The sequence below is a fragment of the Streptomyces sp. NPDC048389 genome, from assembly GCF_040706335.1.
GTDB lineage: Bacteria > Actinomycetota > Actinomycetes > Streptomycetales > Streptomycetaceae > Streptomyces.
The window spans coordinates 107,066-318,954 of record NZ_JBEZKP010000001.1; the positions used below are offsets into that span (position 1 = coordinate 107,066).

Annotated in this window: 184 protein-coding genes, 3 tRNA genes, 7 pseudogenes and 1 riboswitch; of the genes and pseudogenes, 108 read left to right on the forward strand and 86 right to left on the reverse strand. The window is 69.7% G+C overall.

Going from position 1 to position 211,889, the window contains the following annotated elements:
• Positions 1-195: 195 nt before the first annotated feature.
• Positions 196-969, reverse strand: a complete 774-nt coding sequence (locus AB0903_RS00500) for a bifunctional DNA primase/polymerase (RefSeq protein WP_366697455.1) — start codon at positions 967-969, stop codon at positions 196-198.
• A gap of 570 nt (positions 970-1,539) precedes the next feature.
• Here AB0903_RS00500 and AB0903_RS00505 point away from each other — a divergent pair.
• Positions 1,540-3,021, forward strand: coding sequence for a PP2C family protein-serine/threonine phosphatase (locus AB0903_RS00505; protein ID WP_366697457.1), 1,482 nt, complete (start codon positions 1,540-1,542; stop codon positions 3,019-3,021).
• A gap of 208 nt (positions 3,022-3,229) precedes the next feature.
• Entirely contained in the window at positions 3,230-4,645 is a 1,416-nt protein-coding gene (locus AB0903_RS00510) for an aminopeptidase P family protein (protein WP_366697877.1), read from the forward strand.
• 33 nt (positions 4,646-4,678) lie between these two features.
• Here AB0903_RS00510 and AB0903_RS00515 read toward each other — a convergent pair whose 3' ends face one another.
• Positions 4,679-5,140, reverse strand: a complete 462-nt coding sequence (locus AB0903_RS00515) for an ATP-binding protein (protein ID WP_366697459.1) — start codon at positions 5,138-5,140, stop codon at positions 4,679-4,681.
• A gap of 192 nt (positions 5,141-5,332) precedes the next feature.
• On the opposite strand from AB0903_RS00515, the gene AB0903_RS00520 reads away from it, so the two are divergent.
• The 9 genes from AB0903_RS00520 to AB0903_RS00560 all read left to right on the forward strand — a co-directional run bounded on the left by AB0903_RS00520 (position 5,333) and on the right by AB0903_RS00560 (position 15,137).
• The gene (locus AB0903_RS00520) at positions 5,333-6,115 is read left to right on the forward strand and encodes a hypothetical protein (protein WP_366697461.1); all 783 of its coding nucleotides are present in this window, start codon (positions 5,333-5,335) and stop codon (positions 6,113-6,115) included.
• Between the two features lie 96 nt (positions 6,116-6,211).
• Positions 6,212-6,952 carry a YcnI family protein gene (locus tag AB0903_RS00525; protein WP_366697463.1) on the forward strand — a complete coding sequence of 247 codons (741 nt, stop codon included), beginning with the start codon at positions 6,212-6,214 and terminating at the stop codon, positions 6,950-6,952.
• A 36-nt stretch (positions 6,953-6,988) separates the two neighbouring features.
• Entirely contained in the window at positions 6,989-7,690 is a 702-nt protein-coding gene (locus AB0903_RS00530; protein ID WP_366697465.1) for an SCO family protein, read from the forward strand.
• Complete coding sequence (locus AB0903_RS00535) at positions 7,687-8,139, forward strand: copper chaperone PCu(A)C (protein WP_366697467.1); 453 nt, start codon at positions 7,687-7,689, stop codon at positions 8,137-8,139. Before AB0903_RS00530 ends, AB0903_RS00535 begins: the two co-directional genes overlap by 4 nt.
• 22 nt (positions 8,140-8,161) lie before the next feature.
• On the forward strand, positions 8,162-10,105 hold the full coding sequence (locus tag AB0903_RS00540; protein WP_366697469.1) for a copper resistance protein CopC: 1,944 nt from the start codon (positions 8,162-8,164) through the stop codon (positions 10,103-10,105).
• A gap of 15 nt (positions 10,106-10,120) precedes the next feature.
• Complete coding sequence (efeB, locus tag AB0903_RS00545; protein ID WP_366697471.1) at positions 10,121-11,389, forward strand: iron uptake transporter deferrochelatase/peroxidase subunit; 1,269 nt, start codon at positions 10,121-10,123, stop codon at positions 11,387-11,389.
• 32 nt (positions 11,390-11,421) lie between these two features.
• Positions 11,422-12,357, forward strand: a complete 936-nt coding sequence (gene pheA, locus AB0903_RS00550; RefSeq protein ID WP_366697473.1) for a prephenate dehydratase — start codon at positions 11,422-11,424, stop codon at positions 12,355-12,357.
• A gap of 693 nt (positions 12,358-13,050) precedes the next feature.
• Positions 13,051-14,328, forward strand: coding sequence for a serine--tRNA ligase (gene serS, locus AB0903_RS00555; RefSeq protein ID WP_366697475.1), 1,278 nt, complete (start codon positions 13,051-13,053; stop codon positions 14,326-14,328).
• Positions 14,325-15,137, forward strand: coding sequence for an HAD family hydrolase (locus tag AB0903_RS00560; protein ID WP_366697477.1), 813 nt, complete (start codon positions 14,325-14,327; stop codon positions 15,135-15,137). Before serS ends, AB0903_RS00560 begins: the two co-directional genes overlap by 4 nt.
• A 263-nt stretch (positions 15,138-15,400) precedes the next feature.
• On the opposite strand, the gene AB0903_RS00565 is transcribed toward AB0903_RS00560, so the two are convergent.
• The 5 genes from AB0903_RS00565 to AB0903_RS00585 form a co-directional block, all read right to left on the reverse strand.
• Positions 15,401-16,090 carry a hypothetical protein gene (locus AB0903_RS00565; protein WP_366697479.1) on the reverse strand — a complete coding sequence of 230 codons (690 nt, stop codon included), beginning with the start codon at positions 16,088-16,090 and terminating at the stop codon, positions 15,401-15,403.
• 271 nt (positions 16,091-16,361) lie between these two features.
• Positions 16,362-17,081: an ABC transporter permease gene (locus AB0903_RS00570; RefSeq protein WP_366697481.1), complete on the reverse strand. Its 720-nt coding sequence runs from the start codon at positions 17,079-17,081 to the stop codon at positions 16,362-16,364.
• A gap of 17 nt (positions 17,082-17,098) precedes the next feature.
• Positions 17,099-18,010: an ABC transporter ATP-binding protein gene (locus AB0903_RS00575; protein WP_366697483.1), complete on the reverse strand. Its 912-nt coding sequence runs from the start codon at positions 18,008-18,010 to the stop codon at positions 17,099-17,101.
• Positions 18,007-18,915, reverse strand: coding sequence for an ABC transporter permease (locus tag AB0903_RS00580; RefSeq protein ID WP_366697485.1), 909 nt, complete (start codon positions 18,913-18,915; stop codon positions 18,007-18,009). The genes AB0903_RS00575 and AB0903_RS00580 overlap by 4 nt, the downstream gene beginning before the upstream one ends.
• Entirely contained in the window at positions 18,912-19,874 is a 963-nt protein-coding gene (locus AB0903_RS00585; protein ID WP_366697879.1) for an ABC transporter ATP-binding protein, read from the reverse strand. The genes AB0903_RS00580 and AB0903_RS00585 overlap by 4 nt, the downstream gene beginning before the upstream one ends.
• A gap of 263 nt (positions 19,875-20,137) precedes the next feature.
• Here AB0903_RS00585 and AB0903_RS00590 point away from each other — a divergent pair, with 263 nt between their 5' ends.
• The 3 genes from AB0903_RS00590 to AB0903_RS00600 all read left to right on the forward strand — a co-directional run bounded on the left by AB0903_RS00590 (position 20,138) and on the right by AB0903_RS00600 (position 23,634).
• Positions 20,138-21,925, forward strand: a complete 1,788-nt coding sequence (locus AB0903_RS00590) for an SDR family oxidoreductase (protein ID WP_366697487.1) — start codon at positions 20,138-20,140, stop codon at positions 21,923-21,925.
• A gap of 34 nt (positions 21,926-21,959) precedes the next feature.
• The gene (locus tag AB0903_RS00595) at positions 21,960-22,901 is read left to right on the forward strand and encodes a MerR family transcriptional regulator (protein ID WP_366697489.1); all 942 of its coding nucleotides are present in this window, start codon (positions 21,960-21,962) and stop codon (positions 22,899-22,901) included.
• Between the two features lie 151 nt (positions 22,902-23,052).
• Positions 23,053-23,634, forward strand: coding sequence for an RNA 2'-phosphotransferase (locus AB0903_RS00600; RefSeq protein WP_366697491.1), 582 nt, complete (start codon positions 23,053-23,055; stop codon positions 23,632-23,634).
• A gap of 62 nt (positions 23,635-23,696) precedes the next feature.
• Here the strand turns inward: AB0903_RS00600 and AB0903_RS00605 are convergent, their stop codons facing one another.
• On the reverse strand, positions 23,697-24,593 hold the full coding sequence (locus tag AB0903_RS00605) for an LLM class flavin-dependent oxidoreductase (protein ID WP_366697493.1): 897 nt from the start codon (positions 24,591-24,593) through the stop codon (positions 23,697-23,699).
• A 104-nt stretch (positions 24,594-24,697) separates the two neighbouring features.
• On the opposite strand from AB0903_RS00605, the gene AB0903_RS00610 reads away from it, so the two are divergent.
• The 3 genes from AB0903_RS00610 (at position 24,698) to AB0903_RS00620 (ending at position 26,974) form a co-directional block, all read left to right on the forward strand.
• On the forward strand, positions 24,698-25,009 hold the full coding sequence (locus AB0903_RS00610; protein WP_366697495.1) for a hypothetical protein: 312 nt from the start codon (positions 24,698-24,700) through the stop codon (positions 25,007-25,009).
• A gap of 1,276 nt (positions 25,010-26,285) precedes the next feature.
• Positions 26,286-26,585: a hypothetical protein gene (locus tag AB0903_RS00615; protein WP_366697497.1), complete on the forward strand. Its 300-nt coding sequence runs from the start codon at positions 26,286-26,288 to the stop codon at positions 26,583-26,585.
• The gene (locus tag AB0903_RS00620) at positions 26,582-26,974 is read left to right on the forward strand and encodes a DNA-binding protein (RefSeq protein ID WP_366697499.1); all 393 of its coding nucleotides are present in this window, start codon (positions 26,582-26,584) and stop codon (positions 26,972-26,974) included. The genes AB0903_RS00615 and AB0903_RS00620 overlap by 4 nt, the downstream gene beginning before the upstream one ends.
• Before the next feature lie 75 nt (positions 26,975-27,049).
• Here AB0903_RS00620 and AB0903_RS00625 read toward each other — a convergent pair.
• Positions 27,050-27,264 (reverse strand): annotated as a pseudogene (locus AB0903_RS00625) (LLM class flavin-dependent oxidoreductase); the annotation flags it as partial.
• A 93-nt stretch (positions 27,265-27,357) separates the two neighbouring features.
• On the opposite strand from AB0903_RS00625, the gene AB0903_RS00630 reads away from it, so the two are divergent.
• A complete protein-coding gene (locus AB0903_RS00630; protein ID WP_366697501.1) occupies positions 27,358-28,218 on the forward strand; it encodes a Cof-type HAD-IIB family hydrolase in 861 nt (286 codons plus the stop codon).
• A 147-nt stretch (positions 28,219-28,365) separates the two neighbouring features.
• Here AB0903_RS00630 and AB0903_RS00635 read toward each other — a convergent pair whose 3' ends face one another.
• The 5 genes and pseudogenes from AB0903_RS00635 to AB0903_RS00655 all read right to left on the reverse strand — a co-directional run bounded on the left by AB0903_RS00635 (position 28,366) and on the right by AB0903_RS00655 (position 37,909).
• The gene (locus AB0903_RS00635) at positions 28,366-29,412 is read right to left on the reverse strand and encodes a M23 family metallopeptidase (RefSeq protein ID WP_366697503.1); all 1,047 of its coding nucleotides are present in this window, start codon (positions 29,410-29,412) and stop codon (positions 28,366-28,368) included.
• A 477-nt stretch (positions 29,413-29,889) separates the two neighbouring features.
• Positions 29,890-31,536 (reverse strand): annotated as a pseudogene (locus AB0903_RS00640) (GAF domain-containing protein).
• 101 nt (positions 31,537-31,637) lie between these two features.
• Complete coding sequence (gene cydD / locus AB0903_RS00645; protein WP_366697505.1) at positions 31,638-35,360, reverse strand: thiol reductant ABC exporter subunit CydD; 3,723 nt, start codon at positions 35,358-35,360, stop codon at positions 31,638-31,640.
• A 15-nt stretch (positions 35,361-35,375) separates the two neighbouring features.
• Complete coding sequence (cydB, locus tag AB0903_RS00650) at positions 35,376-36,377, reverse strand: cytochrome d ubiquinol oxidase subunit II (protein WP_366697507.1); 1,002 nt, start codon at positions 36,375-36,377, stop codon at positions 35,376-35,378.
• Between the two features lie 23 nt (positions 36,378-36,400).
• Positions 36,401-37,909, reverse strand: a complete 1,509-nt coding sequence (locus tag AB0903_RS00655; RefSeq protein WP_366697509.1) for a cytochrome ubiquinol oxidase subunit I — start codon at positions 37,907-37,909, stop codon at positions 36,401-36,403.
• A 199-nt stretch (positions 37,910-38,108) separates the two neighbouring features.
• On the opposite strand from AB0903_RS00655, the gene AB0903_RS00660 reads away from it, so the two are divergent.
• Positions 38,109-38,486 (forward strand): cyclophilin-like fold protein, encoded by a 378-nt coding sequence (locus AB0903_RS00660; protein WP_366697511.1) that lies wholly within the window; start codon positions 38,109-38,111, stop codon positions 38,484-38,486.
• Positions 38,487-38,671: 185 nt separating this feature from the next.
• Here AB0903_RS00660 and hisC read toward each other — a convergent pair whose 3' ends face one another.
• A complete protein-coding gene (gene hisC / locus AB0903_RS00665) occupies positions 38,672-39,751 on the reverse strand; it encodes a histidinol-phosphate transaminase (RefSeq protein ID WP_366697513.1) in 1,080 nt (359 codons plus the stop codon).
• A gap of 410 nt (positions 39,752-40,161) precedes the next feature.
• On the opposite strand from hisC, the gene AB0903_RS00670 reads away from it, so the two are divergent.
• The 3 genes from AB0903_RS00670 to AB0903_RS00680 all read left to right on the forward strand — a co-directional run bounded on the left by AB0903_RS00670 (position 40,162) and on the right by AB0903_RS00680 (position 43,585).
• Positions 40,162-41,274 (forward strand): LacI family DNA-binding transcriptional regulator, encoded by a 1,113-nt coding sequence (locus AB0903_RS00670; RefSeq protein ID WP_366697515.1) that lies wholly within the window; start codon positions 40,162-40,164, stop codon positions 41,272-41,274.
• A 263-nt stretch (positions 41,275-41,537) separates the two neighbouring features.
• Entirely contained in the window at positions 41,538-42,620 is a 1,083-nt protein-coding gene (locus AB0903_RS00675) for a metallophosphoesterase (RefSeq protein ID WP_366697517.1), read from the forward strand.
• A 146-nt stretch (positions 42,621-42,766) separates the two neighbouring features.
• Positions 42,767-43,585, forward strand: a complete 819-nt coding sequence (locus tag AB0903_RS00680) for a hypothetical protein (RefSeq protein WP_366697519.1) — start codon at positions 42,767-42,769, stop codon at positions 43,583-43,585.
• A gap of 236 nt (positions 43,586-43,821) precedes the next feature.
• Here AB0903_RS00680 and AB0903_RS00685 read toward each other — a convergent pair whose 3' ends face one another.
• Positions 43,822-44,637: a hypothetical protein gene (locus AB0903_RS00685; protein ID WP_366697520.1), complete on the reverse strand. Its 816-nt coding sequence runs from the start codon at positions 44,635-44,637 to the stop codon at positions 43,822-43,824.
• 511 nt (positions 44,638-45,148) lie between these two features.
• Positions 45,149-46,948: a phosphomethylpyrimidine synthase ThiC gene (gene thiC / locus AB0903_RS00690; protein WP_366697521.1), complete on the reverse strand. Its 1,800-nt coding sequence runs from the start codon at positions 46,946-46,948 to the stop codon at positions 45,149-45,151.
• Positions 46,941-47,073: riboswitch (TPP riboswitch) on the reverse strand. Its footprint overlaps the gene before it by 8 nt.
• 71 nt (positions 47,074-47,144) lie before the next feature.
• Between thiC and AB0903_RS00695 the strand changes: the two genes are divergently transcribed.
• The gene (locus AB0903_RS00695) at positions 47,145-48,470 is read left to right on the forward strand and encodes a YibE/F family protein (RefSeq protein WP_366697523.1); all 1,326 of its coding nucleotides are present in this window, start codon (positions 47,145-47,147) and stop codon (positions 48,468-48,470) included.
• 37 nt (positions 48,471-48,507) lie between these two features.
• Here AB0903_RS00695 and AB0903_RS00700 read toward each other — a convergent pair whose 3' ends face one another.
• The 4 genes from AB0903_RS00700 to AB0903_RS00715 all read right to left on the reverse strand — a co-directional run bounded on the left by AB0903_RS00700 (position 48,508) and on the right by AB0903_RS00715 (position 50,763).
• The gene (locus AB0903_RS00700) at positions 48,508-48,942 is read right to left on the reverse strand and encodes an SsgA family sporulation/cell division regulator (RefSeq protein ID WP_366697525.1); all 435 of its coding nucleotides are present in this window, start codon (positions 48,940-48,942) and stop codon (positions 48,508-48,510) included.
• Positions 48,943-49,074: 132 nt separating this feature from the next.
• Entirely contained in the window at positions 49,075-49,848 is a 774-nt protein-coding gene (locus tag AB0903_RS00705) for an IclR family transcriptional regulator C-terminal domain-containing protein (RefSeq protein WP_366697527.1), read from the reverse strand.
• A 257-nt stretch (positions 49,849-50,105) separates the two neighbouring features.
• Positions 50,106-50,318, reverse strand: a complete 213-nt coding sequence (locus AB0903_RS00710; protein ID WP_366697881.1) for a DUF5326 family protein — start codon at positions 50,316-50,318, stop codon at positions 50,106-50,108.
• A 127-nt stretch (positions 50,319-50,445) separates the two neighbouring features.
• Positions 50,446-50,763 (reverse strand): cupin domain-containing protein, encoded by a 318-nt coding sequence (locus tag AB0903_RS00715; RefSeq protein ID WP_366697529.1) that lies wholly within the window; start codon positions 50,761-50,763, stop codon positions 50,446-50,448.
• 51 nt (positions 50,764-50,814) lie between these two features.
• On the opposite strand from AB0903_RS00715, the gene AB0903_RS00720 reads away from it, so the two are divergent.
• From AB0903_RS00720 to AB0903_RS00745, 6 genes and pseudogenes are all read left to right on the forward strand, one after another.
• A complete protein-coding gene (locus AB0903_RS00720; protein ID WP_366697531.1) occupies positions 50,815-51,192 on the forward strand; it encodes a phage holin family protein in 378 nt (125 codons plus the stop codon).
• A 2-nt stretch (positions 51,193-51,194) separates the two neighbouring features.
• Positions 51,195-52,340: a cystathionine gamma-lyase gene (locus AB0903_RS00725; protein WP_366697533.1), complete on the forward strand. Its 1,146-nt coding sequence runs from the start codon at positions 51,195-51,197 to the stop codon at positions 52,338-52,340.
• Between the two features lie 263 nt (positions 52,341-52,603).
• Positions 52,604-53,493 (forward strand): annotated as a pseudogene (locus AB0903_RS00730) (LysR family transcriptional regulator).
• A 63-nt stretch (positions 53,494-53,556) separates the two neighbouring features.
• A complete protein-coding gene (locus AB0903_RS00735; protein WP_366697535.1) occupies positions 53,557-54,036 on the forward strand; it encodes an NUDIX hydrolase in 480 nt (159 codons plus the stop codon).
• A 326-nt stretch (positions 54,037-54,362) separates the two neighbouring features.
• The gene (locus AB0903_RS00740; RefSeq protein WP_366697537.1) at positions 54,363-55,217 is read left to right on the forward strand and encodes a GNAT family N-acetyltransferase; all 855 of its coding nucleotides are present in this window, start codon (positions 54,363-54,365) and stop codon (positions 55,215-55,217) included.
• A 58-nt stretch (positions 55,218-55,275) separates the two neighbouring features.
• A pseudogene (locus AB0903_RS00745) lies at positions 55,276-55,589 on the forward strand (MarR family transcriptional regulator); the annotation flags it as partial.
• Between the two features lie 137 nt (positions 55,590-55,726).
• Here the strand turns inward: AB0903_RS00745 and AB0903_RS00750 are convergent.
• Entirely contained in the window at positions 55,727-57,109 is a 1,383-nt protein-coding gene (locus tag AB0903_RS00750; protein WP_366697539.1) for a serine hydrolase domain-containing protein, read from the reverse strand.
• Positions 57,110-57,467: 358 nt separating this feature from the next.
• On the opposite strand from AB0903_RS00750, the gene AB0903_RS00755 reads away from it, so the two are divergent.
• Positions 57,468-58,031, forward strand: a complete 564-nt coding sequence (locus tag AB0903_RS00755) for a dihydrofolate reductase family protein (RefSeq protein WP_366697541.1) — start codon at positions 57,468-57,470, stop codon at positions 58,029-58,031.
• Between the two features lie 366 nt (positions 58,032-58,397).
• Here the strand turns inward: AB0903_RS00755 and dnaB are convergent, their stop codons facing one another.
• A complete protein-coding gene (dnaB, locus tag AB0903_RS00760) occupies positions 58,398-59,876 on the reverse strand; it encodes a replicative DNA helicase (protein WP_366697542.1) in 1,479 nt (492 codons plus the stop codon).
• Positions 59,877-60,314: 438 nt separating this feature from the next.
• Here dnaB and AB0903_RS00765 point away from each other — a divergent pair, with 438 nt between their 5' ends.
• Entirely contained in the window at positions 60,315-61,652 is a 1,338-nt protein-coding gene (locus AB0903_RS00765) for an MATE family efflux transporter (protein WP_366697544.1), read from the forward strand.
• Positions 61,653-61,887: 235 nt separating this feature from the next.
• On the opposite strand, the gene rplI is transcribed toward AB0903_RS00765, so the two are convergent.
• From rplI to rpsF, 4 genes are all read right to left on the reverse strand, one after another.
• A complete protein-coding gene (gene rplI, locus AB0903_RS00770; protein ID WP_366697546.1) occupies positions 61,888-62,334 on the reverse strand; it encodes a 50S ribosomal protein L9 in 447 nt (148 codons plus the stop codon).
• Between the two features lie 18 nt (positions 62,335-62,352).
• The gene (rpsR, locus tag AB0903_RS00775; RefSeq protein WP_003956534.1) at positions 62,353-62,589 is read right to left on the reverse strand and encodes a 30S ribosomal protein S18; all 237 of its coding nucleotides are present in this window, start codon (positions 62,587-62,589) and stop codon (positions 62,353-62,355) included.
• A gap of 42 nt (positions 62,590-62,631) precedes the next feature.
• Positions 62,632-63,216 carry a single-stranded DNA-binding protein gene (locus tag AB0903_RS00780; RefSeq protein ID WP_366697548.1) on the reverse strand — a complete coding sequence of 195 codons (585 nt, stop codon included), beginning with the start codon at positions 63,214-63,216 and terminating at the stop codon, positions 62,632-62,634.
• Between the two features lie 74 nt (positions 63,217-63,290).
• Entirely contained in the window at positions 63,291-63,581 is a 291-nt protein-coding gene (rpsF, locus tag AB0903_RS00785; RefSeq protein WP_356893924.1) for a 30S ribosomal protein S6, read from the reverse strand.
• A 270-nt stretch (positions 63,582-63,851) separates the two neighbouring features.
• Between rpsF and AB0903_RS00790 the strand changes: the two genes are divergently transcribed.
• The 3 genes from AB0903_RS00790 (at position 63,852) to AB0903_RS00800 (ending at position 66,637) form a co-directional block, all read left to right on the forward strand.
• Positions 63,852-64,166: a hypothetical protein gene (locus AB0903_RS00790; protein WP_366697550.1), complete on the forward strand. Its 315-nt coding sequence runs from the start codon at positions 63,852-63,854 to the stop codon at positions 64,164-64,166.
• Positions 64,167-64,368: 202 nt separating this feature from the next.
• Positions 64,369-65,487, forward strand: coding sequence for a peptidoglycan bridge formation glycyltransferase FemA/FemB family protein (locus AB0903_RS00795; RefSeq protein ID WP_366697552.1), 1,119 nt, complete (start codon positions 64,369-64,371; stop codon positions 65,485-65,487).
• Between the two features lie 118 nt (positions 65,488-65,605).
• Positions 65,606-66,637 (forward strand): alanine racemase, encoded by a 1,032-nt coding sequence (locus AB0903_RS00800; protein WP_366697554.1) that lies wholly within the window; start codon positions 65,606-65,608, stop codon positions 66,635-66,637.
• Between the two features lie 64 nt (positions 66,638-66,701).
• On the opposite strand, the gene AB0903_RS00805 is transcribed toward AB0903_RS00800, so the two are convergent.
• Together AB0903_RS00805 and AB0903_RS00810 are read right to left on the reverse strand one after the other, a co-directional pair.
• Positions 66,702-68,249 carry a glycosyltransferase 87 family protein gene (locus AB0903_RS00805; protein WP_366697556.1) on the reverse strand — a complete coding sequence of 516 codons (1,548 nt, stop codon included), beginning with the start codon at positions 68,247-68,249 and terminating at the stop codon, positions 66,702-66,704.
• 151 nt (positions 68,250-68,400) lie between these two features.
• On the reverse strand, positions 68,401-71,037 hold the full coding sequence (locus AB0903_RS00810) for a transglycosylase domain-containing protein (protein WP_366697558.1): 2,637 nt from the start codon (positions 71,035-71,037) through the stop codon (positions 68,401-68,403).
• A gap of 358 nt (positions 71,038-71,395) precedes the next feature.
• Between AB0903_RS00810 and AB0903_RS00815 the strand changes: the two genes are divergently transcribed.
• The 4 genes from AB0903_RS00815 to AB0903_RS00830 all read left to right on the forward strand — a co-directional run bounded on the left by AB0903_RS00815 (position 71,396) and on the right by AB0903_RS00830 (position 75,180).
• The gene (locus AB0903_RS00815; RefSeq protein ID WP_366697560.1) at positions 71,396-72,112 is read left to right on the forward strand and encodes a helix-turn-helix transcriptional regulator; all 717 of its coding nucleotides are present in this window, start codon (positions 71,396-71,398) and stop codon (positions 72,110-72,112) included.
• Between the two features lie 60 nt (positions 72,113-72,172).
• On the forward strand, positions 72,173-73,255 hold the full coding sequence (locus AB0903_RS00820) for an inositol-3-phosphate synthase (RefSeq protein WP_366697562.1): 1,083 nt from the start codon (positions 72,173-72,175) through the stop codon (positions 73,253-73,255).
• Between the two features lie 76 nt (positions 73,256-73,331).
• Positions 73,332-74,600, forward strand: coding sequence for an MFS transporter (locus AB0903_RS00825; protein WP_366697564.1), 1,269 nt, complete (start codon positions 73,332-73,334; stop codon positions 74,598-74,600).
• Between the two features lie 406 nt (positions 74,601-75,006).
• The gene (locus AB0903_RS00830; RefSeq protein WP_366697566.1) at positions 75,007-75,180 is read left to right on the forward strand and encodes a hypothetical protein; all 174 of its coding nucleotides are present in this window, start codon (positions 75,007-75,009) and stop codon (positions 75,178-75,180) included.
• A gap of 93 nt (positions 75,181-75,273) precedes the next feature.
• Here AB0903_RS00830 and AB0903_RS00835 read toward each other — a convergent pair whose 3' ends face one another.
• Complete coding sequence (locus AB0903_RS00835) at positions 75,274-76,740, reverse strand: CCA tRNA nucleotidyltransferase (protein ID WP_366697568.1); 1,467 nt, start codon at positions 76,738-76,740, stop codon at positions 75,274-75,276.
• Positions 76,741-76,918: 178 nt separating this feature from the next.
• On the opposite strand from AB0903_RS00835, the gene AB0903_RS00840 reads away from it, so the two are divergent.
• From AB0903_RS00840 to trxA, 7 genes are all read left to right on the forward strand, one after another.
• Positions 76,919-79,246: a DUF6049 family protein gene (locus tag AB0903_RS00840; RefSeq protein ID WP_366697570.1), complete on the forward strand. Its 2,328-nt coding sequence runs from the start codon at positions 76,919-76,921 to the stop codon at positions 79,244-79,246.
• A gap of 45 nt (positions 79,247-79,291) precedes the next feature.
• Positions 79,292-81,436 carry a murein biosynthesis integral membrane protein MurJ gene (gene murJ, locus AB0903_RS00845; protein WP_366697572.1) on the forward strand — a complete coding sequence of 715 codons (2,145 nt, stop codon included), beginning with the start codon at positions 79,292-79,294 and terminating at the stop codon, positions 81,434-81,436.
• A 148-nt stretch (positions 81,437-81,584) separates the two neighbouring features.
• A complete protein-coding gene (locus AB0903_RS00850) occupies positions 81,585-83,342 on the forward strand; it encodes a protein kinase family protein (protein ID WP_366697574.1) in 1,758 nt (585 codons plus the stop codon).
• Between the two features lie 39 nt (positions 83,343-83,381).
• Entirely contained in the window at positions 83,382-84,086 is a 705-nt protein-coding gene (sigM, locus tag AB0903_RS00855) for an RNA polymerase sigma factor SigM (RefSeq protein WP_366697576.1), read from the forward strand.
• On the forward strand, positions 84,083-85,000 hold the full coding sequence (locus AB0903_RS00860; protein ID WP_366697578.1) for a hypothetical protein: 918 nt from the start codon (positions 84,083-84,085) through the stop codon (positions 84,998-85,000). The genes sigM and AB0903_RS00860 overlap by 4 nt, the downstream gene beginning before the upstream one ends.
• A gap of 132 nt (positions 85,001-85,132) precedes the next feature.
• Positions 85,133-86,107 (forward strand): thioredoxin-disulfide reductase, encoded by a 975-nt coding sequence (gene trxB / locus AB0903_RS00865; RefSeq protein WP_366697580.1) that lies wholly within the window; start codon positions 85,133-85,135, stop codon positions 86,105-86,107.
• 50 nt (positions 86,108-86,157) lie between these two features.
• Positions 86,158-86,490, forward strand: coding sequence for a thioredoxin (gene trxA / locus AB0903_RS00870; protein WP_264245425.1), 333 nt, complete (start codon positions 86,158-86,160; stop codon positions 86,488-86,490).
• Positions 86,491-86,565: 75 nt separating this feature from the next.
• On the opposite strand, the gene AB0903_RS00875 is transcribed toward trxA, so the two are convergent.
• The 9 genes from AB0903_RS00875 to rpmH form a co-directional block, all read right to left on the reverse strand.
• The gene (locus tag AB0903_RS00875; RefSeq protein WP_366697582.1) at positions 86,566-87,183 is read right to left on the reverse strand and encodes a GNAT family N-acetyltransferase; all 618 of its coding nucleotides are present in this window, start codon (positions 87,181-87,183) and stop codon (positions 86,566-86,568) included.
• A 306-nt stretch (positions 87,184-87,489) separates the two neighbouring features.
• Positions 87,490-88,590 (reverse strand): ParB/RepB/Spo0J family partition protein, encoded by a 1,101-nt coding sequence (locus tag AB0903_RS00880; RefSeq protein WP_366697584.1) that lies wholly within the window; start codon positions 88,588-88,590, stop codon positions 87,490-87,492.
• Positions 88,587-89,660, reverse strand: a complete 1,074-nt coding sequence (locus AB0903_RS00885) for a ParA family protein (RefSeq protein WP_366697586.1) — start codon at positions 89,658-89,660, stop codon at positions 88,587-88,589. Before AB0903_RS00885 ends, AB0903_RS00880 begins: the two co-directional genes overlap by 4 nt.
• 233 nt (positions 89,661-89,893) lie before the next feature.
• Positions 89,894-90,610: a 16S rRNA (guanine(527)-N(7))-methyltransferase RsmG gene (rsmG, locus tag AB0903_RS00890; RefSeq protein WP_356893963.1), complete on the reverse strand. Its 717-nt coding sequence runs from the start codon at positions 90,608-90,610 to the stop codon at positions 89,894-89,896.
• Positions 90,611-90,722: 112 nt separating this feature from the next.
• The gene (locus AB0903_RS00895; RefSeq protein WP_366697589.1) at positions 90,723-91,235 is read right to left on the reverse strand and encodes a R3H domain-containing nucleic acid-binding protein; all 513 of its coding nucleotides are present in this window, start codon (positions 91,233-91,235) and stop codon (positions 90,723-90,725) included.
• A gap of 14 nt (positions 91,236-91,249) precedes the next feature.
• A complete protein-coding gene (gene yidC / locus AB0903_RS00900) occupies positions 91,250-92,548 on the reverse strand; it encodes a membrane protein insertase YidC (RefSeq protein ID WP_366697591.1) in 1,299 nt (432 codons plus the stop codon).
• Between the two features lie 3 nt (positions 92,549-92,551).
• On the reverse strand, positions 92,552-92,914 hold the full coding sequence (gene yidD / locus AB0903_RS00905) for a membrane protein insertion efficiency factor YidD (RefSeq protein WP_366697593.1): 363 nt from the start codon (positions 92,912-92,914) through the stop codon (positions 92,552-92,554).
• A complete protein-coding gene (gene rnpA / locus AB0903_RS00910; RefSeq protein WP_366697595.1) occupies positions 92,911-93,282 on the reverse strand; it encodes a ribonuclease P protein component in 372 nt (123 codons plus the stop codon). Before rnpA ends, yidD begins: the two co-directional genes overlap by 4 nt.
• A gap of 18 nt (positions 93,283-93,300) precedes the next feature.
• Positions 93,301-93,438, reverse strand: coding sequence for a 50S ribosomal protein L34 (gene rpmH, locus AB0903_RS00915; protein WP_014047156.1), 138 nt, complete (start codon positions 93,436-93,438; stop codon positions 93,301-93,303).
• Positions 93,439-93,798: 360 nt separating this feature from the next.
• Here rpmH and dnaA point away from each other — a divergent pair, with 360 nt between their 5' ends.
• The 11 genes from dnaA to AB0903_RS00970 all read left to right on the forward strand — a co-directional run bounded on the left by dnaA (position 93,799) and on the right by AB0903_RS00970 (position 108,049).
• Positions 93,799-95,553: a chromosomal replication initiator protein DnaA gene (gene dnaA / locus AB0903_RS00920; RefSeq protein WP_366697597.1), complete on the forward strand. Its 1,755-nt coding sequence runs from the start codon at positions 93,799-93,801 to the stop codon at positions 95,551-95,553.
• An 819-nt stretch (positions 95,554-96,372) separates the two neighbouring features.
• Entirely contained in the window at positions 96,373-97,503 is a 1,131-nt protein-coding gene (dnaN, locus tag AB0903_RS00925) for a DNA polymerase III subunit beta (RefSeq protein WP_356893975.1), read from the forward strand.
• A 100-nt stretch (positions 97,504-97,603) separates the two neighbouring features.
• Positions 97,604-98,482, forward strand: a complete 879-nt coding sequence (gene gnd, locus AB0903_RS00930; RefSeq protein WP_366697599.1) for a phosphogluconate dehydrogenase (NAD(+)-dependent, decarboxylating) — start codon at positions 97,604-97,606, stop codon at positions 98,480-98,482.
• Positions 98,483-98,537: 55 nt separating this feature from the next.
• Positions 98,538-99,665, forward strand: a complete 1,128-nt coding sequence (gene recF, locus AB0903_RS00935; RefSeq protein ID WP_366697601.1) for a DNA replication/repair protein RecF — start codon at positions 98,538-98,540, stop codon at positions 99,663-99,665.
• The gene (locus AB0903_RS00940) at positions 99,662-100,213 is read left to right on the forward strand and encodes a DciA family protein (protein WP_366697603.1); all 552 of its coding nucleotides are present in this window, start codon (positions 99,662-99,664) and stop codon (positions 100,211-100,213) included. The genes recF and AB0903_RS00940 overlap by 4 nt, the downstream gene beginning before the upstream one ends.
• Before the next feature lie 307 nt (positions 100,214-100,520).
• On the forward strand, positions 100,521-102,590 hold the full coding sequence (gene gyrB / locus AB0903_RS00945; protein ID WP_366697605.1) for a DNA topoisomerase (ATP-hydrolyzing) subunit B: 2,070 nt from the start codon (positions 100,521-100,523) through the stop codon (positions 102,588-102,590).
• A 41-nt stretch (positions 102,591-102,631) separates the two neighbouring features.
• Positions 102,632-105,235 (forward strand): DNA gyrase subunit A, encoded by a 2,604-nt coding sequence (gyrA, locus tag AB0903_RS00950; RefSeq protein WP_366697607.1) that lies wholly within the window; start codon positions 102,632-102,634, stop codon positions 105,233-105,235.
• Between the two features lie 87 nt (positions 105,236-105,322).
• Complete coding sequence (locus AB0903_RS00955) at positions 105,323-105,892, forward strand: DUF3566 domain-containing protein (protein WP_366697609.1); 570 nt, start codon at positions 105,323-105,325, stop codon at positions 105,890-105,892.
• Positions 105,893-105,974: 82 nt separating this feature from the next.
• A tRNA-Ile gene (locus tag AB0903_RS00960) sits at positions 105,975-106,048 on the forward strand.
• A 178-nt stretch (positions 106,049-106,226) separates the two neighbouring features.
• Complete coding sequence (locus tag AB0903_RS00965) at positions 106,227-106,361, forward strand: DLW-39 family protein (protein ID WP_003958712.1); 135 nt, start codon at positions 106,227-106,229, stop codon at positions 106,359-106,361.
• Positions 106,362-106,630: 269 nt separating this feature from the next.
• The gene (locus AB0903_RS00970) at positions 106,631-108,049 is read left to right on the forward strand and encodes a hypothetical protein (RefSeq protein WP_366697611.1); all 1,419 of its coding nucleotides are present in this window, start codon (positions 106,631-106,633) and stop codon (positions 108,047-108,049) included.
• Positions 108,050-108,081: 32 nt separating this feature from the next.
• Here AB0903_RS00970 and AB0903_RS00975 read toward each other — a convergent pair whose 3' ends face one another.
• Together AB0903_RS00975 and AB0903_RS00980 are read right to left on the reverse strand one after the other, a co-directional pair.
• Positions 108,082-109,401: a serine/threonine-protein kinase gene (locus AB0903_RS00975; protein WP_366697613.1), complete on the reverse strand. Its 1,320-nt coding sequence runs from the start codon at positions 109,399-109,401 to the stop codon at positions 108,082-108,084.
• Between the two features lie 50 nt (positions 109,402-109,451).
• Positions 109,452-110,000 carry a DNA-binding protein gene (locus tag AB0903_RS00980; protein WP_366697615.1) on the reverse strand — a complete coding sequence of 183 codons (549 nt, stop codon included), beginning with the start codon at positions 109,998-110,000 and terminating at the stop codon, positions 109,452-109,454.
• Positions 110,001-110,190: 190 nt separating this feature from the next.
• Between AB0903_RS00980 and AB0903_RS00985 the strand changes: the two genes are divergently transcribed.
• A tRNA-Ala gene (locus AB0903_RS00985) sits at positions 110,191-110,263 on the forward strand.
• A 446-nt stretch (positions 110,264-110,709) separates the two neighbouring features.
• Complete coding sequence (locus AB0903_RS00990) at positions 110,710-111,582, forward strand: DUF6344 domain-containing protein (RefSeq protein ID WP_366697617.1); 873 nt, start codon at positions 110,710-110,712, stop codon at positions 111,580-111,582.
• A gap of 55 nt (positions 111,583-111,637) precedes the next feature.
• Here AB0903_RS00990 and AB0903_RS00995 read toward each other — a convergent pair whose 3' ends face one another.
• On the reverse strand, positions 111,638-112,318 hold the full coding sequence (locus AB0903_RS00995; RefSeq protein WP_366697619.1) for a DUF5324 family protein: 681 nt from the start codon (positions 112,316-112,318) through the stop codon (positions 111,638-111,640).
• A gap of 279 nt (positions 112,319-112,597) precedes the next feature.
• Here AB0903_RS00995 and AB0903_RS01000 point away from each other — a divergent pair, with 279 nt between their 5' ends.
• On the forward strand, positions 112,598-113,125 hold the full coding sequence (locus tag AB0903_RS01000) for a peptidylprolyl isomerase (RefSeq protein ID WP_366697621.1): 528 nt from the start codon (positions 112,598-112,600) through the stop codon (positions 113,123-113,125).
• A 219-nt stretch (positions 113,126-113,344) separates the two neighbouring features.
• A complete protein-coding gene (locus AB0903_RS01005; RefSeq protein WP_366697623.1) occupies positions 113,345-114,244 on the forward strand; it encodes a rhomboid family intramembrane serine protease in 900 nt (299 codons plus the stop codon).
• 273 nt (positions 114,245-114,517) lie between these two features.
• Here AB0903_RS01005 and crgA read toward each other — a convergent pair whose 3' ends face one another.
• Positions 114,518-114,772 (reverse strand): cell division protein CrgA, encoded by a 255-nt coding sequence (crgA, locus tag AB0903_RS01010; RefSeq protein ID WP_366697625.1) that lies wholly within the window; start codon positions 114,770-114,772, stop codon positions 114,518-114,520.
• A gap of 140 nt (positions 114,773-114,912) precedes the next feature.
• Here crgA and AB0903_RS01015 point away from each other — a divergent pair, with 140 nt between their 5' ends.
• From AB0903_RS01015 to AB0903_RS01040, 6 genes are all read left to right on the forward strand, one after another.
• A complete protein-coding gene (locus AB0903_RS01015; RefSeq protein ID WP_366697627.1) occupies positions 114,913-115,680 on the forward strand; it encodes a DUF881 domain-containing protein in 768 nt (255 codons plus the stop codon).
• Between the two features lie 31 nt (positions 115,681-115,711).
• Positions 115,712-116,485 carry a class E sortase gene (locus tag AB0903_RS01020; protein ID WP_366697883.1) on the forward strand — a complete coding sequence of 258 codons (774 nt, stop codon included), beginning with the start codon at positions 115,712-115,714 and terminating at the stop codon, positions 116,483-116,485.
• Positions 116,486-116,541: 56 nt separating this feature from the next.
• Entirely contained in the window at positions 116,542-116,715 is a 174-nt protein-coding gene (locus tag AB0903_RS01025) for a hypothetical protein (protein ID WP_366697629.1), read from the forward strand.
• Complete coding sequence (locus AB0903_RS01030) at positions 116,712-117,350, forward strand: aminodeoxychorismate/anthranilate synthase component II (protein WP_366697631.1); 639 nt, start codon at positions 116,712-116,714, stop codon at positions 117,348-117,350. The genes AB0903_RS01025 and AB0903_RS01030 overlap by 4 nt, the downstream gene beginning before the upstream one ends.
• 80 nt (positions 117,351-117,430) lie before the next feature.
• Positions 117,431-118,597 (forward strand): class E sortase, encoded by a 1,167-nt coding sequence (locus AB0903_RS01035; protein WP_366697885.1) that lies wholly within the window; start codon positions 117,431-117,433, stop codon positions 118,595-118,597.
• Between the two features lie 51 nt (positions 118,598-118,648).
• On the forward strand, positions 118,649-119,341 hold the full coding sequence (locus AB0903_RS01040) for a class E sortase (RefSeq protein ID WP_366697633.1): 693 nt from the start codon (positions 118,649-118,651) through the stop codon (positions 119,339-119,341).
• Positions 119,342-119,423: 82 nt separating this feature from the next.
• On the opposite strand, the gene pknB is transcribed toward AB0903_RS01040, so the two are convergent.
• From pknB to AB0903_RS01070, 6 genes are all read right to left on the reverse strand, one after another.
• Complete coding sequence (gene pknB / locus AB0903_RS01045) at positions 119,424-121,448, reverse strand: Stk1 family PASTA domain-containing Ser/Thr kinase (RefSeq protein ID WP_366697635.1); 2,025 nt, start codon at positions 121,446-121,448, stop codon at positions 119,424-119,426.
• 169 nt (positions 121,449-121,617) lie between these two features.
• Positions 121,618-123,078 carry a penicillin-binding transpeptidase domain-containing protein gene (locus AB0903_RS01050; protein WP_366697637.1) on the reverse strand — a complete coding sequence of 487 codons (1,461 nt, stop codon included), beginning with the start codon at positions 123,076-123,078 and terminating at the stop codon, positions 121,618-121,620.
• The gene (locus AB0903_RS01055) at positions 123,075-124,502 is read right to left on the reverse strand and encodes an FtsW/RodA/SpoVE family cell cycle protein (protein ID WP_366697639.1); all 1,428 of its coding nucleotides are present in this window, start codon (positions 124,500-124,502) and stop codon (positions 123,075-123,077) included. The genes AB0903_RS01050 and AB0903_RS01055 overlap by 4 nt, the downstream gene beginning before the upstream one ends.
• A 25-nt stretch (positions 124,503-124,527) precedes the next feature.
• Positions 124,528-126,027 carry a Stp1/IreP family PP2C-type Ser/Thr phosphatase gene (locus tag AB0903_RS01060; RefSeq protein WP_366697641.1) on the reverse strand — a complete coding sequence of 500 codons (1,500 nt, stop codon included), beginning with the start codon at positions 126,025-126,027 and terminating at the stop codon, positions 124,528-124,530.
• A gap of 144 nt (positions 126,028-126,171) precedes the next feature.
• Complete coding sequence (locus AB0903_RS01065; RefSeq protein WP_366697643.1) at positions 126,172-126,681, reverse strand: FHA domain-containing protein; 510 nt, start codon at positions 126,679-126,681, stop codon at positions 126,172-126,174.
• Positions 126,682-126,691: 10 nt separating this feature from the next.
• Positions 126,692-127,573: a DUF3662 and FHA domain-containing protein gene (locus tag AB0903_RS01070; RefSeq protein ID WP_366697645.1), complete on the reverse strand. Its 882-nt coding sequence runs from the start codon at positions 127,571-127,573 to the stop codon at positions 126,692-126,694.
• Between the two features lie 339 nt (positions 127,574-127,912).
• Here AB0903_RS01070 and AB0903_RS01075 point away from each other — a divergent pair.
• Positions 127,913-127,996: transfer RNA gene (locus tag AB0903_RS01075), tRNA-Leu, on the forward strand.
• Between the two features lie 346 nt (positions 127,997-128,342).
• Here AB0903_RS01075 and AB0903_RS01080 read toward each other — a convergent pair.
• From AB0903_RS01080 to AB0903_RS01090, 3 genes are read right to left on the reverse strand one after another with little or no spacing between them, the layout of a single operon-like run.
• Entirely contained in the window at positions 128,343-129,581 is a 1,239-nt protein-coding gene (locus AB0903_RS01080; protein ID WP_366697647.1) for an MFS transporter, read from the reverse strand.
• 5 nt (positions 129,582-129,586) lie between these two features.
• Complete coding sequence (locus tag AB0903_RS01085; protein WP_366697649.1) at positions 129,587-130,945, reverse strand: NAD(P)-binding domain-containing protein; 1,359 nt, start codon at positions 130,943-130,945, stop codon at positions 129,587-129,589.
• 28 nt (positions 130,946-130,973) lie between these two features.
• The gene (locus AB0903_RS01090) at positions 130,974-131,147 is read right to left on the reverse strand and encodes a hypothetical protein (protein ID WP_366697651.1); all 174 of its coding nucleotides are present in this window, start codon (positions 131,145-131,147) and stop codon (positions 130,974-130,976) included.
• A 104-nt stretch (positions 131,148-131,251) separates the two neighbouring features.
• Here AB0903_RS01090 and AB0903_RS01095 point away from each other — a divergent pair, with 104 nt between their 5' ends.
• The 3 genes from AB0903_RS01095 (at position 131,252) to pstS (ending at position 134,364) form a co-directional block, all read left to right on the forward strand.
• Positions 131,252-132,325 (forward strand): NAD(P)/FAD-dependent oxidoreductase, encoded by a 1,074-nt coding sequence (locus AB0903_RS01095; protein ID WP_366697653.1) that lies wholly within the window; start codon positions 131,252-131,254, stop codon positions 132,323-132,325.
• Positions 132,326-132,387: 62 nt separating this feature from the next.
• Entirely contained in the window at positions 132,388-132,747 is a 360-nt protein-coding gene (locus AB0903_RS01100) for a metalloregulator ArsR/SmtB family transcription factor (protein WP_366697655.1), read from the forward strand.
• A gap of 549 nt (positions 132,748-133,296) precedes the next feature.
• The gene (gene pstS, locus AB0903_RS01105; RefSeq protein WP_366697657.1) at positions 133,297-134,364 is read left to right on the forward strand and encodes a phosphate ABC transporter substrate-binding protein PstS; all 1,068 of its coding nucleotides are present in this window, start codon (positions 133,297-133,299) and stop codon (positions 134,362-134,364) included.
• 11 nt (positions 134,365-134,375) lie between these two features.
• Here pstS and AB0903_RS01110 read toward each other — a convergent pair whose 3' ends face one another.
• From AB0903_RS01110 to AB0903_RS01120, 3 genes are read right to left on the reverse strand one after another with little or no spacing between them, the layout of a single operon-like run.
• Complete coding sequence (locus AB0903_RS01110) at positions 134,376-135,440, reverse strand: ArsO family NAD(P)H-dependent flavin-containing monooxygenase (RefSeq protein WP_366697659.1); 1,065 nt, start codon at positions 135,438-135,440, stop codon at positions 134,376-134,378.
• A gap of 49 nt (positions 135,441-135,489) precedes the next feature.
• Positions 135,490-136,590, reverse strand: coding sequence for an ACR3 family arsenite efflux transporter (arsB, locus tag AB0903_RS01115; protein ID WP_366697887.1), 1,101 nt, complete (start codon positions 136,588-136,590; stop codon positions 135,490-135,492).
• Entirely contained in the window at positions 136,587-136,901 is a 315-nt protein-coding gene (locus AB0903_RS01120; RefSeq protein WP_366697661.1) for a metalloregulator ArsR/SmtB family transcription factor, read from the reverse strand. Before AB0903_RS01120 ends, arsB begins: the two co-directional genes overlap by 4 nt.
• 91 nt (positions 136,902-136,992) lie before the next feature.
• Here AB0903_RS01120 and AB0903_RS01125 point away from each other — a divergent pair, with 91 nt between their 5' ends.
• The 3 genes and pseudogenes from AB0903_RS01125 to AB0903_RS01135 all read left to right on the forward strand — a co-directional run.
• Positions 136,993-137,406: an arsenate reductase ArsC gene (locus tag AB0903_RS01125; protein ID WP_366697663.1), complete on the forward strand. Its 414-nt coding sequence runs from the start codon at positions 136,993-136,995 to the stop codon at positions 137,404-137,406.
• Positions 137,403-138,398 (forward strand): thioredoxin-disulfide reductase, encoded by a 996-nt coding sequence (trxB, locus tag AB0903_RS01130; protein ID WP_366697665.1) that lies wholly within the window; start codon positions 137,403-137,405, stop codon positions 138,396-138,398. Before AB0903_RS01125 ends, trxB (AB0903_RS01130) begins: the two co-directional genes overlap by 4 nt.
• Before the next feature lie 20 nt (positions 138,399-138,418).
• A pseudogene (locus AB0903_RS01135) lies at positions 138,419-138,738 on the forward strand (thioredoxin domain-containing protein); the annotation flags it as partial.
• A 408-nt stretch (positions 138,739-139,146) separates the two neighbouring features.
• Here AB0903_RS01135 and AB0903_RS01140 read toward each other — a convergent pair.
• Positions 139,147-139,518, reverse strand: coding sequence for a metalloregulator ArsR/SmtB family transcription factor (locus AB0903_RS01140; protein WP_366697667.1), 372 nt, complete (start codon positions 139,516-139,518; stop codon positions 139,147-139,149).
• 150 nt (positions 139,519-139,668) lie between these two features.
• Between AB0903_RS01140 and AB0903_RS01145 the strand changes: the two genes are divergently transcribed.
• The gene (locus AB0903_RS01145; RefSeq protein ID WP_366697669.1) at positions 139,669-140,355 is read left to right on the forward strand and encodes a three-helix bundle dimerization domain-containing protein; all 687 of its coding nucleotides are present in this window, start codon (positions 139,669-139,671) and stop codon (positions 140,353-140,355) included.
• Positions 140,356-140,543: 188 nt separating this feature from the next.
• Here AB0903_RS01145 and AB0903_RS01150 read toward each other — a convergent pair whose 3' ends face one another.
• The 5 genes from AB0903_RS01150 to AB0903_RS01170 form a co-directional block, all read right to left on the reverse strand.
• On the reverse strand, positions 140,544-141,335 hold the full coding sequence (locus tag AB0903_RS01150; protein ID WP_366697671.1) for a response regulator transcription factor: 792 nt from the start codon (positions 141,333-141,335) through the stop codon (positions 140,544-140,546).
• A gap of 55 nt (positions 141,336-141,390) precedes the next feature.
• Positions 141,391-142,239 carry a phosphate ABC transporter ATP-binding protein PstB gene (gene pstB / locus AB0903_RS01155; RefSeq protein WP_366697673.1) on the reverse strand — a complete coding sequence of 283 codons (849 nt, stop codon included), beginning with the start codon at positions 142,237-142,239 and terminating at the stop codon, positions 141,391-141,393.
• 68 nt (positions 142,240-142,307) lie between these two features.
• On the reverse strand, positions 142,308-143,216 hold the full coding sequence (gene pstA, locus AB0903_RS01160; RefSeq protein WP_366697675.1) for a phosphate ABC transporter permease PstA: 909 nt from the start codon (positions 143,214-143,216) through the stop codon (positions 142,308-142,310).
• Positions 143,213-144,163, reverse strand: a complete 951-nt coding sequence (gene pstC / locus AB0903_RS01165; protein WP_366697677.1) for a phosphate ABC transporter permease subunit PstC — start codon at positions 144,161-144,163, stop codon at positions 143,213-143,215. Before pstC ends, pstA begins: the two co-directional genes overlap by 4 nt.
• Positions 144,160-145,137, reverse strand: coding sequence for a PstS family phosphate ABC transporter substrate-binding protein (locus tag AB0903_RS01170; RefSeq protein ID WP_366697679.1), 978 nt, complete (start codon positions 145,135-145,137; stop codon positions 144,160-144,162). The genes pstC and AB0903_RS01170 overlap by 4 nt, the downstream gene beginning before the upstream one ends.
• 325 nt (positions 145,138-145,462) lie before the next feature.
• Here AB0903_RS01170 and AB0903_RS01175 point away from each other — a divergent pair, with 325 nt between their 5' ends.
• The 4 genes from AB0903_RS01175 (at position 145,463) to AB0903_RS01190 (ending at position 151,260) form a co-directional block, all read left to right on the forward strand.
• The gene (locus tag AB0903_RS01175; protein WP_366697681.1) at positions 145,463-147,598 is read left to right on the forward strand and encodes a PhoX family phosphatase; all 2,136 of its coding nucleotides are present in this window, start codon (positions 145,463-145,465) and stop codon (positions 147,596-147,598) included.
• A 791-nt stretch (positions 147,599-148,389) separates the two neighbouring features.
• On the forward strand, positions 148,390-149,934 hold the full coding sequence (locus tag AB0903_RS01180; protein ID WP_366697683.1) for a DUF2252 domain-containing protein: 1,545 nt from the start codon (positions 148,390-148,392) through the stop codon (positions 149,932-149,934).
• Positions 149,935-149,967: 33 nt separating this feature from the next.
• Positions 149,968-150,825, forward strand: a complete 858-nt coding sequence (locus AB0903_RS01185) for a hypothetical protein (RefSeq protein ID WP_366697685.1) — start codon at positions 149,968-149,970, stop codon at positions 150,823-150,825.
• Positions 150,826-150,915: 90 nt separating this feature from the next.
• Positions 150,916-151,260 carry a rhodanese-like domain-containing protein gene (locus AB0903_RS01190; RefSeq protein ID WP_366697687.1) on the forward strand — a complete coding sequence of 115 codons (345 nt, stop codon included), beginning with the start codon at positions 150,916-150,918 and terminating at the stop codon, positions 151,258-151,260.
• 277 nt (positions 151,261-151,537) lie between these two features.
• Here the strand turns inward: AB0903_RS01190 and AB0903_RS01195 are convergent, their stop codons facing one another.
• The 6 genes from AB0903_RS01195 to paaA all read right to left on the reverse strand — a co-directional run bounded on the left by AB0903_RS01195 (position 151,538) and on the right by paaA (position 156,621).
• Positions 151,538-152,680, reverse strand: a complete 1,143-nt coding sequence (locus AB0903_RS01195; protein ID WP_366697689.1) for an acyl-CoA dehydrogenase family protein — start codon at positions 152,678-152,680, stop codon at positions 151,538-151,540.
• Positions 152,681-152,865: 185 nt separating this feature from the next.
• The gene (locus AB0903_RS01200) at positions 152,866-153,921 is read right to left on the reverse strand and encodes a 2Fe-2S iron-sulfur cluster-binding protein (protein WP_366697691.1); all 1,056 of its coding nucleotides are present in this window, start codon (positions 153,919-153,921) and stop codon (positions 152,866-152,868) included.
• On the reverse strand, positions 153,922-154,398 hold the full coding sequence (gene paaD / locus AB0903_RS01205) for a 1,2-phenylacetyl-CoA epoxidase subunit PaaD (RefSeq protein WP_366697889.1): 477 nt from the start codon (positions 154,396-154,398) through the stop codon (positions 153,922-153,924).
• Positions 154,399-154,541: 143 nt separating this feature from the next.
• Positions 154,542-155,324 carry a 1,2-phenylacetyl-CoA epoxidase subunit PaaC gene (gene paaC, locus AB0903_RS01210; RefSeq protein WP_366697693.1) on the reverse strand — a complete coding sequence of 261 codons (783 nt, stop codon included), beginning with the start codon at positions 155,322-155,324 and terminating at the stop codon, positions 154,542-154,544.
• A 41-nt stretch (positions 155,325-155,365) separates the two neighbouring features.
• A complete protein-coding gene (gene paaB / locus AB0903_RS01215; RefSeq protein WP_366697695.1) occupies positions 155,366-155,656 on the reverse strand; it encodes a 1,2-phenylacetyl-CoA epoxidase subunit PaaB in 291 nt (96 codons plus the stop codon).
• Entirely contained in the window at positions 155,653-156,621 is a 969-nt protein-coding gene (gene paaA / locus AB0903_RS01220; protein ID WP_366697697.1) for a 1,2-phenylacetyl-CoA epoxidase subunit PaaA, read from the reverse strand. Before paaA ends, paaB begins: the two co-directional genes overlap by 4 nt.
• A 591-nt stretch (positions 156,622-157,212) precedes the next feature.
• Between paaA and AB0903_RS01225 the strand changes: the two are divergent.
• The 3 genes and pseudogenes from AB0903_RS01225 to AB0903_RS01235 all read left to right on the forward strand — a co-directional run.
• Positions 157,213-157,878, forward strand: a pseudogene (locus AB0903_RS01225) (DUF5819 family protein); the annotation flags it as partial.
• A complete protein-coding gene (locus AB0903_RS01230; protein ID WP_366697699.1) occupies positions 157,875-159,131 on the forward strand; it encodes an HTTM domain-containing protein in 1,257 nt (418 codons plus the stop codon). The pseudogene AB0903_RS01225 and the gene AB0903_RS01230, both read left to right, overlap by 4 nt.
• On the forward strand, positions 159,128-159,802 hold the full coding sequence (locus AB0903_RS01235) for a TrmH family RNA methyltransferase (RefSeq protein ID WP_366697701.1): 675 nt from the start codon (positions 159,128-159,130) through the stop codon (positions 159,800-159,802). The genes AB0903_RS01230 and AB0903_RS01235 overlap by 4 nt, the downstream gene beginning before the upstream one ends.
• 419 nt (positions 159,803-160,221) lie before the next feature.
• Here the strand turns inward: AB0903_RS01235 and paaN are convergent, their stop codons facing one another.
• Complete coding sequence (paaN, locus tag AB0903_RS01240; protein WP_366697703.1) at positions 160,222-161,898, reverse strand: phenylacetic acid degradation protein PaaN; 1,677 nt, start codon at positions 161,896-161,898, stop codon at positions 160,222-160,224.
• Positions 161,899-162,019: 121 nt separating this feature from the next.
• On the opposite strand from paaN, the gene AB0903_RS01245 reads away from it, so the two are divergent.
• Positions 162,020-163,552 carry a 3-hydroxyacyl-CoA dehydrogenase gene (locus AB0903_RS01245; protein WP_366697707.1) on the forward strand — a complete coding sequence of 511 codons (1,533 nt, stop codon included), beginning with the start codon at positions 162,020-162,022 and terminating at the stop codon, positions 163,550-163,552.
• Entirely contained in the window at positions 163,552-164,145 is a 594-nt protein-coding gene (locus AB0903_RS01250) for a TetR/AcrR family transcriptional regulator (protein WP_366697709.1), read from the forward strand. The genes AB0903_RS01245 and AB0903_RS01250 overlap by 1 nt, the downstream gene beginning before the upstream one ends.
• A gap of 170 nt (positions 164,146-164,315) precedes the next feature.
• On the opposite strand, the gene AB0903_RS01255 is transcribed toward AB0903_RS01250, so the two are convergent.
• A complete protein-coding gene (locus tag AB0903_RS01255; RefSeq protein ID WP_366697891.1) occupies positions 164,316-164,846 on the reverse strand; it encodes an Lrp/AsnC family transcriptional regulator in 531 nt (176 codons plus the stop codon).
• Positions 164,847-165,086: 240 nt separating this feature from the next.
• Between AB0903_RS01255 and pdhA (AB0903_RS01260) the strand changes: the two genes are divergently transcribed.
• The 7 genes from pdhA (AB0903_RS01260) to AB0903_RS01290 all read left to right on the forward strand — a co-directional run bounded on the left by pdhA (AB0903_RS01260) (position 165,087) and on the right by AB0903_RS01290 (position 173,402).
• The gene (gene pdhA, locus AB0903_RS01260; protein ID WP_366697893.1) at positions 165,087-166,229 is read left to right on the forward strand and encodes a pyruvate dehydrogenase (acetyl-transferring) E1 component subunit alpha; all 1,143 of its coding nucleotides are present in this window, start codon (positions 165,087-165,089) and stop codon (positions 166,227-166,229) included.
• Positions 166,226-167,230: an alpha-ketoacid dehydrogenase subunit beta gene (locus AB0903_RS01265; protein ID WP_366697711.1), complete on the forward strand. Its 1,005-nt coding sequence runs from the start codon at positions 166,226-166,228 to the stop codon at positions 167,228-167,230. Before pdhA (AB0903_RS01260) ends, AB0903_RS01265 begins: the two co-directional genes overlap by 4 nt.
• Positions 167,230-168,717, forward strand: a complete 1,488-nt coding sequence (locus AB0903_RS01270; RefSeq protein ID WP_366697713.1) for a dihydrolipoamide acetyltransferase family protein — start codon at positions 167,230-167,232, stop codon at positions 168,715-168,717. Before AB0903_RS01265 ends, AB0903_RS01270 begins: the two co-directional genes overlap by 1 nt.
• A gap of 252 nt (positions 168,718-168,969) precedes the next feature.
• Positions 168,970-169,896: an NTP transferase domain-containing protein gene (locus tag AB0903_RS01275; protein ID WP_366697715.1), complete on the forward strand. Its 927-nt coding sequence runs from the start codon at positions 168,970-168,972 to the stop codon at positions 169,894-169,896.
• A complete protein-coding gene (locus AB0903_RS01280; protein WP_366697717.1) occupies positions 169,893-171,326 on the forward strand; it encodes a molybdopterin molybdotransferase MoeA in 1,434 nt (477 codons plus the stop codon). Before AB0903_RS01275 ends, AB0903_RS01280 begins: the two co-directional genes overlap by 4 nt.
• A gap of 20 nt (positions 171,327-171,346) precedes the next feature.
• Positions 171,347-172,402: a potassium channel family protein gene (locus AB0903_RS01285; protein WP_366697895.1), complete on the forward strand. Its 1,056-nt coding sequence runs from the start codon at positions 171,347-171,349 to the stop codon at positions 172,400-172,402.
• A gap of 10 nt (positions 172,403-172,412) precedes the next feature.
• A complete protein-coding gene (locus AB0903_RS01290) occupies positions 172,413-173,402 on the forward strand; it encodes an NAD(P)H-quinone oxidoreductase (protein WP_366697719.1) in 990 nt (329 codons plus the stop codon).
• Positions 173,403-173,643: 241 nt separating this feature from the next.
• Here AB0903_RS01290 and AB0903_RS01295 read toward each other — a convergent pair whose 3' ends face one another.
• From AB0903_RS01295 to AB0903_RS01315, 5 genes are all read right to left on the reverse strand, one after another.
• Positions 173,644-174,186 carry a bacterial proteasome activator family protein gene (locus tag AB0903_RS01295; RefSeq protein WP_366697897.1) on the reverse strand — a complete coding sequence of 181 codons (543 nt, stop codon included), beginning with the start codon at positions 174,184-174,186 and terminating at the stop codon, positions 173,644-173,646.
• Positions 174,187-174,473: 287 nt separating this feature from the next.
• Entirely contained in the window at positions 174,474-177,338 is a 2,865-nt protein-coding gene (locus tag AB0903_RS01300; protein ID WP_366697721.1) for an ABC transporter permease, read from the reverse strand.
• Positions 177,335-178,096, reverse strand: coding sequence for an ABC transporter ATP-binding protein (locus AB0903_RS01305; RefSeq protein ID WP_366697723.1), 762 nt, complete (start codon positions 178,094-178,096; stop codon positions 177,335-177,337). Before AB0903_RS01305 ends, AB0903_RS01300 begins: the two co-directional genes overlap by 4 nt.
• A gap of 193 nt (positions 178,097-178,289) precedes the next feature.
• Positions 178,290-178,934, reverse strand: coding sequence for a PadR family transcriptional regulator (locus AB0903_RS01310; protein WP_366697725.1), 645 nt, complete (start codon positions 178,932-178,934; stop codon positions 178,290-178,292).
• 84 nt (positions 178,935-179,018) lie between these two features.
• Complete coding sequence (locus AB0903_RS01315) at positions 179,019-179,252, reverse strand: hypothetical protein (protein ID WP_366697727.1); 234 nt, start codon at positions 179,250-179,252, stop codon at positions 179,019-179,021.
• Here AB0903_RS01315 and AB0903_RS01320 point away from each other — a divergent pair.
• Positions 179,245-179,613: a hypothetical protein gene (locus AB0903_RS01320; protein ID WP_366697729.1), complete on the forward strand. Its 369-nt coding sequence runs from the start codon at positions 179,245-179,247 to the stop codon at positions 179,611-179,613. The genes AB0903_RS01315 and AB0903_RS01320 overlap by 8 nt on opposite strands.
• A 176-nt stretch (positions 179,614-179,789) precedes the next feature.
• Here AB0903_RS01320 and AB0903_RS01325 read toward each other — a convergent pair whose 3' ends face one another.
• Complete coding sequence (locus tag AB0903_RS01325; protein WP_366697731.1) at positions 179,790-181,427, reverse strand: protein kinase; 1,638 nt, start codon at positions 181,425-181,427, stop codon at positions 179,790-179,792.
• A 372-nt stretch (positions 181,428-181,799) separates the two neighbouring features.
• Between AB0903_RS01325 and AB0903_RS01330 the strand changes: the two genes are divergently transcribed.
• On the forward strand, positions 181,800-183,356 hold the full coding sequence (locus AB0903_RS01330; RefSeq protein WP_366697733.1) for a protein kinase: 1,557 nt from the start codon (positions 181,800-181,802) through the stop codon (positions 183,354-183,356).
• A 40-nt stretch (positions 183,357-183,396) separates the two neighbouring features.
• On the opposite strand, the gene AB0903_RS01335 is transcribed toward AB0903_RS01330, so the two are convergent.
• From AB0903_RS01335 to AB0903_RS01345, 3 genes are all read right to left on the reverse strand, one after another.
• Positions 183,397-184,404 carry a phosphotransferase gene (locus AB0903_RS01335; protein WP_366697735.1) on the reverse strand — a complete coding sequence of 336 codons (1,008 nt, stop codon included), beginning with the start codon at positions 184,402-184,404 and terminating at the stop codon, positions 183,397-183,399.
• A gap of 10 nt (positions 184,405-184,414) precedes the next feature.
• Positions 184,415-184,732: a hypothetical protein gene (locus tag AB0903_RS01340; protein WP_366697737.1), complete on the reverse strand. Its 318-nt coding sequence runs from the start codon at positions 184,730-184,732 to the stop codon at positions 184,415-184,417.
• Positions 184,733-185,204: 472 nt separating this feature from the next.
• Positions 185,205-185,861: a response regulator transcription factor gene (locus tag AB0903_RS01345; protein ID WP_366697739.1), complete on the reverse strand. Its 657-nt coding sequence runs from the start codon at positions 185,859-185,861 to the stop codon at positions 185,205-185,207.
• Between the two features lie 327 nt (positions 185,862-186,188).
• On the opposite strand from AB0903_RS01345, the gene pdhA (AB0903_RS01350) reads away from it, so the two are divergent.
• The 5 genes from pdhA (AB0903_RS01350) to AB0903_RS01370 all read left to right on the forward strand — a co-directional run bounded on the left by pdhA (AB0903_RS01350) (position 186,189) and on the right by AB0903_RS01370 (position 192,134).
• Entirely contained in the window at positions 186,189-187,340 is a 1,152-nt protein-coding gene (pdhA, locus tag AB0903_RS01350) for a pyruvate dehydrogenase (acetyl-transferring) E1 component subunit alpha (protein ID WP_366697741.1), read from the forward strand.
• Positions 187,341-187,343: 3 nt separating this feature from the next.
• Positions 187,344-188,324, forward strand: a complete 981-nt coding sequence (locus AB0903_RS01355; RefSeq protein WP_366697743.1) for an alpha-ketoacid dehydrogenase subunit beta — start codon at positions 187,344-187,346, stop codon at positions 188,322-188,324.
• A gap of 14 nt (positions 188,325-188,338) precedes the next feature.
• Positions 188,339-189,757: a dihydrolipoamide acetyltransferase family protein gene (locus AB0903_RS01360; RefSeq protein WP_366697745.1), complete on the forward strand. Its 1,419-nt coding sequence runs from the start codon at positions 188,339-188,341 to the stop codon at positions 189,755-189,757.
• A 398-nt stretch (positions 189,758-190,155) separates the two neighbouring features.
• Positions 190,156-190,809 carry a GntR family transcriptional regulator gene (locus AB0903_RS01365; protein WP_366697747.1) on the forward strand — a complete coding sequence of 218 codons (654 nt, stop codon included), beginning with the start codon at positions 190,156-190,158 and terminating at the stop codon, positions 190,807-190,809.
• Positions 190,806-192,134: an MFS transporter gene (locus tag AB0903_RS01370; protein WP_366697749.1), complete on the forward strand. Its 1,329-nt coding sequence runs from the start codon at positions 190,806-190,808 to the stop codon at positions 192,132-192,134. The genes AB0903_RS01365 and AB0903_RS01370 overlap by 4 nt, the downstream gene beginning before the upstream one ends.
• 168 nt (positions 192,135-192,302) lie before the next feature.
• Here AB0903_RS01370 and AB0903_RS01375 read toward each other — a convergent pair whose 3' ends face one another.
• On the reverse strand, positions 192,303-193,127 hold the full coding sequence (locus AB0903_RS01375) for a maleylpyruvate isomerase family mycothiol-dependent enzyme (RefSeq protein ID WP_366697751.1): 825 nt from the start codon (positions 193,125-193,127) through the stop codon (positions 192,303-192,305).
• 167 nt (positions 193,128-193,294) lie between these two features.
• On the opposite strand from AB0903_RS01375, the gene AB0903_RS01380 reads away from it, so the two are divergent.
• On the forward strand, positions 193,295-194,098 hold the full coding sequence (locus tag AB0903_RS01380) for a carbon-nitrogen family hydrolase (protein WP_366697753.1): 804 nt from the start codon (positions 193,295-193,297) through the stop codon (positions 194,096-194,098).
• Between the two features lie 164 nt (positions 194,099-194,262).
• Here the strand turns inward: AB0903_RS01380 and AB0903_RS01385 are convergent, their stop codons facing one another.
• Positions 194,263-194,757: an LURP-one-related family protein gene (locus tag AB0903_RS01385; RefSeq protein WP_366697755.1), complete on the reverse strand. Its 495-nt coding sequence runs from the start codon at positions 194,755-194,757 to the stop codon at positions 194,263-194,265.
• A 139-nt stretch (positions 194,758-194,896) separates the two neighbouring features.
• Between AB0903_RS01385 and AB0903_RS01390 the strand changes: the two genes are divergently transcribed.
• The 7 genes and pseudogenes from AB0903_RS01390 (at position 194,897) to AB0903_RS01420 (ending at position 199,906) form a co-directional block, all read left to right on the forward strand.
• Positions 194,897-195,334, forward strand: a complete 438-nt coding sequence (locus AB0903_RS01390; RefSeq protein WP_366697757.1) for a recombinase family protein — start codon at positions 194,897-194,899, stop codon at positions 195,332-195,334.
• 190 nt (positions 195,335-195,524) lie between these two features.
• Complete coding sequence (locus AB0903_RS01395) at positions 195,525-195,752, forward strand: hypothetical protein (RefSeq protein ID WP_366697759.1); 228 nt, start codon at positions 195,525-195,527, stop codon at positions 195,750-195,752.
• A gap of 43 nt (positions 195,753-195,795) precedes the next feature.
• Positions 195,796-196,240, forward strand: a pseudogene (locus AB0903_RS01400) (DUF6879 family protein).
• Positions 196,241-196,340: 100 nt separating this feature from the next.
• The gene (locus tag AB0903_RS01405) at positions 196,341-197,555 is read left to right on the forward strand and encodes a helix-turn-helix transcriptional regulator (protein ID WP_366697761.1); all 1,215 of its coding nucleotides are present in this window, start codon (positions 196,341-196,343) and stop codon (positions 197,553-197,555) included.
• 62 nt (positions 197,556-197,617) lie between these two features.
• Positions 197,618-197,815 carry a hypothetical protein gene (locus AB0903_RS01410; protein WP_366697763.1) on the forward strand — a complete coding sequence of 66 codons (198 nt, stop codon included), beginning with the start codon at positions 197,618-197,620 and terminating at the stop codon, positions 197,813-197,815.
• On the forward strand, positions 197,815-198,012 hold the full coding sequence (locus tag AB0903_RS01415; protein WP_366697765.1) for a hypothetical protein: 198 nt from the start codon (positions 197,815-197,817) through the stop codon (positions 198,010-198,012). Before AB0903_RS01410 ends, AB0903_RS01415 begins: the two co-directional genes overlap by 1 nt.
• A gap of 100 nt (positions 198,013-198,112) precedes the next feature.
• Entirely contained in the window at positions 198,113-199,906 is a 1,794-nt protein-coding gene (locus AB0903_RS01420; RefSeq protein WP_366697767.1) for an NHL domain-containing thioredoxin family protein, read from the forward strand.
• Between the two features lie 16 nt (positions 199,907-199,922).
• Here the strand turns inward: AB0903_RS01420 and AB0903_RS01425 are convergent, their stop codons facing one another.
• The 3 genes from AB0903_RS01425 to AB0903_RS01435 form a co-directional block, all read right to left on the reverse strand.
• Positions 199,923-200,222 (reverse strand): hypothetical protein, encoded by a 300-nt coding sequence (locus tag AB0903_RS01425; RefSeq protein WP_366697769.1) that lies wholly within the window; start codon positions 200,220-200,222, stop codon positions 199,923-199,925.
• 114 nt (positions 200,223-200,336) lie between these two features.
• Positions 200,337-201,632, reverse strand: coding sequence for a M18 family aminopeptidase (locus tag AB0903_RS01430; RefSeq protein ID WP_366697771.1), 1,296 nt, complete (start codon positions 201,630-201,632; stop codon positions 200,337-200,339).
• 247 nt (positions 201,633-201,879) lie between these two features.
• Positions 201,880-203,706 (reverse strand): acyl-CoA dehydrogenase, encoded by a 1,827-nt coding sequence (locus tag AB0903_RS01435; protein ID WP_366697773.1) that lies wholly within the window; start codon positions 203,704-203,706, stop codon positions 201,880-201,882.
• A 726-nt stretch (positions 203,707-204,432) separates the two neighbouring features.
• Here AB0903_RS01435 and AB0903_RS01440 point away from each other — a divergent pair.
• The 3 genes from AB0903_RS01440 (at position 204,433) to aspS (ending at position 208,193) form a co-directional block, all read left to right on the forward strand.
• Complete coding sequence (locus tag AB0903_RS01440) at positions 204,433-204,882, forward strand: SseB family protein (RefSeq protein ID WP_366697775.1); 450 nt, start codon at positions 204,433-204,435, stop codon at positions 204,880-204,882.
• A gap of 117 nt (positions 204,883-204,999) precedes the next feature.
• A complete protein-coding gene (locus AB0903_RS01445) occupies positions 205,000-205,956 on the forward strand; it encodes a pirin family protein (RefSeq protein ID WP_366697777.1) in 957 nt (318 codons plus the stop codon).
• Positions 205,957-206,420: 464 nt separating this feature from the next.
• Positions 206,421-208,193 carry an aspartate--tRNA ligase gene (gene aspS / locus AB0903_RS01450; RefSeq protein ID WP_366697779.1) on the forward strand — a complete coding sequence of 591 codons (1,773 nt, stop codon included), beginning with the start codon at positions 206,421-206,423 and terminating at the stop codon, positions 208,191-208,193.
• Between the two features lie 502 nt (positions 208,194-208,695).
• Here the strand turns inward: aspS and AB0903_RS01455 are convergent.
• The 3 genes from AB0903_RS01455 to AB0903_RS01465 all read right to left on the reverse strand — a co-directional run.
• Complete coding sequence (locus AB0903_RS01455) at positions 208,696-209,148, reverse strand: BTAD domain-containing putative transcriptional regulator (protein WP_366697781.1); 453 nt, start codon at positions 209,146-209,148, stop codon at positions 208,696-208,698.
• A gap of 53 nt (positions 209,149-209,201) precedes the next feature.
• On the reverse strand, positions 209,202-210,818 hold the full coding sequence (metG, locus tag AB0903_RS01460; RefSeq protein ID WP_366697783.1) for a methionine--tRNA ligase: 1,617 nt from the start codon (positions 210,816-210,818) through the stop codon (positions 209,202-209,204).
• Between the two features lie 134 nt (positions 210,819-210,952).
• Positions 210,953-211,889: VWA domain-containing protein (locus AB0903_RS01465; protein ID WP_366697785.1), on the reverse strand; the 937-nt coding region annotated here is incomplete at its 5' end.

Sequence of the window (211,889 nt, forward strand, 5' to 3'; positions counted from 1 at the left end):
CAGGAGCCACACCCACCGGACCGGAAGCCGACCCACCGGAGCAGGAGCCACACCCACCGGACCGGAAGCCGACCCACCGGAGCAGGAGCCACACCCACCGGACCGGAAGCCGACCCACCGGAGCAGGAGCCACACCGACCGGAGCGGGAGCCGCCGGAGCGGGCCGGGAAGGGCTCCGTCAGAGGGTCGGGGCCGTCAGTACGTGAGTCGGCTGGTGCCTTCTCCCGCCTCCGGCGGGTGCAGCCCGCCGGGCGCGCCGGCCGCGCTCGCCTCGACGAGTGCGTCGACGACCGCTTCGACGTCCGGCAGCCAGGGCGCGGCGGAACCGGGCAGCGGCGCCCTCTCCCACCGCACTTGCCCCTTGCCGGTCTCCGAGGGCGGCAGCACCAGATATCCGCCGCTGCCGTGGAAGCGCAGGGAACTGGGGACACAGTCCTTGACGAAGAGCAGTTCTCCGAGTTGTTCCAGGGTGTAGGGCGCCACCAGGAGGGACCACCGGGTGGGTGTGGCGACGACCGGCCCGAGCCGCATGTCCATCCGGTCCAGCTCCGCCAGCGCACGGGCGGCGGCGACAGCGGGCAGGCTCACGGCGCACGGCGCGCGGTCGTCGCCGGATCCGCCGTTCGCCCGGGTGGGGCCTCCGGTGGCCAGCACGATCGGCGCGGTCGGGCGGTTGGTCCACCACCAGCGGATCATCCGCTCGTCGGTGGTCGCGGCGAGGATGCCGGGGTCGAAGGGGTGTGCGCCGGGCACGACGCACTCGGGGTCGGGGCAGGCGCACCCGCGGTCGCGGTCCGCGCGGCTCCTGCCCTTGTCCGCCGGCCGGTCACCGCCGGCCGCTTTCAGCCCCACACCGGGAAGTACGGGCCATTTCCACTCGACAGCGCAGGTCAGCGCCGCTTCCAGTTGAACAGGCCCCTTCTTGCGCCGGTACCGGAGCCTGCGTCGCCTTCCGAGGATCTCGCGCATGAGCGCTCGTTCCTTTCCGTTGAACGCCGGGGTCCACATCACATGAGGTGTGCAGGTATTGACTGTGCGTACAAGTGCGCGTGCTGATCGGCGTTTCATCACCCTTGCCAGAGGCATGGGCGCTCCCTGTGGCACCAGCGACAGGATCGTCGCCCGGGGGCCGAACGTGGGCTGTGTCCATTGAACGCGTGGCGAGGGGTGGCGCGCGCCTGGCGCTTGCCGTCCCGCTGTAGTTCTTCCCCGCCACTCGGGGATGAGGCGTGGCCTGCGGCTGTTAGGACGCCGGGGCCCACCGCCAGGTTCCGGGGCGCTGTCAACTGCCCCTGGACATCACCGTTCAGGCACCCAGCACGCTTGCGATGACTCTTCTCCCGAGGGCCTTCGCCCTGGGAGATCCCCCTGCCGAACGCCTTCAGTCGACACCGATCGACCGCCATCACGCGCATTTTTCAGCCAAGTTATCAGGTGCACGCGCGCTTCGCGGACACCATCAATACCACTGGAACAGTGCTGGACATCACCTGACGTGTGCGTGTAGATGTGGATGCATTGATAGCGGCGCAGAATGACATGGGGGTTTGCGATGCTATTGAGCGAAACGCGACTTCCGGAAAGCCGGCTGCCATGAGCGCCCCTCACCTGCCGAAAGTGGCCGGAATCGATCCCACGGTTCCTGCCCCCGCGCACAATCCCGCACCCATGCCCGCTGCCCCCGCCGCACTCCCCGCAGCCGGGGCAGTGCTTCAGGACCGCCTGGCCGGCTGGGTCTCCGACCTCACCACGCTCCATGAACTCACCGAACGGCTGATCAGAACCGGCACGCTCGACGACGCCCTCGACGAACTGCTCGGCGCGGGCGCCGCGCTCGTCGGCGCCCGCCGCGGTCTCGTGGTGCTCGAACCGGCCCAGGGCACCGCACGCGACAGCCCCGTCGACGACGACCCCGGCCCCGGCCTCGCCAAAGGTCTGGGCCTGAGCCGCTCCGACCTCGGCCACATCGAGACGGTGCCGCGGGCCGCGACGGCGTACGGCCGCATCCTGGACGGCGGCCACGGCGACGACGGCGGCCCGTCCGGCGTTCCCGTCCCCGTCGCCCACCCCGATCTGTTCGCCGACGACTCGCTCGACCCCCTCCACCGCGAGGTCGCCACCCGCCTCGGCTACGCGGCCAGTTACACGGTTCCGCTGGCGACCGAGGAGTCCGGCATGCTCGGCGCGGCCGTGTGGCTCTACGACGAACCGGCCACCCCGGTCGAGCGCCAGTGCCACCTGGTCGGCCTCTACATGCGCTACGCCACCGAGCATCTGGCCCGGCTGCGCGAGTTGGAGCAGGCGCGCTCCACCGTCGCGACCGTCGCCGAGGAACTGCTGCCCAGCCGGCTGCCGCGGGTGCCCGGCGTCCGGCTTGCCGCACGACACCACACGGGCACTCACGGCGGGGGCGACTGGTACGACGCGTTGCCGCTGCCGGAGGGCGCACTGGGCCTCGCGGCCGGATCGGTCAGCGGCAGCGGACCGAGCGCGCTCGCCGCGATGGGCAGACTGCGCGCGTCTCTGCGGGCGTACGCGGTGATGGAGGGCGAGGACCCGGTCGCCGTCCTGTCCGACCTCGAGCTGCTGATGCGTATCACCGAACCGGCGCGCACGGCGACCGCGCTCTTCGCGTACGCGGAACCGGCCGACCGGAAGGTCGTGCTCGCGGGCGCGGGCCACGCGCCGCCGCTGGTGACCGGCGAGCGGCGCACCGAGTTCGTCGAGACGTCCCTGTCCGCGCCGCTCGGGATGCTCGCCTGCTGGGAAGCGCCGAGCGTGGAACTGTGCCTCCAGCCGGGAGAAACGGTGCTGCTGTACACGGACGGGCTGCTCCGGCGCACGGGCGAACCCATGGACCACGCGTTCGCCAGGCTCCACGCCGCGGCGGCGAGCGTCCCGCGGGCGTTGCGCGGCGAACCTGTCGCGCTCGCCGACCATGTGCTGCACACCATGCTCCCCGAAGGCCCGGATGCCGCCGGCGGCGAGGACATCGTCCTGCTTGCCGCCCGTTTCGACTGATTCCACACGCTCCGTCGGGTCTTCCTCCGCTCAGACATACGATGGAGAGGTCCCCCGTGCCGACCCGGCAGAGGGGACCGGAGTCATAAAAGGACTCGTAAAAGAACCAGGCCGACAAGCCCAGGAGGCACACGTGGCTGAGGAGCCCACCCCGGCGGAATCCGAACCGGCTGCCGACGCAGCGGGCACGGAGGGCGAGGAGCAGCCGATCAAGCAGCGCAAGAACGGCCTGTACCCGGGCGTGTCCGACGAGCTGGCAGAGAACATGAGCACCGGCTGGGCCGACACCGAGCTCCACGGCCTCGAGCCGATCCCGCAGGCGGAGCAGACCGCCGCCCGGCGCGCCGCGCTCTCGGCGCGCTTCCCCGGCGAACGCCTGGTGATCCCCGCGGGCAACCTGAAGACCCGCTCGAACGACACCGAGTACAGCTTCCGCGCCTCCACCGAGTACGCGTACCTGACCGGCGACCAGACGGAAGACGGCGTCCTGGTGCTGGAGCCCCGGGGCGAGGGCCACACCGCCACCATCCACCTGCTGCCGCGCTCCAACCGTGAGAACGGCGAGTTCTGGCTGTCGGGCCAGGGCGAGCTGTGGGTGGGCCGTCGCCACTCCCTCGCGGAGGCCGAGCAGCTGCTGGGCATCCCCGCCCAGGACGTGCGCGAGCTGGCCGGCAGGCTCGGTGAGGCCACCGGCCCCGTGCGGGTCGTCCGCGGGCACGACGCCGCGATCGAGGCCGCACTGACCGACAAGGTCACCGCGGAGCGCGACGAGGAGCTGCGGGTCTACCTCTCCGAGGCGCGGGCCGTGAAGGACGAGTTCGAGATCGGCGAGCTGCAGAAGGCGTGCGACTCCACCGCCCGCGGCTTCGAGGACGTCGTCAAGGTCCTGGACAAGGCAGAGGCCACCAGCGAGCGCTACATCGAGGGCACGTTCTTCCTGCGCGCCCGCGTCGAGGGCAACGACATCGGCTACGGCTCCATCTGCGCCGCCGGCCCGCACGCCACCACCCTCCACTGGGTGCGCAACGACGGGCCGGTCCGCTCCGGCGACCTGCTGCTGCTGGACGCCGGCGTGGAGACCCACACCCTCTACACCGCGGACATCACCCGTACCCTGCCCGTCAACGGCCGCTACACCGAGCTTCAGCGCAAGATCTACGACGCGGTCTACGAGGCACAGGAGGCGGGCATCGCGGCCGTGAAGCCGGGCGCCAAGTACCGCGACTTCCACGACGCCGCGCAGCGGGTCCTCGCCACGAAGCTCGTCGAGTGGGGCCTGGTCGAAGGCCCCGTGGAGCGGGTGCTCGAACTGGGCCTGCAGCGACGCTGGACCCTGCACGGCACCGGCCACATGCTCGGCATGGACGTCCACGACTGCGCAGCCGCTCGCACCGAGGCGTACGTCGACGGCACCCTGGAGCCCGGCATGTGCCTCACCGTCGAGCCCGGTCTGTACTTCCAGGCCGACGACCTGACGGTCCCCGAGGAGTACCGCGGCATCGGCGTCCGCATCGAGGACGACATCCTCGTCACGGCGGACGGCAACAGGAACCTCTCGGCGGCGCTGCCGCGCCGGGCGGACGAGGTCGAGGCGTGGATGGCGTCACTCAAGCAGGACCGTTGATCAGAACCGGTCATGCCCGGGAGGGCGCGCGGCTCACGACACGTCGAGCAGCGTGCCCTCCCGCCATTTGAGGACCTTGTCGAAACTCACCACGGCACCGCGGCCCGGCCTGTTGCGGACGTGCACATGGTCGGCGAGCTGCTCGATCAGGCACAGCCCCCGGCCGCTCTCCGCGGTGGCCGGTGACAAGGCCGCGGCGCGGCCGCACACGGCACCCCGGCTCGCGGGGAAGCCGGGACCCGAATCGGCCACCTCGATACGGCACTTCTCACCGTCCAGGTAGGCCGTCACGCGATACGCCCTGGACGCTTCGTCGGTGTCGCGGTCCCCGCCGTGCTCCACGGCGTTCGCACATGCCTCGGTCAGGGCGACCGACAGATCGTAGGAAATGTCCGGATCGACTCCCGCGGTCTCCATGGTGCCGAGCAGCAGACGCCGGGCGAGCGGCACGCTCGCAGCCTCGCGCCGCAGATGGAGGGACCACCAGATGCTCATGCTCCAGCCTCCTGGTCGCGGCTCGACGTACCGATACGTATTGCCCCCCGGTACGCTCGGTAAGCGCGTCGCCGCGGTGACGGCCCTCATTCGGCGGATGCGCGTCTCCCGCCGGCCGGTGTATGTCGGCAAACGGGATCTTCCGGACCTGCCGTACGGGCGCCGGGACCGCAGTGCGATGATGAGCCCGCCATGTCGTCCCCACGTCACGTATGCGCCGGAGCCGGTCTGCGGCTGCTGAGGGCCGCGGTGTTCACCGCGGTCTGTGTCGTGCTGTCCGGGACGGGACATGTGCTGGCCGCCTGCCGGGCCGTCCCCCTGTGGACCCTGGCCCTGGGCTTCGTCGGGGTCTTCGTCCTGGTCACGCCCTTGGCGGGCAGGCAGCGCTCGCTGCCTGCCATCGCCGGCGTGCTCACCGCCGGACAGCTGGGGCTGCACACGCTCTTCGCCGTCGGCCAGGGGCATCTGCGGATGGCGCCGACGGCGGACGAAACCCTGATCCGGATGGCTGCGAAGCTGGTGTGTGGAGCAGGCGCCTCCGCCATGAGCGCCGCCGACGCCCGCCGCATCGTCACCCTGGCGGGCATCGACCCGGACGCGCACACGGCCCACGTGCACACCGTGGGCGCCGTGGCCGCTCCCGAACTGCTGCCGAGCCTGCCCATGATGCTCGGACACCTGCTGGCCGCGATCGCGACCGGGCTGCTGCTGCGCCGTGGCGACGCGGCCCTGCTGCGGCTGATCCGGCTCTCCGCCGAATCGGCCCACGAGGTCGTCCAGTCGGCGTGGCTGCGTCCGCTGCGCGCCGCGCTCGTCCTCGTACGGGCCCTGCGTACCGGGCTGCAGGCGCTGGGAGCCGCTTCGCGCCGCGCGCCGACCGCCGCGGACGGGCCTGCCCCGCTCCGTGCGGGCCGGGAAATTCAGCACACGGTGATCAGGCGCGGGCCGCCGCCCGTATTCGTCCTCAGCGCCTGACGCGGCCCACTCGACGGGAGTGGTGCCGCTGTGCCCGCGCACCCCTGTGCGCTCCGACGGCACACCACACCACTTCTCACCGTGGAGCTCTCCGTCATGAACGTTTCCCGTATCGCCGCCGCGTCCGCCGTCGCCGCCGCCTCCGTGCTGGCGCTCTCCGGCACCGCATCCGCACACATCGGCGTCCAGCCGCAGGGCGAGGCCGCCAAGGGCGGTTACGCCGTCGTCAACGTCAAGGTGCCCAACGAGCGCGACAACGCGTCGACCATCAAGGTCGAGATCAACCTGCCCGCCGAGCACCCGATCTCGTCCGTCATGCCGCAGCCCGTACCGGGCTGGAAGATCGACGTCGACAAGTCCAAGCTGGACAAGCCGCTCGAGATGCACGGCAAGCAGATCACGGAGGCGGTCACCAAGGTCACCTGGACCGCCGACGGCACCAAGATCGGGCCGGGCGAGTTCCAGCAGTTCCCGCTCTCGCTGGGCCGACTGCCCGAGGATGCCGACCAGCTCGTCTTCAAGGCCATCCAGACGTACGACAACAAGGAAGTCGTCCGCTGGATCGAGGAGCCCACCGAGGGCGGCGAGGAGCCCGAGTCGCCCGCTCCGGTCCTCGCGCTGTCGGCCGCTTCCGACGACCACCACGGCGCGACCGCGACCGGTGCCGCTGCCAAGGACGACGCCAAGGCGGCCGGTCACGAGGAGGAGTCGAAGTCCCAGGCGGCCTCCGGCGACAGCAGTGACTCCACGGCCCGGGTCCTTGGCGTGGTCGGCATTCTCGTCGGTGCCGCCGGCGTGGCCTTCGGCGTCCTCGCCGGCCGCCGCCGCTCGGCCTGACCCGGCCCGTACCGAACCAGTCCCGAAAGAGAAACCATGCACAGCCCCAAGAGCGACGGGGAACCCCGCCGCAGCCGGCGAGCGCCGCTGATCGCGGCGCTCGCCGTCACGGCCGCCTTCGCGGTCGCGGCCGGTGTCGCCGTCTCGCAGAACGGCGACACCGACACCGGCAGCCCCGTGAGCCAGGTGTCCGCCGAGCCGAAGACCAGGGCCGCGACCGTACTCACCCAGCCGTTCGCCAAGCCGGACCTGGTGCTGACCGACACCGGTGGCAAGAAGTACGACCTGCGGAAGGAGACCAAGGGCAGGCCCACGCTGATCTACTTCGGCTACACCCACTGCCCCGACGTCTGCCCCCTGACGATGAGCAACCTCGCCATCGCCAGGAAGCAACTGCCCGAGGCCGACCGGGACAAGCTCCAGGTCGTCTTCGTCACCACCGACCCCGAGCGGGACACCGCCGCCGAGCTCGCCAAGTGGCTGCCCAGTGCCGGCGACCCGTCCTTCGTCGGACTGACCGGCGACTTCCCGACCATCCAGGCGGGAGCGCGCCGGATCGGCATCGGCATCGACGCTCCGAAGAAGGAGAAGGACGGCACCGTCGTGTCCATGCACGGCGCCCAGGTCGTCGCCTTCTCCCCGAAGACCGATCAGGGCTACGTCCTGTACGGCGAGGACACCACGGCCGACGAATGGGCCGCGGACCTGCCGAAGCTGATCAAGGGCGAGAAGCCGTGACCCGCCGCTCCCCGCTCGCCGCCGTCGCCGCGGTCGCACTCGGCGCCGGCCTGGTACTGGCCGGCTGCTCCACCGACGACGGGCCCGAACTGAAGGTCAGCGGCGCCTTCATGCCCCAGCCCGTCGGCGACATGGCGGCCGGGTTCCTCACCGTCGAGAACGACGGCGACGGCAAGGACAGACTCACCTCGGTCACCAGCACGATCTCCGACGACGTCACGATCCACGAGACGAGCAACCAGAAGATGCGGGAGGTGGAGTCCCTCGACATCCCGGCCGGCGGCGAGCTCGACCTCGAACGCGGTGGCAGCCACATCATGTTCATGACGCTGAAGCAGCAGCCGAAGCAGGGCGACACGGTCTCCATCGAGCTGCACTTCGAGAAGTCCGACCCCATCAGGGTCGAGCTTCCCGTGAAGGAGACCACTCACAACCCGCAGAAGCACTGAGCCCCGAGGGACTGATCAGCTGATGACAGCCACCGCCCCGCGCTTCGGCCGCTCCCCGGCCCGGGTGCTGCTCGCCGCGATCGTGCTGGCCGGCACGCTCCTCGGCGTGCTGCTGGCCGGCGCCGGCCCCGCGTCGGCGCACGCCGTGCTCACCGGGAGCAATCCGAAGGACGGGGCGGTGGTGGCCACCGCGCCCGAGGAGGTCACTCTCACCTTCTCCGAAGAGATCGCCATGGGCGACGACTCGATCCGGGTCCTCGAACCCAGCGGCAAACGGGCAGACACCGCCGAGATCCGCGACCTCGGTACCGATGGCAGCGTCACCTACGGCGTCGAACTGCACCCCGGCCTGCCCGACGGCACCTACACCGTCGCCTGGCGGGCCGTCTCCGCGGACAGCCACCCCGTCTCCGGGGCCTTCACCTTCGCCATCGGCGCGCCGTCGCAGACGACGGTCGCGCTGCCGGACGAGGAGGCCGGCGGCGGACTCGTCGGCTTCCTCTACGACGTCGCGCGCTACGTCTCGTACGGCGGCTTCATCCTGCTCGTCGGCGGCGCCGCCTTCGTCCTGCTGTGCTGGCAGCGGGGCGCCTCGGTGCGGCCCGTGCAGCGCCTCGTCGTCCAGGGCTGGGCGGCCATGACCGCGTCCACGCTCGCGCTGCTTCTGTTGCGTGGCCCCTACACCGGCTCCGGCGACCTCACGGACGTGCTCGACCTCGGCGCGCTTGCGCCCGTCCTCGAGACGAAGACGGGCGCGGCGCTCGTGTCACGGCTGCTGCTGCTCGGCGCGGCCGCCCTGTTCGTGGCCGTCCTCTTCGGCACCTTCGCGAAGCGAGAGGACGCGCGCGAGAAGAAGGATCTGACGTTCGGGCTGGCCGTCGGGGGCACGGTGGTCGCAGCCGGTATCGCCGCGACCTGGGCGCTGTCCGAGCACGCCTCGACCGGTGTCCAGCCGGTGGTCGCGATGCCCGTCGACGTCCTGCACCTACTGGCCGTCGCGGTCTGGCTCGGTGGCCTCGCCACCCTGCTGACCGCCCTCTACCGGTCGCCCGCGATCGAACGCCGGGCGGTTCGGCGGTTCTCCACGGCAGCCTTCACCAGCGTGGTCGTACTCGCCGCGACCGGGCTCTACCAGTCGTGGCGGCAGGTCGGCTCGTGGTCGGCGCTGACCGGCACCTGGTTCGGACAACTGCTGCTGATCAAGGTGGCGCTGGTCGGCGTCATGCTCGGCACGGCCTGGATCTCGCGGCGCTGGACCGGGCGGCTCGCCGAGGTGGCGGACGACGCGGAGAGCACGGAGGTGGCCGAGGCGACGGAAGTGGCCGCCGCGGAGGGGGGGCACAAGGTGGCGGGCGCCGGGTCCGGCGGGACCGCCGGCGCCCCCGCCGACCCGAAGCGCGCCGCCCAGCTCGCCCGGCAGCAGGCCGCCGTGGCGACAGCCGAACGGAGGCGGAGCCGGGACGCGGACAACGAGCGCTCCGGACTGCGGCGTTCCGTGCTTGCGGAGACCGGTGTCGCCGTGATCGTGCTGGCCGTGACGACCGTACTCACGTCCACCGAGCCGGGCCGTGCGGAGGAACAGGCCGTCGGCGCCGGAGACTCCCGCGCCGACGCGCGGACGGCCGGGCCGGTGGAGCTCGACATGCCGTTCGACACCGGCGGCGAGAACGGCAGGGGAACCGTGCGGTTCAGCCTCGACCCGGCGCTGTCCGGCGGCAACGAGATGCACCTGTGGACACTGACACCGGCCGGCAAACCGCTGGACGCCCCCGAGGTGAAGGTCTCCTTCACGCTGAAGGCGAAGCAGATCGGCCCGCTGCCCATCACCCCCGACCGCCTCAGCACGGGACACTGGACCGCGAGCGCCGTCCAGATCCCGATGCCGGGCGACTGGCAGATCAAGGTCACCGTGCGGACCTCGGACATCGACCAGACGACCATCGACGAGAACATCAGGATCGGCTGAAGCAACGTGACACCCGTGACACCTGTGACCTCTGCGGACGACGCACCCGACGCACCCGCCGACGGCATCTCCAGGCGACGGCTGCTCGGCACCGCGGGCGCCGTCGGCGCGACCGGTCTCGTGCTCGGAGCCGGGGGCGGTGCCGCGGCGTACGCGGCGGCGGAGGAGAGCCCGACGGCGCTGACCACCGTGGGGTCCACCGGCATCGCCTTCCACGACCGCCCGCACCAGGCCGGTATCACGGAGCCGCCGCAGGCGCACGGCCATCTCGTCGCCTTCGACCTCGCGCCGGGGGCCGGACGCAAGGGAGCGGCGGCGCTGATGCGGCGCTGGTCGGTGCTGGCGGCCGAGCTGATGGCGGGCCGGCCGGCGGGCGGCGGTGACACCGGCGTGGCACTCGACGCCGGACCGTCGTCGCTGACCGTCACCTTCGGTTTCGGCCGGTCCTTCTTCGACCGCACGTCCCTGGTCGAGCGGCGGCCGAGCGGCCTCGACCCGTTGCCGTCGTTCTCCTCCGACCACCTGGACGCCCGGCGGTCGAACGGCGACCTGTGGGTGCAGATCGGCGCGAACGACGCGCTCGTCGCCTTCCACGCGCTGCGGGCGATCCAGAAGGCGGCGGGCGAGGCGGCCGGGGTGCGCTGGCAGATGAACGGTTTCAACCGCTCACCGGGCGTCACCGCGCAGCCGATGACCGCACGGAACCTGATGGGCCAGATCGACGGCACCGGCAATCCGAAACCGTCGGAACCCGACTTCGACCAGCGCGTCTTCGTCCCGTCCGGTGGCGAGCACCCCTGGCTCGAGGGCGGGTCCTACGCGGTCGTCCGCCGCATCCGGATGCTGCTCGACGACTGGGAGCGGCTGTCCCTGCACAAGCAGGAGCAGGTCATCGGCCGTCGGAAGTCCGACGGCGCCCCGCTGACGGGCGGCACCGAGACGACCGAGCTCGCGCTGGACGCGACCGGTCCGGACGGAAAGCCGGTCATCCCCGGCAACGCGCACGCCCGCATCTCGGCCCCCGAGCAGAACGGCGGCGCCGCCATGCTGCGGCGGCCCTTCTCCTTCCACGACGGGATCGGCCCCGACGGCACCCCCGACGCCGGCCTCCTGTTCGTCTGCTGGCAGGCCGACCCGCTGCGCGGCTTCGTACCGGTGCAGCGCAAGCTGGACCGGGGCGACGCCCTCTCCGCGTTCATCCGGCACGAGGCGAGCGGGCTCTTCGCGGTACCGGGCGGGCCGGCCGAGGGCGAGTACGTGGGACAGCGTCTGCTGGAATCATGATGGGCGGCTCCCGGGCCCATTAGGGTGACGGTATGTCGGCCACGCGCTTCACCTATCTCGGTCCCGAGGGCACCTTCACCGAAGCCGCCCTGCGCACCCTCCCGGAGGCCGCGACCCGGGAACTCGTCCCGATGGTCTCCGTACCGGCCGCGCTCGACGCCGTACGGGCCGGGGAGGCCGCCGCCGCCCTCGTACCGATCGAGAACTCGGTGGAGGGCGGTGTCACCGCCACGCTCGACGAGCTGGCGTCGGGCGAGCCGCTGATGATCTACCGCGAGGTCCTGCTCCCCATCGCCTTCGCGCTGCTGGTGCGCCCCGGGACCACGCTCGCCGAGGTGAAGACGGTGACCGGCCATCCGGTCGCCCAGCCGCAGGTGCGGAACTGGCTGCGCAAGAACCTGCCGGACGCCGTGTGGGAGTCGGCCGCCTCGAACGCCGACGGGGCCAGGCAGGTGCAGGAAGGGCGCTTCGACGCGGCCTTCGCGGGCGAGTTCGCCGGGGCCACCTACGGGCTGGTGCCGCTGGTCACCGAGATCCACGACGCGGAGAACGCGGAGACGCGCTTCGTCCTGGTGGGCCGGCCCGCCAGGCCCGCATCGCCGACCGGGGCGGACAAGACGTCCGTCGTCATCTGGCTGGGTGACGACCACCCGGGCGCGCTCCTGGAGTTGCTGCAGGAGTTCGCCGTGCGCGGGGTCAACCTGATGCTCATCCAGTCCCGGCCGACGGGCGCCGGTATCGGCAACTACTGCTTCGCCGTCGACGCCGAAGGGCACATCTCGGAACGGCGGGTGGGCGAGGCCCTGATGGGCCTGAAGCGCATCTGCCCGAACGTGCGATTTCTCGGTTCCTACCCTCGGGCCGGCGTCACGCCGGAGGATGTGCGGCCGCTGCGGGCGGGCACGTCCGATCCGGAGTTCACGGCCGCCTCGGACTGGCTGGCGCGCTGCCAGGACGGCCGCGCCTGAGGTCGAGCGGCCCTGGCGGTGAGCCTGAGCGTCCGGGCGTGGCGGTGAGTCTGAGCTCCGAGCCTGGTGTCCGGCCCTGGCGGTGAGTCTGAGCTCCGAGCCTGGTGGTGAGACTGACGGTCCAGGCATGGGCCGACGGCCCGGCCCGCCCGCTGAACTTGTCTGTCCACAGCGTTGTCCACAGGTGTGCTTCTCGACCTGGGGACAAGTCGACAACAGAACGCCACAGGGTCGACAAATCGCCTCAGCTGCACCACTTCCATCCACAGGCCCCCGGGCCGGACTCGTCCACCCCATTCCGTTGATCAACTCTTTGGGCGAGAAATTCCCACTCGAATGAGTGCGTGAGCCCGGTTTGGTACAAGAATTCACCAGCCGGGGAACGCTTCCGGAATGATCTCTCCCGGAATCCACAGATCCCCTACACAGGCTGTGGATAACTCTCCGGAACGGCACACCTCCTGTGGACAAACCCAGCCGCACCCCTGAGCCGACCGCACCCGGCGCCACCGCGGAGGCGGCCCACCGCCCGGCTTTCGGCGAAAGCGGCCCGATTGTTCGACACTGCCGGAAGGCCGCCGGAACCCCTCCGCGCAAGGATTTACCGCCACCTCCATCAATTACGCCAATTATGGCAATTGGGGCAAAGTGCCACGCAAGCAGAAATGGAGTCGGCACCGGTAGCCTGGTGGGGTGATTGACCTTCGCCTGCTTCGTGAGGACCCAGACCGTGTTCGCGCATCCCAGCGCGCCCGTGGAGAGGACGTCGACCTCGTCGACGCCCTGCTCTCCGCCGACGAACGGCGAAGGTCCTCGGGCCTCCGCTTCGACGAGCTGCGCTCCGAGCAGAAGTCGCTCGGCAAACTGATCCCCAAGGCCACACCGGACGAGCGGGCCGAGCTGCTCAAGAAGGCCGAGCAGCTGAAGACCGACGTCAAGGCGGCGGAGGCCGAGCAGAACAACGCGGACGAAGAGACCCGCCGACTGCTGCTCCAGCTCGGCAACATCGTGCACGAGGACGTACCGGTCGGCGGCGAGGAGGACTTCGTCGTCCTCGAGACGCACGGCACCATCCGCGACTTCGGCGCGGAGGGCTTCACGCCCAGGGACCACCTGGAGCTCGGCGAGGCGCTGGGCGCCATCGACGTCGAGCGTGGCGCGAAGGTGTCCGGCTCGCGCTTCTACTACCTCACCGGTGTCGGCGCGCTCCTCGAGCTCGCGCTCGTCAACGCGGCCATCGCGCAGGCCACCGAGGCCGGTTTCATCCCCATGCTGACGCCCGCGCTCGTCCGCCCGCGGGCCATGGAGGGCACCGGCTTCCTCGGCCAGGCCGCGGAGAACGTGTACCACCTGGAGAAGGACGACTACTACCTGGTCGGCACCTCCGAGGTCCCGCTCGCCGCGTACCACATGGACGAGATCATCGACGCCGACAAGCTGCCCCTGCGGTACGCGGGCTTCTCGCCCTGCTTCCGCCGCGAGGCCGGCACCTACGGCAAGGACACCCGCGGCATCTTCCGGGTCCACCAGTTCGACAAGGTCGAGATGTTCTCGTACGTCGCGCCGGAGGACGCTCAGGCCGAGCACAAGCGGCTGCTGGAGTGGGAGAAGCAGTGGCTGACCGCCCTGGAGCTGCCGTTCCAGGTGATCGACGTGGCAACGGCCGACCTGGGCTCCTCTGCCTCGCGGAAGTACGACTGCGAGGCGTGGATCCCGACCCAGGGCAAGTACCGCGAGCTGACCTCCGCCTCGAACTGCGACGGCTTCCAGGCGCGCCGCCTGTCCGTGCGGATGCGCGACGGTAAGAAGGTGCAGCCGCTGGCGACGCTGAACGGCACCCTGTGCGCCGTGCCGCGCACCATCGTGGCCATCCTGGAAAACCACCAGCTGGCCGACGGCTCGGTGCGGGTCCCCGAGGTACTCCGTCCCTACCTCGGCGGCCGTGAAGTGCTGGAGCCGATCTCCAAGTGAGCAGCGCCCCCTTCCCGTACCGGCTCGTCGCCACCGATCTCGACGGAACGCTTCTGCGTACCGACGACACGGTCTCGGCGCGCACCCGCGAAGCGCTCGCCGCGGTCACCGCGGCGGGCGCCGCGCACATCGTCGTCACCGGACGCGGTGTGCCGTGGACGAAGTACATATTGGACGACCTCGGCTACGACGGTCTGGCCGTGTGCGGGCAGGGGGCGCAGGTCTACCACGCGGGCGAGCACCGACTGCTGACGTCCGTCACGCTCGACCGGCAACTGGCCGGCATCGCCTTGGCCAAGATCGAGGCGGAGGTCGGCCCGCTGCTGCTCGCCGCCAGCCGCGACGGGCTGGAGGGCGATGTCCTGGTCGGCTCCGGCTATCAGGTGCACGACGGTCCGCTGCCCTACGTACCGATGCACGATCCGGCCGACCTGTGGGCCGCCCCGCTGACCAAGGTCTACATACAGCACCCGACGCTCGGCGACGACGAACTGGCGCAGGCGGCCAGAGCGACGGCCGGTGGCCTCGTGGACGTGGTCATGGCGGGCGCGGGCGTCGTGGAGATCCTGCCGCTGGGTCTGAGCAAGGCCACGGGCTTGTCGCTGGCCGCCCGTCGGCTGGGGCTGAAGGCGGCGGACACCATCGCCTTCGGGGACATGCCCAACGACATCCCGATGTTCGGCTGGGCCGCGCACGGCGTGGCGATGGCGAACGCGCACGACGAACTGAAGGCCGTGGCCCACGAGATCACCACGTCGAACGACGACCACGGCATCGCGGTGGTGCTGGAGCACCTGCTGGCCGGCTGACCCGGCCGGTCGCCTGTGGCTCTCCCGGTGCGCACCGGGAAGGGGCGGCCCGCGCGGATGCGCGCTCGAAGCGGCCGCCCCCGGGACGGCCGCCCGGCGGCCCTGCGGAGTGCGATGACCACTCCGCCGCCTGCCGGGTGCCGCCCCGAAGGGAGCACGAGGACCGGGACTCGAAATCCCGGTCATCGTCGCGCTCCTCTCCCGGTCGGTGTGCCCCTCAACTCTCCTCGCGGGGGAAGTTCAGCGCCACCGAGTTTCCGGCGTCACCTGCATCGTCGCCGCCTCAGGTCCCTGAGCTGACGGGCGAAGTCGTCCATCCTGGCGTCCATTCGGACCATGTCGTCGGACAATTCGCACAGCCGGTTGCTCATCGCCGCGACGACCCGGGTCGTGGCGTCCAGCCGCTGATCGAGGCTGTCGAGCCGCTGCGACATCCGATTCAGCACCGGCCCGAGCTCCTGGAGCGCCGTTCCCACCCCGGCGAGGCAGCTCTCGACGTTCGTGACGCGCCGGTCGAGCGACGCATAGCCCTCGCGCCGGCTGTCTTCAGCGTCGAGGAGGTGGCTGCGCACACGGCGGGCGATGTCGCTGTCGCGCAGAAGCATGGCGACATTGAGCACGGCACGGCGGGTGAAGAGGGTGAGACTCGAGCGGCGCTGTGGATAACTTCCGTCGCCCTCGGATGAGAGTGACATGTTGTCACTCTGATATTCACGCAGGTCAGATCCACGGAGCACGTACATGCCGTTCTCAGCGAGCTCCTCGCGATGCCGCGACGTCAACTGCCTGATGACGGCTGTGGATACTTCGAAGTACCCCGCCACCCCCTCTGTGGATACGTGCATGGAATCAGGAAGAAGGGCGAGTGCCTTCACTTTGTCGAGCGCTTCGACCCGCCCCACGTGCTCGACGCGCATCGCGCGCGACTCGAGCAGGGCGATCTCCGATGGCATGAGGATGCCTTCCGTTCGTGAACTGTCAGGAACGGCCCTCTCCCCGGGCACAGGGGTGGAGGTCGGCTCACGGTGCAACTCACTCAATGACCGGCCCGGACGGTGTACTCACCGCCGGCACCGGCAATCCCCGACTTCACGAACCCTCGACGCTACGAACTCCAGTTGCCTCCACGCACCGTGAACAACGAGCCGATAAACGTACAGTTACGCGATACGCCTCGGCCCCCGCCGGGCAGGGCGGGGGCCGAGGCCGGAACGGGATGCCGGCTCACTCCTCGCCGGCGAGCTTGAGGACCCGCAGCTTCTGGCCCGCGTACCAGGTCGCGGCCACCGTGACGCCCGCCAGCAGGGCGAGGGCGGTCGGCAGGGCCACGTCGGAGCCGATCAGGCCCTCGCCGCCGATCTTCTCGGCGAGCGACAGCGACCACTGCTGGACGCTCAGCGTGCGGGCGCCGGGCACCAGACTGCCGAAGAGCGTCTCCCACACCAGGGCGTAGACGAGCCCGATGACCACGGCGTGCCTGCTGACCGTACCGAGCAGCAGGAACAGCGAGCTGTAGGCGATCGACGCGACGAGCGCCGCCACCGTGTAGGCGATGGCGACCTGTTGGCCGTTGCCGTTCAGGATGAAGCCGGCGATGAACGTGGGCACCGCGGAGAAGGCCATCGTCACGGCGATCGCGACGATCAGCTTGGTGAAGATGATCGTCGGCCGCTTCACCGGCTTGGCGAGCAGATAGACGATCGAGCCGTCGTCGATCTCGGGTCCGATCGAGCCGGTGCCCGCGATGACACCGATCAGCGGCACCATCGTGGCGAGGGCGAAACCGCCGAGGACGTCGGCGGCGACCTGGTCGTCCGCGCCGTTGAAGCCGCGCACGGCGGCCGCGATCAGCAGCAGCAGACCGGGCAGCACGAACAGGACCGCGGCGCGGCGCCTGCCGAGGACGGCCCGATAGGTGAGCCGGGCGACTGTGGGGTCGTACATGATCGTCACAGCTCCTTTCAGGCCGCTACGAGGTAGGAGAAGACCGACTCGAGGGACTCGTCGGAGGGCGAGACCGTGAGCAACCGGATGGAGTGCTCACGGGCCACCTTCGGCAGCAGCTCGGTGAACCGGCCGAAGTCGACGGCCTGGATGCGCAGCGCGCCCTCCGCAACGTCGACCTCGATCCCGGCGGTCGACGGGTCGGCGATCAGGGCTGCGGCGAGCGCCCGGTCGTCGCTGGACCGTACGAGATAGCGGTGCGGGCGGTCCGTCATGAGCCGGCGGATACGGCGGAAGTCACCGCTGGCCGCATGGCGTCCGGCGACGATCACCTCGATGTGGGAGGCGAGTTGCTCCACCTCCTCCAGGATGTGGGAGGAGAACAGGACGGTGCGGCCCTCGGCGCCCATCCGCCGCAACAGGTCCATCAGCTGCATCCGCTGCCGCGGGTCCATGCCGTTGAACGGTTCGTCGAGCAGCAGCACGGACGGCTCGTGCACCAGGGCGGAGGCCATCTTCACGCGCTGGCGCATGCCCTTGCTGTACGTCGAGATCTTGCGGTCCTGCGCGTACTCCATCTCGACCGTGGCGAGCGCCTTCCGCGCCTCCTTGGCGCCCAGGCCGTGCAGTTCGGCGTTGGCGACGACGAACTCACGGCCGGTGAGGAAGTCGTACATCGCCTCCCGCTCCGGGACGACGCCGATCTGCCGGTACACCGACTCGTTGCGCCAGATCGGCGCCCCGTCCAGTGTGACGGTGCCGTTGGAGGGGGCGAGGAAGCCGCCCATCATGTTGATGAGGGTCGACTTGCCGGCCCCGTTGGGACCCAGGAGCCCGGTGACGCCGGGGCCGATGGTCATCGTCACGTCGTTGACGGCGACGACGTTGCCGAACCACCGTGAGGTGTTGTGAATGCTGATCGTGGTCACAGCCCGACCTTTCGGTAGCGGCGCATGAGGACGCCGTACGAGCCGGCGACCAGCGCGAGGACGGTGAGCAGGTAGACCACCCCGGCACCGGTGCCGGGGCCCTCGCCCCCGGGGAAGGCCGAGGACGCGCCGAGGAAGGCGGTCTGCACCCCGTCGATGAGCGTGACCGGTGAGAACAGGCCCAGCCACTGGATGGCGCCGGGCGAGCCGGCCTCCCAGGCGATGGCCTGGACGGTGGACACCGCGCCGTAGGTGATGGTCATGGTCGCGATGACCGCGGCGACGCCGAAGCCGCGACGCGGTGTGAAGGCGGCGAGGACGAGCCCGAGCCCGCCGAAGAGGACGGACAGCAGCGCCACCGAGACCATGCCCTGTGCGAAGCCCTTCGTCTGGTCGGCGAAGTCGAACTTCGCCAGCATCGCGCCGAGATAGAGGATCACCAGCGGTGTCGCCGTCAGCACGAAGACGGCCGAGGCCATGGCCGCGAACTTGGCGAGGACGTAGTCGGCGCGTTCGATGGGCCGTGAGAAGTACAGCGGCACGGATTTGAACCGCAGATCGCGGGAGACCGACTGCGGTGCCTGCGCCGCCAGGAACAGGGCGATCAGCGCCTGCATGACGATCGCGTACCGCGTGTACTTCAGCGGCAGGTCCGTCATGTTGGGCGTGGCGACCGCCACGGCCACGATGATCGCCGCGACCAGGCACATGATGCCGAGCAGGATCATCGGCAGCACCTTGGACTTGGCCGAGCGGCCGAGTCCGAAGGCCCCGCGCAGCGACTGCGAGTACAGGGAGCGGCGCGCATAGGCGCGGCCGAGGCGGGGCCCGTCGTAGTGGCGGTACCCGATGTTGTGGATCCGCGTCGTCCCGGGGGCCCGGCCGCCGTGCGTGGGTGTGCTCATCGGGCCTGCGCCTCCATGGTCCGGGCGGCCTCGGGGCGGAAGACTTCCGCGATGTGGTGGCGCCGCTGCTCCATCCGCACGAGGCCGATGCCGAGGTCGGCGACGGCGTCCCGCACGAGGTCGTACGTCCGGTCGCCGGTCGCCTCCAGCAGCAGGATGTGGCCTGCGCCGGGCAGACCGTCCTCCGTGCGCTCGTGGATCTGGACCCCGGCGGCGGCGAGTGCCGCGCGGAGGGCGGCCGTGCCGTCGGGGTGGGTGTCGGAGTCGGTGACCTCGACGGCGAGCGTGGTGGTGGTCTGGGTGAAGTCCTTGGTGGAACTGGAGCGCAGCAGTGCCCCGCCGTCGACGACGACGACGTGGTCGCAGGTGCGCTCGAGTTCGCCGAGAAGGTGCGAGGTGACCAGGACCGAGATGCCGAAGTCGGTGTGGACGCGGCGGATCAGGCCGAGCATCTCGTCGCGGCCCACCGGGTCGAGGCCGTTGGTCGGCTCGTCGAGAAGGACCAGCTGCGGGTCGTGGACCAGCGCCTGGGCGAGTTTGACCCGCTGCTTCATGCCGGTCGAGTAGCCGCCGATGGGACGGTAGCGCTCCTCGTAGAGGCCGACATGGCGCAGGGTGTCCGCGGTCCTCTCCCGCGCGGCGGTCGGCGGGAGGCCGGACATGCGCGCCATGTGGACGACGAACTCGGTGGCCGAGACGTCGGGCGGCAGGCAGTCGTGCTCGGGCATGTAGCCGACCCGTTCACGGATCTCGGCGCCCTGGGTGGCGACGTCGAGGCCGAGCACGGCGGCACGGCCCTCCGTGGCGGGGGACAGTCCCAGCAGAATCTTGATCAACGTGGACTTGCCGGCTCCGTTGGCGCCCACCAGGCCGGTCACACCGGGGCCGATGTCCAACGAGAGCCGGTCAAGCGCGGTCACCCGGGGGAACCGCTTGCTCAGGCTTTCGGTCGCGATCACAGTCACATTTCGAAGGTAGTGGCGCGCGACACAGCTGACGTCAGCCTCGCGGCTCTATCCGTCTCCGACTCAAGAGGTACGAGCCCGTAGGGGCTGTCCGACCGAAGTCGGGAGTCGGACCCGCGCGTGCGCGCCCCTGGTTCCGGTTGTGCACAACCTGCCCGGGTTGTGCACACCCCTTGACGCAGCCGCCGGTCATTGTCACATTCATCGATGTCAGGTTACGGCTCGTGTCGCACAGGGGACGGACGGTGGATGGACCGGTGAGCGTGCGAGGACTGTCGGGGGCGCGGGAGCGCCGTGTCAGCACGGGAGGCATCGAGTTGAGCGTCGCCGAACTGGGCGACGCGGCGCGGCCGACCGTGATGCTGGTCCACGGCTATCCGGACAGCAAGGAGGTCTGGTCCGAGGTGGCGAACCGCCTCGCCGAGCGCTTCCACGTGGTGCTGTACGACGTCCGGGGCCATGGCGGCTCCACGGCGCCGAAGCCGCTGCGCGGAGGTTTCACGCTGGAGAAGCTGACGGACGACTTCCTGGCCGTCGCCGACGCGGTGAGCCCGGACCGGCCCGTGCACCTGGTCGGGCACGACTGGGGGTCGGTGCAGTGCTGGGAGTTCGTCACCGTCGGGCGCACCGAAGGCCGGATCGCATCGTTCACCTCCATGTCGGGGCCGTCCCTGGACCACTTCGGCCACTGGATCAAGCGACGGATGAGCCGCCCCACGCCGCGCGGGGTGGGACAGCTGGTCGGCCAGGGCGCCAGGTCCTGGTACGTGTACCTGCTCCACACGCCGGTGCTGCCCGAGTTGGCCTGGCGCGGACCGCTGGGCAAGCTCTGGCCTGGGATCCTGCGGCGGGCCGAGAAGGTTCCCGCCGGTGACTACCCGACGACGTCCCTGCCGCAGGACGCGGCCCACGGCGCCTGGCTCTACCGGGACAACGTCAGGCCCCGGCTGCGCCGACCGCGTACCGACGCGCATGCCCACGCCCCGGTCCAGCTGATCACAACGACCGGGGACGCGTTCCTCTCCGAGCGGCTCCACGACAACCTGGGCGCGTGGGTGCCGCGGCTCACCCGGCGCACGCTGGACGCCAAGCACTGGGTGCCCCGCACCCGTCCCGACCAACTCGCCCTGTGGATATCCCGGTTCGTCGACGACCAGGAGGCCGACGCCGTCCGAGAGGGCGGCGCGGCCGCGGCGACGCGCCCCGAACGCGGGCCGTACGCAGAGCGGTTCGGCGACCGGCTCGTCCTGGTGACCGGCGCGGCGAGCGGCATCGGACGTGCCACGGCGCTGGCCTTCGCGGAGGCGGGAGCGCGCGTCGTGGCCGTGGACCGCGACGCGGAGGGCGCCGTGCGAACGGCCGACTCTGCGCGGCTCGCCGGCGCCGCGGCGGCGTGGGCGGAAACGGTGGACGTCAGCGACGAACAGGCCATGGAGAAACTCGCGCAGAAGGTCACAAGCGAGTACGGGACCGTCGACGTGCTCGTGAACAACGCCGGCGTCGGCCTCTCCGGCCCGTTCCTGGCCACGACGTCCGACGACTGGAGGAAAGTGCTGGACGTCAATCTGTGGGGAGTGATCCACGGCTGCCGGATCTTCGGCGGCCTGATGGCCGAGCGCGGTCAGGGCGGCCACATCGTCAACGTCGCCTCCGCCGCCGCCTATTTGCCGACCAGGACACTGCCCGCGTACAGCACCTCGAAGGCAGCGGTGCTGATGCTCAGCGAATGCCTGCGCGCCGAGCTGGCCGGCCGGGACATCGGCGTCACCGCGATCTGCCCGGGTGTCGTCAACACCAACATCACCGCCACCACCCGCTTCGCCGGAGTGGACGAGGTGGAGGAGAAGCGCCGCCAGAAGAAGTCGGCCCGGCTGTACGGGCTGCGCAACTACCCTCCGGAGAAGGTCGCGGAGGCGATCCTGCGGGCAGTAGTACGGAACCGGCCGGTCGTGCCGGTCACTCCGGAATCACGTGGCGCGCGTTTCCTGTCCCGTCTCGCCCCCGGCGTGCTGAGGGCGTTCGCCAGGATCGAGCCGCGGCTGTGAGCCCCGCGGCCGGCCGTCGTTGAGGGAGCGGAGCGTGTCGGAGCAGCCGGCGGCCGAGTACCGGATCGAGGACCTGGCGCACCACAGCGGCGCCACGGTCCGTACGATCCGCGCGTACCAGGACCGGGGGCTGCTGCCCCGGCCCGAGCGGCGCGGACGGTCCAACGTGTACGGCACCGCTCATCTCACCCGTCTGCGGCAGATCGCGGACCTGCTGGACCGGGGCTACACGCTCGCCTCCATCAAGGAGCTTCTGGAGGCATGGGACACGGGCCGTGGGCTCGGCGGAGTGCTCGGCCTCGTGGCGGAGGTGCAGGGTCCGTGGACCGACGAGAAGGTCGACAGGATCTCCCGGCGGGAGCTGGAGCGCCGATTCGGCGGCACGACCGACGAGGACGCCGTCGCCGAGGCGGTGGAGCTCGGCGTGCTGGAGCCCGTTCCCGGGGAGGACGACGTCTTCCTCGTTCCGAGCCCCCAGGAGCTGGCGGTGGCAGCCGAGTTGCGTGCCGCAGGTGTTCCGCTGAGCGCGATCACCGGTCATCTCAGAGAGGTTCGGCAGCAGGTCGAGCACATCGCTGCCCGTTTCCTGGAGTTCACGACGGAGCACGTGTTCGCCCGATTTCTGGAGAACGGGCCTCCGGGCGAGGCCGAAGCGATGGAGGCCGCAGCGCTCGTGCGACGACTGCGACCGCTCGCACAGCAGACGATCGACGCGGAACTGGCCCGCGCCATGCGGACGTTCGCCACGCTCCATCTTCAGCAACACCTCCTGCCCGAGGGGCGAACCCACATGGCGGAGATTCCTGCCACGGTGGCGTTGCCTCGGGAGACAACGCAGGCCGTGGCACGTCTGGTTGGCAGGGACAGCGTGGCCTGCTTCGTCCACGCGGCCACCGAACGCGAGCTGCACAGCAGGGCATTGGACGCGTTGGCGGCAAACAACCATGCACCGAAGGGAGTTGGTCAAAGTGACTGATACACGGTGCCGTTGTCCACAGTTTCGCCAATTCGCCTGTGGATAAGTCGAGTTGACTGTGGATCAAACATCTGAATCGAAAAATCTGAGTGCTGTTACCACCGAAGAATTGGGGTGGCGACGTCGGCATCCGGCTGGGCACGCTGGCCGCATGAACGCAGGATCCGTCCACCAGACCTCCGACGAGAGACGCACCGTCAAGGTCTCGAAGTACCTCTCGAAACATCTGCGTCACCAACCCGACCGGATCGGCGTCACCCTGGACGCGAACGGCTGGGTGGAGACCGACGAGCTGATGCGAGCGGCGGCCGAGCACGGCTTCCGCTTCACCCGCGCCGAGCTCGCCCACGCCGTGGCGGCCAATGACAAGCGGCGTTTCACGATCGACGGCACACGCATCCGCGCCAATCAGGGGCACACCGTCGAGGTCGACCTCGGCCTCCCACCGGCGGAACCGCCCGAGTACCTGTACCACGGGACCGTCGCCCGCGCACTCGACGCCATCCGCTCAGAAGGGCTGCGGCCCATGGCCCGCCACGACGTCCATCTGTCGCCCGACCGCGAGACGGCCACACGTGTCGGCGCCCGTCGCGGCCGCCCCGTCGTCCTGTCCGTGCACGCGGGTGAGCTGTACCGGGCGGGCCACGTCTTCCGCGTGAGCGCCAACGGCGTCTGGCTCACGGCGTCCGTACCGCCGCGGTTCATCCGGTTCCCGGAGGCCCGGCGCGCCTGAGGACCGGCCGGTGCGCACGCAGGCCGCCGGCCCGCAGGGCGTGCCGGGCCTCCAGCTCCGGTTCAGCCACCCAGTTGAGCCAGGGCCTCGGTCGCGATCCTCTCGAAGACCGTCCGGTCGGCGGCGAAATCCGAGTCCGGAATCGGTGCGTGGACGACGAGTTCGGTGAACCCGAGGGCGAAGTGTCTGCCCGCGAAGTCCACGAAGGCATCCAGCGACTCCAGCGGACGGCCCCGCTCCGGCGTGAAACCGGTGAGCAGCACCTTCTCCAGCCCGGAGACGTCCCGGCCGCCGTCGGCGCATGCCTCGGCCAGCTTGTCCATCTGTCCGCGCATGGCCTGGCGCGACTGCTCGGGGGTGCCCGTCTCGAACAGCTTCGGATCGCCGGTGGTCACCCATGCCTGGCCGTACCGTGCCGCGAGCTTCAGCCCGCGCGGGCCGGTCGCTGCGACGGCGAACGGCAGCCGCGGCCGCTGCACGCACCCGGGGATGTTCCGGGCCTCCACCGCCGAGTAGAAGGCCCCCTCGTGCGTCACGGAGTCCTCGGTCAGCAGCCGGTCGAGCAACGGCACGAACTCGGCGAAGCGGTCGGCCCGTTCCCGCGGCGTCCACGACTCCTGTCCCAGCGCGGTGGCGTCGAAGCCCGTGCCGCCCGCACCGATGCCCAGCGTGAACCGCCCGCCGGAGACGTCGTCCAGCGAGATCAGATCCTTGGCCAGCGTCACCGGGTGCCGGAAGTTCGGCGAGGTCACGAGAGTACCCAGACGCATGCTCTGCGTTACCGCCGCTGCCGCCGTCAGCGTCGGGATCGCGCCGAACCACGGCCCGTCCCGGAAGCTCCGCCAGGAGAGATGGTCGTAGGTGTACGCGGCATGGAAGCCGAGGTCTTCGGCCTGCCGCCAGATCTTCTGTCCTTCGGCCCACCGGTGGATGGGAAGGATCACCGTGCTCAGACGCATGACCCCGACGATACGCGGGCTTCCCGCCGCCACGATCTGCCGACCGACAACGCAGATTCGGAAAGCCACGCCGGCGTCGCGGCGGGGGTCGCTACCGTGGCGTCATGAGCACGCTCGGTAGGACCGAACTCGAGGCGCTGATCGAAGAGGCGACGGTGGACGCCTACAACGAGGACGAGCAGCGGACCGGTCTGTTCACCATGCTTGAGGAATACCTCGGCCTGCCCTTCACCACCGCGGTTCTCGGTGTCGAGGTGACGGTGCGCGGCGTCGACCTCACGCCGGACGGCAGGATCGTCGCCCTGTGCTCGCGTGGCCGTGTCCGGCAGCAGATCGGCATCCTGGACCTGCCGTTGCCCACTCCCGCGCCCGAAGGTGCGGAGTGGATCGAGGCGTACCGCCACTGGGCCGGTTGAGGCCGGGCACCCCTCACTTCACGCGGACTGGCTTGCACGAAAGGGCTGAACGTGGCTGACGCCGTACAGGGCGCGGGTGGACCCTCGCTGTCCGACCTCATTGAGCGCAGCGCCGAGCTGAAGGGGGAACTGGTCGCTTTTGCTCAGAGTGCCCGCTTCGACCGGTGGTTGACGCCGCTCCTACTGGAGGCCGCTGGGCCCGCACGGCAGCTGGACGAGGGTGAGGCGATCCGGATCACCGACCACTTCATCCTGCGGTACCGGCTGCCGGACGGGTCGACCGTGGTGGACCGGTTCGTCGCCGGGCGGAAGGGCTTGACCACGGCCGACCGGGAGATGCTGCTCGGCTGGCGTGACCCGGTCGAGGGCATCTTCGAGATCCGGCGCAAGGACGGGGATGCCGTCGTCCTGCTCGACCTGGTCAGCGACCTGGAGTACCGCACCTACTCGAATGTCGGGCGGGCGGCGTTCCGCGGAGTGTCCAAAGGTGGATTCCTCCACACCTGCCTGGTACCCGTCCGATCGACCGGCGGGGCGTGGCTGGTGTCCGGGGCGATGTCGTACTACCCCAGGTCCAGTGCCACCGACATCGCACAGGCGGCGCTCGAACTCGCCACCGGCCGACCCGAACTGGTCTTCCGTAACCCACGGAAGATCGAGCAGGGATGGCAGCACATGCGGGAGGACCGGGCCGCATTCGTCGAGTTCTGCGGCGGCGACGAGTTGGTCCTTCCGCCTGCCGAAGCCGAGGACCTCCTCAACGCCTACTACCGCCACCGCCAGGAGGCCGCCGTCGCCGCACAGCCCGGCCGTGCCCGGCGTCGGCGGCTCCCTGGACCGGACCTGCCCTTCTTCGCGTTCCCGCGGGAACTGGCGGACTCGGACACCATCGGTGTCATCTACGACGAAGTCGACGGGCTCAACTTCTACGCCGACTACGGGATGCTGCGGGACCTCTTCGCAGACCCCGCCCGTACGGGCCGCAGGCGGCACCAGGATCTGCTGCGCACGTACCTGCGCGAGGAGTCGATCGCGCCATTGCCGATCCGCCGTCTGGCCGCCGCCCACCCGGAGACGGCTGACGAGGTGTTCCGGAAGCTGCTGCGGAAACCCGGATTCATCTGGAGCGAGCACGGTGAGGCGCTGCTGCGCCGACGCAAGCCCTGGTACTACGCGAAAGAGCCCCGTCCGGGCATCTCCGTCATCGGCGACCGCCTGAGCAGCCTCGCCGCCGGCCGCCGGTGGTCACCGAGAAGCGCCAGCACGTTAATAGGTCATGTACTACACTTTCCCCATGGACACGCCCCGCTCCGGCAAGACCCGAGTCACCAGCGTCTCCCTGCGCGCCGAGACCCTGGAGGCGATCCGCGCACGCGCCGGCAAGCAAGGCGTCTCCTCTTACATCGAGGAGGCCGTACAGCGGCAGCTCCAGCGCGAGGCCATCGACGAATACATCGCCGCCGCTGAAGCGGAACACGGTCCTGTCGACCCTGCCGAGGTGTCGGACAAGGCCGAGCGCATCCGCGCCCACCACGCCGCCCACCGCGGTGAGTCCGCTCCGGCGGACGCCGCATGAGCGGGACCCTCATTCTCGACAGCGAGGCCCTCTCCAAGCTCTCCCGTCGCCACCGCGACATGACCGTATGGCTGGACGTCGCCCGCAGACTGGACCTGCTCGTCGTGACGAGCGCTGCCACGCTGGTGGAGGCACGTGACCCGAAGGTGCCGCAGGCGGCGTTCGACCATGCCGTTTCCCTGGCCAAGGTGCGCCCCGTCACGGAAGAGATCGCACGTACGGCGAGCAGACTGCTCGCCGCAGAAAGCCTGCACGGTCACAAGTACGCCATCGACGCGATGCTTGCCGCCACGGCTCACATGGAGCCCGGCGACGTCACCGTCACCACGAGCGACACGGACGACCTGCGCCGGCTGTGCCTTCCTCGGATCGCCGTCGAGCCGATCTGAGCACCCACGTCGCTCAACCCTGATCCCTTGCCCTGTTTCCGCAGGTCATCGCGTGATGGGTGACCGAGGCTTGACCGAGGTCACGAGAGTACCCAGACGCATGCTCTGCGTTACCGCCACTGCCGCCGTCAGCGTCGGGATCGCGCCGAACCGCGGCCCGTCCCGGAAGCTCCGCCAGGAGAGATGGCCGTAGGTGTACGCGGCATGGAAGCCGAGGTCTTCGGCCTGCCGCCAGATCTTCTGTCCTTCGGTCCACCGGTGGACCGAAGGACCACCGTGCTCAGACGCATGCCGTCGAGCGTACGTGGCGGATCCGGCCGCGAGGCCCACTCAGATGTGCGCCCTCCCGCACGCCCGTGCACCCCGTACGGAAGAATGGATCTGTGACCTCAGCTACCGATCCCCGCCTCCTGCCCACCACCACACCCCGGCTGATCGCCACCGACCTCGACGGCACGCTGCTGCGGGACGACAAGTCGGTCTCCGACCGGACGATCACCGCACTCGCCGCAGCGGAGGCGGCCGGGATCGAGGTCTTCTTCGTCACCGGCAGGCCGGCCCGTTGGATGGACGTCGTCAGCGACCACGTCCACGGCCACGGCCTCGCGATCTGCGCGAACGGTGCCGCCGTGGTCGACCTGCACGCCGGCGGCAAACTGCTGGAGGTCCGCGACCTGCCCCGGACAACCGCCATGGACGTCGTACGAACGCTGCGCGCCACCGCTCCCGGCACCTCGTTCGCGGTCGAGCTGTCCACCGGCATCCACTACGAGCCCGCCTACCCGCCCTTCCACCTCGACCCCGGGGCCACCGTCGCTGCGGCCGAGAAGCTGCTGCACGAGGAGGAGCCGGGCGAGGGGGCCCCGGTGATCAAGCTGCTGGCCCACCACCCCGAGATGACGCCCGACGGCTTCCTCACCCTGGCCCGTACGGCGGCGGGCGAGGTGGCTTCGTTCACCCGTTCCAGCCCGACGGCGCTCCTGGAGGTCAGCGGGCTGGGCGTCAGCAAGGCGAGCACGCTCGCACTGTGCTGTGCGCAGCGCGGGATCTCCTCCGACGAGGTGGTGGCGTTCGGGGACATGCCGAATGACGTGGAGATGCTGACCTGGGCCGGCACGTCCTACGCGATGGGCAACGCGCACCCGGACGTGGTCGCCGCCGCGTCCGGGCGGACGGTCGCCAACAACGACGACGGTGTCGCGATCGTCATCGAGCAGATCCTCGCCCGCCACCCGCAGCAGTGACGGGCCTGACACACGACAGTCAAGCCGGGTGAGGGCAGGGCGGGTGACAGGCCCGACGCACGGTCGGCTCGTCGGATGAGGGCAGGGCGGGTGACAGGCCCGACACACGGCAGCCCACCGGATGGGGGCAGGGTGGGCGAGTGCGCATCAGAGATCCACACCGCGCTCGCGCAACCAGGCCGCCGGGTCGACCCCCGACCCGAGGTGCGGCGTGAGCCGTACCTCGAAATGCAGGTGCGGCCCCGTCGAGTTGCCCGTCGTCCCCGCCTGGCCGATCCACTGGCCGGTGGCCACCTTCTCGCCCTGGTCGACGGTGACGCCCGCCAGGTGCGCGTACTGCGAGTAGTAGCCGTCGGGATGCCTCACCAGGACCTCGATACCGAAGCCTCCGCCGCACGAGACGGACGCGATCCGGCCAGGCCCGACTGAGCGCACGGGAGCGCCGATGTCGACGGCGAAGTCCTGGCCCGTGTGGCGATTCGCCCACCGCTCACCCACGCTGTCGAAGCCGGCGGAGAGGGTGTAGTCCTCCACGGGCGCCACCCACTCCGGCCCCTTCGGCGGGCCGCCCGGCTGCTCCAGGCGCACGGCGCCCGCGCACGTGCCCGACGCCGCGCTGCGGTCCGCCTCGGCCTGCAGCTTCCACTGCGCCGTCTCCAACGTGGCCTCGATACCCCGCCTGACGGCCGCCAGGCGGCTGTTGCGTACGGCGAGGGCCCGCCACGCGGCGCGGGCCTCCTGCTCCGCGGCGGTCAGCTGACGCTCCGCCGCCCGCTCCTGATCGAGCAGTCTGCTCACGGCCTCCTCGGCCCGGTCGGCGACGTGGTAGCCGCGCAGGAAGGCGTCCGGGTCGTCGGCGAGCAGCAGCCGACCGGTGAGGGCGAGCGAACCGCCGGTGCGGTACTGCTCGCGTGCGACGCCGCCGATGGTGTCGTGGACGGCGGCGAGGCGCTCCCGCTGCCGCACCAGCTTGTCCTCGAGCCGGCTCGCCGCGATCCGCTGCCGGTCGGCGGCGCGCCTGCCCCGCTCGTACTGCTCGGTCGCCTCGGCCGCCTCCGCGTAGAGCCGCGCCACTTCCGCACTTGCCGGGGGCGCCGGGCCGTCGTGCGCAACGGCGGAGCGGGCCGGTGTGCCGAGGAGCGCGCACAGCATCACCGGGACGATCAGCAACCGGTCGCGGTGTCTCAAGCACATGCCCGGATCGTCGCCCCGAGGCGGCCGTATCCCGGGGACCGCTGCGGTGTCGTACGGCCGACTGGCCCACTCACAGCAGCACCCCGGGCGACACCCCCCGGCAGGGACGGACCCGGGGGCGGCGGGCCTGAAGGAGCGGGCCCGGAGTTCGCGGTCCGGAATGTGGCCAAGGTGGGTGGGCCCGAGGCGGGGCCCGAGTCAGCGGTCCCGGAGCCCCACGGGCCGGAGAGGTAGGCCCAAAGCGGGTCGGCCGAGGCGGTGGACGCGAGGCGGCGGCCCCGGAGCCGCGTGGGCCTTGAGCGTGAGGCCCAAGGCGGTCGGCCCAGCCACGCGGGCCGAACAGCGGTCCCGGGGCCACACGGGCCGGAACAGCGGCCCCGGAGAGGTGCCATAGCGGTCGACCCGGGACAAGCGGACCCGGAGCGGTAAGACCGGAGCGGTAGACCCGGACACGGGGGCCCGGGGCCCGGGGCGCAGTCAGGCCGTACGGGAACGGGGCGCGGCCCCGAGCGGGACCTCCCACGTCACCGTGGTGCCCGCCCCGCCGGGGCCGATGCCGGCACCGCTGCCGCTCGATCCGCCCAGCGATTCCGCCCGCCGCGCGAGGTTGCGCAGCCCACTGCGCCGCCCTCCGACAGGCAGGCCGACACCGTCGTCCGCGACCGCCAGCCGCACGCCGGCTCTGCCGTCGGCAAGTGCGGCGGTGGCGTCGACGACGACCTCGATGTGTGACACGGCAGCGTGCCGGAAGGCGTTGAACAGGGCTTCGCGCAGCGCTGCGATGAGGTTCTTCCCGACGAGTTCACCGACCGCGGTGTCGACGGGGCCGACGAAGCGGTGGACCGGCCGGAATCCGAGGGGCACTGCCGCCATGTTGATCTCCCGCAGCACACGGGTGCGCAGGTCCGACGGCACCTGCACTTCCGTCCCCTGCTGCAGCGCGAAGACAGCCGTGCGGATCTCCTGGATGGTCATGTCCAGTTCCTGGACCGCACGGCCGACTCCCTCACGCACCGCCGGGTCCGCGGACCCGCGCTGGGCGCTCTCCAGCATCACTCCGGCCGCGAACAGCCGCTGGATGACGAGGTCGTGCAAGTCCCGTGCGATGCGGTCCCGGTCCTCGAGGACGGCCAGCCGCTCCCGGTCGCGCTGGGCCTCCGCCACCATCAGTGCCAGCGCCGCCTGCGAGGCGAACCGCGCGGCCAACGCGCGTTCCCCCGCGGTGAACGGGGAGCCTCCGGCCTCCCACCGCGTCGCAAGCGCTCCCATCACCCGCCCTCCGCTCTGCAACGGCGGGATCATGGTCGGCCCGTACGGACTCCCCGCACGGGTGAGCATGCGCGGATCGGTGGCCGCGTCCGTGGCGAACACCACCTCGCCCGCCAGCAGTCGGGCGACGAGGGGACTGTCCGCCGGGACCACCACTCCCAGCGAGGCGCCGGCCGGTCCGCGGAGACGGCGACCACCTCCAGTCCGCCGGCCGCGGTGGCGGGCAGCACGATGCCGGCGGCCGACTCAGCGAGGCGGCGGGCTTGTTCGGCGACGACGTTGAGCGCTTCGTCCGCGTCGGCACCGGAGAGCAGGGCGGTGGTGACGGCCACCGAGCCGTCGATCCACCGCTCGCGACGGCGGGCCGCCTCGTACAGCCGGGCGTTGCCGATGGCGGTCCCCGCCTCGGCGGCGAGCAGCCTGACCCTATGCAGGTCGTCAAGGCCGAACGTGTCGCCGCCGGTCTTCTCGGCCAGGTAGAGATTGCCGAAGACCTCGCCCTGGACCCGGATGGGGGCGCCGAGGAAGGAACGCGTCCGCGGGTGTTCCGGCGGGAATCCCGTGGAGCGCGGATCGGTCGTCAGATCGGTGAGCCGCACCGGCGCCGGCTCGCGGATCAGTGACCCGAGCAGACCGCGCCGCCCGTCGGGCCGACGCCCGAAACGCCGTACCGTCTCGTCGTCCACGCCGCAGGTCACGAAGTCGGACGGACCCTCGCCCTCGGCGTCGACGACGCCGATCGCGGCGTAGCGCGCGCTCACCAGTTCGGCTGGCCGTGCGGCAGATGCGGTCGAGCGTCGCGTGCAGTTCCAGCCCGGTGCCGACCGAGCGCATGGCCTCCAGCAGCTGCGGCATCCTCGCAGTGACCTCTGCGGAGAGGCCCGGAGGACTAAGGGCCTCCCGAGTCGCGGCATCGGGAGGGCTCCCTTCGGTTCCGACAAGGTCATACCCCGCGACTAATGAGACGGGTTTGAGGTGGAAAGTCGGGTGTGGATCCCCTCCGTGGCCCGTTCACGCTCCAGCATCGTCCGGAAGGGGCCGTCGACCACGGCGAGATCCTCGTACGGACCGCGCTGCACGACCCGCCCCGCCTCCAGGACGACGACCTCGTCGACCGCCTCCAGGCCGCGCAAGCGGTGCGTGATGAGCACGGTCGCGGGCAGGTCGCCGGCCGCTGTGCCCGCGACCGCGCCCGCGATCTGCCCGTCGCCGGTGCCCGCGCCCACAGGAGCCCGCGTCTCGGTCGCCGCCAGCAGGTCGGCGGTGAGAGCGTCGGCCGTCGCCAGGTCGAGGTGTTCGGCGGGTTCGTCCAGCACGAGCACCGGAAAGGCGGCCAGGAGCGCGCGTGCCAGTGCCAGCCGCTGGCGCTGACCGCCGGACAGCTTGGCGCCGTGTTCGCCGACCAGCGTGTCAAGGCCGTCGGGCAGTGCGTCGACCCAGTCCAGCAGCCGGGCACCGTCGAGCGCCCGCCTCAGTTCCTCCTCGGTCGCATCCGTGCGCGCCAGCCGCAGGTTCTCCCGTACGGAGCTGTCGAAGAGATGCGCGTCCTGGGCGCAGAGCCCCACGTGCCGCCGCACCACGTCGCCCTCCATCGAGGCCGCGGGGACACCGCCGATGGTGTATGTCCCGGCTCCGGCGTCCAGGAACCGGAGCAGCACCTGCGCCAGTGTCGTCTTGCCCGACCCGGAGACGCCGACGACAGCGACCCGCTTGCCCGCGGTGAGGGTCAGGTCGAAGCCGCTCAGCGCGTCCCGTTCCTGGTCCGCGTACCGCGCTCCGATGCCGCGCAGCACCACCGGGAAGGCGGTGGTCGGCGGGGTGGCCGGCTGTTCCGGCTCCCGTACGGGGACGGGCGCGTCGAGGACCTCGTGCACCCGTTCGGCACTGCGCGTGACACGCCGCCGGTACTGCACGGCGAGGGGGAGGGCCGACACGGCTTCGAAGGCGGCGAGCGGTGTCAGCACGACGACCGCCAGGCAGACACCGTCGAGACGCCCCTCCGACACGGCACGCACACCGACCAGTGCGGCACCCACCACGGTCAGCCCGCAGACGAGGGCCGAGAGGCCGCCGCCGAGTGCGGTGGCGGCGGCCTGCCGTGCGGCGATGCGCGTCAGCGTCCGGTCCGCGTCACGTGTCGACGCCAGGCGCCGCGGGAGGGCACCGGCCACGGTCAGTTCCGCCGTGCCCCGGAGCAGATCGACGACCTTGGTGGCCAGTGCGCCGCGCGCGGGGGCCAGTTGCCGCTCGGCGCGCCGGGCGAACGCCCCGCCGGCGATCGGTACGCCCACTCCCGCCACGAGCAGCCCCACGGCGAGGACCGCACCGGCCTCGGGCAGCAGCCACGCCGTGAATCCGACTGCTCCGGTGCCGACGAGCAGTGCTGTGGCGGCGGGCAGCGTCCAGCGCAGCCAGTAGTCCTGGAGGGCGTCCACATCGGCGACGAGCCGGGACAGCAGGTCACCGCGCCGGGTCCTGCCGAGGCCGGCCGGAGCGATGCGTTCGAGCCTGGTGTACACCGCGACCCGCAGCTCGGCGAGCATCCGCAGGACGGCGTCGTGGGAGACGAGGCGCTCCGCGTACCGGAAGACCGCCCGTCCGATACCGAAGGCCCTGGTCGCCGTCACCGCCACCATCAGATGGAGGACCGGGGGCTGTTCGGACGCGCGGGAGATGAGCCATCCGGACACGGCCATGAGCCCGACGGAGGAGCCGAGGGCCAGGCTGCCGAGCAGGAGGGCCAGAGCGAGGCGTCCGCGCAGATGGCGGGCCGCCGCCCGTACCCGTACCAGCGGCGACCGGCCCTTCGCGTCCGGCGGCACATGCGCTGCGGCACCCGCACCCGGCGGCACATACGCTGCGGCACCTTCCATCGTCTCGCCGCCTGCCGGTGCCTTCGCCGGGGTTCCCCCCGGGGCCCCCGCCACGCCGGGCGTCGCCGCCCCAACGGCGTCGGCCCGCGCGACGGATGCCACGGGAGCAGCGGCCGTACGGGAGAGGGTGACCACCCGGTCCGCCACCGCCAGGAGGGCCGGACGGTGCACGACCAGCAGCACCGTCCGTCCCTGTGCCAGCCGGCCCACCGCCTCGACGATGCCTTCCTCCGTGGCCCCGTCCAGCGCGGCCGTCGGCTCGTCCAGCAGAAGCAGCGGCCGGTCCGCCAGGAACGCCCTGGCCAGCGCCAGCCGTTGCCGCTGACCTGCCGAGAGGCCGGCGCCGTCCTCTCCGATCGCCGTGTCCGGCCCCAGGGGCAGCTCGGAGACGAAGTCGTACGCCCCCGCCTCCCGCAGCGCCGCCCGGACCGCCGCGTCGTCCGCGCCCGGCCGCGCCAGCCGTACGTTCTCGGCGATCGTCCCGGCGAAGAGATGCGGCCTCTGCGGGACCCAGGCGATCTGCTCCCTCCACCGCTCCATGTCCAGGTCGGCGAGATCCGTCCCCTGATCCCTCCCCTTCAGATCGGCGATGCCCGTCCCGTCGAGGTCGGCAGGGCCCGTTCCACCGACACGCACGCGCCCCTCCGCCGGTTCGACGAAGCCCAGCAGAACGTCGAGGAGTGTGGACTTGCCGACACCGCTCTCTCCCACGAGCGCGACCGTCTCGCCCGGTTCCAGCACCAGCGAGGCGCGTTCCAGCGATGCCTCGGCGCGGCGCTCATGACGGACCGTGACCGCGTCGACCTCCAGCCGCAACGTGCTCGGGACGGGGGCGCCGCCGGATCGACGAGGCTCGGTCTCCAGTACCTCGAAGATCTCCTCCGCGGCCGAGAGTCCTTCCGCCGCGGCGTGGAACTGCGCCCCCACCTGCCGGATCGGCAGATACGCCTCGGGAGCGAGGATCAGGATCACGAGCCCCGTGTACAGATCCAGGTCGCCGTGGACGAGGCGCATTCCGATACCGACGGCGACCAGGGCCACCGACAGCGTCGACAGGAGCTCGAGCGCGAACGACGAGAGGAAAGCGATCCGCAGCGTGCGCAGGGTCGCCTGCCGGTACTGGGTGGTGATGGTCCGGATCGACTCGGCCTGTGCCTTCGCCCGGCCGAACACCTTCAGTGTCGGCAGCCCGGCGACCACGTCCAGAAAATGGCCGGACAGCCGGGACAGCAGCCGCCACTGACGGTCCATGCTCGTCCGCGTGGCCCAGCCGATCAGCACCATGAAGAGCGGAATGAGCGGCAGCGTCACCACGATGACCGCTGCCGAGACCCAGTCCTCGGTCACGATCCGCGCGAGCACCGCGACCGGCACCACGACCGCGAGTCCGAGCTGCGGCAGATACCGCGAGAAGTAGTCGTCCAGCGCGTCGACACCGCGGGTGGCGAGCGCGACGAGCGATCCGGTGGTCTGCCCGCTCAACCGGCCGGGCCCCAGCTCGGCGGCCCGGTTCAGCAGCCGGCGCCTGAGCTCGGACTTCACCGCGGCGCTGGCCCGGTGCGCGGCCAGCTCGGTCAGCCAGGAGACGGCCGCCCGGCCGACCGCCACCGCGGCCAGCAGCGCCAGCGGGGTGGCGAGATCGGAGACCGCAAGCCCCCGCTGGAACGCCCCCACCACCACCTCGGCGATGAGCATCGCCTGCGCGACGACCAGGACCGCTCCGACGGCCCCGAGCATCACCACCGCGGCCAGGAAGACCCGGGTGGCGCGTGCGTGGCGGAGCAGGCGCGGATCGATCGGTTTCACGTGAAACATCTCCCGCTAGTGAGCGTCGGCGATGTGCTGGGTGCCGATCCGCTTACGGAAGACCCAGTACGTCCAGCCCTGATAGAGCAGCACCAGCGGTGTGGCGACCGCCGCCAGCCAGGTCATGATCTTCAGGGTGTACGGGCTCGATGAGGCGTTGGTGACCGTCAGGCTCCAGGCGCTGTCGAGCGTGGACGGCATGACGTCCGGGAAGAGCGCCAGGAAGAACATCGCCACCGTCGTGGCGATGGTGACGCCGGAGAGGCCGAACGACCAGCCCTCCCGGCCCGCCTTGACGGCTCCGACCGCTCCGGCCAGTGCCAGCACCGCGACGGCCAGCGCGACCAGGCTCTTGCCGTCACCGCGTGACGCCTGGGTCCACATCAGGAAGCCGACTGCCGGGACCATGGTCAGCAGCCCCAGCTTCACAGCCATGGCCCTGGCCCGGGTCCTGATGTCCCCCAGCGTCTTCAGCGCCGCGAAGACCGCCCCGTGGAAGGTGAACAGGGCGAGTGTCACCACACCGCCGAGCAGTGCGTACGGGTTGAGCAGATCGACGAGGCCGCCGACGTACTCCTTGTCCGCGTCGATCTTCACGCCGCGCACGATGTTGCCGAAGGCGACGCCCCACAGGATCGCCGGCAGCAGCGACGTCCAGAAGATCGCGTGCTCCCAGTTGGTCTGCCAGCTCTCCTCCTGCCTCTTGTGCCGGTACTCGAAGGCGACTCCGCGCACGATCAGGCAGACGAGGATGAGCAGCAGCGGGAGGTAGAAACCGGAGAAGAGCGTGGCGTACCACTCGGGGAAGGCGGCGAAGGTCGCGCCGCCCGCGGTGAGCAGCCACACCTCGTTGCCGTCCCAGACGGGACCGATGGTGTTGATCAGCACACGCCGCTCGGTGCGGTCCCTCGCCAGCAGCTTGGTGAGGACGCCGATACCGAAGTCGAAGCCCTCCAGGAAGAAGTAGCCGATCCACAGGACGGCGATGAGTACGAACCAGACGTTGTGGAGTTCCATGCCTCAGCAGCTCCTCACGGGCCTCAGTAGGAGAAGGCCATCGGCCGGTCGGCGTCACGGTCGTCGCCGCCGATCTTGGTGGGCGGGGCGAGGTCGGCCTCCGTCAGTTCGGGCGGTCCCGCCTTGACGTACTTCACGAGCAGCCTGACCTCGATCACGGCGAGCACCGCGTAGAGCAGGGTGAAGACGGTCATCGAGGTGATGACCTCTCCCTGCGAGACACCGGGGGAGACGGCGTCACGGGTGCGCAGCACGCCGTAGACGACCCACGGCTGCCGGCCCATCTCGGTGAAGATCCAGCCCCAGGAGTTGGCGATCAGCGGGAAGGCCATCGTCCACAGCGCGATCAGCCAGTACCACCTGCCCAGCCGAGGGCTGAGCGCCTTGTTCCTGAAGAGCACCAGATTCGGCACGTCGTCCTCGCCGGTCCGCAGTGCGGGAGGCAGCAGGAACCTTCGCCGGGTCAGCCAGAGCCCGATCAGGCCGATGGTCAGCGACGCCATGCCGAAGCCGATCATCCAGCGGAAAGACCAGTAGGCGACGGGGATGTTGGGCCGGTAGTCGCCGGGGCCGTACGTCTCCTGGAGCTGCTTGTTGACGTCGTTGATGCCGGGGACGAACGAGTCGAAGTCGCTGTGCGCCAGGAACGACAGCAGGCCGGGGATCTCGACGGCGACCTTGTTGTGTCCCTCGTCCACGTCGCCGTAGGCGAAGACGGAGAACGGCGCCGGGGCTTCGCCGTCCCACAGTGCCTCGGCGGCCGCCATCTTCATGGGCTGCTGCTCGTACATCACCTTGCCGAGCAGGTCACCGCTGACCGCCGTCATGAGCCCGGCGACGGCGACGGTGACGAGGCCGACCCGCAGCGAGGTCCGCATCACCGGGATGTGCTTCCTGCGCGCCAGGTGGAAGGCCGCGATACCCGCCATGAAGGCGCCGCCGACCAGGAAGGCTGCCGTCATGGTGTGGAAGAACTGGGTCAGCGCCGTGTTCTGGGTCAGCACCAGCCAGAAGTCCGTGAGCTCGGCCCGTCCCCGCTCCTCGTTGATCCGGTAGCCGACCGGATGCTGCATCCAGGAGTTGGCCGCGAGGATGAAGTAGGCGGAGAGGACGGTGCCGATCGACACCATCCAGATGCAGGCCAGGTGGATCTTCTGCGGCAGCTTGTCCCAGCCGAAGATCCAGAGTCCGATGAAGGTGGACTCGAAGAAGAAGGCGATCAGCGCCTCGAAAGCGAGCGGGGCACCGAAGACGTCACCGACGAACCGGGAGTAGTCGGACCAGTTCATGCCGAACTGGAACTCCTGCACGATGCCCGTGACCACGCCCATGGCGATGTTGATCAGGAAGAGCTTGCCCCAGAACTTGGTGGCCTTGAGGTACTTCTCCTTGCCCGTCCGCACCCACGCGGTCTGCAGACCGGCAGTGAGCGCGGCGAGCGAGATCGTGAGGGGTACGAACAGGAAGTGGTAGACGGTGGTGATGCCGAACTGCCATCGCGCCAAGGTCTCGGGTGCCAGAGCGAGGTCCACGTCGTCTCTCCTTACGTCGCCGCGGTCGAGCGGCAGCCGGCCCCTCCCTTTCCACTGATTCCAGGAGGAACCGGGGCGTGCTTGTGAACGCGTTCACATTCACAAGCATTATGGCGCATGCGAAATCCGCACCTTCCATCGGGGGGTCACCCCTGCGGGAGCCTTTCCAAGAACTTCAACATATTGTTGAATTCTGGCTATGCAGATACGTATCTCATGGCCGACCGGACACCTGACCGCCACCATCGAGGAAACCCCCACGAGCAAGGCGCTCATGGGGGTTCTGCCGTTCTCCGCGACCGCGCGGACCTGGGGCGAGGAGGTCTACTTCGCCACCCCGGTCAGCGTCGATCCGGAGCCGGGCGCACGCCAGGTGGTGGAGCCCGGCACCGTCGCGTTCTGGACCGACGGCGACGCCCTCGCCCTCCCCTACGGACCGACGCCCATCTCACACGGTGACGAGTGCCGCCTCGCCGGTCCGTGCAACGTGCTCGGCCGGATCGACGGCGACCCCCGCCTGCCGGCAGGCATCCGCCCCGGCGACCCGCTCAGGGTCGAGCTGGTCGAACCGGCCTGAGGGCGGCCGGTCCTGGAGCGGCCGCCCGCTGCGCGAATCCGGAGATCCCGGGAGCTCCGGGATCCGACAGCTCCAGAAGCCCCGCAACCCTCACAACTCCGGAGGTTCCAGAAGCCCCGCAACCCTCACAACTCCGGAGGTTCCAGAAGCCCCGGGCCCCAGCGGCTCCGGAGGTTCCGGGAGCTTCAGAGGCTCTTGCGGAACGTCTCGGCTGTGTGCAGGAACACATCGTTCGCCTCGCACTCGCCGATCGTCACCCGCACCCCCTCACCCGCGAACGGCCGGACCACGACGCCGGCCTTCTCGCACGCCGCGGCGAAGTCGAGGGTCCGCTCACCGAGCCGCAGCCAGACGAAGTTCGCCTGCGTCTCCGGCACCGGCCAGCCCTGCTCCACAAGAGCGTGGTGCACCCGGGTGCGCTCGGTGACCAGCGAGCCGACCCGGCCGAGCAGCTCGTCCTCGGCGCGCAGCGAGGCGACCGCCGCGTCCTGCGCGAGCTGTGTGACGCCGAAGGGCACGGCGGTCTTGCGCAGCGCCGCGGCCACCGGCTCGTGGGCGACCGCGAAGCCGACCCGCAGCCCGGCCAGGCCGTACGCCTTCGAGAAGGTGCGCAGCACCGCCACGTTCGGCCGGTCGCGGTAGATCTCGAGACCGTCGGGGACGTCGGCGTCGCGGATGAACTCCCGGTACGCCTCGTCCAGCACCACCAGCACATCGGAGGGCACCCGGTCCAGGAACCTCTCCAGCTCGCCGCGGCGCACCACGGTGCCGGTCGGGTTGTTGGGGTTGCAGACGAAGATCAGCCGCGTCCGGTCGGTGATGGCGTCCGCCATGGCGTCGAGGTCGTGCACCTCCCCCTCGGTCAGCGGGACCTGCACCGATGTCGCACCACTGATCTGCGTGATGATCGGGTACGCCTCGAAAGAGCGCCAGGCGTAGATCACCTCGTCGCCGGGGCCGGAGGTGGACTGCAGCAGCGACTGCGCCACGCCCACGGAACCGGTGCCGGTGGCCAGATGGGTCACCGGCACCCCGAACCGGTCCGCGAGCTCGTTCATGAGTCCGGTACAGGCCATGTCGGGGTAGCGGTTGAAGCTCTGCGCCGCGGCCATGGCGCTCTCCATCACACCGGGCAGCGGCGGATAGGGGTTCTCGTTGGAGGACAGCTTGTAGGCGACCGGGCCGCCGGCCGCCGCCGGCTTGCCCGGCTTGTACGTGGGGATGCCGTCCAGCTCGGCGCGCAGCTTGGGGCTCGTCTCGCTCACCGCAGGTCCTCCTCGACCGTCCGTGCACATCGGTACCGCTCAACCAATACTGCTCACCTTATGAGGATTCGCCTCTGCTGCGAATGGCCGGGCGCGGACGGCTCCCGCCGAGCTCCGGCGGGAAGCGGGACGAAGGGCGCAATACGAGGGGGGAGCGCTGGCCGCCGTGGCGCGCGCCGGTGGCTCGCGCCGTGGCGCGCATCCCCCGTAATGATGAGTTGAGACCTCTTCGAGACATGGCCCCTTCGCCAGGCATCTGCGGCCCAGCACCGGGCACTCCACACCTCAGTCACTCAACTCCCTTTACTTGCAAGGAAGTAGCGCATTTATGATCTTGCAGAAACGTGCCTGTCAATGCGCGCATATGCGACCGGCCCGACCCCCTGCGTGAGCCCTACTATCGGCACGCCATGACAGCAGCAGGGAAGCACCAGGTGAGCCGGACGGACACAACGCGCCGGGGCGGCAGACAGGGTCGGGCAGGCATCAGAGACGTGGCCGCCGCGGCCGGGGTCTCCATCACAACCGTCTCCGACGCCCTCAACGGCAAGGGCCGGCTCCCGGACGCCACCCGCCGACACGTCCGCGAGGTCGCAGACCGGCTGGGCTACCGCCCGTCAGCCGCCGCCCGCACCCTCCGTACCGGTAAGTCGGGCCTCATCGGCCTGACCGTGACCACATACGGGGATGAACCTTTCACCTTCACGGAGTTCGCGTACTTCGCGGAGATGGCCAGAGCCGCGACCTCGGCCGCTCTCGCCCGCGGCTACGCGCTGGTCATCCTGCCCGCCACCTCCAGACACGACGTCTGGTCGAACGTCGCACTCGACGGCACCGTCGTCATCGACCCCTCCGACCACGACCCGGTCGTCACCGAACTCGTTCGCCAGGGCCTGCCCGTCGTCTCCGACGGCCGCCCCGCCGGCACGCTCCCGGTCACCGCCTGGGTGGACAACGACCACGAAGCCGCCGTACTCGACCTGCTCGACCACCTCGCCGCCGCCGGCGCCCGCCGGATCGGCCTGCTCACCGGCACCACCACCGACACCTACACCCGGCTCTCGACCACGGCCTACCTCCACTGGTGCGAACGGGTCGGCCAGGAACCCGTCTACGAGTCCTACCCGGCGCACGACCCCTGCGCCGGCGCCGTCGCCGCCGACCGGCTGCTGGCCCGGCCCGACCGGCCGGACGCGGTGTACGGACTGTTCGACCCCAATGGCACCGATCTGCTCGCCGCGGCCCGCCGCTACGGACTGCGGGTACCCGAGGATCTGCTGCTCGTGTGCTGCAGCGAGTCGACCGTCTACGCCACGACCGAGCCGCCCATCACCACGCTCTCGCTCAAGCCGCGCAGAATCGGCACGGCAGTCGTCCAGTTACTGATCGACGCGATCGAGGGAATCGACAAGGACCTGCCGATCGAGCAGGTGATACCCACCGAACTGATCGTCAGGACGTCGTCGCAGCGACGCCCCCCGCGGACGACTGTGAGCGCGCCACGGTCCCCGTCGCAGCCTTGAGGCCCGAAGCGCCGGGGCTCCCCGGCCGGAGCCGGATGAACCGCGGCGCGCCCGGCGGCCCCGACCGGACCGTGCCGCACGGGGGTCCGGAACCTCCCAATCGGGACGAAACGACCGGCGAACCACACGTGCCCGAGGATTCACCACCCCTGGTGCGTCACACACCGCCTGGCTCATTCCTATGATGGGCGAACGACACCGCGGACCACCCCGACCAGGCTGGGCCGAGAGGTGAACGGCGGCGCGACGGTGGTGGAGGGGTCATGACTCAGGGGGCCGGTCAAGGACCCGTGGTGCGGACGGCGACGTTGCGCGATTTCCGCGTACCGCCGTACGCGCAGGTTCCCGTGCAGTCGCACGCGGCGGACCCGGTCCGCTCGGACCATCCCGGAAACGCCTTCCCCGAAGGGGAGCCGCCCGACGGCTACACCCCCACCGAGCGGGATCTTCCCGTCATCGGCCGGGGCGGCCCCGGTGACACCGTCCAGGTCCAGGTCGACCCGGCCGGGGCGGCCCCGTCCGAAGGACTCGGCCCGCTCTACGTCGTCGGCGACGTCCACGGCTACCTCGACGAGCTCGTGGCGGCCCTGGCCGCACAGGGCCTCGTCGACGCCGAAGGGCACTGGGCCGCGGGCAACAGCCGGCTGTGGTTCCTCGGGGACTTCACCGACCGGGGCCCCGACGGCATCGGGGTGATCGATCTCGTCATGCGCCTCTCGGCCGAGGCCGCCGCCGCCGGCGGCTACTGCAAGGCCCTGATGGGCAACCACGAACTGCTGCTGCTGGGCGCCAAACGCTTCGGTGACACGCCCGTCAACTCCGGTGCCGGCACCGCCACCTTCCAGGCGGCCTGGCTCCTCAATGGCGGCCAGAAAGCGGACATGGACCGGCTGCAGGAGGTCCATCTGCAGTGGATGGCCCGGCTCGACGCGATCGTCGAGGAGGACGGCCACCTGCTGCTGCACTCCGACACGACCGCCTATCTCGACTACGGCTCCACCATCGCGGACGTCAACGACACCGTGCACTCGATCCTCACGCGGAACGACGCGGACGAGTGCTGGGACCTGTTCCGCAAATTCACCAAGCGCTTCGCCTTCCGCGACGACGGCGGCCCGCAGGCGGTGCGCGAGCTGCTCGGTGCCTACGGCGGCCGGCGCGTCGTGCACGGCCACAGCCCCATTCCGTATCTGCTGGGCGAGGTGGGCACCGAGGACGGCGAGGACGACGAGCGCCCGGTGGTCGAGGGTCCGCACGTGTACGCGGACGGACTGGCGATCGCCATGGACGGCGGCGTGACCATGGCCGGAAAGCTCCTTGTCCAGCACCTCCCGCTGCCGAACTGAGTTCACTTGCGGCAGGTGATTTACGGAAACCCCCTGTCACCCTGTGGTGTAACCGCTCTACCATCGGCGTATCCGTAGCAGACTCTCCTCCGCTTCCGCTCAACTGCCCGGCATCCACGGGCCGTCGGCGGGCGGAGCATCGGGGGATGCACATGAACAGCGCTCCGCACCTGCTGAACGAGGACCGCGTCGAGTACCAGCGGGTGCTCGACGAGACACTGCGCAATGCCCATGAACGGCCTGACCTCGCCACCGTGGGACTACGTCTCAACGCTGAGCAGTTGCGCACCATGGCACTGAACGCGACGGCACTCATAACCGCCTCGGCCGCCGCCGAGTACGAGCACTATGTGAAAGTGCGCCGGGAAATGCGCACCCTCACGACCGCCACCTCCGTACGCGCTTCCCCGGTCGGCGACAGCTCGGAGGGCGGCGGCGCCGGCTTCGCCGCCGTCATCGCCGTACTCGCCCCTGTCCTCGCCGGAACGGCCGCCGCGATCTTCCTACTCGTCGGCTACATCCTCAAAATGCTCAACCCGACCCCTTCTTTCGCCGAAGCCCTGCTGACGGCCGGGTGGTTCTTCGGTGCGCTCACGGCGGCCGCCATCCTGGTCGCCGCGGTGGGGCTGCTGCTGACGGCTCTGCACAACGGCGCCGCCCAAGTGGCCGAAGAAGCGCCCGCCGGAGGGCTTCCGGACGAGGTGTCACGGGCGAAGGATGCCTGGCGCCACGCATTGCTGGAGCGCGGGATTCTGCCCTTCCTGCGAGCAGCACTGGCCGACCCCAGCGCCGACCCGGCGTCCACGGGGCCACCGCGACCGGTGAACCACCTGCCGAAGGTCGGGTACAGCGGACCGGAGTTCTCCAGTCCTGCGGATGGGGCGGCTTCGGGTCGGCGCACGACCTTCACCAGCCCGGACTTCACGAGCCCGGACTTCGGCAGCCCCGAGCACCAGCCGGACTGATCACCGGCCGGTGACCGCGACCAGGTGGCTGCATCATGCCTGATGCCTCCATGTGGGCACGGGCGGGTGATCCGCGTGATGCGACCTGGGAACGGCTGAGCCGAGCCTTGCCCTCCTGCCCAGTACGACAGCGTCCCCCGGAGAGTGTTCGGGGGACGCTGGGACGACAGAAGATCAGCCCGCTGGCTGCCGTGCGGTGGCACTGCCGGGCGTGCGTGGGTTGCTCAGCGGCTCGTCTAGCCGGGCGTGGAGGGCAGGAATGGTGTGGATGGAACGCGGACACGATGGCGCGCGGAGGGACGGCGGGGCGGCCGGGTCAGTGTGACGAGCCGGACGAGCTGCTGAAAGCAGGCAAGCGCTGCAAGGGCAGGGAGCGCGGCAGCAGCGGCGTCGGGGAGCGACCCGGCTGACTCAACCACGCACAGCCAGGTCGCGATGGCCGAGAAGAAGAGTACGACCACCCAGGATTGCGCCGTTCGGCGATGGTGGAGCGATGCGCGCAGGATGGACAGAGACGCAACCAGCCAGGGCCCGTAGAGCAGAACCGGCCACCAGCTCATCAGGCCCTGGGACGTTCGTGACGCGGCAATCTGCCGCAATGGGTCCAGGGCGACCATGCCTCCGAAGATGCTCACCCCGGAAACGATGACGGCGGCCACCACGGCAATGGAGACGCTGGCTGTCTGCAGCAGAGTGAACCTCGGCTTCTGCGACGGTACCCGTCGGCGATGCCCCGGGACGGGGCGGACATGGGGAAGTTCGGCGGTGCCGCTGTTCCGGTCTGCGAGTGCGCTGCCGTCTCCCGGCTCAAGGCCGCTGCCATAGCCGGAGAAAGCCGTGGGCATCTCCTGTCCGGCAGAAGGCTGCAGCAATTGCTGCAGTTCCGCTGTCGGGTCCCACGTCCCGTCAAGGACCAGGCCGAGAGGAGCCATCGGCTCACGCGTACTCAGCAAGTTCTCCGGGGAAGCGGCATACGGGTCCTCCCACCTGCCATAGCCCCCCATTTCCGGGTGGGAAACCGCTGAACCGAATGAGCCGTACTCGTCATACATGAAGGCTTAGCCCCGTCCGTCCATCGCCTCGTACAGTCGGCGACACGTCCACTGTGTTCGACAGTCGGTGGTAATCGGCCTGGATACGGCCGATCAACGCCAGAAAGTCGTTCAGCAGGGAAGAAGTGTGCGTCGGGTCGATTCCATCCTCTTCTTGGTGGAGCGTCGCGTTACCCTCCGCCACGCCCTCCGCAGAGCGGGGACCCAACGCCCACGCGCCCGTTGGGACCGCCCCCGTGCCGGCCGTACCCCGGGCCCCGGCCTCGGGGGAAAGCTGTGCTCTCGTCATATTCCTAATAACGAGCGTTCCACTAGCCCTGATGCCTGACATTCGAGTGAAACGTTTACGCTACACAGGTGAGGGCCAGTCATTACATCCACTCTTGCGAAGAGAAGCCGAGGGACCGGCTACCACCGCGAAACCGCCCATCGGGGTACGCACAACGCCCTTGACGAAAGACGGTGCCCCATGGCCGATCGAACCACGGGGCACCGCCGAGAGACGTCACCGTCAGTCCGCAAGCGGCAAATACACCCGGTTGCCGCCCGCCGCGAACTCCCTGGACTTCTCCAGCATCCCCGCCTCGACCTCCTCGGCCGAGGCCGAGGCCGAGGGCAGCAGGTCCGGGGCGAACTGCTCCGTGATGCTTCTGCTGATCTTCATCGAACAGAACTTCGGCCCGCACATCGAGCAGAAGTGCGCGGTCTTCGCCGGCTCCGCAGGCAGCGTCTCGTCGTGGAACTCCCGCGCCGTGTCCGGGTCCAGAGCCAGGTTGAACTGGTCCTCCCACCGGAATTCGAAACGGGCGTCGGACAGCGCGTCGTCCCACTCCTGCGCGCCCGGGTGCCCCTTGGCGAGGTCCGCCGCGTGGGCGGCGATCTTGTACGTGATGACGCCGGTCTTCACGTCGTCGCGGTTCGGCAGGCCCAGGTGCTCCTTGGGCGTCACGTAGCAGAGCATGGCCGTGCCCCACCAGGCGATCATCGCCGCTCCGATGCCCGAGGTGATGTGGTCGTACGCCGGCGCCACATCGGTGGTCAGCGGGCCCAGCGTGTAGAACGGCGCCTCCTCGCAGATCTCCTGCTGGAGGTCGATGTTCTCCTTGATCTTGTGCATCGGGACGTGTCCCGGGCCCTCGATCATGGTCTGCACGCCCATGCGCTTGGCGACCGTGTTGAGCTCACCGAGCGTCCTGAGCTCCGCGAACTGCGCCTCGTCGTTGGCGTCCGCGATCGAACCGGGCCGCAGACCGTCGCCGAGGGAGTACGTCACGTCGTAGGCCGCGAGGATCTCGCAGAGCTCCTCGAAGTTCTCGTACAGGAACGACTCCTTGTGGTGCGCCAGGCACCACGCCGCCATGATCGAGCCGCCGCGCGAGACGATGCCGGTCTTGCGGCGGGCCGTCAGCGGCACATAGCGCAGCAGCACGCCCGCGTGGACGGTCATGTAGTCCACGCCCTGCTCGGCCTGCTCGATGACCGTGTCCTTGTAGACGTCCCAGGTCAGCTCCTCGGCCTTGCCGTCGACCTTCTCCAGCGCCTGGTACAGCGGCACGGTGCCGATCGGCACGGGGGAGTTGCGGAGCACCCACTCGCGGGTGGTGTGGATGTTGCGCCCCGTGGACAGGTCCATGACCGTGTCGGCGCCCCAGCGGGTCGCCCAGGTCATCTTCTCGACCTCCTCCTCGATGGAGGAGGTGACGGCGGAGTTGCCGATGTTGGCGTTGACCTTCACCAGGAAACGCTTACCGATGATCATCGGCTCGATCTCGGGGTGGTTCACGTTCGCCGGCAGAACGGCCCGGCCGGCCGCGATCTCTTCGCGCACGACCTCGGGGGAGACGTTCTCACGGATGGCGACGTACTCCATCTCCGGCGTGATCTCGCCCCGGCGCGCATAGGCGAGCTGGGTCACGGCCCGGCCGTCCCGCCCGCGGCGGGGCTGGCGCGGACGGCCGGGAAAGACCGCGTCCAGGTTGCGGAGTCCGCCGCGCGGGGACGTGTGCTTGATCCCGTCGTCCTCCGGGCGGACGGGCCGCCCCGCGTACTCCTCGGTGTCGCCGCGACCGATGATCCAGTTCTCCCGGAGCGGCGGCAGACCGCGGCGTACGTCCGTCTCGACGTTCGGGTCGGTGTACGGACCGGACGTGTCGTACAGCGTCACGTCCCTGCCGTTGGTGAGGTGCACCTTCCGTACCGGCACACGGAGGTCGGGGCGGGAGCCCTCGACGTATCCCTTGTGCCAGCCGATGGACTTCCCGGCCTCGTCGTTCTGGTTCGAGGCAGGCGTGCTTGCGTCCGATACGGTCATGAGACCTACTCCCTACGCCGGCATTACCCGGTAACAGGTTCGGCGGTCGGCGCAGCTGTCCCGTACGGATGTACGAAGGTCAGCGCCCTCTCAGCCCGGTGCTCCGAGCTCCCGCGTGTGCAAAGGTGCCACCACGCTAGCGTCATGTCTGGCGCGCTGAACAGAGGGCCCCTCCCGCTCTTGCGATGATCGGTCCGTGACTTCATCGCAGCAGCCCCCCGAGCCGCACGGCCAGGCCCACAGTCATGTGCACAGTCATGGGCCCGCCGCGCCGGTCTCCCAGCACCTTCGCAGGGTCATCGCGGCCGTGCTCATCCCCTTCGCGACGGCCGTCCTCGTCGGGCTCGCCGTCCTGTGGCCCGGCGGGGCGCCGGGCCACGAGCGCACCGGAGTCGGCTTCGACCGGCAGACGGAGCAGGGCAGGGTGGTGTCGGTCGAGAGAGTGGACTGCGAGGACGTCAACGCCGCCCAGGTCCCGCCGACCGGTGACACCTCCACGCCGCAGGGGCGCGAGGCGGTGAACTCGCAGCAGGGCCGGTGCGCCAGGGCGACCGTCGAGGTGACCACCGGCCCGGACAAGGGCCGGACCTTCGTCGAAATCGTCCAGCCGGACGCGCCGCGGCAGTTGGAGGAGGGCCAGGGCGTCGTCGTCGCCTATGCGCCCGACGCGCCCCGCGACCTCCAGTACTCGGTGACGGACATCGACCGGGGCTTCCCGATGGCGTTGCTGGCGGCGATCTTCGCCGTCGTCGTGGTCCTGGTGGGCCGGATGCGGGGTGTGATGGCCCTGATCTCGCTCGTGGTCTCGTTCGCCATCCTGACGCTGTTCATCCTGCCCGCTATCCTGCAGGGCTCGAACCCGCTGGTCGTGGCGGTGATCGGGGCGAGCGCGATCATGCTGATCGCGCTGTATCTGTGTCACGGGGTGACCGCGCGGACCTCCGTCGCGGTGCTCGGGACCCTGATCTCACTGCTGCTGATCGGGCTGCTGGGCTCGCTGTTCATCGGCTGGGCCAGCCTGAGCGGCAACACCGACGACAACACCGGTCTGATCCACGGGCTGTATCCGGAGATCGACATGAGTGGTCTGCTGCTCGCCGGCGTCATCATCGGCTCGCTCGGCGTGCTCGACGACGTGACAGTGACGCAGACCTCGGCGGTGTGGGAACTGCACCAGGCCGACCCGGACATGGGCCGGCGCGCTCTCTACCGCTCCGCCATCCGGATCGGCCGCGACCACATCGCGTCCGTCGTCAACACGCTCGTACTCGCCTATGCCGGCGCCGCGTTGCCCCTGTTGCTGCTCTTCTCCATCGCTCAGTCCAGTGTGGGCACCGTCGCCACCAGCGAGTTGGTGGCCGAGGAGATCGTACGGACCCTGGTCGGCTCGATCGGGCTGGTCGCCTCGGTGCCGGTGACGACGGCACTCGCCACCCTGGTGGTCTCGGCCGACCGTTCCGGACCGGCGGCGCCGGGCGCTTCGCCGGGCCGCGCGGGCCGGGGGCGACGGCGCAAGCGGTGACGGCGCAAGCGGTGACGCCGCGGCAGCCGGAAGCACGTCAGCCGGCGTTCTCCTCGGCGAGGATCCGCCCGAGCGCCTCCTCCAGGCTCACGTCGAAGTCACCCAGCGTGAGCTCCTGCCCCATGGGCAGCAGCTTGTCCGTACGGTCGAGGAAGGCGACGAGCGGTGCCGCTCCCGCCCGGAAGAGAGCCGTGTCACGGCCGACACGGAGCCTGATACTCACGTCGGAGAGGATCTCCGGCCCGACGGGCGCGATGTGCACATCGCCGTCCCCGCTCGGGCCGTTGATTCCGTCGAGCAGCAGCTCCCGCCCGAACGCCCAGGTCACGGGCGCGTCGCCGGGCAGGTGAAAGGTCATCCGCACGGCATACGGATCTCCCGTCTCATAACCCAGTTCGACCGGAATCCGGAAGGACAGCTCCTCGGAGACGAGAAAGCTCATCAGAACCTCGGCCTGGACCGACTCGCGCATCACATACCCCGCAGCAGATGAAGCATTGAATGAACCCGTACGGCAAAGCAGAAGAAAACGGCCAGGAACGATCCTCCAGGCCCTCTTGCGTCATCGTGGTCGAAGGGCTAGCAGATCACAAGGAGTGATATTTCAGATACTGATAGAGAAGGCAAGTGACCCCAACAGCCCACCGATTCCTGTACGCAACTGCTCGACCGCGGGAAGCAGTCTGGCCTCCTGATGGGCGGGAAGAGAAATGGCCATCGTCGCGGCACCGGAACCGACAGTGATCGGAATAGCAGCGCAGACCGTGCCGATTGCATATTCCTGACGCTCCACGACGGGTTGCGTGCGCCCATGGGCGGCCAGCCGGTCGAGCAGGGTGCGCTGGTCGCGAACGGTGTACGGCGTCACGGGCTGCACGGGATGGCGGCTCAGATGGTCGCGGCGGGCCGGTTCGTCGAGCTGGCCCAGCAGGCACTGGCCGAGCGCGTGCGCGTGCGCGGTCTCGCGGAAGTCCGCCCACTCGGGTACCGCCGGGGCGTACGGCGTGTCGGAGACGGCGACGAGATCGATCTCGCCCTCGAGGTAGACGGCGAAGTAGACAGGCACACCGATCGCGTCCCGCCAGTGGGCGAGGGACTCCTCAAGGGTGCTGCGGCGGTTCTCCGGCGACCCGCCCGCGACCAGCCGATCCACCGCTTCTCCGAGCACGTACAGGCCGCTGTGGCGCCGCAGATAGCCGTCGTGGGTCAGGGTGCGCAGCAGATGGTAGGCGGTCGGCAAAGGGATTTCGGCCTCGCGCGCGAGCAGTTTCGCGGGGGCCCCGTCCGGATGCGCACCGGCGGCTTCCAGCAGTCTCAGGGCGCGCTGGACGGAGCCGATCAGGGTCGGTGCGGAAGCGGCTTTCGTTTCCCCGGCCACAGGTCACCCCCAGGCATGGTGACGGGCAGCGCGCCCGCCTGCGGGGGCCGCCCCCGCGGCCGCCGCAGCCCCGGCACTGGCGCAGCCGTTCAGCGCCGCGAGGCACCGAAGCGCTGGTGAGAGCGATCCTGCTCCGGACACAATTCCCGAGGGCGGCAGCGGTGAACCACTCTAATGGCAGCACCGGCCGGAACAGGGGCCGGTCCGGCCGTTTCGCCCGGCCGGGCTAACGGGCGACCATACGGTCGCCCCCTTCGCTACCACTCACCGCGCGAACTCGAGGACGCCATGAACTTCCTCACCAGGAACACCAGTCCACCGACCAGGGCGACGAAGACCAAGAGCTTGAAGAGCAGCCCGATCACGAATCCGACGACGCTCGCGATCAGTCCACCGAAAACGACGAGCGCGATCACCGGAACGGCGACCCACTTCACCCACCACGGCATCCCCGCGAATATCTCCTGCACAGCCATCGTCCCTACCTCGTTTCTCCGGATTGCCTGCCTTCGATGCTAGGCGGCCCGAAGCGCCGGCAGGGGGCCGCGAGCCCTTGAACGCCCCTGACCGTCCCCCTAGGGACAGGCAGCCCGGACGTCAGCTCTCAGGCGGAGAGAAGACCACCATGACCCGCAGGTCCTCGCTGATGTGATGGAACTTGTGCGGCACACCGGCCGGCACGTACACCACGCTGCCCCGCGCGATCTGCGTGGTCTCCACCCCCACGGTGATCGCCGCCCGGCCGCTCACCACGAAGTAGACCTCGTCCTGGCGGTGCGGGAGCTGAGGATCGGTCTCACCGGCGTCCAGCGCGTACAGACCGACCGACATGTTCCGTTCGCGCAGGAACTGCAGATACGCGCCGTCGTTCGCGGCACGCTCCGCCTCCAGGTCGTCCAGCCTGAATACCTTCATCGAGGTCCCGCCCCTGCCCTTGTTCCGGTCACGTCTGCCACGATCAGACACATGATGAATTTTCTAGTCAAGACGATCGCCAACGCAGGTGCCCTGTGGGTGGCCGTGTGGTTGCTGCAGGACATCACCCTCACCGGTGACAGCACCGGAAAGAAAACGTGGACGCTGATCCTGGTCGCACTGCTTTTCGGCCTGGTGAACTTCCTCGTCAAGCCTGTCGTCAAGTTGCTGACCCTGCCGCTGTTCATCCTGACCCTGGGGCTGATCACCCTGGTGGTCAACGCGCTGATGCTGCTGCTCACTTCCTGGCTCGCCGACCAGTTCAACCTGAGCTTCCACGTCGAAGGCTTCTGGACAGCGGTCCTCGGTGGCCTGATCATCTCCATCGTCTCGTGGGCGCTGAACCTCGTCCTGCCCGACAAGGACTGAACGTGAGTGACCCGACCTCGGCCTCCCACGGAGACGGCACCACGGCGGTACGGGCCGGGCTGCCCGAGCCGGTGAAGTACGAACCGACCCTGCCCGGCCCGGTCTTCGCCGCCCATTTCCACCTCCCGGGTGACCCGACCGGCCCGTACACCTACGGCAGGGACGAGAACCCGACCTGGACCCACCTGGAGCGGGCCATCAGTGAGCTCGAGGCGCCGGGGGAGACGGTCGAGACCGTCTCCTTCGCCTCGGGCATGGCAGCGATCTCCGCCGTACTCATGTCGCAGTTGACGTCGGGGGACACCGTCGTCATGCCGGACGACGGATACCAGGCCCTGCCGCTGGTGCACGAGCAGTTGCGCGCCTTCGGTATCGAGGTTCGCACGGCCCCCACCGGCGGTGACGCCCAGGCTGCCCTGCTCGACGGGGCCGCGCTGCTGTGGATCGAGACCCCTTCGAATCCGGGGCTCGACGTGTGCGACGTGCGGCGGCTCGCCGACGCGGCCCATGAGGCGGGCGCGCTCGTCGCCGTCGACAACACACTGGCCACGCCCCTCGGTCAGCGACCCCTCGAGCTCGGCGCCGACTTCTCGGTGGCCAGCGACACCAAGGGCATGACCGGCCACGGCGATGTCCTGCTCGGGCACGTGACCTGCCGTGACCCGCGGCTCGCCGCCGGGGTCCGGCGATGGCGGAAGATCGTCGGGGCCATCCCCGGCCCGATGGAGGCGTGGCTCGCACACCGGTCACTGGCCACACTGCAGCTGCGTGCCGACCGGCAGAGCGCGAACGCGCTGGCCGTCGCCCGGGCGCTCAGCGACCGCTCCGAGGTCAGCGGCCTGCGCCATCCAGGGCTGCCGGCCGACCCCTCGCACAGGATCGCGGCGGGGCAGATGCGGCGCTTCGGCTGTGTGGTCTCCTTCTGCCTGCCCGACCGCGACCACGCGGAGCGCTTCCTCGATGGGCTGCGGCTGGTCGACGACGCGACCAGCTTCGGCGGAGTGCGCTCCACCGCCGAACGCCGCGGGCGCTGGGGCGGCGACGCCGTTCCCGAGGGCTTCATCCGCTTCTCGGCGGGAGCGGAGGACGGCGAGGACCTGGTCGCCGATGTGCTGCGCGCGCTGGACGGGGCCATGCCCTCCGCGTGAACGCCCGCCCACGTGCAGTGCGTCGCAGCGGCACCCCCGTGGCCAACGGCGCACCCACGGGCCACGGTCGCGCCTCATGCGACGGGCGGTCCGAGCCTCCCCCCTCGTGGTTCGGACCGCCCCGGTTCCCGCGCGCCAAGAACCGTGTCGACAAGGCTAGTTGACTCTGCGTCAGTGTCCAATCACGGTAGCGACACAGACCTATCGACATATTTATAGTTGGCCTGGTTCGGGTGGCAACGTCGGACCGGGAAGGGCATGGCATGGATCTGGCCCTGCTGCGCACATTCGTCACCGTGCACCGGGCCGGGTCCTTCACGCGCGCTGCCGCATTGCTCGGGCTCTCCCAGCCGACGGTCACCGGTCAGATCCGCACGCTGGAGCGTCAGTTGGGCAAGCCGCTGTTCCTGCGTCAGGCGCGCGGCGTCACCCCCACCACCATCGGCGATGAGCTCGCCCACCGGGCGGCCCCCCACCTGGACGCCCTCGTCGAGATCGCCGAGGCCCGTCTCGACGGCGGGGCGAGAACGCGCACCCTCCATCTTGCCGGCCCACCCGAGTTCACCTCGGTCCGCGCTCTCCCCGCACTCACCCCCTGATCAACCAGGGGCTCGCCTTACGCGCCTCCTTCGGGAACGCGGAGGAGGTCCTCGACGGACTCGCGGCCGGCCACCACGACCTCGCCATCGCCACGGCCCGGCCACGGGGCAGGCTCCTCACCGCCACCGCACTCTGCGACGAGGAGCACGTGCTTGTCGCGGCTCCCCGATGGGCGGCGCATCTGGGCCCCGGGGTGCTGCGCAAGGGGCATGTCGTCCTCGAGCAGCTGCCTGTGGTGGAGGTCCATGAGTCCCTGCCGTTCGTCTCACGGTACTGGCACGCCGTCTTCGACTCACCGCCGGCTGCGGCAGGCACCGTCGTCGCACCGGACCTGAGAGCCGTCCTGGAGACCACGGCCTCCGGTGCCGGGCTCGCCGTACTGCCGCGCTACCTGTGCGAGGACGCCCTCGCAGAAGGCCGGGTGATCGCTCTCCTCGACCCTGCCGTTCCACCGCTGCGGACCTACTTCCTCGTCATACGCACCGGCACGCTCGCCCACCCGCACATCGCCAGGGCCCATGAAGGACTGCTGAGCGCGGCCGTCGCCTGGTGACGGAGAACGGCACAGAACGCCCACACGCGTTTCAGATGCCGAGACATGGGCCACTCTCTTGCCATGACCGAACGACCGGTGGTCAAGCGCACCGCACGCGCCATCCTGCTCGACGGCGACGACCTCGTACTGATCAAGCGCACCAAGCCAGGCATGGATCCGTACTGGCTGACGCCGGGCGGCGGGGTCGAGCCGGAGGACGCCACCGTCGTCGACGCCCTCCACCGCGAGGTCGACGAGGAGCTCGGCGCCAAGATCACGGATGTGGTGCCGTGCTTCGTCGACACCGTCGAGCACATCGCCGACGGCGGCGTGACCGGCGTGAAGGTGCAGCACTTCTTCGTGTGCCGTCTGGAGTCCATGGACCCCGGGCTTCGGCACGGACCCGAGATCGACGAGCCTCTCGGCGAGTACGAGATCGTCCGCGTGCCGTTCAGCCGCGTCGGGATCGCCGCCGTACATCTGGTGCCGCTGTCCCTGCGCCACTACCTGGACGGCAACATCGAAGGCGTGCGGGCCATGCACGCGCCTGACCTCGGCTGAGTCGACCGGCGTCGCCGAACCCATGGACCCCCGGGAGTCCCTTCACGGTACCGCCGGATCGCGGGAGGGAGTCGCGGACGTCCACTCCTGTACGCCGAGGCCAGTAGCCACGGGCCCTCCCGCCGTCAGAGGCGGCCACCCTTCTCGGACCGGCACCGTGTTTCACGTGAAACCACTCAAGCGTCCCGGTAACCGGGTCACACGTGATGACCGTCGTCTCTGTCCCGAACCGTGCGTACCCACCCGCCGTGGCCGACGAATGCGGGTATCGGCCAGTTCACCAAAACCGGTGGACGGACGATCATTGCGTCAGTCAGCCTGACCCCATGCAGACACCGCTTTCCGACCTGCCCATCAGGCGGCTGACCACGGACGACCTCGTGGCCTGCGCCGATCTGTCCGAGGACCGCGGATGGCCGCGCGAGGAACACAAGTGGGGTCTGCTGCTCGCGGCAGGTACGGGTTACGGAATCGACGACCCCGACGGCAAGGGGCTGGTGACCGCCTGCGTCCTCACCCGCTACGACACCGGACTCACGGCCATCGGCATGGTGCTGGTGGCGGAGCGCCATGCCCGGCAGGGCGTCGGACGGCGCCTGATGAAGCACGTGCTCGAAGAGACCGGAAGCCTCCCGGTCACCCTCCATGCCACTCCCTACGGCAAGCCCCTCTACGAAGAACTGGGCTTCACCACCACCGGTCGCGCAGAGATGGTCCGAGGCCACTTCACCCCTTCCGGCCCGGAACCTCAGGTGGAGACCCGTCCGGCGACGGCGGAGGACATGCCCGCGCTCCTCCGCCTCGACCACGAGGTCTTCGGTTCCGACCGCACCCATGTGATCGCGCGGCTTCCCGCCTTCGCCGACCAGCTTCGGGTGGCGGTGGAGGGCGGAGTGCTGACGGGGTACGCCGCGGCATGGCCGAACATGGAGACGCACGTCATCGGCCCGCTGATCGCCCGGGACACCGAGACGGCGAAGGCTCTCATCTCCTCGCTGGCCGTCGGCACGGACCGGCCGCTGCGCACGGACATCGACGTACGCCACGACGAACTGCTCTCCTGGGTGAAGGAGCGGGGCCTGGCGCCGATCGCCTTCAACGCCGTGATGACCTTCCGCATCGCCGAATTGCCCGGCGACTGGACGCGCCGGTTCGCCCCCCTGACGGTCGCAGCAGGCTAGAGCCACGAGGGCCGCCTAGATCCGCCGGACACGCCCTAGCTAGGCGCGGAGTGCTCGCCGACAGCACGACGGCGAGGGCGGCCACCTCCAGATGAAGCAGGTCGCCGACCGTGGTGCTGAGCCAGAACGCCACCACCCGACTCATCATCCGCCTCGAGGACCGCGGCCTGCTCTCCCGCTACGCCTGCTTGACCGACCGCCGCGGCATCTGCACCGACGTGACCGAGGCCGGCCTCCGGCTGCTCGCGGAGCGCCCGACCCACCAACGACACCGCGCTGCGCGACGCCCTCGACAAGGCGGGCAAGAAGCCGGAACTCACCCCGCTGGTCGGGGCCGTCGAGGAGCTCAAGGCTCCTGCTCGCGCCGTCTGAGCCGCCCTGGCCCTCGCTGCACCGGAGCAGCGTAAAAGCCTGCCGTGACAACCAGGCACCCGGACAGAAAGCTAGGCAGCTGTTTCACGTGAAACGGCTGGTTTCACGTGAAACACGGCATACGACTCAGCAGCAGATCAGGATCGGAACCCGCGCCAACCGGCTGGGTCCACGCCTCCAGGCACGGCATCCCCGGGCTGGTAAGGCTCCCGCGTGAAGACGAACGAGCCCAGATCAAGATGGCTCACCGAACCGTCGTCCCGGCGCACGACCCGCAGCGTCTCCCCCGCGTAGTAGCCGTCCAGACCGGTCCATGTCTCCTTCACGCCGGCGCGAAAGCGGGAACGGCGGCCCCCGCCGCGCAGCGGATCCAGCTCCAGACCACCGTCGGAAACCAGCCGCAGACCATAGGCGGAGGTCCCCCAGTACCAAAGGCCGGTCAACGCCAACAGTTCCTGATCGGCCTCGGGCAGCGGGCGCCACGGCTCGGGAATCCGCGGTTCGGCGTCGGCGACGATGTGCACGAGGTCCGCTGCAACCATCGCCGTCGGCGGGCCAGAGGTAGCGTTGGCCAAGGCCACAGCGGTGACCCCGTCATCCACGCTCACCCACAATCCGGCGAGAAACCCGGGCAGCGAGCCGGTGTGGCCGACGAGGGTGCGCCCCTCGCTCCTGATGATCTGCAGTCCCAGCCCGTAGGTGCTGTTCCACTCCCCCGCCTCCGGCGGCACGGACGGCGTCCGCATCTCGCGCACGGACTCCGCACCGAGCACCAGGTCGTCCCCTGTGGCCAGGAAGGCTGCGAACCGGCACAGGTCTGCAGCGGTGGACCACAGCTGACCGGCCGGGGCCATGAGCCCGAGGTCCTCCGTGGGCTCGGGAAGCATCACGTCCGCCCACGGGTGGACCGCCCATCCACCCGCATGCGGTGCCTGCGGCTGTGTACTGGTCCTCGACAGCCCCAGCGGTTCAAGGATCTCCTGACTGAGCGCCTCCTCCCATGGCACCCCACGGACCTCTTCGACCAGGGAACCGAGCAGCGTGTAACCGGGGTTGGAGTAGTGGTGCCGCCGACCCTGTGGATGGACGCCCGTCCCGCCGCCGAGCACATCGGACAGTTCGGGACGCGTCGAGCCGGGCGTCCGCTCCCACCAGGGAGCCGGCGCCTCGGCACTCAAGCCGGCGCTGTGACCCAGCAGTTGCACAATGGTCACCTCGCCGGCACCGGTGCCGGGCAGGTGCTTCTCCAGGGCGTCTTCGAGGTCGATCAACCCCTCGTCCTGCAGTCGCATGACGAGAACCGCGGTGAACGGCTTGGTGATGGAACCGATGCGGTACTGGGTGTCGGCATCCGGCGCGTGCCCGTCCACCGAGGCGCGGGCTCCCGTCCACACCAGGTGCCCGTCGCGCTGGACGGCGGCTGCGAAGGACGGCGCACGGCCCTCCCTCTGGGCGACGGCGATGCGGTGCAGCAGAGCCCGCTGCGTGCCGGGGAGCAGTTCTTCCGATGAGGACGTCATGGAGCAGGTCTATCGGTGCCGGTCCGCCACGTCGACCGCATCCCCGGGACACGCCGCGTCACGGAGACCCACCGCATGCCCCGATCACACGCGCCCCGAAAAGCGCGGGCCGGGCTCCTGTAGGGTCCCGCCGCCGATCACATGTCGATCTTCTGTGACCTGCTGGTTCTCCGTTGCCTCACCGCGATGTCACCCAAGATCAGTCTCAGATCGATGCCATTTCCTCGGCGGAACGATGAGTCTGCGGCTCTGAGCCACCGAGCACGAGGACTACAGGCGAGCTCAGATCGCGCACCGATGAGTTTCCCGCGCCGCGCCGGTCTGTACGCGTGAGACCGACTCACGGAAGGCTGGCGCCATGCGGAAACTGATCTACGGCATGAACCTGACCCTGGACGGCTACATCGCCGCGCCCGGCGACGACATCGGCTGGAGCGTACCGAGCGACGAGCTGTTCCAGTTTTGGTCCGACCAGTTGCAGGCGACCGACCTGTCGCTGTACGGGGGCAAGCTGTGGCAGACGATGAGCTCCTACTGGCCGACCGGCGACCAGCAGCCGAACGCCACCCCGGCGGAGATCGAGTTCGCGCGCCGCTGGCGGGACATGTCGAAGGTGGTGTTCTCCTCGACGATCGACAAGGTCGACTGGAACACCCGCCTGGTCACCGACGACGCGGTCGCCGAGATCACCCGGCTCAAGGCCGAGGACGGCGGCCCGATGGACATCGGCGGCGCGACGCTCGCCGGGGCGGCCATGCGGGCCGGGCTGATTGACGAGTACGTGCTGGCCACCGCGCCGGTCCTGGTGGGCGACGGCACGCCGTTCTTCACCGCGCTGGACAGCTGGGTGAACCTGAACCTGGTGGAGACGCGGACGCTTCCCTGCGGCGTGATCCTGACCAGGTACGAGACGAGGCGCTGAGCGCCCGTCACGCGACTCGACCGCCTGCCGGGTCCACGCGACCGTGAACGCCACCACTGGGGTGGACAGCCCGCCGCCCTCCGCCACACCAGCCGCGACTGCCTCCGACCACTGCGGCTCTCGGCCTCACGTGACCAACCGGGACAGACCCCGGTCATGCAATGACCCTGCCCTCATACTCGCGGGCGATTGCCCGTACGGCCACGGTGCCAGCAGAGTGCTATGGGACGGTCCGCACTGCACTCCAGCCCCGAAAAAGAGTGAACGACCTGACCTGCCAGTCTCAGAATCGCGTGCCATAGGACTTCACTTGGACATCGCGCCTGAGATGAGGACGCGAAACCTGAGACCCTACAGCTCCGTCGATCAGGTCTGCGCCATGTCGACGAACCGGGAGTAGTGGCCCTGGAATGCCACGGTGATCGTCGCGGTGGGGCCGTTACGGTGCTTTGCCACGATCAGGTCCGCCTCGCCCGCGCGCGGTGACTCCTTCTCGTAGGCGTCCTCACGGTGCAGCAGGATCACCATGTCGGCGTCCTGCTCGATGGAACCCGACTCACGCAGGTCCGAGACCATCGGTTTCTTGTCCGTGCGCTGCTCGGGGCCACGGTTCAGCTGGGACAGCGCGATCACCGGGACCTCGAGCTCCTTTGCCAGGAGCTTGAGATTACGGGACATGTCGGAGACCTCCTGCTGGCGGCTCTCGGCCCGCTTGGAACCGCCCGACTGCATCAGCTGCAGATAGTCGATCACCACCAGCTTGAGGTCGTTGCGCTGCTTGAGCCGACGGCACTTCGCCCGGATCTCCATCATGGAGAGGTTCGGGGAGTCGTCGATGTACAGCGGGGCCTGCGACACGTCCGGCATCCGGCGGGCCAGCCGTGTCCAGTCCTCGTCCGTCATCGTGCCGGACCGCATGTGGTGGAGCGCCACCCTGGCCTCGGCGGACAGCAGCCTCATGGCGATCTCGTTGCGGCCCATCTCCAGGGAGAAGATCACGCTGGGCAGGTTGTTCTTGATGGACGCGGCGCGCGCGAAGTCCAGCGCCAGCGTCGACTTACCCATCGCGGGACGGGCGGCGATCACGATCATCTGGCCGGGATGCAGGCCGTTGGTGAGGGAGTCGAAGTCCGTGAAGCCCGTCGGCACACCGGTCATCTCGCCGCTGCGGGAGCCGATGGCCTCGATCTCGTCGAGCGCGCCCTCCATGATGTCGCCGAGGGGAAGGTAGTCCTCGCTGGTGCGCTGCTCGGTGACGGCGTAGATCTCGGCCTGGGCGGAGTTGACGATCTCGTCGACGTCCCCGTCGGCCGCATACCCCATCTGTGTGATTTTGGTACCGGCCTCCACGAGCCGTCGCAGCACGGCGCGCTCGTGGACGATCTCCGCGTAGTACGAAGCGTTGGCCGCCGTCGGTACCGACTGGACGAGCGTGTGCAGATACGGGGCTCCGCCGACCCGGGTGATCTCACCCCGTTTGACGAGCTCCGCCGCGACCGTGATGGGGTCGGCCGGCTCACCCTTGGCGTACAGGTCGAGGATGGCCTGGTAGACCGTTTCGTGGGCCGGCCGGTAGAAGTCGTGGCCCTTGATGATCTCCACGACATCGGCGATGGCGTCCTTGGACAGCAGCATGCCGCCCAGCACGGACTGCTCGGCGTCCAGATCCTGCGGCGGGACGCGCTCGAAGCCGGGCGACCCACCGTCCCAGCCGCCGCCGTCCCTGCCCCGATCGTGCTGGTCCTCGCGGCCACGTCCGTCACTGCGGCGTTGACGGGAGGCGGGGAGCCGGTCCCCCGGACTTTCGGCCGCCCACGGGTCGTCCAAGGGTTCGGAAATGCTCACCCGGGCCACCTCCTCCCGGTCCGCTCCACGGACCTACGCCGTGGCACTCTTTCTACGCCACGACACTGACAAGACGAGTCGCCCGACTCCGCTCTCAAAGAGGCTTCCGCACGCCGGGCGACGGTCCACGGTAGGCCCGCGGGCACCGTCAGCCAATCTGGTTATCCACAGGCCCTGTGGACCAAGGATCAGATGCTGTGGAGAAGTATCCGCAACCTGTGCACGGACCGGGGGACAGCAGTGTGGAAAAGTTCACGCTGCTCCACCCGTAACCCCTCTGACCTGCTCGTTCAGCATCCACCCCCTGTGGGGGAGAAAAACTTTCTCGACCGGACCAAGATCAGAACAAACGGCACACGGACGAGCCGTCCACGCGTTCAGTAGTAAGGGGTGCAACCGTATTGCATCGCTTACCTGTGGAAGATTAGATTGGCGGCCATGACACAGGTACCGGCAGAGCCGAAAGAACGGCATCGGCGGCACGACCGGGAGATCATCGCACTCGCCGTTCCGGCCTTCGGCGCCCTCGTCGCCGAGCCGCTGTTCGTGATGGCCGACAGCGCCATCATCGGCCATCTCGGCACCCCGCAGCTGGCGGGCCTCGGTGTCGCGGCAGCTCTGCTGATGACCGCAGTGAGCGTCTTCGTCTTCCTCGCCTACGCGACCACTGCCGCCGTCGCACGGAGGGTGGGGGCGGGCGATCTCCAGGCCGCCATCCGGCAAGGCATGGACGGCATCTGGCTGGCACTGGGGCTCGGCATCGCCGTCGTCACCGTCGTCCTGCCCACCGCCCCATGGCTCGTCGGCGTGTTCGGTGCCTCCGAGACGGCGGCACCGCACGCGATCACCTATCTGCGGATCTCCAGTCTCGGCATTCCCGCCATGCTGATCGTGCTGGCCGCCACCGGAGTCCTCCGCGGCCTCCAGGACACCCGCACGCCGTTGTATGTCGCCGTCTGCGGCTTCGCCGCCAACGTCGGCCTCAACGCAGGTCTCGTCTACGGGGCGGACCTGGGCATCGCCGGCTCCGCCTGGGGCACGGTGGTCGCCCAGTGCGGGATGGCCGCCGCCTACCTCGTCGTCGTGGTCCGGGGAGCCCGGCAACACGGTTCGTCGCTGCGTCCCGACGCCGCCGGTATACGGGCCAGTGCGCAGGCGGGCGCGCCTCTGCTGGTGCGCACGCTCTCCCTGCGGGCCGTGCTCCTGATTGCCACGGCTGTTGCGGCCCGGCTCGGCGACGCGGACATCGCCGCTCATCAGATCATGCTCTCTCTGTGGAGCCTGATGGCCTTCGCGCTGGACGCCATCGCCATCGCCGGGCAGGCCATCATCGGCCGCTACCTCGGTGCCGGTGACACCACGGGGGCACGTCAGGCATGCCGGCGAATGGTGCAGTGGGGTGTGGTGTCAGGCGTCGTGCTCGGAGTCCTCGTCGTGGCCTCCCGCCCCCTTGTCACCCCGCTGTTCACCGGCGATCCGGCTGTGCAGGACACGCTGACTCCCGCGCTCCTGGTCGTCGCGCTGTCCCAGCCGATCGCCGGAGTGGTCTTCGTGTTGGACGGTGTACTGATGGGCGCGGGCGACGGCCCATATTTGGCGGTCGCCATGCTGCTCACCCTGGCGGTCTTCGCGCCGGTCGCCCTGCTGGTCCCTACGCTCGGCGGCGGCCTGACCGCACTCTGGTGGGCGATGACCCTGATGATGACCGTGCGGCTGCTGACCCTCTGGTGGCGGGCGCGATCGGGGCGGTGGATCGTGACTGGAGCGACTCGCTGAGCACCGTTTCACGTGAAACGGACACACGTCGGACCGCTGCCCCGTTTCACGTGAAACGACCCATGGGAACAGTTGCCCTGAAGCCCTGCGGCACAGCTCGCAGGGGGGCGGCACCCCCGCCACTCGGCCGGGGAGACGTTCCACACTCGCGGTCAGGGAGACGTCCCACAGAACGCGGGAAAGGGCCGCACCCTGAGGGGTGCGGCCCTTCCTGCTGCTCAGCGGAGCAGAGCGCTTACGCGGCGACGACCTCGACGCCGAGCTGCGCGGCGACCTCGGGGTGCAGACGCACGGACACCTGGTGCGAGCCCAGGGTCTTGATCGGCGAACCGAGCTCGACGCGACGCTTGTCGACCTCCGGGCCACCGGCGGCCTTGATCGCCGAGGCGACGTCGGCCGGGGTGACGGAGCCGAAAAGGCGGCCGGCGTCGCCGGAGCGAACGGCGAGGCGCACCTTGACGGCCTCGAGCTGGCCCTTGATGGAGTTGGCCTGCTCGATGGTCGCGATCTCATGGATCTTGCGGGCGCGGCGGATCTGCGCCACGTCCTTCTCGCCACCCTTGGTCCAACGGATCGCGAAACCGCGCGGGACCAGGTAGTTGCGAGCGTATCCGTCCTTGACGTCGACGACGTCGCCGGCGGCACCGAGGCCAGAGACCTCGTGGGTGAGGATGATCTTCATGTCTAGGTCACCCTTCCCTTATCGCGCGGTGGACGTGTAGGGCAGCAGCGCCATCTCACGGCTGTTCTTGACGGCCGTGGCGACGTCACGCTGGTGCTGCGTGCAGTTGCCGGTCACGCGGCGGGCACGGATCTTGCCGCGGTCGGAAATGAACTTCCGCAGCATGTTCGTGTCCTTGTAGTCCACGTAGACGGTCTTGTCCTTGCAGAATGCGCAGACCTTCTTCTTAGGCTTGCGCACAGGCGGCTTCGCCATGGTGTTTCTCCTGTGTGATCAAGAAGTGTGGTACGGGCCGCCCTAGAAGGGCGGCTCGTCCGAGTAGCCGCCGCCGGAACCGCCGGAGCTTCCGCCCCAGCCGCCCCCGCCCTGCTGGCCGCCGCCGGCCGGAGCGCCGGTGGCCCAGGGGTCGCCGGCGGGTGCCCCGCCGCCCTGCTGCTGACCGCCGCCGGGGCCGCCGCCCCAGTTGCCGCCCTGCTGGCCACCGCCACCGCCGCCGTAGCCGCCCTGACCGCCGCGGCCGGTGGTCTTGGTGACCTTGGCCGTGGCGCTCTTGAGGCTGGGGCCGACTTCCTCGACATCCAGCTCGAAGACCGTGCGCTTGACGCCCTCGCGGTCGTCGTAGGACCGCTGCTTCAGCCGGCCCTGCACGACGACGCGCATGCCCTTCTGAAGCGACTCGGCGACGTTCTCCGCCGCCTGACGCCAGACCGAGCAGGTGAGGAAGAGGCTCTCGCCGTCCTTCCACTCATTGGTCTGACGGTCGAAGGTGCGGGGAGTGGACGCGACGCGGAACTTCGCGACCGCCGCACCGGACGGGGTGAAGCGCAGCTCGGGGTCGTCGACGAGATTGCCGACGACCGTGATGACGGTCTCGCCTGCCATGGGTGAACCTCTCGGCGGGATTGCTTCTGGCTGCTTGTGCTGCTACTCGAACCCGATGACCTCTGAGCTACTGCTCAGTGGGTCTCGGGACGGAGGACCTTGGTCCGGAGGACCGACTCGTTCAGGTTCATCTGGCGGTCGAGCTCCTTGACGACCGCAGGCTCGGCCTGCAGGTCGATGACCGAGTAGATGCCCTCGGGCTTCTTCTTGATCTCGTAAGCGAGACGACGACGGCCCCAGGTGTCGACCTTCTCCACCTTTCCGTTGCCCTCACGGACGACGGAGAGGAAGTTCTCGATCAGCGGGGAGACAGCGCGCTCCTCGACATCGGGGTCGAGGATGACCATCACCTCGTAGTGACGCATGTGGAACCCACCTCCTTTGGACTCAGCGGCCACGGTCGATCCGTGGCAGGAGGGTCGTGATGCGTGAGCAACGGTATCGGCCGCCACTGACAATCCCTCTCGTCGAGTGGAGATCGCCTCGTGGCCTGGGCAGACACCGGTGCAGACCGTACACAGTACCCGCACTGGGGCTTCCGGTTGAAATCCGGTGACCGATGGCCCCAATCTGTACACATCGGGTGCGCGCGGCGCTACCATGCGCCGCCTTCCGGCACAGCCAGGAGGTGCCTCATGGCACAGGCAATGCGACGTCAGTCCCCCGCTTCCCTCCTCAACACGGACGGCAAGCCCCATCCGCTGCAGGACACCCTGATGGCGGTGACGCTGATCCTCGGCGCCCTCACGTTCATCACGGCAATGTTCCACCACCTGCATCTGCTGAGCTCATGGGCGGGGCTCGTCGGGATCATCACCGGTGCGTACGGGCAGTTCATCTCGGTCACGACCCGTGAGCGCTTCCTGCTGATCATCGGGCTCGGAGCATCTGCCGTGGGGTTCTTCCTGGGGATGGCCCACGGCGGCCTCTTCGGCGGAGTCCTCGGCTGAGACGGGAACCGGCACCGTACTGCCGGACCGGGCCGGCAGTGACAAGGAAGCGGGAAACAGGACAGCAGGGGGAGTGGGAGCGGGCCGGTCGCGGCCCGCTCCCCCGCACGGCCATCCGAGGCCCGGCCACAGACCAGTAGGCTTCGGCGCGAGAGCCGGAGCCCCTGACCCATGGGGACACACCTGCCGAGGAGCGCCCCGCATGAGCCTGACCCTGAGGACCATCAGTCGTGAACAGCATCTGGCGTACATCCAGAGCCTGCCCTCAGCGAGTCACTGCCAGGTCCCGGCATGGGCGGACGTCAAGACCGAATGGCGCTCGGAGAACCTCGGCTGGTTCGACAAGAGCGGTGCACTCGTCGGCGCGGGCCTGGTTCTCTACCGCCAGCTGCCCAAGATCAAGCGGTATCTGGCGTATCTCCCCGAGGGGCCGGTGATCAACTGGTACGCCCCGAACCTGGACGACTGGCTGCAGCCGATGCTGGCGCACCTCAAGAACCAGGGCGCCTTCTCGGTGAAGATGGGCCCGCCGGTCGTCATCCGCCGCTGGGACGCGGCGGCGATCAAGGCCGGTATCCAGGACCCGGACGTGAAGCGCCTGCGTGACGTGGAGGCGACCCATATCGAACCGCGCGCCTTCGAGGTGGCGGACAGGCTGCGCAAGATGGGCTGGCAGCAGGGCGAGGACGGCGGCGCGGGCTTCGGTGACGTCCAGCCGCGCTATGTCTACCAGGTGCCGCTGGCGAACCGCTCGCTCGACGACGTCCTCAAGGGCTTCAACCAGCTGTGGCGGCGCAACATCAAGAAGGCCGAGAAGGCCGGCGTCGAGGTCGTCCAGGGCCGCTACGAGGACCTCGAGGAGTGGCAGCGGCTCTACGAGATCACGGCCGAGCGCGACCGCTTCCGGCCACGCCCCCTGTCGTACTTCCAGCGCATGTGGACGGTGCTCAACAACGAGGACCCCAACCGCATGCGCCTCTACTTCGCACGACACAACGGGGTCAACCTCTCGGCGGCGACGATGCTCGTCGTCGGCGGCCACGTCTGGTACTCGTACGGCGCCTCCGACAACATCGGGCGCGAGGTCCGGCCCTCGAACGCGATGCAGTGGCGGATGCTCCGCGACGCGTACGCCATGGGCGCGACGGTCTACGACCTGCGGGGCATCAGCGACTCGCTGGACGAGACGGACCACCTCTTCGGTCTCATCCAGTTCAAGGTCGGCACCGGCGGAGAGGCCGTCGAGTACGTCGGTGAATGGGACTTCCCGCTCAACAAGCTGCTCCACAAGGCGCTGGACCTCTACATGTCGCGCCGCTGACGACGGCGCCGCCGACTCCGTAGTCTCGTAGCTCTCGTACGTCCCGCAGTTCTCGTACGGACAGTTCTCGTACAGATATCTGTTCCATCGCAGCCACCAGAAAGGTTCCGGGCCGGCCATGGCGCTCTCCCTCTACGTCGACACCGCTCGCTGGCGGGCGCACCAGAAATCGGTGATCGACCAGTTCCCGGGTCTCGTCCCGGTCTGCAAGGGCAACGGCTACGGCTTCGGCCACGAACGGCTCTCCGAGGAGGCCGCACGCTTCGGCGCCGACATGCTGGCCGTGGGCACGACGTACGAGGCTGCGCGGATCAAGGACTGGTTCGGAGGCGACCTGCTGGTCCTCACGCCCTTCAGGCGCGGTGAGGAACCGGTTCCTCTGCCGGACCGGGTGGTCCGCTCGGTCTCGTCGGTCGACGGCGTGCACGCGCTGGTGGGCGCGCGGGTCGTCATCGAATGCATGAGTTCGATGAAGCGGCACGGGATCTCCGAGCAGGACCTCGGCCGGCTGCACGCGGCCATCGAGGACGTACGGCTGGAGGGGTTCGCCCTGCACCTGCCGCTGGACCGCACGGACGGCTCCGACGCGGTCGAGGAGGTCATCGGCTGGATGGACCGGCTGCGTGCCGCCCGGCTGCCGCTGCACACGATGTTCGTCAGCCATCTGGGTGCCCAGGAGCAGGCCCGGCTGCAGCAGCAGTTCCCGCAAACGCGGTTCCGCGCCCGTATCGGCACCCGGCTGTGGCTCGGCGACCACGAGGCGACGGAGTACCGCGGTGCGGTGCTCGACGTCACGCGCGTGGCCAGGGGGGACCGTTTCGGCTACCGCCAGCAGAAGGCGGCGTCCGACGGCTGGCTCGTCGTCGTGGCGGGCGGTACGTCCCACGGCGTGGGCCTGGAGGCCCCGAAGGCGCTGCACGGAGTGATGCCGCGCGCCAAGGGTGTGGCACGAGCGGGTCTGGCGACGGTCAACCGCAATCTGTCGCCGTTCGTCTGGGCCGGCAAGCAGCGCTGGTTCGCCGAGCCGCCGCACATGCAGGTCTCGATTCTCTTCGTGCCCGCCGACGCCCAGGAGCCGAAGGTCGGGGACGAATTGGTCGCGCACCTGCGGCACACCACCACCCAGTTCGACCGGCTGGTCGACCGCTAGCTCACCACTGGATCCGGCGCCGGGCCCTCCGGATCGACAGGTGCTCCGGAGGGCTGCAGAGGGCTCAGGCCGACGGCTGCGGTCCCGTCCCGCTGCCGTCGCCCAGGGAGGCGCCCCACTCCACCCGCGGCCCTTCCTCGGCCTCCGCGGCGGCCTGCCCCGGCAGCCGATGCGCCGCCCCCAGGACGAACACGTCCGGCGCTTTGTCGAGCACGCCACCGCCGGGGTCGTCCGAGCCGTCCTGGCGCACACCGTCGCGTTCCGGCATGAGGACGTCGCGCACGACCACGGCGCAGAGATACAGGGTCCCGAGCAGGTGCAGCGCGATGGCCAGCTGGTAGCCCTCGGCCGGCAGCCCCTGGTGCTTGGGGCTGGTCGTGTACGCGAGGTACATCCAGATGCCCAGGTAGTACATGACCTCGCACGCCTGCCAGACGAGGAAGTCACGCCAGCGGGGCCGGGCGAGCACTGCCAGCGGAATGAGCCACAGCACGTACTGCGGCGAGTAGACCTTGTTGGTGAGGATGAAGGCGGCCACGACCAGGAAGGCGACCTGGGCGAAACGGGGGCGGCGGGGCGCCGTCAGAACGAGCAGGCCGATGCCCGCGCAGGCGAGGAGCATCAGCAGGGTGGCGTAGGTGTTGACCTTCTCGACGTCGATCGATTCGCCGGTGCGCTGCGTGATGATCAGCCAGAACGAACCGAAGTCGATGCCTCGTTCCTGGCTGAACGTGTAGAACTTCTTCCAGCCCTCCGGCGCGAGCAGCATCACGGGGAGATTGACGGCGAGCCAGGCTGCGGCCGCGCCGAGCGCCGCCGTGGTGAACTCACGCCATTTGCCGGCCCGCCAGCACAGGACCAGCAGAGGCCCCAGCAGCAGCACGGGGTAGAGCTTGGCGGCGGTGGCCAGCCCGATGAGGATGCCGAACGCGAGAGCCCTGCCGCGTGACCACATCAGCATCGCCGCCGCCGTCAGGGCCACGGCGAGCAGGTCCCAGTTGATGGTGGCGGTGAGGGCGAGCGCCGGTGCGAGGGCGACGAGCAGCGCGTCCCAGGGGCGCCGGCGGTGGGTGCGTGCGACGCAGACGGCGATGATCACGGCGCAGATCATCAGCATGCCCGCGTTGACCATCCAGTACAGCTGCTGCCGGTCCTGGCCCGAGCTGCCGCCGACGCCGCTGAACCAGGAGGCGACCTGCATGAACACGCCGGTCAGCACGGGGTACTCCAGGTACTCCATGTCGCCGGGCAGCCGGTCGAAGTAGGGGACCAGGCCCTCGGAGAAGCCGCGGCCCACGAAGAGGTGGGGGATGTCCGAGTAGCAGGCGTGGGTGTACTGCGAGCTCGTACCCCTGAACCACGCCCAGTTGTAGCAGGGCAGTTTCTGCACCATGCCGAGCGCGAACATGCCGATGGCGACGAGCGCCACCACGTGTACGGGCGTGAACCGGCCGTTGCCCCCGCGCAGTGCCCAGTGCCCTGCCGGGCCGCCGATCAGCTCGCTGCCGGCCGCGGCGATCCGGTCACGCCGCGTGGGCCGCACGTCGTGAGGCGCGGGGCATGCGCCGGACCGTTCCTCGTACACGCTGCTCGTCTGTTCTGCGCTGGGCATGGTGCACATCCTGCCGTACGGAGCCGGGGACGCGGCGAGGGCCGCCGCACCCGTGTCCGGCGCATCTTGTTGCGCCTTGCGGGTGCGGCGGCCCTCGCCGGTGGTGCGGGCGGAGCGCTGTCAGCCGTCTCCGGCCGGTGACGCCCCCATCTCACTCGTCGCCGTCGGTGCCCGCGAAGAGGCCGCCGTTGCCGTTCCCGCCACCGTTGCCGTTTCCACCGGTCTCCGTCCCGCCGTCACTGGCGGGGGGTGACTCGGGGGTCGACGTCACGCCCCCGTTGTCGCCGCCCTGGTCCGTGCCGCCGTCGACTCCACCGTCGACGCCGCAGGTCCAGTCCTCCCACTGGTTGCAGGACTCCGTGGGCCGCCCCGGGGTCTTCGACGGGCTCTGGGACGGGGTCTCCGAGGGGCTCGAGGACGGGGACTCGGAGGGGGAGTCGCTCGGGGTCGGCTTCGGGCTCGGGGCGCCGCCGCCGTAGACGGCCTCGCCGTCGATGGGCTCCGCCTCGGGGAACCTCATGACCTTCTCGCCCTTGAGGGCGTCCGACATGTAGTCCTGCCAGATCTCGGACGGGAACGACGAACCGTGGATCTTGTCCTGGCCACCGGTGTCGTACATCTCGAGGAACTCGCGCTTCTTGTTGTTCTCGTTGTCGTCGAGGCGGTACATGTCGATGGCCGTCGCCAGCTGCGGCGTGTAGCCGACGAACCATGCCGACTTGTTGCCGTCGGTGGTACCGGTCTTACCCGCGACCGGGCGCCCCGGAATCCGGGCGTTCTTGCCGGTGCCCTTCTCGACCACATCGACCAGGACGTCGGTCACGTTGTTGGCGACGTTCTTCTCGAAAACCTGCTCGACCTTGTCCTCGTGCTTGTAGATCTCCAGGCCCTCGTACTCCACGAACTTCACCGAGTACGGCTCACGCTGCTCGCCCTCGGCGGCGAAGGTCCCGTAGGAACTGGCCATGCGGATGGCGCTCGGTTCGGAGATGCCGAGCGAGAAGGACGGAACGTTCCCCTTCGTCAGGCTGGACTCGAGCAGACCCGCGTCGACGGCCGCCTCACGGACCTGCGGGATGCCGACGTCCATGCCGAGCTGCACGTAGGGGGAGTTCGCGGAGTGGATCATGGCTTCGCGCAGACTGATGTTGCCGTAGTCCTCCTGACCGTCGTTGGTCTGGAGCCACTCCTTCCCCTCCTCGTTGTGCCAGACGGAGCCGTCCCAGTTCCTGATCTTCAGCTTGTTCTTGCCGCTGTACCGGCTCTTGTCGGGATCGACGATCCGGCGCGTGTCGGCTCCCTGCTCCGGACCGAGCTCCGGGTCGCGGACTCCGTCGCGCATGGCGGCGGCCAGCACGAAGGGCTTGAACGTCGATCCGACCTGGGCGCCGGTCGCGTCGGCGTTGTTGGTGAAGTGCTTCGTCGCGTCCTCACCGCCGTAGATCGCTACGATCTGGCCCGTCTGCGGATCGACCGAGGCGCCGCCGAACTGGACGTGGGTGTCCGTCTTGGGGCGCTTCTTCGGGTCGATGTTCTCCTTGATGACCTTCTTGACGGCCTTCTCGAGCTCGGTGACCTTCTTCTTGTCGAAGGTCGTGTGGATCTCGTAGCCGCCCTTGGAGAGGTCGACTTCCTTGTCGTAGCTGTTGATGAAGTTCGCCTTGGCCAGGTCGACGAGATAGCCGATCTGGCCGCCGAGCTGGGCGTTCTTCAGCGGTTCCTGGATCTTGGGCAGCTCGCTGTACTTCTGGCGCTCCGCGGCGTCCAGGTGGTCGTCCTTGACCATCTCGTCGAGGATCCAGCGCCAGCGCTTCGTCAGCCGCTCGGTGTTGGCCTCCTTGGTCGCCGCCGCGTCGATGGCGGTGACGCCGGCCGGGTCGAAGTAGGTCGGGCCCTTCAGCAGCGAGGCCAGGACGGCGCACTCGCTCGCGTTCAGCTTGTTGGCGTCCTTGTCGAAGTACGTGCGGGCGGCGGCTTGGATGCCGTAGGCGCCACGGCCGTAGTAGGAGGTGTTGAGGTACCCCTCCATGATGTCGGACTTCTCCATCTCCGAATCGATCTTCATGGAGATGAACAGCTCTTTGAACTTGCGGTTGAGCGTCTGGTCCTGATTGTCCAGCCGCGCGTTCTTCACGTACTGCTGGGTGATGGTGGAGCCACCCTGGGTCTGCTCGCCCATGGCCATGTTGACGACGGCCCGGCCGATACCCATGGGGTCGATGCCCGAGTCCTCGCGGAAGGTCTTGTTCTCCGCCGAGATGACGGCTTCCTGCATGTCCTCGGGAATCTGGGAGATGTCGATGATCTGCCGGTTCACCTCACCACCGGTCGCGACCATCTGCGTGCCGTCTGCCCAGTAGTAGACGTTGTTCTGCGCCCCGGCGATCTTGGCCGGCTCAGGGATGCCGACCATGGCGTAGGCGATCGTCCCCGCCGCCATCAGGCTGGCCAGGAACCCCAGGAACAGTCCGGTGACGAGCTTCCACGACGGCACCCAGCGACGCCATCCGTACTTGTCGTGGCGGGGGTAGTCGATCAGCCGCTTTCTGCCGGGCCGGCCACCGCGGCGGCCCGGGACCTCATGACCGCCGACACCGCGACGGCCGCCGCCCCGCTGCGCGGCACGCCGGGCCTCGGCGCGGCCGCCGTAGGGGCGCTCGTCGCCGTGGGGGACGGAGGAAGAGGCCGACGGGACGCCACGACGGCCGGAAGGCTGCTGGGTGGCGCGTCTGGCGGCGGCACGCCCGCCACCCTGTGGCTGCGGCTGTTTGCGACGGTGCTCGCTCATCGAACGACTACTCCTCGGGCAGGCGAGACGCCTGGAAGCGGCAGTTGAGTTCCGGTCCCCCCGAAATGGATACGGACAAGCCCTGCGCGGGGCTCACCCGTCGTGCATCCACGGCGATGACGCGTGGGGGCGTCACATGGTTCCCGGTGGTCTGCATCCGCACAGACTACGCACGGCCAAAACCCTCCTAGGTCCGAAGTTCACCCCAAATCAGGCAACTCAGCCCCGGCGATTGACGATGTGACGCCGCTCACCGTGGCGCCACTTGTCGCCGCAGTCAGGTCGTTCTATCGTGCTGATGTATCGAGTCGATACATCAGCACGGCATAGACGATCGGGACCGGCGAAGGAGGCGACTGTGAGCAGGCGCTCCGGCATCCTCGAGTTCGCCGTTCTCGGTCTCCTCCGTGAAGCCCCGATGCACGGATACGAGCTGCGCAAACGGCTCAATACGTCACTGGGAATCTTCCGGGCCTTCAGCTACGGGACCCTCTACCCCTGCCTCAAGACGCTGGTCGCCAACGGCTGGTTGATCGAGGAACCGGGGAACGCTCCCGAGGACGCCCTCGCCGCCTCGCTCGCGGGCCGACGCGCCAAGATCGTCTACCGGTTGACGGCAGAAGGCAAGGAGCACTTCGAGGAGCTGCTCTCCCACACCGGGCCGGACGCGTGGGAGGACGAACACTTCGCGGCGCGTTTCGCCTTCTTCGGACAGACGGAGCGCGAGGTGCGGATGCGGGTGCTCGAGGGCCGTCGCAGTCGGCTGGAGGAGCGCCTGGAGAAGATGCGCGCCTCGCTGGCCCGCACCCGCGAGCGCCTCGACGACTACACCCTTGAGCTGCAGCGCCACGGCATGGAGTCCGTGGAGCGCGAAGTGCGCTGGCTCAACGAGCTCATCGAGAGCGAGCGGGCAGGGCGGGATCAGCGACGACCCTCGTCCGAAGGCACCGCTCAGCAGGACGACACATCAGGAGCGAAGGACGGCCTGCCCCGGCACAGGGACGACGAGCCCTCCGGAGGGACACCTCCCATGGGCTCCGCCCCGCCGGATCCGTCCGACGACACCGCCAAGTGAGACCCCGCGCACCGCAGGGTTTCATCAGAAACACCGAGATCAAACAGGGAGCAACCGCCAATGGGTTCGGTTCGCGTAGCCATCGTCGGCGTGGGCAACTGCGCCGCCTCGCTGGTGCAGGGCGTCGAGTACTACAAGGACGCCGACCCGGCCGGCAAGGTGCCGGGTCTGATGCACGTCCAGTTCGGCGACTACCACGTCCGTGACGTGGAGTTCGTGGCCGCCTTCGACGTGGACGCCAAGAAGGTCGGCCTCGACCTCTCGGACGCCATCGGCGCCAGCGAGAACAACACCATCAAGATCTGCGACGTGCCGAACACCGGCGTCACCGTTCAGCGTGGCCACACCCTCGACGGTCTGGGCAAGTACTACCGCGAGACCATCGAGGAGTCGCCCGAGGCCCCGGTCGACATCGTCCAGACCCTCAAGGACAAGCAGGTCGACGTCCTGGTCTGTTACCTGCCCGTCGGTTCCGAGGACGCTGCGAAGTACTACGCGCAGTGCGCCATCGATGCCAAGGTCGCCTTCGTCAACGCGCTTCCGGTCTTCATCGCCGGAACCAAGGAGTGGGCGGACAAGTTCACCGAGGCCGGCGTCCCGATCGTCGGTGACGACATCAAGTCCCAGGTCGGTGCCACCATCACGCACCGCGTCATGGCGAAGCTCTTCGAGGACCGGGGTGTCATCCTGGACCGCACGATGCAGCTGAACGTCGGCGGCAACATGGACTTCAAGAACATGCTCGAGCGTGAGCGCCTGGAGTCCAAGAAGATCTCGAAGACGCAGGCCGTCACCTCGCAGATCCCCGACCGTGAGATGGGCGAGAAGAACGTCCACATCGGTCCGTCGGACTACGTGGCCTGGCTTGACGACCGCAAGTGGGCCTACGTCCGCCTCGAGGGCCGTGCCTTCGGTGACGTCCCGCTGAACCTGGAGTACAAGCTCGAGGTCTGGGACTCCCCGAACTCGGCGGGTGTCATCATCGACGCCGTGCGCGCCGCGAAGATCGCCAAGGACCGCGGTGTCGGCGGCCCGATCCTCTCCGCGTCCTCGTACTTCATGAAGTCCCCGCCGGTGCAGTACTTCGACGACGAGGCCCGGAAGAACGTCGAGAAGTTCATCCAGGGCGACGTCGAGCGCTGATCGTTCGCACCCGCCGTCGCGGAGGGTCCCCGGGTGGTCCACCCGGGGACCCTCCGCGTATGTGACGCTTGCTCGCATGCCCGTCGTACGTGATCTGCGCGTACTCCTGCGCCTGCCGAACTTCCGCCGCCTGCTGACCGTCCGGTTGCTCTCCCAGTCGGCCGACGGCGTCTACCAGGTCGCCCTCGCCACGTACGTGGTCTTCTCGCCGGAAAGGCAGACCTCTCCGGCGGCGATCGCCTCCGCCATGGCCGTGCTGCTCCTCCCGTACTCCTTCGTCGGTCCCTTCGCCGGAGTCCTGCTGGACCGCTGGCAACGCCGTCAGGTGTTCCTCTACGGGAATCTGCTGCGCGCCCTGCTCGCCGGCTGCACCGCCCTGCTGATCATCGCCTCTGTCCCGGACTGGCTCTTCTACGCCTCGGCCCTCGCCGTCACGGCAGTGAACCGCTTCGTCCTGGCCGGACTCTCGGCAGCGTTGCCGCGTGTCGTCGACCCCGACCGCCTGGTCATGGCCAACTCCGTCTCACCCACCGCCGGGACCCTGGCCGCGACCGCCGGGGGCGGCCTGGCCTTCCTCGTGCGCGTGGTCGCCTCCGACTCGGACGCCGCGGTGGTCCTGCTCGGAGCGGTGCTCTATCTCTGCTCGGCGCTCTCCTCACTGCGCATGGGCCGCGAACTGCTCGGCCCCGATCAGGACGTGGTGCAGCCCCACCTCGGCGCCGCGCTCGCCTCCACCGCGCGCGGGCTGCTGGACGGGCTGCGACACCTGGGCCACCGCCGGGCGGCCGCCCTCGCGCTCGCGGCGATGACCATGCTGCGCTTCTGCTACGGGGCGCTGACCGTCATGGTGCTCATGCTGTGCCGCTACGCGTGGTCCGCCTCGGAGTCGGAGGGACTCGCTCTCCTCGGGGTGGCTCTCGCCGTCTCCGGCGCCGGCTTCTTCGCGGCGGCCGTCTTCTCGCCATGGGGGATCGACAGGCTCGGCCGGTTCGGATGGATGGTGGCCTGCACGGCGGCTGCCGCCGTCCTCGAGCCGGCCCTGGCCCTGCCGTTCGCCGCCGGACCGATGCTGGTCGCCGCGTTCGTGCTCGGCCTTGTCACCCAGGGCTCGAAGATCGCGACGGACACCGTGGTGCAGACGTCCGTGGACGACGCCTTCCGGGGCCGGATCTTCTCGCTCTACGACGTGCTGTTCAACGTCGCCTTCGTCGGCGCGGCCGCCGTCGCCGCCCTCATGCTCCCCCCGGACGGCCGGTCGGCTCCGCTGGTCGTCATGGTGGCGGTGATCTACGCGACCGTGGCCGCCGCTCTGGGCCGTTGGAGCCGTACCGGCCGAGTGCTATAGCGTGCCCGCGTCAACAATTCGAGGCACATTCACGGGGGCTTCCGCATGACTTATCCACCGCAGCAGGGACAAGGGCCGTACGGGCAGCCCGGCCCGTAAGGCCAGCAGCCGCAGCAGCCCGGGTACGGCTACCCGCAGCAGCCTCAGCCCGGACGACCTCAGCCGGGGTACGGCTACCCCCAGCAGCCTCAGCCTCCGCAGCAGCAGTGGGGGACGCCGCCCCCACCGCCCCCGGCTCCCGCGCGTGGGGGCCTCAGCCTCAAGATGAAGTTCCAGATAGCCGTGGGCATCCTGGCCGCGATCGCGTTCGCCGTCTTCTGGTTCATGGGTCGGGACGACGCGGACACCGCAAAGGTCGGGGGACTGCCTCAAGAACAGCGGCAGCGACATCAACCCGGATCTCCAGGTGGTCGACTGCGGCGGCGCCGAGGCGGCCTACAAGGCGGTGTCCGTGCACGACGACACGACGAACCGGGAAATCTGCCAGGACAGGGCCGACATCGGCTACTTCGAGCAGGCCAGCGGCCGACGCAGCTCGAGCAAGTCGTGTGTACTGTGCCTCAACGAGATCAAGAAGTAGCTCGCCTCAGGGTTGATGTTTCACGTGAAACATCAACCCCGACCGAAGCGAAACGGCGCCATGTTTCACGTGAAACATGGCGCCGTTTCACGTTCAGGACTGAGCCGCCCACCACTCCTTGAGGGCCGCCACCGCGACATCGCGCTCCATCGGCCCGTTCTCCAGCCGCAGATCGAGGAGGAAGGCATACGCCTTGCCGATCACCGGGCCGGGGCCGATCCCCAGGATCTCCTGGATCTCGTTGCCGTTCAGGTCCGGCCTGATCGCGTCCAGCTCCTCCTGCTCCTGGAGCTGCGCGATGCGACCCTCAAGGCCGTCGTAGGCGCGGGAGAGGGCTCCGGCCTTGCGCTTGTTGCGTGTGGTGCAGTCCGATCGCGTCAGCTTGTGCAGCCGGTCCAGCAACGGCCCCGCATCGCGCACATATCGCCGAACCGCGGAATCGGTCCACTCGCCGGTTCCGTAGCCGTGGAAGCGCAGATGCAGCTCCACGAGGCGGGAAACGTCCTTGACCATCTCGTTCGAGTACTTGAGCGCCGTCATCCGTTTCTTGGTCATCTTCGCCCCCACCACCTCGTGGTGGTGGAAGGAGACTCGGCCGTCCGGTTCGAACCGTCGCGTCCGGGGCTTGCCGATGTCATGCAGCAGGGCTGCCAGCCGCAGCACCAGGTCGGGCCCGTCCTCCTCCAGGGCAATGGCTTGATCCAGCACTGTCAGAGAGTGCTCGTATACGTCCTTGTGGCGGTGATGCTCGTCGCTCTCGAGCCGCAGGGCCGGAAGCTCGGGCACCACATGCGCGGCGAGACCCGTGTCGACCAGCAGCGCCAGCCCCTTACGGGGGTGGGCGGACAGCAGCAGCTTGTTCAGCTCGTCGCGCACGCGTTCGGCGGAGACGATCTCGATGCGATCCGCCATGGCCTTCATGGCGGACACCACCTCGGGCGCCACCTCGAAGTCGAGCTGTGCGGCAAACCGTGCGGCCCGCATCATCCGCAGCGGGTCGTCGGAGAACGACTCCTCAGGGGTGCCGGGCGTACGCAGGACCTTCCGGGCGAGGTCTTCCAGACCACCGTGGGGATCGATGAACTCCTTCTCCGGCAGCGCCACGGCCATCGCGTTCACCGTGAAATCGCGACGGACCAGGTCTTCCTCGATCGAGTCGCCGTAGGAGACCTCCGGCTTGCGCGACGTCCGGTCGTACGCCTCCGACCGGTAGGTCGTCACCTCGATCTGGAAGCGCTGTGCGGCGTCCCCGACCTGCTCGTCCTTCTGAGCACCGACCGTACCGAAGGCAATGCCGACGTCCCACACGGAATCCGCCCACGGGCGGACAATCTTCAGCACATCCTCCGGCCGCGCATCCGTCGTGAAGTCGAGGTCGTTCCCGAGCCGGCCGAGCAGCGCATCGCGGACCGAGCCCCCGACCAACGCGAGACCGAATCCGGCATCCTGGAAACGGCGAGCCAGATCGTCGGCGACAGGCGACACCCGCAGCAATTCACTCACCGCGCGGTGCTGCACCTGACTCAGGGCAGTGGGGTTGTCTTCATTGGCGTTCGGCACAACAGAAAAGGGTACGTGCCCGGGCCGACCGGGTCGTCCCCGTTTCGGAGCGCGGTACGCACCTCCTGATCTTGTGGACCACTCCGCGGCACTTCGGCACAGCGGGCCTCGTTACCATGCGTGGACGCAACAGGCGGAGAACCACCCAAGGCAGCAGACGACGAGGGACGGACAGCGCGTGGCCGAGGCGGCAGACATCCAGGGGATGCGCATCTCTCCTGCGCGCCGGTGGCTGCGTCGAACAGCCTCCCTGATCACCGGCGTGCCACTGGTGGCCGGACTGCTGTACGGGCCCGCCGCGGCACCGGCACACGCGGCGGAGGAGCCCACCGGATCGCGCACCGTGGATGTGTCCCTGGACACGCTCACACCGGTAGCGCCCGGGCAGAAGGACCGGATCACCGTCTCGGGGACAGTGGTCAACAAGGGGCGGCAGACGATCACCAATGCCCACGTCGACCTCCGGGTGGGCCCGGAGATCAACGGCAGGACCGCCATCGACCGGGCAGCGGAGAGAACGGGCTACACCTACGGTGTCGACGGCCCGACGATCGACGACAAGTACAGCGTCAAGCTTCCGAAGCTGGTCTCCGGCGTCAGCTACGACTTCACCCTCTCCGTGCCGGCCGATGAGCTTCCCCTCGACGAGGACGGCGGCGTCTATCAGCTGGGGGTCTCCCTCGCGGGACAGACGTCGCCGGTGTCCTACGAGCGTGTGCTGGGCATCGAGCGCACCTTCCTGCCCTGGCAGCCGAAGGGCCTGGAGAAGAAGACGCGCCTCACCTACCTCTGGCCTTTGATCTCCTCGACCCACCTCACCTCGGAGACGGGTTCGGACGAACAGCAGACACCTGTTTTCGAGGACGAGGCACTGGCTGCCGAGCTCGCCCCCGGCGGCCGGCTCGACCAGCTCGTCTCGCTCGGCAGGGAGCTGCCGGTCACCTGGGTCATCGACCCGGACCTTCTGGCCACCGTGGACGCCATGACACGGAACTACCAGGTGAAGGCCGGCGACTCGACGGTCGCCGGAAAGAACCAGGCGATTGCGAAGCAGTGGCTGAGCGCCGTCGAGGCCGCCGTGCAGGGTCGGAAGGTGGTCGCTCTGCCCTTCGCGGATCCGGATCTCGCCTCCCTGGCGCACAGGGGGAAGTCGGTCTCCGGATCGCTCAGCCACCTTCAGCCGGCCACCGAGGTGGCCGAGGTCACGGTGGAGACGATCCTTCATGTGAAGCCGTCGCTCGACTTCGCCTGGCCGGTAGAGGGCGCGATCGACTCCTCGATCGTCGACGTGGCCACCTCCGCCGGGGCGCACAAGGTGATCGCCCGCAGCGACAGCCTTCAGGACACCCTCCCCTACACGCCCACGGCCGCCCGTCCCATCGGCGGCGGCACGACCGCCGTGGTCGCCGACGCCCGGCTGTCGACCGCCTTCCAGGGCGACATGACCCGCGCCGGCGAGTCCACGCTCGCCGTCCAGAACTTCCTCGCGCATTCGCTGGCCCTCGCGCTCCAGGACGCGGAGAACCAGCGGAGCATCGTCGTGGCCCCGCAACGCGTGCCCACCATCGCCCAGGCCCAGTCCATGGCCCGCGCACTGCGGGCCCTGGAGCCACAGCGCTGGACGCAGCCTCTGGACCTGGTCGCCGCGGCGTCCGCCAAGCCGGACGCCGACGCGAACAACCAGGTGCCGGGCCCCTCCCGGTACCCCGCCGAGCTACGCAAGCAGGAACTGCCGGTCCAGGCTTTCGAGGACATCAGGAAGACGCAGAACACCCTGGACAAGTTCAAGGTCATCCTCACCTCCGCCGACCGGGTGGAGGCACCGTTCGGGCGCGCCGTCGACCGCGAGCTGTCGACCGCCTGGCGAGGCAAGCCGGAGGCGGCACAGCAGTACCGGTCCGGCGTCCATTCCTATCTGCGGAGCCTCACCGAAGAGGTCCAGCTGATCGAGAAGTCGGATGTGACCCTGTCGGGGCGCAGTGCGACCATCCCGGTCACGGTGCAGAACCAGCTGGTCCAGGGGATCGACGACCTTGTACTGCAGCTGAGGTCCACCAACCCCAACCGTCTCCACCTGGGCGGGGACGAGAACAAGGGAGTGGCGGAGCAGCCGATCAAGGTCGAGGGCGGCCACAGCCAGTCGGTGAAGTTCCCGGCCGCCGCCAATGCCAACGGCCCGGTCCAGATGACCGCACAGCTCTACACCGCCGACGGCACCCCCTATGGGCAGCCCATGTCGTTCACGGTGAAGGTCTCGGAGATCACGCCGACCGTCATGCTCGTCCTCGCCGGCGGTGTCCTCCTGCTCGTCCTCGCGGGCATCAGGATGTACACCCAGCGCAAGCGCGCCGCCGCGGCGAATGCCGGTGCCGCGAGCGATCACGACCCGGCTGACACGGAGAGTGACACCGACGGCTCCGATCCCGAGCAGCCGAGTGACCTCGCACCTGACACCGGACCGGAAAACGGCAACCCGTCGGGCGCTGGTGAGAAAGTGGACCGTTGAGCGATGTCGTGGCCGGTCGGCCGGGGACGATGAGGTGGGGTAGTCATGAACGCGCCGTACGACGGTGACCGCGGTACGGGCGCGGGTGGTGACCCGGCAGGTTCGTTCCCGCCGCAGCAGCCCCCGTCCGACCCGTATGCACAGGACCCCTACGTCGGGGACGCCTACGCCGGCGACCCCTTCCAGGCCCAGGATCTGTCCGCCCAGGACCCGGTGGACGAAGCGCTCTACGACCGCTCGGCGCACCCGCCGCCACCTCCGGGTACCTACCAGGAACCGCCGCCGCTCTATCAGCAGCCCGCTGCGCCCCAGTACGCCCCCGACCCCCGCATCTGGGCGCAGACCCCTCCGCCGGAACCCGAGGGCCCGTCCCGTCATCTGCCGTACGGTGACGACGCACGGACCACCCAGTTCACCGGCGTGGACGACTTGGTCTCCCGGGCCGGGGGGAACAAGCCGGAGACCGACGCGTTCGCCCACCTCTTCCGGGACCAGCAGTCCTCCGTACCGCCTCCCGCCCCCGAACCGCTGCCCGCCGCACCGGCCCCCAAGAAACCGCAAGGGCGCGCCGCCGGCCTGCTGAGGTCCAGCGCCGTGATGGCGGCGGGGACCCTGGTCTCCCGGCTCACAGGTTTCGTACGCAGCCTGGTGATCACCGCCGCCCTCGGCGCCGCGCTCCTCGGCGACACCTTCACCGTCGCCTACACGCTGCCGACGATGATCTACATCCTCACCGTCGGCGGTGGTCTCAACTCCGTCTTCGTCCCGCAGCTGGTCCGCGCGATGAAGAACGACGCCGACGGCGGTCAGGCGTTCGCCAACCGTCTGCTCACACTCGTCATGGTGGCGCTCGGCGCGATCGTCGCCGTCGCGGTGTTCGCCGCGCCGCTGCTGATCCGGCTGATGTCGGACACGATCGCCTCCGATCAGGCGGCCAACGGCGTCGCGGTCACGTTCGCCCGCTACTGCCTGCCCACGATCTTCTTCATGGGCATCCACGTGGTCATGGGACAGATCCTCAACGCCCGTGGCAAGTTCGGCGCGATGATGTGGACCCCCGTCCTGAACAACATCGTGATGATCACGACGTTCGGACTCTTCATCTGGGTCTACGGCACCTCGGCCGAGTCCCAGATGGGTGTGCAGACGATCCCGCCGGAGGGTGTCCGCCTGCTCGGCGTCGGAACGCTCCTCGGGCTCGTCGTCCAGGCGCTGGCCATGATCCCGTATCTGCGGGAGACCGGCTTCCGCTTCCGCCCCCGGTTCGACTGGAAGGGCCACGGGCTCGGCAGGACCGTGAAGCTGGCGAAGTGGACGGTGCTCTTCGTCCTCGCCAACCAGGCGGGCGTGCTGGTCGTCACCCAGCTCGCCACCGCGGCGGGCAAGGCATCCGGCGCGGAGGGCGCGGGCTTCATCGCCTACACCAATGCCCAGCTGATCTGGGGCATGCCGCAGGCCATCATCACCGTCTCCGTGATGGCGGCGCTGCTGCCCCGGATCTCCCGCGCCGCCCATGACAACGACCCCGGCGCCGTACGCGACGACATCTCCCAGGGCCTGCGCAACTCGGCCGTCGCCATCGTCCCGGTCTCGTTCGCGTTCCTGGCCCTCGGTCTCCCGATGTCGACGCTGCTGTTCGCCTCCACCGGTCTCGAGGCGGCCCGGGGCATGGGCTTCATCCTGATGGCCTTCGGTCTCGGCCTCATCCCGTACTCCGTGCAGTACGTGGTGCTGCGCGGCTTCTACGCCTACGAGGACACCCGGACCCCCTTCTACAACACCGTCATCGTCGCCGTCGTCAACGCAAGTGCCTCCGCACTGTGTTACGTGCTGCTGCCCGCCCGATGGGCCGTCGTGGGCATGGCCGCCTCCTACGGCCTCGCCTACGCGGTCGGCGTGGGCGTCGCCTGGAGGAGGCTCAAGAACCGCCTGGGAGGGGATCTGGACGGCTCCCACATCATGCGTACCTACGCCCGGCTCTCCATGGCCTCCGTGCCCGCGGCAGTGGCCGGCGGGGCCGTGGCCTACGGCGTGCTCATGGCCCTCGGCAGCGGTGCCGGCGGCTCACTGGTGGCGCTGGTGGCAGGCGGTGTCGCGCTCATGAGCGTCTTCTTCGTCGCCGCCAGGCGGATGCGCATCGAGGAACTCAACGCCATGGTGGGCATGGTGCGTGGTCGTCTCGGCCGCTAGGCCCTGCGGAAACGCCGCCTGGCAGGGGCATCGAACGCGCCCCGCACAACCATCGTCGGACCCCGTGTGTCGTGCATGGCGTCGGACTGTGGGCACAATTGGCATGGCTGTTGGACATGGCGCAACGGATGGGGAGGCAGGAACGACGGTGGCGGAACGTAGCACGGCTGCCGTCGACGTGGCCGACAACGGCGGGGACGAACCGCTGACCGCCAAGGCGGGCAAGGCCACGACCGACGGGGCGGCGGAATCCGAGACGGCAAAATCCCCTACGGCGGACTCCCGAAGCACGACGCGGAAGGAGACTTCGGACAAGGACGGTGAACAGCAGGGCGACCGGCCGCCCCACTCCACGCCCGAACTCCACAGCGGTCACAAGCTCGCCAGACGCTACCGGCTCGAGGAGTGCGTCACCCGACTGGACGGTTTCAGCAGTTGGCGTGCGGTCGACGAGAAACTGCGGCGCGCTGTCGGCGTGCACATCCTCCCGTCCGACCACTCCCGGGCGCGCTCCGTCCTGGCAGCCGCCCGCTCCTCGGCGCTGCTGGGCGATCCCCGGTTCGTCCAAGTGCTGGACGCCGTCGAGGAGAACGACCTCGTCTACGTCGTGCACGAATGGCTGCCCGACGCCGTCGAGCTGACCGCTCTGCTGGCCGCCGGACCATTCGAGCCGCACGACGCCTACCAGCTCGTCGACCAGCTCTCCCAAGCCATGGCCGCCGCCCACCGCGAGGGCCTCGCCCATCTGAGGCTCACGCCGGGGGCCGTACTGCGCACCTCGACGGGCCAGTACCGGATCCGTGGCCTGGCGGTGAACGCCGCCCTGAGAGGTATCTCCGCCGACAGCCCTCAGCGTGCGGACACCGAAGCGATCGGTGCCCTCCTGTACGCCGCCCTGACCCAGCGCTGGCCCTACGAGAACGATGCGTACGGCCTCTCCGGGCTGCCCAAGGGAGTCGGTCTGATCGCTCCCGACCAGGTGCGGGCCGGCGTACACCGAGGGCTTTCGGAACTCGCCATGCGCGCCCTGATCAACGACGGCGCCACGGCGTCCCGCGAAGAACCGCCGTGCACCACACCCGACGAACTGGCCAAGGCCGTCGCCGCCATGCCGCGCATCCGCCCGCCGGAGCCGTCCTTCACCGCACCGCCCGAGTACCAGCGCAGCACGTACCAGCAGACCAACCACGGGCGGCCGGGCAGCCGGCCGGGCGCGCCCGCCACCACCCAGCCGACACCCGCACCACCCCCGCCCCTGCAGACCCGCACCGGCAAGGCCCTCAAGTGGGCCGTCTCCGCACTGCTCATCGCTGCACTCGGCCTCGGTAGCTGGCAGATCGCCGACAAACTGCTGGACGACCGCAACGCCACGGACGAGCCCGAGACGTCCCAGACCGCGGGCCCGGAAGGAAAGGACGACAAGCCCAGGGCGCCGGTGCCGCTGGCGATCCAGGACGCGCAGGAGTACGCGCCGGACGGCAGGCCGCAGAACGCGGGCAAGGTCGGTGCCACCTATGACGACGACACGGCGAGCGACTGGCGCACCGGCTTCTTCGTGGACGGGCCGGAGCTGGTGCCCTCCGTCAAGAAGGGTGTGGGCATCGTCTATGACCTGGGGTCCGACAAGGAGGTGTCCGGTGCTTCCATAGCGTTGCGCTACGGCGGCAACCACACCACCATGACTCTCTACGCGGTCGACTCCCTGGCGCCGTCCGGCTCCGTCGACTCGATGGAGAAGCTCGCCACGGGGCAGACCAACGGAACGGATCTCACGCTGACGGCCCAGAAGGCGGCCAAGAGCCGGTATGTACTGCTGTGGATGACCGCGATGCCCTACTCCCCGCAGGACGGGTACAACGGTGCCGGACACAAGCAGGGCATCGAGGACGTGAAGTTCACCGGCTGACGGACAACCGCACCGACGACATGGGGAGGGGGCTCACCGTTGGACAACGCGACGCTCGGTGACGCAAGCGACCAGGACCTGCTGGCGCGCCACGTCGACGGTGAGCCCGATGCCTTCGGTGAGCTCGTCCGGCGCCACCGCGACAGGCTGTGGGCCGTCGCCCTGCGCACCCTGGGGGATCGCGAGGAGGCGGCCGATGCCGTCCAGGACGCCCTGGTCTCGGCCTTCCGGGCGGCCCACACCTTCCGGGGCCAGTCCGCAGTCACCACATGGCTGCACCGCATCACCGTCAACGCCTGTCTCGACCGGGCCCGGAAGGCAGCCTCCCGCAGAACCTCACCCGTGGACGACACGGAGCGTCTGGAACAGCTCCTGGAGCCGCACGAGTCTGCAGAGGCCCCCGCCGAGCGCCACGACCTTCACCGAGAGCTGCTGGCTGCCCTCGCCAAACTTCCGGTGGACCAGCGCGCCGCCCTCGTGCTCGTCGACATGCAGGGCTACCCCGTCGCCGAGGCTGCGCGGGTGCTCGAGGTACCGACCGGAACCGTGAAGAGCCGCTGCGCCCGGGGCCGGGCCCGCCTCCTTCCCATGCTCACTCATCTGCGTCGTCAGGACGGGGATAGCAGCGACATCGGCATGGGAAGGAACCGGACGCCGGGGACATCCGTCCCACCGGCGTCGGGACCAAGAGAGTCAGGGCAGAGTGACCCTGCGGCAGTGAAGGGCGGAGGTGGGCGCGCGTGACATCCTCGACCGGCAGGGCCGACACCACTCAGCACCCGGACGTCTCGGAAATCTCCGACCTCACCGAAGGCATCCTCGCGGCGTCCCGTACAGAGGAGGTGCGTCGACACCTCGACGACTGCGTCCTCTGCTCGGACGTACAGACGTCTCTGGAGGAGATCCGTGGCCTGCTGGGCACACTGCCCGGCCCTCCACGCATGCCGGCCGAGATCGCCGGCCGTATCGATGCCGCTCTCGCCGCGGAAACTCTGCTCGACTCCACCACCCGCGGTGAAGCAGCCCATGTTTCACGTGAAACGGTGCCGCGGCCTCTCACGGCGGAGCAGCCGCCCTCGCCCGCCCGCCCGGCAGGACATCCACGCGCCGCGACCGGTCCTGGACGAAAGGGCACGGCGCGTCGTCGGCACACCACCGTCCTCGGCGCCGTTCTCGGTGCCGCCGCCGTGGGTGTGACGGTGGTGTTCCTCCAGTCGACGCAGGCAGGCTCCGGCAACGATGCCGCGACGGCACAGAAGGAAACGAGCGTCAGCACTGCGGCGCGCGACGGCGCGGAGTTCTCCGGCACGGCCCTCGACAGCCGTGTCCACACTCTGCTGGCGGACGGCCGCACACAGGAGGCCGCCCCCAGGATCGAGAAGGCGCCTTCCCTGGACAGCGGTCCTACGACCGTCTCGCCCAAGAGCAGCCCGGACGCAGTCGTACCCGCCTGCATCCAGCAGGGGACGGGACGGACCGACAACCCGATCGCCGTCGAGCAGGGGACCTACGAAGGCGCGACCGCGTATCTCGTCCTCATGGCACACCCCAAGGACGACACCCGGGTCCAAGCGTACGTCATCGACGCGGCCTGCGTCGACCGCCCGGCCGAGCCCGCGGGCGAGCTGCTTCTCAGCCAGTCCTTCCCTCGCCCCTGAGACCTTTGAGATATCGCCGGTGCCGCTCCGGTTCCACGGGAATGCACGCCCCGTAGGATCCGTTGGGTGGGGTGAGAGTCCTGAACCCGCCCCGTAGGCAGTAGGCAGTCTGCAGAGACGAGGAAGAAACCCGTGAGCGACGTCCGTAATGTGATCATCATCGGCTCCGGGCCCGCGGGCTATACAGCCGCGCTCTACACCGCGCGGGCATCGCTCCAGCCGCTGGTGTTCGAGGGCGCTGTCACCGCCGGCGGTGCGCTGATGAACACGACCGATGTGGAGAACTTCCCGGGCTTCCGCGACGGCATCATGGGGCCTGACCTCATGGACAACATGCGGGCCCAGGCGGAGCGTTTCGGCGCCGAACTCGTTCCCGACGACGTCGTGTCGGTCGACCTCACCGGCGACATCAAGACCGTCACCGACACCGCCGGCACCGTACACCGCGCCAAGGCCGTGATCGTCACCACCGGATCGCAGCACCGCAAGCTGGGCCTGCCCAACGAGGACGTGCTGTCCGGCCGCGGGGTCTCCTGGTGCGCGACCTGCGACGGCTTCTTCTTCAAGGACCAGGACATCGCCGTCGTCGGCGGTGGCGACACGGCCATGGAGGAAGCGACCTTCCTCTCCCGCTTCGCCAAGTCCGTCACCATCATCCACCGCCGCGACACCCTGCGAGCCTCCAAGGCCATGCAGGAGCGCGCCTTCGCTGATCCGAAGATCTCCTTCGCCTGGAACAGCGAGGTCGCGGAGATCCACGGTGACCAGAAGCTCACGGGTCTGACGCTGAACAACACGCAGACGGCCGAGAAGTCCCCGCTCGCCGTGACCGGGCTCTTCATCGCGGTGGGCCACGACCCTCGGACCGAGCTGTTCAAGGGCCAGCTCGAGCTGGACGGCGAGGGCTACCTCAAGGTGGACGCCCCTTCGACCCGCACCAACCTCGCCGGTGTCTTCGCCGCCGGTGACGTCGTCGACCACACCTACCGTCAGGCCATCACCGCCGCGGGCACAGGCTGCGCTGCGGCCCTGGACGCCGAGCGCTTCCTCGCAGCCCTTTCGGACAGCGACAAGGCTGCCGAGCCCGAGAAGACCCCTGTGGTCTGATCTCTGGATCCCACTCCCCTCACACCCCGCAGAGAACTAAGGAGGCCGCCGTGGCCGGCGCCCTGAAGAACGTTACTGACGACTCCTTCGAGGAGGATGTCCTCAAGAGCGACAAGCCCGTACTGGTGGACTTCTGGGCCGCCTGGTGCGGCCCCTGCCGCCAGATCGCGCCGTCCCTCGAGGCCATCGCGGCCGAGCACGGCGACAAGATCCAGGTCGTAAAGCTCAACATCGACGAGAACCCGGCCACCGCAGCCAAGTACGGCGTCATGTCGATCCCGACACTGAACGTCTACCAGAACGGTGAGGTCGCCAAGACCATCGTCGGCGCGAAGCCGAAGGCCGCGATCGTACGCGACCTCGAAGGCTTCATCGGAGAGTAAGCACGGCTCCACCGTTTCACGTGAAACATGAATGGGCCCGTCCCCCTCGGAGGCGGGCCCATTCGGCCTCCGCATTCAGAGCGGCCGCAGCGCCGGCTCCTTCTGAACGGCTCCCAGCAAGCGGTCCAGCGCCAGTTCCACGTCCTCTTTCCACGAGAGCGTCGTGCGCAGCTCCAGCCTCAGGCGCGGATACCTCGGATGCGGTCGCACGGTCTTGAAGCCGACGGCGAGGAGATGGTCGGCCGGCAGCACGCAGGCCGGCTCCTTCCACTGTGCATTGCCGAATGCCTCGATGGCTCGGAACCCACGACGCAGCAGATCCTTGGCGACCGTCTGGACAATGACCCGGCCGAGCCCCTGCCCCTGATAGCCGGGCATGATCCACGCCGTCATCAGCTGCACCGCGTCCGCTGCCACGGGGCTCGTGGGGAAGGCCATCGAACGGGGCACATAAGCCGGGGGAGCGTAGAGAACGAAACCGACGGGGACGTCGTCTACATAGACGACCCGACCGCAGGAGCCCCACTCGAGGAGCACGGCGGAGATCCATGCCTCCTTCTCGAGCTCGGGGGTTCCGGCCTTCGCCGCGGCCTCACCGCTGACCGGATCGAGTTCCCAGAAGACACACGCCCGACAACGCTTGGGAAGGTCCGGAAGGTTGTCCAGCGTGAGCGGTACGAGCCGACGCCCCATGGAGGCTAGTCCTCTCTCCCTCGTCTGCCGCGCTGCGAGCGACCGCCAGGGCGCTCCTCCCGAGGAGCAGGCTGCTGACGAAGCCACCCACCGCCCCGAGCCCCAGGGCCGCCGTCACCAGTTGGCCGCAGCTCACCGATCGCATGGCCGTCGCCTTCTCTCCGAAGTGGCTCAAGGTGGATGCGTCATACCAGAACGCATCGTATCCACCCAGCCCCGGCACGGATACCGCACCAAGGCAAAGGGCGGGTCGCCTTCCGGAGTACGGAACACGACCCGCCCTGCAGACAGCGCAAAACGGTGAACTCAGGCGTCCTGGTCATCTGCCGGATCGTCGCCGAGGCTCTTCTCCAGAACACGCCCCTCGCCCGGTGCCAGGGTGCCGAGAATGCGCTCGAGGTCGTCCATCGAGGCGAACTCAACGACGATCTTGCCCTTCTTCCGGCCGAGGTCGACCTTCACTCGCGTCTCGAAGCGGTCGGAGAGCCGAGAGGCAAGATCCGACAGCGCCGGAGAGACTCGCGTACCGGCTCGGGGACCCTTCGGCTTGGGAGAGCTCTGAGAGTTCGAGTTGAGCAGCGTCACGATCTCTTCGACCGCCCGGACCGACAGGCCCTCCGCGACGATCCGGTGCGCCAGCCTGTCCTGCTCGTCGGAATCGTCCACGGAGAGCAGGGCACGGGCGTGCCCGGCAGAGAGCACACCTGCGGCAACCCGCCGCTGGACCGGCGGTGAAAGCCTCAGCAGCCGCAGCGTGTTCGACACCTGCGGGCGAGAACGGCCGATCCTGTCGGCCAGTTGGTCGTGCGTGCAGTTGAAGTCCTTCAGCAACTGGTCGTAGGCGGCTGCCTCTTCCAGAGGATTCAACTGAGCCCGGTGCAGGTTCTCCAGAAGGGCGTCCAGCAGCAGCTTCTCGTCCTCGGTGTCCCGGACAATCGCAGGGATCCGCTCGAGCCCTGCCTCACGGCAGGCGCGCCAGCGGCGCTCACCCATGATGAGCTCATAGCTGTTCGGCCCCAGCTGACGGACCACGACCGGCTGGAGAAGACCCACTTCCTTGATGGAGGTGACGAGCTCCGCCAGGGCGTCCTCATCGAACACCTCCCGCGGCTGACGCGGGTTGGGAGTAATCGCGTCGAGCGGTACCTCGGCGAAGTGGGCGCCGGCCGGGGCGGTCGCCTGTGCGGCGGCGGCCTCTCCATCGGGGAAGGAAGCGGGTGCTTCGGGCGCGGTTGATGCACCCGGCAGCGTGGCGACCTTGGCTGCCGCCACCCCCCTCTCCGCGGTCAGCACGGGAGACGCTCCCGGAGAGGCCGAAGCTCCCTGGTGATTCGGCTGCTTCTCCTGCGGAGCGGCAGGAATCAGCGCACCGAGCCCACGCCCCAACCCTCTACGTCGCTCGCTCACTGGATCCCCTCCGACATGTTCTGCTGACTGTTCCGGCCCGTGTGGGCATGCTGCGGGTCGTATCGGACACCGACTCCCCGCAGAGCAATCTCGCGGGCCGCTTCGAGATACGACAAGGAGCCGCTGGACCCCGGATCGTAGGTCAGCACCGTCTGCCCATAGCTCGGTGCCTCCGAGATACGCACCGAACGCGGGATGCTTGTGCGCAGGACCTCCTCGCCGAAGTGACTGCGCACCTCCTCCGCGACCTGCGAGGCGAGCCTCGTCCTGCCGTCGTACATGGTGAGCAGGATGGTCGAGACATGCAGCGTGGGGTTGAGGTGCCCGCGCACCAGGTCCACGTTGCGCAACAGCTGCCCGAGCCCTTCCAGCGCGTAGTACTCGCACTGGATGGGGATCAGCACCTCCGCACCCGCCACGAGGGCATTGACCGTCAGCAGGCCCAGCGAGGGGGGACAGTCGATGAGGATGTAGTCCAGCGGCTGCTCGTACGCCTGGATCGCCCGCTGCAGTCTGCTCTCCCGCGCCACCAGCGACACCAGCTCGATCTCCGCACCGGCGAGATCGATGGTGGCTGGGGCGCAGAAGAGTCCTTCGACGTCCGGGACCGGCTGGACCACTTCGGAGAGAGGCTTGCTCTCCACCAGGACGTCATAGATCGAGGGAACTTCGGCATGGTGATCGATCCCCAGAGCCGTGGACGCGTTGCCCTGCGGATCCAGGTCGACCACCAGCACACGTGCGCCGTGCAACGCGAGTGAAGCGGCGAGATTGACCGTGGTGGTCGTCTTTCCCACGCCGCCCTTCTGGTTGGCGACGACCATGACGCGTGTCTGCTCAGGTCGGGGCAGACCCTCACCGGCACGCCCCAGCGCCTCCACGGCCAGCTGTGCAGCACGGCCGATGGGGGTGTCGTCCATGGGGGGCGGTGTTTCACGTGAAACATCCTCCCCCGCGGACTCGGTACGGGGACCGGGGACCGGATCGGTCATCGGTCCCGCGATGTTGGCGTCGGACCGCAAGGATTCACTCTCCTCGACATCAGGCTCGCAATGAGCAGAGCCTGTCATGCTTTCGGGGTCGTGAACCAGCGAGGCCCGTGGTTCTGTGGAGGAATCCACGCCTGTGGACAACTCCGTAGCCCGCAAGAGGGGCTTTCGCCCCTTCGACGGGGCGGCCGCACGGCCGCGGCTGATAATTCCCTGCAGAAGTGAGCGACGTTTCACGTGAAACACGATGCACACGCCGCACGACCAGACCGGGACGACACTCCGAAATCAGTACGTATGGCTACGTGTATGGCTCAGCGGCGACGGCGTGTGCGACTCGTCCGCGCCGCCTTGGCCCGCTTTGCGGCGAACCTCACACCGCCTGGGCTCTCCCCGACCTCGACCCGAACGACAGTGGACAGCGGATCGACGAGTCCTTCCCCGACCTGCAAGACCGAGGTCTCCACCACACCCAGCTTGCTGAGGGCAGCCCTGGCTCCCTGGATCTCTTCCTCCGCCGTATCGCCCTTGAGCGCCAGCATCTCGCCGTACGGGCGCAGCAGGGGGACGCCCCAGCCTGCCAGCCGGTCCAGGGGAGCCACCGCTCGCGCGGTCACCACGTGCACCGGAGTCAGCTTCCCAAGGACCTCCTCGGCCCGCCCCCGCACCACCGTCACATGGTCCAGGCCCAGCAGTTCCACGACTTCCTGCAGGAAGTTCGTCCGGCGGAGCAGCGGTTCCAGCAGGGTGATCTTCAGGTCGGGCCGGACCAGGGCCAAGGGGATGCCGGGAAGCCCTGCACCGGAGCCGACATCGCAGACCGTGACGCCCTCCGGCACCACTTCCGAGAGCACGGCGCAGTTCAGCAGATGCCGCTCCCACAGTCGCGGCACCTCGCGAGGGCCGATCAGACCGCGCTTGACCCCGGCATCCGCGAGCAGCTCCGCGTACCGTACGGCCGCTGGAAAGTACTCACCGAACACCTTCCGTGCCGCCTCGGGCGCCTGGGGAAGCTGTGCTGCCTCCGTCACGAGGACCGTCCTTCCGTACCGCACTGCCGCAATGCGGACTGTGGTGGCTGACTAACAGGCTGACAAAGATCGACCCCGCCTGCGAACAGACGGGGCCGACAGAACAAAGCGGTCAGGCAGGAAGTACGACGACGAAGCGCTGCGGCTCCTCGCCCTCGGACTCGCTGCGCAGACCTGCCGCCGCAATGGCGTCGTGGACGACCTTCCGTTCGAAGGGCGTCATCGGGTCGAGCTGCACCGGCTCGCCGGTGGCCTTCACCTCGGACGCCGCCTTGGCTCCGAGCTCGGCCAGTTCGGTGCGCTTCTTCGCCCGGAAACCGGCGATGTCGAGCATCAGCCGGCTGCGGTCGCCCGTTTCCCGGTGCACGGCAAGGCGCGTCAGCTCCTGCAGTGCCTCGAGTACCTCACCGTCCCTCCCCACAAGCTTCTGCAGATCCCGGCCGGCCGTGTCGCTGACGATGGAGACCGCGGCCCGGTCGGCCTCGACGTCCATGTCGATGTCACCGTCGAGGTCGGCGATGTCCAACAGACCCTCAAGGTAATCTGCCGCGATCTCCCCTTCCTGCTCGAGGCGGGTCAGGGTGTCGCCACCTACTGCGGCAGCGGAGATGGTGCCTTCCGTCACGGATGGACTCCTTCTTACTTCTTGGACGACGGGTGCTTGGGCCGCTGCGGACCCTTGCGCTGTCCCGACTTGGGCTGGCGTGCGGAACCGGCGGCGTTGCCGCCGCCCGTGTTCGGCTTGGCATCACCCTGCGAGGAGCCTGCTCGGGCACGCCCCGTGGTGGGCTTGTCCTTCTCCAGGGACGTCTTCGCCGCGGCCCCGGTGCCCCCGGCGGGCTTGTCCGCACCGGTCTGCGTCGTGGCGGCCTGGCGCTTGGCCTTGGTCTGACGCTTGGGCTGCTGGCGCTTCTGGGCGGCGCCGCCCTCGGCCTCGGCCACAGCGGTGTCGCTCTTGATCACCCTGCCGTCCGCCTGCGCGGCCAGGCCGGCCTTGGCGAGACCGGTGACGAACCGGCGCTCGTTGTCGTTGCGGTCCGTGCCCTTGGCGACGATCGCCTGGACGACGTTGCGCTTGCGCCGCGAACGGACCTCACCGTGAGACGTGACACTCTTGAGCAGACGCTGCAGGTACTGGTCCTGGGCCTTGCTGCCCGGCGTGGGGTTCTGGTTGATCACGTACATCTGCTGGCCCATGGTCCACACATTGGTGGTCAGCCAGTAGACGAGAACACCGACGGGGAAGTTGATGCCCATGACGGCGAAGATGACCGGGAAGATGTACATCAGCATCTTCTGCTGCTGCATGTACGGGGTTTTGACCGTGAGGTCGACGTTCTTCTGCATCAGCTGGCGCTGCGTGTAGAACTGCGACGCCGACATCAGGATGATCATGACTGCGGTGACGATGCGCACGTCGGTCAGCGATGCTTTGAGCGCCTCCACCGTCGACGGGTCGTCCATGAACTTGGCCGCGATGGGAGCACCGAAGATGTGCGCCTCACGCGCGCTGTTCACGAGGCTCTCGTTGAGAACCCCGATCTCCTCACCCGAGGCGATCTTGCTGAGTACGTGGTAGAGGGCGAAGAAGAACGGCGACTGCGCCAGGATGGGCAGGCACGAGGAGAGCGGGTTGGTGCCCGTCTCCTTGTACAGCTTCATCATCTCTTCGGACTGACGCTGTTTGTCGTTCTTGTAGCGCTCCTGGATCGCCTTCATCTTCGGCTGGAGCGCCTGCATGTTCCGGGTCGACTTGATCTGCTTCACGAAGAGCGGGATCAGGCAGATCCGGATCAGGATCACCAGCGACACGATGGACAGTCCCCAGGCCCATCCCGTGTCCGGGCCGAAGATCGCCCCGTAGAGACTGTGGAACTGGACGATGATCCACGAGACAGGCGTGGTGATAAAACTGAACAGACTGGCAATCGTGTCCACTAATCAGGCTCCTTGAGCATTGGGCGAGGTCTCTGCGGCCGGACCCTGGGACGCGGAGGCAGACCCCGGGGCAGGCAGATCAGCGGCGGAGTCCCCGCCCTTGCTGTCACCGCGCAAGGCGTTGCGCAGCATTTCGTGCCACCGTGGGCGCTTGCGCTCGGGCACGTGGTCCACGCCGCCCGGCGACCACGGGTTGCACCGCAGGATGCGCCAGGCGGTCAGCACCGTGCCCTTGATCGCGCCGTGCCGGTCGATGGCCGTGTATCCGTAGTGGGAGCACGACGGGTAGTACCTGCAGACGGGCCCCAGCAGCGGGCTGATCGTCCACTGATAGATCTTGATCAGAGCCAGCAGCGGGTACTTCATCGCGCGCCCCCTCCCAGCAGCCGCTGAAGAGCGGCGTCCAGGTCTCGGGCCAGCTGAGCATGTTCGGCGTCGCCCGCGCCGGGCAGCGCCCGTACGACCACCAGGCTACCGGGGGGCAGCACGGAGAGCCGATCGCGCATGAGATGGCGCAGTCTCCGCTTGACCTTGTTGCGGACGACGGCACCGCCCACAGCCTTGCTCACGACGAAACCCGCACACGTCGGGGAGGCGCTCTCCCCAGGCGCGTGCGGGTCCGTTGTGCCGCTGCGAAGGTGGACGACAAGGAGCGGGCGGCCTGCCCTGCGTCCTCGCCGTACCGCAGTCGCGAAGTCCTCGCGCCGCCTCAGCCGGTTCTCGGTAGGCAGCACGTCATGCCCTGTACGCGATCAGGCGGACAGGTTGGCGCGACCCTTGCCACGACGGTTCGCCAGGATGGCGCGACCGGCACGGGTACGCATGCGCAGGCGGAAACCGTGGGTCTTCGCGCGACGACGGTTGTTCGGCTGGAAGGTGCGCTTGCTCACTCGGGGGCTCCAGAAATGATTCGTAGATGGCGGGACATCGCCTGGCTGTCACCGTGCGCCCACGAGTAGCTCGCGATTACGCCCGAGTGCACCGCTTCACAACCACAGATCGTGATCTTTGCCCATCGGAGGCAGGCGGCAGCAGCCATCGACAACTCGACCTGGTCACGGTACGCGGGGCCGCGCCATCCGGTCAAACCAGGCCGGGACCGTGGTCCACTGTGCACAGGCTGTGGACAACAACTTGAACCGCGCGGGTCGCCCTGACTACCGTGGCTGAACTCGGATTCCTTTCCTGCCTGTCTTCCCATCCCGTCCCGAGAACCACACATTCGTGGGACCTGTGAGAGAGCGTGCCTTGTGGCTGACGTACCTGCCGATCTTGCCGCAGTGTGGCCACGAGTGCTCGAGCATCTCCTCGATGAGGGGCAACAGGGCGTGGAGCCGAAGGACAAACAGTGGATCGAGCGCTGCCAGCCGCTCGCCCTGGTCGCCGACACCGCCCTGCTCGCCGTCCCCAACGAATGGGGCAAGCGGGTCCTCGAGGGCCGGCTGGCACCGCTCATCAGCGAGACCCTGAGCCGTGAGTGCGGCCGCCCGATCCGGATCGCGATCACCGTCGACGACTCCGTCGGCGAGGGCCCGGCCCCCCAGTCACCTCCTTCTCAGCAGCAGCCCCGGTATCCGGGCCCGCAGCACGACGAGCACCGGCACGACGAGCACCGGCAGGGCGACCGCTACGACACATACGGGCGCCGGCCCTCCGACGACGGTCTCCCGACGGCACGGCCGGCCTATCCCGAGTACCAGCAGCGCCCGGAACCCGGTGCCTGGCCGCGCACCCAGGAGGACCTGTCGTGGCAGCAGCCGCGCCTCGGCGGCTTCCAGGACCGGGACCCCTACGCCTCGGCCCCGCAGCAGCACGACTACCGCTCTCCGCAGCCGCCGGAGCGCCGGCCGTACGAGTCCCGTCCGGAGCGTCATTCCCTGCCCGAACCGCAGGGACGGCACCGCGGCGGCCCCTCGGGAGCCCCCGGCCCGCTGGGCGCTCAGCCCGCACCGGCACCGGGCCCCGGCGAGCCGCATGCCCGCCTCAACCCCAAGTACCTCTTCGACACCTTCGTCATCGGCGCCTCCAACCGGTTCGCGCACGCCGCGGCCGTGGCGGTGGCCGAGGCACCGGCCAAGGCGTACAACCCCCTCTTCATCTACGGGGAGTCGGGGCTCGGCAAGACGCACCTGCTGCACGCCATCGGGCACTACGCCCGCAGCCTCTATCCGGGGACCCGGGTGCGGTACGTGAGCTCGGAGGAGTTCACCAACGAGTTCATCAACTCCATCCGCGACGGCAAGGGCGACACCTTCCGCAAGCGCTACCGGGACGTCGACATCCTGCTCGTCGACGACATCCAGTTCCTGGCGAGCAAGGAGTCGACGCAGGAGGAGTTCTTCCACACCTTCAACACCCTCCACAACGCCAACAAGCAGATCGTCCTGTCCTCGGACCGGCCGCCCAAGCAGCTCATGACCCTGGAGGACAGGCTCCGCAACCGCTTCGAGTGGGGCCTGACCACGGATGTGCAGCCGCCGGAGCTGGAGACGCGAATCGCGATCCTGCGGAAGAAGGCCGTCCAGGAGCAGCTCAACGCTCCGCCGGAGGTACTGGAGTTCATCGCCTCCCGTATCTCGCGCAACATCCGGGAACTCGAGGGCGCGCTGATCCGGGTGACGGCGTTCGCGTCGCTCAACCGGCAGCCGGTGGACCTGGGGCTCACCGAGATCGTTCTGAAGGACCTGATCCCCGGTGGGGAGGACGCCGCGCCGGAGATCACGGCGAGCGCCATCATGGCGGCCACCGCGGACTACTTCGGGCTCACGGTGGAGGACCTCTGCGGCTCGTCGCGCAGCCGCGTACTGGTTACGGCACGGCAGATCGCCATGTATCTGTGCCGAGAGCTGACCGACCTCTCGCTGCCGAAGATCGGTGCGCAGTTCGGCGGCCGCGACCATACGACGGTGATGCACGCGGACCGGAAGATCCGCGCGCTGATGGCGGAGCGGCGGTCGATCTACAACCAGGTCACCGAGCTCACCAACCGCATCAAGAACGGCTGACGAGCAAGCCGTCACAGCACCTGAGGGCGCTCCGGGGACCCGCCCCGGGGCGCCCTCGGCCGTTTCCGCCCGCCGGTCGTGTTCGAATTCACCCGGCCGTCGGGCCGTTCTCCACAGATGTGGGCAGATTCTTTCCTCCACAGCCTGGGGACCGGGAAGTTGTCCAGAATCGGTCCACAGGCCCACCGGTGGAGAGACCGTCCGTCCAGGTCAGTGCCTTGGGGATTTGTGGTCAACCGAACTCCACAGCCTGTGGACACGGAATCTTTCCACAGGCTGTGATCAACGTTGTCCACCGGCAGCCCACAGGCAGCGGCTCGTTGCCCACAGCTTCTCCACACCCCTGTCCACTGTTCGGCAACGAAACACACCCGCTCACCGCGTCGAGTGAAAGCCGTCACACCAAGAACGTCGATTGGCCTGTGGGGAACGTGGGTAAAGCTGGGGACGGCACTGGGGAGAAGTGCCCTCCGGCTGTGCATCGAATGTGCAGAACTTTCCGGTGTCCACAGAAGGCCCGGGTTGTCCACCGGCTCCGCCCACAGGCACGGTGGACAAAAAAGCGGCTCTGACCTGCGTGAACGACGTTATCCACGGTTTCCACAGGCCCTACTACTACTCCCACTCAGAGTTAGCCCGGAATCCGCTTGGAAGAAGGCCCTGTGCACAACTCGGGCCCGGACCGCCAGGTGCCGCTCGGAGCGACTTGACCCCGACCCGCACCGACTGTCGGCGCCGTACGTCAGACTGGACCCCGGCATCAAGCCGACGACGAAGGCCAGCAGGGCGAGCCAGCAGCAACAGCAGGAGGCGGTTCGGGTGAAGATCCGGGTGGAGCGCGATGTACTCGCGGAGGCGGTGGCCTGGGTGGCCCGCAGCCTCCCGGCCCGCCCGCCGGCGCCCGTTCTCGCGGGCCTTCTCCTGAAGGCGGAGGACGGCGCGGTCAGCTTCTCGAGCTTCGACTACGAGGTCTCGGCGCGTGTCTCGGTGGAGGCGGAGGTCGACGAGGACGGCACCGTCCTGGTCTCCGGCCGTCTTCTCGCCGACATCTGCCGTGCCCTCCCCAACCGGCCGGTGGAGATTTCCACAGACGGTGTACGGGCGACCGTGGTCTGCGGCTCCTCCCGGTTCACCCTCCACACCCTTCCCGTCGAGGAGTACCCGGCCCTGCCGCAGATGCCGACTGCGACCGGCACCGTGCCCGGCGAGGTCTTCGCCTCCGCCGCGGCGCAGGTCGCCATCGCCGCCGGCCGTGACGACACCCTCCCGGTGCTGACCGGTGTGCGGATCGAGATCGAGGGTGACAGCGTCACCCTGGCATCGACCGACCGCTATCGCTTCGCGGTCCGCGAGTTCCTGTGGAAGCCCGAGAACCCGGATGCCTCGGCGGTCGCCCTGGTGCCCGCCAAGACGCTGCTGGACACGGCCAAGGCGCTCACCAGCGGTGACACGGTCACTCTGGCGCTGTCCGGTTCCGGCGCCGGTGAGGGACTGATCGGTTTCGAGGGCGCAGGCCGGCGCACCACGACACGGCTGCTCGAGGGCGACCTGCCCAAGTACCGGACGCTGTTCCCGACCGAGTTCAACTCGGTGGCCGTCATCGAGACCGCGCCGTTCGTCGAGGCCGTCAAGCGCGTGGCCCTCGTCGCCGAGCGGAACACCCCGGTGCGGCTCAGCTTCGAGCAGGGCGTGCTGATCCTCGAGGCGGGCTCCAGCGACGACGCACAGGCTGTGGAGCGGGTGGACGCGCAGCTGGAGGGTGACGACATCTCGATCGCCTTCAACCCGACGTTCCTGCTCGACGGTCTGAGCGCGATCGACTCGCCCGTCGCCCAGCTGTCGTTCACCACGTCGACCAAGCCGGCGCTGCTGAGCGGCAAGCCGGCCGTCGACGCGGAGGCGGACGAGGCGTACAAGTACCTGATCATGCCGGTGCGCCTCAGCGGCTGAAGCGGGCTTGTGAGCGCGTGACCCCACAGGTGTGCACCCGTGTCCCGGCGTAGGCTCGGACACGGGTAGGTACTGCACACAACGATTGAGGAATCATCTGATGGAGCTCGGTCTCGTCGGTCTCGGCAAGATGGGCGGCAACATGCGCGAGCGCATCCGTCGCGCCGGCCATACCGTCGTCGGTTACGACCGCAACCCTGACCTCGCCGATGTCCACAGCCTTGAGGAGCTTGTGGCCAAGCTCAAGGGCCCGCGGGTCGTCTGGGTCATGGTCCCGTCCGGGGCCGCGACGCAGTCCACCATCGACGAGCTCGCCGACCTGCTGTCTCCGGGCGACGTGGTCGTCGACGGCGGCAACTCCCGCTGGACGGACGACGAGAAGCACGCCGCCGAGCTGGGCCGCAAGGACATCGGCTTCGTCGACTGCGGCGTCTCCGGCGGCGTGTGGGGCCTGGAGAACGGCTACGCGCTGATGTACGGCGGCACCGCCGAGAACGTCGCCAAAGTCCAGCCGATCTTCGACGCCCTCAAGCCCGCGGGCGAGTTCGGAGCCGTCCACGCGGGCAAGGCCGGCGCCGGCCACTTCGCGAAGATGGTCCACAACGGCATCGAGTACGCGATGATGCAGGCGTATGCCGAGGGCTGGGAGCTCCTGGAGAAGGTCGACTCGGTCACCGATGTGCGCGAGGTCTTCCGGTCCTGGCGGGAGGGCACGGTCATCCGTTCCTGGCTCCTCGACCTCGCGGTCAACGCGCTGGACGAGGACGAGCACCTCGACCAGCTGCGCGGTTACGCACAGGATTCCGGCGAGGGCCGGTGGACGGTGGAGGCCGCCATCGACAACGCCGTCCCGCTGCCCGCGATCACCGCGTCGCTGTTCGCCCGGTTCGCGTCCCGCCAGGACGACTCCCCGCAGATGAAGATGATCGCCGCGCTGCGCAACCAGTTCGGTGGTCACGCGGTGGAGAGCAAGAAGTAGCCAGAGGTCGTGCACCGCGGTGCACAGCCATGCCGGGGGAAGGTCGGCGCACACCATGCACGTCACGCATCTGTCGCTGGCCGACTTCCGCTCGTACGCCCGGGTCGAGGTCCCTCTCGATCCGGGCGTCACCGCTTTCGTGGGGCCGAACGGGCAGGGGAAGACGAATCTTGTCGAGGCCGTCGGCTATCTCGCCACCCTGGCCAGCCACCGTGTCTCCTCGGACGCGCCGCTGGTGCGGATGGGGGCCGACCGGGCCGTGATCCGGGCCGCCGTCACTCAGGGGGAGCGCTCGCAGCTGGTCGAGCTCGAGCTGAACCCGGGCAAGGCGAACCGTGCCCGGATCAACAGGTCCTCCCAGGTCAGACCGCGTGACGTGCTGGGAATCGTGCGCACGGTGCTCTTCGCCCCGGAGGATCTGGCGCTGGTGAAGGGCGACCCCGGTGAGCGCAGGCGCTTCCTTGACGAACTCGTCACGGCACGCTCGCCGCGGATGGCGGGTGTCCGCTCCGACTACGAGCGGGTGCTCAAGCAGCGCAACACGCTGCTGAAGTCGGCGGCGATGGCCCGGCGGCACGGCGGACGCGGCATGGACCTGTCGACGCTCGACGTCTGGGACCAGCACCTGGCACGCGTGGGCGCCGAGGTGACGGCCCAGCGGCTCGACCTGGTCGCCGCCCTCCAGCCGCTGGCCGACAAGGCGTACGAGGCGCTCGCGCCGGGTGGCGGGCCGGTGCTCCTGGAGTACCGTTCCTCCGCCGGTGGGGCAGGGGAGGCGCACACCCGCGAGGCGCTGGTGGAGCAGCTGACGGCGGCACTGGCCGAGGTGCGCAAGCAGGAGATCGAGCGTGGGGTGACCCTCGTCGGCCCGCACCGTGACGAGCTGGTCCTGAAGTTGGGGCAGTTGCCCGCCAAGGGGTACGCGAGCCACGGCGAATCGTGGTCGTACGCGCTGGCGCTGCGGCTGGCCTCCTACGACCTGCTGCGGGCCGAGGGCAACGAGCCCGTGCTCGTCCTCGACGACGTCTTCGCGGAGCTCGACTCCCGGCGCAGGGAGCGGCTGGCGGAGCTGGTCGCTCCCGGAGAGCAGGTACTGGTGACCGCCGCGGTCGACGACGACGTACCCGCCGTGCTGGCGGGCGCACGGTACGAGGTCTTCGGCGGAGCGGTGGAGCGGGTATGAGCGGCGAGGGCGCGGAGCGTCCGGCCGGGCCGGTGGCTCCCGAGGCGTCGGGTGTGGATCTGGCGCGCGTTGCGTTGCGCGCCGCGAAGGAGCAGGCCAAGGCCCGGGGCGCGGCGGCGCAGCAGAAGAAGCAGGCCAGGCGTGGTGGCGGACTGCGCTCGGGGGCGAGGGCGGACGGCCGCGATCCGCTGCCGCTGGGAGCGGCGATCAATCGGCTGATCACCGAGCGCGGCTGGGAGACCCCGGCTGCCGTGGGCGGGGTGATGGGCCGCTGGCCGCAGATCGTGGGCGAGGACCTGGCCAATCACTGCGTACCGCTGCGGTACGACGAGGCCCCGGACGAGCGGGTGCTCACCGTGCAGTGCGACTCGACGGCGTGGGCGACGCAGCTGCGCCTGCTGGCCCCGCGGCTGGTGGCCCGGCTCAACGAAGACCTGGGGCACGGAACGGTCCGCGTGATCAAGGTCCTGGGGCCCGGTGGCCCGCAGCGCAGATTCGGCCCCCTGCGGGCGCCTGGCAGCACGGGCCCGGGCGACACCTACGGCTGAGGTCCGGCGGGTTCCGTGGCACCCGGAACGGGAGAAAACGGGCGGTGCGGCTGAGGTGTCCCTCACGGTAGCCGGAGGTTGACAGGCCGAAGCGCTCAAGGCGGGTGTGAGCCTCTTGGAGCCCCTTCCCGGATATGGGGAGTCGGACGGTGCGGCTTCAGGGCGCCACAGGCGGACTCAGCTACCGGCAAACCCCCATGAGTGTCAGCGATACCGGTAGACTGGTCGGCAGTCCCGCTTCTGTTGCGGGACACGTCGATTAGATGCCGAACGACGCAGCCGCTCCCGCTTGCCCGGTGAACGGCTCGTGCTGTGCCAGAAAGGGCGCTTCGTGGCCGATTCCGGCAACCCCAACGAGAACACCCCGTCCACCCCTGCCGGTGGGAACGGCGAGGTCACGGCCTCGTACGACGCCAGCGCGATCACCGTCCTCGAGGGTCTGGACGCGGTCCGCAAGCGCCCCGGCATGTACATCGGCTCGACCGGTGAGCGCGGCCTCCACCACCTCGTCCAAGAGGTCGTCGACAACTCCGTCGACGAGGCCATGGCCGGCCACGCCGACACGATCGATGTCACGATCCTCGCCGACGGCGGCGTACGGGTCGTCGACAACGGCCGCGGTATTCCGGTGGACATCGTCCCCTCGGAGAACAAGCCGGCCGTCGAGGTCGTGCTGACCGTGCTGCACGCGGGCGGCAAGTTCGGCGGCGGCGGCTACGCCGTCTCCGGCGGTCTGCACGGTGTCGGCGTCTCCGTCGTCAACGCGCTGTCCTCCAAGGTCTCGGTCGAGGTCAAGCGTGACGGCTACCGGTGGACGCAGGACTACAAGCTCGGCGTGCCCACCGCGCCCCTCGCTCGCAACGAGGAGACGTCCGAGAGCGGCACCACGGTCACGTTCTGGGCGGACGGTGACGTCTTCGAGACCACGGAGTACTCGTTCGAGACGCTCTCGCGCCGCTTCCAGGAGATGGCGTTCCTGAACAAGGGCCTGACCCTGACGCTGACCGACGAGCGCGAGTCGGCCAAGGCCACCGCCGGTGCGGACACGGGCGAGGCGCCGGAGGACATCGAGGAGCCGGCGCGGACGGTCAAGTACCACTACGAGGGCGGCATCGTCGACTTCGTGAAGTACCTGAACTCCCGCAAGGGCGAGCTCATCCACCCCACGGTCATCGACGTCGAGTCCGAGGACCGGGAGCGGATGCTCTCCGTCGAGATCGCGATGCAGTGGAACTCGCAGTACACCGAGGGCGTGTACTCCTTCGCGAACACGATCCACACGCACGAGGGCGGCACGCACGAAGAGGGCTTCCGAGCCGCTCTGACCGGTCTGGTGAACCGCTACGCGCGCGAGAAGAAGCTGCTGCGGGAGAAGGACGACAACCTCTCCGGCGAGGACATCCGCGAGGGTCTCACCGCGATCATCTCGATCAAGCTGGGCGAGCCGCAGTTCGAGGGCCAGACGAAGACCAAGCTGGGCAACACGGAGGCGAAGACCTTCGTGCAGAAGGTCGTCCACGAGACCCTCACCGACTGGTTCGACCGTAATCCGAACGAGGCCGCGGACATCATCCGCAAGGGCATCCAGGCGCAGACGGCACGCGTCGCCGCCCGCAAGGCGCGCGATCTGACGCGTCGCAAGGGCCTGCTGGAGTCGGCGTCGCTGCCGGGCAAACTGAGTGACTGCCAGTCGAACGACCCGACGAAGTGCGAGATCTTCATCGTCGAGGGTGACTCCGCCGGCGGCTCGGCCAAGTCCGGCCGCAACCCGATGTACCAGGCCATCCTGCCGATCCGCGGCAAGATCCTGAACGTCGAGAAGGCGCGGATCGACAAGATCCTCCAGAACACCGAGGTGCAGGCGCTGATCTCGGCCTTCGGCACCGGTGTCCACGAGGACTTCGACATCGAGAAGCTCCGCTATCACAAGATCATTCTGATGGCGGACGCCGACGTCGACGGGCAGCACATCAACACCCTGCTGCTCACCTTCCTGTTCCGCTTCATGCGGCCGCTGGTCGAGGCGGGGCACGTCTTCCTCTCGCGCCCGCCGCTGTACAAGATCAAGTGGGGCCGGGACGACTTCGAGTACGCCTACTCGGACCGCGAGCGCGACGCTCTGGTGGAGCTGGGCAAGCGGGGCGGCAAGCGGATCAGGGAAGACTCGATCCAGCGCTTCAAGGGCCTCGGCGAGATGAACGCCGAGGAGCTGCGCATCACCACCATGGACCAGGACCACCGAGTGCTCGGCCAGGTCACGCTGGACGACGCGGCGCAGGCCGACGACCTCTTCTCGGTGCTGATGGGTGAGGACGTGGAGGCGAGGCGCTCGTTCATCCAGCGCAACGCCAAGGACGTTCGTTTCCTCGACATCTGAGTCGGTCTCAGCTGACCGCACGAAAGGACTGAAGACCAGCAATGGCCGACGAGAACACCACTGTGACGCCCGAAGAGGAGCCCATCGTGCCGGGCGTGGGCATGCGCGTGGAGCCCGTGGGGCTCGAGACCGAGATGCAGCGCTCGTATCTCGACTACGCGATGTCCGTCATCGTCTCGCGCGCACTGCCCGACGTCCGGGACGGCCTCAAGCCCGTCCACCGCCGCGTGCTGTACGCGATGTACGACGGCGGATACCGGCCCGAGAAGGGCTTCTACAAGTGCGCCCGTGTCGTCGGTGACGTCATGGGCACCTACCACCCGCACGGCGACTCCTCGATCTACGACGCCCTGGTCCGTCTGGCCCAGCACTGGTCGATGCGCATGCCGCTGGTGGACTCCAACGGCAACTTCGGTTCTCCGGGCAACGACCCGGCCGCCGCCATGCGGTACACCGAGTGCAAGATGATGCCGCTGTCCATGGAGATGGTCCGCGACATCGACGAGGAGACCGTCGACTTCCAGGACAACTACGACGGCCGCAACCAGGAGCCGACGGTCCTGCCGGCGCGTTTCCCGAATCTGCTGATCAACGGCAGCGCCGGGATCGCGGTCGGTATGGCGACCAACATCCCGCCGCACAACCTCCGCGAGGTCGCCGCCGGTGCCCGCTGGTATCTGGAGCACCCCGAGGCCACGCACGAGGAACTGCTCGAGGCGCTGATCGAGCGGATCAAGGGTCCGGACTTCCCGACCGGCGCGCTGGTCGTCGGACGCAAGGGCATCGAGGAGGCGTACCGCACCGGCCGCGGCTCCATCACGATGCGCGCGGTCGTCGAGGTCGAGGAGATCCAGAACCGCCAGTGCCTGGTGGTCACCGAGCTCCCGTACCAGACCAACCCGGACAACCTGGCCCAGAAGATCGCCGACCTGGTCAAGGACGGCAAGATCGGCGGCATCGCGGACGTCCGTGACGAGACCTCGTCGCGTACCGGCCAGCGTCTGGTGATCGTGCTGAAGCGCGACGCCGTCGCCAAGGTCGTGCTCAACAACCTGTACAAGCACACCGATCTGCAGACGAACTTCGGCGCCAACATGCTGGCGCTCGTCGACGGAGTGCCGCGGACCCTGTCGCTGGACGCGTTCATCCGCCACTGGGTGACGCACCAGATCGAGGTCATCGTCCGGCGCACCAAGTTCCGGCTGCGCAAGGCCGAGGAGCGGGCGCACATCCTGCGCGGTCTGCTCAAGGCGCTGGACGCGATCGACGAGGTCATCGCGCTGATCCGGCGCAGCGACACGGTCGACGTCGCACGCGAGGGCCTGATGGGCCTGCTCGAGATCGACGAGATCCAGGCCAACGCCATCCTCGAGATGCAGCTGCGCCGGCTGGCCGCCCTGGAGCGGCAGAAGATCGTGCAGGAGCACGACGAGCTCCAGACGAAGATCAACGAGTACAACGCGATCCTCGCCTCGCCGGAGAAGCAGCGCGGCATCGTCAGTGACGAACTGGCGGCGCTGGTCGAGAAGTACGGCGACGACCGCCGCTCCAAGCTGGTGCCCTTCGACGGTGACATGTCCATCGAGGACCTGATCGCCGAGGAGGACATCGTCGTCACGATCACCCGTGGCGGCTATGTGAAGCGCACCAAGACCGACGACTACCGCTCGCAGAAGCGCGGCGGCAAGGGTGTGCGCGGCACGAAGCTGAAGGAAGACGACATCGTCGACCACTTCTTCGTCTCCACCACCCACCACTGGCTGCTGTTCTTCACCAACAAGGGCCGGGTCTACCGGGCCAAGGCGTACGAACTCCCGGACGCCGGCCGGGACGCGCGCGGACAGCACGTCGCCAACCTGCTGGCCTTCCAGCCGGACGAGCAGATCGCCGAGATCCTGGCGATCCGCGACTACGAGGCCGTGCCGTACCTCGTGCTGGCCACCAAGGGCGGCCTGGTGAAGAAGACGCCCCTGAAGGACTACGACTCGCCGCGTTCCGGTGGCGTCATCGCGATCAACCTCCGGGAGACGGAGAGCGGCGAGGACGACGAGCTGATCGGCGCGGAGCTCGTCTCCGCGGAGGACGACCTGCTGCTCATCAGCAAGAAGGCGCAGTCCATCCGCTTCACCGCCACGGACGAAGCGCTGCGTCCGATGGGACGTGCGACATCCGGCGTCAAGGGGATGAGTTTCCGAGAGGGCGACGAACTGCTCTCGATGAATGTCGTCCGGCCCGGTACGTTCGTGTTCACTGCAACCGATGGTGGGTACGCGAAGCGGACCGCTGTCGACGAGTACCGCGTCCAGGGCCGCGGCGGTCTGGGTATCAAGGCCGCCAAGATCGTGGAGGACCGCGGCTCGCTCGTCGGGGCGCTGGTGGTCGAGGGGACCGACGAGATCCTCGCCATCACCCTCGGTGGCGGTGTGATTCGTACGCGAGTCAACGAAGTCAGGGAGACGGGCCGTGACACCATGGGCGTCCAACTGATCAACCTGGGCAAGCGCGATGCCGTCGTCGGTATCGCTCGTAACGCCGAGGCCGGTCGCGAGGCCGAAGAGGTCGAAGGGACCGAGGAGGCTGGCGCCGAGCCGGCCGAGGCGGCAGCCGAGGGCACACAGTCCTCGGCCGGGGAGCACGAGGAGTAGAGCGTGAGTGGAGCCACGGGCGCCGGACCGGCCGCATCCGGAGCGAACGGTGCCCGTGGCCCTGCCGCGGACTCCCAGGGGGCCACAGTGACGGACACCCGGGGGCAGGAGCCCCCGTACCAGATGTTTGGCGGAGACCAGCCTGCCGCGGCGCAGGTCGGCCAGCCGTACCACCCTCCGCAGGCGTATCCCTCGCCGGGCGGGACGCAGGGCGGACAGCAGCGCCCCGGCCAGGAAGCCGGCGCCGCGGTGCGCCGGCCCCGCACAGGGGCCCGTACGACGCCGCGTATCCGCAAGGCGCGGCTGCGGGTGGCCAAGGCCGACCCGTGGTCGGTGATGAAGGTCAGCTTCCTGCTCTCCATCGCGCTGGGTATCTGCACGGTGGTCGCCGCCGCCGTGCTGTGGATGGTCATGGACGCGATGGGCGTCTTCTCGACCGTCGGCGGGACGATCAGCGAGGCGACCGGTTCGAACGAGAGCAACGGCTTCGACCTCCAGTCGTTCCTCTCGCTGCCGCGGGTGCTCGTCTTCACCTCGGTCATCGCGGTGATCGATGTGGTGCTGGCCACGGCGCTGGCGACGCTGGGGGCCTTCATCTACAACCTCTCCGCCGGTTTTGTGGGCGGTGTCGAGCTCACGCTCGCCGAGGACGAGTAGCGCCGCGGAGGGGTCCTCGGATTCCGATTTTGGCGCTGCACCGCGTGTGCGCTAATCTTCAGAGGTCAGCGCGCAGCGCGGAGGGGCTATAGCTCAGTTGGTTAGAGCGCATCCCTGATAAGGATGAGGCCACAGGTTCAAATCCTGTTAGCCCCACAGTGACACCAGGCCCGGCCGGAGATTCTCCGGCCGGGCCTGGCGTTTTGTCGGCCAACGGAGTTGGGGGCGGGGCATGAGCCGGCCGCCGCCGGGTGCAGGTCACCGATCGGTATCGGTCGTGTGTATAGTCGGGCGCCAGAAGTCCTCATACGTCAAGGAAAGACGAGGTCGCGCGGTGAAGAAGCTTCTCCTGGTCGCACTGGCCGCCATCGGCGGGCTCCTCGTGTACCGCCAGATCCAGGCGGATCGCGCCGAGCAGGATCTGTGGACGGAGGCGACCGACTCCGTGCCCGCAGGTTCGGGTGTGTGAGACGCAACGTTTCTTGGACACGGGCCCCGGCCGCGGAAGCGGCCGGGGCTCCGTGCTGTCGGGGCCGCTGTCGGGGCCGCAGCCCGGGCGTGGCCGATTCGCGTCGGTGAATATATCCCTTGCTTCTGCAAATATCGCAGGCGAGTAACGCGCCGCAGGACAAGCAGGGCGATTCACCCGCGCGCGCAGACAGCGATGGGGCGACCGGGGCAGGATGGCACAGGGCCGACCGGCTACCCGGTGGACTCGTCGACCACAAGGAGAAGCGCGTGAAGAGGCAGCGCGGCAGAGGCCGGGTGACGCTCGCCGGGGTGGCGGCGGCATGCGTGGTGGGCGTGCTGCCGGGGCAGTCGTGGGCAGCCGGCGAACCGAGCCCGTACGTCTTCGACAGCGAGGCGAAGCCCGTCAAGGGCACCCCCGTCAACATCAACGGTCCCGAGCTGACGGCCGGTTCGACGTACAGGGACTCGATCGGGCCGGGTGAGAAGCTCTACTACCGCATCGACCTGGACGGCAGGTCGAACGCCTTTGTCTCCGCGGTGGCCGTCCCCGAGCCGGGCACGAAGGTCGGATACCTCGACAAGCTCGAGGTGAGTATCGAGGACAAGTCCGGAACCTCGTGCGGTGACGGCGACGTCAGGTTCGGGTCCGCCGGTTACCCCCGTCCGGTGGCCGATTACGCGAGCCGGCGGATCGAGAAGGACAGCACCAGGTGCCAGCAGGCAGACGCGTACTACGTGGTGCTGGAGCGGTCCGGTGACGAGAAGTCCACGCCCGAGACATGGGGCGTGGAGCTGCGCTTCGTCGCAGAGCCGGGTCTGAAGGCCGCCGGCCCCACCAAGGCACCCGAGAACTGGCCGTCCGCCTCACCGGCGGCGCCGGCCGGCGGGCCGCAGAAGCGTCACGGCGGCACCGGCTTCCACGACTCGACCGGACTCGGCCAGGGCGAGTGGCAGGACACCATCAAGCCCGGCGAGACACTCTTCTACCGGGTGCCACTCGACTGGGGACAGCAGATCTTCGCCGGCGCCGACCTGGCCAACAGCCCTGTCGCCGACGGGGCGAAGAGCGTCAGCAACGCCCTTGTGCTTGCGTTGTACAACCCGGCGAGGGGCTTCGTCGACGACGAGTCGAGCATGTACTACGACGGCAAGCAGAAGACCGTCTCGCTGGACCCGCTTCCGCCCGTGGCCTACGAGAACCGCTACGACTCCGACGACTCGGCCGCCGCCATGAGGTTCGCCGGCTGGTACTACCTCACCGTCACGCTCAACCCGGAGATCGCGGAGGAGTACGGCGAAAACCCGATGCCGCTGACGCTCCGGGTGAACATCAAGGGCGAGCCGAAAGAGGCCCCCGCCTACGCCGGCCCGGTCGGCGACTTCGAGGTCACCGAGGCCAATCGGGAGGCGGCGGAGAGCGGCAAGAGCGCCGAGGAGGCGGCGACGGGCGACGGGATGATGCTCCTCGCGGTCGGGGCGATCGGCCTCGGGACTCTTCTGGTGCTCGGACTCGGAGTCTGGACACTGCTGGCCCGCCGCCGTACGCCGCAGGACACGGAACCGGCAGCGCTTTCCGTGCCGGGGCAGCCCGGCCCGCAGGGCCCCGCACAAGGTGCCCGGGGGTACGGCCAGGAGCACGGTCAGCAGTACGGATACGGGCAGCACGGCCCCACGCAGGGGCACTGACCGCCCGACGGGCCGACGGGCGGCGAGCGGGCTCAGACCTGGGTGAGTGCCCAGATCCCCACCGCGAAGCAGAGCACGGCGACGAGCAGCACCGGGACCGCGACCTTCGGGGGCGGCCCCGGCCGCTTCCCGGCGCCACGCTGTGCAACCTGAGGAGCATGAGCGGTGTACGAGTGGGTGGCGGCCCCGCCGAACGACGGCGGCGTCTGCCAGGTCTGCGGAGCGGACGCCGCATGCGCCGTGACAGGAGCAGAAGAGGGCACCTGAGTCGGGCTCGGCATGGACTCGCCCACGGACGGGATCGCGGCCGGGAACGCGGCCGGCATCGCGGGCGGCGGGTGCGGCTGAGCAGTGTGCGGCGGTTGTACGGGCGGCTGCCGCGGCGGTGGGGCGAGATGGAAGCTGCCCGTCTCCGAAGGCGGATTGGGCTGCGCCACTGGCGTGCTCCGGCCGGGAGCCTGCTGCGGGACCGCCTCGGGCCCGTTCGGGCCGAAGCCCGCGGGAAGCGGCCCGAGTTGATCGAAGACCTCGACGGACTCCTCGCCCGGCGCGGGCTCGGGGAGCAGCTCCACGGCCGTCGTGAGGGCCTTGCGCGCTCCTGTGGCGCTGCGGAACCGCGCCTGCGGATCGGGCTGCAACAGCCCCGCGATCACCTGCCAGAGGGGCTCCGGAATGCCTTGCGGGGCGCCCGGTGTGCCGTGCTCGGCGAAGTGCTCGACCAGGGCCCGGGAGTCCGGCTTCCTGCCCTGCAGCAGATAGAGGGCGACCAGTCCGACGGCGAAGAGGTCGGCGGTGAAGTCCGGCTCCGCGCCGAGCATCTGCTCCGGCGCGAAGTAACCGGGCGTCCCGACCACGTAGTTGGTCTCGGTCAGCCGGGGCTCGCCCTTGCGCATGGAGATCCCGAAGTCGGAGACCCTGAGGTGGGGTCGCCCCTTCCCCGTCGCCTCCATCAGGATGTTGGCCGGCTTGATGTCGCGGTGCACGACCCCCTCCGCGTGCACGGCCGCGAGGCCGGACAGCAGCTGATCGAGCAAGGTGCACACGAACCGCGTCGGCAGCGGTCCGTAGTCCCCGATGACGTGGGCCAGGGAGCCACCGCTCACCAGGTCCATGGTGAACAGCACCTTGTCGTCGTCCGCGGCCCAGCTGGCCGGGGCGAGGACATGGGGATGATCGATCCGGAGCGCCTGCTCACGCACGAAACGGAGCAGGGTGTGCGCGTCGCTCTGCTGCAGGACCTTCGCCGCCACATAGCGGCGACGGCGATGGTCCCAGGCCCGCCACACCGCGCCGACGCCACCGCGTCCGATCGGGTCGATCAGCTCGTACCGACCGGCGAAGACCTCACCCATTGTGCTGCGCCAGCTCCCCGGTTCCTCGTCGTGGCGACTGTCCGCCTCGTTCAGCTCTGGTGCGACTCGAAGTGGGAGACCGCGTCGGCGGTGCGCCCCGCGCCGTACACCCGGAGGAACTCTGCCAGTTCCGGGTGGGTCGGGGCGAGGGAGTCCGCCGCATCGATGATGTCTCCGGCCGCGGAGACGGAACGGAGCAGTGACTGGATCTCCCGCACCACACGGCGGACCGTCGGGGCCCCCGAGGTGCTGGTCGAGTTGTTGGTGCCGGTGAGGACGGAGCCGCCCTGCGACTTCTTGATCTCGTCCATCCGGGCGGTCGCCTCCACGGCGCTGACACTTCCGTCGGCCACCTGGCCGGCCAACTCCTGGAGCGCCTGGACGCGTTGGACCACGGCGGGGTTTCCGATCTTGGCCCGCTGACCGCTCATCAGCTGGGACAGCATGGGGGCGGAGAGCCCGAGGACGCCCGCGAGCCGGGCCTGATTGAGACCCAGGTCGTCGATGAGACGCCGGAAGAGAGCGCCGAGCGGCTCCCCGTACCAGCTGCGCTGCAGTTCTCTGGCTCTTGCGGTCGTCTCCTGCTGCGCTGCGTCCATGCGCGTCTCCCCATCGCTTCCCCAAGCGGCTTCGCTGTCGCGAACCTTGTGGTGCATCCTACGGAGCGTGCTCGGTGACGGGGAGTCCCGGCCGGAAGCCCCATGTTTTTGCAGGATCACGGGGGTGACCCGGTACTCTGGTCCACGGCGGCTGCCGGGGCGTCGTTCTCCTCGGGTGTTCCGCTGTTCCGGGGCCTTAGCTCAGTTGGTAGAGCGCTGTCTTTGCATGGCAGATGTCAGGGGTTCGACTCCCCTAGGCTCCACTTCGGAAGAGGTCCCCCGACCGCGAAGCCGGTCGGGGGACCTCTTTGTGTTCCTGTGGTGGCCGCTCTTTCGCTGCCGCTAGCGGCGCGCAGTGCGTCTGTCGAATCGGCCGCCGACGTCTCCACCGCCCTTTGGCGTTGCGCCATGAAGGGCGTCGGAGCCTCGCCGAGTCGGTGAGCCGACTGGGCCGTCGCTCGGCAAGGCAGCCCGGCAGGACCCCTTCCTCTGCGCTGACCTGCGCTTTCGTCGCTCTTGGGTGAGGGCGGTGAAGCCCTGGACGGGCTGCGGCAGCCTCGCAAGTCGGGGCTCCGTCCCGGCGGACTGGACCATCCGGGTGGTGTTCATCAGAAGAACTGAGCAGTGGCGGCGTCGCTCCCCCACTTCTCGGGATGCGTACAGATCATGAGGAAGGTATGTAAAACGCTCAACCCGAAAGCGAGGGGTCATGGCCGCCTTCAAGGTCAGGAATCTGTGGACCGCGTTCATCACCGCGTTCTTTGCTCTGCTTGCCTCGGTGGGGCTCACCACCGGCGCCGCTGCCGCCGCGGCTCAGCCGGCCGCGCAGTCGGCGGACGAGCCGGCCGACACCAGCCGGCCGCAGGCGCGGCGCGCAACCGTGCCGGCTCAGAACCGCCGACCGGCCACCCGGACGGCGGCGACCGCACGGGAGCGGTCACTGCCACCGACTATGAAGCAGCGCATCAGCGCCGAGGCGCACGGCTCGTCGCCCTCGGTGCGTCACCTGCCCGCTGTCGACACGAGTGACGCCGATCCGGCCAGGAGCCTCGCAGCCATGCTCGGCGCGGCCGCTTCCGCCAGTGCGTCCCGGACCTCCTCCGCCGCTGCTCCGGCCGTCGCCACGTCCGCCGCGACATCCGAGGGCCTTGCGCTCGTCGCCTCCACCGAGGGCGATGCGCTCTCCGGGCCGACCGCGTCCACCCCGGGCCGGGCGGCCACCGGGTTCCCTGCCCGCCGGCCGGCCACCGGTACCGGCGAGGGCTCGTCGGCCGGTGCCGAGGCCACCGCGGCTGCCCCGGCCAGCGCTCCCGCTTCCGATGCGGCCGGCTCCTCGCCGGACGCGCCTGCCGTCGCCTCTTCGCCCTTCCCTGCCGCCTCCCCTGCCGCTTCCACCGCGGGTTCCCAGGTGGTGGTCCCGGCGGACTCCCCGGCCACGGGCTCCGCAGGCACCGCTGTCGTCCCGCCGGCCGATTTCCGCGCCGCGCAGGCCGCCCGCATCGCCCACGACGCCCGCATCGCGGAGGAACTCCGCGCCGAGCAGGAGCTCCGCGCCGCGCTCACCGCGCTCGTCGCAGCATGAGGCGCCGGGAGCGTCTTCCACTCCCGGCGCCCGGAGTCCGCAGGACGGCCGACCGTCAGCGACGGTCGTCGTGGTCCCCGGTCCCTGCCTCGTTCTGCTTCACCTGCACCTCAGGGTCCAGCCCGGCCTGCGTACTGCCGTCGACCGATGTCAGAGGGGCGCGGTCGGAAACCTCCGTCGCGGCGGGCGGTTCCACCAGCCAGTCGGGGTTGGCCTGCTTGTCCCACCACTTCCAAGCGGCGAAGGCACCGCCGGCCAGCACACCGAGGACCGCGAGGCCCTTGGCGAGACGCCCGGCCCGGGACCGCCGCTCATGCTTCCTCACGAGCTTCTGGATGTCCTTCGCCGTCACCTGACCGCGCAGCGCGGCCAGAGCGGCAGCCGAACGGGCCGCAGCCTCCTGTCGCACAGGCTGAGCGGCGGCCATCGCGTGCTCGACGCGCGGGACCGTGTAGTCGGCCGCCTGACGGGCGGCCCTCCTGGCCTGCACCTTGGCGCGGCGCGCGGCCACATCGACTTTCGGCGGTACGTGTGGTGCTACACGACTGCCGTACTGAACACGGGCCGCGGTAGCGGCTTGGGAAACCTTCGGCGCGAGCCGTACGCGGGCCTCGTGCGCATAATGCGCGGCCTGGTCCTTGGCCGTGCCGGCGTAGGGCGCCACCACGTCCGCGGCGTGCAGCACGCTGTCCTTCGCCGTACCGGTCGCGGCGCGCACGCTGTCCATGCGGGTCACGGGATCCTCCTCCTCGGTGGCGTACTGAGGGTGACTGGAGTTCGTCCCCGGCTGGGGCACTGTCTCCACCTATCCACCCGGTTCGAAATCATGCCCGTTGAACGCCGCCCCGGCATGTGGGGCGGGCATCCGGGTCATGCCGAACGCGTGTGGAACGATGATGCCGCCGTTCGGCACGGAAGGCGCCGGTACGACGACGACCCGGCCGCTTCCGTCCGTGAGGCGGCCCTTCCGTGCGAGGATCGTGCGACGTCACAGACGACTTACGGAAGGCAGATCGTGGCCGAGCAGCTATACGCCACCCTGAAGACCAACCAAGGCGACATCGAGATCCGGCTTCTGCCGAACCACGCGCCCAAGACGGTCAAGAACTTCGTCGAACTCGCACAGGGTGAGCGCGAGTGGACCCACCCGGCGACCGGCAAGAAGTCCACGGACAGGCTGTACGACGGCACGGTGTTCCACCGCGTGATCAGCGGCTTCATGATTCAGGGCGGTGACCCGCTGGGCAACGGCACGGGCGGCCCCGGCTACGAGTTCGAGGACGAGTTCCACCCGGACCTGGCCTTCGACAGGCCGTACCTGCTGGCCATGGCCAACGCCGGCCCCGGTACCAACGGTTCGCAGTTCTTCATCACCGTGGCGCCGACCGCGTGGCTGACGCGCAAGCACACGATCTTCGGTGAGGTCGTCAGCGAGGCCGGCAAGAAGGTCGTGGACGCGATCGTCAGCACCGGTACCAACCCGCGCACAGACCGTCCGCTCAACGACGTCGTGATCGAGTCGGTCGTCGTCGAGACCCGCTGAGGGATGTCGTCCACGCGCCCTGTGGAAAGTCGCCGGGACCGCAGGGGCGCGGCGGCGAGACGCGTGCGAACCCGCCCGCCGGGGTAGGTGCCCGGGCACCGTGGCAGGACGCGTCGCAGCCCGTCGGCGCGGGGATTTCCGCAGGGGAACCTTTTCGCCCCGCCCGTCCGTAAGGATGGGCGGGGCGATTCGCGAGCCCCAGATTGACGAGGTGACCTCATGGACCAGGCGCCAGGCAGCCCGCAGGAGCCGCAGGGCGCCCACGGCCTGCCCAGTTGCTACCGGCATCCGGGCCGTGAGACGGGGATCAGCTGCACCCGCTGCGACCGGCCGATCTGCACCGAGTGCATGGTCGACGCGTCGGTCGGGTTCCACTGCCCGGAGTGCGTCCGCACCGGCTCCGGTACGGGACACCGGCCGAACGCGACCCGGCCGCGGACGATCGCGGGAGGAGCCGTCGCTGCCAGCCCGCATCTGGTGACGAAGGTGCTGATCGGCATCAATCTGGCGGTGTTCCTGGCCGCCCGGATCGTCGGCGAGCGGTTCCTGGAACCGCTGGTGCTGGTCGGGCAGTGGCCGCCGTCTCCGTACGTCGCGACCGAGGGGGTCGCCGAGGGGGAGCCGTACCGGCTGCTGACCTCCATGTTCCTGCACTGGGAGATCTGGCACGTCTTCTTCAACATGCTCATGCTGTGGTGGCTCGGCGGTCAGCTGGAGCAGGCGCTGGGCCGGGTGCGGTACCTGGCGCTGTACCTTGTGTCCGGGCTGGCCGGAAGCGCCTTGACCTATCTGATCGCCGCGCCCGAGCAGAGCTCCCTCGGTGCCTCCGGCGCGGTCTACGGGCTGCTCGGTGCCACGGTCGTGCTGATGCGACGGATGAGCTACGACCTGCGGCCGATCATGGTGCTCCTCGCGATCAATCTGTTCCTCACGTTCTACTGGGAGGGCATCGCCTGGCAGGCCCACATCGGCGGCCTGGTCGCGGGGGTGGCGATCGCCTACGGTCTGGTCCACGCCCCCCAGGGCAAGCGCCGGAACACCGTCCAGTTCGCCACATGTGCGCTCGTCCTGCTCGCGGCCGTCGCCGCGGTCGTTGCCAGGACCGTCACGATCATCTGACCGTACGGCTGCGGCGGCCGAGCTTTCCCCAGAGTTGTCCACAGTGTGTGGCGAATCTTGTGCATCGCGTGGGGAACAAGCGTGCCCCTCGTCGCTGAGCTGGGGTTTCCCATCAGTGACAAGGGGCTGATCGCTTCACTGGGATGGCCGACGCAGTCACATCGGCGTCAACGGCGCGAGAGTTATCCACAGATCTTCCGACCTTTTCCCCGGCCTGTGGAAAACAGTGTGGACAAGTCTTGGCCAGGGCTCAGAGAGCCGACTGCGCCGTGGTTACTTCCACTGGGTCGAGACGCCGAAGCCCGCGGCGATGAAACCGAAACCGGCGACGATGTTCCAGTTGCCGAAGCTCTTGATCGGCAGCTCGCCCTCCGTCACATAGAAGAGGACGATCCAGACCAGCCCGATCAGGAACAGCGCCAACATCACCGGTGCGACCCAGCTGCGGTTGGTGAGCTTTATGGTCGCCGCCTTCGCGGCCGGAGGCGGTGTGAAGTCGGCCTTCTTGCGGATACGTGACTTCGGCACGAGGGACTCTCCTGTCGATGCGCTGCGTGACCGCGCAGGGAACTGTGGCTGGCGCCGGGGCCGGAGCCAGGGGGGCCATTGCTGCCCCCAGGCGTCCGTTAGCGTAGTGCTTCCGCGGTGCCGAAGGAGATAAGGGTACGTTGAGCATTTCTGCCGACCCCCCGCAAGGCCCCGTTCGCCGATTCCCATGGCGACCGGTCCGGCTGCTGACGGCTGCCGTTTTCGCCCTCGCGGGGCTGATCTTCGTGACCAGTTTCAACACTGCCAAGGGTACAGACCTGCGTACGGACGACTCGCTGCTGCGGTTGTCCGACCTGGTCCAGCAGCGCAGCGACAAGAACGGCGAGCTCGAGGCGTCCACCGCGGCCGTGCGCGGCGACGTGGACGCCCTCGCGCAGCGCGACGACGGATCCACGCGGGCCGAGGACGCGAAGCTGAAGGTGCTGCAGCATTCCGCCGGCACCGACCCGCTGCGGGGCAGCGCCCTGACCGTGACGCTCGACGACGCTCCGCCGGACGCACGGGCCGCGCCGGGCTACCCGGAGCCGCAGGCCAACGACCTGGTCATCCACCAGCAGGACCTCCAGGCCGTCGTCAACGCGCTGTGGCAGGGCGGCGCCGAGGGCATCCAGGTCATGGACCAGCGGCTGATCTCCACCAGTGCCGTGCGGTGCGTTGGCAACACGCTCATCCTCCAGGGCCGGGTCTACTCACCGCCCTACAAGGTCACCGCCGTCGGCGACCGGGAGAAGCTCAGGAAGGCGCTGGCCGACTCCCCCGCCATCCAGAACTACCACCTCTACGTCGAGGCGTACGGGCTCGGCTGGCAGGTCGACGAGAACGAGTCGGTGACTCTTCCCGGCTACTCGGGCACAGTGGATCTCCACTACGCGAAGCCCGTCGGGTAGGGCCAGTGGCGCTTGGGGGGAGCCGGTGTCGATCTCGGTACGTGTGCTTGTCCGGACCTTCAGCGAACTGTGCCTCACCGCCGGCACCCTGATCGTCCTGTTCGTCGTCCATCTGCTCTTCTGGACCGGGGTCGAGGCCGACCACGCCACCGACCGCGAGATCGACCGCCTGGAAGCAGGCTGGGCAACGGGCCAGGGGCCGTCTCCCGCGGCCCCGGGCGGGGGAGAGGGCACCGAGTCCGCGCCGAACGGTTCCGGGCCCGCGCAGAACGGTGCCGAGTCCGCGCCGAACGACTCCGAGCCCGCGCCGAAGGCGTACGCGCCCGGAGAGCCCTTCGCGGTCATGTACATCCCCCGGTTCGGTGCCGACTGGGACTGGCCCGTTCTCCAGGGCACCGGCACCGACGTGCTCAAGAAGGGGCTGGGGCACTACGCCTCCACGGGCCCGCTCGGAGCGAAGGGAAACTTCGCGGTCGCCGGGCACCGCCGCACCCACGGTGACCCCTTCAAGGACTTCCCGAGGCTGCGCCCCGGTGACGCGGTCGTGCTCACGGACGGGACGACGTGGTTCACCTACCGCATCGCGAACAAGCCGTACCGGACGGTCCCGAGCGACGTCGGCGTCATCGATCCGGTGCCCAGGCCGCTGAAGGAGGAAGCAGCCGCCTTCGACGAGCCGGGGCGCTATCTGACGCTGACCACCTGCGAGCCCGAGTGGGGCAGCAGCCACCGTCTGGTCGTCTGGGCCCACCTCGACGCGACCCATCCTGTGACCGACGGCAAACCACCAGCTTTGCGCAGCTGACCCACGGGCCCCTGCGGCCCTTTAGTCTGGTGCCGTACCGAACGGAAAGGGACGGCATGTACGGCTGGATCTGGCGGCATCTGCCGGGCAACGCATGGGTGCGGGCGGTCATCTCACTCGTGCTGGCCCTCGCGGTCGTCTACGCGCTGTTCCAGTACGTCTTCCCGTGGGCGGAGCCACTGCTCCCGTTCGGCGACGTGACGGTCGACGGAGAGGGAGGAGCCCGGTGAGCGCACGCGTTCTCGTCGTCGACAACTACGACAGCTTCGTCTTCAACCTCGTCCAGTACCTGTACCAACTGGGTGCCGAGTGCGAGGTCGTGCGCAACGACGAGGTCGCCCTGGAGCACGCCCAGGACGGTTTCGACGGTGTGCTGCTGTCCCCCGGCCCCGGCGCTCCCGAAGAGGCCGGTGTCTGCATCGACATGGTGCGGCACTGTGCCGCCACGGGTGTGCCGGTCTTCGGGGTCTGCCTGGGCATGCAGTCGATGGCCGTCGCCTACGGCGGCGTGGTGGACCGGGCGCCGGAGCTGCTGCACGGCAAGACCTCGCCGGTCACCCACGACGGCACGGGGGTCTTCGCCGGCCTGCCGTCGCCCTTCACCGCGACGCGCTACCACTCCCTGGCGGCCGAGCCGGTGCCGTTCCCGGCGGAGCTGGAGGTGACGGCCCGCACGGCGGACGGCATCATCATGGGGCTGCGCCACCGTGAACTGCCGGTCGAGGGTGTGCAGTTCCACCCCGAGTCGGTGCTCACCGAGCACGGTCATCGGATGCTCGCCAACTGGCTGCAGCAGTGCGGGGACGCCGGGGCCGTCGGGCGTTCGGCGGGGCTCGCACCGGTGGTGGGCAAGGCTCTGGCGTGAGCGACGTGCGCCCGGGGCACGAGTACGAACACCGCTACGGGTACGACCCGGAGAGCCAGGGTGACCCGGCGTACGACCCGTTGACGGATCCGGTCCCTCCCGGCGGGCACGGATCGCCGTGGTTCAGGGCCGCGAACGTCCCCGCGGCAGACGAGCCGCAGGCACCACAGGCCCCGCAGGCACCCCAGGCACCCCAAGCCCCGCAGCAGGAGTGGACGGGCGACTCGTACCCCGCGGACGAGACGGAGACGTACGCGCGCGACTGGTACGCCACCGAGCCGGGCCCCGCCCCCGGACGAACCGCTGCGCCGGAGCCTGAGCCGGTACGTGTCCCCGAGCCGGAGCCGCGGACCGCGGTGTCCGATCCGATCCTCGTCTCCGACGACGAGACGGTGGCCCTGCGGACGTCCGACCCGCGCCGCGCCGCTCAGACGCCCCCCGGCCCAGGCCGGGCGGAGCGGCGCAGGGCGGCCAAAGGGCGGGGCCGTAGGCGCCCCGCCGCGCAGCCCGTGGAACCGGCGGAGCCGGGAAGGCCGCTCAGCCGTGTCGAGGCCCGGCGGGCGGCACGCGCCGCCAAGGACAGCCCGACGGTCATCGCCAGCCGTGCCATCGGTGAACTGTTCATCACCTTCGGCGTCCTGATGCTGCTGTTCGTCACCTACCAGCTGTGGTGGACGAACGTGCTTGCGGGCCAGCAGGCCGACAGGGCGGCCGACCAGATCCAGGAGGACTGGACGAAGGGCCGCAAGCCCGACGCCTTCGAGCCCGGCCAGGGTTTCGCCATCATGTACATCCCCAAGCTGGATGTCGTCGTGCCGATCGCCGAGGGCATCGACAAGCACAAGGTGCTCGACCGGGGCATGGTCGGCCACTACGGCGAAGGACGGCTCAAGACGGCGATGCCCGAGGACAAGCAGGGCAACTTCGCGGTCGCGGGCCACCGCAACACCCACGGCGAACCGTTCCGGTACATCAACCGGCTCCAGCCGGGCGATCCGATCGTCGTCGAGACACGGGACACCTACTACACGTACGAGATGTCGAGACTCCTTCCGCAGACCGTGCCGTCCAACGTGAGCGTGATCAGTCCCGTACCGGAGCAGTCCGGGTTCACCAAGCCCGGCCGGTACATCACTCTGACGACGTGCACCCCCGAATTCACAAGTACCTATCGAATGATCGTGTGGGGCAAGATGGTTGACGAACGGCCGCGCAGCGAGGGTAAACCCGACGCACTCGTCGGCTGAGGCGCCGAGACAGCGAGACACCGAGACACTTCAAGACAGGGAACAGGTGCAGTGGCACGTGCACGAGGCCGGATCGCCGGCGCCATCAGTGTCTTCGGAGAGCTGCTGATCACCGCGGGTGTGGTGCTGGGGCTCTTCGTCGTCTACTCGCTGTGGTGGACCAACGTCCTCGCCGACCGCGAAGCCTCCAGGCAGGGCGACCGGATCCGGGAGGACTGGGCGAACAGCAGCCCCCAGAGCCCGGGCAAGAAGGACCTCGACCTGCGGGACGGCATAGGTTTCCTCCACGTACCGGCCATGGGTGACGGTGAGGTCCTGGTGAAGAAGGGCACCGACACCGACGAGCTCAACGACGGCATCGCCGGCTACTACACCGAGCCGATCAAGTCGGCTCTCCCCTGGGACGACAAGGGCAACTTCACGCTGGCCGCGCACCGGGACGGGCACGGAGCGAAGTTCCACAACATCCACAAGATCAAGAACGGTGATCCGATCGTCTTCGAGACGAAGGACACCTGGTACGTCTACAAGGTCTACAAGACGCTGCCGAAGACCTCGAAGTACAACGTGAACGTGATCCAGCCGGTTCCGGAGGAGTCCGGGAAGACGAAGCCGGGCCGTTACATCACGCTGACGACCTGCACGCCGATCTACACGTCGAACTACCGGTACATCGTCTGGGGCGAGCTGGAGCGCACGGAGAAGATCGACGACCGGCGCACCCCTCCGGCGGAGTTGCGCTGACGTCGGGATCCCCGCACGAGCTGAGCCCCGGCGCCTGGGAAGGTGCCGGGGCTCAGTGCCGTGTCAGGTGCGGAGCGTCGCGTCAGTCGCCGTCTCCGCCGCCGATGAAGCCGCCGCCGTCTCCACCGCCGTTGCCGTTGCCCCCGTTGCCGCCACCGCCGAACGTGTCGAGCACGATCGCGGTGGTCGCCGGGTCGACCGGCGTGCCCGGCGCGGGGTTGGAGCTGATGACGATGGCGTTGTCGTCAGCGGGCTTGCCCGGGGCGACCTGGATATTGGTGAATCCGGCCTGTTGAAGAATCTGCCGGGCTTCGGACACCCTCTTGCCGATGATGTCACCGGGGACCGCGACCTGGGTCTGGGCCGGGCCCTTGGAGACCTGGAGGGTGACTTTGGAACCCTTGGGGTGCTTTCCGGCGGGCAGGCTCTGAGAGATGATCTCGCCCTGCGGCTTGTCCGAGTCGACGTCGACCCTTTCGACCTCGAACTCGAGCAGCTGCAGCTGGCTCGTCACCCTGCCGATCTCCTGGCCGAGGACGTCCGGCAGATCCTGTAGGGCCCGCTTGGCGACGGTGAGTGTGACCGTGGCGCCGGTCTCGGCCATGGAGCGGCCCGCGGGATCCTGTTCGAGGACCGTGCCGGGGTCCTCCGAGGACTCGATCTCTTCGGTCTCGACCTTGAACTTCTCCTGCTCGAGGATCTCCTTGGCGTCCCCGACGTCCTTGTCGACGACGTCGGGCACCTTGACCTTCGGCGCGCCCTCCGAAACGACGACCTGGACGGTGTCGCCCTCGTTCATCTCGGCCGGGGGCTCGGGGTCCTGGGAGCAGATACTGCCCTTCGGCTGTTCGCAGCGCGCGGTGCCGGACTGGGTGAGCTGCACACCGGCGTTCCTGGCCGCGTCCTCCGCCTCCTTCAGCGTGGAACCCACCAGCTGCGGAACGTCCACCTTGCCGCCGCCGTCGCTGGTGTCGAAGAGCGACTTGCCGATCAGCACCGCGCCGACGAGCACGAGGATGCCCGCGAGCGCCAGCAGGACGGTCGAGGTGTTGGACTTCTTCTGGCGTCTGCGGCCCTGGCGGTCGTCGTAACCGCCGAAGCTGCCGTCGTCCGGGTTCATGGGCGGCAGCATCGACGTCTGGCCGGCCGGGTCGGCCTGGCGCAGCGCCGTGGTCGGCTGGTCGTTGGGGCCGTAGCCGCCGCCGTACCCGGCAGCGCCCATCGCCGCCGTGGCGGCTACGGGCTGGCCGTCGAGGCACGCCTCGATGTCCGCACGCATCTCGTCGGCGGACTGGTAGCGGTAGTCCGGGTCCTTGACCAGGGCCTTCAACACGATCGCGTCCATATCGGGCGTGATCTCGGGGTCGAAGTTGCTGGGCGGCTGCGGCTCTTCCCGCACGTGCTGGTAGGCCACGGCCACCGGGGAGTCGCCCACGAAGGGCGGGCGGACGGTGAGGAGCTCGTAGAGCAGGCAGCCGGTCGAGTACAGGTCCGAGCGGGCGTCGACCTGCTCGCCCTTGGCCTGCTCCGGAGAGAGGTACTGGGCGGTGCCGATGACGGCAGCGGTCTGGGTCATGGTCATGCCGGAGTCGCCCATGGCCCGGGCGATGCCGAAGTCCATGACCTTGACCTGGCCGGTCCTCGTCAGCATGACGTTCGCCGGCTTGATGTCGCGGTGGACGATGCCGGCGCGGTGCGAGTACTCGAGCGCCTGCAGGATGCCCACGGTCATCTCGAGCGTGCGCTCCGGCAGGAGCTTGCGGCCGGAGTGCAGCAGCTCACGGAGGGTGGACCCGTCCACGTACTCCATGACGATGTACGGGATCGAGACCCCGGCACCCCCGCCGGAAGCGCCGTCGTACACCATGTCTTCACCGGTGTCGTAGACGGCGACGATCGCCGGGTGGTTGAGCGAGGCGGCGGACTGGGCCTCACGGCGGAACCGGGCCTGGAAGGACGGGTCGCGGGCGAGGTCGGCCCGCAGCGTCTTCACGGCGACGGTGCGGCCGAGCCGGGTGTCGTGGGCGAGGTAGACCTCGGCCATGCCACCGCGGCCGAGCACCGAGCCCAGTTCATACCGGCCGCCGAGGCGACGCGGCTCTTCCATAACTGTTCCAGCCCTCTCCGTCAGTCCCGACCGCACCCGTGTGTGGTCCTCCGGTGTGCTGTTTCGCGCAAAGGCTACCGGGCACGCCGTACTTGCTCCGCCCGCAACCGGCAGCTGATACCCGACCGGTATCGCAATGTGCAGGTATGAAGGGCGGGAGTGATGCTCGTCACTGGTTGCCGTCCAGCACCGCCTGCATCACGGCCTTGGCGATCGGGGCGGCGAGGCCGCCACCGGAGATGTCGTCACGGCGGGCGTTGCTGTCCTCGACCACGACCGCGACGGCGACCGGCGACCCGTTGCCGTCCTTGGCATACGAGATGAACCAGGCGTACGGGTTCTTGCTGTTGTTCTCGCCGTGCTGGGCGGTACCGGTCTTTCCGCCGACCTTGACGCCGCTGATGGCCGCGTTGCCGCCCGTGCCGTTCTCGACGACGTTCTCCATCATCTGCTGGAGCAGCTGGGCGTTCTCCGCGGAGATCGGCCGGCTCATCTCCTCGGGGTCGTTCTGCTGGATGACGTCGAGGTCGGGGGAGACCAGCTTGTCGACCATGTACGGCTTCATCAGCTTGCCGTCGTTGGCGATCGCCGCCGTGACCATCGCCATCTGGAGCGGGGTGGCGGCGGTGTTGAACTGGCCGATGGAGGACTGGGCGTTCCCGTCCCGGCTCATCGTCTTGTCGTAGACGGAGGCGGCGGCACGGACCGGGGTGTCGATCTCCGGGTCGTTGAAGCCGAACTTCTCGGACATCTCGACCATTTTGTCGCGCGTCACGTCGTCACCGAGCTTGGCGAAGACGGAGTTGCAGGAGACCTCCATGGCCCTGTTCAGGGTGGCGTTCTCGCAGCCGCTCGCGTGGTTGACCATCGGCGTCCTGGTGCCGGGGAGGATGTACGGCTCGGGGGTGTCGGTCGGGGCGTTGATGTCCTCGACGGCGCCGTACTCGAGCGCGGCGGCGGCCGTGACAACCTTGAACGTGGAGCCGGGCGGGTACGTCTCGCGCAGCGCGCGGTTCAGCATCGGCTTGTCGCTGTCCTTGGTCAGCGCCGTCCACGCCTCGCCGTCCTTCTCCAGCCGGCCGGCGAACGAGGAGGGGTCGTACGACGGGGTGGAGGCGAGAGCGAGGATCTTGCCGCTCCTCGGATCGATCGCCGCGACGGCGCCCTTCTTGTCGCCGAGACCCTCGTAGGCGGCCTTCTGCGCCTTGCCGTTGAGGGTGGTGAGGACGTTGCCGCCCTTCTTCTCGTCGCCGGTGAACATCGCCATCGTGCGGTCGAAGAAGAGCTGGTCCGAGTTGCCGCTGAGGATGCCGTCCTCGAGCTTCTCCAGCTGGTTGGCGCCGAAGACCTGCGACGCGTAGCCGGTCACCGGGGCCCACATCGGGCCGTTGGTGTAGGTCCGCTTGTACTTGTAGTAGTTGTCCTCGGTCTCGACGGAGCCGGTGATCGCCTTGCCGTCGACGATGATGTTGCCGCGTTCGTGCGCGTAGCGCTCGATCTCGACGCGCTTGTTCTTCTTGTGCGTGTTCAACTCGTCGGCCCGGACGTACTGGAGCCAGTTGTCCCTGATCATCAGGGCGAGGACGAGGATTCCGCAGAAGATCGCGATCCGGCGCAGGGGCTTGTTCACGGTCGGACCACCTGGGTCATCTCGGCGTCGGGTGACGGGGCGGGCGAGGGCGCGGGTCGGCGCGCGGTGTCGCTGATACGGATGAGGATGCCGATCAGGGCCCAGTTGGCGATGACGGACGAACCACCGGCCGCGAGGAACGGCATCGTCATACCGGTCAGCGGAATGAGGCCCATCACACCGCCTGCCACGACGAACACCTGAAGGGCGAAGGCGCCGGACAGGCCGATCGCCAGCAGCTTGCCGAACGGGTCGCGTGCCGCCAGCGCGGTGCGCACGCCGCGCTCGATGATCAGGCCGTACAGGAGCAGGAAGGCCATCACGCCGGCCAGTCCCAGCTCCTCGCCGACGGTGGCGAAGATGAAGTCGGAGTTGGCGGCGAAGGCGATCAGGTCGGAGTTGCCCTGTCCCCAGCCGGTGCCGAGGGTGCCTCCCGCGCCGAACGACATGAGTACCTGGGTCATCTGGTCGCAGGCGAAAATCATGTTGGTGCCCGGCTCTGCGGTCTCCAGGCACCCGAAGGGGTCGAGCCATGCGGCTACACGGGACTGGACGTGGCTCGCGAACTGGGAGACGACGACCGCGCCGACCATGGACATCAGCAGACCCATGACGATCCAGCTGGTCCGCTCGGTCGCCACGTACAGCATGATCACGAACATGCCGAAGAAGAGCAGCGAGGTACCGAGGTCGTTCTCGAAGATCAGGATCAACAGGCTCATCGCCCAGATCATCAGGATCGGACCGAGGTCGCGGCCGCGCGGCAGGTACAGGCCCATGAACCGCCGGCTGGCGAGTGCGAGGGCGTCCCGCTTCACCATCAGGTAGCCGGAGAAGAAGACCGCGATCACGATCTTCGCGAACTCACCGGGCTGGATCGAGAAGCCGGCGACCCGGATCCAGATCTTGGCACCGAAGATCGGCACGCCCAGACCGGGCACCAGCGGCAGCAGCAGCAGGACGATGGACGCCGCCATCGAGATGTACGTGTACCGCTGCAGGATGCGGTGATCCTTCAGAAGCAGCAGCACACCGACGAACAGCGCGATACCGAGCGCCGAGTACATGAGCTGGTTCGTCGCCTGTGGAGAGAAGTCGCTCCGTGCGAGCAGCCGCGGCGACTGGTCCAGCCGCCAGATGAGCACCAGGCCGAGACCGTTCAGGAGGGTCGCCAGCGGCAGCAGCAGCGGGTCCGCGTACTTGGCGAATCTGCGCACAACGAGGTGGGCCACGGCGGCGAGCAGGGCGAGGCCGAGCCCGTATCCGAGGACACCCGCGGGGAGTTCGCCGTCCAGGGCGAGGCCCACGTTGATGTAGGCGAACACCGGGATGGCCACGGCGAAACCGAGGAGCATCAGCTCCGTGTTCCGCCGGCTCGGCGCGTCGATCGCGCCGATCGTGGTCGTGTTGGTGACAACGCTCATGGTGGAGAAGGCCCCCTACGGACGATTACTGCTTGCCGCAGTTCGAGGCCAGCTTCTGCTCCTCCTCCGAGAGGGTGGGACCCGGGGAGGGAGAGGCTGCGGTCGGCTTGGTCTTCGCGTCCTGGGTGGCGGGCGTGCCGGCGGTGTCGTCGGCCTGGCCCTCGCCGGGAGGCGGGCTGCTCGCGCTGTCGGCCGCTTCGCGGCGCTGCTCGTCCTTCTTGCAGGCGGCGGCCTGCTTGGCGAGCTCGTCGACCTTCGCGCGAGCGGTCGTGAGGCTGTCCTCGGTGATCGTCGCCTCGACCTGCTTGCGCTGGTAGGGCGGTAGGTACTTGAGTTCGATCTCGGGATGGTCCTTCTGGACCTCCGAGAGCGAGACCCAGGCGAGGTCCTGGCTGATGCCCCGGTACAGGGCCACGTGCTCGCCCTTGGTGCCGACGTAGTACTGGGTCTGCGTCCAGCGGTAGCCGCCGTACAGACCGCCGCCCACGACGGCCAGCGCGAGCACGATGAACAGCGAACGCTTCAGCCACCTGCGGCCGCCGCCCCGCTTGGCGAAGTCGTCGTCGGCGTAGGCGTCGAAGCCGTCCTGGGGCGGCATGCCGCCGTACCCTTCGGCGTCACCCGAGCCGGGCGGGCCGAAGCTGCCGCCCGGAGCCTTCGGGGCGGGGGCGCGTCCCAGTCCCGCGGCGCGGCCGGCCGGCGTCTGCATGGCGCCGCCGTCGTTCAGCTGGTGCTGGTTCTCGGCGACCGCGCCGACGACGACCGGGGTGTCGATGAGCCGACCGGCCAGAGTGTCGCCCGTGTCGGTGTCGAGGACGTCGGCGACGATGCAGGTGATGTTGTCGGGGCCGCCGCCGCGCAGTGCGAGCTGGATCAGGTCCTGCACGGTCTCCTGCGGGCCCTGGTAGCTGGCGAGCGTCTCCTCCATCGTCTGGTGGGAGACGACGCCGGAAAGGCCGTCGGAGCAGATCAGATAGCGGTCACCGGCGCGGACCTCGCGGATCGAGAGGTCCGGCTCCACGTGGTCGCCGCTGCCCAGCGCCCGCATCAGCAGGGAGCGCTGCGGGTGGGTGGTGGCCTCCTCCTCGGTGATCCGGCCCTCGTCGACGAGGCGCTGCACCCAGGTGTGGTCCTGTGTGATCTGGGTCAGCACACCGTCGCGGAGGAGGTACGCACGGGAGTCTCCGACGTGCACCAGGCCGAGCCGCTGTCCCGTCCACAGGAGGGCGGTCAGCGTGGTGCCCATGCCTTCGAGCTGCGGGTCCTCCTCGACCATCATCCGGAGCTGGTCGTTGGCGCGCTGCACGGCGGTGCCGAGCGAGGTGAGGATGTCGGAGCCGGGCACGTCGTCGTCGAGCGTGACGAGCGTGGAGATGACCTCGGACGAGGCGACCTCACCGGCCGCCTGTCCTCCCATGCCGTCGGCGATGGCCAGCAGCCGGGGACCGGCGTAGCCGGAGTCCTCGTTGCCTTCGCGGATCATGCCCTTGTGCGATCCGGCGGCGAAACGCAGAGAAAGACTCATGCGGACCTCACCCGTCGGCTCGCCGGGCGACTGTCGCGCCAGCCGGTCTCGAGCCACACTGCCCACCCTCCGGTCGGGAGCAGCCCGTGCAGGTCGCCGGTGGGGACCGCTGCGGCTCGCTCGCTCCGCTCGCTCATTGTCGTACTACTTCCGCAGCTCGATGACGGTCTTGCCGATGCGGATCGGCGCGCCCAGCGGAATCGGTGTCGGGGTGGTGAGTCGGGTCCGGTCGAGATATGTGCCGTTGGTGGACCCGAGATCCTCGACGATCCACTGGCCGTCACGGTCCGGGTAGATCCTGGCATGCCTGCTGGACGCGTAGTCGTCGTCCAGCACGATCGTGGAGTCGTGCGCCCGGCCCAGGGTGATGGTCTGGCCCTGGAGGGCGACGGTGGTACCCGTGAGTGTGCCTTCGGACACGACCAGTTTCGTCGGCGCCCCCCGCCGCTGGCGCCCGCCCGTCTGCCGCTGCTGCGGCGGTGCGGCGTTCTGGCGCTGCTGCTGGGGGCGCTGGTCGGCGCCGCGGCGTGAACCGCGCTGCGTCACCCGCGTACCGAACAGATCGCTGCGGATGACCTGGACGGCCACGATGACGAACAGCCACAGAACGGCCAGGAAACCTAGCCGCATGACCGTCAGGGTCAGCTCTGACATTGCCCCCGCTTCACCCTTCGGCTTGCCGGTAAACGATGGTGGTGCTGCCCACGACGATCCGCGAGCCGTCGCGGAGCGTAGCGCGGGTGGTGTGCTGCCCGTCTACCACGATGCCGTTGGTAGACCCGAGATCCTGGATCGTCGAGGGCGTTCCGGTCCGGATCTCACAGTGCCGGCGCGATACGCCGGGGTCGTCGATCCGCACATCGGCGTCGGTGCTGCGTCCCAGCACCAGCGTCGGGCGGGAGATCTGATGGCGTGTGCCGTTGATCTCGATCCAGCGTCGTACTTGTGTGTTCGGCACGGCACCGGGGCCCGGCGTGTGCTGCCCGGCCGCCGGGCCGGGACGCGGGCCCGCGGGTGCGCCGGGAGGCGGCGCGGCCGGCATCGGAGGTGCACCGGGGGTGCCGCCGCCGTAGGCGGGCGGAGGGTAGCCGTAACCGCCGCCTGCCTGGGCGTCGCCGCCGAAGGGCCGGCCCCCGGGGGCCGACGAGCCACCCGCCGAGGACTGTGACGTACTCGACGCCAGCGTGCGGCTGCGGACCCGGTAGAGGCCCGTGTCGAGGTCGTCCGCCTTCTCGAGGTGCACCTTGATCGGGCCCATGAAGGTGTAGCGCTGCTGCTTGGCGTAGTCACGGACCAGACCGGAGAGTTCGTCGCCGAGCTGGCCCGAGTACGGGCTCAGGCGCTCGAAGTCGGGCGTGCTGAGCTCCACGATGAAGTCGTTGGGGACGACGGTCCGCTCGCGGTTCCAGATCGTCGCGTTGTTGTCGCACTCCCGCTGGAGGGCGCCCGCGATCTCGACGGGCTGGACCTCGGACTTGAAGACTTTCGCGAAGGTGCCGTTGACCAGACCTTCGAGACGCTGCTCGAAGCGCTTCAGGACTCCCATGGGGCACCTCCTCCGTCGTTGTCGCCCTGGTACTGCTTACTGATCGTATCCACGCGTCGGGAAATCGGCTGGTTCCCCTTGTCTGCCCCGTCGATGAGTGTCACCTCTCACACCGGATCGTAGAGGCGGCCTCCTGACAGTGTCCCGCACACGGGATGCATACAGGAGGAGTGGGGGACGCCGCCCTGCGTTCCCGGCCACTCGCTTCGTTTCTTCCTTGTTCCTCGCCCACGGCGTCCAAACAAACGGATGTGAATCCACCCTGTGCAGCGTGCTAATCTTCTGCATGTCGCCAGGGGGTCGCACCGGCAGGTGGGGCACCGGACGACAGCACCCAATGCGCGGGTGGCGGAATAGGCAGACGCGCTGGATTCAGGTTCCAGTGCCCGAAAGGGCGTGGGGGTTCAACTCCCCCCTCGCGCACAGTGAGAAACCGACGAAACGGGTTCTCGCCGGAGACGAAAGTCCTGGTGAGGGTCCGTTTCGTTGCGTTCGTGACAGCTCCGGTGGCCTCGGTGGTGCCGGGGCTTCGTCGTGTGTGACGGGCAGGAGGCAGGGGCCACGCTCCGTGGCATGAGTCACGCAGCGGGCCCCGATCCTTCAAGGTCTTGGGCCGTGCGGCGGGCCTTCAGCAGGTCCAGCCGACCGGTGCGAAGACCGGCGGGGGTCCGGTCGCCCAGCGGTGCGGCGCCGGTGGCGTGTGCGCCGGCGGGGGCGAGGTGCTGCCGGCCCCGGGCGCGGAGGAAGAGGAATGGCGGTCGGGCGTGGCTCACCCCCGTCTCGCGTTGTCCGGCCCGGGAGTGAGGTGCCCCGCCGACAGGACGAGCACAGTTGCCATCACGGATGCCGTGGCGAGCCCCAGGAAGAGTCCGGAGTAGCCGCCCATCGGCCCGGCCAGAGCCACCCCCGCCCACGGCGCCAGGGCTCCGGCTACCGTCGCGGGAGCGGCGAGCAGTCCTGAGAGGCGGCCGTAGGCGGCGGTGCCCCATCGGTCCGCGACCGACGTGGCCTGCAGCAGGGTGAGGTTCCCGCGGACCACTCCTGCCAGGACGGAGAGCAGGATCAGGAGAGGGACCGGGCCGGACACGAGGGCGAGGGCGAGTGTCGTGGCCGCGCCCGCTGCGATGAAGACCGCGGTCCGGGTGGTGACGCCACTGCGGTGGGCCAGCGGGGCGTAGAGCACGCGGCCCAGGGTCTGGCCGGCTCCGCCGAGGCCCAGGACCCAGGCGGCTGTTGTCGGGTCGGCGCCGCGCTCGGTCAGCAGCGGGACCAGGCCGAAGACCACGCCGTGCATCGCGAAGCCGGAAAGGGTGAAGGCGCCGGCCAGGAACAGGAAGGGGCGGCTGCGCGTGACGGACGGGGCCTGGTCGGGCCGTCGGGCGGGCGCCTTCGGGGCGGGTGGCCATGGCGCGCGAAGCGCCAGTGCGTGGGCCGGAATCGTGACGGCAGCCAGAATGCCCGCCAGCACCAGGTAGGTGGCTCGCCATGTGAGGTGCTCGGCGAGAGCGGCTGTGAGCGGGGCGAAGACGGTGCTTGCGAGTCCGCCGGCGAGGGTGACGACGGTCAGGGCGCGGACGCGTCGGGTGCCCCACCAACGGGTGAGCGCGGCGAACGCCGGCTGGTAGAAGGTGGCCGCCATGGCGAGCCCGGCGAGGAGCCAACCGGCGGTGAAGACGTGGAGGTTCGGAGCGGTCGCGACGGCGAGGAGTGCGAGGACCGCGAGTACGGAACCGGTGGTCATCACCGTGCGGGGCCCTTGGCGGTCGAGAACGCGGCCGACGGGGATCCCGGCGACGGCGGACACCAGGAGGGCCGCGGAGAACGCGGCGGTAGCGGCGCCCGGGGACCAGCCGGTGTCCTCGGTCACACGCGGCAGCAGGACCGGGAAGGCGTAGTAGACGATTCCCCAGCCGGTGATCTGTGTGGCACACAGCGCGGGCAGGACGCCGCGGGGCCGCGACCGGTCCCCTGTTCCGGTCGCGGCCCCGCTCACATCGAGGTCTGTCACGAGGTTCAGCAGCCGCCGGAGGAGGCACGGGCGCCGACACCGATCTGCAGAGTGCTCGGGGTGGCGCAGCACCCGCCGCCGGACTCGCTCTGGGTGGTGTCGGGCTCGTCGAACAGGCCGGCTCCCCCGCACACACCGGTCTCGGGCAGGGTCAGCTCGACCCGCTCGGCTGCCTCGCGGTCCCCCGCGAGGGCCGCGGCGATGGAGCGGACCTGCTCGTAGCCGGTCATCGCGAGGAAGGTGGGGGCGCGGCCGTAGGACTTCATGCCGACGAGGTAGACGTCCTTCTCCGGGTGGGAGAGCTCGTTGACGCCGTGGGGGTAGACGGTGCCGCAGGAGTGCTGGTTGGGGTCGATGAGCGGGGCGAGTGCGACGGGTGCCTGGAGGCGTTCGTCGAGGCCGAGGCGCAGTTCGTCGAGGAAGGTCAGATCGGGGCGGAAGCCGGTGAGGCTGATGACCTCGTCGACGGGGTCGAGACGCCGGCCGTCCTCCGCCACGAGCACCAGCCGCTCGCCCGTCTTCTCGACAGCCGTGGTGCGGAAGCCGGTGACGGCGTCGGCGTGGCCGTTGTCGACGGCCGCCTTGGCGGCGAGGCCCAATGCGCCGCGCGCGGGGAGCTGGTCCGCCTCGCCGCCCCCGAACGTGCTGCCGCTGATACCCCGGCGCAGGATCCACACCGCGTGGGTACCAGGAGCGTCCTTGGCCAGGTCCGCCAGGTAGGCGAGGGCGGTGAAGGCGGAGGCGCCGGAGCCGATGACGGCGGTGCGCCTGCCCGCGTAGCGGGCCCGTACGGCCGGGTCCTTGAGGTCGGGGACACGGTAGGAGATGCGGTCGGCCGCGGCTCGCTCGCCCAGGGCGGGCAGTCCGTCACCGCCGATGGGGCCGGGGATGGACCAGGTGCCGGAGGCGTCGATGACGGCCCGGGCGGCAAGACGCTCCTCACGCCCGTCCGCGTACGACACGTGGACCGTGAAGGGCCGCTGGTCGCGGTCGGTGTCGACGACGCGGTCACGGCCGAGACGGGAGACGCCGGTGACACGGGCGCCCGTGCGGACCCTGTCCCCGAGAACTTCGGCCAGCGGCTGCAGATACTTCTCGGCCCAGTCCCCGCCGCTGGGGTAGGTGGCACCGTCGGGTGCGGTCCAGCCGGTCGGGGCGAGGAGCTTCTCGGCCGCCGGATCGACGACCTCGGACCAGGGGGAGAACAGCCTGACGTGCGACCACTCGCGCACGGCGCTGCCCGCGGCCGGTCCTGCCTCCAGCACCAGGGGTTCGATGTCGCGCTCGACAAGGTGGGCGGCGGCGGCCAAGCCGGCCGGGCCGGCTCCGATGACGACGACGGGGAGGTCGGAGTTCGAGCTCATGGGATGTGGCCTCTTTCTGGGCGGACGATCAGGCGCGGAAGCCGGCGGCGGGCATGGACTGCTCACGGCGTGAGCGATGAGCCGCAGCACGGCGGGCGTGGTCGCACACCCGGGCGCAGCTGTCGCAGAACTCCACTGCCACCGGGCGGCGCGATGCGGCACCGGTCGGTGCGGCACGAACGTAGGTCAGCAGGGAGGTCATGGCCGATCTCCGCGATTTCGAGGTTTGTCGATGTCTTGCGGACCAGCATGGCACCTGATTCGATAAGCGTCAACATAGACATACATCGAATCTGAGGAGTGGTGATGGAGTACGCGGACGTGGTCGTGATCGGCGGCGGGCAGTCGGGGCTTGCCGCGGCGGGCACCTTGCGCCGACACGGAATCGAGCCGGTGATCCTCGAGGCGTCCGCTCGGCCCGCCGGATCGTGGCCGCGCTACTACGACAGCCTCACCCTGTTCTCTCCCGCGCGGTTCAGCGCGCTGCCCAACGCGCCGTTCGACGGCCGGGGCGACCGCTACCCGAGCCGTGACGACGTGGTCGACTACCTGACCGGCCATGCGGTGCGGCTCGGTGTCGAGATACGCACCGGTACGCGCGTCGAGGCGGTGGAGAGGGACGGTGCCGCCTTCACTGTGCGGACCGCCGACGGCCGGAGCATCGCTGCCTCCGGTGTCGTCGCGGCCACCGGGGCCTTCGGCAATCCGGTGCGGCCGGTTCTGCCGGGGCAGGAGCGCTTCACGGGTGAGCTGCTGCATGTGGCCGACTACCGCAGCCCGAAGAATTACGCCGGCAAACGCGTCGTCGTCGTCGGCGGCGGCAACTCCGCCGTCCAGGTCGGGTACGAGCTCGCGGAAGTGGCCGACGTGACGCTCGCCAGCCGCTCCGCGATCCGGTTCCTCCGGCAGGTGCGGGACGGCAAGGACATCCACCACTGGCTTACCGGGACCGGTTTCGACCACCTGCCGCCCGAGTGGCTCGTCCACTTCGTCGGCGGCACCCTCGTCCTGGATGCCGGCCGGTACCAGGACGCGCTCGCGTCCGGCACGCTGGAGCGGCGGCCGATGTTCACCGCCCTGGACGGCGACGCCGTGGTGTGGGCCGACGGCACCCGCGAGCCCGTCGACGCCGTCCTGCTCGCCACGGGTTACCGGCCCGACCTCGGCTACCTGCGGGGACTCGGAGCCCTGGGGCCGGACGGCTCGCCCTTGCACAGCGGCGGCATCTCCACGACGCACCCCGGCCTGGTCTACCTCGGTCTGGAGTTCCAGCGGTCCTTCGCCTCCAACACGCTGCGGGGCGTGGCCGCAGACGCCGACCACGTCATACCGCCGCTGGCCGCCCACGTACGCAAGGCACCGGCCGCGGTCGGCTTGTAGCGGGAGGGTGCCCGGACTGCCGGGCACCTCTCTTGTGATTCGACATGTGTCAACATTGATACATGTCGAACGCCAAGGTGCTGCCGCTGCTGGAACAGGGAGTCGAGCCGTGCTGCCCGCCGCTGACCGAACGCCCTCTGACGGCGGACGAGGCGGTGCGCACGGCTGCCATGTTCAAGGCGCTGGGGGACCCGGTCCGTCTGCGGCTGTTCTCCGCGGTCGCCTCCCATGAGGGCGGCGAGGCGTGCGTGTGCGACATCTCCGACGTCGGCGTCTCACAGCCGACCGTGTCCCATCACCTCAAGAAGCTCAGGGAGGCCGGCCTGCTCACCTCCGAACGGCGCGGCACCTGGGTCTACTACCGCGTCGAGCCGTCCGTCCTGGCCGCCATGGGCCACATCCTGGGCCGGTACACCGCTTGATCGACGCCGAACGGCTCGGGGCGGCTCGGGGCGGCGTTTCACCGGCCCCGGGCAGCGGCAGCCGTCGGCCGAGGTGGTCGGTGAGGCCGGCCAGGTCCCTCCCGGACGCGAGATGTCCGATGTAGCCGTCGGGCCGGACCAGGCACTGGGTGAGACCGGGACCATGGTGCCCGCGCTCCCGGCATGTGCACATGGAGGAATGCGGACCGTCCGCGGACGGTGTCGGTGATCCGCTCTCCGCCCCAGCGGTCCCCCGGGCCGCACGGCAGCCGGGCCCCGTACGCCTGCAACCGGGTCGCTGGTGCAAGGCCGGTCGGCCCTGCACCCGCGATCAGCACATCGAGCGGTGGTTGCCGTCCACGACATCAGTGTGCCGGGGCGGGTCCGGTCACCCGACAAGTGCCGGAGCGTCGGGTGATGTTCGCCTGGTCGACACCGGGAGGTGAGTTGATCGGTGAGCATCTGTACGACCGCTCGTCGGAAGGGAACCCGGTGCCAGGTCGAGGATCGAGTCGTCGAACGTCATGGAGAAGAACGGCGACGGCGGCCATGTGCGGTCTCCTTGTGTCGTCCTGCGGCTTCGGCGGAGGGCCGGACCGGTCCTCCGCTCCTGCCGCCGCGCGGACGAGCGACATCGCCTGCGCCGAGGAAGGCAAGCTGGCCGCTTCCGGCTCGACGGCCCAGCAGAACGCGATGAGTCACTGGATACGGAAGTACCGGTCGGCATGCCCGGGTGTGCAGATCCGTTACGTGCCCATCGGTTCCGGCGGCGGTGTGGCCCAGTTCCTGCGCGGAGCGACCGTGTTCGGAGGAACCGACACCGCGCTGTCGCAGGAGGAGTTCCGGTTCTCCGAGGACGTGTGCAACGGGGGGACGGCGATCGACCTGCCGATGGTCGCCGGCCCCATCGCCATCGGGTACAACCTGGACGGCGTCAAGGACCTGGTGCTCGACGCCCCCACCCTGGCGAAGATCTTCGACTCGGAGATCACCAAGTGGAACGATCCGCAGATCCAGCGCCTGAACCCGGGCCTTCAGCTGCCGGCCACGGACATCACCGCTGTGCACCGTTCCGACGACTCGGGCACGACGCAGAACTTCAACGCCTATCTCTCAGAGGCGGCCCCCGACGAATGGCCGTACGCGAAGAAGAAGGCGTGGCAGGCCAAGGGCGGACACTCGGCACCGGGTTCTGACGGCATCGTGTCGACGATGCGCGGCACCGACGGCTCGATCGGCTACTTCGAGTTGTCCTTCGCCGAGGCGGAGGGCATGTCCACGGTCCGCCTGGACACGGGTGCACCGGAACCCGTCGCGGTGTCCGTCGGGACCGCGTCGGCCGGTATCGCCGCAGGGAAGGTCACCGGTACGGGCAAGGACATGACGCTGGAGTTCGACTACCGCACCGATGCTCCCGGCGCGTATCCGATCGTCCTGGTCACCTACGAGATCGTCTGCGCAACCGGCAACAACCCAGACCTTCTGCCCGCGCTGAAGTCCTTCCTGGGATACACGGCCGGCGAGGAGGGCCAGAACGAACTGGCGGCGATTCACTACGCCCCGCTGCCGGACGAGCTGGCCGCACGGGTCCGGCAGGTGGTGAGCACGCTGTCCTGACCCGGTGCGGATCAGCTCCGGCCTTTCAGCAGCGCCGCGATCTCACGGGCGGCGTCGCGGGCCGGGCGGCCGACACCGATGAGGGTTGCCGAGGCGGGGCCGGTCCAGTCGCCGTATCCGAGCAGATGAAGGCGGGGTTCGGCGGTGGCACGGGTGCCGGTCGTGGGGATGTGGCCGCGGGGGCCGCGCAGCCCCAACGGGGCGAGGTGGGACAGGGCGGGACGGAAGCCCGTGCACCAGATGATCGCGTCGGCCTCCGCGGTGGTGCCGTCGGCCCAGACCACGCCTGCCGGGGTGAGCCGGGCGAACATGGGGGCGGCCTTGAGCACGCCCGCGTCGCGTGCTTCTCGTACGGGCGGTACGGCGACGATGTCGCCGAGCGAGGCGACTCCGCCGGTGTCGGCGCTGCCGGTGTCGAGGGCACGCCGTCGGGCGGTGGCCGCGTCGAACAGGGCGCGTCCGTCGATGTCGTCGGCCAGGAAGCGGGGCTCGCGCCGGGTGACCCACGTGAGGTCGGTGTCGTACGCGAGGTCGGCCGCGATCTGGGCACCGGAGTTGCCGCCGCCGACGACGATGACCCGCCGCCCCGTGAACTCGGCGGGGCCGCGGTAGGCGACGGTGTGCAGTCGGCGTCCCGCGAAACGGTCCGCGCCGGTCACGGCCGGAAGGAACGGTCGCCACCAGGTACCGGTCGCGCTGATCACCGTGCGGGCGTGCCACACACCGGAGTCGCTCTCCACGCGCAGGACGGGCCCGTCGCGGCGCACCGAGCGCACCGCGACCGGGCGTTCGACGGGGAGTTCGTAGCGCTTCTCGTAATCGTCGAGGTAGCCGACGACGTGTCCCGCGTCCGGATATGTCCGACCGGGCTGTGGCGGCATCAGGCGGCCGGGCAGCGACGAATAGGCGGCTGGAGAGAACAGGTGCAGGGAATCCCAGGCGTGCCGCCAGGCGCCGCCGGGCGTGGGCTGTGCGTCCAGGACGACGAAGTCCAGGCCGAGGCGGCGCAGGTGGTAACCGGCGGCGAGCCCGGACTGGCCGCCGCCGATCACCACCACATCGACTGCCGCGCTCACCGCACCTGCCGCACAGGGCAGAACGCTCCGCGCGAGCCGTGCATCGCCCCTACCTCCCGGCCGGGGTCATGTCCGGCGAGGCGAACTTCCTGCGCCAGGCCAGGGACACGTACACCAGCGCGATCAGGACCGGGACCTCGATGAGCGGGCCGACGACGCCGGACAGGGCCTGGCCGGAGGTCACACCGAAGGTGGCGATGGCCACCGCGATCGCCAGCTCGAAGTTGTTGCCCGCCGCGGTGAACGCCAGCGTCGTCGTGCGCTCGTAGTTCAGGCCGATGACCTTGCCGAGCAGGAAGGTGCCGAACCACATGAGCGCGAAGTAGACGAGCAGCGGCAGGGCGATGCGCGCGACGTCCAGCGGCTGGGAAGTGATGGTCTTCCCCTGGAGGGCGAAGAGGATGACGATCGTGAAGAGCAGTCCGTACAGCGCCCAGGGGCCGATCTTCGGCAGGAAGTTGCTCTCGTAGGACTCGCGGCCGAGCTTCTTCTCGCCGATCCGGCGGGTCAGGAAGCCGGCCAGCAGGGGCACGCCGAGGAAGATGACGACGTTGAGGGCGATCTTCCACATCGAGATGTCGAGCGATTCCCCATCGCCCAGGCCGAGCCAGCCGGGGAGCAGGTCGAGGTAGAACCAGCCGAGCACACCGAACATGATCACCTGGAAGACGCTGTTGAGCGCGACCAGGACGGCGGCGGCCTCCCGGTCGCCGCAGGCCAGGTCGTTCCAGATGATGACCATGGCGATGCAGCGGGCGAGGCCGACGATGATCAGGCCGGTCCGGTACTCGGGCAGGTCCGGCAGGAAGATCCACGCCAGCGCGAACATCACCGCCGGCCCCAGGACCCAGTTGACGACCAGCGAGGAAGCCATGAGCTTCCGGTCGCCGGTGACCGCGTCGAGCCTGTCGTAGCGGACCTTGGCCAGCACCGGATACATCATGATCAGCAGGCCGACGGCGATCGGCAGCGAGATGCCGCCGATCTCGACCTTCGCGAGGGCGTCGTTCAGGCCCGGGATCAACCGCCCGAGCCCGAGTCCGAGACCCATGGCGATCAGGATCCAGACGGCAAGGAAGCGGTCGAGCGTCGAAAGCTTCGCGACGACCGACTGTTCTTCGACGGTCGCGGGTGCTTCGGTGCGGGTCACGGACATGCCCTTTTCGTGTCGGTGGCTTGGGTGGCGCGAGCTGCCCCGGCGAGGTCCGCGAAGGAACCTGCCACGGCCTCGATGACGTCAGGGCGGAGCCTGTAGTACGTGAAACGGCCGCACGGCTCCGTTTCGACGACGCCTGCCTCGCGCAGCACTCTCAGGTGGTTGGAGAGGTTGGTCTGCCGCGCCCCGGTCTCCTCGACGAGATGGGACGTGCAGAGCGTCTCCTGGGCGAGGAGGGTCACGATCCGGAGTCTGAGCGGGTCGGCGAGGACCCGGATCAGTTCAGTGTCGACTGACGTCATCATGGGCTGATACTCTCACATCAGTGGCTGCTGACGCCACCAGGTGCTGATGTCACTCGTGCCTGATTTCGCCGTGAGACAAGAGAGATCTCAGATGTCCGACAAGCCCTCTGTGCTGTTCGTCTGTGTCCACAACGCCGGCCGTTCCCAGATGGCCGCCGCGTGGCTCAGCCACCTGGCCGGGGACCGTGTCGAGGTCCGTTCCGCCGGCTCCGCCCCCGCCGACTCCGTGAACCCGGCCGCCGTCGAGGCCATGCGTGAGGTCGGCATCGACATCACGGCCGAGACGCCGAAGATCCTCACGATCGACGCGGTGAAGGCGTCGGACGTCTGCATCACCATGGGCTGCGGCGACACCTGCCCGGTCTTCCCCGGCAAGCGCTATCTCGACTGGACGCTGGAGGACCCGGCCGGTCAGGGCGTCGAGGCCGTGCGCCCGATCCGTGACGAGATCAAGAAGCTCGTCGAGGGCCTGATCGCCGAGATCGCCCCGGAGGAGACGGCATGACCGCGTCCGCGGACGACATCAGGAACGTCATCGTCATCGGATCCGGTCCCGCCGGTTACACCGCCGCGCTCTACGCGGCCCGCGCGCAGCTCGAGCCGCTCGTTTTCGGCGGCGCGGTCTTCGTCGGCGGTTCACTGACCACGACCACCGAGGTGGAGAACTTCCCCGGCTTCCCCGAAGGCGTCGACGGTCCGGTCCTCATGGAGAACATGCGCGCCCAGGCCGAGAAGTTCGGTGCGGAGATCGTCGAGGACGACATCGTCTCGGTCGACCTGCTCGGCCGCATCAAGGAAGTCACCGACTCCGCGGGCACCGTCCATCGGGCGCGTGCCGTGATCGTGGCGACCGGGTCCGGCTACCGCAAGCTCGGCCTGCGAGGCGAGGAGGAGCTGTCCGGCCGAGGCGTCTCCTGGTGCGCCACCTGCGACGGGTTCTTCTTCCGCGACCGCGACATCGTCGTGGTCGGCGGCGGCGACACCGCCATGGAGGAAGCCACCTTCCTCACCCGCTTCGCCCGCTCGGTCACCGTCGTCCACCGCCGCTCCACCCTGCGCGCCTCTCAGGTCATGCAGAACCGCGCCTTCGCCGACGACAAGATCTCCTTCGCCTTCGACAGCGAGATCGCCGAGATCAAGGAACAGGACGGCATGCTCGCCGGCCTCGTCCTGCGCGACACCTTCAGCGGCGCCACCCGCGACCTCGACGCCACCGGTCTGTTCATCGCCATCGGCCACGACCCGCGCACCGAGGTCTTCAAGGGCCAGCTCGATCTGGACGACGAGGGCTACCTGTTGGTCCAGTCCCCGTCGACACGAACCAACGTGCCCGGCGTCTTCGGTGCCGGCGACGTCGTCGACCGCACCTACCGCCAGGCGATCACCGCAGCCGGATCCGGCTGCGCCGCCGCACTCGATGCGGAGCGCTACCTCGCCGCCCAGGCGCACGAGGCGCCTGCGGAGCCGGAGAAGACACCCGTCACCGCCACCGTCTGACCCTGCTGGAGCAGGTCGCCATGGCCTTGCAGGACGTGGTGGACGACTCCTCCAAGCGGGAGCACCTGAACGGTGACAGGCCCGTGCCCGTCGGCTTCCGGGCCGCAGGGTGCGGCCCGTGCCGACAGCTCATGCCCTCGCTCGATGCCGTCGCCGCCCACCACGGCGACGCGATCGGGTCGTCAGGCCCGACATCGACGAGAAACCGGCCATCGCCGCCAAGCACGGCGGCATGTCGATCCCGAGCATGAGCGCGTCCAGCGTCCACATCGGCGGCGAAGTCACGAAGACCGTCGTCGGGGCGAAGACCATCGTCGGGGCACGGCCGACGGCAGCCGTCGAGGGCGGGCCGCGGGGGCTGACGGCACCCGGCTTCCGGCCGGCACCACAGAGTTCCCGTTCTCCGTTTGCGACAGGGCGGACGGGAGCCGTTTCAGCGGTGAGCTCTCGGGCTTACTCAGGGCCGGCCACGCTCACACGGCGTTCCTGCTCGCGCGTAGTGAAGCCTGGGCGGATCCGCACCCTCGGCCGAGAGCTCGGTCCCGTCCCCGGTGACGGCCTGTCCACGTGGTTCACGTGGTTCACGTGGTTCACGCGTACGGGGGAGGGTCCCGCCTGCGCGCAAGCGTTCCTCGACCCCGCCGTACGAGGCGGAGGACGCCGACCGGACAGGAGCACAGCGACATCCGGCTGTCCCGCACGGCAGTGGAGTCGACGCGGGCGGGGGCTGCCGGAGCCGCGAGGCGGATCAGACGGTCGCGGGTTCGAGGATGTCGCGGATCCGACGCAGCCCTTCGTGGTTCACGGAGAACCAGGCCCATGTCCCGCGGCGCTCGCGGGCCAGGAGGCCGGCATCAGTCATGATCTTCAGGTGGTGGCTCACCGTGGGCTGGCGCAGGCCGAGGCAGTCGGTCAGGTCGCACACGCATGCTTCGCCGGCGGGCGACCGCTCGATCAGCCGCAGTATCTGCAGTCGTGTGGGGTCTGCAATCGCCTTGAGGGTGGCGGCCATGCGCTCGGCCTCGTCGCGGTCGATCAGCAGGCATGCGAGGTGGGACCCGCACGCGGATGCGTCGTCGGACCCGGCCGTGTCCGTCGCCTCGTATGCAGTGATAGCCATCTATTCACCATAAGTGGCCAGCGGCGACGCCCCCGGCCCTCCAGCGGCCCCACCGCCCTTAATTCACCCACCGTTCACTTTCGGAGCCAAAGCCGACCGGCTATATAGATGGCGACCTATGATGAGGGCCGGTCTGCGGAAAGGTGCGCCATGAGTGAGCAGCCGTCGCTCGGCCCGGCCACGCCGCCGCTGCGTGATACCGGTGCGGTGCTGACGCGCATCACCGCCCGGCTGGCGAAACGGCACAGCCGGGCGTTCTCGCGCGCCACCGTCGCGCGGTACGTCCAGGAGTGCGCGGCTCTCCTGAGTGGGAGCGCACGCACCGACCGCCATCTTCCGGTTCTGATCGAGCGGTTCGCGGACCAGCGCCTGCGCGCTCTCGCCCGTGTCCGGGGCATGGTGACCGCGTCGGTGCCCACCGTGCTGTTCGTCTGTACGGAGAACGCGGGGCGCTCGCAGTTGGCGGGTGCGCTGCTGCGTCATCGGGCACAGGGAGCGGTGATCACGATGACGGCGGGGTCGGGGCCGGTGGCGGACGTCTCACCCGTGGTGCTGCGGCTGCTGGCAGAGCGCGGTCTCGGCGTCGGGGAGGAGTTCCCCAAATCCCTGACCACGGAGGCCGTCGACGCCGCAGACGTGGTGGTGACCCTCGGGTGCGGTGACGCCTGCCCGGTGCGGCCGGGGCGGCGCTACCTCGACTGGGACCTGCCCGATCTGAGCGGTCTCGACATCGAGAGCGCCCGCGCGGTGCGCGACACACTCGAGGCGCGCGTCGCCCGACTCCTCGACGAGCTGGTGACGGTTTCGCCCCGCCCGCTCGAGAAGCCCGCGCCGTGAACGCGGCCGGCGGCCGGGAACCGGACGCGGACCTTCCCCGAGTGCGACCCTCTGCGGTGAAAGAGCGTGCCAGCGGTAGGCAAGTGGTCCCGCCCGTAGCGCTCCCCCGGCGGGGACGGCGCGTGGCCCACACCGGCAGGCCGATGCACGAGCCCTCCTCCGGCCCCCCCGGTCATCCTGCGCTGCCCTCAGGTCGCGGGCGTCGGCGCGGACGGCTTCGCCTGCGCACCCGCGGGCGATGAGGTGCTGCACTCCAGGCGGTAGCCCATCCCGCGGATGGCGTCGATCGTGCAGCAGCTGCCCACCCCCTCCCGGAGCCGGTTGCGGACACGGCGCACATGGACGGTGAGCGTGTTGCTGTCCAGGTTGTCCGTGCCCCACAGCGCCTGGGTCAGCTCGCTGCGGGAGACGAGGCGGTTGGAGTTCTCCATCAGGTAGCGCAGCAGCATGAATTCACGAACCGGCAACTGGAGGGAGCGTCCTCGTACGTGGACGTGAAACCCGGCGGGATCAAGCTCTATGTCACCGACGACCAGCGTGTCGGCCGAGCCGTCACCGCGGGTCAGGCCGGTGAGCAGCGGGAGTATCTCCTCTATCCGGTACGGCCGGGTCACATAGGCCACTGCGCCCGCGGCCAGGGCCGCGGTGGCTTCCTCCGCCCCGTCGGGGCTTGCGCCGACGATGACGGGCACGGGGCTGAGGCGGCCGATGAGCCGGGTGACCTCAGCGGCCCCGACGACCGGCAGCGGAGCGCCGAGCAGCACCGCGCCGGGATGCTGTGCTCCGACCTGCAACAGGGCCTCGGCGCCGTCGTGACAGGCGATCACGGTGACGCCGGCCGCCGCGAAGCGGGCCATGGCCCGGGCGGCCAGCTTCTCGTCCGGCTCGGCGAGCAGCAGGGCCGGCGGCTTGCCCGCTCCTCTACCGCCCTGCACCGAGTGGGTCGTGCTGCCTGGTGGTCGTGGTGCGTCGGGGTTCACCCGGAGAACTCCTTCACGTGATGCGCGCAAAGGCGTGGTCGTCGAAGCCTGCATGTCAGCCGAAGCGGCCCGAGATGTAGTCCTCGGTACGCTGGTCGGAGGGGTTGGAGAAGATGCGCTCCGTCTCGTCGTACTCGACGAGACGGCCGTGGCGCACACCTGCGTCGTCCACGTCCGCGGTGAAGAAGGCGGTGCGGTGGGAGACGCGCGCGGCCTGCTGCATGTTGTGGGTGACGACGATGATCGTGAACTCCTGGGCAAGGTGCTCCATGAGGTCCTCGATCTTGGCGGTGGCGATCGGGTCCAGTGCCGAGCAGGGCTCGTCCATGAGGATGACCTCGGGCTTGACCGCGATGGTGCGCGCGATGCACAGCCGCTGCTGCTGGCCGCCGGACAGGGCCAGGGCGGAGGTCTTGAGCTTGTCCTTGACCTCGTCCCACAGGGCGGCGTGGGTGAGGGTCTCTTCGACGAGGTCGTCGAGGTTGCCCTTGAAGCCGCCGACGCGCGGGCCGTAGGCGATGTTGTCGTAGATCGACTTGGGGAACGGGTTGGGCTTCTGGAAGACCATGCCGATCCGGCGGCGGACCTCGATGGGGTCGACGTCGCGGCCGTACAGGTCCTCGTTGTGGTAGCTGACCTTGCCGGCCACGCGAGCGGTGGGCACGAGGTCGTTCATGCGGTTGAAGCAGCGCAGCACGGTCGACTTGCCGCAGCCGGAAGGGCCGATCATCGCGGTGATCTGGCGGTGTCCGATGGACATGTTGACGTCGCGGACCGCTTCGTGGTCGCCGTAGAAGACGGACAGGCTGCCGACCTCGAAGACGGGACTGACCAGCGAGGGGGCAGCGCGGAAGGCGACCTGCGGGGTCCGGGTGCCGCCGGCGGCGTCGGAGGGAGGGGTCATGGCGGTCTCCTGCGGATTCGGAGAGTCGGCGGGCTGATGAAGCTGGTCGGTCACGGAGGTCATGGCGGTCACCAGGTGCGGGCGTAGCGGTTGCGCAGCCAGATCGCCAGGGAGTTCATCACCAGGAGGATCGCCAGCAGGATCACGATCGCGGCGGAGGCGAGGGAGACGAACTCGGAGCGGGACTGGCTGATCCAGTTGAAGATCTGGATGGGCAGGACGGTGAACTGGCTCTGCACGCCGCTGGGGTTGAACGTGATGAACGTCAGACCGCCGAGCAGCAGCAGCGGGGCCGCCTCGCCGATGGCGCGGGACAGGGCCAGGATCGATCCGGTCGCCATGCCCGGCACGGCGGCGGGCAGGACCTGGCGCCAGATCGTCTGCCACTGGGTGGCGCCCAGGGCGAGGGACGCCTGGCGGATGGACTGCGGTACCGCCCGGATCGCCTCGCGGGACGAGATGATCACCACGGGCAGCACCAGCAGGGAGAGCGTCAGCGACGCCGTCAGCACGGTCTGGCCGAAGCCCAGGCCGCGGGAGATGATCCCGAGGCCGAGGATGCCGTAGACGATGGACGGAACGGCGGCCAGGTTCTGGATGTTGATCTCGATCGCCCGGTTCCACCACCGGTCGGGGTCGGCGTACTCCTCCAGGTAGATGGCCGTGAGGATGCCGGTGGGCAGGCAGTACACGGCGGTGAAACCGATGACCCAGACCGTGCCCATGATCGCCGACTGGGCGCCGCCCTGTGTCGGGTCGATGTAGTCGGGGAAGTTCATCCACAGCCGCGGATCGAGCCGTGACCAGCCCTCGGCGAGTACGTAGCCGAGCAGCGAGATCAGGAAGAGGACGGCGACGGCGAGCGAGGCCCACAGGCTCAGCTGGAAGACCCGCTCGCGCAGAGGCGTCCCCTTGCCCTTCAGCCGGGGAGCGTCACCCTGGAGAACGACCTCTCGGTCGATGACTTTGGAACTCATTCGTACACCTCGCGGTACTTGCGCACCAGACGGATGCTGAGCAGGTTCATCACCAGGGTCATCACGAACAGCAGCGCGCCCACGGCGAAGATCGTCTGGTAGCCGGTCGAGCCGGTGGGCAGGTCGCCGATGCCGGCCGCGGCGATGAACGCGGTCATCGTCTGCATGCCTTCGAGGGGGTTGAAGGACAGGTTCGGCTGTCCGCCGGCCGCGATGGCGACGATCATCGTCTCGCCCAGTGCGCGGGAGATGCCGAGCACGACGGCGGCGACGATGCCGGACAGGGCGGCGGGGAACACCACCCGGGTGGAGACCTGCATCCGGGAGGAGCCGAGAGCGAACGCGCCGTCGCGCAGTGCCCGGGGCACCGCGCTCATGGAGTCCTCTGCGAGCGAGGCGATCGTCGGGATGATCATGATGCCCATGACGAACCCGGCGGCGAGGGCGTTGAAGATCTGCGGCCCGTCGCCGGCGGGCCAGATGCCCTGAAGCAGCGGGGTGATCGCCTTCAGCGCGAAGAATCCGTAGACGACGGTGGGGATGCCCGCGAGGACCTCCAGCATCGGCTTGAAGATCTTGCGGACGCGCCGGTTGGCGTACTCGCTCAGGTACACCGCTGCGCCAAGTCCCAGCGGAACGGCGACCAGCAGGGCGATCAGGGTGACCATCAGGGTGCCGCCGACGAGCGGCAGAACGCCGAAGGACGACGGCTTGAACAGCGGCGCCCAGTTCGTTCCGGTGATGAACTCACCGAAGCCGACCTTGGAGAAGAACTCACCGGCCGGGGGGATCAGGGCGAGAACGATGCCGATCGTGGTCAGCACCGAGACCAGCGAGGCGGCCACCAGGAGGACCTTGATGACCTTCTCGCCATAGCGCGGCTGGGACCGCTTCAGGGAGCCGGGGCTTCCTGAAGCGGCCCGCCGGTCGGAGACGGTGGAACTCATGACGTGTGCTGCTCCCGCAGCGTCGCGAGGTCCTTCTCCAGTTCCTTCTGCTGCTCGGCGTTGAGCGGCACGAACTGCGCCTTCTCGGCGATCTCGGCGCTGTTCTCGACGTAGTACTCGACGAACGCCTCGACCTCCGGCTTGTCCAGGGAGGACGCCTTCGGGTAGATGAACAGCGGGCGGCCGAGCGGCGTGTACGTGCCGTCCTGGACCGTCTTCGTGCTGGGCGCGACACAGCCCTCGCCGCCGTCGATCTTGACGGCCTTCAGCTTGTCCTGGTTCTCCTCGAAGTAGGACAGGCCGAAGTAGCCGATGCCGCCCTTGGAGCCCGACACGCCGCGGACGGTGACGTTGTCGTCCTCGCTCGGGTTGTAGTCGGTGCGCGAGGCGCCTTCCTCACCGTTGATCGCGTCGGTGAAGTAGTCGAAGGTGCCCGAGTCGGTGCCGGCGCCGAACAACTCCATCTTCTGGTTCGGGAACTTCGGGTCGACCTGGTTCCAGTTGTTCACCTTGGAACCGGGCTCCCAGATCTTCTTCAGCTGCTCGACGGTCAGGCACTCGACGAAGTCGTTGTCCTTGCTCACCACGACGGACAGACCGTCGTTGGCGACCGTGAACTCCTCGAACTTGGTGCCGGCCTTCTCGCAGGCCGCCTTCTCCTCGTCCTTGATCGGGCGGGAGGCGTTGGAGATGTCCGTCTCCCCGGCGCAGAACTTCTCGAAACCGCCACCGGTCCCTGAGGTGCCGACCGTGACCTTCACGCCCGGGTTCACCCCCTGGAAGAGCTGGGCCGCCACCGTGGAGAGCGGGGCAACCGTGCTCGAACCGTCCACCTTCACGGTCCCGGACAGCTTGTCGCCGCCTTCACCACCGGAACCTGCGTCGGCGCCGCCGCACGCACTCGCGGCCAGCATCACAGCAGCCGTCAGAGCCAAAGGAGCCTTGGCCCGGCGCAACGAAGTGGAAATGTTCACGACTCTCGACCCTCGTGTCTGCCGGGACATCGCCCGGCTGTCTGGATCAGGTGCGCAGCGCGCTCCGTTCGGACACATTGATCGAAGCTTGCCTATATGAACAGAGGGTGTACGAGGGCTCCATCGGAAATGAACGATAGTCGGTCATCTATATAGACGGATCATGCCGCAAGCGGGTCGGTGTGCCCAGCCCGTGGCGACGCGCTTGCCGCCCCGCTGTGACGGGCCGGCCGGCCGGGTCGTCGCCCGGGTGAGTGTCATCGGCAGAGTTCGGGCCCCGTTAACCCTCCAGCCGCCTGCAAGTGGGGCGACGGCACTTAGCGTCATGGATCGACGGTCACCTATATGGCCGGTCTTCGCCCCCGACATCGTGGAGGACCTCGTGCTCGATCAGCCCGACAGCCGCACGGACCGCTCAGCAGACCTGCCCCTGCTGCCCAGCCACAACACGGCGCGGTCCGCACTCACGTGCCGCTACCGGTGCGGCGACGCCTGCTCCCACGACGCCCCGAACCGCTCGCTCAACACCTACTTCGGCGACATCGTCCACCAGGTGTCCCGCCGTGGCGTACTCAAGAGCGGCACGGTCCTCGCTCTGGCGGCCGCCGCCGGAACCGCAGCCGCAGCGCCCGCGGCGGCCGGTGGGACCACCTCGGCCGGGCACCGGGGTCACGACCGCCTGCCCCGCGGACTGCGCTTCGAGGCCGTGCCCCCGAACACCGCCGATGCCGTGACCGTCCCCGCCGGCTACGCCCGGCAGGTCGTCATCCGCTGGGGCGACCCCGTCCTGCACGGCGCGCCGCGCTTCGACGCCCGCCGCCAGACCGTGCAGGCCCAGTCCCGCCAGTTCGGCTACAACTGCGACTACATGGCACTGCTCGACCTGCCCCGCCACCGGCACGGCCACCAGGTGCTCGTGGTCAACCACGAGTACACCAACGAAGAGATCATGTTCTACGGCTACGACCCGGCGAACCCCACCCGCGAACAGGTCGAGATCGCCTGGGCCGCCCACGGCCTGACCGTCCTCACCGTCCGCGCCGACCGCCGCTCCGGGCGGCTGTGGCCGCTCACCGGCGACGCGCTCAACCGCCGCATCACCGCGACGACCCCCTTCCAGGTCACCGGGCCCGCGGCCGGCAGCGACCTGCTCAAGACCAGCGCCGACCCGACCGGCCGCACCGTGCTGGGCACGCTGAACAACTGTGGTGGCGGCGTCACCCCATGGGGAACGGTCCTGTCGGGCGAGGAGAACTTCAACCAGTACTTTGCCAACGCGGCCGCCGTCACCGACCCGACCGCCAAGCAGCGTCTGGCCCGCTACGGACTGCCGTCCGGCACAAGCCATCGCAAGTGGGAACGCTTCGACGACCGCTTCGACCTCGCCAAGGAGCCCAACGAGGCCAACCGGCACGGCTGGATCGTCGAGATCGACCCGTACGACCCCACCTCCACCCCGCGCAAGCGCACCGCACTCGGCCGCTTCAAGCACGAAGCCGCCGAGCCCCGGCTGACCCGCGACGGCCGCGTCGCCCTCTACATGGGCGACGACGAGCGCTTCGACTACCTGTACAAGTACGTCTCCACCCACCGGTTCATGAAGGGCAACAGCCGCACCGCCCGCGAGCACAACCTCCGCCTCCTCGACGAGGGCACTCTCTACGTCGCCAGGTTCACCGGTGACAGCCCGGCCGCCGAGATCGACGGCACCGGCGCACTCCCGGAGGACGGCGACTTCGCGGGTGCCGGCACCTGGATCCCGCTCGCCACCGGCAGCACCTCGCACATCGAGGGCATGACCGCCGAGGAGGTCTACGTCTTCACCCGTCTGGCCGCCGACAAGGCCGGCGCCACGAAGATGGACCGCCCCGAAGACGTCGAACCCCACCCGCACACGGGCCGCGTCTACGTCGCCCTCACCAACAACAAGGACCGCGGAGCGGCCGGCAGGACCGGCCCCGACGAGGCCAACCCGCGCTCCGGCAACAAGCACGGTCACATCCTCGAGCTCGACGAACACTGCGGGGATGCCGCCGCGAAGTCCTTCCGATGGCGCCTGATGCTGGTCTGCGGCGACCCCAAGGACCCGTCCACCTACTTCGCCGGCTTCGACAAGAACCAGGTCAGCCAGATCTCCTGCCCCGACAACATCGCCTTCGACGAGCACGGCAACCTCTGGCTCGCCACCGACGGCGCGGCCCTCGGTGCCAACGACGGCCTCTTCGCCGTCCCCGTCAAGGGCCCGCACCGTGGCCACGTCAAGCAGTTCCTGACAGTCCCCAAGGGCGCCGAGACCTGCGGCCCGATCATCACCGACGACCGCATTCTCGTCGCCGTCCAGCACCCGGGCGAACTCGACGGCGCCACCGCGGAGAAGCCCGGTTCCGTGTGGCCCGAAGGACCGGGCAGCATTCCACGGCCGTCGGTCGTCTCGGTCTGGAAGGCGGGCTCCGGCCACTGACCGTCCCAGGGCCGTGCTGACCGTCGAGGGCCAGGGCCGTGCTTGGCGACCGTCCCCAGGCCGTGCTGGCCATCCCAGGCCCGTCCTCGGTGCGACAGCTCTGCAGCGCGCGGGGCATTGCTTCGAATGTGATGCCCGGTCTGCCTTGGTCAGGGCGGGCCGGGCCTCGGGCAAGCGCCCGAACGACAGCCGTTTCCCGTGAGTGCCTCGGGCTGGCTGGCCGTTCCGCCGGGCACTGCGGGAGCCGGCATGGCAACGACGCCGGGACGCGCCTACCGTGATCACTCCTCGTCGCATCGGTTCGTCGATGTGGAGGTTCGGGCGCAGGGCCGGCCGGTCCGTAGACCCAGTCCAATGCAGTCGAGCCGCCATGGAGCTTCGCCGTGGGCGGCCCGTCCTCAGGTCCTCGACGACCCTTGACCGTCCTTGACCGTCCTCGATGGTCCTTGACGGTCCCGGATGGCCCTCGACGATCCTCGCGACGTCCTGTGGTGGCGGGTCGTGGCGTAGCGACCGGACAGCGGAGGCGGGGCTCCACCGGGCGAGAGTCCTGGTGGGGCCCGTTTCTCATGTTTGACGCCGGGCGTGTTCCAGATCCGTGGCAAGGGCGCGTTCGTCCGCGGTGTTCCACGTGGAACATCTGCCGGCCGGCGGCGCCTCGGCTGCGGTGTTCGACCAGGTCAATCGGGCTCACGGAAGGTTTTCCACAGGGGGAGACGGCTGTCCGGGCTCGGCGGTACGGTCGTGGCAGTTGACGGTGATGACGTTCGTCGCCGGGGGAGGGCGCGAATATGAGCGAGATCATGGCGTCGGTGCCGGAGCAGCGGCCGGATTCCGGCGGGGACGGATCGGCGGGCGCGGTGTGGCCGGGCTCACGGGACGAGGCCGGGGTCGGCTTCGGTGGCGGGCGGCGTATTCCTGTGGTCCCGGGCTTCGCGCCGCGCACGGCGACCGTCAGCGGCGCCCGGTCACCGAAGGAGATGGGCAAGGCGCTGCGGGACCGCGTACCGCGCTCTTCGCACCATGTGATGCTGCCGACGTCCGGCCGGCCCGACGCCGTGCAGGCCGTCGAGGAGTCCAGCCGCGGGCGTGTGCCGGAGCTCACCCCGATCCGCGTGGGACGGATGGCTGCTTCCCCGTTCGCCTTCCTGCGGGGCGCGGCCGGGCTGATGGGCCATGACCTGGTGGGCACACCGGTCACCGGTATCGGCGCACAGCTCTGCGGCGACGCCCACGCGGCGAACTTCGGTCTCTACGGGGACGCCAGGGGCCGTCTGGTCATGGACCTCAACGACTTCGACGAAACCGTCGTCGGCCCGTGGGAGTGGGACCTCAAGCGGCTCGCGGTGTCCCTGGTGCTGGCGGGCCGGACGGCAGGGGCCGACGAGGGCGTCTGCCGAGCGGCGGCCTTCGACACCGTGGGCGCCTACCGCCGCACCATGCGGTTGCTGGCCAAGCTGCCGGCCATGGACGCGTGGAACGCGATAGCCGACGAGGAGCTCGTCTCCCACACGGACGCCCGGGACCTGCTCGGGACGCTGGAACGGGTCGCGGCGAAGGCGCGCAACAACACCAGCGCGCGATTCGCGGCCAAGGCGACCGAGGCCGTGGAAGAGGGCGAGTACGGCGACGACGGTACGCGGGGTGCCGCCGGGCGCCGCTTCGTTGACGCGCCTCCCGTGCTGCGCCGGGTCCCCGACGCGGAGGCGGCGGCCGTCGCCGCTTCGCTGGGGGAGTATCTGACCACGGTCGGGGAGGACCGCCTCCCGCTGCTCGCGCGCTACTCGATACACGACGTCGCGTTCCGGGTCGTGGGCACCGGAAGCGTGGGCACCCGGTCGTACGTCGTGCTGCTCCTCGACCACCGCGGCGATCCGCTGGTGCTGCAGGTGAAGGAGGCACGTGCCTCCGTACTTCTGCCGTACCTGGAATCCGTCGGCTTCCCCGCACCGGAGCCGGTGCACGAGGGGCGCCGAGTGGTGCGGGGCCAGAAGCGCATGCAGGTGGTCAGCGACAGCCTGCTGGGCTGGACGACCGTGGAGGGGCGCCCCTTCCAGGTGCGGCAGTTCAGGAACCGCAAGGGCAGTGTCGACCCCGGGGCCCTCACGCCCGACCAGCTCGACGACTACGGCCGGATGACGGGCGCCCTGCTCGCCCGAGCCCACGCCCACAGCGCGGACCCGAGACTGCTTGCCGGGTACTGCGGCAAGAACGAGGAGCTGGACGAGGCCGTGGCGGCGTTCGCGGTGATGTACGCGGACCGTACGGAGGCCGATCACGCGGACCTCCTGACGGCCATCAAGAGCGGTCGGACAGCCGCTGAGCTGGGGGTGTGACAGGCCCCCCGGCAGCGCCCGTAGGCTGGAGCGGTGACTCAGGATGCCGCCGGGGGACCGACGACCCGCAACGACGAAGAGCCGGCCGCGCGACAGGCAGCGCAGCATGCCGAGCAGGACCGGCCGGAGGCCCGGCTGGCCAAGGCCGTCGGGGCGGCCGAGCACGCGCTGATCGAGTTCGAGATCGCGGTGGAGACGTTCCGGGTGGAGGTGGAGAACTTCTCCAGGCTGCACCACCAGAAGCTCGGACCGATGTACGCGCGGCTGGACGAGCTCGACGCGCAGATCGCGGAAGCCAGGGCGGCACACAGCGGCGACCCGGAGGACCTGCGCAAGGCGTGGGAGGCGCGGGCCCTGGTACTGCCGATGCCGGGCGTGGACGAGCTGTTCCACGACTGGATGGATTCCGACGGCCTCTCCGCCGAGGCCGCCGCGATGCTCACGGACCAGCCCGTGCAGTCACCGAAGCGGGTCCGGCCGAGCGACGAGGCGCGCAAGCTCTACCGGGAACTCGTCCGCAGGTCCCATCCGGACCTGGCGCAGGACGATACGGAGCGGGCACGGCGCGAGGAGTTCATCACGCGGGTCAACGCCGCATACGGGCTGGGCGACGAGTCGGGGCTGAGGGAACTGGCCGAGGAATGGGCTGCCGGGCCCGTGCCGGCCGCGCCCCGGCCCAGCGAGCGTGACGAGCTCTATGCCCGGCTCGAGTGGCTGGCGCAGCGCAAGGAGCTGCTGACCGTGGTCGCCCGGGAGCTGGAGGAGAGCGCCATCGGGGCGATGCTGCGGATGGCGCCGGACGACCCGGACCGGCTGCTGGAAGAGATCGCCGAGCAACTCCTGGCGCAGGTGGCGGAGCGTGAGGCCGAGCTGGCCGGGTTGGTGCAGTAGGTTTTCCGGGGCCTCGGTGGGGCGGGGCCGGACCGCGACCGGGACCGCTGCGGAACCGGCCTTTTACACGTACGAGAGAAGGCATCACTCATGAACTTCGCCCCGTTGCCCTCCGTGAGCGTCGCGGAGGTGCCGGCCGACGGCCTCGTCCTGGACGTACGGGAGACCGACGAGTGGGCGGCCGGGCACGTCGAAGGCGCGCTGCACGTCCCGATGAGCGACTTCGTGGCCCGCTTCGGCGAGGTGACGGAGGCGCTGGCCGACGGACGGCGTGCCTATGTGATGTGCCGGGTCGGCGGCCGCTCCGCGCAGGTCACGCAGTACCTGGTGCAGCAGGGCGTCGACGCGGTGAACATCGACGGCGGCATGCTCGCCTGGGAAGGGGCGGGGCGGCCCATGGTCACCGAGAACGGCTCCCCCGCGTCCGTGCTCTGACTCCACGCCGGATGCTCGGCCGGGCAGGGACAGGCGATGCGCCCGGCCGGCGGCGTCGGTTCGGTGGCGTGCGGGGCCGGCGGCGTCGGTTCGGTGGCGTGCGGGCCCGGTGGTGCGTCGGGCCGGAGTGTGCGGGTCGGTGGCATGCGGCCCGGTGGTGCGTCGGGCCGGAGTGTGCGGGTCGGTGGTGTGCGGGCCCGGTGGTGCGTCGGGCCGGGGTGCGCGGGCCGGTGGTGCGTCGAGCCGCGTTGTGCCCGGCCTGCGGCGTGTCCGGGCGCTAACCGAGAGGGTGGGCGGCGAGGAGATCGCCGAGAGCCTCTTCGTGGGCGGCCGCGGGACCGAGCGAGAGCTCGAGCTGCTTGGCCCAGGCGTGGTAGCGGTGGAGCGGGTAGTCGACGTCCGCGCCGAAGCCGCCGTGCAGATGCTGAGCGGTCTGCACGACGCGCCGAACCCCCTCCGAGGCCCAGATCTTGGCCACGGCGATGTCGCCCGCCGGCGGCAGCGCTCCGTCGGAATCGGTGGTGATCCGCCAGGCGGCCTGCCAGAGGGTGGCCTCCATGGCGCGCAGGTCGATGTACCGGTCGGCGGCCTGTACGGCCACCGCCTGGAACGTGGCCACCGGGAAGCCGAACTGCTCCCGCTTGCCGGTGTATGCGCCGGTCATGGCCAGTACCCGCTCCCCGAGGCCCAGAGCCAGGGCACAGGTGCCCGTGGCGAGCAGTCCGCGGAGCCACTCCCAGGCGTGAGGATCGTCGATCAGGTCCCGGTCGTCGATTTTTACCGCCTTGAACCGGACCTCAGCCAGGCGCTCGCCACTTGTGGAGACCTGCTCGGCGAGGGCGAGGCCGTCATGCGTACGCGGTACAAGGGCGAGAACCGCCCTGCCGTCGCCGGTGTGGGCAGGCACAGCGATACGGTCCGCGCATTGCGCCCAGGGCACAGCCGTGTGCATCCCGTCGAGGACCCAGCCGCCCGCTGGTCCGACGGGGCGGCGTGCGGTGACGGCGGACTCTGCGGAACCGTGGCCGGTGCGGCCGTTGGCCGCTGCCGTGAGCACCAGGTCGCCATGGCCGATCCGGGGGAGGACCTCGCCGCGGAGACTGGTGCTTCCGAAGCGCGTCACGGCCATCGCGACCGCGGACGTCTCCAGCAGCGGCACGCGTGCCAGCACCTTGGCGGACTCGCGCAGTACCAGGCAGAGCGCGATGGGGTCGAGTCCGGCACCGCCGTGCTCCTCCGGCAGCACCAGGCCCAGCAGGTCGGAGTCCGCGAGGCGGGACCACAACGGGCGGTCGAAGTCGTCGGCGACGGCCTCCGCAGTCATCGCGGGGCTCGGAACCGCATCGGGCGCCACGGCCGAGAAGACCGCCTCGGCTGCCTCCACGGCTGCCAGATGCTCCTCGGTGAAGGTGAAGTCCACTTCCTGCTCCCTCCGCGACACAGCCGTATCTGACGGGTCGTCAAGATAGGTGACGCCGGGCGCGAAGGGAATGGCTGCGGAGCACGGGGCTGGCCGGGCCTCACGGCTGCGGGTGGTCGGTGCGGGTGGACGGTGGGCTGCGAGCAGTGGGCTGTCGGCGGGGGCAGCGGCGAGGAGGTCGGCGGTCAGCGGTCGAAGTCCAACTCCACTTCCGCCGTAGCGGGATGGGACTGGCAGGCCAGGACATAGCCGGCGTCCGTCTCCTCCGGTTCGAGGGCGAAGTTCCGGTCCATGCGGACCTCGCCCGAAACCAAGAACGCCCTGCAGGTGCCGCACACACCGCCCTTGCAGGCGTAGGGTGCGTCGGCCCGGCTGCGCAGCACCGTCTCCAGGAGCGACTCTCCTTCCTGGACCGGCCAGGTGCCCGACCGGCCGTCGAGGGTTGCCGTGAGGGCGGCGTGAGCCGGCGAGGCGACGGTCGTGGACAGCGGTGCCGAGCCGTCATCGACGTGGAAGATCTCCTGGTGGATGCGGCCGCGGTCCACGCCGAGCCCACGCAGAGCGCGCTCGGCGGCCTGGACGAGTCCGAACGGCCCACAGAGGAACCAGCCGTCGACCTCCGGCACCGGAAGCAGCGCCGGCAGAAGGCCGGTCAGGCGCTCCTCGTCCAGGCGCCCCGACGGCAGTCCCGCCTGCTGTTCTTCCCGGGACAGCGCGGTGACCAGCTGAAAGCGGTCCGGGTAGCGGTCCTTGAGGTCGGCCACCTCGTCCAGGAACATCGTGGAGGCCGCCGTGCGGTCGCTGCGGATCAGGCAGAACCGGGCTTCCGGCTCGCTCCGCAACAGCGTCGCGGCCATGGACAGCACGGGCGTGATCCCGCTGCCGCCCACCACCGCTGAGAAGTGACCCGGCCTCGGAGGGAAGAGGAACCGGCCGGCCGGCGGCATCACCTCGACGGTGTCGCCGACGGACAGCTCCTTGAGGGCGTACGTCGAGAACTCGCCGCCGTCCACACGTCGGATGCCGACCCGCAGCACGGGAACGCCGCCGTCCGGAGCGGCCGGGGTGCAGATCGAGTACGTGCGGCGGATCTCCACGCCGTCCACGAGCCGGCGCAGCGCGATGTGCTGGCCGGGTGTGTGGCGGAAGGTCTCGCGCAGTTCGGCGGGCACGTCGAAGGTGACGGTCACCGAGTCGTCCGTGAGCCGTTCGACCGCGCTGACCCGGAGCGGATGGAACATCTACAACTCCTTGAAGTGGTCGAAAGGTTCGCGACAGGAGACGCACCTGCGCAGGGCTTTGCAGGCCGTGGAGGAGAACCTGCTCAGCAGCTCCGTGTCGGTAGAGCCGCACTGCGGGCAGCGGACGGAGAGCGATATCGGCACCGGCTCGTCCGCCGCGTGATGACGGGGCGGCGCTATGCCGAACTCGCTCAGCTTCCGGCGGCCTTCGGCACTGATGTCGTCCGTCGACCAGGCCGGCGCAAGGACCCTGACGACCGAGACGGCCGCCATCCCGTGGTCACGCAGCACCCGTTCGATGTCGGCCGTCATGGCCTCGACGGCCGGGCAGCCCGTGTACGTCGGTGTCAGTTCGACCTCGACGCAGGCGGGTCCGACCAGGCGAACGCCCCGGATGACGCCGAGCTCCCCGAGGGTAAGCACCGGCAGCTCCGGGTCGGGGACCGAGCCCGCCAGCCTGCGCAGCTCCGCCTCCAGGCTCGTGTCGCCCCCGGACGCACCCGGCGCAGGCGGTGCGGCCTGGACCCGGGTGTCGGCCGGGGCCTGGGGCTGCGGCGAAGCGTGGACGTGGGGCTGGGGCTCCGGCGCGGCGTGCGCGCGAGCCTGTCCGGTTGTTCCTGTCACCATGACGCCCCCGGGTGACTCCGGTGCAGATGCTGCATCTCCGCGAGCATCCGTCCGAACGACTCGGTGTGCAGCCCCTGGCGCCCCGCTCCCGCGGACCAGGCGCCCGTGCGCGCACCGGACGGAACGGTCAGCGTGGCCGCCTCCAGAACCGCCGTGACCCGCTCGAGCCAGGGCGTTTCCAGGGCTGCGAGATCCACCTCGAGCCCGTCCACCGGCTGGAACATCTCGCCCGTGAACCGCCACAGCGCAGCGCACGCCCGCTGCATCCGCTCGTGGCTCTCCGCCGTGCCGTCGCCGAGCCTGGTGATCCAGTGCTCCGCGTGGTCCTGGTGGTACGAGACTTCCTTGACGGCCTTGGCGGCGAGTCCGGCGAGCGGGCCGTCCCCGGCCGCCAGCTGCCCGTAGAGGAGGCGCTGGTGGACGGAGAAGTAGAACTGGCGGGCGATGGTGTGCGCGAAGTCGCCGTTCGGCTGCTCGACCAGCTGGAGGTTCCGGAAGGAGCGCTCCTCGCGGAGGTAGGCCAGTTCGTCCTCGTCACCGACGAGAGAGAGCAGTACGCGCGCCTGCCCGAGCAGATCGAGCGCGATGTTGGCGAGGGCGACCTCCTCCTCCAGGACCGGTGCGTGTCCGGCCCACTCCCCCAGCCGGTGGGAGAGCACCAGTGCGTCGTCACCGAGAGCCAGCGCTGCCGTGGTGTACCCAGCGGGGTGAGGCGCCGGTGCCGCGGCCGGAGGCGGGGTGGGCCCTGTCGCCGGTGCCTCGGCTGTCGGGGACATCGCGGCTTCCGTGGGTGCCGAGGAGGTGGTGGGCGTCGTGGTCACAGGTGCTTCACCCCTTCCGGGATCTCGTAGAACGTGGGGTGCCGGTAGGGCTTGTCGGCGGCCGGCTCGAAGAACGGGTCCTTCTCGTCCGGTGAGGAGGCGGTGACGGCGGTGGAGGGCACGACCCAGATCGAGACACCCTCGCTGCGCCGCGTGTACAGGTCGCGGGCGTTACGCAGGGCCATTTCCGCGTCCGGCGCGTGCAGGCTTCCTGCGTGGGTGTGGGACAGCCCGCGGCGCGAACGCACGAAGACCTCCCACAGCGGCCATTCGGTAGAGCTGCTCATGCCGTCGCCTCCACGGACTGGTTGTGCTGTGCTGCCTGGTGCTTCTCCGCGTACGCAGTGGCCGCTTCCCTGACCCAGGCTCCTTCTTCGTGTGCCCGCCGGCGCTGGCTGATCCGCTGTTCGTTGCAGGGGCCGTTGCCCTTGAGGACGTCCTGGAACTCGGCCCAGTCGATGGCACCGAAGTCGTGGTGGCCGCGCTCCTCGTTCCACCGGAGGTCCGGGTCGGGGAGGGTGAGACCCAGGGAATCGGCCTGCGGCACGCAGATGTCGACGAAGCGCTGGCGCAACTCGTCGTTCGAGTGGCGCTTGATCTTCCAGGCCATGGACTGCGCCGAGTGTGCCGATGCGTCGTCCGGCGGACCGAACATCATCAGTGACGGCCACCACCAGCGGTCCACCGCGTCCTGCGCCATCGCGTGCTGCTCCGGCGTCCCCTTGGACAGGGTGAGCAGAAGCTCGTACCCCTGGCGCTGGTGGAAGGACTCCTCCTTGCAGACCCTGACCATCGCCCGGGCATAGGGCCCGTAGGAACAGCGGCAGAGCGGCACTTGGTTGGTGATCGCCGCCCCGTCGACCAGCCAGCCGATCGCGCCTACGTCCGCCCAGGTGAGCGTCGGGTAATTGAAGATCGAGGAGTATTTCTGGCGGCCCGAGTGCAGCTTGTCGAGCAGCTCGTCGCGGCTGGTGCCGAGCGTCTCTGCGGCGCTGTACAGGTAGAGGCCGTGGCCGGCTTCGTCCTGGACCTTGGCCATCAGGATCGCCTTGCGGCGCAGCGAGGGCGCGCGCGTGATCCAGTTCGCCTCCGGCTGCATGCCGATGATTTCGGAGTGCGCGTGCTGCGCCATCTGGCGGACCAGCGACGCCCGGTAGGCGTCCGGCATCCAGTCGCGCGGTTCGATGCGCTCGTCGGCGGCCACGGCAGCGTCGAATGCCGCCTGGTACCCATCCGCAGTCACTGCCGTCATCCGGACTCCCCTACCGACCGATCGTTCGGTTCATCGGCTTCAATGGTCGGTCGCCGAGCCGTAGGGTGTCAACCCTGTGGATAACCGAGGGGACCGGCGGCGAGCGGGGCGGGGATGGATTCCTACGAGGACGAGGAAGACGCGGGGGGCGGGAAAGTGAGCTCCGGGCTGCCTGGGCCCCGTCGTGCCGGGCAGACGGAAGGTGGCCGACCGGAGAGCAGTCGGGAGGCCGGGCCGCCGCCCGGACTCGACGAGCCTCGTCCGGGCGACGGCGCCCGCACCGAAAGCATCCCTGCACGCACCGAAGCACTCCCCGGACCGCGCCAGGCGTCGGAGCCCCCGGCTTCCGCGCCCCCCGGCCCGTCGGCGCCCTCTGAACTCCCTGATCATCGGTGGCCGCCCGCGGCACCCGCTCGTGCCGAGCCGCCTGCGTGCGACCGAGCGAGGTTGCCCGCGGCACCCGACCGTGCGGAGTTGCCCGCGCCTGTCGGCCCTCCCCGCCCCCCGGCCCCGCCTGGAGCGCCCGAATCACTCCGTTCCGCTGAGCCGCCCGCCCGACCTGTCGCCCCTGCGGACCCGGTGGCGCCCGAGCCGTCCGGCGGTATAGCGGGGCTCTCCCTTCCCTATCAGGCCGCGGCTGCCGTGTCGCTCGCGCTGATAGCGGCCCTCGCCTGCGTCCACCTGGCCATGGTGTTTCTCCATGTCGCCCCCTCCAACACCGTGACCAAGCAGTACGGGGAAGCGGTCGACGGCTGGGTGTATCCGGAGTTCGAGCAGAACTGGAAGCTGTTCGCCCCCAATCCCCTCCAGCAGAACATCGCGGTACAGGCGCGGGCTCAGTACACCGCCCGTGACGGCAGCCACCGCATCAGTGACTGGATCGACCTGTCGGCCCAGGACGGTGAGCAGATCCGTCACAACATCATCCCGAGCCATCTCCAGCAGAACCAGCTCCGCCGCGCATGGGACTTCTACGTCGGCTCGCACGACACCGAGAACCGACCCGACGGGCTGCGCGGCCGACTCTCGGAGAGCTACCTGCGCCGCATCGTGATGCTCCGCCTCGGCCGCCAGGACCTCGGCGGTTCCGTCGAGCGCATCCAGCTCCGTGCGTCAACCAGGGCCATCGGGGCCCCGAAGTGGAGCGAAGAGAAGATCGACACCCGCCCCGTCCACCGAGAACTGCCGTGGTGGACCGTCACCGCGGCGGATCTCCCGGGTGGAGCCGGCAACGACAGGACAGAGGCCGCCCGGTGAAGCCCGACCAGGGCCGGAAGGTCGCCCGTGCCGTCCAGCTCATCACCTCCACGGCTCTCGGGCCCTACCAGAGCGCGGTCGTCCGGATCGGCTTCGCGGCGACCTGGCTGCTGTTCCTGCTGCGCGAACTGCCCCACCGGCACGATCTCTACGGACCGGACGGCCCCTGGAGCTGGGAGATGGGCCGGGAGCTGATCGCCGGCAACAACGCGTTCACCGTGCTCCTGTGGTCGGACAGCGCGCTGTGGTTCGAGTTCGTCTACGGCCTCTGTGTGCTGTCCAGCCTGCTGATGATGCTGGGCTGGCGCACCCGTGCCGTGTCGGTGCTCTTCATGGTCGGCGTGCTGTCCCTGCAGAACCGATCGATCTTCGTGGGTGACGGCGGCGACAACGTCGTCCACCTCATGGCCATCTACCTGGTGCTGACGCGCTGCGCGCAGGTCTGGTCCCTGGATGCCCGGCGGGCGGCACGCCGGCGCGGCCCCGAGCGGAAAGCTCCCGAAGCCGCAGGCCCTGAATGGGCGGACACCGAAGCCGCAGGCCCCGAGCGGGCAGGCGCCGACCTGACAGGGCCCCTCCTCTGGGTGGTGCTCGGCGCGGCGCTCTTCGCGGGCACCGTCGTGGGAGGGGCCGGCGGAGACGCCTGGATCCTCGTCATGTTCTGGGGGGTGTGGGCGGCTCATGGCCTGTGGTGGGCGGTGAACCGCTTCGCGCCCGGCAGCCAGCCGCGCATCCTGCTCGACGTCCTGGCGAACCTCATCCACAACGCCGCCCTCGTCGTGATCATGGTCGAGGTCTGTCTGATCTACGCCACCGCCGGCTGGTACAAGATCCAGGGGTCGCGCTGGCAGGACGGCACCGCGCTGTACTACCCACTCAAGCTGGACTATTTCACTCCGTGGCCGGAGATCTCCGGGCTCCTGGCCTCCGGCGGAGTGATGGTCATGCTGCTGACCTATGGCACCGTCGTCGTGCAGGTGGCCTTCCCGTTCACGCTCTTCAACCGGAGAGTCAAGAACGTCCTGCTGGTGGTCATGATGCTTGAGCACGCGGCCATCGCGGTGCTCCTGGGGCTGCCGTTCTTCTCGCTGGCGATGATCGCGGCCGATGCCGTGTTCCTGCCGACCGGCTTCCTGGTCGCTCTGGGAGCCGTGGTGGCCCGCGGGCGGAACCGGTGGAAGGGCGGGACGGACGGTGCCCCGCTCCCGGTGGAGCAGGGGCGCGACGAGCAGCCCCGTACGCTCGTCGGGTGAGCACCACCGAAGAACCGCTTCAGGAAGAACCGATTCAGTACGACGACGGGTACGCCCCGGAGGTCGGCGTCGGCCCGCACCCGCTGCCGTGGCCAGAGGACGAGCGGTACGACCGGGAACTGCTGGCCCGAGGCGACCGGCGGAACGTCGTGGACGGCTACCGGTACTGGACGCGGGAGGCGATCGTCGCCGACCTGGACACGCGCAGGCACGGCTTCCACGTGGCCGTGGAGAACTGGGGCCACGACTTCAACATCGGTTCGGTGGTGCGTACGGCCAACGCCTTTCTCGCGAAGGAGATCCACATCGTCGGACGCCGGCGCTGGAACCGGCGCGGCGCCATGGTCACCGACAGATATCAGCATGTGCGGCACCACCCGGACACGGCCTCGCTCACCGAATGGGCGGCCGCGGAGGAACTGCCGATCATCGGGATCGACAATCTGCCGGGTGCCGTGCCGCTCGAACGGACCGAACTGCCGCGTCGCTGTGTGCTTCTCTTCGGTCAGGAGGGCCCCGGGCTCACAGAAGAGGCCCGTCAGCACGCCTCCATGGTGTGCTCGATCGCCCAGTTCGGTTCGACGCGGTCGATCAACGCGGGGGCGGCGGCCGCCATCGCGATGCACGCGTGGGTGCAGCGGTACGCCGACGTACCGGCCCCGGGATCCTGACCTGGCCGTCGCGCCAGGGTTCCGCAGGGGAGAGTGTCCGGCCGGCATGCCGGGCAGCCCGGCCGGCCGGGCTCTTCTCGCCCCAGACAGCCCTCGGGCAGCCCGGTGTGCTCCCACCCGCACCGCGCTCGGGCCGGCCATGCTGCTGCGCGCCGGTGAGGTGGCCCGCCGGGTGCGGCAGTGGCTGCTGACCGCGCCCGTCGAGGCCCCGGCCCCCCGGGACAGGCGATGCCCCGGACGCCGTGGGCCGGTCCTCGCGGGGCGTCGCCGACGGACGCCGTGTTCCCGGTGACCGGCACACCGGAGCAGGTCGCCGAGGTGCTCCGCCGCGGCCTGTGAGGGCCGGCGGGGCGCCGGGCGCGGGCTCGTACCTGCCCGGCCCAACGCCACCCGCGCCGACCTCGTACCACCCGAGCCGGTCAGACCTGGCGGCGGACCTCCACCACACGGAAGCGGTTGGAGACGAAGGCGCCGTCGCACAGTGCCGCGTTCGCCGCGGGGTTGCCGCCGGAGCCGTGGAAGTCGGAGAACGCGGCGGTCTGGTTGACGTACACCCCGCCGGTCAGGTTGAGCGAGAGCTGTGCCGACTCCTCCAGGCAGACGTCTTCGATCGCCCGCTCCGTCTCCTCAGAGGTGGTGTAGGCCCCCACCGTCATCGCGCCCTTGTCCCGGATCGTGCGGCGCAGCAGCTCCAGGGCGTCGGCCGTGGAGTCGACGGCCACCACGAAGGACACGGGGCCGAAGCACTCCGACAGGTACGCCGGCTCCGAGTCCGCGGAGTCCCAGTACTTGCGGGCACCGTCGAGCTTCACGATCACCGGGGTCCGTACCGTCGCGCCGGGGAACTCCGGGTTGGCGACCTCACGGGACTCCAGCGCTACCTCGCCCAGCTCCGACGCGGCCTCCAGCCGTGCCTTCACGTCGGGGTTGACCAGGGCCCCCAGCAGGGCGTTCGCCCTGGCGTCGTCGCCGAGCAGGCCGCCCACCGAGGCGGCCAGGTCCGAGGCCACCTCGTCGTAGCTCCTGGGCCCGGACTCCGTGGTGATGCCGTCCCGGGGGATCAGCACGTTCTGCGGGGTGGTGCACATCTGTCCGCTGTACAGGGAGAGGGAGAAGGCCAGGTTGGACAGCATTCCCTTGTAGTCGTCGGTGGAGTCCACCACGACGGTGTTGACGCCGGCCTTCTCCGTGTACACCTGTGCCTGGCGGGCGTTGGTCTCCAGCCAGTCGCCGAAGGCGGTGGATCCCGTGTAATCGATGATCTTGATCTCGGGGCGTGTGGCCAGGGTCTTCGCGATGCCTTCACCCGGCTGCTCGGCGGCGAGGCAGACCAGGTTGGGGTCGAAGCCGGCCTCGGTGAGCACCTCGCGGGCCACCTGCACGGTGAGGGCCAGCGGGAGCACGGCCCGGGGGTGCGGCTTCACGAGGACCGGGTTGCCCGTCGCCAGGGAGGCGAAGAGGCCCGGGTACCCGTTCCACGTCGGGAAGGTGTTGCAGCCGATGACCAGTGCGATGCCGCGGCCCGCGGTGGTGAACGTCTTCCGCAGCTCCAGCGGATCGCGCTTGCCCTGGGGCTTCGACCAGTCGGCGGCAGCGGGGGTGCGGGTCTGCTCCGCGTACGCGTACGCCACGGCCTCCATGCCCCGGTCCTGGGCGTGCGGGCCGCCGGCCTGGAACGCCATCATGAAAGCCTGCCCGCTGGTGTGCATCACCGCGTGCGCGAACTCATGGGTACGTGCGCTGATCCGGGCCAGGATCTCGAGGCAGACGAGCGCGCGGGTCTCCGGGCCGGCCTCGCGCCAGGCACCCATGCCGGCGCGCATCGCCGGCAGCAGTACGTCCAGGTCCGGGTGCGGATACTCGATCCCCAGCTCCGGCCCGTACGGAGAGACCTCGCCGCCGGTCCAGCCGTCGGTGCCCGGCTGATCCAGGTCGAAGCGGCAGCCGCGCAGCGCCTCGAAGGCCGCCAGGCCGTCGGCGGGCGCGCTCTCGCCGTACGCCTTGGGGTGCTCGGGGTGCGGGGACCAGTACGCGCGCGTGCGGATCGCCTCGAGGGCCTGGTCGAGCGTGGGCCGGTGGGTCTCGGTCAGCTGCATGCGGACCAACTCCTCGTCGAGCTGGGCAGGGGAGGATGACAGAGTTAGAGTAACCGAACGATCGGTCGGTACAAGGGGGCCTGTCGAACCTGTGGACAACTCATCGGGGAGGATCGCCTCCATGACCGCCATCGACTCCACGACCGCGATCGACGCGAGCCGTACCGTCGCCGTCGTCGGCACCGGAACCATGGGGCAGGGGATCGCCCAGGTCGCCCTCGTCGCAGGCCATCCCGTACGCCTCCACGACGCCGCTCCCGGACGGGCGCAGGAGGCGGCGGCGGCGATCGGCACGCGCCTCGACCGGCTCGTGGAGAAGGGGCGGATGTCTCCCGCGGACCGCGATGCCGCCCGCCGCAGGCTTTTTCCGGCCGCCGACCTTTCGGAGCTCGCCGACGCGGCGCTCGTCGTCGAGGCCGTGCTCGAACTGCTCCCGGTCAAGCAGAAGCTGTTCACGGAGCTGGAGAAGATCGTCGCCGACGACTGCCTGCTCGCCACCAACACCTCCTCCCTGTCCGTGACGGCCGTCGCCGGCGCCCTGCGCAGCCCCGGCCGCTTCGTCGGCCTGCACTTCTTCAACCCGGCCCCCCTCCTGCCGCTGGTGGAGGTCGTCAGTGGCCACGCCACCGACGACGAGGCGGCCGAACGAGCCTGTGCGACGGCCCTGGCCTGGGGAAAGACGCCCGTGCGCTGTGCCGACACCCCGGGCTTCATCGTCAACCGCGTCGCACGCCCCTTCTACGCGGAGGCGTTCGCCGTCCATGAGGAGCGCGGCGCCGACCCCGCCACCATCGACGCGGTCCTGCGCGAATGCGGCGGGTTCCGGATGGGGGCCTTCGAACTGACCGATCTGATCGGCCAGGACGTCAATGAGGCGGTCACCCGTTCCGTCTGGGAGTCGTTCTTCCACAGCCCGAAGTTCACGCCGTCGCTGGCCCAGCGCCGGCTCGTCGAGTCGGGTCGGCACGGCCGCAAGTCCGGTCACGGCTGGTTCTCGTACGAGGACGGCGCCAAGAGCCCCCGGCCGCGGACACAGCCGCCCGCCGCCGCCCCCGCGAGTGTGGTCGTCCAGGGCGTCCTCGGGCCGGCGGAGCCTCTGGTCGGCCTGATCGAGCGGGCCGGAATCACCGTCCTCCGTGAGGAGGGCGGCGGCTGCATCACGCTGCCGGGCGGCACGGAGCTGGGCCTGGTGGACGGGGAGACCTCGTTCGAGTACGGCGACGGGATCATCTACTTCGATCTCGCCCTGGACTACGAGAGCGCGACCAGGATCGCGCTGTCGGCGTCCGCCGGCACTCTCAGGACCATGCCCGGAGCGGTCGACGAGGCCGTCGGGCTCTTCCAGGCGCTCGGCAAGGACGTCTCACTGATCGGCGACGTCCCCGGCATGATCGTCGCCCGTACGGTGGCGATGCTGGCCGACTTCGCGGCGGACGCGGTCGACCGCGGCGTGGCCTCCGCGGAGGACGTGGACACCGCGATGAGGCTGGGCGTCAACTACCCGGCGGGGCCCCTGGAGTGGGGCGAGCGGCTGGGCTTCGGGTGGGTCTGCGAGCTGCTGGAGACGCTGCACAAGCGGTACCCCACCGGCCGGTACGCGCCGTCCCTGGCGACCGCCCGCCGCGCATACGCCGACGACGGGGGGGAAGGCTGATGACCACGGCCAAGCGCGACACCTACACGCCGGAGACCCTGCTGACGGTTGCCGTGCGGATATTCAACGAGCGCGGCTACGACGGGACTTCCATGGAGCACCTGTCGCAGGCCGCCGGGATCTCGAAGTCCTCGATCTACCACCATGTGACAGGCAAGGAGGAACTGTTGCGCCGGGCCGTCAGCCGGGCGCTGGACTCCTTGTTCGCCGTCCTCGACGAGAGCGGCGCACAGCGCGGCCGCGCCATCGAGCGGGTGGAGTACGTCACGCGGCGCACGGTCGAGGTGCTGATGGCCGAACTGCCCTATGTGACGCTGCTGCTCAGGGTAAGAGGCAACACGAAGACCGAGCGGTGGGCCCTGGAGCGGCGCCGGGAGTTCGACCAGCGGGTCGCGGACCTGCTCAAGGCGGCCGCCGCGGACGGCGATCTCCGGGCCGACGTCGACATCCGGCTGGCGACGCGGCTGCTCTTCGGCATGGTGAACTCGCTGGTCGAGTGGTACCGCCCGCAGCCGGGCGGCGGCTACGACGGCGACCAGGTGGCGGAGACGGTGGTGCGGCTCGCCTTCGACGGGCTGCGTACGGCTCCCTGACCCGCTCGGTGCCCGCGGTCGCGCGCACCCGGGGCGGTCGGCGCCACGCGGGCACGATCCGTGTCCGGCGGAGACGGCGGCGGTGTCGGCCGAGCGGTGCGCGGTGGAGGTGGCGGCGCTGTCGGTGCGTGCGGTCGAGGCGACGTCCGGTCAGGTCGGCGGCGTGCGGGTCAGGGCGTTTCCGTGTCCGGAGCCCCGTCCGGGCCGGTGAGCTGTCCTGGTGCGTGGTCGAGGTCCGTCTCCTCGAAGACCAGCAGCGTGCGGGTCGACAGCACCTCGGGGATGGACTGCAGCCTGGTCAGTACGAGTTCGCGCAGCGTGCGGTTGTCGGGCGTGTGCACCAGCAGCAGCACGTCGAAGTCACCACTGACGAGCGCGATATGAGCGGCACCCGGCAGCGCCTGCAGCTGTTCCCGCACCGTTCGCCAGGAGTTCTGCACGATCTTGAGCGTGATGTAGGCAGAGGCGCCCTGGCCCGCCCGCTCGTGGTTCACCCGAGCGCTGAAGCCCCTGATGACGCCGTCGTCGATCAGCCGGTTTATCCGTGCGTACGCATTGGCACGGGACACGTGCACCCGCTCGGCGACCGAGCGTATGGAAGCGCGCCCGTCCGCCTGGAGCATGCGGAGGATGTCGCGGTCGATCGGGTCCAGCGGGCGTGGCACAGGCGTCTGTCCCGCGTGGTCCCCGCCGTCGGCCATTTGTTCAGTTGCCACGTCCCCCCGCCTTCCTAGCATGGACGACCTGTCTCCATATCAAGCTGTGGAGAACCGTTTGTCCACAGGCTTCCCGCGCCTGTAGCCAAAATGCGTCCTCGACCGAACAATCGGTAGGTGAGGGGCGCCACACCCGCGCCTCCTCGATCCGTTTCCTCATCACCGCTTCTTCATCGCATTCGTCGTCGCTCCCACGAGGAGGTGCTCGCGTTGAGAAAGAGCAGCATGACGGTCCAGGAGCTGCCCGGTTCCGCTGCCGCCGCCTACCGGCCCACCCCGCCCCCCGCGTGGCAGCCGCGCACCGATCCCGCGCCGCTGCTCCCCGACCCGGAGCCGTACCGTGTGCTCGGCACCGAGGCCGCTGCCTCGGCAGATCCCGAGCTGCTGCTCAGGCTCTACGCGGAGCTGGTGCGCGGCCGGCGGTACAACGCGCAGGCCACCGCCCTCACCAAGCAGGGCCGGCTCGCGGTCTACCCGTCGAGCACCGGTCAGGAGGCGTGCGAGGTGGGCGCCGCCCTGGCCCTCGAGGAGCGGGACTGGCTCTTCCCGAGCTACCGCGACACCCTCGCGGCCGTGGCACGCGGCCTGGACCCCGTCCAGGCGCTGACCCTGCTGCGCGGCGACTGGCACACCGGTTACGACCCGCACGAGCACCGTGTCGCACCGCTGTGCACCCCGCTGGCCACACAGCTGCCCCACGCCGTGGGTCTGGCGCACGCCGCCCGCCTCAAGGGCGACGACGTCGTGGCGCTGGCCATGATCGGCGACGGCGGCACGAGCGAGGGCGACTTCCACGAGGCACTGAACTTCGCCGCCGTGTGGAACGCACCGGTGGTCTTCCTCGTGCAGAACAACGGCTTCGCGATCTCCGTCCCGCTGGCCAAGCAGACTGCCGCGCCGTCCCTGGCCCACAAGGCCGTCGGATACGGCATGCCCGGCCGACTCGTCGACGGCAATGACGCGGTCGCGGTCCACGAGGTCCTCGGCGAAGCCGTCACCCGGGCCCGCCGCGGCGGCGGCCCCACCCTGATCGAGGCCGTCACCTACCGCATGGACGCCCATACGAACGCGGACGACGCCACCCGCTACCGCGCGGACAGCGAGGTCGAGACCTGGCGCGCGCACGACCCGATCCAGTTGCTGGAACGGGAGCTGACGCAGCGGGGCCTGCTCGACGACGAGGCCAGGCAGGCCGCCACCCGGGCGGCGGAGGCGATGGCGGCGGATCTGCGCGAGCGGATGAACGCCGACCCCGTCCTCGACCCCATGGATCTGTTCGAGCATGTGTACGCCCGGCAGACCGCGCAGCTGCGTGAGCAGGCGGCGCAGCTGCGGGCCGAGCTGGACGCTGAGGAAGAGGCGCGATGACCACGGCCGCGGTGAAGCCCGCAACCATGGCCCAGGCCCTGCAGCGCGCGATGCGCGACGCCATGGCCGAGGACCCGACCGTCCATGTCATGGGCGAGGACGTCGGCACACTCGGCGGCGTCTTCCGGGTCACGGACGGGCTCGCGAAGGAGTTCGGCGAGGACCGCTGCACGGACACCCCGCTTGCTGAGGCGGGCATCCTCGGCACGGCCGTCGGCATGGCGATGTACGGTCTGCGGCCGGTCGTGGAGATGCAGTTCGACGCCTTCGCCTATCCGGCGTTCGAGCAGCTGATCAGCCACGTCGCCCGTATGCGCAACCGCACCAAGGGCGGCATGGCCATGCCGATCACCGTGCGCGTGCCCTACGGCGGCGGGATCGGCGGGGTCGAGCACCACAGCGACTCCTCAGAGGCGTACTACATGGCGACGCCTGGGCTGCACGTCGTCACCCCTGCCACGGTCGAGGACGCGTACGGCCTGCTCAGAGCCGCCATCGCCTCCGACGACCCGGTCGTCTTCCTCGAGCCCAAGCGGCTGTACTGGTCCAAGTCCCAGTGGTCTCCCGAGGCACCCGCCGCGGTGGAGCCGATCGGCCGGGCCGTGGTGCGCCGCTCCGGCCGCAGCGCCACCCTCATCACCTACGGCCCTTCCGTGCCGGTGTGCATGGAGGCGGCACAGGCTGCCGAGGCGGAGGGCTGGGATCTGGAGGTCGTCGATCTGCGCTCCCTGGTGCCGTTCGACGACGAGACGGTCTGCGCGTCGGTCCGGCGCACCGGGCGCGCGGTCGTCGTGCACGAATCCACCGGTTTCGGCGGACCCGGAGGGGAGATCGCCTCGCGAGTGACCGAGCGCTGCTTCCACCACCTGGAGGCTCCGGTGCTCCGGGTCGCCGGTTTCGACATCCCGTACCCGCCGCCGATGCTCGAGCGGCATCATCTGCCGGGAGTGGACCGTGTACTGGACGCGGTGGCGCGACTGCAGTGGGAGGCGGAGGGCTGATGGCGCAGGTGCTGGAATTCAAGCTTCCCGATCTCGGCGAAGGGCTGACCGAGGCCGAGATCGTCCGCTGGCTGGTCTCCGTCGGTGACGTGGTCGCGATCGACCAGCCCGTCGTCGAGGTCGAGACGGCCAAGGCCATGGTGGAGGTCCCCTGCCCCTATGGCGGCGTGGTGACCGCCCGCTTCGGCGAGGAGGGTACGGAACTGCCCGTCGGCGCACCGCTCATCACGGTCGCGGTCGGGGCGGTGGAGGCGACCGGGTCGGACGCGTCCGCCTCCGGCGGCGGCGCGGCGTCCGGCAAGCCGGAGGCTGCCGCCTCGTCCGGCGCGCCCGCGTCCTCCGACGGCTCCGCCGAGTCGTCGGGCAACGTCCTGGTCGGGTACGGAACCGGAGCGCCCGCGGCGCGGCGCCGTCGCATCCGCCCGACGCCGACCACGCCAATGACCACAGCCACGCCCTCGACTGCGCCAGCTGCGCCGACGCACACCTCCGGCAGGGGCCGGTCCTCGGCAGCCTCGACCGCTCCGGTCACCGCCGTGAACGGCACTGGCACCGCTGCACCGGGCAGCGCGCGCGAAGCCTCGACCGATGTGCAGGACGGCCCCGTGGCCGTCATCTCACCGCTCGTCCGCAAGCTCGCGCGTGAGCACGGAGTGGATCTGAGAGCGCTGACCGGCTCTGGCCCCGACGGCCTGATCCTCCGGGCCGACGTCGAACGAGCCCTGCGCGCTCCCGAGACGCCGATCGCCGCGGCGCCCGCCACACCGGCCGCCGCACCCGTCGTGGCGGCTACCACCCAGGCCGAGCGCGTCCCGCTGCGCGGGGTGCGCGGAGCGGTGGCCGACAAGTTGTCCCGCAGTCGCCGCGAGATCCCGGACGCCACCTGCTGGGTCGACGCCGACGCGACCGAACTGATGTCCGCGAGGGCGGCGATGAACGCCGCGGGCGGGCCGAAGATCTCGCTGCTCGCGCTGCTCGCCCGCATCTGCACGGCCGCGCTCGACCGTTTCCCGGAGCTCAACTCCACGGTGGACATGGAAGCCCGCGAGATCGTGCGGCTTCCGGGAGTGCATCTCGGGTTCGCGGCCCAGACCGACCGCGGACTGGTCGTTCCCGTCGTGAAGGATGCCCACAGGCGCTCGGCGGAGTCGCTGACCGCGGACTTCGCCAGGCTCACGGAGGCGGCCCGCGAAGGGGCCCTCACCCCGGCGGACCTGACGGGCGGCACCTTCACGCTCAACAACTACGGCGTGTTCGGCGTCGACGGCTCCACGCCGATCATCAACCACCCCGAGGCCGCGATGCTCGGCGTCGGCCGGATCGTTCCCAAGCCGTGGGTGCACCAGGGCGAGCTGGCCGTCCGGCAGGTCGTCCAGCTCTCGCTCACCTTCGACCACCGCGTGTGCGACGGCGGCACCGCAGGAGGCTTCCTGCGGTACGTGGCCGACTGCGTGGAGCACCCTTCGGTACTGCTCCGCACCCTGTAGGGAGCAGGGAGCAGGGAGCAGGGAGCAGGGAGCCGGCGGAGGACGCGAGACCGAGAGGGCGCGCAAGGCCGCGGAAGGCGACCAGACGGCCGGCACAAGGAACCAGAAGGCCGGGTTGAAAGAAGTAGAAGGCCGCCACAGAGGAAGCACGAGGCCGACGCAAGGACAGCAGAAGGCGAACAAAGAGGCAGAAGCGGCAGAGAGATCGAACCGGGGCTCCCCGCTCCGACGGTCGCGGACCATACTTCAGGCATGACCGCGACTACGGCGTACGACGCCATCGTCCTTGCCGGAGGAGCCGCGAAGCGGCTGGGCGGCGCCGACAAACCGGCGGTGAGCGTGGGCGGGCGGCCTCTGCTCGACCGTGTGCTGGCCGCCTGCCGGGGCGCGGGGCGCACCGTGGTCGTCGGCGGGCGCCGGCCCACCGCGCGCCCCGTCGTGTGGGCTCATGAGGAGCCCTCGGGCGGCGGTCCCCTGGCCGCCCTCGACGCGGGAGTGCGGCCTACGGAGGCAGACGCCCTCGTCGTACTGTCGGCCGATCTCCCCTTCCTGAGTGAGAGGACGGTGCGGCAGCTGGTCGACGCCCTCGCCGAGCGGGACAGCGAGGCCGTCCTTCTGACCGATGCCGACGGCCGTGACCAGCCTCTCGTCGCCGCCTACCGTGCCGAGCCGCTCCGACGTGAACTTGGTCTCCTCGCGGTCGAATACGGCAGCCTTTCCGGGCTGCCGCTGCGTCTACTGACCGGGGAACTGGACCTGGCCCGGATCGAGACCGACCCCCTCGCCTCCTTCGACTGCGACACCTGGGGGGACGTCTCCACAGCCCGGGCCCGCATCAGGGAGCATGGGAACGTGCTGGACGAATGGATCACCGCAGTCAAGGACGAACTCGGTGTCGAGCTGGACGTGGACACACATGTCCTGCTCGACCTCGCCCGCGACGCCGCGCACGGCGTCGCCCGACCCGCCGCACCGCTCACCACCTTCCTGGTCGGTTACGCGGCGGCCACGGCAGAGGGCGGCCCCGAAGCTGTCGCGGAGGCCGCCCGCAAGGCGGCGGCCCTGGCCGGGCGCTGGGCGGACGAGGCCGCGGAGGCACAGGGAGAGGCAGGGACGGCGGAACCGCCCGGCCGCCCGGCCGACGCACCGGGCACGAGCGGTGGGGACGCCGCGGGATGACCGGTCACGACCGTGAGGCCGCGGCAGCGCCCGGCGGCGAGCGGGCACAGCGGGGACAGCGGGCACAGCGGGCGCCTGCCGGAGGGACCCCGCCTGACGGGGGCGATCTGGACGGCGTCGACGAAGCGCTCGCCCTGGTCGGCCCGAGGCCCCCTGGCGTTCCGGCCTCGAACGCTCCCGTCGGGGGTTCTGCCCCGCGTCGGCACGAAGCCGCTCCCTGGCCCGAGGCCCGGGCACTGGCCGCCCGTACCGGACTCACCGCACCGCCGCGTACCCGCCGCGTACCTCTGGAAGAAGCCGTCGGGCAGGTGCTCGCCGAGCCGCTCACCGCGCTGTGCGACCTCCCCTCGTTCGATACCTCGGCCATGGACGGCTGGGCCGTCGCGGGCCCCGGCCCGTGGACCGTGGAGGGCGGAGGACCGATCCTCGCCGGACATGGCGGGGGCGGGCCTCTGCCTGACGGCACGGCGGTTCGGATCGCCACCGGCGCGCGTGTGCCGCCGGAGACCACCGCCGTGATCCGCAGCGAACACGCCCGTGTCGACACCGCCGGGCGCCAGCTCCGTGCCGACCGCGAGGTGGTCCCGGGCCAGGACATCCGCCCGCGCGGCCAGGAGTGCCGCTCGGGTGACCAGCTGCTGCCTGCCTCGGCCCTGGTAACCCCCGCGGTGCTCGGCCTCGCCGCCGCCGCCGGATACGACGAACTGGTCACCTTCGTCCGCCCGCGGGTGGACGTCCTGGTGCTGGGCGACGAGCTGCTCACCTCCTCGCTTCCCCGTGACGGACTCATCCGTGACGCCCTCGGCCCGATGATCGGGCCCTGGTTGAGGGCGCTCGGAGCAGAGGTGCGGGCCACACTCCGCCTCGGGGACGATGCAGAAGCGCTCCACCGGGCGATCACCACCTCCGAGGCGGATCTCGTGGTCACCACGGGCGGTACGGCGGCCGGTCCCGTCGACCATGTCCACCCGGTCCTGCGGAAGGCGGGCGCGGAGCTGCTGGTCGATCAGGTCGCCGTAAGGCCGGGACATCCGATGCTGCTGGCCCGACTGGGCGCCGGACGGTATCTGGTGGGGCTGCCGGGCAATCCTCTCGCCGCCGTCTCCGGGCTCCTGACACTGGCCGAGCCCTTGCTGCGCGGTCTCGCAGGGCGGCCTGCCCCGGCCCCGTACCGGGCGCCGGTACGCGAAGAGGTGCACGGGCACCCCCACGACACCAGGCTCGTTCCCTTCGTGCACCGCGACGGAGAGCTGGTTCCGTTGCATTACAACGGACCGGCGATGTTGCGCGGGACGGCGGCGGCCGACGGGCTCGCGATCGTGCCTCCGGGCGGTGCCCGGCCAGGTGACGAACTGGAGGTTCTCGACCTCCCCTGGGCGACCTGGTCGCCTTGGACGCCCTCCGACGAGCCAGGAGGGTGTTTCACGTGAAACTTCCCGGTCACGACGCCATGGCCCGGCATGCGGACGAACATCTCGTCACCGGCCGTGTGAAGCTTCCTCGCCGGATCGTCGAGCAACCATTGCGCCAAGTGAGCAAGCGACTGCTCATGGCGCTGATGGTGCTCGGCGTCACCGTGATGATCGTCTACACGGACAGGGCGGGCTACAGTGACAATTCGGACGGGTCCGTCGACTTTCTCGACGCCGTCTACTACGCGACCGTCACCCTCTCCACCACCGGCTACGGCGACATCGTGCCGGCCAGCGACGGCGCGCGGCTCATCAACGTGCTACTGATCACGCCCCTGCGCGTGCTCTTCCTGATCATCCTGGTCGGCACCACTCTCGAGGTCCTCACGGAACGCACCCGGGAGGAGTGGCGGCTGAACCGCTGGAGGTCCAACTTGCGCGACCACACCGTCATCATCGGCTTCGGCACGAAGGGGCGATCGGCGATGAAGACTCTGTGTGCCACAGGACTGCGGAAGGACCAGATCGTCATCGTCGACCCGAGCTCCAAGGTGATCGACACGGCCAACGCGGAGGGGTTCACCGGAGTCGTCGGCGACGCGACCCGCAGCGACGTCCTGCTCCGGGCAGAACTGCAGAAGGCCCGTCAGATCGTCATCGCACCCCAACGTGACGACACGGCGGTGCTGGTGACACTCACGGCCCGCCAGCTCAACCGCGGGGCGAAGATCGTCGCCGCCGTCCGTGAGGAGGAGAACGCTCCGCTGCTGCGCCAGTCCGGTGCCGACGCGGTGATCACCAGCTCCGGCGCGGCCGGCCGGCTGCTCGGCCTGTCCGTGCTCAGCCCCAGCGCGGGCACGGTCATGGAGGACCTGATCCAGCAGGGCAGCGGCCTGGACATGATCGAACGACCGGTGATAAAGGCGGAGGTGGGCCGCAGCGTCCGGGAGACGGAGGACCTCGTGGTGTCCGTCCTGCGTGGCCACCGGCTGCTGGGCTACGACGACCCGGCCGCCAGTCCGTTGCAGCTCACTGACCGGCTGATCACCATCGTGCGCGCGGAAAGCGGCCCTGCCGCCAAGGGCTCGGAGTAGCCTCGCCGCCATGCATGCGATCACGATTCCCGAGCCCGGTGGTCCAGAGGCGCTGGTCTGGGCCGAGGTGCCCGATCCGGTACCCGGCGAGGGCGAAGTCCTCGTCGATGTCGTCGCGAGCGCGGTGAACCGCGCCGATCTCCTCCAGCGCCAGGGATTCTACGACCCCCCGCCCGGCTCGTCCCCCTATCCCGGCCTCGAGTGTTCGGGACGGATCTCGGCGCTGGGTCCCGGCGTCTCCGGCTGGGCCGTCGGCGACGAGGTCTGCGCGCTTCTGGCGGGCGGCGGTTACGCGGAGAAGGTCGCCGTCCCCGCAGGCCAGTTGCTGCCCGTACCCGAGGGGCTCGATCTGACGACGGCCGCCGCGCTGCCCGAGGTGACGGCGACGGTGTGGTCGAACGTGTTCATGATCGCCCACCTGCGTCCGGGCGAGACCCTGCTGATCCACGGTGGCGCGAGTGGCATCGGCACCATGGCCGTCCAGCTGGCGAAGGCCGTGGGAGCCCGGGTGGCCGTGACCGCGGGCGGGCCCGGCAAGCTGGCGCGCTGTGCCGAGCTGGGCGCGGACATCCTGATCGACTACCGGGAGCAGGACTTCGTCGAGGAGATCGAGAAGGCCACCGGTGGCGCCGGTGCGGACGTGATCCTCGACATCGTCGGTGCCAAGTACCTGGACCGTAATGTGCAGGCGCTCGCGGTCAACGGCCGCCTCGCCGTCATCGGTCTCCAGGGCGGGGTGAAGGGGGAGTTGAACCTGGGCGCGTTGCTGCGCAAGCGGGCGGCCGTCACTGCCACCTCGCTGCGGGGCCGCCCGCTCGGTGAGAAGACCGCGATTGTGGCCGCTGTACGCGAGCACGTCTGGCCGTTGATCGGCGCAGGCCGGGTGCGCGCGGTTGTCGACCGTACGGTTCCCCTCGCCGACGCGGCGGAGGGCCATCGCGCGCTGGAGTCGGGCACACATGTCGGCAAGGTCGTGCTGACCGCCCCCGACAAGGGCTGAACCCGCCCCCGGAGTCCGCCTGAACGGGCGAACGCCGTGCGACGTATGCAAGCCGCGTATGTGAGCGTGCGACGTATGCGGGGGTCGGCGGCGTATGCGAGCCGGTTGAATGCACGTGGGCGGTTGAACCGGGGAGTGCCGGTCGACCGGATGCGGGACGGGCGGCGTATGCGGGCCGGTTGAACGGCTGAGGGCCCGGCCACCACCGAAGGTGGGCCGGGCCCTCAAGCGTGCCGTGCGTCTACAGGTACGGCCCGGAACGGATCGGGCCGTGCTGACTGCCCTCTTCCTCGTCGTGCGCCACACCGGGCGGCAGAGCCCGCCGCATCTGCTCCAACTGCGCCCGCGCGGCCATCTGCTGGGCGAACAGTGCCGTCTGGATCCCGTGGAAGAGCCCCTCGAGCCAGCCGACCAACTGCGCCTGCGCGATCCGCAGTTCCGCCTCGGACGGGATGGCGTCGTCGGTGAAGGGGAGGGAGAGGCGCTCCAGTTCCTCGACGAGCTCGGGCGCGAGTCCGTCCTCCAGCTCCTTGACCGAGCCGGCGTGGATCTCCTTGAGCCGTACGCGGCTCGCCTCGTCGAGAGGAGCCGCCCTGACCTCCTCCAGCAGCTGCTTGATCATGCTGCCGATGCGCATGACCTTCGCCGGCTGTTCGACCATTTCCGTCACCGGGACCTCGCGCGACTCGTCGTCACCTTGACCGCCGCTGAGGGCCATTCCGTCCTGTCCCACGACGAGGACGTGGGGGCTCTCCTGCGACCGTTCATTCCTCGGCATCTCCATGCCGTCCATTCTCTCGTACATGCGCGTCACCACACGGTGTGCCCCCGTAGGAGGGTGATCCACCCTCCTACGGGGGCACAAAACCGCTGGACATCGACCTGCCGGGCGATGTTTGACCGCCGGATCGCCGACTTCCGCCGGCTACGGCGGCACTTCACGCGCCGTTACCTTCCACCGCATGCGGTCACCGTCCGCGGAACGCTGATCAGGGCCCGCGACGTCGATGTCACGCCAGGCCACCCGGAGGTGACCCCACCTCCCGGCTCATGCCGCCCCGTCACCCCGGCTCATGTCGCCTCGCGCCGGGCGAGGGCCCCACGGGAGCGGGTGACCAGGGCCGCGAGCAGTGCGGCGCCCACCGGGACGGCCACGAGCAGGGCGGCCAGCGTCGACCAGGGGACGACGATCGGCACGTACGGCACCGGCCCCGTGCCGCCCCAGCCCTCGTCGAGAGCCTTCTCGTACCAGTCGATCTGCTGACGCTTCTCCGTGAGCCGCAGTCCGACCGCCGGCAGCACGCCGGCCGCCGAGCCGAGGACCACCCCCATCGCGGCCACCACCCCGCACTGGAAGCCACTGAGGGTCCTGCGGACCCTCGGCGGGGCGCCGACCGCGGCCAGCGTCTTGAGGTCGGCCTCCGCGTCCGCCTGGGCGAGTCCGGTGGCGATTCCCGCGGCTCCGATGGTGATCAGCCCGGCGAAGACGGTCAGCGCCAGCAGAATGATGCTGTTCTCGCTGGTGTACCCCTCCTCGACGTGCACCTCGACATCCGTGCCCGTCTTGTCCAGCTCGCCGTCGAGCCGCTGACGCTGCTCGGTGCTCGGCATCGTGTCGGTCGTGTAGTACGCACCGAGCGGCACCGTGGTCAGGCCCGCCGCCTCGGCCGCGGAGGGCGAGAGCAGCATGGGCAGGCCGTACGACTTCGCCGTGTCCGGCATCTGGTGAGCGGTGAAACTCTTGACCTCGCCGGGGATCTTCTCGCCCTTCTCGAAGGCCCGGTCCGCGGCGTCCGGGTCGGTGACGATCCGGATGTCGACCTTGCCCCGGGCGTTGACGTTGCGCTTGTCGAAGGACACCAGCCCGCCCGAGGCGAGGGCCTTCTCGGCGGCCGGGTCGTCGATGCCGAGGACCTTGAGCAGCTTCGCGTCGCCGATCATCAGGCCGCCGTCCGCGTGGACACCGCCGCTCATACCCTCCTGGCACCGCCAGTCCTCGGCCAGCTCGCGCCGTTCGGCCTTGGTGAACTTCGCCGACGGGTCCTCGTCCGGTTTGGCGGGGTCCCAGGCCCACAGTGGGCACTCGTTCGCCTTGGGCACCACGACGTCGTAGCGGCCGCAGCCGTCTTTGCTGTCGTAGCGCGAGCAGCTCGCCCTGCCGACGACGACCCGGTCGACGTCCGCCCGTACGTCCACGGGCAGCAGCTTCTGCACGGTGTCGCGTACCGCGGGCACGTCCCGGCCGCCGCCCTCGTGGATCACCATGGACACGGCGCCGTGGGGCAGCTGCGCCGTGTACTCGGCCTTGTCCTGGGCGTCGTTGCTCGCGGCGTAGGTGGCGACGGCCACCGTGCCCGCGACAGCGGCGAGCACCGCGGCCACTGCGGGAGCCGTGCGTCCCCGGTTGCGGACGGCGTCGCGCAGTGCGAGCCGCGGGGAGAGCGGCAGGACGCGTCCGATCCGGCCGAACAGGCCCACCAGAGCGGGAGTCAGTGCGACCACGCCCAGCTCGGCGAGGGCGCTGCCGCCCGCGACGACGGCGAACTGGTCCGTCATCGTCGATCCGTAGAGCGCGATCGCCGCGCCGAGGGTCACCGCGATCAGGCCGATGACCGGCAGTACCCGGCTGCTGCGGCGCACCCCGCGACGGCCGGTGAGGGAGGCGAGGACGGTCTGCCGGGACGAGGTGATGGCCGGCACGATCGCGGCCAGGAGACCGGTGAGCACCGCGAGCAGGGCGATGCCGAACAGTTCCAGCGGCCGTACGTCGAAGTGACCGAAGCGCTTGCCCATGTACCCCTCGAGCACGGGCTGCAGCAGATAGGTGAGGACCAGGCCGAGGACCGTGCCCACCACCGCGGCGGCGACACCGATCACCAGACCGCCGCCGAGGACGATGGCCCTGATGTGCTGCCGGTCGCCGCCGTTGGCGCCGACCAGTCCGAGCTGGCGGCGCGAGCGACGGGCACCGACCGCGAAGGCGGGGCCGGCGAGCAGACAGATCTCCAGCATCGCGAGGCCGACGACGGTGCCGACCGCGGCGAGCGCGGCCGCCTTGGCGGCTGTGCTCTCCTCGTAGTTGCCCCACCCCTCTTCCTGGAAGAGCGGCACCTCCGAGTCGGCCGGCGGGTCGAGCGCCACGGCCCTCGAATCGACCGTCACGCCCTTGGTGTTGATGTCCTTGACGACGTTCCACGTGAAACCACCGGGAACCGTCGCCAGGATCGTCTTCGAGGAAGAGGTGTCGGAGAATCCGCCCGCCTGCAGCGCCTTGTCGAGCGGCGCGAGCATCGAGCCCGGCAGGGCGTTGATCTGGTCCGTGTCCAGCGCGTCCGGAAGCTCGTACGAGCCGACGATGCGGTACTCACGGTCGAAGCCGCGCGCGGTGACCGCCGAGCCCACCTTCAGGCCACTGCTCTCGAGGAAGTGGGTCGTCGCGGCCACCTCGCCGGCCTTCTGCGGCAGCCGACCGCCGACGACGTCCAGGATGCCCTTGGCCATCGGGTCGGTGGCCTTCAGCTCACGGATCTCGGTGTGCAGCAGACCGTGCCTGGTACGGAGCTTCGCGGAACCGGTCGTGTCCGTCAGTGTCCTGGCGCCCGCCGGCAGGGTCTTCGCGACGTCCGTCTTCCCTTCCGGCCATGGCTCGTCGGAGAGGTCGCCGACCGGGCTGTAGTTGCGGCCGTCCGGCGACTGCATGAGCGGCGCGCCGCCCAGACCGGGGTCGGAGAGCCTGCCGTCGGCGGCGCCGAGGGTACGTTCGAGGCTCTGCTCGGTGGAGAGTTCGGCACTGCGCACGGTGAGGTCCGCGGCGCTCACTCCGAGGATGGGCAGGGCGATCATGGACAGGACGAGGAAGCTGCGTCCCTTGGAGCGCCAGGCGTCGCGACGCGCGATCCGGATCGCGGCACGCCAGGAGTGGTACCAGGTCTTCACAGTTCGGCCGCCTGGCCGGAGAGCAGCGAGTCGGCCTGGCTGCGGACGGTCTGGTCGACGACCGCGCCGTCGCGCAGGAACACCACGCGATCGGCCCAGGCGGCGAAGCGCGGCTCGTGCGTCACGAGGATGCCCGCGGCGCCGGCGTCGCAGCGCGACCGCAGCAGGGCGAGGACGGACTCGCCGGTCTCGGAGTCCAGGGCACCGGTCGGCTCGTCGGCGAGGACGAGACGGCGGTCGCCCACCAGGGCGCGGGCGATGGCGACCCGCTGCTGCTGGCCACCGGACATCTCGTCGGGGAAGCGGTCGGAGAGGTGGCCGAGGTCCATCTCCTCGAGGGCGGCGACGGCTTCGCCGCGGGCCTTGCGGGCGGAGACACCGTCGAGCTCTCGCGGGAGGGCGACGTTCTCCGCCGCGGTCAGAGCGGGGATGAGGTTGTAGTCCTGGAAGACGTAGCCGATGCTGCGTCGGCGCAGCGCGGCGAGCGTTTTGCGGTCGGCGGTCGTTATGTCGGTGTTCTCGACGATCACCCGCCCGGAGGTCGGGGTGTCGAGGCCGCCCGCGATGGTGAGCAACGTGGACTTGCCGGAGCCGGACGGGCCCATGACGGCGACGAGTTCGCCGGGGAAGACGTCGAGGTCGATGCCGCGCAGGGCGTGCACCTCCGTGGCACCGCTGCCGTGCACACGGGTGAGTTGCTGGAGTTTCAGAACGGGTGGTTGTGACGACTGAGGCTGGTGTGAAACCTGTTCGGACACGGGTGGGTCCCCCTTGGACGGACGCGTACACACGAGCGGGTGTACGGAGAGCTGAGTGGTCGGCCGGGCGGGCCGATGCGGATCGGTGAGTCGCCCGCCGGCCCGGCCGGTACGTGCGGGCGGTGAGTGCGGTGGAGCCTGCCGGGACGGCTCCAGGGGTGTGGGTCCGGTCGGCGCGACCAGGGCCGCGGGTCTAGTCGGCGCGCGTGGGACGCCGGCCTGCGGCGGACGCAGGCGCCTGGACGGCCGGGGCGGGAGGCATGGCAGGCCCGGCCCCACGCCCGGCCGCGCCTGCGGTCGAGAGCCTGATGAGCCGGACCTCGCAGTGGTCGAGCCAGCGGGCCTCCGCCTCGGTCTGGAAGATCAGCTGTTCCAGCACGAGCAGCCAGGCGACGTCGTCCCGCTCCCGCGAGCCACCGCTCTCGATGGCGGCGAGAGCCTGGGCCTTGAGGCGCGTGTAGTCCTGCATCGCGTTCACGGTGTGGTGGCGCTGGGACTGGATGACGGCGCGGATGTCCACCCCCGGGGCGCCGACCGCCATCGCGAGCTTGATGGCCAGTTCGTCACGGGGTGGGCTGCTGCGGTCGACCGGGGTCTCGAACCAGCTGCGGAGCTCGGAGCGGCCCGCGTCGGTGATGACGTAGAGCGCGTGTCCCGCCTCGTCCTCGCCGCTCTGCTCGACCATGCCGTCGCGTTCGAGGCGATTGAGGGTCGTGTAGACCTGGCCCACGTTCAGGGGCCAGGTGGCGCCTGTGCGGGATTCGAACTCCGAGCGGAGCTGGGACCCGTAGCGGGGGCCGTGTTCGAGCAGGGCGAGGAGCCCGTGGCGAATGGACATACTCAGTATGTATACCGAGTATGCCGGGGCCGGCAACCGTCGTTGGAGGGAGGCCGGTCGTCCGCCTTGAGATGGACGTGGCGCTCAGCGGCGCCGCAGCCGCACGCCGAGAAAGCCGATGCCGAGGCCCATCAGAGCCATCCCGACACCCAGCGACAGCGGCGAGATCTCCTGGCCGACGGGCACGGGCGCCCCTGGTGGTGCCTGGTGGCGGGCGGCGGCGGCCTCGCTCCGGTGCGGCGTCGGCGTCGGCGCCACCCAGGCGTCGGCGGGCGCCTCCGACTCCGATGGCCCGTCCTCCTGAGGGAGGGTGTCCACGGAAGGCTCTCGGGTGCGGGTCGGCGGCTCCCCCTCGGCCGGCCCGGGCGGCGAAGCAGGCCGCGGGGACTTCGACGGCGTGGAGCTCGCCCCCGGCGATGTCGCCGCGGCCGGTGTACGCGAAGGTGTCGCCGGCGAAGTGGTGCTCGCACTCGGTGAGGGCGTCACCTGGCGGCCGGGACGCGGGCGTCCCTCACCGGCCTGGCGTCCCGCGAGCGAGGCCGAGACCGTCGGCTTCGGGGACTTCTCCGGGGCAGGGGCCTCGGGCTCCTCGGCGTGGGCGACCGGTGCGGCCGCCAGCAGCAGAAGCGAGGCGGCGGTGATCGCGCTTCGCGTGTGCAGTCCTGGAGTCACCGGATGACCCCTCCCCGTGCCGAGGTGTCGCTGCCGACATATCGGACTCAGGGTCACATGGCGGGGTGTCTCCGGCATCCCGGACGGTCGGCCGGGAAGCCGGGCACAGCACGAAGGCCCGGCACGCGGGGCGTGGACCGGGCCGTTCGCGGCGAGCGACGCCGTCGAGGGGCTCAGGCGCGGCTACTCCGGATAGCCGTTGGAGACCTCGATGGTGAAGTTGGCGTTCTCCGGATCGACCTCTGAGCCGGCGAGCGGGAACTGCGAGATCACGATGCCGTCGCCCCACTGGGCGTTCGGCGTCTCCTTCTCGTTGATCTTCCAGCCGGCGGCCTGGATGCAGGCTTTGACGGAGAGGATGTCCTTGTAGGCGAAGTTCGGCGCGTCGACCTTCGACGGGTCGTTGTAACTCTCGCGCGCGTCCGAGCACTCGGTGGTCTTCATGGTCCGCTCGCGCTCCGGCCCCTTGTAGCCCGCCTTCTCCGACTCGCTCGCCGTCGGGTCGGCGCCGGCCTCCGTGCCCGGGTCGTCCTTCCCGTTCAGCGCGATCGCCGTGATCAGGCCGCCGATGGCCAGCACCGCCACCGCGATCGCGGCCACGATCACCGGCATGTTCCGCTTACCCCCGCCGTTGCCGCCCGCGGGCGGCTGCTGGGGCGAGATCGTGTACGGCGGTGCGGAGGCGCCCGCCGGAGCCGGCGACTGGTACGCCGGGGCCGGCGTCGGGTAGCCGTAGTGCGGCACGGGCGCGGGCGCCGGGGCCGGCGTGGGCGGCCCGTACGGGCCGGGCTGGTACGGCGTCTGGAGGCCGCTCTGCGGTGCCGCGCCGGACTGGTCGAGCGGCGGGAAGACGGCGGATCCGACCCCGGCGCCGCTGTTCGCCGGTGCTCCGGTGATGATCACCGGAGCACCCGTCTGCCCGGCGCCCGCGACCCGCGCGCACTCGTCGCGCATGGCTTCCGCGCTCGGAAACCGCTCGTTCGGGTTCTTCTTCAGCGCCCGCGCCACCAGTGCGTCCATCGCAGGGGTGACGGATCGGTTGATGCTCGACGGAGCGACCGGCTCCTCCTGCACGTGCGCGTACGCGATCGCCAGCGGCGAGTCCGCGTCGAACGGCAGCCGTCCGGTCAGCAGCTGGAAGAGCATGATGCCGACCGAGTAGAGGTCGGAGCGGGCGTCCACGCCGCGTCCCAGCGCCTGCTCGGGCGACAGGTACTGCGGAGTGCCGACGACCATGCCGGTCTGCGTCATCGAGGTGACGCCCGACTGCATGGCGCGGGCGATGCCGAAGTCCATCACCTTGACGACGCCACGCTTGGTGATCATCACGTTGCCGGGCTTGATGTCGCGGTGGACCAGGCCCATCTCGTGGCTGGTCTCCAGCGCGGCCAGCACGTCGGCGGTGACCTTGAGCGCCTTGTCGGCGGGCATCGCGCCGTACTGCCGGATGTCCGCCGCCAGCACGGAGCCCAGCGGCTGGCCCTCCACGTACTCCATGACGATGTACGGCATCACGCCGCCGTCGCCCGCGGCGGAGCCGCTGTAGGTGACAGCGTCCTCACCCGTGTCGAAGACGGACACGATATTGGTGTGGGAGAGCTTGGCCACGGCCTGCGCCTCGCGCCGGAACCGCTCACGGAAGGACTGCTCGCGCCCCAACTCCGTATGGAGGGTCTTGATGGCGACCTGGCGGTCGAGAGCCGAGTCGTAAGCCAGATAGACGGAGGCCATTCCGCCTTCGCCGAGCAGATCGCGAAGCTGATACCGGCCGCCCGCCACGGACCCACCCGCATAGCGGCCCTGCGCGCCGTCCTGGCTCATGACTGTGCATCCCCCTCGGCGCGGTGGCCCGACGGACCGGTCCGCGATGGTTCCCTGCTGCTTGGTGATCCTTGTCTCGAGGCACCGAGAAATCTGGACCGTGATCCCGTATTACGGGGCAAGTCTGCCGCAGGGGTCCGACACGTCAAGCCGGTAGCCCGTTCCGTGACCGTACGCACAACAAGCGTCTCGGAAGCGTTACAGGAACCGGATGGAATTTGCGCCGCTCCCCGCGAAGAAGGTTTGATGGCCGGTCTCTCTCGGATCCCGGCCTGCCGCGCCAAGGCTGTAGCGTGACGTGGCACAGCACCACGAGCAATGGCACCCCCGCAAGCACGCTACGCGCGCGGACAGATACGACGGCGAGGACTGATGGCACCCGAACCCGGAGCAGACGGCAGCGGAGTGCCGGATTCTGCGGACGCCTGGGGTGTCGGCGGACTGGTCGGCGACGGCCGCTACCGCCTGACGCACCGTCTCGGCCGCGGCGGAATGGCGGAGGTGTTCGCGGCGGAGGACGTACGGCTCGGCCGTACCGTCGCCGTCAAGCTGCTGCGCGCCGATCTCGCGGAGGACCCGGTCTCCAAGGCCCGCTTCACGCGCGAGGCCCAGTCGGTCGCGGGCCTCAACCACCATGCGGTGGTGGCGGTCTACGACTCCGGCGAGGACGTCGTCGGCAGCCGGACCGTCCCCTACATCGTGATGGAACTCGTCGAGGGGCGCACGATCCGCGATCTGCTCCTCAACGCGGAGGCACCGCCGCCCGAGCAGGCCCTGATCATCGTCTCCGGCGTCCTCGAGGCACTCGCGTACTCGCACCAGCACGGCATCGTGCACCGCGACATCAAGCCCGCCAACGTCATCATCACGCACTCCGGCGCGGTCAAGGTGATGGACTTCGGCATCGCGCGCGCCCTGCACGGCGCCCAGTCGACGATGACCCAGACCGGCATGGTCATGGGCACGCCGCAGTACCTGTCTCCCGAGCAGGCCCTCGGCAAGGCCGTCGACCACCGGTCCGACCTGTACGCGACGGGCTGCCTGCTGTACGAACTGCTCGCCCTGCGGCCGCCGTTCACCGGTGAGACGCCGCTGTCCGTCGTCTACCAGCATGTGCAGGACATCCCCCTGCCGCCGTCCGAGGTCTCGGACGGCGTGCCGCCGGAGCTCGACGGTCTGGTCATGCGCTCGCTCGCGAAGGACCCGGACGACCGGTTTCAGAGCGCGGAGGAGATGCGCGGCCTGATCCAGTACGCGCTGCAGATGCTGCAGCAGCAGGGCAGCCACAACGGCGGCTGGAACACCGGCCCGGTGCATCTGTACGAGGACGGCACCTCTCCGACGAGGGGCATGGCCGGCCCGACCGTCGCGCACTCCGGGCACAATGAGACCTCGCAGGGCCCGATCCTCCCGCCGATGAACCCGAACGACGGCGGCTATGACGGCGGTTACGGAGGCGGGCCGCACGGGAACGGCAGGGGCGGGCGGAGCAAGGTGTGGCTGCTCGCCGCACTCGCCGTGGTCGCGGTCGTCGCGGGCATCGCGTTCGCTCTCAACAAGGCCGGCGACCCCGGCGGCAACGCCCCGGGCGACGGCAAGACGGTCTCGGACTCGCCGAGCACGACGCCGGAGACGACCCCGACGCCCACGGACGAGGAGAGCGAGCCGTCCGAGGAGCCGGACACGTCCACCGGCGGCAACCAGTGGCCGAGCTGGACCCCGTCGGACCAGCCGTCGTTCACCCCGAGCGCGCCGCAGACGCCGTCCGACGACCCGACGGCGACGGGCCCCACGGGCGACCCGACGGGCGACCCGACGGACGGCCAGAGCGAGGACCCGACGGGCGACCCGACCGGGGGCGACCCGACCGGGGGAGTCCCGACCGGCGGTCCGACGGGCGATACGGGCGGGGAACCCGGCGACGAGTGAGGCCGGCGCGCATCGCAGCCGCGGGAAGCCGCTGTACGCCTCACCCGGCGAACGCCTCGCACACCGCCTCGTAGTTCTTCGTCCACCAGACCGCCAGGGCCGACGCCGCAGGGAACTGCGGGTCGGCCCTTCGGTCATGCAGCCGGTAGCGCCAGCGCAGTATCCAGAAGTCGTTGAGCCGCTCCCACCACACCCGGTGGACGGCCGCCCGCAGTTCGTCCGCGTCGGCGCCCGCCGCCCGGCGGTAGGCCCGCGCGTACGCCCGCGCCTTCGTGAGCTCCAGCCGGCCGTCGGGCGTGACGAAGAAGATCGCCGCCGCCCGCACCGCCTCCTCCGCCCTCGGTTGGACCCCCAGCCGGTCCCAGTCGACGATCGCGGCCGGCTCTGCCCCCCGGTAGAGCAGGTTCAGCGGGTGGAAGTCACCGTGCACCCAGCCGCCCGCACCGCCCGGCGGCGGCCTGCGGCCGGCATGGCGTTCGAGCAGCGCGCGCCGCTGCAGCAGGCGGTGTTCGGCGAGAGTGTCGAAGGAGTCGCGCGGCCGCGCGGACCGGGCCAGTTCCAGCAGTTCTTCGATGAGGCCGAACGTCTCGTCGGGGTCGGCGCTGCCGTGCTCTGCGGGGCCGTCCGCGCCGGTGTCCATGACCTGGGCCAGGCAGGTGTGGACGAGGCCGAGGAGCGATCCGAGCCGCCGCGACTGGGCCGTGCTGAGCTGGGCGCCGGTCCGGTGGCGGCCCTCGACCCACGGGTGCAGCGCGTAGCAGTGGCCGCCGATCACGGCGACCGTGGCGCCGTCGCCGTCCTCCAGCGGCGGGGCGACGGGCACGTCGAGCGCCTGGAGCCGCCTGGTCGCCCGGTGCTGGCGGGTGATGGCCTCGTGGTCGCCGTCGAGGTGGTGCTTGAGGAAGTACGCGCCACGGGTGGTCGAGAGGCGGTAGCCGCGGTTGAGGAGTCCCTGGGCGACGGGTTTGCAGGAGAGGGGTTCGCCCGGGTTCTCGTAGCGGCGCAGCAGCGCGGTGAGGGGCGGAGCGGTATCAGATGAGCGCGGCACCCGCCAGATGTTAGATCACGGAATGTATCGCTCCGACTGCACCCACCACTGCGGCTCCTCCCGGGCTCCCGTCCATGGTGTGCACGGTGACGAAGCACGGCTCGATTCGCAGGTGGGCGGGCCGGAAATCCCGGTCGTCGATCCGCCGCGGGCACGGCCCGAGACGCTCCAGCTCCTCGTCCGTCGGCCGGACCGTCTCCGCGGTGCCGGTGAACTGCACCGCCCACAGCTCCGACGCCGCCGAGCCGAGGTTGTCCGCGCCGTACGCCACCACGCTGCCGCACCATGCGCCCTGGTGGTCGAAGGCCGCGTGCGGACGCAGCAGCACCCGCCCGTCCGTCACGATGTGGCGGGCGGGGCCAGGAAGGGCAGGGCGCGGATGCTGCCTGCCAGTCGACCGTAGGGCACGCGTCCCAGCAGTTCGACGGCGTGGAGTTCCTCTGAGGGCATGAACTCCACCCTGCGTGACCGACGACTCCTTCGTGTAGGGGCACCGGCCCCCGGTCGACGGGACCAAGGTCCCGGAACGGGCCGTGACGCCGTTAGCCCGAACGAGTGAGGACCCGCGCCGCGGCCTGCTGACGAAGTCGATCACCGGACCCGGCGTCGTTGGAGCCATCACCGGACCCGGCGTTGTTGGAGGGGCCATCGCCGGCCCCGGAGTCGTTGGAGGCCGTCATCGGCTCCGGCGGCGTCCACGAGGCCCCTCACCGGCCTCGATCGCCCGGTCGACGCCCGTCCGGCCTCAGCCCCGAAAGGCCACCCGCCGCCGGCACCGTTTTCTCCCCGGATCCGGGTGCTCAGAGGTGCTGGCGCTCCGCCTGCGTCCTCGCCACGAACGCGGCCGCCTGCGCGCGCCGCTCCATGCCCAGCTTGGACAGCAGGCCGGAGACGTAGTTCTTGATGGTCTTCCCGGCCAGATGGAGCCGCTCACCGATGGCGCGGTTGGTGAGCCCCTCGCCGATCAGGTCCAGGATCCAGCGCTCCTGGTCCGTGAGGTTCGCCAGGCGGGCGTCACCGACCGGCCTGCCCCCGTCCCGCAGCCGCTCCAGCACCCGGGCGGTGGCCACCGGGTCGAGCAGCGACTTTCCGGCCGCGACGTCGCGCACCGCGGCCAGCAGTTCGTTGCCGCGGATGGCCTTCAGCACGTATCCCGAGGCCCCGGCCATGATCGCGTCGAAAAGGGCCTCGTCGTCGGGGAACGACGTGAGCATCAGGCACTTGATGTTCTCGTTGCGCGAACGGACCTCGCGGCACACCTCGACGCCGCTGCCGTCCGGCAGCCGCACGGCGACATCGGGGTCGGTCGCAGGGATTCTGACCAGGGCGTCTTCCGCGGTGCCGGCCTCGCCGACCACCTCGATGCCGGGCTCCGCCGCGAGAAGTTCATGAACGCCGCGCCGGACGACTTCATGGCCGTCGAGCAGGAATACCTTGATTTTTCCTGATTCGTGCACAAAGGCCGTCTCACATATTGAGTCTTCCCGTGCCGGGGGTGGCCGGTATACCGTGCCCGTGTTCCGGCGGCCTGCAGGGCTGTGACCAGTGGTTGTTCCCCTATTTCTCGATTTACTTGGAAATCCAAGCAAAATCGCAGGTCAAATGGGGTTTCGCAGTAATGCTGCCCACTGGGTAACGTGCCTGTGACAGGACGTTCGCCGGGACACCTGTCACGCCCGACCTCCGGCCTTGCCGCACACACCCCGTGCGCGGGCCGGGACGCGGGCGAGCCGCACTGGCTTTCCGGCGGACCCCGGGGGCCGGACCGACGGAGGAGCACGCACGTGACCGTGGAGAGCACTGCTGCCGCGCGTAAACCGCGACGCGCCAGTAAGCGCGCCAGCGCCGCCAAGAAGCCGCAGAGTTCCGAGCCCCAGCTCGTACAGCTGCTGACGCCCGAGGGCGAACGCGTCCAGCATCCCGAGTACGACATCGACCTGACCGCCGACGAGCTGCGCGCGCTGTACCGGGACATGGTCCTGACCCGCCGCTTCGACGCCGAGGCCACCGCCCTGCAGCGCCAGGGAGAGCTGGGTCTGTGGGCGTCGCTGCTGGGCCAGGAGGCCGCCCAGATCGGCTCCGGCCGCGCCCTGCGCGACGACGACTACGTCTTCCCGACCTACCGCGAGCACGGCGTCGCCTGGTGCCGCGGGGTCGACCCGACGAACCTGCTGGGCATGTTCCGGGGGGTGAACCACGGTGGCTGGGACCCGACCACCAACAACTTCCACCTGTACACGATCGTCATCGGCTCGCAGACGCTGCACGCCACCGGCTACGCCATGGGCGTCGCCAAGGACGGTGCCGACTCGGCCGTGATCGCGTACTTCGGTGACGGTGCCTCGAGCCAGGGCGACGTCGCCGAGTCGTTCACGTTCTCCGCGGTCTACAACGCCCCGGTCGTGTTCTTCTGCCAGAACAACCAGTGGGCGATCTCCGAGCCGACCGAGAAGCAGACCCGCGTACCGCTCTACCAGCGCGCGCAGGGCTACGGCTTCCCCGGCGTCCGGGTCGACGGCAACGACGTGCTGGCCTGTCTGGCCGTGACCCGCTCCGCCCTGGAGCGGGCCCGCCGCGGCGAGGGCCCGACGCTCGTCGAGGCGTTCACGTACCGGATGGGCGCGCACACCACGTCCGACGACCCCAGCAAGTACCGGCACGACGACGAGCGGGCGGCCTGGGAGGCCAAGGACCCGATCCTGCGGCTGCGTACCTACCTCGAGGCCCAGGGCCACGCCGACGAGGCGTTCTTCAGCTCGCTCGACGAGGAGAGCGACACGCTCGCCAAGCGGGTGCGCGAGGCGGTCCGGGCCATGCCCGACCCCGAGGACATGGCGATGTTCGAACACGTCTACGCGGACGGGCACACGCTCGTCGACGAGGAGCGCGCCCAGTTCGCCGCGTACCAGGCATCGTTCGCCGAGGAGGGCAAGTAAGCCATGGCTGTGCAGAAGCTTCCCCTCGCGAAGGCGCTCAACGAGTCGCTCCGCAAGGCCCTCGAGACCGACCCCAAGGTCCTGATCATGGGTGAGGACGTCGGCAAGCTCGGCGGCGTCTTCCGTATCACCGACGGTCTGCAGAAGGACTTCGGCGAGGACCGCGTCATCGACACCCCGCTCGCCGAGTCCGGCATCGTCGGCACCGCGATCGGTCTGGCCCTGCGCGGCTACCGCCCCGTGGTCGAGATCCAGTTCGACGGCTTCGTCTTCCCCGCGTACGACCAGATCGTCACCCAGCTCGCCAAGATGCACGCCCGTGCGCTCGGCAAGATCAAGCTGCCGGTCGTCATCCGCATCCCCTACGGCGGCGGCATCGGCGCGGTCGAGCACCACTCGGAGTCCCCGGAAGCGCTCTTCGCGCACGTCGCCGGCCTCAAGGTGGTCTCCCCGTCGAACTCCTCCGACGGATACTGGATGCTCCAGCAGGCGATCCAGAGCGACGACCCGGTGATCTTCTTCGAGCCCAAGCGCCGCTACTGGGACAAGGGCGAGGTCGACACCGAGGCCATCCCGGACCCGCTGCACGCCGCTCGCGTCGCCCAGGCCGGCTCCGACATCACGCTGGCCGCCTACGGTCCGATGGTGAAGGTCTGCCTCGAGGCGGCCGCCGCCGCGGCCGAGGAGGGCAAGTCGGTGGAGGTCATCGACCTGCGCTCGATGTCCCCGATCGACTTCGACGCCGTCCAGACGTCCGTGGAGAAGACCGGGCGGCTGGTCGTGGTCCACGAGGCGCCCGTCTTCTACGGCTCCGGTGCGGAGATCGCCGCTCGTATCACCGAGCGGTGCTTCTACCACCTGGAGGCCCCGGTGCTGAGGGTCGGCGGTTTCCACGCCCCGTACCCGCCGGCCCGGCTCGAGGAGGAGTACCTTCCGGGTCTGGACCGGGTGCTGGACGCCGTCGACCGCTCGCTCGCGTACTGAGGAGTGCCCTGACCATGACGCAAGACACTTCCCTCCGCTTCCGCGAGTTCAAGATGCCCGATGTGGGCGAGGGACTCACCGAGGCCGAGATCCTCAAGTGGTACGTCCAGCCGGGCGACACCGTCACCGACGGCCAGGTCGTGTGCGAGGTCGAGACGGCGAAGGCGGCCGTCGAGCTGCCGATCCCGTACGACGGCGTGGTGCACGAGCTGCGCTTCGCCGAGGGCACCACCGTCGACGTCGGCACCTCGATCATCACGGTCGACGTGGCACCGGGCAGCGGTGAGGCGGCGCCCGCTCAGGCCGCGGCCGTTCCCGCCGCGCAGACCGAGGCGTCCCCCGTGGCGGAGGCCGCCGCCGACGCCGCGGAGGAGGACCGGCCGAAGGGCCGGCAGCCCGTCCTCGTCGGATACGGCGTCGCGGAGTCCTCCACCAAGCGCAGGGCGCGCAAGCAGACCGGCGCTCCCGAGCAGACCGAGGCCGCCGCCGCGGTCCAGGCGGAGATGAACGGCCACGGCGCGCAGACGGCGCCGCGTCCGCTCGCCAAGCCCCCGGTGCGCAAGCTCGCCAAGGACCTCGGCATCGACCTGGCGACGGTGACCCCGACCGGCCCCGACGGCATCATCACCCGCGAGGACGTCCACGCGGCGGCCGAGCCCGCGCCCGCCCCGGCCGCCGTCACCCCGGAGCCGGCCCCGGTCGAGACCGCTCCCGCGCCCCCCGCGGCCGGTACGCGCGAAACCCGTGTGCCGATCAAGGGCGTACGGAAGGCGACCGCGGCCGCGATGGTCGGCAGCGCGTTCACCGCGCCACACGTCACGGAGTTCGTGACGTTCGACGTGACGCGCACCATGAAGCTCGTCGAGGAGCTCAAGGCCGACAAGGACATGGCCGGGCTCCGGGTCAACCCGTTGCTGATCATCGCCAAGGCCCTGCTGGTCGCGATCAAGCGGAACCCGGGCGTCAACGCGGCCTGGGACGAGGCCAACCAGGAGATCGTGCAGAAGCACTACGTCAACCTGGGCATCGCGGCGGCCACGCCCCGCGGTCTGATCGTCCCGAACATCAAGGACGCGCACGACAAGACCCTGCCGCAGCTGGCCGAGTCCCTGGGCGAGCTGGTCGCGACGGCGCGCGAGGGGAAGACGACCCCGGCGGCGATGCAGGGCGGCACGGTGACCATCACCAATGTCGGCGTCTTCGGTGTCGACACCGGCACGCCGATCCTGAACCCCGGCGAGTCGGCCATCCTCGCGGTCGGTGCGATCAAGCTCCAGCCGTGGGTCCACAAGGGCAAGGTCAAGCCCCGCCAGGTCACCACGCTGGCGCTCTCCTTCGACCACCGTCTGGTCGACGGCGAGCTCGGCTCCAAGGTCCTCGCGGACATCGCGGCGATCCTGGAGAACCCGAAGCGGCTCATCACCTGGGCGTGACGGCCCTGAGGTCCTGTTCCACGTGAAACACCCGGCCGGGCGGCTTGCTCGGCCGGGTGTTTGCGTTCCTGCCTCCGGCGCCCCGCCAAGTCCCTGCCGGAATTGTCCTGTTGCGTGATCCGCCCGAGGGCGGCTCCACCGGGCCGGCTCCACCGGGTTGGCTTCCGCCGTCCGTACGGGAGTCGGCATGGCCGGGGTCGCCCGGTTTCCGCGTGGGGCGGTGGCGCGAGCGGGCCGTCGCGGACAGGGAGCGGCGGGAGGCACCGCCCGGGCCGCGCCCCTGGCCCGCACGCTCGGAGCCGGGTCGTCACCGGCAGGCCGTCGACACCAGGCCCTCGCCGCGTCCGCATCACGGACGCGACTTTCTGGTTGAACTCTGTTGTATCTATGCTGTGTGCATGTCCGCCGCCGCCGTGAAGCAACCCCCTGCCGCAGAACGCGTCTACACCCACATCAAGCAGGCCGTCCTCGACCGCCGTTACGAGGGCGGAACGCTGCTCACCGAAGGCGAACTGGCCGAAGCAGTGGGCGTGTCCCGCACCCCCGTGCGGGAAGCGCTGCTCAAGCTCGAGGTGGAAGGGCTCATCAAGCTCTACCCGAAGAAGGGCGCACTGGTCCTCGCCGTCTCCGCACAGGAGATCCGGGACGTGGTCGAAACCCGGCTGCTGGTGGAGGAGTTCGCGGTCCGCAGGGCGGTACCGGCACCCGCCGCTCTCGTCGCGCGCCTGGAGGAGCTGCTGGCCGAGCAGCGGCGTCACGCGGAGGCCGGCGACCTCGCCTCCTTCGCCGTCAGCGACCGCTGCTTCCACGCCGAGATCGTCAAGCACGCCGGCAACGAGATCCTGTCCAAGCTCTACGACCAACTCCGCGACCGCCAGCTCCGGATGGGCGTCGCGATGATGCAGGCCCTGCCCGACCGGGTCTCACGCAACTACGAGGAGCACGCCGAGATCCTGGACCGGATCAGGGCGGGCGACGCGGAGGGCGCGGCCGGCTGTGTGCGCGGCCACCTCGGCCGGGTCGAAGTGCTCGTCCGGGGCGCGGGCCGGTGAGCGCGACCCCGCCGTCCCTGCCCGGCGATCCACCCGGCGGCCGTCGAGCCGCCGCGGTGTGGGGCATCGGCGTGGCCGTCTACTTCGTCGCGGTCATCTTCCGCACCAGCCTCGGTGTCGCCGGACTCGACGCCGCCGACCGCTTCGGCGTCAACGCCTCCGCCCTGTCCGCCTTCTCCATCCTGCAACTGCTCGTCTACGCGGGCATGCAGATACCCGTCGGCCTCATGGTCGACCGGCTGGGCACCAAGAAGGTGCTCACCATCGGCGTGGTGCTCTTCACCGTCGGCCAGCTCGGCTTCGCGCTCTCGCCCTCGTACGGAACGGCACTCGCGGCCCGCGCGCTGCTCGGCTGCGGCGACGCGATGACCTTCATCAGCGTGCTGCGGCTCGGCTCCCGCTGGTTCCCCGCCCGGCGGGGACCGCTCATCGGACAGGTCGCCGCGCTGTTCGGCATGGCGGGCAACCTCGTCTCGACCCTCGTCATCGCCCGCATGCTGCACGGCATGGGCTGGACGGCCACCTTCGCGGGAAGCGCGGTGGCCGGGGTGCTGGTACTGGTACTGCTCTTGCTCTTCCTCTCCGACCACCCCGAGGGCCATGAGCCTTCCCCTGCCTTCGGCAGGGAGACCCCACTGCCCGCAACGCACGCGGGCCCCGCCTTCGTGCGGAGGCAGATCGCCGAGTCGTGGCGAGAGCCCGGCACCCGGCTCGGCATGTGGGTTCATTTCACGACCCAGTTCCCCGGCATGGTGTTCCTCCTGCTGTGGGGCATGCCGTTCCTGGTGGAGGCCCAGGGGCTGTCCCGCGAGGGCGCGGGCGGCCTGCTGACGCTGGTGGTGCTCTCCAACATGCTTGTGGGTCTGGTGTACGGGCAGGTCATAGCCCGGCACCATGCGGCACGGGTTCCTCTGGCGCTCGGCACGGTCGGCGCCACGGCGACCCTATGGGCGACCACCATTGCCTACCCGGGCGGCCCCGCTCCCATGTGGCTGCTGATCACACTCTGCGCGGTGCTCGGCGCCTGCGGGCCCGCGTCGATGATCGGGTTCGATTTCGCCCGGCCGGCCAACCCGCCGGAGCGCCAGGGAACGGCGTCCGGAATCGTCAACATGGGCGGGTTCATCGCCTCGATGACAACGTTGCTGGCAGTGGGACTGCTGCTGGACGCGACCGGTGGCGACTACCGGATCGCCTTCTCGTCGGTGTTCGTGCTGGAGGCGCTCGGGGTCGCCCAGATCCTGCGGCTGCGCGGGCGGACGGCGCGGCGTGAGCGCGAACGGCTGGTGGCCAGCCGTGTCGAGGCGGTGCACGTCCCGGTGTGACGACCGCATTCCGGCGTGACGGCGTGCGTATGCGGACACGGCGAGCAGGCCGAGCAGGAGGCGGAGCGGCTTGTGTACGGCAGGCATACGGCGGGCGTACGGCGGGCGTACGCAGGCGTACGGCGGGCCCAGCGGCTCAACGGCGCGAGGGCCGCCGCACGCGCGCGGCTAGGGCGTGACGGCGAACGCGCTCAGGATCGCCTCTGCCAGCTCCGCGTCCCCCTCCACCTTGATCCGGTCGGGCAGCGCGGTGGCCCGGACACGTCCGCAGGCCAGCCGGTAGTAGGTCTCCCAGTCCATGCCGATGGTCGCCTGGGGGCCGAGCGAGGGAGAACCGTCGATCGAGCCGCGGCCGTCGGAGTCCACCCGCACGGTCCGTAGGAACTCGATCGGCCCGTGAACATCGAAGACCACGGCCGAATTCGCGGGCGCGCCCGCCTCCTTGGCGACGACCTTGGGCAGACTCCGGAGAAGAACGTCCCGGGTGACGTACGCGCCCGGGGAGTCGAGGTTCCCCGGCTTGTTCAACGCGCACCGCAGGTCCTGCTCGTGCACCCACGTGTCGAACGCGCGCATCTGGTAGGCGAGTTCGAGCGTCTGCTCGGTGCCGAGCGGTGCCCGGACCCGGGTGTCCGGGCTGCGGCTCTCGTTCCGCAGCTGCCGGGCCCGGCGAATCATCGTGTACTCGAGCTCGGAGGTCATCTCCGGTGCCGTGTGGTGTCGGCGCACATCGACCTGCATCTCCATGTAGCGCGCGAACTCACTCCGCACATGGTAGAGATCGCGCGGCAGGGAGTGAATCGGCCGCGGATCGCCCAGCATCTCGCACTCCATGCCGATGACGTGCGAGACGATGTCCCGTACCGACCAGCCAGGGCACGGCGTGGCGCGGTTCCACTCGCCCTCGACGAGCGGTCCGACCAACTCGGCTATCGCTTCGACGGAGTGGGTCCAGGCATCGGCGTAGGTCTGGAGGCTGGGATGGACGGTCACGGGACCCCTCGGCGGTCGTACGCGGACAAACTGGACTGGCAGCGCTGTGGGGGTCCGGGGGTGGCCCCCGGATGAGCACAGTACGCTGCCCGAAGGCACCCCGGCAGTGCTTTCGTGTGACGATCGTAGGCCCGTGTTGACGGCTCGAATGCCAGGACGGTGGTAGTGTGCGCGCCTCCCTCATCCAGATCGCTGTAGACCCGGACGAATCGGTTGATTCCCGTAGGCGGCGCGTGGCCGCGCTCGTGCGGGAACAAGCGGCCTCCGAACTGGTGATCCTTCCAGAGCTGTGGCCCGTCGGAGCCTTCGCCTACCAGCAGTTCGAGCAGGAGGCCGAGTCGCCCACCGGCCCGACCTACGAAGCCATGGCCGAGGCCGCGAGCGACGCGGGTGTCTGGCTCCACGCCGGCTCCGTCGTCGAGAAGGCCGCCGACGGCACCCTTTACAACACGGCCCTCGTCATCTCGCCCACGGGTGAGCTCGCCGCCTCCTACCGCAAGATCCACCGGTTCGGCTTCGACAAGGGCGAGGCCGTGATGATGGGCGCGGGCGGGGAGTTGGTGACCGTGGCCGTCCCCGGAGGGCTCACGCTCGGACTCGCCACCTGCTACGACCTCCGCTTCCCCGAACTGTTCCGGGGCCTGGCCGACGCGGGCGCAGAGGCGCTCGTGATCCCCGCGGGCTGGCCCGCCCGCCGTCGGGACCACTGGACTCTGCTGGCCCGCGCCCGCGCCGTCGAGAACCAGGCGTACGTCCTCGCCTGCGGCACCGCCGGCACCCACGCAGGCGTCGAACAGGCCGGCCACAGCATGGTGGTCGACCCCTGGGGCGAGGTCCTGGCAGAAGCGGGACCGGACGAGCAAGTGCTCACGGTCGACCTCGACCCGGCGAAGGTCACGACGACGCGCGACGTCTTCCCCGCGCTGAAGGACCGCCGCCTGGGCCTGCCGGCCCCTGACACGCTGAGCTGACCGGGGCTCCGGCCGGCCCGGTGCGGGGCCAGCCGGGGCAGGCCGGCCCCGCACCGGCCCCGAGCGGGCCCCGCACCGAATCGGCTTGCCGCCCGCACAGGCCGGTTCGCGCCCCGACCGGCCCGGTCCGTGCCTTGTACGGAGCCGTCCGGTCAGCCGTCCCCTCAGTCGTCCTCCCGCTCCTTCTCCGCCATCCGGATCACACAGACGGCCACCGCGATCAGCAGCGCCGCGTCCGCGTCCTCCCGTACGACGTCCACCCCGTAGGTCTCCCGCAGGGTCAGCCACCGCCGCGAGATGTGCGCCAGCAGTTCCCCCTCGTACTCGACCGCGAACTCCCGGTCCAGGATCCGCCCGCTGACGTCCAGCTCGGTGCCCTCGGCGAGCGTGACCCGATAGTGGTTGCGCAGCAGCGACAGCCGCTTCCGGCGGATCGTGGCGAGCACGTCCCCGTCCCGCTCGACGGTCATCGCGCCCCGCAGGCTGAGCAGCTTCTGCCGCAGTGTGACCAGCACCCGTCCGTCCGGGTCCTTGATCTCCAGCGTGTCCCGCAGCCGCAGCGCCTTCCCGTCGACGAGGAAGGCATGCCGCCCGTGCTCGTCCTCGATCCAGTAGTCGTCGCCGATCGCGAAGATCTTGTCCCGCACCAGATATTTCATGGCGCAATGCGTACCCCGGCGGGTGCTGCTGGATGGGGTCATGGCCCCACGTGCACGCGTTCGGGCCCCGGACTGATCGGCAGGGGCGGCTGCCTGAGCACCGGTGACAGGCAATACACCCACGTCGACCTGCGAGGACGTGTCGTCGTTCTCGATTCTTGAAAATAGACAACAGGACATCGAACTCTTCCTCGCACTGGGTGTGTGCATCAAGACACGATCTGTGATCTGCCTCCGTCTGTCCCTCGACCGGGACGGCAGGACCGCGATCGAACGGCAGGCAGCCGACTGTCGTGCCTGGGCCGAACGAAACGGACTGCCTGTCCGCAAGGTCCACACAGACAGAGGGCGCTCCGGCTACAAGACCGTTGAGCGCAAGGGCTTCGACGCCGCGCTGGCGCCAGTCACGGCGGGCGTCGTCGGCACGCTGATCGTCTGGAAACTGGACCGGCTCTCCCGCAAGGCTGAGCTTGCCCGGTCCGAGTCCAGGAATCTCGTTCGCGCCCTGGGTGTGGCCCGGATTCTTGAGCTTGGGACCGCACTGACCTGCGGTGACGTGGTCCACAAGGTGGAATGACGACCCTATTGAGGCCCTCGAAGTCCGATGAACACCCCTGAGCCCCGTGTCTGCCGCCTGGGCGAGGATGCCGACACGGTGGCATTTCCGTTCCTGGCCACGTAGAAGTTCGTGCAAGTTGCTGGCACGCCCGGGTGGTCCGGAGCAAGCTCGTTCATGTTGATCGCCACCAGAGCGACCGGAGGACACCATGACGTTGCACCGGCTTGGCAAGGATCCGGAGAGCCCCAACAACGGTTCGCCGACGGTCTACTTGGACGACGAGACCGGGAACTGCATCCTGCAAGGGTGGCGCGTGACGGATGCGGAACGGCTGGCCCAACTGGACATCCCCGCCCATGAGACCGTGATCGAGTTCTCGAAGCGCATGATGCAGTTCTTCCCGGAGGTGAACGGTGGCGACGGAGCCGACGTTTGAGGACCTGTTCCGCGCCGCGAAGCGCAGCGCGTACCACCTGGAGATGAGGGACGCGTACGCGCTGGATCAGGACTACGCCGAGTGGACCTCAGGTAGCCGATTCGACCCGGCGGAACGTTGGCCCTGGTGGATCGAGCTGGTCTCCGCGTCCGTGGCGCGGGGCGTCGATGTCCGCCGGGCGCGCATCGTCTCCGAGCCGATCTCTCCGTACGTGCGCTACGAGTAGGAGCTGACCCGGCGGCCACAACATCGAGGCCGGGGAGAGCGTGCGATGGCTGCCCCGCCGGGAGACTTCCGGCCTGGCACTGCCCGGCAACGACCTGTGGCTCTTCGACGGCACGTCCGTGCTCTTCAACCGCTTCGACGGCAATGGAGAGATGACTGGCGAAGAGCTGGTCACAGACTCCGCCGTAGTGGAACTGTGTGCGTCCGCGTTCATGGCCGTGTGGGCACGGGCTGTCCCGCACGAGGACTACCAGCCGGTCTGATCCAGAGCAGTCGAACGTGACGTCATCGTGGCAGGCCGCTTCCCGTACGGGTTTTGGCGTCGGCCACACGAAACCGCTGCTCCGGCGTAGCTTCTGGGCCATGGCTACCGAGCACCTGGGCGATCGCATGGCCAGACTGCGCCGACTGGCGGACCTCACACAGGAGGCACTGTCTGAGCGCTCCGGCGTGTCCGTGGACGTGATCCGGAAGCTTGAACAGCATCGGAAGCACAGCGCCCGCCTCCCCACGCTCCATTCACTGGCCAAGGGGCTCGGCGTGGAGCTGACGGCCCTTCTGGGCGATCCTCCCGGCGTCCCCTCCAGTGGTGAGGCTGATCCGCCGCAACTCGTGGCCGTACGGCGGGCGATCATGCCGCCGTTGTTCGCTCCGCCCGTTGAGCCAGCGGGCGTGGAACGACTGTCGCTGCCCCTTCTGCGGGCCGAACTGGCAGAGGGATGGACCCTGTACCACACGGCGGAGTTCGGCCGTCTTATGGACGTACTGCCGGGCATCATCGCTGACGCGCGCCTATTCGCTGCGGTGGGGAACTCCGAGCAACGGGCGGCCGGTCAAGCGGCACTCGGTAAGGCACTGCAACTCGGCGGGCACCTTGCCATCCGGCTCGGCAAGACCGATCTTGCCCTGTCCGCGCTGGAGCGTGCTTACGCTGCCGCCGGGGATTCATCGGACCCGTTGCTTGCCCCGATGGTCTCGAACTCTGTCGCTTGGGCCTACCAGCGGCAGGCCCGGTTGGACGACGCCCGGAATCTCGCCGTACATGCTGCGGACGGGGTGGAGCGGGACCACGCGGGTACATCGGAGGGAGTCCGCGTATGGGGCGGCTTGCTGATGTCTGCGGCCACGTCGTACGCCCGCAGCGACGACTACGAGACCGCCAACGACATGATGGTGACGGCCGAGAAGGCAGCCGGACGCCTGGCGACGCTCCCGCCCCCCGCTGACGGCAAGCTGGTGTCGGTGTTCAGCCGGTCGTCGGTGCGCATCGAAAGGGTTCGCCTCGCCGTCCAGCATGAGCGGCCCGAGGAAGCGTTGACACTGGCTAAGGGCATAAGGCTGAGCAAGGACACCCCGCCCTCCTGGCGGACGTGGCTGCTCCTGGACGTGGCCCGTGCCCATACCGACGTGGGGGACGGTGCCGGGGCTGTGCGTGCCCTGGAGAGGCTGCGACAGGTGGCCCCAGGGTGGATGCGTCACCACACCTTGGCCGTGGCGATCGTCACCGACTTGTGGAACGGGCCGTCCCGCCCGCCAGGTCTGCGCAAGCTTGCGGAGTTCCTGGGGATCACCGGCTAAGGGCGTGAGAGTAGGACGTTCCGTCCCTGTGGATCTCACTCGGCCGACAGGACGATCCATGTATGACGGAGCCGACGGACTTTCACACCCCGCCGATCGAACTGCCCTTACATCAGTGGGAGCCGGACCCCGCCCCCGTGGAGGGGTGCGTCGGTTGCGCCGAGTTGGCCGCCGTGCGGACCCGTGCCCGTGCTGGGGGCGACATGACCACTGTGTCCGACTGCAATGTGTTCATGCGGCGGCACCCCGAGGGGCACTGATGGTCACCGCAGAGGACATCGGCCGACGCGTGGAAGATGACGCGGGGCGGGTCGGCATCCTGCGTGCCGTGATCCCCGACTATGAGGACCCCGCCGAACTGCCGAGTGAGCGCCGGAAGCGCCATACGGCGTTCCTATGGCCCGAGGGTGGGGGCCGTGAGTGGCTGGTCCCGCCTGATGGCGTGAAGCGCGTGTAGTGCCCCCGTGTGCGGCCCCGTCCGGCGACGGCGAGCGACACTGCCGGGCGGGCTTCGTGCCGGCGGCAGCCCGGTCATCCAGGGATGGCACCCTTGACGCATGAACGCTGCCTCTCCAGCCCCGCGCCGTGCCCGTGTCCGTGCCCCTGAGCTGATCGGCAAAGGCGGCTGGCTCAACACCGGAGGCAAGGAACTCACCCTCGCGGATCTCCGAGGTAAGTGCGTTGTTGTTGATTTCTGGACCTTCTGTTGCATCAACTGCCTGCACGTCCTCGACGAGCTGCGCGAGCTCGAGGAGAAGCATCGCGACACCGTCGTGATCGTCGGCGTGCATTCGCCGAAGTTCGTGCACGAGGCCGATCACCAGGCCGTCGTCGACGCCGTCGAGCGCTACCAGGTGCATCACCCCGTCCTCGACGATCCCGAGCTGGCCACCTGGAAGCAGTACGCGGTGCGGGCGTGGCCGACGCTCGTGGTCATCGATCCCGAGGGGTACGTCGTCGCCCAGCACGCGGGCGAGGGGCATGCGCACGCCATCGAGAAGCTGGTGGAGGAGCTGGAGGCCGAGCACGCGGCCAAGGGGACGCTGCGGCGCGGTGACGGGCCCTACGTGGCGCCCGAGCCGGTCGCCACCGATCTGCGCTTCCCCGGCAAGGCGCTCCGGCTGCCATCCGGGAACTTCCTCGTCTCGGACTCCACCCGGCATCAGCTGGTCGAGCTGGCGGCGGACGGGGAGAGCGTGGTGCGGCGCATCGGCGACGGCGATTTCAACGAGCCGCAGGGCCTCGCCCTGCTGCCCGACGGCCGCGTCGCCGTCGCCGACACCGTCAACCACGCCGTCCGCGCGTACGACCCGCGGACCGGCGCGATCGAGCTGCTCGCCGGGACCGGGAAGCAGTGGTGGCAGGGGTCGCCCACCGCGGGGCCCGCGACGGAGGTGTCGCTCTCCTCGCCGTGGGACGTGGCCTGGTGGGGCGACCGGCTGTGGATCGCGATGGCGGGCGTGCACCAGCTGTGGACGTACGACCCCGGGGCGGGGACGGTCCAGGTCGCGGCGGGCACCACCAACGAGGGACTGGTCGACGGTCCGGCGGCCGAGGCGTGGTTCGCCCAGCCGTCCGGGCTCGCGGCGACCGAGGACCGGCTGTGGATCGCCGACTCCGAGACGTCGGCGCTGCGCTGGATCGACCATGACCTGGTCGTGCACACCGCCGTCGGCACCGGTCTCTTCGACTTCGGCCACCGCGACGGCGCCGCCGAGCAGGCCCTGCTCCAGCACCCGCTGGGCGTCACCGCGCTCCCCGACGGGTCCGTCGCGGTCAGCGACACGTACAACCACGCCCTGCGCCGTTTCGACCCGGCTACGGGTGAGGTCACCACGCTCGCCACTGATCTGCGGGAGCCGAGCGGCGCGGTGCTCGACGGCGAGGAGATCGTCGTCGTGGAGTCGGCCAGGCACCGGCTGACCCGGCTGCGGCTGCCCGAGGAGGCGGTCCGTGTCGAGGCCGTCGCCCACCGCACGCAGCGCGCCGCCACCGACGTGGCGCCCGGCGCGCTGCGCCTCGACGTCGTCTTCGAGGCCCCGGCCGGACAGAAACTCGACACCCGCTACGGCCCTTCCACGCGGCTGCTGGTCTCCGCCACGCCGCCGGAGCTGCTGGCCTCGGGCGAGGGGGCGGGGACGGACCTGGCCCGCGAACTGGAGCTGAACCCGGAGATCACCGAGGGCGTGCTGCACGTCTCCGCGATGGCGGCGTCCTGCGACGACGACCCGGACAACCAGTACCCGGCCTGCCACGTCCACCAGCAGGACTGGGGCGTGCCGGTACGGGTCACGGAGGGCGGCGTGTCCCGGCTGCCACTGGTGCTGGCGGGAATGGACCGGGCCCAGTAGGCCGGGGCCGGGGCGGTCAGCGGGCGTTGGCCGCCTCCGCGAGGCCCTTCATCAGGTCTTCCTTGTTCATGCAGGGCTGGAGTTCGACATGCGCGCCCGGTTCGTGGAAGAACGGTTCGAGGACGACCGGCAGCTGGGCGCTGTCCTGCATGTCGAAGACGATGACGCAGGCGCGGCAGCCGTCGTGCGGGCTGAAGTGGGCGGCCTCCGGCTGCAAACGCTCGAGGATCCGGCCCCAGAGCTGCTGGACCTTTCCCGCTTCGGTAGCCTCGTTGGCCTTGCTCGTGTCCATGACGGCTCGCAGCATCATTCTCATGGCGTCGCTCCGTTCGTGTCGTGCCGGTGGCACTTCTGACGAACCCGGCGTCGACCGCCGGCGGGGCGGCGGCAACATCTCCTGCGCCGCCCCGGCTGAGCAGGACCGCGGCGCTCAGCCCTCCAGGAAGGCGACGAGCGCGTTCGCCAGCAGGTACGGGTCGTCGGCGCCGCAGAGTTCGCGGGCGCTGTGCATGGACAGGATGGCGACGCCGATGTCGACGGTGTGGATGCCGTGGCGGGCGGCGGTGATCGGGCCGATCGTGGTGCCGCACGGCATCGCGTTGTTCGACACGAACGTCTGCCACGGCACGCCCGCCTTCTCGCAGGCGGCGGCGAACACGGCCCTGCCCTGCCCGTCTGTGGCGTACCGCTGGTTGACGTTGACCTTGAGGATGGGGCCGCCGTTGGCGCGCGGGTGGTGCGTCGGGTCGTGCCGCTCGCTGTAGTTGGGGTGCACGGCGTGGCCGGTGTCCGAGGAGAGGCAGATGGTGCCGGCGAAGGCGCGGGCCCGGTCCTCGTAGCCGCCGCCACGGGCGAACACCGAGCGCTCCAGCACGGAGCCGAGCAGCGGGCCGTCGGCGCCGGTGTCCGACTGGGAGCCGTTCTCCTCGTGGTCGAAGGCGGCGAGCACGGGGATGTACGGCAGGTCGGAGCCGGCGGAGACCGCCGCCAGGGCGGCCGTGGCGGCGTGCACGGAGATGAGGTTGTCCATCCGGGGGCCGGCGACCAGCTCCCGGTCGCGTCCCAGATAGGCGGGCGGCTCGATCGAGTGGGGCATCAGGTCCCAGCCGGTGACCTCGCCCTCCGCGAGTCCCGCCTCCTGCTCGAGGAAGCGGATCAGGTCGCCCTCCTCGACGTCGCCGAGCCCCCAGACCGGCTGCATGTGGCGCTGCCGGTCGAGCTTGAGGCCGTCGGTGTTGACGGAGCGGTCGAGGTGGACGGCGAGCTGCGGTACGCGCAGCAGCGCCCGGTCGACGTTCACCAGCCGGTGGGTGCCGTCGCGCAGGGTGAGCCGGCCGGCGATTCCGAGGTCGCGGTCGAGCCAGGTGTTGAGGAGCGTCCCGCCGTAGACCTCGACGGCGATCTGCCGCCAGCCGTGGGCGCCGGTGTCGGGCATGGGCTTGACGCGCAGGTTGGGTGAGTCGGTGTGGGCGCCGACGATACGGAAGGGGGTGTGGGCCGAGGCGCCCTCGGGCACGTACCAGGCGATGAGCGCGCCGCCGCGCTGGACGTACTTGCCGCCGGTGGCGGCGTCCCAGACATCCGTCTCCCGGACCTCCCGGAAGCCGGCCTTCTCGAGCCGCTCGGCTGCCGCGGCGACTGCGTGGTACGGCGTGGGTGCGGCCGTGAGGAAGGCCATGAGGTCATCGGTGTGGCCGCGATCGAAGCGGGCAGGTTCGCTGCTCATGAAGTTCACCTTAACGAGGGTTACCGCCGGGCCGTAGGCCGGTTCGCGGAGTCCGGAACAGCGGGCGGCGCCGTCGCTACAGGCGGTCGAACTCGGTCAGGTCGGTGTCGATGTCGTACGGAAGGGGGAGCTTGACCCGGTCCCATGGGCGGGGTGCTCTGCCTGCACGACAGGCTACCCAGCGCCAACGACAATGCCGCCACCCGAAAGAGTCGGGCGGCGGCACCGTCTTGACCGGCAGCGGAGGCTAGAACGCGGCCTCGTCCAGGTCCATCAGCGAACCGTCGACCGTCTCGGCGAGCGCGCGCTCGACGGAGACGCCCGGCAGGACGTTGGCGGCGAAGAACTTCGCGGCCGCGATCTTGCCCTGGTAGAAGGGGACGTCCTTGGCGGAGGCGGTCTCCAGCTTCTCGGCGGCGACGGCCGCGCCGCGGAGCAGCAGGTAGGCGACGACCACGTCACCGGAGGCCATCAGCAGGCGGGTGGTGTTGAGGCCCACCTTGTAGATGTTCTTGACGTCCTCGCCGGTGGCGATGAGGTCGTTGGTCATCGTGCCGACGATCGCCTCGAGGTCCACGGCGGCCTTGGCGAGCGCATCGCGGGCGCCGGCCAGCTCGTCGCCGCCGGTGCCGACCGCGAGAAACTTCTTGATCTCCTCGGAGAGGGTGTTCAGCGCCTGGCCCTGGTCGCGGACGATCTTCCGGAAGAAGTAGTCCTGGCCCTGGATGGCGGTGGTGCCCTCGTAGAGGGTGTCGATCTTGGCGTCGCGGATGTACTGCTCGATCGGGTACTCCTGCAGGTAGCCCGAACCGCCGAAGGTCTGCAGCGACTGGGCCAGCTGCTCGTACGACCGCTCGGAGCCGTAGCCCTTGACGATCGGCAGCAGCAGGTCGTTGAGCGCCACCAGCGACTTGGCGTCCTCGCCCGCGGCCTCCTTGAGGGCGATCTCGTCCTGGATGGAGGCGGTGTACAGCACCAGGGCGCGCATGCCCTCGGCGTACGCCTTCTGCGTCATCAGGGAGCGGCGCACGTCGGGGTGGTGCGTGATGGTGACCTTGGGGGCGGTCTTGTCCGCGAAGTTCTTCAGGTCGGGGCCCTGGACGCGCTCCTTGGCGTACTCCAGCGCGTTCAGGTAGCCGGTGGAGAGGGTGGCGATGGCCTTCGTGCCGACCATCATCCGCGCGAACTCGATGATCATGAACATCTGGCGGATGCCGTCGTGCTTGTCGCCGATCAGCCAGCCCTTGGCGGGGTGCTGGTCGCCGAAGGTCATCTCGCAGGTGTTCGACGCCTTGAGGCCCATCTTGTGCTCGACGTTCGTCGCGTAGACGCCGTTGCGCTCGCCCAGCTCGCCGGTCTCCCAGTCGAAGTGGTACTTGGGCACGAGGAAGAGGGAGAGGCCCTTGGTGCCGGGGCCGTGGCCCTCGGGGCGCGCCAGCACGTAGTGGAGGATGTTCTCCTCCATGTCGTGCTCACCGGAGGTGATGAAGCGCTTGACGCCCTCGATGTGCCAGGAGCCGTCGTCCTGCTGGACGGCCTTGGTGCGGCCGGCGCCGACGTCCGAGCCGGCGTCCGGCTCGGTGAGGACCATGGTGGAGCCCCAGCGCTTCTCGACGGCTATCTCGGCGACCTTCTTCTGCGCCTCGTTGCCCTCCTGGAAGAGGATGCCGGCGAAGGCGGGGCCGGAGGAGTACATCCAGACGGCCGGGTTCGAGCCGAGCAGCAGCTCCGCGTAGGACCAGATCAGGGAGCGGGGCGAGGTGGTGCCGCCGATCTCCTCCGGCAGGCCCAGGCGCCAGTACTCGGAGTCCATGAAGGCTTTGTAGCTCTTCTTGAAGCTCTCGGGGACCGGGGCGGTGTTGGTCGCGGGGTCGAACACCGGCGGGTTGCGGTCGGCGTCGGCGAACGACTCGGCGAGCTCGTTCTCCGCGAGGCGGGCGATCTCCTCGAGGATCGACTTGGCGGTGTCGACGTCCATCTCCGCGAACGGGCCGGTGCCGTACAGCTTGTCGCGCCCGAGGACCTCGAAGAGGTTGAACTCGATGTCGCGGAGATTCGACTTGTAGTGCCCCATGGCGACGGCTCCGTAAAGATCGGAAGTTGGATTTCTCATCCACGTACCAGCAAGTAGCTACGATGATGCTACCCGTCGGTAATAAGATGCAACCCCGGCCGGTCATCTGTGACGAGACTCGCGGCGGGCGCAGCCGGTCGATCGCCCCGCACCGGCGCGCAACCGCCCGCCGGCAGCAGGGCCGCGCCCGTGCCGATCACGCCGTGGCCAGGGGCGATCCACCAGGGGTCGGCCGGGGAGCGCGTGGCCGCTCTCCGATCGGGGTCCGTCCGCCCGTCGTGGCGCGCCAACACCGGGTCGGTCCGCTCCGCGGGGCGGTACGACGGCATGGCGTCCGCACGAATGCGGAGGTGGTCCGCTCCGCGGGGCGGTACGACGGCATGCCGTCCCGACGGGCCCGCAGCGCGTCCTCGGCGGCTCGGCGGCGGGCCCGGCCGTCCGCCCGCGCCCGGGCCTCCCCCGGTGCGGTGCCACACGGTGCCGCCTTTCGGCGGCCGGGCCGCACGGCACTCGACGCGGGTGGAGGCGCGCGTCTCCGGGCCGGGCGCCGCTCTGCCGGTCGCGGTCACCGGGCGGCCCGCGACGACCGGCGGCGATCCCGCCGCCCTTCCACGCCGCGCCCGCGGTCCTTACGCGGTTCCCGTCCATGGCGGCCCCCCGTCGAACGTGCGGTCAGGATACGGGCGGTGGCCCCGCGGAGTGTGTGCGTTCAGTACCCTTGCGGGCATGTACGGCTACGACCAGGCCCCGGGCGCGCAGCAGCAGTACGTGCCCCAGCAGCCCTCCTACGGGGGGCAGCCGCTGTACCCCGAGCCGTCGCCGCCGTCCCTGGCGGACGCGGTGCGGGCCTTCACGACGGGGTCGATGTCGGCCGAGGACTTCCAGCAGATCTTCGCGACGTCGAAGGTCTACTGCCCGCGCGGCGACAACCCGGGCTTCCTGGCGCTGCACAACACCCAGCAGCCGGTCATCCCGATGTTCACGACGCTCAAGGAGCTGCGCAGGTACGCCGGCAAGGAGTCCAAGTACTTCGTGATCACCGGTGCCGAGGTGATCGACCTGCTGCCGACCGGGTACGGCTTCGTCCTCGACATGGAGGGGGACCACCGGATGGTCTTCGACGCGAAGGCGGTCGAGCAGATGGTCGACTTCGCGATGCGACGGATGTACGGCTGACCCGCCCGCGAGGCCCGCATCTTCGACGCCCGGAAGGAATTCCTTCCGGGCGTTGGTCGTTCCGGGTGGCAAGAAGTTCATTGTTCAACTAAAGTGGTCGAACAAGGAGGTCCCGCCATGCCCGCAGTGACTGTCGAGAACCCGATCACCCTGCCGCGCGTCGCCGCACCCGCGGAGTCCGTGCCGCGGCCCGTGCTGGCCGTGTCCACGGCGCCGAGCGGCTTCGAAGGAGAGGGTTTCCCGGTGCGGCGCGCGTTCGCCGGGATCAACTACCGGTACCTCGACCCGTTCATCATGATGGACCAGATGGGCGAGGTGGAGTACGCCGCCGGAGAGCCGAAGGGCACGCCCTGGCACCCGCACCGGGGCTTCGAGACGGTCACGTACCTGATCGACGGCACCTTCGTGCACCAGGACAGCAACGGTGGCGGCGGAACCATCCGGAACGGCGACACCCAGTGGATGACGGCAGGCAGCGGCCTCCTCCACATCGAGGCGCCGCCGGAGTCCCTCGTCACGTCCGGCGGGCTGTTCCACGGACTCCAGCTGTGGGTGAACCTTCCCGCGAGCGACAAGATGATGGACCCGCGCTACCAGGACATCCGCGGCGGCCAGGTGCGCCTGCTGACCTCCCCGGACGGCGGCGCGCTGCTGCGGGTGATCGCCGGTGACCTGGACGGCCACGAAGGTCCCGGCATCACGCACACGCCGATCACGATGATCCACGCCACCCTGGCGCCGGGCGCCGGGATCACCCTGCCCTGGCGCGAGGACTTCAACGGCCTGGCCTACGTCCTCGCCGGCCGCGGCGCGGTCGGGCAGGAGCTGCGGCCGGTGCGGACCGGGCAGACGGCCGTCTTCGGGGACGGCGGCTCGCTGACCGTCCGGGCGGACGACGCGCAGGACTCGAACACGCCCGACCTGGAGATCGTGCTGCTCGGCGGACGTCCGATCCGCGAGCCGATGGCACACTACGGGCCGTTCGTCATGAACACCCAGGCGGAGCTGAAGCAGGCGTTCGAGGACTTCCAGAAGGGCCTGCTGGGCACCGTCCCCGCGGTCCACGGCATGTAGAGCGTGCGCGGCACGGCACGACGGCCGGCGGCCCTTCCCCGGCGGCCGGCCCGTCAAGCGGCTTGACGGGCCGGCCGGCCGTGGGGGCCCGTCAAGCCGTGCGACGGGCCGGCCGTGCGAGGGCCGGTCCACTCGTGTGACGGGCCGGGCCTCACTCCGGCGGACCGGCGGGCGGGACGGGTGCCGCCGCCGCGGCCGGGTGGCGCCGGCCGTCTCGACCAGTCGGGCGGCCTCGGCGTCGAGGGAGACCGTCCCGGACCCTGTGTCCCACCGCCGTACGACCGGTCGCGATGGCGGCCGGGACGCCCTCCGTACGCATTGCCTCACTTTGTTCCGGTCGTGACGGGACGGGACGTCGCCCTGGCGCAGGGGTGTCGCGTCTATGTCAATGGGCCGGGCGGGGGCCGGGCGGTAACCTTGCAAAGGTTGTGCCCACCCGAACCGCTAAGACTGGATGAACGACGATGCATCGGTACAGGTCCCACACCTGCGGCGAGCTCCGCGCCTCTGACGTCGGAACCGACGTCCGGCTGAGCGGCTGGCTGCACAATCGGCGCGACCTGGGCGGCATCCTCTTCATCGATCTGCGCGACCACTACGGCATCACGCAGCTCGTCGCCCGGCCCGGCACCAAGGCCGCGGAGGTCCTCGACAAGCTGACGAAGGAGACCGTCGTCCGCGTGGACGGCAAGGTCGTCTCCCGCGGCGCGGAGAACGTCAACCCCGAGCTGCCCACCGGCGAGATCGAGGTCGAGGCCACCGAGATCGAGGTCCTGGGCGCCGCCAAGCAGATCCCGTTCACCATCAACGCCGACGACGGTGTGAACGAGGAGCGCCGCCTCGAGTACCGCTTCCTCGACCTGCGCCGCGAGCGCATGCACCGCAACATCATGCTGCGCACCGCCGTCATCTCCGCCATCCGGCACAAGATGACCGCGCTCGGCTTCAACGAGATGGCGACCCCGATCCTCGCCGCGACCTCCCCCGAGGGCGCCCGCGACTTCGTCGTGCCGTCCCGTCTGAACCCCGGCAAGTTCTACGCGCTGCCGCAGGCGCCGCAGCAGTTCAAGCAGCTGCTGATGATCTCCGGCTTCGACCGCTACTTCCAGATCGCCCCGTGCTTCCGCGACGAGGACGCCCGCGCCGACCGCTCACCCGGCGAGTTCTACCAGCTCGACGTCGAGATGAGCTTCGTCGAGCAGGAGGACGTCTTCCGGCCCATCGAGAAGCTGATGACCGAGATCTTCGAGGAGTTCGGCGGCGGCCGCCACGTCACCTCCCCGTTCCCGCGGATCCCGTTCCGCGAGGCGATGCTGAAGTACGGCTCCGACAAGCCGGACCTGCGCGCCAAGCTGGAGCTCGTCGACATCTCCGACGTCTTCGAGGCGTCCGAGTTCAAGGCGTTCGCCGGCAAGCACGTCCGCGCGCTCGCCGTGCCGGACACCGCCGGCCAGACCCGCAAGTTCTTCGACGGTCTCGGTGACTACGCCGTCGAGCAGGGCGCCAAGGGCCTCGCCTGGGTGCGCGTCGGCGACGACGGCGGCCTGACCGGTCCGATCGCCAAGTTCCTCACCGAGGAGAACGTCAAGGTCCTCACCGAGCGCCTGGCGCTCGCGCCCGGCCACGCGGTCTTCTTCGGCGCCGGAGACTTCGACGAGGTCTCGAAGATCATGGGCGCGGTCCGGGTGGAGGCCGCCAAGCGCGCCGGCCACTTCGAGGAGAACGTCTTCCGCTTCTGCTGGATCGTCGACTTCCCGATGTACGAGAAGGACGAGGAGACCGGCAGGATCGACTTCTCGCACAACCCCTTCTCGATGCCGCAGGGCGGCCTCGAAGCCCTGGAGACCCAGGACCCGCTGGACATCCTCGGCTGGCAGTACGACATCGTATGCAACGGCGTCGAGCTGTCCTCCGGTGCGATCCGGAACCACGAGCCCGAGATCATGTTCAAGGCGTTCGAGATCGCCGGCTACACCCGCGAGACCGTCGAGCACGAGTTCGCCGGCATGCTCCGCGCCTTCGAGTACGGCGCCCCGCCGCACGGCGGCATCGCCCCCGGTATCGACCGCATCGTGATGCTGCTGGCCGACGAGCCGAACATCCGCGAGACCATCGCCTTCCCGCTCAACGGAAACGCGCAGGACCTGCTGATGGGCGCGCCCACCGAGCTGGACGAGGCACGCCTGCGCGAGCTGAACATCCAGTTGCGCAAGCCGGTCGCCAAGTCCGGCGAGTAGCGCCCGCGAAGCGCCGCAGGACGACGGCCCGTACGACCCGCTGCCCGGGTGGTGCGGGCCGTCGTCGTGTCCGTGCGGCCGTGGTGATGCGGGCCGTCGTCGTGTCCGTACGACCCGCCCGGGTGGTGCCTGCCGTCGTCGGGACCATGCGGCCGTGGTGGCCGATGACCGGTGGACAACCGATCAATAAGGGAAGGAAGCCCTCGCCCTCTAGCGTCCGGCGTGCAAGGAGAACACCGGCGAAGGAGAACACCGGCGAAGGGGGACATCGCAAGGGGTACCGCACTGATCAGGACCGTGCTGACGTTTGTCGCGGGGGCGGCGCTGGTGGTCGGCGTGCCGGCCGTCGCGGCGGCCTGCTCGGCCCGGCCCCGCTGGCGGTCGGCGACGGCCAGCTTGCAGGACGTCAGCGCCGGCCCGTGGGCGTCGTCGGTGGACCGGAAGACGGCCTCCGCCTCCTCCAGCAGCCTTACGGCTTCGGGGAGTTCGCCCCGGTAGAGGGTCACGGCTCCCTCGGCGAGCATGGCCCCCTCGCCGCGCCGGTCGGCGGCGGCGCGGGCCGCCGCAAGGCCCTGCTCGCACACGTGCCGCCAGTCGTCGGTGTTGTTGCGGATCTCGGAGAAGCCCGCCATGGACGCGGCCAGGTCCCAGGCGAGGGGCGCGAGGCCGAGCCGCGCCGCCTGGTCGACGACGGAGACGAGACCGTGCCGTTCTGCCTCGAACCAGTCCAGGGGGCGGGCCAGCAGGTCCTCCATGAGGTCCTGGTCAGCGCGGGCCCGCGCCACAGCTCCAGGGCGTCCTTGTACGCTTCCGCGGCCTCGTCCGGCCGGCCCGCCGCGGCCCTCCGGGCCGCCAACGGCGGGGGAGACGGCGGGGCCGATGAGGGAGGGAGACGGCGGAGGGAGACGCGGCGGACGCAGACGGCTGAGGGAAACGGCAGAGGGCCCGGAACCATCGGCCCATCGGTTCCGGGCCCTCGCGTACGCCTGACCGGTCGTGTTGAGCGTCCTACGCCTTCTTCGGCTCCTCCAGCCGCGGGAACAGCACCGCGCCCTTCGTGACCGTCGCGCCCGCCGGGAGCCGGCCCCACTCGCCCGCTTCCTGGACCTTCTGGTCCGCGAGGGCGCCCAGCCCGGCCTCCGCGCCCAGGGACTCCCACAGCTTCTGGGACGTCTCCGGCATGACGGGGTTGAGCAGGACCGCGACCGCGCGCAGGGACTCCGCCGCCGTGTAGAGGATGGTCGCCAGCCGCGCCCGGCCCTCCGGGGAATCGTCCTTGGCGACCTTCCACGGCTCCTGCTCCGTGATGTAGCCGTTGACCTGCTTCACGAACTCGAAGATGCTCAGGATGCCGCCCTGGAAGTCCAGCTCCTCGCCGATCTTCCGGTCCGCCTCCGCGACCGCCTTCGCCAGGCCGTCCTGGACCGCCTTCTCCGCCTCACCGGCAGCCGTGGCCTCGGGCAGAGCGCCGTCGAAGTACTTGCCGACCATCGCCGCTACGCGCGAGGCGAGGTTCCCGTAGTCGTTGGCGAGCTCGGAGGTGTAGCGGGCGGTGAAGTCCTCCCAGGAGAACGAACCGTCCTGGCCGAACGCGATCGCGCGCAGGAAGTACCAGCGGTACGCGTCCACACCGAAGTGCGAGGTCAGGTCCTGCGGCTTGATGCCGGTCAGGTTCGACTTCGACATCTTCTCGCCGCCGACCATCAGCCACCCGTTGGCCGCGACCCTGCCGGGCACCGGCAGGCCCTGCGCCATCAGCATGGCCGGCCAGATGATGGCGTGGAAGCGAAGGATGTCCTTGCCGACCAGGTGCACGTTCGCCGGGAAGGTCTCGTCGAACTTGGCCTGGTTGGCGCCGTAGCCGACCGCCGTCGCGTAGTTCAGCAGGGCGTCGACCCACACGTAGATGACGTGCTTCTCGTCCCAGGGGACCGGGACGCCCCAGTCGAAGGTCGAACGCGAGATGGAGAGGTCCTGCAGACCCTGCTTGACGAAGTTCACGACCTCGTTGCGGGCGGACTCCGGCTGGATGAAGCCCGGGTTCGCCGCGTAGAAGTCGAGCAGCTTCGGGCCGTACTCGGAGAGCTTGAAGAAGTAGTTCTCCTCCTTGAGGATCTCCACCGGCTTCTTGTGGATCGGGCACAGCTTGGTGCCGTCCTCGGCCTCGATGAGGTCGCCGGGGAGCTTGTACTCCTCGCAGCCCACGCAGTACGGGCCCTCGTATCCGCCCTTGTAGATCTCACCCTTGTCGTACAGGTCCTGCACGAACTCCTGCACACGGTCCGTGTGCCGCTTCTCCGTGGTGCGGATGAAGTCGTCGTTGCCGATGTTCAGGTGCTCCCACAGAGGCTTCCACGCCTCTTCGACGAGCTTGTCGCACCACTCCTGGGGAGTGACGCCGTTCGCCTCCGCGGTGCGCATGATCTTCTGACCGTGCTCGTCCGTGCCGGTGAGGTACCACACCTTCTCGCCACGCTGACGGTGCCAGCGTGTGAGCACGTCGCCTGCGACGGTCGTGTAGGCGTGGCCCAGGTGAGGAGCGTCGTTGACGTAGTAAATGGGGGTCGACACGTAGTACGACTGCACGCCGTTCGCCCCCTGCTTCTCGGATCCAGTGGCCGCCATGGTCGAAATCCTATCGGGCCCACGAAGATCGACTCACATGCGTCGTCGGGGGCTTCCGGGGGTGCGCGGACGCACGACGGCGCCCGGGCGCGGAGGTACGCCCGGGCGCCGTCGGCTGCGCCCCCTGACCGGGCCTACGGGCGCCAGGCCCCGAGGACGCCCTCGAACAGCTCGGCGTGCGGAAGCTCCAGCGGCGCGGGGCCGGCGTGGAAGAACCCGGCGTTGTCCGCCTGGAGCTTGCGGAGGTAGTCGAACGCCTTGGCGTCGTGCTCGCCGAACGCCACGAACTGCCAGAACACCGGCTTGTCGGCCGCCGCCGCGAGGGCGGCGTTGGCGGCCGTCCTGGACTCGGGGGCGCCGTCGGTCTGGAAGATCACGAACGCCGGGGCGTCGGACTTCTTGTCCGCGTGCAGGGCGAGGACCTGCTCGATCGCGACGTGGTAGTTCGTCCGCCCCATACGGCCGAGCCCGGCGTGCAGCTCGTCGATACGGCCCTCGTGGGTGTCGAGGGTGAGCTGCCCGGTGCCGTCGATCTCGGTCGAGAAGAAGACGACGTCGACGGTGGCGTCCGCATCCAGATGCGCGGCGAGCGCCAGTGCCTGCTCGCCGAGCCGCTGGGCGCTGCCGTCCTTGAAGTACGGGCGCATGGACCCGGACCGGTCGAGCACCAGGTACACATGGGCGCGCGCCCCGGTCAGCCGCGCCTTCTCGAGCGCGGCGCCGGCGGCCTCGTACGCGCCCACGACGCGCGGCGCCCGCGCCACCCGGTCTGCGACCGGTGCGCTCTCAGCGGCCTCTGCGGCGGGTGCGCTCTCTGCGGCGGATGCGTCCTCGACGGCGGGTGCGTCGGCCTGAGGCGCGGGGTCCGCGTCGGCCTCGGGGGCGACCGCTGCGTCGGCCTGGCCGTCCGTGTCGGGGGCGTCGGGGGCGTCGGCCTGGGGGGCGGCCTCTGCGGAGGGGGTGTCCGTCTCGTGCTCGTCCTCGACGGCGGGTGCGTCGGCCTGAGGCGCGGGGTCCGCGTCGGCCTCGGGGGCGACCGCTGCGTCGGCCTGGCCGTCCGTGTCGGGGGCG

What these genes read in the sequence shown, in the direction of transcription:
- AB0903_RS00500 (WP_366697455.1), bottom strand. Translation starts at nt 969, where the DNA reads ATGCGCGAGATCCTCGGAAGGCGACGCAGGCTCCGGTACCGGCGCAAG.
- AB0903_RS00505 (WP_366697457.1), top strand. Translation starts at nt 1,540, where the DNA reads ATGGGGGTTTGCGATGCTATTGAGCGAAACGCGACTTCCGGAAAGCCG.
- AB0903_RS00515 (WP_366697459.1), bottom strand. Translation starts at nt 5,140, where the DNA reads ATGAGCATCTGGTGGTCCCTCCATCTGCGGCGCGAGGCTGCGAGCGTG.
- AB0903_RS00520 (WP_366697461.1), top strand. Translation starts at nt 5,333, where the DNA reads ATGTCGTCCCCACGTCACGTATGCGCCGGAGCCGGTCTGCGGCTGCTG.
- AB0903_RS00525 (WP_366697463.1), top strand. Translation starts at nt 6,212, where the DNA reads ATGAACGTTTCCCGTATCGCCGCCGCGTCCGCCGTCGCCGCCGCCTCC.
- AB0903_RS00530 (WP_366697465.1), top strand. Translation starts at nt 6,989, where the DNA reads ATGCACAGCCCCAAGAGCGACGGGGAACCCCGCCGCAGCCGGCGAGCG.
- AB0903_RS00540 (WP_366697469.1), top strand. Translation starts at nt 8,162, where the DNA reads ATGACAGCCACCGCCCCGCGCTTCGGCCGCTCCCCGGCCCGGGTGCTG.
- pheA (WP_366697473.1), top strand. Translation starts at nt 11,422, where the DNA reads ATGTCGGCCACGCGCTTCACCTATCTCGGTCCCGAGGGCACCTTCACC.
- AB0903_RS00565 (WP_366697479.1), bottom strand. Translation starts at nt 16,090, where the DNA reads ATGCCATCGGAGATCGCCCTGCTCGAGTCGCGCGCGATGCGCGTCGAG.
- AB0903_RS00570 (WP_366697481.1), bottom strand. Translation starts at nt 17,081, where the DNA reads ATGTACGACCCCACAGTCGCCCGGCTCACCTATCGGGCCGTCCTCGGC.
- AB0903_RS00580 (WP_366697485.1), bottom strand. Translation starts at nt 18,915, where the DNA reads ATGAGCACACCCACGCACGGCGGCCGGGCCCCCGGGACGACGCGGATC.
- AB0903_RS00600 (WP_366697491.1), top strand. Translation starts at nt 23,053, where the DNA reads ATGAACGCAGGATCCGTCCACCAGACCTCCGACGAGAGACGCACCGTC.
- AB0903_RS00605 (WP_366697493.1), bottom strand. Translation starts at nt 24,593, where the DNA reads ATGCGTCTGAGCACGGTGATCCTTCCCATCCACCGGTGGGCCGAAGGA.
- AB0903_RS00610 (WP_366697495.1), top strand. Translation starts at nt 24,698, where the DNA reads ATGAGCACGCTCGGTAGGACCGAACTCGAGGCGCTGATCGAAGAGGCG.
- AB0903_RS00615 (WP_366697497.1), top strand. Translation starts at nt 26,286, where the DNA reads ATGTACTACACTTTCCCCATGGACACGCCCCGCTCCGGCAAGACCCGA.
- AB0903_RS00620 (WP_366697499.1), top strand. Translation starts at nt 26,582, where the DNA reads ATGAGCGGGACCCTCATTCTCGACAGCGAGGCCCTCTCCAAGCTCTCC.
- AB0903_RS00635 (WP_366697503.1), bottom strand. Translation starts at nt 29,412, where the DNA reads ATGTGCTTGAGACACCGCGACCGGTTGCTGATCGTCCCGGTGATGCTG.
- cydB (WP_366697507.1), bottom strand. Translation starts at nt 36,377, where the DNA reads ATGGAACTCCACAACGTCTGGTTCGTACTCATCGCCGTCCTGTGGATC.
- AB0903_RS00660 (WP_366697511.1), top strand. Translation starts at nt 38,109, where the DNA reads ATGCAGATACGTATCTCATGGCCGACCGGACACCTGACCGCCACCATC.
- AB0903_RS00670 (WP_366697515.1), top strand. Translation starts at nt 40,162, where the DNA reads ATGACAGCAGCAGGGAAGCACCAGGTGAGCCGGACGGACACAACGCGC.
- AB0903_RS00675 (WP_366697517.1), top strand. Translation starts at nt 41,538, where the DNA reads ATGACTCAGGGGGCCGGTCAAGGACCCGTGGTGCGGACGGCGACGTTG.
- AB0903_RS00680 (WP_366697519.1), top strand. Translation starts at nt 42,767, where the DNA reads ATGCACATGAACAGCGCTCCGCACCTGCTGAACGAGGACCGCGTCGAG.
- AB0903_RS00685 (WP_366697520.1), bottom strand. Translation starts at nt 44,637, where the DNA reads ATGTATGACGAGTACGGCTCATTCGGTTCAGCGGTTTCCCACCCGGAA.
- thiC (WP_366697521.1), bottom strand. Translation starts at nt 46,948, where the DNA reads ATGACCGTATCGGACGCAAGCACGCCTGCCTCGAACCAGAACGACGAG.
- AB0903_RS00700 (WP_366697525.1), bottom strand. Translation starts at nt 48,942, where the DNA reads ATGCGCGAGTCGGTCCAGGCCGAGGTTCTGATGAGCTTTCTCGTCTCC.
- AB0903_RS00715 (WP_366697529.1), bottom strand. Translation starts at nt 50,763, where the DNA reads ATGAAGGTATTCAGGCTGGACGACCTGGAGGCGGAGCGTGCCGCGAAC.
- AB0903_RS00720 (WP_366697531.1), top strand. Translation starts at nt 50,815, where the DNA reads ATGATGAATTTTCTAGTCAAGACGATCGCCAACGCAGGTGCCCTGTGG.
- AB0903_RS00735 (WP_366697535.1), top strand. Translation starts at nt 53,557, where the DNA reads ATGACCGAACGACCGGTGGTCAAGCGCACCGCACGCGCCATCCTGCTC.
- AB0903_RS00740 (WP_366697537.1), top strand. Translation starts at nt 54,363, where the DNA reads ATGCAGACACCGCTTTCCGACCTGCCCATCAGGCGGCTGACCACGGAC.
- AB0903_RS00750 (WP_366697539.1), bottom strand. Translation starts at nt 57,109, where the DNA reads ATGACGTCCTCATCGGAAGAACTGCTCCCCGGCACGCAGCGGGCTCTG.
- AB0903_RS00755 (WP_366697541.1), top strand. Translation starts at nt 57,468, where the DNA reads ATGCGGAAACTGATCTACGGCATGAACCTGACCCTGGACGGCTACATC.
- AB0903_RS00765 (WP_366697544.1), top strand. Translation starts at nt 60,315, where the DNA reads ATGACACAGGTACCGGCAGAGCCGAAAGAACGGCATCGGCGGCACGAC.
- rplI (WP_366697546.1), bottom strand. Translation starts at nt 62,334, where the DNA reads ATGAAGATCATCCTCACCCACGAGGTCTCTGGCCTCGGTGCCGCCGGC.
- rpsR (WP_003956534.1), bottom strand. Translation starts at nt 62,589, where the DNA reads ATGGCGAAGCCGCCTGTGCGCAAGCCTAAGAAGAAGGTCTGCGCATTC.
- AB0903_RS00780 (WP_366697548.1), bottom strand. Translation starts at nt 63,216, where the DNA reads ATGGCAGGCGAGACCGTCATCACGGTCGTCGGCAATCTCGTCGACGAC.
- rpsF (WP_356893924.1), bottom strand. Translation starts at nt 63,581, where the DNA reads ATGCGTCACTACGAGGTGATGGTCATCCTCGACCCCGATGTCGAGGAG.
- AB0903_RS00790 (WP_366697550.1), top strand. Translation starts at nt 63,852, where the DNA reads ATGGCACAGGCAATGCGACGTCAGTCCCCCGCTTCCCTCCTCAACACG.
- AB0903_RS00795 (WP_366697552.1), top strand. Translation starts at nt 64,369, where the DNA reads ATGAGCCTGACCCTGAGGACCATCAGTCGTGAACAGCATCTGGCGTAC.
- AB0903_RS00800 (WP_366697554.1), top strand. Translation starts at nt 65,606, where the DNA reads ATGGCGCTCTCCCTCTACGTCGACACCGCTCGCTGGCGGGCGCACCAG.
- AB0903_RS00805 (WP_366697556.1), bottom strand. Translation starts at nt 68,249, where the DNA reads ATGCCCAGCGCAGAACAGACGAGCAGCGTGTACGAGGAACGGTCCGGC.
- AB0903_RS00810 (WP_366697558.1), bottom strand. Translation starts at nt 71,037, where the DNA reads ATGAGCGAGCACCGTCGCAAACAGCCGCAGCCACAGGGTGGCGGGCGT.
- AB0903_RS00820 (WP_366697562.1), top strand. Translation starts at nt 72,173, where the DNA reads ATGGGTTCGGTTCGCGTAGCCATCGTCGGCGTGGGCAACTGCGCCGCC.
- AB0903_RS00825 (WP_366697564.1), top strand. Translation starts at nt 73,332, where the DNA reads ATGCCCGTCGTACGTGATCTGCGCGTACTCCTGCGCCTGCCGAACTTC.
- murJ (WP_366697572.1), top strand. Translation starts at nt 79,292, where the DNA reads ATGAACGCGCCGTACGACGGTGACCGCGGTACGGGCGCGGGTGGTGAC.
- AB0903_RS00875 (WP_366697582.1), bottom strand. Translation starts at nt 87,183, where the DNA reads ATGGGGCGTCGGCTCGTACCGCTCACGCTGGACAACCTTCCGGACCTT.
- AB0903_RS00885 (WP_366697586.1), bottom strand. Translation starts at nt 89,660, where the DNA reads ATGACAGGCTCTGCTCATTGCGAGCCTGATGTCGAGGAGAGTGAATCC.
- yidD (WP_366697593.1), bottom strand. Translation starts at nt 92,914, where the DNA reads ATGAAGTACCCGCTGCTGGCTCTGATCAAGATCTATCAGTGGACGATC.
- gnd (WP_366697599.1), top strand. Translation starts at nt 97,604, where the DNA reads ATGGAGCTCGGTCTCGTCGGTCTCGGCAAGATGGGCGGCAACATGCGC.
- recF (WP_366697601.1), top strand. Translation starts at nt 98,538, where the DNA reads ATGCACGTCACGCATCTGTCGCTGGCCGACTTCCGCTCGTACGCCCGG.
- AB0903_RS00940 (WP_366697603.1), top strand. Translation starts at nt 99,662, where the DNA reads ATGAGCGGCGAGGGCGCGGAGCGTCCGGCCGGGCCGGTGGCTCCCGAG.
- gyrA (WP_366697607.1), top strand. Translation starts at nt 102,632, where the DNA reads ATGGCCGACGAGAACACCACTGTGACGCCCGAAGAGGAGCCCATCGTG.
- AB0903_RS00975 (WP_366697613.1), bottom strand. Translation starts at nt 109,401, where the DNA reads ATGGGTGAGGTCTTCGCCGGTCGGTACGAGCTGATCGACCCGATCGGA.
- AB0903_RS00980 (WP_366697615.1), bottom strand. Translation starts at nt 110,000, where the DNA reads ATGGACGCAGCGCAGCAGGAGACGACCGCAAGAGCCAGAGAACTGCAG.
- AB0903_RS00990 (WP_366697617.1), top strand. Translation starts at nt 110,710, where the DNA reads ATGGCCGCCTTCAAGGTCAGGAATCTGTGGACCGCGTTCATCACCGCG.
- AB0903_RS01005 (WP_366697623.1), top strand. Translation starts at nt 113,345, where the DNA reads ATGGACCAGGCGCCAGGCAGCCCGCAGGAGCCGCAGGGCGCCCACGGC.
- AB0903_RS01025 (WP_366697629.1), top strand. Translation starts at nt 116,542, where the DNA reads ATGTACGGCTGGATCTGGCGGCATCTGCCGGGCAACGCATGGGTGCGG.
- pknB (WP_366697635.1), bottom strand. Translation starts at nt 121,448, where the DNA reads ATGGAAGAGCCGCGTCGCCTCGGCGGCCGGTATGAACTGGGCTCGGTG.
- AB0903_RS01055 (WP_366697639.1), bottom strand. Translation starts at nt 124,502, where the DNA reads ATGAGCGTTGTCACCAACACGACCACGATCGGCGCGATCGACGCGCCG.
- AB0903_RS01060 (WP_366697641.1), bottom strand. Translation starts at nt 126,027, where the DNA reads ATGAGTCTTTCTCTGCGTTTCGCCGCCGGATCGCACAAGGGCATGATC.
- AB0903_RS01065 (WP_366697643.1), bottom strand. Translation starts at nt 126,681, where the DNA reads ATGTCAGAGCTGACCCTGACGGTCATGCGGCTAGGTTTCCTGGCCGTT.
- AB0903_RS01070 (WP_366697645.1), bottom strand. Translation starts at nt 127,573, where the DNA reads ATGGGAGTCCTGAAGCGCTTCGAGCAGCGTCTCGAAGGTCTGGTCAAC.
- AB0903_RS01085 (WP_366697649.1), bottom strand. Translation starts at nt 130,945, where the DNA reads ATGAGCTCGAACTCCGACCTCCCCGTCGTCGTCATCGGAGCCGGCCCG.
- AB0903_RS01090 (WP_366697651.1), bottom strand. Translation starts at nt 131,147, where the DNA reads ATGACCTCCCTGCTGACCTACGTTCGTGCCGCACCGACCGGTGCCGCA.
- AB0903_RS01095 (WP_366697653.1), top strand. Translation starts at nt 131,252, where the DNA reads ATGGAGTACGCGGACGTGGTCGTGATCGGCGGCGGGCAGTCGGGGCTT.
- AB0903_RS01100 (WP_366697655.1), top strand. Translation starts at nt 132,388, where the DNA reads ATGTCGAACGCCAAGGTGCTGCCGCTGCTGGAACAGGGAGTCGAGCCG.
- pstS (WP_366697657.1), top strand. Translation starts at nt 133,297, where the DNA reads ATGTGCGGTCTCCTTGTGTCGTCCTGCGGCTTCGGCGGAGGGCCGGAC.
- AB0903_RS01120 (WP_366697661.1), bottom strand. Translation starts at nt 136,901, where the DNA reads ATGATGACGTCAGTCGACACTGAACTGATCCGGGTCCTCGCCGACCCG.
- AB0903_RS01125 (WP_366697663.1), top strand. Translation starts at nt 136,993, where the DNA reads ATGTCCGACAAGCCCTCTGTGCTGTTCGTCTGTGTCCACAACGCCGGC.
- trxB (WP_366697665.1), top strand. Translation starts at nt 137,403, where the DNA reads ATGACCGCGTCCGCGGACGACATCAGGAACGTCATCGTCATCGGATCC.
- AB0903_RS01140 (WP_366697667.1), bottom strand. Translation starts at nt 139,518, where the DNA reads ATGGCTATCACTGCATACGAGGCGACGGACACGGCCGGGTCCGACGAC.
- AB0903_RS01145 (WP_366697669.1), top strand. Translation starts at nt 139,669, where the DNA reads ATGAGTGAGCAGCCGTCGCTCGGCCCGGCCACGCCGCCGCTGCGTGAT.
- pstB (WP_366697673.1), bottom strand. Translation starts at nt 142,239, where the DNA reads ATGACCCCTCCCTCCGACGCCGCCGGCGGCACCCGGACCCCGCAGGTC.
- pstA (WP_366697675.1), bottom strand. Translation starts at nt 143,216, where the DNA reads ATGAGTTCCAAAGTCATCGACCGAGAGGTCGTTCTCCAGGGTGACGCT.
- pstC (WP_366697677.1), bottom strand. Translation starts at nt 144,163, where the DNA reads ATGAGTTCCACCGTCTCCGACCGGCGGGCCGCTTCAGGAAGCCCCGGC.
- AB0903_RS01175 (WP_366697681.1), top strand. Translation starts at nt 145,463, where the DNA reads ATGGATCGACGGTCACCTATATGGCCGGTCTTCGCCCCCGACATCGTG.
- AB0903_RS01180 (WP_366697683.1), top strand. Translation starts at nt 148,390, where the DNA reads ATGAGCGAGATCATGGCGTCGGTGCCGGAGCAGCGGCCGGATTCCGGC.
- AB0903_RS01190 (WP_366697687.1), top strand. Translation starts at nt 150,916, where the DNA reads ATGAACTTCGCCCCGTTGCCCTCCGTGAGCGTCGCGGAGGTGCCGGCC.
- AB0903_RS01200 (WP_366697691.1), bottom strand. Translation starts at nt 153,921, where the DNA reads ATGTTCCATCCGCTCCGGGTCAGCGCGGTCGAACGGCTCACGGACGAC.
- paaC (WP_366697693.1), bottom strand. Translation starts at nt 155,324, where the DNA reads ATGTCCCCGACAGCCGAGGCACCGGCGACAGGGCCCACCCCGCCTCCG.
- paaB (WP_366697695.1), bottom strand. Translation starts at nt 155,656, where the DNA reads ATGAGCAGCTCTACCGAATGGCCGCTGTGGGAGGTCTTCGTGCGTTCG.
- paaA (WP_366697697.1), bottom strand. Translation starts at nt 156,621, where the DNA reads ATGACGGCAGTGACTGCGGATGGGTACCAGGCGGCATTCGACGCTGCC.
- paaN (WP_366697703.1), bottom strand. Translation starts at nt 161,898, where the DNA reads ATGCAGCTGACCGAGACCCACCGGCCCACGCTCGACCAGGCCCTCGAG.
- AB0903_RS01245 (WP_366697707.1), top strand. Translation starts at nt 162,020, where the DNA reads ATGACCGCCATCGACTCCACGACCGCGATCGACGCGAGCCGTACCGTC.
- AB0903_RS01250 (WP_366697709.1), top strand. Translation starts at nt 163,552, where the DNA reads ATGACCACGGCCAAGCGCGACACCTACACGCCGGAGACCCTGCTGACG.
- AB0903_RS01255 (WP_366697891.1), bottom strand. Translation starts at nt 164,846, where the DNA reads ATGGCCGACGGCGGGGACCACGCGGGACAGACGCCTGTGCCACGCCCG.
- pdhA (WP_366697893.1), top strand. Translation starts at nt 165,087, where the DNA reads ATGACGGTCCAGGAGCTGCCCGGTTCCGCTGCCGCCGCCTACCGGCCC.
- AB0903_RS01265 (WP_366697711.1), top strand. Translation starts at nt 166,226, where the DNA reads ATGACCACGGCCGCGGTGAAGCCCGCAACCATGGCCCAGGCCCTGCAG.
- AB0903_RS01270 (WP_366697713.1), top strand. Translation starts at nt 167,230, where the DNA reads ATGGCGCAGGTGCTGGAATTCAAGCTTCCCGATCTCGGCGAAGGGCTG.
- AB0903_RS01275 (WP_366697715.1), top strand. Translation starts at nt 168,970, where the DNA reads ATGACCGCGACTACGGCGTACGACGCCATCGTCCTTGCCGGAGGAGCC.
- AB0903_RS01280 (WP_366697717.1), top strand. Translation starts at nt 169,893, where the DNA reads ATGACCGGTCACGACCGTGAGGCCGCGGCAGCGCCCGGCGGCGAGCGG.
- AB0903_RS01285 (WP_366697895.1), top strand. Translation starts at nt 171,347, where the DNA reads ATGGCCCGGCATGCGGACGAACATCTCGTCACCGGCCGTGTGAAGCTT.
- AB0903_RS01290 (WP_366697719.1), top strand. Translation starts at nt 172,413, where the DNA reads ATGCATGCGATCACGATTCCCGAGCCCGGTGGTCCAGAGGCGCTGGTC.
- AB0903_RS01295 (WP_366697897.1), bottom strand. Translation starts at nt 174,186, where the DNA reads ATGGAGATGCCGAGGAATGAACGGTCGCAGGAGAGCCCCCACGTCCTC.
- AB0903_RS01310 (WP_366697725.1), bottom strand. Translation starts at nt 178,934, where the DNA reads ATGTCCATTCGCCACGGGCTCCTCGCCCTGCTCGAACACGGCCCCCGC.
- AB0903_RS01325 (WP_366697731.1), bottom strand. Translation starts at nt 181,427, where the DNA reads ATGAGCCAGGACGGCGCGCAGGGCCGCTATGCGGGTGGGTCCGTGGCG.
- AB0903_RS01330 (WP_366697733.1), top strand. Translation starts at nt 181,800, where the DNA reads ATGGCACCCGAACCCGGAGCAGACGGCAGCGGAGTGCCGGATTCTGCG.
- AB0903_RS01355 (WP_366697743.1), top strand. Translation starts at nt 187,344, where the DNA reads ATGGCTGTGCAGAAGCTTCCCCTCGCGAAGGCGCTCAACGAGTCGCTC.
- AB0903_RS01360 (WP_366697745.1), top strand. Translation starts at nt 188,339, where the DNA reads ATGACGCAAGACACTTCCCTCCGCTTCCGCGAGTTCAAGATGCCCGAT.
- AB0903_RS01365 (WP_366697747.1), top strand. Translation starts at nt 190,156, where the DNA reads ATGTCCGCCGCCGCCGTGAAGCAACCCCCTGCCGCAGAACGCGTCTAC.
- AB0903_RS01385 (WP_366697755.1), bottom strand. Translation starts at nt 194,757, where the DNA reads ATGAAATATCTGGTGCGGGACAAGATCTTCGCGATCGGCGACGACTAC.
- AB0903_RS01395 (WP_366697759.1), top strand. Translation starts at nt 195,525, where the DNA reads ATGACGTTGCACCGGCTTGGCAAGGATCCGGAGAGCCCCAACAACGGT.
- AB0903_RS01405 (WP_366697761.1), top strand. Translation starts at nt 196,341, where the DNA reads ATGGCTACCGAGCACCTGGGCGATCGCATGGCCAGACTGCGCCGACTG.
- AB0903_RS01410 (WP_366697763.1), top strand. Translation starts at nt 197,618, where the DNA reads ATGACGGAGCCGACGGACTTTCACACCCCGCCGATCGAACTGCCCTTA.
- AB0903_RS01415 (WP_366697765.1), top strand. Translation starts at nt 197,815, where the DNA reads ATGGTCACCGCAGAGGACATCGGCCGACGCGTGGAAGATGACGCGGGG.
- AB0903_RS01420 (WP_366697767.1), top strand. Translation starts at nt 198,113, where the DNA reads ATGAACGCTGCCTCTCCAGCCCCGCGCCGTGCCCGTGTCCGTGCCCCT.
- AB0903_RS01425 (WP_366697769.1), bottom strand. Translation starts at nt 200,222, where the DNA reads ATGAGAATGATGCTGCGAGCCGTCATGGACACGAGCAAGGCCAACGAG.
- AB0903_RS01430 (WP_366697771.1), bottom strand. Translation starts at nt 201,632, where the DNA reads ATGAGCAGCGAACCTGCCCGCTTCGATCGCGGCCACACCGATGACCTC.
- AB0903_RS01435 (WP_366697773.1), bottom strand. Translation starts at nt 203,706, where the DNA reads ATGGGGCACTACAAGTCGAATCTCCGCGACATCGAGTTCAACCTCTTC.
- AB0903_RS01440 (WP_366697775.1), top strand. Translation starts at nt 204,433, where the DNA reads ATGTACGGCTACGACCAGGCCCCGGGCGCGCAGCAGCAGTACGTGCCC.
- AB0903_RS01445 (WP_366697777.1), top strand. Translation starts at nt 205,000, where the DNA reads ATGCCCGCAGTGACTGTCGAGAACCCGATCACCCTGCCGCGCGTCGCC.
- aspS (WP_366697779.1), top strand. Translation starts at nt 206,421, where the DNA reads ATGCATCGGTACAGGTCCCACACCTGCGGCGAGCTCCGCGCCTCTGAC.
- AB0903_RS01455 (WP_366697781.1), bottom strand. Translation starts at nt 209,148, where the DNA reads ATGGTTCCGGGCCCTCTGCCGTTTCCCTCAGCCGTCTGCGTCCGCCGC.
- metG (WP_366697783.1), bottom strand. Translation starts at nt 210,818, where the DNA reads ATGGCGGCCACTGGATCCGAGAAGCAGGGGGCGAACGGCGTGCAGTCG.